Annotated in this window: 207 protein-coding genes, 1 pseudogene and 2 riboswitches (1 of these 210 only partly in view); of the genes and pseudogenes, 130 read left to right on the top strand and 78 right to left on the bottom strand. The window is 66.0% G+C overall.

All coding sequences use genetic code 11. From position 1 onward, the window contains the following. On the top strand, nt 1-1,321 hold the 3' portion of the coding sequence (locus tag CEY08_RS16120) for an ABC transporter ATP-binding protein (protein WP_076814653.1). The gene continues 377 nt to the left of window position 1, outside the view; 1,321 of the gene's 1,698 nt are visible here — the last part of the coding sequence; its start codon lies beyond the left edge, outside the window; it ends in the stop codon at nt 1,319-1,321. A gap of 32 nt (nt 1,322-1,353) precedes the next feature. Here CEY08_RS16120 and CEY08_RS16115 read toward each other — a convergent pair whose 3' ends face one another. The 3 genes from CEY08_RS16115 to CEY08_RS16105 all read right to left on the bottom strand — a co-directional run bounded on the left by CEY08_RS16115 (nt 1,354) and on the right by CEY08_RS16105 (nt 5,547). Beyond that, nucleotides 1,354-1,899 carry a MarR family winged helix-turn-helix transcriptional regulator gene (locus tag CEY08_RS16115; RefSeq protein WP_076814651.1) on the bottom strand — a complete coding sequence of 182 codons (546 nt, stop codon included), beginning with the start codon at nt 1,897-1,899 and terminating at the stop codon, nt 1,354-1,356. 28 nt (nt 1,900-1,927) lie between these two features. Then, nucleotides 1,928-3,601 (bottom strand): collagen-like triple helix repeat-containing protein, encoded by a 1,674-nt coding sequence (locus tag CEY08_RS16110; protein WP_076814649.1) that lies wholly within the window; start codon nt 3,599-3,601, stop codon nt 1,928-1,930. Nucleotides 3,602-3,948: 347 nt separating this feature from the next. Next, nucleotides 3,949-5,547: a ShlB/FhaC/HecB family hemolysin secretion/activation protein gene (locus tag CEY08_RS16105; protein ID WP_223306510.1), complete on the bottom strand. Its 1,599-nt coding sequence runs from the start codon at nt 5,545-5,547 to the stop codon at nt 3,949-3,951. 609 nt (nt 5,548-6,156) lie between these two features. Between CEY08_RS16105 and CEY08_RS16100 the strand changes: the two genes are divergently transcribed. The 17 genes from CEY08_RS16100 to CEY08_RS16020 all read left to right on the top strand — a co-directional run bounded on the left by CEY08_RS16100 (nt 6,157) and on the right by CEY08_RS16020 (nt 22,266). Then, nucleotides 6,157-6,984, top strand: a complete 828-nt coding sequence (locus CEY08_RS16100) for an MHYT domain-containing protein (protein WP_076817795.1) — start codon at nt 6,157-6,159, stop codon at nt 6,982-6,984. Nucleotides 6,985-7,106: 122 nt separating this feature from the next. Beyond that, a complete protein-coding gene (locus CEY08_RS16095; protein ID WP_076817793.1) occupies nt 7,107-7,322 on the top strand; it encodes a Flp family type IVb pilin in 216 nt (71 codons plus the stop codon). Between the two features lie 74 nt (nt 7,323-7,396). After that, entirely contained in the window at nt 7,397-7,987 is a 591-nt protein-coding gene (locus tag CEY08_RS16090; protein ID WP_232033820.1) for an A24 family peptidase, read from the top strand. Further along, nucleotides 7,933-8,394 (top strand): TadE/TadG family type IV pilus assembly protein, encoded by a 462-nt coding sequence (locus CEY08_RS16085; RefSeq protein ID WP_076814648.1) that lies wholly within the window; start codon nt 7,933-7,935, stop codon nt 8,392-8,394. Before CEY08_RS16090 ends, CEY08_RS16085 begins: the two co-directional genes overlap by 55 nt. Nucleotide 8,395: 1 nt before the next feature. Further along, entirely contained in the window at nt 8,396-8,887 is a 492-nt protein-coding gene (locus tag CEY08_RS16080; protein ID WP_063641158.1) for a TadE/TadG family type IV pilus assembly protein, read from the top strand. Continuing rightward, on the top strand, nt 8,884-9,843 hold the full coding sequence (gene cpaB, locus CEY08_RS16075; RefSeq protein ID WP_042794411.1) for a Flp pilus assembly protein CpaB: 960 nt from the start codon (nt 8,884-8,886) through the stop codon (nt 9,841-9,843). Before CEY08_RS16080 ends, cpaB begins: the two co-directional genes overlap by 4 nt. Before the next feature lie 65 nt (nt 9,844-9,908). Next, nucleotides 9,909-11,270 carry a type II and III secretion system protein family protein gene (locus tag CEY08_RS16070; RefSeq protein WP_088607729.1) on the top strand — a complete coding sequence of 454 codons (1,362 nt, stop codon included), beginning with the start codon at nt 9,909-9,911 and terminating at the stop codon, nt 11,268-11,270. Further along, nucleotides 11,267-12,595: a MinD/ParA family protein gene (locus CEY08_RS16065; RefSeq protein ID WP_063959774.1), complete on the top strand. Its 1,329-nt coding sequence runs from the start codon at nt 11,267-11,269 to the stop codon at nt 12,593-12,595. Before CEY08_RS16070 ends, CEY08_RS16065 begins: the two co-directional genes overlap by 4 nt. 35 nt (nt 12,596-12,630) lie before the next feature. Beyond that, entirely contained in the window at nt 12,631-13,992 is a 1,362-nt protein-coding gene (locus tag CEY08_RS16060) for a TadA family conjugal transfer-associated ATPase (RefSeq protein WP_063641161.1), read from the top strand. Next, nucleotides 13,992-14,915, top strand: coding sequence for a type II secretion system F family protein (locus CEY08_RS16055; protein WP_076814646.1), 924 nt, complete (start codon nt 13,992-13,994; stop codon nt 14,913-14,915). Before CEY08_RS16060 ends, CEY08_RS16055 begins: the two co-directional genes overlap by 1 nt. A gap of 13 nt (nt 14,916-14,928) precedes the next feature. Continuing rightward, entirely contained in the window at nt 14,929-15,924 is a 996-nt protein-coding gene (locus tag CEY08_RS16050) for a type II secretion system F family protein (RefSeq protein WP_063641163.1), read from the top strand. Next, nucleotides 15,924-16,802: a tetratricopeptide repeat protein gene (locus CEY08_RS16045; protein WP_076814645.1), complete on the top strand. Its 879-nt coding sequence runs from the start codon at nt 15,924-15,926 to the stop codon at nt 16,800-16,802. Before CEY08_RS16050 ends, CEY08_RS16045 begins: the two co-directional genes overlap by 1 nt. 23 nt (nt 16,803-16,825) lie before the next feature. Next, complete coding sequence (locus tag CEY08_RS16040; RefSeq protein WP_076814643.1) at nt 16,826-17,257, top strand: DUF3613 domain-containing protein; 432 nt, start codon at nt 16,826-16,828, stop codon at nt 17,255-17,257. Nucleotides 17,258-17,359: 102 nt separating this feature from the next. Beyond that, a complete protein-coding gene (locus tag CEY08_RS16035; RefSeq protein ID WP_084738575.1) occupies nt 17,360-19,402 on the top strand; it encodes a pilus assembly protein TadG-related protein in 2,043 nt (680 codons plus the stop codon). 49 nt (nt 19,403-19,451) lie between these two features. Continuing rightward, entirely contained in the window at nt 19,452-20,846 is a 1,395-nt protein-coding gene (locus tag CEY08_RS16030; RefSeq protein ID WP_076814639.1) for a sigma 54-interacting transcriptional regulator, read from the top strand. A gap of 117 nt (nt 20,847-20,963) precedes the next feature. Further along, nucleotides 20,964-21,668, top strand: a complete 705-nt coding sequence (locus CEY08_RS16025; protein ID WP_076814637.1) for a DUF2968 domain-containing protein — start codon at nt 20,964-20,966, stop codon at nt 21,666-21,668. 139 nt (nt 21,669-21,807) lie between these two features. After that, nucleotides 21,808-22,266: a DUF1178 family protein gene (locus CEY08_RS16020; RefSeq protein ID WP_076814635.1), complete on the top strand. Its 459-nt coding sequence runs from the start codon at nt 21,808-21,810 to the stop codon at nt 22,264-22,266. Nucleotides 22,267-22,318: 52 nt separating this feature from the next. Here the strand turns inward: CEY08_RS16020 and CEY08_RS30170 are convergent, their stop codons facing one another. From CEY08_RS30170 to CEY08_RS16000, 4 genes are all read right to left on the bottom strand, one after another. Continuing rightward, nucleotides 22,319-22,501 carry a VOC family protein gene (locus CEY08_RS30170; RefSeq protein WP_232033821.1) on the bottom strand — a complete coding sequence of 61 codons (183 nt, stop codon included), beginning with the start codon at nt 22,499-22,501 and terminating at the stop codon, nt 22,319-22,321. Nucleotides 22,502-22,769: 268 nt separating this feature from the next. Then, a complete protein-coding gene (efp, locus tag CEY08_RS16010) occupies nt 22,770-23,330 on the bottom strand; it encodes an elongation factor P (protein ID WP_006220534.1) in 561 nt (186 codons plus the stop codon). A gap of 141 nt (nt 23,331-23,471) precedes the next feature. Then, a complete protein-coding gene (gene earP / locus CEY08_RS16005; RefSeq protein ID WP_076814631.1) occupies nt 23,472-24,584 on the bottom strand; it encodes an elongation factor P maturation arginine rhamnosyltransferase EarP in 1,113 nt (370 codons plus the stop codon). Nucleotides 24,585-24,590: 6 nt separating this feature from the next. Beyond that, on the bottom strand, nt 24,591-25,793 hold the full coding sequence (locus CEY08_RS16000) for a DUF2863 family protein (protein WP_042794405.1): 1,203 nt from the start codon (nt 25,791-25,793) through the stop codon (nt 24,591-24,593). A 209-nt stretch (nt 25,794-26,002) separates the two neighbouring features. On the opposite strand from CEY08_RS16000, the gene CEY08_RS15995 reads away from it, so the two are divergent. After that, nucleotides 26,003-26,779 carry a DODA-type extradiol aromatic ring-opening family dioxygenase gene (locus CEY08_RS15995; protein WP_175147398.1) on the top strand — a complete coding sequence of 259 codons (777 nt, stop codon included), beginning with the start codon at nt 26,003-26,005 and terminating at the stop codon, nt 26,777-26,779. A 91-nt stretch (nt 26,780-26,870) separates the two neighbouring features. On the opposite strand, the gene acnA is transcribed toward CEY08_RS15995, so the two are convergent. Both acnA and CEY08_RS15985 read right to left on the bottom strand, forming a co-directional pair. After that, complete coding sequence (gene acnA / locus CEY08_RS15990) at nt 26,871-29,576, bottom strand: aconitate hydratase AcnA (RefSeq protein WP_063641169.1); 2,706 nt, start codon at nt 29,574-29,576, stop codon at nt 26,871-26,873. A 259-nt stretch (nt 29,577-29,835) separates the two neighbouring features. Then, complete coding sequence (locus CEY08_RS15985; RefSeq protein WP_082884642.1) at nt 29,836-30,765, bottom strand: LysR family transcriptional regulator; 930 nt, start codon at nt 30,763-30,765, stop codon at nt 29,836-29,838. Between the two features lie 148 nt (nt 30,766-30,913). Between CEY08_RS15985 and CEY08_RS15980 the strand changes: the two genes are divergently transcribed. Genes CEY08_RS15980 through CEY08_RS15970 form a run of 3 tightly spaced genes read left to right on the top strand, consistent with a single transcriptional unit; the run spans nt 30,914 to nt 34,342 of the window. Next, nucleotides 30,914-31,801, top strand: a complete 888-nt coding sequence (locus tag CEY08_RS15980) for an SDR family oxidoreductase (RefSeq protein WP_076817790.1) — start codon at nt 30,914-30,916, stop codon at nt 31,799-31,801. Continuing rightward, nucleotides 31,798-33,300 (top strand): AMP-binding protein, encoded by a 1,503-nt coding sequence (locus CEY08_RS15975; RefSeq protein WP_076814627.1) that lies wholly within the window; start codon nt 31,798-31,800, stop codon nt 33,298-33,300. Before CEY08_RS15980 ends, CEY08_RS15975 begins: the two co-directional genes overlap by 4 nt. Nucleotides 33,301-33,355: 55 nt before the next feature. Further along, nucleotides 33,356-34,342, top strand: a complete 987-nt coding sequence (locus tag CEY08_RS15970) for a Bug family tripartite tricarboxylate transporter substrate binding protein (protein WP_042794401.1) — start codon at nt 33,356-33,358, stop codon at nt 34,340-34,342. Between the two features lie 41 nt (nt 34,343-34,383). Here the strand turns inward: CEY08_RS15970 and CEY08_RS15965 are convergent, their stop codons facing one another. After that, a complete protein-coding gene (locus tag CEY08_RS15965) occupies nt 34,384-35,220 on the bottom strand; it encodes a FadR/GntR family transcriptional regulator (RefSeq protein ID WP_042794400.1) in 837 nt (278 codons plus the stop codon). A gap of 318 nt (nt 35,221-35,538) precedes the next feature. On the opposite strand from CEY08_RS15965, the gene CEY08_RS15960 reads away from it, so the two are divergent. The 8 genes from CEY08_RS15960 (at nt 35,539) to CEY08_RS15925 (ending at nt 45,482) form a co-directional block, all read left to right on the top strand. Beyond that, a complete protein-coding gene (locus tag CEY08_RS15960) occupies nt 35,539-36,738 on the top strand; it encodes an ABC transporter substrate-binding protein (protein ID WP_042794399.1) in 1,200 nt (399 codons plus the stop codon). An 86-nt stretch (nt 36,739-36,824) separates the two neighbouring features. Continuing rightward, nucleotides 36,825-37,682, top strand: a complete 858-nt coding sequence (locus CEY08_RS15955) for a branched-chain amino acid ABC transporter permease (RefSeq protein WP_042794398.1) — start codon at nt 36,825-36,827, stop codon at nt 37,680-37,682. Next, nucleotides 37,682-38,674 carry a branched-chain amino acid ABC transporter permease gene (locus CEY08_RS15950; protein WP_042794397.1) on the top strand — a complete coding sequence of 331 codons (993 nt, stop codon included), beginning with the start codon at nt 37,682-37,684 and terminating at the stop codon, nt 38,672-38,674. The genes CEY08_RS15955 and CEY08_RS15950 overlap by 1 nt, the downstream gene beginning before the upstream one ends. Beyond that, nucleotides 38,671-39,450, top strand: a complete 780-nt coding sequence (locus CEY08_RS15945; protein ID WP_042794396.1) for an ABC transporter ATP-binding protein — start codon at nt 38,671-38,673, stop codon at nt 39,448-39,450. The genes CEY08_RS15950 and CEY08_RS15945 overlap by 4 nt, the downstream gene beginning before the upstream one ends. After that, the gene (locus CEY08_RS15940) at nt 39,447-40,145 is read left to right on the top strand and encodes an ABC transporter ATP-binding protein (RefSeq protein WP_042794395.1); all 699 of its coding nucleotides are present in this window, start codon (nt 39,447-39,449) and stop codon (nt 40,143-40,145) included. Before CEY08_RS15945 ends, CEY08_RS15940 begins: the two co-directional genes overlap by 4 nt. A gap of 86 nt (nt 40,146-40,231) precedes the next feature. Next, complete coding sequence (locus CEY08_RS15935; RefSeq protein WP_063641173.1) at nt 40,232-41,515, top strand: Zn-dependent hydrolase; 1,284 nt, start codon at nt 40,232-40,234, stop codon at nt 41,513-41,515. Beyond that, entirely contained in the window at nt 41,512-43,023 is a 1,512-nt protein-coding gene (locus CEY08_RS15930; protein ID WP_063641174.1) for a M81 family metallopeptidase, read from the top strand. The genes CEY08_RS15935 and CEY08_RS15930 overlap by 4 nt, the downstream gene beginning before the upstream one ends. Nucleotides 43,024-43,277: 254 nt before the next feature. After that, complete coding sequence (locus CEY08_RS15925) at nt 43,278-45,482, top strand: TonB-dependent receptor (protein WP_042794393.1); 2,205 nt, start codon at nt 43,278-43,280, stop codon at nt 45,480-45,482. Between the two features lie 13 nt (nt 45,483-45,495). Here the strand turns inward: CEY08_RS15925 and CEY08_RS15920 are convergent, their stop codons facing one another. The 4 genes from CEY08_RS15920 to CEY08_RS15905 form a co-directional block, all read right to left on the bottom strand. Beyond that, the gene (locus CEY08_RS15920) at nt 45,496-46,095 is read right to left on the bottom strand and encodes a transglycosylase SLT domain-containing protein (RefSeq protein ID WP_042794392.1); all 600 of its coding nucleotides are present in this window, start codon (nt 46,093-46,095) and stop codon (nt 45,496-45,498) included. 185 nt (nt 46,096-46,280) lie between these two features. Then, nucleotides 46,281-48,872: a bifunctional aconitate hydratase 2/2-methylisocitrate dehydratase gene (gene acnB, locus CEY08_RS15915; protein ID WP_076814624.1), complete on the bottom strand. Its 2,592-nt coding sequence runs from the start codon at nt 48,870-48,872 to the stop codon at nt 46,281-46,283. A gap of 139 nt (nt 48,873-49,011) precedes the next feature. Next, nucleotides 49,012-49,908, bottom strand: a complete 897-nt coding sequence (locus CEY08_RS15910; RefSeq protein ID WP_076814621.1) for an FxLYD domain-containing protein — start codon at nt 49,906-49,908, stop codon at nt 49,012-49,014. Further along, nucleotides 49,898-50,779, bottom strand: a complete 882-nt coding sequence (locus CEY08_RS15905) for an FxLYD domain-containing protein (protein WP_063959760.1) — start codon at nt 50,777-50,779, stop codon at nt 49,898-49,900. Before CEY08_RS15905 ends, CEY08_RS15910 begins: the two co-directional genes overlap by 11 nt. 287 nt (nt 50,780-51,066) lie before the next feature. Between CEY08_RS15905 and CEY08_RS15900 the strand changes: the two genes are divergently transcribed. Continuing rightward, on the top strand, nt 51,067-51,831 hold the full coding sequence (locus CEY08_RS15900) for a TSUP family transporter (protein ID WP_063641177.1): 765 nt from the start codon (nt 51,067-51,069) through the stop codon (nt 51,829-51,831). 30 nt (nt 51,832-51,861) lie between these two features. On the opposite strand, the gene CEY08_RS15895 is transcribed toward CEY08_RS15900, so the two are convergent. The 5 genes from CEY08_RS15895 to CEY08_RS15875 all read right to left on the bottom strand — a co-directional run bounded on the left by CEY08_RS15895 (nt 51,862) and on the right by CEY08_RS15875 (nt 56,740). Further along, nucleotides 51,862-52,302 carry a CBS domain-containing protein gene (locus CEY08_RS15895; protein WP_076814619.1) on the bottom strand — a complete coding sequence of 147 codons (441 nt, stop codon included), beginning with the start codon at nt 52,300-52,302 and terminating at the stop codon, nt 51,862-51,864. An 81-nt stretch (nt 52,303-52,383) separates the two neighbouring features. Further along, the gene (locus tag CEY08_RS15890; RefSeq protein WP_042794387.1) at nt 52,384-53,289 is read right to left on the bottom strand and encodes a LysR family transcriptional regulator; all 906 of its coding nucleotides are present in this window, start codon (nt 53,287-53,289) and stop codon (nt 52,384-52,386) included. Nucleotides 53,290-53,367: 78 nt separating this feature from the next. Then, nucleotides 53,368-54,579, bottom strand: a complete 1,212-nt coding sequence (locus tag CEY08_RS15885; protein ID WP_088607727.1) for a CaiB/BaiF CoA transferase family protein — start codon at nt 54,577-54,579, stop codon at nt 53,368-53,370. After that, nucleotides 54,576-55,580: an acyl-CoA dehydrogenase family protein gene (locus CEY08_RS15880; RefSeq protein ID WP_063959758.1), complete on the bottom strand. Its 1,005-nt coding sequence runs from the start codon at nt 55,578-55,580 to the stop codon at nt 54,576-54,578. The genes CEY08_RS15885 and CEY08_RS15880 overlap by 4 nt, the downstream gene beginning before the upstream one ends. A gap of 11 nt (nt 55,581-55,591) precedes the next feature. Next, nucleotides 55,592-56,740 carry an acyl-CoA dehydrogenase family protein gene (locus tag CEY08_RS15875; RefSeq protein ID WP_076814617.1) on the bottom strand — a complete coding sequence of 383 codons (1,149 nt, stop codon included), beginning with the start codon at nt 56,738-56,740 and terminating at the stop codon, nt 55,592-55,594. 251 nt (nt 56,741-56,991) lie between these two features. On the opposite strand from CEY08_RS15875, the gene CEY08_RS15870 reads away from it, so the two are divergent. From CEY08_RS15870 to bktB, 3 genes are read left to right on the top strand one after another with little or no spacing between them, the layout of a single operon-like run. Then, nucleotides 56,992-57,960 (top strand): Bug family tripartite tricarboxylate transporter substrate binding protein, encoded by a 969-nt coding sequence (locus CEY08_RS15870; RefSeq protein WP_088607726.1) that lies wholly within the window; start codon nt 56,992-56,994, stop codon nt 57,958-57,960. Nucleotides 57,961-57,993: 33 nt separating this feature from the next. Continuing rightward, nucleotides 57,994-58,791, top strand: coding sequence for a crotonase/enoyl-CoA hydratase family protein (locus tag CEY08_RS15865; RefSeq protein WP_076814616.1), 798 nt, complete (start codon nt 57,994-57,996; stop codon nt 58,789-58,791). A gap of 43 nt (nt 58,792-58,834) precedes the next feature. Further along, nucleotides 58,835-60,016: a beta-ketothiolase BktB gene (bktB, locus tag CEY08_RS15860; RefSeq protein ID WP_042794385.1), complete on the top strand. Its 1,182-nt coding sequence runs from the start codon at nt 58,835-58,837 to the stop codon at nt 60,014-60,016. Between the two features lie 131 nt (nt 60,017-60,147). On the opposite strand, the gene CEY08_RS15855 is transcribed toward bktB, so the two are convergent. Then, nucleotides 60,148-60,918 carry an IclR family transcriptional regulator gene (locus tag CEY08_RS15855; RefSeq protein WP_063959755.1) on the bottom strand — a complete coding sequence of 257 codons (771 nt, stop codon included), beginning with the start codon at nt 60,916-60,918 and terminating at the stop codon, nt 60,148-60,150. A 112-nt stretch (nt 60,919-61,030) separates the two neighbouring features. On the opposite strand from CEY08_RS15855, the gene CEY08_RS15850 reads away from it, so the two are divergent. The 11 genes from CEY08_RS15850 (at nt 61,031) to CEY08_RS15800 (ending at nt 73,774) form a co-directional block, all read left to right on the top strand. Then, complete coding sequence (locus CEY08_RS15850) at nt 61,031-61,882, top strand: enoyl-CoA hydratase (protein WP_232033823.1); 852 nt, start codon at nt 61,031-61,033, stop codon at nt 61,880-61,882. Next, nucleotides 61,879-63,963 (top strand): acetate--CoA ligase family protein, encoded by a 2,085-nt coding sequence (locus tag CEY08_RS15845; RefSeq protein WP_063641184.1) that lies wholly within the window; start codon nt 61,879-61,881, stop codon nt 63,961-63,963. The genes CEY08_RS15850 and CEY08_RS15845 overlap by 4 nt, the downstream gene beginning before the upstream one ends. 38 nt (nt 63,964-64,001) lie before the next feature. Next, on the top strand, nt 64,002-64,970 hold the full coding sequence (locus CEY08_RS15840) for a Bug family tripartite tricarboxylate transporter substrate binding protein (protein ID WP_042794383.1): 969 nt from the start codon (nt 64,002-64,004) through the stop codon (nt 64,968-64,970). A gap of 4 nt (nt 64,971-64,974) precedes the next feature. Next, on the top strand, nt 64,975-66,162 hold the full coding sequence (locus tag CEY08_RS15835; protein WP_076814614.1) for an acyl-CoA dehydrogenase family protein: 1,188 nt from the start codon (nt 64,975-64,977) through the stop codon (nt 66,160-66,162). Between the two features lie 5 nt (nt 66,163-66,167). After that, a complete protein-coding gene (locus CEY08_RS15830) occupies nt 66,168-67,208 on the top strand; it encodes an acyl-CoA dehydrogenase family protein (protein ID WP_076814612.1) in 1,041 nt (346 codons plus the stop codon). A 55-nt stretch (nt 67,209-67,263) separates the two neighbouring features. Then, nucleotides 67,264-68,034 carry a class I SAM-dependent methyltransferase gene (locus CEY08_RS15825; RefSeq protein ID WP_076814610.1) on the top strand — a complete coding sequence of 257 codons (771 nt, stop codon included), beginning with the start codon at nt 67,264-67,266 and terminating at the stop codon, nt 68,032-68,034. Between the two features lie 165 nt (nt 68,035-68,199). Continuing rightward, nucleotides 68,200-68,952 (top strand): GntR family transcriptional regulator, encoded by a 753-nt coding sequence (locus CEY08_RS15820; RefSeq protein ID WP_063641188.1) that lies wholly within the window; start codon nt 68,200-68,202, stop codon nt 68,950-68,952. Then, on the top strand, nt 68,903-70,219 hold the full coding sequence (locus CEY08_RS15815) for a malonyl-CoA decarboxylase domain-containing protein (protein ID WP_063641189.1): 1,317 nt from the start codon (nt 68,903-68,905) through the stop codon (nt 70,217-70,219). The genes CEY08_RS15820 and CEY08_RS15815 overlap by 50 nt, the downstream gene beginning before the upstream one ends. A 48-nt stretch (nt 70,220-70,267) precedes the next feature. Further along, nucleotides 70,268-71,059, top strand: a complete 792-nt coding sequence (locus CEY08_RS15810) for an enoyl-CoA hydratase/isomerase family protein (RefSeq protein ID WP_063959752.1) — start codon at nt 70,268-70,270, stop codon at nt 71,057-71,059. A gap of 5 nt (nt 71,060-71,064) precedes the next feature. After that, nucleotides 71,065-72,606, top strand: a complete 1,542-nt coding sequence (locus tag CEY08_RS15805) for a malonate--CoA ligase (protein WP_076814609.1) — start codon at nt 71,065-71,067, stop codon at nt 72,604-72,606. 196 nt (nt 72,607-72,802) lie between these two features. After that, entirely contained in the window at nt 72,803-73,774 is a 972-nt protein-coding gene (locus tag CEY08_RS15800) for a Bug family tripartite tricarboxylate transporter substrate binding protein (protein WP_076814607.1), read from the top strand. 42 nt (nt 73,775-73,816) lie between these two features. Here CEY08_RS15800 and CEY08_RS15795 read toward each other — a convergent pair whose 3' ends face one another. Further along, complete coding sequence (locus tag CEY08_RS15795) at nt 73,817-74,773, bottom strand: aldo/keto reductase (protein ID WP_076814605.1); 957 nt, start codon at nt 74,771-74,773, stop codon at nt 73,817-73,819. A 187-nt stretch (nt 74,774-74,960) separates the two neighbouring features. On the opposite strand from CEY08_RS15795, the gene CEY08_RS15790 reads away from it, so the two are divergent. From CEY08_RS15790 to CEY08_RS15780, 3 genes are all read left to right on the top strand, one after another. Beyond that, entirely contained in the window at nt 74,961-75,932 is a 972-nt protein-coding gene (locus CEY08_RS15790; RefSeq protein ID WP_013395028.1) for an ABC transporter substrate-binding protein, read from the top strand. A 387-nt stretch (nt 75,933-76,319) separates the two neighbouring features. Next, nucleotides 76,320-77,207 (top strand): ABC transporter permease, encoded by an 888-nt coding sequence (locus CEY08_RS15785; protein ID WP_076814603.1) that lies wholly within the window; start codon nt 76,320-76,322, stop codon nt 77,205-77,207. Between the two features lie 175 nt (nt 77,208-77,382). Continuing rightward, entirely contained in the window at nt 77,383-78,177 is a 795-nt protein-coding gene (locus CEY08_RS15780) for an ABC transporter ATP-binding protein (RefSeq protein WP_042794374.1), read from the top strand. A 45-nt stretch (nt 78,178-78,222) separates the two neighbouring features. Here CEY08_RS15780 and CEY08_RS15775 read toward each other — a convergent pair whose 3' ends face one another. From CEY08_RS15775 to CEY08_RS15765, 3 genes are all read right to left on the bottom strand, one after another. Further along, complete coding sequence (locus tag CEY08_RS15775; protein WP_076814601.1) at nt 78,223-79,467, bottom strand: NAD(P)/FAD-dependent oxidoreductase; 1,245 nt, start codon at nt 79,465-79,467, stop codon at nt 78,223-78,225. A gap of 84 nt (nt 79,468-79,551) precedes the next feature. After that, nucleotides 79,552-81,189 carry an NAD(P)-binding protein gene (locus tag CEY08_RS15770; RefSeq protein WP_076814599.1) on the bottom strand — a complete coding sequence of 546 codons (1,638 nt, stop codon included), beginning with the start codon at nt 81,187-81,189 and terminating at the stop codon, nt 79,552-79,554. Continuing rightward, nucleotides 81,189-82,700, bottom strand: a complete 1,512-nt coding sequence (locus CEY08_RS15765) for a polyamine aminopropyltransferase (protein ID WP_076814597.1) — start codon at nt 82,698-82,700, stop codon at nt 81,189-81,191. Before CEY08_RS15765 ends, CEY08_RS15770 begins: the two co-directional genes overlap by 1 nt. 89 nt (nt 82,701-82,789) lie before the next feature. Between CEY08_RS15765 and CEY08_RS15760 the strand changes: the two genes are divergently transcribed. The 8 genes from CEY08_RS15760 to CEY08_RS15730 all read left to right on the top strand — a co-directional run bounded on the left by CEY08_RS15760 (nt 82,790) and on the right by CEY08_RS15730 (nt 88,513). After that, the gene (locus CEY08_RS15760) at nt 82,790-83,176 is read left to right on the top strand and encodes a DUF350 domain-containing protein (RefSeq protein ID WP_042794370.1); all 387 of its coding nucleotides are present in this window, start codon (nt 82,790-82,792) and stop codon (nt 83,174-83,176) included. Nucleotides 83,177-83,218: 42 nt separating this feature from the next. Then, nucleotides 83,219-84,253, top strand: coding sequence for an SPFH domain-containing protein (locus CEY08_RS15755; RefSeq protein ID WP_063641195.1), 1,035 nt, complete (start codon nt 83,219-83,221; stop codon nt 84,251-84,253). A gap of 6 nt (nt 84,254-84,259) precedes the next feature. Beyond that, nucleotides 84,260-85,729 (top strand): DUF4178 domain-containing protein, encoded by a 1,470-nt coding sequence (locus CEY08_RS15750; protein ID WP_076814595.1) that lies wholly within the window; start codon nt 84,260-84,262, stop codon nt 85,727-85,729. A gap of 4 nt (nt 85,730-85,733) precedes the next feature. Further along, nucleotides 85,734-85,898: a hypothetical protein gene (locus CEY08_RS29975; RefSeq protein WP_164794001.1), complete on the top strand. Its 165-nt coding sequence runs from the start codon at nt 85,734-85,736 to the stop codon at nt 85,896-85,898. Then, nucleotides 85,895-86,245 carry an adenosylmethionine decarboxylase gene (gene speD, locus CEY08_RS15745; RefSeq protein WP_076814593.1) on the top strand — a complete coding sequence of 117 codons (351 nt, stop codon included), beginning with the start codon at nt 85,895-85,897 and terminating at the stop codon, nt 86,243-86,245. The genes CEY08_RS29975 and speD overlap by 4 nt, the downstream gene beginning before the upstream one ends. A gap of 116 nt (nt 86,246-86,361) precedes the next feature. Beyond that, complete coding sequence (gene modA / locus CEY08_RS15740) at nt 86,362-87,120, top strand: molybdate ABC transporter substrate-binding protein (protein WP_042794366.1); 759 nt, start codon at nt 86,362-86,364, stop codon at nt 87,118-87,120. Nucleotides 87,121-87,143: 23 nt separating this feature from the next. Next, nucleotides 87,144-87,830, top strand: coding sequence for a molybdate ABC transporter permease subunit (modB, locus tag CEY08_RS15735; protein WP_076814591.1), 687 nt, complete (start codon nt 87,144-87,146; stop codon nt 87,828-87,830). After that, complete coding sequence (locus tag CEY08_RS15730) at nt 87,827-88,513, top strand: ATP-binding cassette domain-containing protein (RefSeq protein ID WP_076814589.1); 687 nt, start codon at nt 87,827-87,829, stop codon at nt 88,511-88,513. The genes modB and CEY08_RS15730 overlap by 4 nt, the downstream gene beginning before the upstream one ends. Nucleotides 88,514-88,529: 16 nt before the next feature. On the opposite strand, the gene CEY08_RS15725 is transcribed toward CEY08_RS15730, so the two are convergent. After that, nucleotides 88,530-89,324 (bottom strand): TOBE domain-containing protein, encoded by a 795-nt coding sequence (locus CEY08_RS15725; protein ID WP_076814587.1) that lies wholly within the window; start codon nt 89,322-89,324, stop codon nt 88,530-88,532. Between the two features lie 166 nt (nt 89,325-89,490). Between CEY08_RS15725 and CEY08_RS15720 the strand changes: the two genes are divergently transcribed. The 13 genes from CEY08_RS15720 (at nt 89,491) to CEY08_RS15660 (ending at nt 105,643) form a co-directional block, all read left to right on the top strand. Continuing rightward, nucleotides 89,491-90,084, top strand: coding sequence for a DUF4136 domain-containing protein (locus CEY08_RS15720; RefSeq protein ID WP_063641202.1), 594 nt, complete (start codon nt 89,491-89,493; stop codon nt 90,082-90,084). A gap of 33 nt (nt 90,085-90,117) precedes the next feature. Continuing rightward, nucleotides 90,118-91,311, top strand: coding sequence for a patatin-like phospholipase family protein (locus tag CEY08_RS15715; protein ID WP_063641203.1), 1,194 nt, complete (start codon nt 90,118-90,120; stop codon nt 91,309-91,311). A 196-nt stretch (nt 91,312-91,507) separates the two neighbouring features. Beyond that, nucleotides 91,508-91,873 (top strand): helix-turn-helix domain-containing protein, encoded by a 366-nt coding sequence (locus CEY08_RS15710; protein ID WP_042794362.1) that lies wholly within the window; start codon nt 91,508-91,510, stop codon nt 91,871-91,873. A 200-nt stretch (nt 91,874-92,073) separates the two neighbouring features. Next, a complete protein-coding gene (locus CEY08_RS15705) occupies nt 92,074-93,339 on the top strand; it encodes an efflux RND transporter periplasmic adaptor subunit (RefSeq protein ID WP_042794361.1) in 1,266 nt (421 codons plus the stop codon). Nucleotides 93,340-93,401: 62 nt separating this feature from the next. Next, the gene (locus CEY08_RS15700; RefSeq protein ID WP_076814585.1) at nt 93,402-96,635 is read left to right on the top strand and encodes a multidrug efflux RND transporter permease subunit; all 3,234 of its coding nucleotides are present in this window, start codon (nt 93,402-93,404) and stop codon (nt 96,633-96,635) included. Further along, nucleotides 96,632-98,119, top strand: coding sequence for an efflux transporter outer membrane subunit (locus tag CEY08_RS15695; protein ID WP_076814583.1), 1,488 nt, complete (start codon nt 96,632-96,634; stop codon nt 98,117-98,119). Before CEY08_RS15700 ends, CEY08_RS15695 begins: the two co-directional genes overlap by 4 nt. Continuing rightward, nucleotides 98,116-98,856 carry a pyridoxine 5'-phosphate synthase gene (gene pdxJ / locus CEY08_RS15690; protein WP_042794359.1) on the top strand — a complete coding sequence of 247 codons (741 nt, stop codon included), beginning with the start codon at nt 98,116-98,118 and terminating at the stop codon, nt 98,854-98,856. Before CEY08_RS15695 ends, pdxJ begins: the two co-directional genes overlap by 4 nt. A 48-nt stretch (nt 98,857-98,904) precedes the next feature. Further along, the gene (gene acpS / locus CEY08_RS15685; protein WP_042794358.1) at nt 98,905-99,336 is read left to right on the top strand and encodes a holo-ACP synthase; all 432 of its coding nucleotides are present in this window, start codon (nt 98,905-98,907) and stop codon (nt 99,334-99,336) included. 63 nt (nt 99,337-99,399) lie between these two features. Beyond that, a complete protein-coding gene (gene nagZ, locus CEY08_RS15680) occupies nt 99,400-100,458 on the top strand; it encodes a beta-N-acetylhexosaminidase (protein ID WP_063641206.1) in 1,059 nt (352 codons plus the stop codon). Continuing rightward, the gene (gene uvrC / locus CEY08_RS15675) at nt 100,421-102,247 is read left to right on the top strand and encodes an excinuclease ABC subunit UvrC (protein ID WP_042794356.1); all 1,827 of its coding nucleotides are present in this window, start codon (nt 100,421-100,423) and stop codon (nt 102,245-102,247) included. Before nagZ ends, uvrC begins: the two co-directional genes overlap by 38 nt. 177 nt (nt 102,248-102,424) lie before the next feature. Further along, nucleotides 102,425-102,997 carry a CDP-diacylglycerol--glycerol-3-phosphate 3-phosphatidyltransferase gene (pgsA, locus tag CEY08_RS15670; RefSeq protein WP_042794355.1) on the top strand — a complete coding sequence of 191 codons (573 nt, stop codon included), beginning with the start codon at nt 102,425-102,427 and terminating at the stop codon, nt 102,995-102,997. Between the two features lie 230 nt (nt 102,998-103,227). Then, nucleotides 103,228-104,532, top strand: a complete 1,305-nt coding sequence (locus CEY08_RS15665; RefSeq protein WP_076814582.1) for an MFS transporter — start codon at nt 103,228-103,230, stop codon at nt 104,530-104,532. 109 nt (nt 104,533-104,641) lie between these two features. Beyond that, nucleotides 104,642-105,643 (top strand): cytochrome-c peroxidase, encoded by a 1,002-nt coding sequence (locus CEY08_RS15660; RefSeq protein ID WP_076814581.1) that lies wholly within the window; start codon nt 104,642-104,644, stop codon nt 105,641-105,643. 9 nt (nt 105,644-105,652) lie between these two features. On the opposite strand, the gene queF is transcribed toward CEY08_RS15660, so the two are convergent. Then, on the bottom strand, nt 105,653-106,477 hold the full coding sequence (gene queF / locus CEY08_RS15655) for an NADPH-dependent 7-cyano-7-deazaguanine reductase QueF (RefSeq protein ID WP_063641209.1): 825 nt from the start codon (nt 106,475-106,477) through the stop codon (nt 105,653-105,655). Nucleotides 106,478-106,801: 324 nt separating this feature from the next. On the opposite strand from queF, the gene aceA reads away from it, so the two are divergent. Continuing rightward, on the top strand, nt 106,802-108,121 hold the full coding sequence (gene aceA, locus CEY08_RS15650) for an isocitrate lyase (protein WP_042794353.1): 1,320 nt from the start codon (nt 106,802-106,804) through the stop codon (nt 108,119-108,121). Between the two features lie 93 nt (nt 108,122-108,214). On the opposite strand, the gene CEY08_RS15645 is transcribed toward aceA, so the two are convergent. Continuing rightward, nucleotides 108,215-109,072, bottom strand: a complete 858-nt coding sequence (locus tag CEY08_RS15645; RefSeq protein ID WP_063641210.1) for a LysR family transcriptional regulator — start codon at nt 109,070-109,072, stop codon at nt 108,215-108,217. A 144-nt stretch (nt 109,073-109,216) separates the two neighbouring features. On the opposite strand from CEY08_RS15645, the gene CEY08_RS15640 reads away from it, so the two are divergent. The 3 genes from CEY08_RS15640 to CEY08_RS15630 are packed head-to-tail and all read left to right on the top strand — an operon-like array spanning nt 109,217 to nt 112,276. Next, nucleotides 109,217-110,185, top strand: a complete 969-nt coding sequence (locus CEY08_RS15640) for a tripartite tricarboxylate transporter substrate binding protein (RefSeq protein WP_063641211.1) — start codon at nt 109,217-109,219, stop codon at nt 110,183-110,185. Nucleotides 110,186-110,216: 31 nt separating this feature from the next. Next, a complete protein-coding gene (locus CEY08_RS15635; protein WP_063641212.1) occupies nt 110,217-111,080 on the top strand; it encodes an HpcH/HpaI aldolase/citrate lyase family protein in 864 nt (287 codons plus the stop codon). Further along, nucleotides 111,077-112,276, top strand: a complete 1,200-nt coding sequence (locus CEY08_RS15630; RefSeq protein WP_076814579.1) for a CaiB/BaiF CoA transferase family protein — start codon at nt 111,077-111,079, stop codon at nt 112,274-112,276. Before CEY08_RS15635 ends, CEY08_RS15630 begins: the two co-directional genes overlap by 4 nt. Nucleotides 112,277-112,307: 31 nt before the next feature. Here CEY08_RS15630 and CEY08_RS15625 read toward each other — a convergent pair whose 3' ends face one another. From CEY08_RS15625 to CEY08_RS15605, 5 genes are all read right to left on the bottom strand, one after another. Beyond that, nucleotides 112,308-116,951 (bottom strand): hypothetical protein, encoded by a 4,644-nt coding sequence (locus CEY08_RS15625; protein ID WP_076814577.1) that lies wholly within the window; start codon nt 116,949-116,951, stop codon nt 112,308-112,310. Between the two features lie 9 nt (nt 116,952-116,960). Further along, nucleotides 116,961-121,139 (bottom strand): hypothetical protein, encoded by a 4,179-nt coding sequence (locus tag CEY08_RS15620; protein ID WP_076814575.1) that lies wholly within the window; start codon nt 121,137-121,139, stop codon nt 116,961-116,963. Nucleotides 121,140-121,529: 390 nt separating this feature from the next. Then, entirely contained in the window at nt 121,530-122,966 is a 1,437-nt protein-coding gene (gene bioD, locus CEY08_RS15615; RefSeq protein WP_084738574.1) for a dethiobiotin synthase, read from the bottom strand. Next, nucleotides 122,963-123,628, bottom strand: a complete 666-nt coding sequence (locus tag CEY08_RS15610) for an alpha/beta fold hydrolase (RefSeq protein WP_076814573.1) — start codon at nt 123,626-123,628, stop codon at nt 122,963-122,965. Before CEY08_RS15610 ends, bioD begins: the two co-directional genes overlap by 4 nt. A 14-nt stretch (nt 123,629-123,642) precedes the next feature. Continuing rightward, nucleotides 123,643-124,833, bottom strand: a complete 1,191-nt coding sequence (locus CEY08_RS15605) for an aminotransferase class I/II-fold pyridoxal phosphate-dependent enzyme (RefSeq protein ID WP_076814571.1) — start codon at nt 124,831-124,833, stop codon at nt 123,643-123,645. A gap of 144 nt (nt 124,834-124,977) precedes the next feature. Here CEY08_RS15605 and CEY08_RS15600 point away from each other — a divergent pair, with 144 nt between their 5' ends. The 10 genes from CEY08_RS15600 to CEY08_RS15555 all read left to right on the top strand — a co-directional run bounded on the left by CEY08_RS15600 (nt 124,978) and on the right by CEY08_RS15555 (nt 133,058). After that, on the top strand, nt 124,978-126,246 hold the full coding sequence (locus tag CEY08_RS15600) for an adenosylmethionine--8-amino-7-oxononanoate transaminase (protein ID WP_042794348.1): 1,269 nt from the start codon (nt 124,978-124,980) through the stop codon (nt 126,244-126,246). Nucleotides 126,247-126,355: 109 nt separating this feature from the next. Then, on the top strand, nt 126,356-127,330 hold the full coding sequence (locus CEY08_RS15595) for a P-type ATPase actuator domain-containing protein (protein ID WP_063641299.1): 975 nt from the start codon (nt 126,356-126,358) through the stop codon (nt 127,328-127,330). Continuing rightward, nucleotides 127,327-127,488 (top strand): cbb3-type cytochrome oxidase assembly protein CcoS, encoded by a 162-nt coding sequence (gene ccoS, locus CEY08_RS15590; protein ID WP_042794347.1) that lies wholly within the window; start codon nt 127,327-127,329, stop codon nt 127,486-127,488. Before CEY08_RS15595 ends, ccoS begins: the two co-directional genes overlap by 4 nt. 149 nt (nt 127,489-127,637) lie before the next feature. Continuing rightward, the gene (gene ccoN, locus CEY08_RS15585; RefSeq protein WP_042794346.1) at nt 127,638-129,125 is read left to right on the top strand and encodes a cytochrome-c oxidase, cbb3-type subunit I; all 1,488 of its coding nucleotides are present in this window, start codon (nt 127,638-127,640) and stop codon (nt 129,123-129,125) included. A gap of 10 nt (nt 129,126-129,135) precedes the next feature. After that, nucleotides 129,136-129,855 carry a cytochrome-c oxidase, cbb3-type subunit II gene (gene ccoO, locus CEY08_RS15580; protein WP_042797201.1) on the top strand — a complete coding sequence of 240 codons (720 nt, stop codon included), beginning with the start codon at nt 129,136-129,138 and terminating at the stop codon, nt 129,853-129,855. Nucleotides 129,856-129,857: 2 nt separating this feature from the next. Beyond that, entirely contained in the window at nt 129,858-130,034 is a 177-nt protein-coding gene (locus tag CEY08_RS15575) for a cbb3-type cytochrome oxidase subunit 3 (protein ID WP_042794345.1), read from the top strand. Next, nucleotides 130,031-130,996, top strand: coding sequence for a cytochrome-c oxidase, cbb3-type subunit III (ccoP, locus tag CEY08_RS15570; protein ID WP_076814569.1), 966 nt, complete (start codon nt 130,031-130,033; stop codon nt 130,994-130,996). The genes CEY08_RS15575 and ccoP overlap by 4 nt, the downstream gene beginning before the upstream one ends. 87 nt (nt 130,997-131,083) lie before the next feature. Further along, a complete protein-coding gene (gene ccoG / locus CEY08_RS15565; RefSeq protein WP_076814567.1) occupies nt 131,084-132,574 on the top strand; it encodes a cytochrome c oxidase accessory protein CcoG in 1,491 nt (496 codons plus the stop codon). A 20-nt stretch (nt 132,575-132,594) separates the two neighbouring features. Next, on the top strand, nt 132,595-132,804 hold the full coding sequence (locus tag CEY08_RS15560) for a FixH family protein (protein WP_042794343.1): 210 nt from the start codon (nt 132,595-132,597) through the stop codon (nt 132,802-132,804). Between the two features lie 17 nt (nt 132,805-132,821). Beyond that, entirely contained in the window at nt 132,822-133,058 is a 237-nt protein-coding gene (locus CEY08_RS15555) for a hypothetical protein (RefSeq protein ID WP_042794342.1), read from the top strand. Between the two features lie 40 nt (nt 133,059-133,098). Here the strand turns inward: CEY08_RS15555 and CEY08_RS15550 are convergent, their stop codons facing one another. Further along, nucleotides 133,099-133,440 (bottom strand): zinc ribbon domain-containing protein YjdM, encoded by a 342-nt coding sequence (locus CEY08_RS15550; protein ID WP_042794341.1) that lies wholly within the window; start codon nt 133,438-133,440, stop codon nt 133,099-133,101. A gap of 109 nt (nt 133,441-133,549) precedes the next feature. Beyond that, a complete protein-coding gene (locus tag CEY08_RS15545; protein ID WP_042794340.1) occupies nt 133,550-134,482 on the bottom strand; it encodes a LysR family transcriptional regulator in 933 nt (310 codons plus the stop codon). A 128-nt stretch (nt 134,483-134,610) separates the two neighbouring features. On the opposite strand from CEY08_RS15545, the gene CEY08_RS15540 reads away from it, so the two are divergent. From CEY08_RS15540 to CEY08_RS15515, 6 genes are all read left to right on the top strand, one after another. Next, the gene (locus tag CEY08_RS15540; RefSeq protein ID WP_042794339.1) at nt 134,611-135,585 is read left to right on the top strand and encodes a Bug family tripartite tricarboxylate transporter substrate binding protein; all 975 of its coding nucleotides are present in this window, start codon (nt 134,611-134,613) and stop codon (nt 135,583-135,585) included. Between the two features lie 7 nt (nt 135,586-135,592). Further along, a complete protein-coding gene (locus tag CEY08_RS15535) occupies nt 135,593-136,627 on the top strand; it encodes a 4-hydroxythreonine-4-phosphate dehydrogenase PdxA (RefSeq protein WP_042794338.1) in 1,035 nt (344 codons plus the stop codon). A gap of 44 nt (nt 136,628-136,671) precedes the next feature. Then, nucleotides 136,672-137,844 (top strand): L-rhamnonate dehydratase, encoded by a 1,173-nt coding sequence (locus tag CEY08_RS15530; RefSeq protein WP_042794337.1) that lies wholly within the window; start codon nt 136,672-136,674, stop codon nt 137,842-137,844. A gap of 2 nt (nt 137,845-137,846) precedes the next feature. After that, nucleotides 137,847-138,776 carry a dihydrodipicolinate synthase family protein gene (locus CEY08_RS15525; protein WP_076814565.1) on the top strand — a complete coding sequence of 310 codons (930 nt, stop codon included), beginning with the start codon at nt 137,847-137,849 and terminating at the stop codon, nt 138,774-138,776. A 103-nt stretch (nt 138,777-138,879) separates the two neighbouring features. Next, a complete protein-coding gene (locus CEY08_RS15520) occupies nt 138,880-139,803 on the top strand; it encodes an ABC transporter ATP-binding protein (RefSeq protein ID WP_042794335.1) in 924 nt (307 codons plus the stop codon). Continuing rightward, nucleotides 139,800-140,561 (top strand): ABC transporter permease, encoded by a 762-nt coding sequence (locus tag CEY08_RS15515; RefSeq protein ID WP_076814563.1) that lies wholly within the window; start codon nt 139,800-139,802, stop codon nt 140,559-140,561. Before CEY08_RS15520 ends, CEY08_RS15515 begins: the two co-directional genes overlap by 4 nt. 32 nt (nt 140,562-140,593) lie before the next feature. Here the strand turns inward: CEY08_RS15515 and CEY08_RS15510 are convergent, their stop codons facing one another. Both CEY08_RS15510 and CEY08_RS15505 read right to left on the bottom strand, forming a co-directional pair. Beyond that, nucleotides 140,594-141,295, bottom strand: a complete 702-nt coding sequence (locus CEY08_RS15510; RefSeq protein WP_063641225.1) for a glutathione S-transferase family protein — start codon at nt 141,293-141,295, stop codon at nt 140,594-140,596. Nucleotides 141,296-141,389: 94 nt separating this feature from the next. Next, entirely contained in the window at nt 141,390-141,884 is a 495-nt protein-coding gene (locus tag CEY08_RS15505) for a DUF2938 domain-containing protein (RefSeq protein ID WP_076814561.1), read from the bottom strand. A gap of 91 nt (nt 141,885-141,975) precedes the next feature. Here CEY08_RS15505 and CEY08_RS15500 point away from each other — a divergent pair, with 91 nt between their 5' ends. Further along, nucleotides 141,976-142,434, top strand: coding sequence for a helix-turn-helix domain-containing protein (locus CEY08_RS15500; RefSeq protein ID WP_076814559.1), 459 nt, complete (start codon nt 141,976-141,978; stop codon nt 142,432-142,434). A 57-nt stretch (nt 142,435-142,491) separates the two neighbouring features. Here the strand turns inward: CEY08_RS15500 and CEY08_RS15495 are convergent, their stop codons facing one another. Next, entirely contained in the window at nt 142,492-142,899 is a 408-nt protein-coding gene (locus CEY08_RS15495; protein WP_063641227.1) for a DUF4168 domain-containing protein, read from the bottom strand. A 210-nt stretch (nt 142,900-143,109) separates the two neighbouring features. Next, nucleotides 143,110-143,922 (bottom strand): sulfite exporter TauE/SafE family protein, encoded by an 813-nt coding sequence (locus CEY08_RS15490; protein WP_076814556.1) that lies wholly within the window; start codon nt 143,920-143,922, stop codon nt 143,110-143,112. A 129-nt stretch (nt 143,923-144,051) separates the two neighbouring features. Between CEY08_RS15490 and CEY08_RS15485 the strand changes: the two genes are divergently transcribed. Both CEY08_RS15485 and CEY08_RS15480 read left to right on the top strand, forming a co-directional pair. Continuing rightward, nucleotides 144,052-144,819, top strand: a complete 768-nt coding sequence (locus tag CEY08_RS15485) for an AraC family transcriptional regulator (protein ID WP_042794329.1) — start codon at nt 144,052-144,054, stop codon at nt 144,817-144,819. A 63-nt stretch (nt 144,820-144,882) separates the two neighbouring features. Continuing rightward, the gene (locus CEY08_RS15480) at nt 144,883-146,070 is read left to right on the top strand and encodes an FAD-dependent oxidoreductase (protein ID WP_076814555.1); all 1,188 of its coding nucleotides are present in this window, start codon (nt 144,883-144,885) and stop codon (nt 146,068-146,070) included. An 18-nt stretch (nt 146,071-146,088) separates the two neighbouring features. On the opposite strand, the gene trhA is transcribed toward CEY08_RS15480, so the two are convergent. Then, on the bottom strand, nt 146,089-146,733 hold the full coding sequence (trhA, locus tag CEY08_RS15475) for a PAQR family membrane homeostasis protein TrhA (protein ID WP_042794327.1): 645 nt from the start codon (nt 146,731-146,733) through the stop codon (nt 146,089-146,091). A 205-nt stretch (nt 146,734-146,938) separates the two neighbouring features. Between trhA and CEY08_RS15470 the strand changes: the two genes are divergently transcribed. Together CEY08_RS15470 and CEY08_RS15465 are read left to right on the top strand one after the other, a co-directional pair. Continuing rightward, nucleotides 146,939-148,021 (top strand): extracellular catalytic domain type 1 short-chain-length polyhydroxyalkanoate depolymerase, encoded by a 1,083-nt coding sequence (locus tag CEY08_RS15470; RefSeq protein WP_076814553.1) that lies wholly within the window; start codon nt 146,939-146,941, stop codon nt 148,019-148,021. 127 nt (nt 148,022-148,148) lie between these two features. Next, nucleotides 148,149-148,670 carry a DUF1993 domain-containing protein gene (locus tag CEY08_RS15465; protein ID WP_042794325.1) on the top strand — a complete coding sequence of 174 codons (522 nt, stop codon included), beginning with the start codon at nt 148,149-148,151 and terminating at the stop codon, nt 148,668-148,670. Between the two features lie 31 nt (nt 148,671-148,701). On the opposite strand, the gene CEY08_RS15460 is transcribed toward CEY08_RS15465, so the two are convergent. After that, nucleotides 148,702-149,205, bottom strand: coding sequence for a VOC family protein (locus tag CEY08_RS15460; protein ID WP_042794323.1), 504 nt, complete (start codon nt 149,203-149,205; stop codon nt 148,702-148,704). Between the two features lie 53 nt (nt 149,206-149,258). Further along, the gene (locus tag CEY08_RS15455) at nt 149,259-149,615 is read right to left on the bottom strand and encodes a DUF1428 domain-containing protein (protein WP_042794322.1); all 357 of its coding nucleotides are present in this window, start codon (nt 149,613-149,615) and stop codon (nt 149,259-149,261) included. Nucleotides 149,616-149,786: 171 nt separating this feature from the next. Between CEY08_RS15455 and CEY08_RS15450 the strand changes: the two genes are divergently transcribed. Beyond that, nucleotides 149,787-150,767 (top strand): GlxA family transcriptional regulator, encoded by a 981-nt coding sequence (locus CEY08_RS15450; protein WP_042794320.1) that lies wholly within the window; start codon nt 149,787-149,789, stop codon nt 150,765-150,767. 6 nt (nt 150,768-150,773) lie between these two features. On the opposite strand, the gene CEY08_RS15445 is transcribed toward CEY08_RS15450, so the two are convergent. Together CEY08_RS15445 and CEY08_RS15440 are read right to left on the bottom strand one after the other, a co-directional pair. Continuing rightward, nucleotides 150,774-151,229: a GNAT family N-acetyltransferase gene (locus CEY08_RS15445; protein WP_232033824.1), complete on the bottom strand. Its 456-nt coding sequence runs from the start codon at nt 151,227-151,229 to the stop codon at nt 150,774-150,776. A gap of 17 nt (nt 151,230-151,246) precedes the next feature. Beyond that, complete coding sequence (locus CEY08_RS15440; RefSeq protein WP_076814549.1) at nt 151,247-151,801, bottom strand: hypothetical protein; 555 nt, start codon at nt 151,799-151,801, stop codon at nt 151,247-151,249. Nucleotides 151,802-152,226: 425 nt separating this feature from the next. On the opposite strand from CEY08_RS15440, the gene CEY08_RS15435 reads away from it, so the two are divergent. Together CEY08_RS15435 and CEY08_RS15430 are read left to right on the top strand one after the other, a co-directional pair. Next, nucleotides 152,227-154,674, top strand: coding sequence for a hypothetical protein (locus CEY08_RS15435; RefSeq protein WP_076814547.1), 2,448 nt, complete (start codon nt 152,227-152,229; stop codon nt 154,672-154,674). Between the two features lie 97 nt (nt 154,675-154,771). Then, complete coding sequence (locus CEY08_RS15430; RefSeq protein ID WP_042794314.1) at nt 154,772-155,251, top strand: thioesterase family protein; 480 nt, start codon at nt 154,772-154,774, stop codon at nt 155,249-155,251. 23 nt (nt 155,252-155,274) lie between these two features. On the opposite strand, the gene CEY08_RS15425 is transcribed toward CEY08_RS15430, so the two are convergent. Both CEY08_RS15425 and CEY08_RS15420 read right to left on the bottom strand, forming a co-directional pair. Then, nucleotides 155,275-156,150 (bottom strand): TauD/TfdA dioxygenase family protein, encoded by an 876-nt coding sequence (locus CEY08_RS15425; RefSeq protein ID WP_042794313.1) that lies wholly within the window; start codon nt 156,148-156,150, stop codon nt 155,275-155,277. 13 nt (nt 156,151-156,163) lie between these two features. Then, on the bottom strand, nt 156,164-157,132 hold the full coding sequence (locus CEY08_RS15420; protein ID WP_063641236.1) for a Bug family tripartite tricarboxylate transporter substrate binding protein: 969 nt from the start codon (nt 157,130-157,132) through the stop codon (nt 156,164-156,166). 94 nt (nt 157,133-157,226) lie between these two features. Here CEY08_RS15420 and CEY08_RS15415 point away from each other — a divergent pair, with 94 nt between their 5' ends. Continuing rightward, a complete protein-coding gene (locus CEY08_RS15415) occupies nt 157,227-157,874 on the top strand; it encodes an IclR family transcriptional regulator (RefSeq protein WP_063641237.1) in 648 nt (215 codons plus the stop codon). A gap of 15 nt (nt 157,875-157,889) precedes the next feature. Here CEY08_RS15415 and CEY08_RS15410 read toward each other — a convergent pair whose 3' ends face one another. After that, entirely contained in the window at nt 157,890-158,294 is a 405-nt protein-coding gene (locus CEY08_RS15410) for a RidA family protein (RefSeq protein ID WP_042794312.1), read from the bottom strand. 140 nt (nt 158,295-158,434) lie between these two features. Here CEY08_RS15410 and CEY08_RS15405 point away from each other — a divergent pair, with 140 nt between their 5' ends. After that, on the top strand, nt 158,435-159,343 hold the full coding sequence (locus tag CEY08_RS15405; protein WP_042794311.1) for a LysR family transcriptional regulator: 909 nt from the start codon (nt 158,435-158,437) through the stop codon (nt 159,341-159,343). A gap of 14 nt (nt 159,344-159,357) precedes the next feature. On the opposite strand, the pseudogene CEY08_RS15400 reads toward CEY08_RS15405, so the two are convergent. Next, nucleotides 159,358-159,657, bottom strand: a pseudogene (locus CEY08_RS15400) (DUF1801 domain-containing protein); the annotation flags it as partial. Between the two features lie 124 nt (nt 159,658-159,781). On the opposite strand from CEY08_RS15400, the gene CEY08_RS15395 reads away from it, so the two are divergent. After that, nucleotides 159,782-160,366, top strand: coding sequence for an SAM-dependent methyltransferase (locus CEY08_RS15395; protein WP_076814545.1), 585 nt, complete (start codon nt 159,782-159,784; stop codon nt 160,364-160,366). 34 nt (nt 160,367-160,400) lie between these two features. Here the strand turns inward: CEY08_RS15395 and CEY08_RS15390 are convergent, their stop codons facing one another. The 3 genes from CEY08_RS15390 to ppk2 (CEY08_RS15380) all read right to left on the bottom strand — a co-directional run bounded on the left by CEY08_RS15390 (nt 160,401) and on the right by ppk2 (CEY08_RS15380) (nt 162,128). Then, nucleotides 160,401-160,847 (bottom strand): SRPBCC family protein, encoded by a 447-nt coding sequence (locus tag CEY08_RS15390; protein WP_042794310.1) that lies wholly within the window; start codon nt 160,845-160,847, stop codon nt 160,401-160,403. A gap of 147 nt (nt 160,848-160,994) precedes the next feature. Next, nucleotides 160,995-161,249, bottom strand: a complete 255-nt coding sequence (locus CEY08_RS15385; protein WP_042794309.1) for an RNA-binding protein — start codon at nt 161,247-161,249, stop codon at nt 160,995-160,997. Nucleotides 161,250-161,306: 57 nt separating this feature from the next. Continuing rightward, nucleotides 161,307-162,128: a polyphosphate kinase 2 gene (gene ppk2 / locus CEY08_RS15380; RefSeq protein WP_076814543.1), complete on the bottom strand. Its 822-nt coding sequence runs from the start codon at nt 162,126-162,128 to the stop codon at nt 161,307-161,309. 361 nt (nt 162,129-162,489) lie between these two features. Between ppk2 (CEY08_RS15380) and CEY08_RS15375 the strand changes: the two genes are divergently transcribed. The 7 genes from CEY08_RS15375 (at nt 162,490) to nadB (ending at nt 170,503) form a co-directional block, all read left to right on the top strand. Further along, nucleotides 162,490-164,037, top strand: a complete 1,548-nt coding sequence (locus CEY08_RS15375) for an efflux transporter outer membrane subunit (RefSeq protein WP_076814541.1) — start codon at nt 162,490-162,492, stop codon at nt 164,035-164,037. Then, on the top strand, nt 164,030-165,136 hold the full coding sequence (locus CEY08_RS15370) for an HlyD family secretion protein (RefSeq protein ID WP_063641242.1): 1,107 nt from the start codon (nt 164,030-164,032) through the stop codon (nt 165,134-165,136). Before CEY08_RS15375 ends, CEY08_RS15370 begins: the two co-directional genes overlap by 8 nt. Further along, complete coding sequence (locus CEY08_RS15365; protein ID WP_076814539.1) at nt 165,126-166,190, top strand: DUF2955 domain-containing protein; 1,065 nt, start codon at nt 165,126-165,128, stop codon at nt 166,188-166,190. The genes CEY08_RS15370 and CEY08_RS15365 overlap by 11 nt, the downstream gene beginning before the upstream one ends. Before the next feature lie 14 nt (nt 166,191-166,204). After that, nucleotides 166,205-166,702 (top strand): transporter suffix domain-containing protein, encoded by a 498-nt coding sequence (locus CEY08_RS15360; RefSeq protein ID WP_042794308.1) that lies wholly within the window; start codon nt 166,205-166,207, stop codon nt 166,700-166,702. A 144-nt stretch (nt 166,703-166,846) separates the two neighbouring features. After that, nucleotides 166,847-167,635 (top strand): PhzF family phenazine biosynthesis protein, encoded by a 789-nt coding sequence (locus CEY08_RS15355; protein ID WP_076814537.1) that lies wholly within the window; start codon nt 166,847-166,849, stop codon nt 167,633-167,635. A 146-nt stretch (nt 167,636-167,781) separates the two neighbouring features. Then, on the top strand, nt 167,782-168,921 hold the full coding sequence (gene nadA / locus CEY08_RS15350) for a quinolinate synthase NadA (RefSeq protein WP_076814535.1): 1,140 nt from the start codon (nt 167,782-167,784) through the stop codon (nt 168,919-168,921). Between the two features lie 19 nt (nt 168,922-168,940). Beyond that, nucleotides 168,941-170,503, top strand: coding sequence for an L-aspartate oxidase (gene nadB, locus CEY08_RS15345; RefSeq protein WP_076814533.1), 1,563 nt, complete (start codon nt 168,941-168,943; stop codon nt 170,501-170,503). Between the two features lie 34 nt (nt 170,504-170,537). Here the strand turns inward: nadB and CEY08_RS15340 are convergent, their stop codons facing one another. Next, the gene (locus tag CEY08_RS15340) at nt 170,538-171,392 is read right to left on the bottom strand and encodes a helix-turn-helix domain-containing protein (RefSeq protein WP_076814531.1); all 855 of its coding nucleotides are present in this window, start codon (nt 171,390-171,392) and stop codon (nt 170,538-170,540) included. A 258-nt stretch (nt 171,393-171,650) separates the two neighbouring features. Here CEY08_RS15340 and CEY08_RS15335 point away from each other — a divergent pair, with 258 nt between their 5' ends. Both CEY08_RS15335 and CEY08_RS15330 read left to right on the top strand, forming a co-directional pair. Next, a complete protein-coding gene (locus tag CEY08_RS15335) occupies nt 171,651-172,433 on the top strand; it encodes an alpha/beta fold hydrolase (protein ID WP_076814529.1) in 783 nt (260 codons plus the stop codon). A gap of 66 nt (nt 172,434-172,499) precedes the next feature. Further along, on the top strand, nt 172,500-173,840 hold the full coding sequence (locus tag CEY08_RS15330; protein WP_076814527.1) for a metal-dependent hydrolase family protein: 1,341 nt from the start codon (nt 172,500-172,502) through the stop codon (nt 173,838-173,840). Nucleotides 173,841-173,900: 60 nt separating this feature from the next. Here the strand turns inward: CEY08_RS15330 and CEY08_RS15325 are convergent, their stop codons facing one another. Both CEY08_RS15325 and CEY08_RS15320 read right to left on the bottom strand, forming a co-directional pair. Then, nucleotides 173,901-174,263 carry a type II toxin-antitoxin system RelE/ParE family toxin gene (locus CEY08_RS15325; RefSeq protein WP_232033825.1) on the bottom strand — a complete coding sequence of 121 codons (363 nt, stop codon included), beginning with the start codon at nt 174,261-174,263 and terminating at the stop codon, nt 173,901-173,903. Between the two features lie 81 nt (nt 174,264-174,344). Beyond that, a complete protein-coding gene (locus CEY08_RS15320; RefSeq protein WP_084738572.1) occupies nt 174,345-175,574 on the bottom strand; it encodes a D-amino acid dehydrogenase in 1,230 nt (409 codons plus the stop codon). A gap of 44 nt (nt 175,575-175,618) precedes the next feature. Continuing rightward, nucleotides 175,619-175,708, bottom strand: a riboswitch (glycine riboswitch). Nucleotide 175,709: 1 nt separating this feature from the next. Then, a riboswitch (glycine riboswitch) is annotated at nt 175,710-175,801 on the bottom strand. Nucleotides 175,802-175,953: 152 nt separating this feature from the next. On the opposite strand from CEY08_RS15320, the gene ampC reads away from it, so the two are divergent. Next, nucleotides 175,954-177,090 (top strand): class C beta-lactamase, encoded by a 1,137-nt coding sequence (gene ampC / locus CEY08_RS15315; protein ID WP_408609584.1) that lies wholly within the window; start codon nt 175,954-175,956, stop codon nt 177,088-177,090. Between the two features lie 16 nt (nt 177,091-177,106). On the opposite strand, the gene CEY08_RS15310 is transcribed toward ampC, so the two are convergent. The 3 genes from CEY08_RS15310 to CEY08_RS15300 form a co-directional block, all read right to left on the bottom strand. Further along, entirely contained in the window at nt 177,107-178,102 is a 996-nt protein-coding gene (locus tag CEY08_RS15310) for a 3-hydroxybutyryl-CoA dehydrogenase (protein WP_088607739.1), read from the bottom strand. A gap of 16 nt (nt 178,103-178,118) precedes the next feature. Continuing rightward, entirely contained in the window at nt 178,119-179,216 is a 1,098-nt protein-coding gene (locus CEY08_RS15305) for an NAD/NADP octopine/nopaline dehydrogenase family protein (protein WP_076814519.1), read from the bottom strand. A gap of 118 nt (nt 179,217-179,334) precedes the next feature. Continuing rightward, complete coding sequence (locus tag CEY08_RS15300) at nt 179,335-180,345, bottom strand: AraC-like ligand-binding domain-containing protein (RefSeq protein WP_232033826.1); 1,011 nt, start codon at nt 180,343-180,345, stop codon at nt 179,335-179,337. A gap of 124 nt (nt 180,346-180,469) precedes the next feature. Between CEY08_RS15300 and CEY08_RS15295 the strand changes: the two genes are divergently transcribed. The 7 genes from CEY08_RS15295 to CEY08_RS15265 all read left to right on the top strand — a co-directional run bounded on the left by CEY08_RS15295 (nt 180,470) and on the right by CEY08_RS15265 (nt 187,396). Further along, a complete protein-coding gene (locus CEY08_RS15295) occupies nt 180,470-181,846 on the top strand; it encodes a spinster family MFS transporter (protein ID WP_063960508.1) in 1,377 nt (458 codons plus the stop codon). A gap of 201 nt (nt 181,847-182,047) precedes the next feature. Continuing rightward, on the top strand, nt 182,048-182,905 hold the full coding sequence (locus CEY08_RS15290; protein WP_076814515.1) for a DUF2242 domain-containing protein: 858 nt from the start codon (nt 182,048-182,050) through the stop codon (nt 182,903-182,905). 92 nt (nt 182,906-182,997) lie between these two features. Then, nucleotides 182,998-183,423, top strand: a complete 426-nt coding sequence (locus tag CEY08_RS15285; RefSeq protein ID WP_232033827.1) for a CopD family protein — start codon at nt 182,998-183,000, stop codon at nt 183,421-183,423. Nucleotides 183,424-183,578: 155 nt separating this feature from the next. Next, nucleotides 183,579-184,394 (top strand): MetQ/NlpA family ABC transporter substrate-binding protein, encoded by an 816-nt coding sequence (locus CEY08_RS15280; protein ID WP_063960510.1) that lies wholly within the window; start codon nt 183,579-183,581, stop codon nt 184,392-184,394. Nucleotides 184,395-184,409: 15 nt separating this feature from the next. Next, nucleotides 184,410-185,516 (top strand): methionine ABC transporter ATP-binding protein, encoded by a 1,107-nt coding sequence (locus tag CEY08_RS15275; protein WP_076814511.1) that lies wholly within the window; start codon nt 184,410-184,412, stop codon nt 185,514-185,516. Continuing rightward, entirely contained in the window at nt 185,497-186,153 is a 657-nt protein-coding gene (locus tag CEY08_RS15270) for a methionine ABC transporter permease (protein ID WP_042794293.1), read from the top strand. The genes CEY08_RS15275 and CEY08_RS15270 overlap by 20 nt, the downstream gene beginning before the upstream one ends. Before the next feature lie 52 nt (nt 186,154-186,205). After that, nucleotides 186,206-187,396 (top strand): trans-sulfuration enzyme family protein, encoded by a 1,191-nt coding sequence (locus CEY08_RS15265; protein ID WP_076814509.1) that lies wholly within the window; start codon nt 186,206-186,208, stop codon nt 187,394-187,396. Here CEY08_RS15265 and CEY08_RS15260 read toward each other — a convergent pair. Then, nucleotides 187,371-187,832, bottom strand: a complete 462-nt coding sequence (locus tag CEY08_RS15260; RefSeq protein ID WP_063960512.1) for a hypothetical protein — start codon at nt 187,830-187,832, stop codon at nt 187,371-187,373. The two genes, CEY08_RS15265 and CEY08_RS15260, sit on opposite strands and share 26 nt — an antisense overlap. Nucleotides 187,833-188,015: 183 nt before the next feature. Between CEY08_RS15260 and ppk2 (CEY08_RS15255) the strand changes: the two genes are divergently transcribed. After that, the gene (gene ppk2, locus CEY08_RS15255; RefSeq protein ID WP_076814508.1) at nt 188,016-189,227 is read left to right on the top strand and encodes a polyphosphate kinase 2; all 1,212 of its coding nucleotides are present in this window, start codon (nt 188,016-188,018) and stop codon (nt 189,225-189,227) included. Nucleotides 189,228-189,230: 3 nt separating this feature from the next. Here the strand turns inward: ppk2 (CEY08_RS15255) and CEY08_RS15250 are convergent, their stop codons facing one another. From CEY08_RS15250 to CEY08_RS15230, 5 genes are all read right to left on the bottom strand, one after another. Further along, on the bottom strand, nt 189,231-189,584 hold the full coding sequence (locus CEY08_RS15250) for a DOPA 4,5-dioxygenase family protein (RefSeq protein WP_076814506.1): 354 nt from the start codon (nt 189,582-189,584) through the stop codon (nt 189,231-189,233). Between the two features lie 19 nt (nt 189,585-189,603). Next, entirely contained in the window at nt 189,604-189,966 is a 363-nt protein-coding gene (locus CEY08_RS15245) for a translation initiation factor Sui1 (RefSeq protein ID WP_076814504.1), read from the bottom strand. Between the two features lie 43 nt (nt 189,967-190,009). After that, on the bottom strand, nt 190,010-190,390 hold the full coding sequence (locus CEY08_RS15240) for an RNA-binding S4 domain-containing protein (RefSeq protein ID WP_063641251.1): 381 nt from the start codon (nt 190,388-190,390) through the stop codon (nt 190,010-190,012). Between the two features lie 65 nt (nt 190,391-190,455). Beyond that, nucleotides 190,456-191,442, bottom strand: coding sequence for a tripartite tricarboxylate transporter substrate binding protein (locus tag CEY08_RS15235; protein ID WP_063960513.1), 987 nt, complete (start codon nt 191,440-191,442; stop codon nt 190,456-190,458). Next, complete coding sequence (locus tag CEY08_RS15230) at nt 191,439-192,275, bottom strand: amidohydrolase family protein (protein ID WP_232033828.1); 837 nt, start codon at nt 192,273-192,275, stop codon at nt 191,439-191,441. The genes CEY08_RS15235 and CEY08_RS15230 overlap by 4 nt, the downstream gene beginning before the upstream one ends. Before the next feature lie 120 nt (nt 192,276-192,395). Between CEY08_RS15230 and CEY08_RS15225 the strand changes: the two genes are divergently transcribed. Together CEY08_RS15225 and CEY08_RS15220 are read left to right on the top strand one after the other, a co-directional pair. After that, nucleotides 192,396-193,283, top strand: a complete 888-nt coding sequence (locus CEY08_RS15225; protein ID WP_076814502.1) for a LysR family transcriptional regulator — start codon at nt 192,396-192,398, stop codon at nt 193,281-193,283. Nucleotides 193,284-193,413: 130 nt separating this feature from the next. After that, complete coding sequence (locus CEY08_RS15220; RefSeq protein ID WP_076814500.1) at nt 193,414-195,282, top strand: ABC transporter ATP-binding protein/permease; 1,869 nt, start codon at nt 193,414-193,416, stop codon at nt 195,280-195,282. Between the two features lie 18 nt (nt 195,283-195,300). Here the strand turns inward: CEY08_RS15220 and CEY08_RS15215 are convergent, their stop codons facing one another. Continuing rightward, nucleotides 195,301-196,104 (bottom strand): aspartate dehydrogenase, encoded by an 804-nt coding sequence (locus CEY08_RS15215; protein ID WP_076814498.1) that lies wholly within the window; start codon nt 196,102-196,104, stop codon nt 195,301-195,303. Between the two features lie 171 nt (nt 196,105-196,275). Between CEY08_RS15215 and CEY08_RS15210 the strand changes: the two genes are divergently transcribed. Next, nucleotides 196,276-196,773, top strand: coding sequence for a GNAT family N-acetyltransferase (locus CEY08_RS15210; RefSeq protein WP_076814496.1), 498 nt, complete (start codon nt 196,276-196,278; stop codon nt 196,771-196,773). On the opposite strand, the gene CEY08_RS15205 is transcribed toward CEY08_RS15210, so the two are convergent. The 4 genes from CEY08_RS15205 to CEY08_RS15190 form a co-directional block, all read right to left on the bottom strand. Further along, nucleotides 196,746-197,708, bottom strand: coding sequence for a BMP family ABC transporter substrate-binding protein (locus CEY08_RS15205; RefSeq protein WP_063960515.1), 963 nt, complete (start codon nt 197,706-197,708; stop codon nt 196,746-196,748). The genes CEY08_RS15210 and CEY08_RS15205 overlap by 28 nt on opposite strands. Next, nucleotides 197,705-198,682 carry a Bug family tripartite tricarboxylate transporter substrate binding protein gene (locus tag CEY08_RS15200; protein WP_076814494.1) on the bottom strand — a complete coding sequence of 326 codons (978 nt, stop codon included), beginning with the start codon at nt 198,680-198,682 and terminating at the stop codon, nt 197,705-197,707. Before CEY08_RS15200 ends, CEY08_RS15205 begins: the two co-directional genes overlap by 4 nt. A gap of 146 nt (nt 198,683-198,828) precedes the next feature. After that, nucleotides 198,829-200,217 (bottom strand): amidohydrolase, encoded by a 1,389-nt coding sequence (locus CEY08_RS15195; protein WP_063641258.1) that lies wholly within the window; start codon nt 200,215-200,217, stop codon nt 198,829-198,831. Between the two features lie 144 nt (nt 200,218-200,361). Beyond that, on the bottom strand, nt 200,362-201,855 hold the full coding sequence (locus tag CEY08_RS15190; protein ID WP_076814492.1) for an MFS transporter: 1,494 nt from the start codon (nt 201,853-201,855) through the stop codon (nt 200,362-200,364). 144 nt (nt 201,856-201,999) lie between these two features. On the opposite strand from CEY08_RS15190, the gene CEY08_RS15185 reads away from it, so the two are divergent. Next, entirely contained in the window at nt 202,000-202,638 is a 639-nt protein-coding gene (locus CEY08_RS15185; protein ID WP_076817786.1) for a TetR/AcrR family transcriptional regulator, read from the top strand. 34 nt (nt 202,639-202,672) lie between these two features. Here CEY08_RS15185 and CEY08_RS15180 read toward each other — a convergent pair whose 3' ends face one another. The 4 genes from CEY08_RS15180 to CEY08_RS15165 form a co-directional block, all read right to left on the bottom strand. Continuing rightward, on the bottom strand, nt 202,673-203,623 hold the full coding sequence (locus CEY08_RS15180) for a Bug family tripartite tricarboxylate transporter substrate binding protein (protein WP_076814491.1): 951 nt from the start codon (nt 203,621-203,623) through the stop codon (nt 202,673-202,675). A gap of 17 nt (nt 203,624-203,640) precedes the next feature. Further along, complete coding sequence (locus CEY08_RS15175; protein ID WP_076814489.1) at nt 203,641-204,909, bottom strand: carboxylesterase/lipase family protein; 1,269 nt, start codon at nt 204,907-204,909, stop codon at nt 203,641-203,643. Nucleotides 204,910-205,062: 153 nt separating this feature from the next. Further along, nucleotides 205,063-206,013, bottom strand: coding sequence for an adenosine deaminase (locus CEY08_RS15170; RefSeq protein WP_063960518.1), 951 nt, complete (start codon nt 206,011-206,013; stop codon nt 205,063-205,065). Nucleotides 206,014-206,073: 60 nt separating this feature from the next. After that, entirely contained in the window at nt 206,074-207,009 is a 936-nt protein-coding gene (locus tag CEY08_RS15165) for a LysR family transcriptional regulator (RefSeq protein ID WP_063641264.1), read from the bottom strand. A 315-nt stretch (nt 207,010-207,324) separates the two neighbouring features. On the opposite strand from CEY08_RS15165, the gene CEY08_RS15160 reads away from it, so the two are divergent. The 6 genes from CEY08_RS15160 (at nt 207,325) to CEY08_RS15135 (ending at nt 212,310) form a co-directional block, all read left to right on the top strand. Next, complete coding sequence (locus tag CEY08_RS15160) at nt 207,325-207,699, top strand: hypothetical protein (protein ID WP_042797196.1); 375 nt, start codon at nt 207,325-207,327, stop codon at nt 207,697-207,699. Then, nucleotides 207,696-209,075 (top strand): MATE family efflux transporter, encoded by a 1,380-nt coding sequence (locus tag CEY08_RS15155; RefSeq protein WP_232033829.1) that lies wholly within the window; start codon nt 207,696-207,698, stop codon nt 209,073-209,075. Before CEY08_RS15160 ends, CEY08_RS15155 begins: the two co-directional genes overlap by 4 nt. Before the next feature lie 130 nt (nt 209,076-209,205). Further along, on the top strand, nt 209,206-210,828 hold the full coding sequence (locus CEY08_RS15150) for a lytic murein transglycosylase (RefSeq protein WP_042794273.1): 1,623 nt from the start codon (nt 209,206-209,208) through the stop codon (nt 210,826-210,828). Then, the gene (locus CEY08_RS15145) at nt 210,825-211,427 is read left to right on the top strand and encodes a class I SAM-dependent methyltransferase (RefSeq protein WP_042794272.1); all 603 of its coding nucleotides are present in this window, start codon (nt 210,825-210,827) and stop codon (nt 211,425-211,427) included. The genes CEY08_RS15150 and CEY08_RS15145 overlap by 4 nt, the downstream gene beginning before the upstream one ends. A 115-nt stretch (nt 211,428-211,542) precedes the next feature. Beyond that, nucleotides 211,543-212,115: a GNAT family N-acetyltransferase gene (locus CEY08_RS15140; protein WP_063960522.1), complete on the top strand. Its 573-nt coding sequence runs from the start codon at nt 211,543-211,545 to the stop codon at nt 212,113-212,115. A gap of 9 nt (nt 212,116-212,124) precedes the next feature. Beyond that, on the top strand, nt 212,125-212,310 hold the full coding sequence (locus CEY08_RS15135) for an oxidoreductase-like domain-containing protein (protein ID WP_063641267.1): 186 nt from the start codon (nt 212,125-212,127) through the stop codon (nt 212,308-212,310). Nucleotides 212,311-212,322: 12 nt separating this feature from the next. Here the strand turns inward: CEY08_RS15135 and CEY08_RS15130 are convergent, their stop codons facing one another. The 7 genes from CEY08_RS15130 to CEY08_RS15100 form a co-directional block, all read right to left on the bottom strand. Next, nucleotides 212,323-212,760: an acetyltransferase gene (locus tag CEY08_RS15130; protein ID WP_042794269.1), complete on the bottom strand. Its 438-nt coding sequence runs from the start codon at nt 212,758-212,760 to the stop codon at nt 212,323-212,325. A 63-nt stretch (nt 212,761-212,823) separates the two neighbouring features. Continuing rightward, nucleotides 212,824-214,563, bottom strand: a complete 1,740-nt coding sequence (locus tag CEY08_RS15125; RefSeq protein ID WP_063960523.1) for a M14 family metallopeptidase — start codon at nt 214,561-214,563, stop codon at nt 212,824-212,826. A gap of 329 nt (nt 214,564-214,892) precedes the next feature. After that, nucleotides 214,893-215,762: an ABC transporter permease gene (locus tag CEY08_RS15120; RefSeq protein WP_042794268.1), complete on the bottom strand. Its 870-nt coding sequence runs from the start codon at nt 215,760-215,762 to the stop codon at nt 214,893-214,895. Nucleotides 215,763-215,767: 5 nt separating this feature from the next. Beyond that, nucleotides 215,768-216,691: an ABC transporter permease gene (locus tag CEY08_RS15115; protein WP_063641270.1), complete on the bottom strand. Its 924-nt coding sequence runs from the start codon at nt 216,689-216,691 to the stop codon at nt 215,768-215,770. A 217-nt stretch (nt 216,692-216,908) separates the two neighbouring features. Further along, a complete protein-coding gene (locus CEY08_RS15110) occupies nt 216,909-218,441 on the bottom strand; it encodes an ABC transporter substrate-binding protein (RefSeq protein WP_063960525.1) in 1,533 nt (510 codons plus the stop codon). 54 nt (nt 218,442-218,495) lie between these two features. Next, the gene (locus tag CEY08_RS15105; protein ID WP_076814485.1) at nt 218,496-220,349 is read right to left on the bottom strand and encodes an ABC transporter ATP-binding protein; all 1,854 of its coding nucleotides are present in this window, start codon (nt 220,347-220,349) and stop codon (nt 218,496-218,498) included. A gap of 9 nt (nt 220,350-220,358) precedes the next feature. Then, nucleotides 220,359-220,871 (bottom strand): winged helix DNA-binding protein, encoded by a 513-nt coding sequence (locus CEY08_RS15100; RefSeq protein ID WP_013394892.1) that lies wholly within the window; start codon nt 220,869-220,871, stop codon nt 220,359-220,361. A gap of 309 nt (nt 220,872-221,180) precedes the next feature. Here CEY08_RS15100 and CEY08_RS15095 point away from each other — a divergent pair, with 309 nt between their 5' ends. Beyond that, on the top strand, nt 221,181-222,887 hold the full coding sequence (locus tag CEY08_RS15095; protein WP_088607725.1) for a ShlB/FhaC/HecB family hemolysin secretion/activation protein: 1,707 nt from the start codon (nt 221,181-221,183) through the stop codon (nt 222,885-222,887). 44 nt (nt 222,888-222,931) lie between these two features. Further along, on the top strand, nt 222,932-226,731 hold a 3,800-nt coding region (locus tag CEY08_RS15090), incomplete at its 3' end, for a two-partner secretion domain-containing protein (protein ID WP_170946328.1).

Below are 226,731 nucleotides of genomic sequence, written 5' to 3'. Positions count from 1 at the left end.
CGGCGCCGCCGCGCGCGCCCGGGCCGTGGACTGGCTGCGGCGAGTGGGCATTCCCGAGCCCGAACGGCGCATCGACGACTATCCCTTCCAGTTCTCGGGCGGACAGAAGCAGCGCGTCATGATTGCCATCGCGCTGGCGGCCGAGCCCTTGCTGCTCATCGCGGACGAGCCGACCACGGCGCTGGACGTCACCGTGCAAGCGCAGGTGCTGGACCTGCTGGCTGACATTCAGCGGGAAATGGGCATGGCTGTGCTGCTGATCACTCACGATCTAGCGGTGGTGAAGAACGTGGCCCACCACGTGGCCCTGATGCGCGGTGGCGAGATCGTGGAAAGCGCCGCTGCCGAAGCGTTCTTCCGCGCGCCCAAGCATCCCTATGCGCGGCAGCTGTTCGAGGCGATTCCCACGTTCGAAAAACGCGGTACTCCGCTCACGGAAAGCGGTCGCGAGGCCATGGCCCGCGACGCAGACCTGCAGGCCGCGGCCCCGCGGGCGCGCAATGCGGAGATGGTGCTGGACGTGCAGGACCTGAAGGTCCATTACCCCGTGCGCAAGGGACCGCTGCGCCGCATCGCGTCATGGGTCAAGGCGGTGGACGGCGTGACCTTCTCCCTGAGGGCGGGCGAAACCCTGGCGCTGCTGGGCGAATCCGGCTGCGGCAAGACCACCACCGGCAAGGCGCTGCTGCGGCTGATCGACGGCGCGCGCATTTCCGGCCGCGCGATGCTGCGGGGCCAGGACGTGCTGTCGGCGGACCGGCGCACGCTGCAACGCCTGAGGCAGGACATCCAGATCGTTTTCCAGGACCCCTATGCGTCGCTGGACCCGCGCATGCGCGTGGGAGATATCCTGGATGAAGGGCTTGCGTCCCTGCGCAGGGGCATGGACAAAGATGCGCGCCGTGCGCACGCCGCGGGGCTGATCGAGCGCGTGGGCCTGCCCGCCAATACGCTGGCGCGCTATCCCCACGAATTCTCGGGCGGCCAGCGCCAGCGGATTGCGATCGCCCGGGCTCTGGCGGTCGAGCCGAAAGTGCTGATCTGCGATGAGCCCACGTCGGCGCTGGACGTCTCCGTGCAGGCGCAGATCCTCGACCTGCTGCGCGAGTTGCAGCTCGAACTGGGCATCGCCTATCTGTTCATTACGCACAACTTCGGCGTAGTCGAGTACCTGGCCGACCGCATCGCCGTCATGGACGGCGGGCGCATCGTCGAGTTGGGGCCGGCCGACGCGGTGCTGCATGCGCCGCGGCAGGACATGACTCGCAGGCTGCTGGCCGCGGTGCCGCGCCTGCACTTCGGACCGTCCGAAGCGGCCTGATGCGGCAGCGGGGGCGGGCCCCCGCTGCCGGTCTACACGGCGTGATGCGCGCCGCCCGTTTCCAGCCAGGCCAGCGTGTCGCGCTTCACATTGCGGCCGCTGCGCGTCAGGAAGGCGTGCACCATTTCCAGTTCAGCGGTGTCATAACCGCGCGCGGTGGTCGCAATGGCCTCGGCGATCCACTGCCGTTCCTGCGCCAGCTGTTGGCACTGCTCCTCCACCGGCCGGATCACGATCATTCTGCGATCCAGTGGATGACGGCCTCGCTGGACATAGCCAGCCGCTTCCAGCCGGTTGATCAATGCCGTTGCGCCGCCCGAGCTGATGCCCATCAACTGGGCCAGATGCCCCGTGGGCAGAGCATCGAACTCCATCACCAGTTCCAGCGCCTTCAGGTCCGCCAGGGGGATGCCCAGCTTTTCCGCCAGGGCCGACTGGCATGCCGCGTTGTAGGCGGCGAACTGCCGGCCCAGCAGCAGGACGATGTCGTCCAGCATGCCGGATCGCCGCTCGCTTCCTGATGATTCAGCCATGCCGGTCACATGCTCGTGGTGAAAGTAGGTCTGTTGTTGCAGCATGATGTAGGTTCCTGGCGGTTGAGAGGGATCACTTCTTGCCGGCCAGCCCGCCAAGCAATCCGCCCAGCAGTCCGCCGTTCGCGGTTCCACCGGCAGAGCCGCCCGCGGCCGCGCCGCCTGTCAGGCTGCCGGTCACGCCGCCCAGCAGCCCGCCGAGCAGGCCGCCATTGGCCGCAGCGCCTGCCCCCGATCCCCCCGAGCTGGCAGGCGCACCGGCGGATCCGCCGGCAGCTCCGCCCGCCGAAGCGTTGGCGGCGACACTCACCCCGCCTACCAGTCCGCCCAGCAATCCGCCGCCCGCTGCGCCACCTGCCGTGCCTCCTACGGCGCCGGTCACGCCGCCCAAGAGCCCCGTAACCGGCGCCAACAAACCGCCCGCGCCGCTGTTGCCGCCGGTCGAGCCCCCCACTGCGCCGGTCACGCCTCCGAGCAGGCCCGTCACCGGGGCCAGCAGGCCGCCCGCGCCGTTGCCGCCGCCGGTCAGACCGCCGGTCACGCCGCCCAGGCCCAGGCCGCCCGTCAACGAGGCAACCGCGCCGGTGGCATTGGCCAGCGTCGAGCCCAGGGGATTGGTGTTGCCCGGCGTGGCATGCAGCAGGCCGCCCGCGCTGGCGACGGCGCCGCCCAGGCCCTGCAGCACGCCGTTCAAGCCCGGCGTGCCGCCCGGCAACGCGCCGCCCAGATTGGTGACCGTGCCGCCCAGGCTGCTCAACAGGCCGGCGACGGGTGCGCCCAGTTTGGTGGTATCGCCCACTTGTTGTGTCAGGCCCGTGACCTTGCCGGCCAGCGGACTCGCGGTGGGATCCAGCGCGCCACCCACGCCCGCGAGCACGGGTTGCAGGCCCAGCGGCAGTACGTTGTCCACTGTCTTGCCGACGTTGCCCAGCGCGGGTTCGAGCAGCGGCGTGGTGGGACCGCTCAGTGCGCCTCCGGTCACGCCGCCGACTACCTGGGTAATGGGCTGCAAGAGTCCGCCCTGGCCCGACAATGCGCCGGTCAAGGCGCCCACGGCACCGGTCGCATTGCCGAGCACGGTTGTCAGGGGATTAGGGTTGTTGGCGTCCGCGTGCAGCAGGCCGCCCGTGCTGGCGACCGTTTTGCCCAGGCCATCCACCAGGCCGCCCACGCCTGCGCCCAATCCTCCTGGCAAGCCCGAGCCCTTGACCGAGGTGCCCAGGTCACTGACCAGGCCGCCCACCTGCTTGACGACGCCGTCGGTGGGTTGTCCCAATCCCGTGGTGGCGCCGATCTGCTGCGTCAGGCCGACCACCGTATCGGCTACCGGCTTGATCGTGGGGTCCAGCGCCTTGCCCACGCCGCCCAGTGTCGAGTCGAGATTCAGGGGCAGGGTGTTGTCCACTGCCGCGCCGGTATTGCCCAGCGTTGTTTCGAGCAGGCCGACCACGCGCGGCGGGGTTCCCGGATCGGTGCCACCGCCAGGATCGGTGCCGCCACCGGGATTGGTACCGCCACCGGGATTGGTGCCGCCGCCAGGATTGGTGCCGCCACCAGGGTTGAGGCCGCCGCCAGGATCGAGGCCGCCGCCGCCAGGGTTCGTAGGAATGTCCGTGCCCGGCAGGCCGGCGGTTTTCTTTCCGCCGCCACCGCCGCCGCAAGCGGCCAAGGCGCTCACCAGGGCGGTGGCCATTACGGTGGCAGTCAGGATGCGCTGCAGGCTGCGCGCTTCGGAATGGGTTTGCATGGCGTACTCCTGTTGTTGGAAGACTCAGGCGTGGAAACAACCCGATACGCCCTTCCATGCACAAACCATGCCAAGAATTTTCAAGCCTTGTTCAAAACGATAATTCCACAGAATTTTGGTGATTTGAATTTCTTTATTATCAATGCCTTATCAACAAAAATAAGGGTTTTCCTCAGATGTGAAAAAACCGCACATTTGCGATCGCGCGCAGCCTGCGAATGTTACGAATGACCGTCATTCCCACGTTACGTTACGGTGGACGTTACGTAACGTCGGGGCACCCGTGCAAGAAAAACGCCCGTCGTAACGGGCGTTGATCTGTCTGCCGGGCGCATCATCCGGCGCGGCTAGAACGCGTCATAGAACAACGAATAATTGGCGTTGAAGCGCACGTTGCGGTCGTCGTTGACGGTGGCCGATCCCACGGGTTTGGCCACGTTGAAGTCGAACAGATAGTATTTGTCGTCGGTGAAGCGCAAACCCAGCGCCACGGAAGACAGGTGGCGCTGGTTCAGGGTTTGCAGATCCTTGTTGTTGTACCAAGTGCGGGCGTAGTCGACCAGGGCGTAGGGCTGGACACTGGACAGGTATTCCCAGCCCACGCCGAAGCGGCGGTTGATTTCCGCCGAGACGCCAACGCCTTTGTCGCCGCTTTGTTCGCCTTGGGGATAGCCCATGGCGTAGCGCCAGCTGCCGTACGAGACCTGTTCGGAAGACGGCAGGATATTGCTGGAGTATTGCGCCGCGCCCGAGAAAACCAGGCCGATCTGTGCGGGCAGCACGAATGTCTGCTTTGCGTTCAGGTTGTAGCGGGTGAAATCCAGGTCCAGCAGCGGAGTGGCGGAGTAGCCGTAGTTGGTCGAGATATCTTTTTTCGCGCCCGCCGCGTCGAAACCCTTGGCCACGCTCAGTGTGACGTCCGTCGCTTTGGTTTCCGACACCTGGATGTAGCGCATTTCGGCCGTGGCGGCGCGTACTTGCGCATCCTGCTGCAGCCACCGGTCGGTGTTGCGGGCTTCGTACCGGTCCTTGGAATTGGCGGCATAGACGCCCAGGGTCCCGGTCAGCGAGCGGGTGTTGTTCAAGAGGAACGGGTAGCTCACGCCAACGCCGATACGGTCGTTCTTCACTCGTCGCTCGAAGCCCAGCATCTCGATGGCATCGTCCTGCGGACGGGCATCGTAGTGATAACCGTCGATCTTCACCGCCAGACCATCCGCCCCTATGGGCACGCGGATTTCTCCGGACACATACTTCACGTCATCGGTATTGAAAGGTACCGAGGCGGTCAGCTTTACTTGCTCGCCCAGGGGCGTGAGGCTGTTGGTCGCCATGTTCACGATGGGCTGCATGCCGGTGCCCAAGTCCGCGATGCCGCCGGTCAGGCTGACGGGCTGGCGGCTGGCGGCCAGTACCAACTCGGTGGCGCCGTCCGCGCGGCGAGGCAGGTCCAGGCTGGGCGTGAACTTCACCCCCGGCACGGTTCGCATCAGATTCAGTTGGCGCTCTAGCGTGGCCTGTTTGAGCGGCCTTTCTTCCTGCATGGGTGCGGCCAGGGTTTCAAGCCTGTCCCGCGCATTGCCGATATCGCCTTCGATCCGCACGTTGCCGATATAGCCCTCGACCACGGTCACCACGACCAAGCCATTGGCGAACGTCTGGTTCTGCAGCAGTGCGAAGGACAAGGGAAAGCCCTTGTCACGGTAGAGCTGCGTGATCTTGTCGACTTCCTGGACCAGTTCGCCCAGGCTGATTTCCTTGCCTGCCAGCGGGCTGAGCAGTCCCGACACTTCCTCGAAAGGAATCGCCCGCACGCCGCTGACATCGAAATTGCGCGGCACGATGCGCTGCGCCAGCCGGGCTTGCAAGGCGAGTTGTTCCGGCGTGGCGGTCTGGACATAGGGCGGCGGTTGCGTAGCAGAGGGCGGACGCTCCAGCCTGGGCATGGCATCCACCGGATTGCCCCGTAGAGGGCCTTCCGCCTGAACTTGGGAACCGGCTGCCAGTGCGCAAAAGAGGGCGAGGTAAATCGAACCCGCCGGGGATATGCATCTCTTGCTTTTTTTGTCTCTCATTTCCGCTGGCGCTTCTGTGCGGATACCCGATATCGGTCGAGTATCCAATGGAAAGGGGTCGCAACACTGTTAAGAAAAGGTTGCATTTCCAGGTGCGTATATGGTGCCAGTATTTCCTGCTGAATGACAATTCATTTCAGATTTTGCCCTCATAAACCTGGTGGATTTACATTATTTCGAAATTTTTGATTGTTGCGTAATATGTTTTCGCGCAAAGATAAGCGCTAATTAGGTGGTTTTATTAATGTTTTCGAAAACTTAGGAGTGTTTGTTACACATCTTATGTCGCAATATCGCGAAATTCAGTGAAAACCCTGATGTGTATGATTTGGCAATATATAAACTAAAGATACGTATCAAAAATACGCAAAATGTGTGGACCCGCCCGGAGGCGAAGATGGCTGGGGATTACCGCAAGAAGCATTGCAACTGCCTGCCGGCCGCGCACTGGCGCTGCCGCTTGCCACACAGGGAGCGCTCATGAGTCCGGGCGACGTCGTTCCGCTCTCTTTCAACAGCAGCCTGGTGGCGCTGTCTTTCTTGATTGCTGCGTTGGGCTCGTATGTCGCCCTGCTGGCGGCGGCGGGTATCCGCGCGGAAACCCAGGATGGCGAAATCCGCGTCGGCTATATCGTCATTGGCGCGATGGCGATGGGCGGCGTCGGTATCTGGAGCATGCATTTCATCGGCATGCTGGCGCAGAACCTGCCTTTTGAAGTTGGTTACCAAGCTGGCCTGACGATACTCAGCTTCGTGGTTGCCGCCGGATTTTCCGGATGGGCTTTCTGGTATGTCGGCCGCGACCGTTTTACTTTCTTGCGCTGCCTGGTCGGAGGCTGCGCCGCGGGGTTTGGCGTGGCGTCCATGCATTATGTCGGCATGAGCGCTGCGCGCATGCCGGCGGTATTGCTCTGGAACCTGCCGCTGGTGATTTTGTCGGTGCTGATCGCCGTCATCGCGGCCACGGCGGCGCTGTGGCTCGCCTTCAACATCCAGAATGAACGCCAACGTATCGGCGCGGCCATCCTGATGGCCGTTGCGGTATGCGGTATGCATTACACGGGCGCCGCGGCCGGCGCGGTCGTCTGCACGACGACCAACGATGCCATGGGCGTGCATATCGGCGGCGCCATGCTGCCCTATATCGCGTTCGCACTGTCGGCCGTCATCTTGTTGCTTATGCGCTGGCACTTGCAGCGCGCCTCGAAACGCTTTCGCGCGCGCACGGCGCAGCGCATCGACTCGATCATTGAATCGGCGCCTGGCATGGCTACGGACAGATTGCCCAGAGCCACGCCAGGGCCCTAGTTGGACCCTGGACGCGGGCCGCGAGAATGATGGCGGCTTGCGAGCAGTTCCAGGCTTTAGGGGGCTGGCCCGGCGTTATGAAAACCGGCCCCGGTGATCAATCGAGACCCATGGAGCTCGACATGAAAGCAACGCTTGCGCAGTTCTGGAATGACGAAGATGGCATCACCGCACTGGAGTACGGGCTGATCGCGGGAATGGTGGCGGTAGCCCTCATTGTCGCGGTGGGCGCGTTTACCGGTTCGCTCAAAGGCATGTTCGAGGAGCTTGGCACCAAGCTTGACAACGCCAAGACCGGCACCTCCGGCGGGGGCACCACACCACCCGCCGGTGGCTGAACCGCAAGTCAGTTCGTGCCGTGGCGGTGGTGAGTGTCTAGCCGCCGCGGCGCGCACCCGCAATACGACATCACTTGATTGAAGGAGTCCGCGTCAGTTCTGGCGCGCCTGTCGTCGGCTTCGTTTTTTCGGAAGGTCCTGCCTTGTATCCAGGGGAAGTGCTGTGGTGGCTGTTGTTTGCATGCTGGATTCTGGCGCTGATTCACGCGGATCTGCGCTATCGCCGTGTTCCAAACCGGCTGGTCGTCGCGGGACTCGCGGGGCAGTTGCTGTGGCTGTTGGCGGCCTTGCTGGTGCCCGGATGGGCCTACCCGCCGCGCTGGTCGGGATGGCTGATGGCGCTGGCGGGTTTTCTGGCGGCCGTGCCGTTTCTGCCGCTGTGGGCAAGGCGTCAGATGGGCGCAGGCGATATCAAGGCCATCGCCGTGCTTGGGCTGTTGCTGGGGTTTGCGCCGCTGATGGTGACGCTGGCGCTGGCCAGCGTGCTGGCCGGACTGCATGGCCTTCTGTATCTGGCAGTGTCGCGGGTCTGGGCGCTCAGCCACCGGGCACGCCAGATTCCCTATGCTGCGTATCTGGGCCTGGCCGCCGTCAGCGCGGTTCTTATTCCGTGGAATTCGCCCTGGTATTCGTGGTGTTCTTCCTGGTGCTTTACGGGATCCTGACCTATTCGCTGGTGGTGGCCGCGCAGCATTCCGTCACGCTGGCTGCGCAGGATGGCGCGCGCAAGGTATTGCAATGGCAGGCGGGCTCAGCATCCTTGACCGCCCGGGCGGACGCCGGGCGCGATTCGGCGCTTTACCAGGCGGAATGGATCAGCACCATGTCCGCGGCTCCGGTCCAGGTGGCCGTCTGCGGTAACGGGGGCACGCTGAGCAGCGCCGCTGGCGGCGCCTGCAGCGGCCTGCCATTGGCGCAGGACCAGGTCGAGGTGAACGTGTCCTATGCCTATGGCGCCCATCCGCTCATTCCGTCGCTGCCATTCCTGCAGACGGCGCTGATGCCGGCGTCCAGCGTGCTGAGCGCGCGCGCGACAGTGCATCTGGGCAATGCGCTGGGGGGAGGGGGCTGATATGCGCGCCAGTCCGCAACTTCGAAGGGGGCGTCCGTTGCGTGCGCGGCAGCGCGGCATTGCGGCGCTCGAGTTCTCCCTGACGCTGACCATGCTGTTGCTCTTCATCTGCGGAGTGGTCGGGTTCGGCGCGCTGTTCTGGATGCAGCAGCAATTGGCCGCCGCCGCGGCCGACGGCGCGCGCGCGGCCGTCTATGCCCGCTTCAACGGCCAGGCCGACGTGCCGGCAGCCGCCTGTCTGGCGGCGATGGGCACTTTTTCGGCGGGGTCCGCGGTGTTGTGCAGCACGACACGGGCGCCTTGCGCCTGGACCGGAGCCGGAGGCCGGCAGGCCGATTGCGCCACCGTCGCCATGACCTACACCACCCAATCCTGGCCATTGCTGGAGACGGTGCGGGGGCTGATCACTGCGTTGCCGGGCACCAACCGGAACTGGATACCGAGCAAGTTGTATTCGCAGGCCATTGTGCAGATATCGCAGGGGACACCATGAGCAGTCTGAGCAAGATCGTCGCGGGGTTGTTGCTGGTGGCAGGCCTGGTGCTGGCCTTCGTGGCATGGCGGCTGGCGTCGGCGCCTGTAAGCGCGCCGGCCACCGTGGCGCCAGCGCCTGTCGCGGCGTCCCCGGCCGAGCCGGTCAAGCTTTATCCGGTAGTGGTGGCCCGAGAGCCGATACCGGCAGGATCGCGCATCGACAGCGCAAGAATGTTGACGGTGGCGCAATGGCAGGTCGCGCTGTCGGGAGGCTTTGCCGATATCGCGCCGCTGGAAGGCGCGGTGACGAAGGTCGACATTGCTGCGGGCGATCCCATCGTGCCCAGCCTGCTGACCCAAGGTCTGGCACGCCAACTGAAGCCAGGGGAACGCGCCGTCGCCATCGCCGTGGACGAAGTGGTGGGCGGCGGTAATCGCATCGTGCCCGGCGACATGGTGGATGTGTTTTTCATGATCGAGAAAAATGCCGAAGTGGCTGTCGGACAGGCTCGCCTGCTGCAGTCCCAGGTGCGCGTGCTGGCCTATGGCAAGGCGTCGGTGGAAGGGCCGGACGAGAAGTCCTCCCTGCAACAGGGCGGCCCCGGCCAACCGGCGCGTACCGCGGTGCTGGCCGTGCCGGTCGACCGCGTCAACGAACTCATGCTGGCCAGCCGCGCGGGCCGTCTGCAACTGGCCCTGCGGCCGGTCGGGGATGAGGGCATGCCGGACGCGCAGCTGTTTGCGCAGCGCGGCACGGTGTTGCCAGTCCGCGCCGACCTGACTCCCTCCCAGCGCGAGGCGCTGCTGTCCGGACCCAACCGCGCCTATGCCGGCGAGAGCCTGGTGCAGCTGGACGGCACTACGCCCGCGGCGCTGGCGCCAGCGGCCCGCGCGGCGGTCCGCCCGGCGGGTTCCGGCGGTGGCCGGACAGTGGAAATCATCCGAGGAGAAAAATCCGAGCGCGTGCGCTATTGAACGGGGCTGCGGGCGGACCAGGCGCTGGCCGCAGCCGGACTTTTTCCATTATCAGGTCCTGCACAATGAAGAAACATCAGCGCACCACCATGATCTGCCTCTTGTCGGCCGCGGCAGCGATGACGCACGGTGGCCTCAGCCTGGCACAAAGCACAGCGCCCACGGCCAGCGCAAGCGCGCCGGCGCGAGATATCTCGATGTCGGTCAAGGGGCAGCAGACCGTTACGCTGGGTAGCGGCGCGCCTACGCGCATCGCCATCGGCGATCCTGAGGTGGCGGACGTGAAGGTGCTGCCCGCCACCGGCAAGCGCGCGGGCGCCGTGCTGCTCTATGGCAAGAAGCCCGGCACCACGCAGTTGCAGGTCTGGACCGGCGGTAGCGCCGCGCCGCAGATATGGAACGTGCGCGTGGGTGGCGGCGTGCAGGGAGCATTGGCGAGCCGCGGCCTGGAGGGCGGCGCCAACGTGGACTTCGCGGACGGCCGCGCCGTCGTGTCCGGCCATGCCGATTCGCCGCTGGGGCAGATCGCCTCGGCCACCATGGCAGCGTCCACCGTGGGCGGCGAAAAGAACGTGGTGGACCTGTCCACCGCGGGCACCGGCGGCGTGGTGCAAGTGGAAGTCAAGGTCGTGGAAGTGTCGCGTTCGGTGATGAAGGCGGCTGGCATCAGCTTCACGGCCAGCAATGGGCCCTGGAGCGGAGGCAGCTCCACCATGCCCGCCAGCCTTGGCGGCCTGGTGGCGTCGGGCTTTTCGCTTTTCTACGATTCCAACAATTTTGCGGCGCGGCTGCGCCTGCTTCAAACCAACGGCATGGCGCGAGTCCTGGCCGAGCCGACGCTGGTGGCCTTGACGGGGCAGAGCGCCAGTTTCCTGGCTGGCGGCGAGCTGCCCATTCCCCAGGCCGGCGGCCTGGGGACGGTCAACGTGACCTTCAAGCCCTTCGGCATCGGCCTGACCGTCACGCCGACCGTGCTGTCGCGTGACCGCATTTCGCTGAAGGTGGCGCCCGAGGCCAGCGAGCTGGACTACACGAATGGCATCGCCATCAATACCAGCACGGACACCAGCACCATCATTCCGGCCCTGCGCACGCGGCGCGCGGACACCACCGTGGAATTGGGTGACGGCGAGAGCTTCGTCATCAGCGGCCTGGTATCGCGACAGACCAAGGCCATGGTCAACAAGGTGCCGATGTTGGGCGACCTGCCCATCATCGGAGCCTTCTTTCGCAGCGTGGATTATTCCCAGGAGGACACCGAGCTGGTCATCGTCGTGACCCCGCGCCTGGTGCGCCCCATTGCGCGCGGCGTGGCCCTGCCGCTGCCGGGAGCCAAGCAGGAGCAGACGGATACGGCATTCAACGCTTGGGGCTATTACCTGACTGGTCCGGTGGGTGGCCAGCAGATGCCGGGCTTTTCACGGTGAGCAATATGAAGACACATGCCAGCGAATGGGTGGGCCTGCAAAACGGCACCCGGTTCCTGTTCTGCTCTCAGGGCAATGGAGTTGCCGCGCAATTGGGACAGGCTTTGGGCGACCTGGGGATGCTGACCCAGGAATTCCCGCGTATAGAAGAACTGGCGCGGCGTTTGACCGAGATCGGGCCGCAAGTGGTGTTTCTGGACTTCACGCTCAGCGACGACGAACCCGGAAAGCTGTTCAAGTCGGCGGAACTGGCGCGTCTGCTGGCGCGCATCGCGCCGACCGTGCCGCGCGTGGCTGTCGGATACCTGAGCCAGCCGGAGGGGGCGATCGCTGCGTTGCGGGCTGGCGTCAGCGATTTTGTCGACCCTTCGGTGGCGCCGCAGGAAATCAAGGAAGTGGTGCTGCGCCTGCTCGACAGGCCGGCAGGCGGGCGCATGGATGGCACGCGGCGCAGCGTTGTGCTGCTGGGCGCGCGTCCCGGCGTGGGCACCAGCACGCTGGCCGTCCATCTGGCGGGCATGGTGCAGGATCGCCTCAAGCTTGCGCACAACCAGCGCGCCACGGCGGCGGGCGCCAAGCTGCCCAAGCCGTCCGGCGAACCGCTGCCCTTGTCCAGCCGCGTCGCGCTGATGGACATGGGCTGGCCGGTGGGTGATTGCCAGCTCTATCTCAACATCGGCGGCGATTTCGACTTCGCCGAGGCGGCGCGCAATCTGCGGCGCCTCGATTCCACGCTGCTGGGATCGGCCATGGCGCATACGGCCAATGGGCTGAGCGTGCTGTCGCTGCCGCGCGACCTGGGCCAGATGCGCGATGTCTCGCAGTCGGATTCCTTGCTGGTGTTTGAGCGCATGCGCCAGCATTTCTCGATCGTGGTGGCCGATACCGGCGGCTTCACCAATCCTGAATTCGTTTCCGGCCTGGCACGCGCCTCGCAATTGAACTGGATCGTGACCGACCAGAGCGTCGGCGCGCTGGTGTCCCTGGCGGGCCTGCTGCAGGAACTGGAGCAACTGCACGTGGACAGGCGCAGCCTGGGGCTGGTCGTCAATCGCTATGACGAGCGCTATGGCATGACGGCACAGCAGATCGCGGAACGCTTCCAGCTGGAATTGGTGGGCACGCTGCCGGACCGCGCGCTGGCCTTGATGGTGTGCACGAACCGCGGCCACCTGCTGCACGAGGAGGCTGAGCGCGACGTCTACGTGCGCGCGGTGCAGGGACTGGCGGAACGCCTGTGCGCCGAAGAGAGCACGCCCGGCGGGCGGGCAAGCTGGCTGGCTACCTGGCTGCCGGGCGTGCATCGCCGCATGGTGGTCGGTTGACGGACAGACAGAGACGGACGGCTACGGGATCCGACATGATCATGACAGCGACGATAGAGTTCGGCGGCGATGGCGACAAAGGCTTTTCGGCGTCGGACCGCTACCAGGAAGTGAAGACGGCCGCTTACGAGCACCTGCTCTCCCGCATCGAGGAATTGGGCGCGGAGTTCGGCCGCTGGGCCAGGTCGGCCATCCAGGAATTCGTGGACATCGAGGTCGCGAGTTTCGTGCGCCTGCGCCGGGTGCCGATCAACGAAGGCGAAATGCGCGCCATCGCTGAAGCCCTGACCAAGGAACTGGCCGGCCTGGGGCCACTGGAAGACCTGCTGGCCGATCCCGCCGTGGAAGACATCCTGATCAACGGCTACGACAACGTCTTCGTCTCGCGCCGAGGCGTACTGGCGCGCGAGACGCTCCGATTTACCGACAATCAGCATGTGCTGCGCATCGTGCGCCGCATCCTGGCGCCGATCGGCAGGCGGCTGGACGAATCCAGCCCCATGGTGGATGCGCGGCTGCCGGATGGTGGCCGCCTGAACGTGGTGATCGAGCCTCTGGCCGTGGATGGCCCCATGGTGTCGATCCGGAAGTTTCGCCAGGACCCGCTCAAGCCGGCCGACCTGTTGACCCTGGGCACGTTCGATGAAGAAATCTACCGGCTGCTGCACGAAGCCGTGAAGAACCGCTGCAATGTGCTGGTGTCCGGCGGCACCAGCTCGGGCAAGACGTCATTGCTGAACGCGTTGGCGTTCTTCATTCCCGAGACGGAGCGTGTGGTGACGGTGGAGGACACCGCGGAGTTGTCGCTCAACCATCCGCACGTGGTACGGCTCGAGTCACGCCAAGGCGGCTTCGATGGCAGTGGCGCGGTCACCATCCGGGAGCTGATCCGCAACAGCCTGCGGATGCGTCCGGACCGTGTGGTCGTGGGCGAAGTGCGCGGCGCCGAAGTCATGGACATGTTGCAGGCCATGAACACCGGGCATGAGGGATCGATGGCGACCATACACGCCAACTCCCCGCGCGAATGCCTGTACCGGATCGAAATGCTGGCTGGCTTTGCCGGCTTCCAGGGCAGCGAGGACAGTCTGCGCAGGCAAATCGCCAGCGCGCTGGATTTCATCGTGCAGATCGGGCGCCTGTCCAACGGCAAGCGCCGCGTGCTCTCCGTGACTGAAATCACTGGCATGGGCGACAACGTGATCTCCACGCAGGAACTCTATCGCCACGAATCCTATGCGACACCGGACGGCGAGGAAAAGGACCGCTGGAATTGGCTGGGCATCCACCCCCACACGTCCAAGCTGGCCAAGCTGCGCAACGAGGCGCGCGCCAACGACAACGCGACCGACGACCGCGACGGCGGGGGCGGCGGATTCTGGAGCAGGAGGCGCTGATGCTCGAAGTCCTGGTGCTCGCGAGTCTGGCGGTGGTGCTGGCCGTCGGGGCGGTGCTGCTGTGGCGGCATGCCGACCGCAGCGCCCGCCGTGCGGCCAGCTCGGCGTTTCTGGAAAGCCAGCTTCAGCGCGGTCGCGACGAGGCCGCCGGCGGCGCGCCTTTCGCCGAAGGCGCGCGAGAGTTCCGTAGCGGGTACGCCGGTTGGGACCGCCTGCTGCGGCTGGCGGGCCTGCGGCAAAGCGCCGGCCTGTATCTGCGCATCGCACTTCCCATCATCGCGGGGGCCGTGCTGGCCTGGATATTCCTTGGTGTGCTTTCCGCGGCCGTGACCTGCTTGCTGCTGGCTGTGTTCGCATACTTCCTGCTATGGCTGCGCGCCGAAAAGCGCCAGCGGCGGATGATCTCGCAGTTGCCGGCGTTCCTGGACAACATCGTGCGCCTGATCACGATTGGCAACAGCATGGGCGCTGCCTTCCAGACCGCCGCCAGCACCACGGACGAGCCCCTGCGCGAGGTGGTGGAAACCGCGGCGAGCCTCAGCCGTTCCAAGGAACTGGACGCGGCTTTGGCGCACGTATCTCGCCTGTATGGACTGAAGGAGCTGTACATGGTCGCGGCGGTGGTGTCGCTGGCGATGCGCTTTGGCGGCCGCAGCGACCAGGTGCTTGAACGCATGGCGGCCTTCATGCGCGATGTGGCGCAGGCGCGCAACGAGTTGACCGCGAGTTCGGCGGAGGTCCGGCTATCCGCGTGGATCCTGGCGTTGCTGCCCGTCGGAATCGCGGGCTTCATCATCGTCGCCAACAACAATCTGTTCATGGGCCTGTGGGAAGACCCGCAGGGCTTCAGGATGCTGGTCACCGCCGTCTGCCTGCAGATCGGCGGTTGCTACTGGCTGTACCGCATGGCCAAGGCAATTTGAAGGGAGGCGCCGCATGGACATCCTGCGATCCTGGAACGCTTCCACCTTGCTGGCGATGGCGCTGATGCTGGTGGCGGCCGGCCTCTTGGTGCTGGGCCTGAGCATGGCGCGACGCCTGCGCAGCCAGGGACGCAGCCGCCAGGTGGTGGATCAGGCGCTTGCCGCGCGCGCAGGGGGGGCGACATCCGCGGCCCCGCAGGCCGATGGCGGGCAAGGCCGGCTGGCGGCGGCCGCGCGCGCGGCCGACACCTTTGGCAAACGCCTGAGCGAAGGGCGGCTGGCCGATGCATTGCTGGCGGCCGAAGACCGCAAGCTGGTCGACATGGCAGGTTATGCCAACCCCGGCACCGCGCGCTCACGCTTCGTGCTGATCCGCTTCGGACTGGCGATCCTGTTGCCCGTGGCGGCGGTCATGCTGGATCTGCGCCAGCATCTCCCCGACATGCCGCTGGGCGCCTTCGTCGCCGCTTTTGTCGGCTTCGCGATCGGCTACATGTTGCCCAAATGGATCGTGCAGCGGCGCCTGGCGCGCAGGCGTCGGCAGGCGGCCGACGAGCTGCCCTTGTTGATCGACCTGTTGCGCCTGTTGCAAGGCGTGGGCCTGTCGATCGACCAGAGCCTGCAGGTGCTGGTCAAAGAGTTCGGCCAGGTGCTGCCGGTGCTGTCGTTCGAATTGCGCCTGGCCTCCGAACTCTATGTGCGCGGCCGAAGCCGCGAACAATCCCTGGCCAGGCTGGCGACGGGATTCGACAACGACGACCTGTCCGCCATCTGCCGCCTTATCGCGCAGGTCGATCAGCACGGGGGAGCTGTCCAAGAGCCCCTGAACCGGTTTGGCGAGCGCTTGCGGGACAAGCGGAGGCTGGAGCTGAAGGAGAAGGTGGGCAAGACCACGGTCAAGATGACGGGGGTCATGATCGTTACCCTGCTGCCCGCGCTGTTGATCGTGACGGGCGGGGCGGGATTTATCGCGGTGTTGCGCGGTTTGTCGCGCATGGGGGGAATGTGATGGATGGCGCGACGAAGGGCGGGGCATGCGCATGGCGATGCGCGCTGGTGGCTACGGTGGTGGCCGCGGGCGCGGGCTTGAGCGGCTGCAAAACCAATAGTGCGGAATCCGCCTGGCAACTGATCCAGCAACAGCAGCAGGAACAGGCCTTGATGCGGCAGAAGGAGGACGAGGCCGAGAGCAAGCGCCGGCCCAAGGAACCGGAAATGATGTTGTCGATGATCGTCGAAGCGCAGCGCCAGGAGCGCTATTTCGCGTCGCTTGCGTACATCGACGGCTATCAGCAGAAGTACGGCAACGACGCTCGGGTGGCGGTCCTGCGTGCCGAAGCGCTGCGCCAGACCGGGCAGGCGGCGCTCAGCGAACAGGCGTACCGTGCCCTGACCACCACCGACCAGGCAGCCGAGGGTTGGCATGGCCTGGGCCTGATCGCCGGTTCGCGCGGACAATTCGACCAGGCGGCCGACTATTTTTCTCGCGCGGCCAGGCTGGCGCCCATGGACGCTCGGATCCTGGGCGACCTGGGCTATGCGCGCTTGCGGGCCGGGGACCCGGCGGGAGCGCGGGTGCCCCTGGGGCAGGCTGCCGAACTGACGCCGGAAAGCGGCAAGGTGCTGGCGAACCTGGCGGTGCTGCTGCTGGTCGAGGGCGATCCGCTCAAGGCGCAGCGCCTGATGGAACGCGCGCAATTGAGCGAAGAGGCGCGCGGCCAGGTGCTGCGCCTGGCGGCCGAGATCCGCGGCCAATTGGCGCCGGCGCCCGCCGTGTCTCATTTGTCCCATGAGCCTGCCACCCGCGTTTCCAGTGGCGGCCAGGCCGTCATGCCGATGATGAGCCCCTTGATGGAAGGGCTGGGCAACGGCCCCATCGTGCGCTGACCCCCAATCCAAGGAAGACCGCCATGTCCAGTTTGATTCAACGCGCTTTATTCTCTCTTGCCTGCGCCCTGACCGCGCTGACGCCGTCCCTCGGCCAGGCGCAATCCAACGCCCCGCTGACGGGCAGCATGTCGGACGCCTCCAGCAACGCGCCTGCGCCCGCCGCGGTGCCCTCCGCCGCCTCCATGCCGGACCGCCCGGTGGTGCAGCAGGTGCAGACCCCCATGCCGCAAACGCCCGCCGCCGCATCCGCCGCCGCGCCACCGGCGCAGGAGGGCTTTGGCGACGTGACGCGGGGCCTGCTGGCGGCGCAGGCCGACGGCAGGCGCGCAGGCAACGCCTTGCCCGTGCTGGGGCCCGTCTCCACGGCGGCCTGGAATCGCTACCTTGAAAGCTTCAAGCATCCGATTCCGGAGTGGTTCGACCGGAATGTGGAAGTGCCCAACATCCAGTAAATCCCGGGAGCCGTTGGTTCCCGCCGCGTGCGGATACGGAGTCGAAAAAGCATGTCAGCCGGCTGTCTACCTTCTGCCAGTCTGCCGCGTCAACGCGGAAGCATGACCGTGGCCGTCGTTTTCGCGGTGCTGGTTGGAGTCGTCCTGCTGGGCGTCCTGCAACTCGGCTACGGGTTCTACATGAAGCGCGAGATGCAGAAGGCGGCGGACCTGGCGGCGCTGTCGGCGGTACAGGTCCTGAATCTCGGCTCCAGCGCAGACTGCACGCGGGCCGTCGCCGCGGGCAAGGCGTCTGCCCTGTCCAATGTGCCGAATATCCTGGACGCGTTCACGGCTGCCGACTTCACGGTGGAATGCAAGGTATGGGATCCGACACGTTCCGACGCGTCCGGCATGCATGTCTTCGACGCCGCGGGCGGGCAGGCCTATAACGCCGTGCGGGTCGCCGTCCGCAAGCAACTGGCCAACCTCATCCCCGGCGTGGGCGGTGTCACGGCGTCGGTCGCGGCGGTGGCGACCAACACGCAGCCTGTCGCGGCTTTCACGGTGGGCTCGCGCCTGTTGCGCCTGGAGCGGGGCGGTCTGCTGTCGCAATTGCTCGCCACGGTCGGGGCGTCGCCTTCGCAGCTGGACGTGCTGGACGCCGCCGGCCTGGCCAAGGTGAACATCACGCCGGCCGGCCTGCTCGAAGCGCTGGGCCTGCCCCTGTCGGCCGCTGCCGGCGTGGGCACGCCCGAGCAATTGACGGCGCTGGACAATCTGACCCTGGGCCAGTTGCTCAGGGCGACGCTGAGTGTCATCGACAAGCAAAAGACGGTGAACGCCGACGTCGGGATACTGAGTTCGGCCATCAACACGGTCTTGGACCTGATGCCGCTGAACCTGCCGGTGAAACTGTTCGGAGACGGAGGCGTATTGAATCTGAATGTGGTGGGCGGCGATCCCGGCGCTGCCTTGCAGGCGGAGGTCAACGCGCTCAACATCCTGGAAACCGGCCTCGCCATTGCCAATGGCAGCAATCTGATCAACTTGGGCCTGAGCGTGCCGCTGTTGGGCCTGGACGCGCGGGTGCGCATCGTCGAGCCGCCCGCCGTGGGCGTAGGCGGGGTGGGTGCGCAAGCGATCAGCGCAGGCATACGGGTGTATCTGCGCGTCAACACCAGCAACATCCCGCTAGTCGGCCCCTTGTTGGCCAACACCTTGAACACAAGGGTGGACCTGCCCATCATCATCGACGTGGCGCAATCCATGGGCACGTTGCGCAAGCTGTGCGAAGCACCGCTTGCCGAGAACCAGGCCGTGATCGACGTGACGTCGGCGGCAGCCAGCGTCTGCCTCGGACGCTTTCCGGGCATGGCGTCCGCCACCGACTCCAACGCCGCGAATTTCCAGTCGCTGACGAATCGCTGCGAACCCAGCGCATTCAACGCCATAGGACGTCATCAGGTCTTGAACGTGCTGGGCATACTGCCGTTGACCGCCAAGGTCACGCTGCCTGTCTTCAGTTCCTCGGCGCCCGTGTCCGTGACCCTGACCGCGCCGCCGTCGCCTGATTCCACCGCCACCGTCAGCGCCACCAACATCGACCTGTCCAAGCTTGCCTCCAACCTGACCGACGCGGTGATAGGCGGCATCCTGGGGGATCTTTACAACACCGGCACGCCGCTGACCGAGGCGCAGCGCAATGAATTGGCGACCCAGCTCGTGGGCGGAGACAAGAACAATGCCGGCAAGACCGTCTCGAAAGTCGTCAATGACATGCAGTGGTCCAAGACTGCGATGGACCAGCTCGGCGCCCGCCTGACGACCGGAGGCTTGACGGGGGTGCTCGGAGGCACGCTGCAGCTGGTGGGAGGCATCTTGAATTCGTTGCTGCTGGCTCCGCTCAGCGATGTGACCTGCGCCCTGGCGCTGACGCCGAATGCCATTCGTCAGTGCCGTGTCGATGCGGTCGGCGCATTGGCCCTGAACGGCGGCGGACAGGTGGGCGGAGTGCTGTCGGTGGTCATGACTTTGCTGGATCCCCTGCTGAATTCGCTGTCTGCGGTACTGCAGCAGTTGCTCAACGTGCTGGGCATGAGCGTGGGCCAGACCGATGTTTCGCTGATTTCCGTGGATTGCGGCAAGCCCCGCCTGGTGTACTGATGATGAGTTCCGTGACCCGTATCCTTCTTTTTCCGGCATGGTCCCAGCGATGAGCCAGAATTTCGCGCGCGAAGAGTTCGACGTGTACGTCTGGGAAGGCACCTCCGACATTGCCAGCCGCGCCGAGCGCTGCCTGGCGGGCATGGACGTGTCGCTGCTGCGGGCGGACGCCGGCACCGCGTTTCCGCCGCCCCGCGACCTGGCGCGGCCGGCGGTCGCCCTGGTGTCGGTATCGGTGATGGGAGACAAGCGGTTCAGCGGCTATGACTGGCTGGCGGCGCAAGGCATGCCGGTCATCTGGGTGGCCGCGGAAGCGCGTGGACGCGACCCGCGCTACTACCCGCCCGAGTACTCCTATACGCTGCCCTTGGCCTTCACTCCGGCCGACCTGCGCAAGCTGCTGTACCAACTGCTGGGCACGCTGAATCAGCTCAATCGTGCCACGCCCCGCCGCGAGCAGCCGCTGATCGCCGTGTCCACGACCATGCAAGACCTGCTGGCCGAAGCGGAAATGTATGCCGATTGCCGCAGCAACGTGCTGATCCACGGCGAAACCGGCGTGGGCAAGGAGCGCATCGCGCGCCTGCTGCATGATCGCGCCGCCTGGTCCGACGGCCCCTTCGTGGCGGTCAACTGCGGGGCTATCCCCGAAGGCCTCTTCGAGGCGCACTTCTTCGGCCATGCCAAGGGCGCCTTCACGGGCGCGATCGGGGCCCACAAGGGTTACTTCGAGCAGGCCAGCGGCGGCACGCTGTTCCTGGACGAAATCGGCGATCTTCCGCTCTATCAGCAGGTCAAGCTGTTGCGCGTGCTGGAACAGAACACGGTGACGCGGCTGGGTTCGACGGTGGAGGTGCCGGTGGACTTCCGTCTGGTCGCTGCCACCAACAAGGATTTGCGGGCGCTCGTGGGGCAGGACGAATTCCGCGCGGACCTCTACTACCGGCTGGCGGTCATCGAGCTGCGCATTCCCAACCTGGAGCAGCGCGGGCCGGAAGAGAAGGCGGCGATTTTTCGCTCTTTGCTTCATAGCCAGGGCGTGGAGGACGAGCTGCCCCCGTGGCTGCTGGAGCGCGTCTCACGCACGCGCTACGAGGGCAATGTGCGAGAACTCTCCAACGTGGCGGAACGCGTCGCGATTGCGCGGCGGCAATTCCAGGCTTGGGATCGGCCGCGCATCGAACGCATCTTCGACCAGCTGGCCGAGCCGCTGCGCGTGGCGGGGGCGGCCGCCGCCGCACGCGCCGAACCTGCCGTATTCACCGACGCCGAGCGCGCCGAGCGCGAGCGCGTGCTCGCGGCGCTGGACGCCAATGGCTGGCGCCGCCAGGATACCGCGCACACTTTGGGCATCAGCCGCAAGGTGCTGTGGGAAAAAATGCGCAAGCTGCAGTTGGGGGCGGGGCAGGGCGAACCGGCCGACGGCATCGCCGAGGCGCTTTGAACGCGCAATAGGGAATGGCCCGTAGGGGGCGACAGTCAGAGAGAGGGCGGTTGTAAGCGTATCTGTCTCGATCGCAAGAAATTGCTATAGTTCCGCAACGATTTTTTTGGGGAAGGCATGAACGTCCAATTTATCCGTGGCGCCGCCCGCATGGCGCTGTTGGGCACGGCCCTGTCCGGCCTGGCTGCTTGCGCCAGCGCGCAATCCGAAGCGCCCCGGCCCACGGTTAAACAGGTCGAGGACACGCAGGCGGCATCCACTCCGGTGACTCCTCCCGCGCCGCCTCCTGCCGCGCGCCCGGCGTCCACGCTGTCGGAGCTGCAGGGCCTGATTCAGAGCCGCCAGGTGTCGGAGCTGCGCACTGCCTATAACGGCACGTACGGCGCCAGCCTGCTGTTCAAGCCGGACGACCTGACCTATTACGTCGCGCTGTTCCAGCAAAAGGATTTCTGGCGCGTGGTGAAGACGCAGTCGGACAAGCAGGCCGAAGCGACTTACCGCGCTTTTGTCAGCCAATCCGCCGATCTGGCGGAAGTGGACATCAAGCGCATCAAGATGCAGGCTGAATACGCGCATGCCGAGAAGCTGCTGGCCAGCCGCAGCGCCGAACTCAGCACGCTGCAGGCGGACCGCACGCTGCGCATGCAACAGGAAGAGCAAGTTGCGGCGCGCCAGGAACAATCGCGCCAGGAAGCCACGGCATTGGCCGATCAGCAAAAGGACGTGCGCCAGCAATTGCGCGATCTGCAGCGCCAGATCGACGCCCTGCAGGCCCAGCAGGCCCAGGTGGGAAATCCGCCCGCGCAGAAGCGCGGCAAGTAAGCGCCTGGCCAGGCAGAAAAGCGGGCCTGCGGGCCCGCTTTGTCCTGGGCGGCCAAAAAAAGGGCCTGCGCGCCAGGGGGGTGATCGCCTGCCGGGCGCGCTTTCTTGTATTCTGGGAGTTGCACCCCATATTGATGCCATGGCACTTAAAGTTTTCGACCTCCAGTGCGAACACAGCCACATTTTCGAAGGCTGGTTCAGTTCGCACGAAGACTATGACGCGCAGCAGGCGCGTGGCCTCGTCACGTGCCCGGTTTGCGGCTCCGCCAGCATCACCAAGCGCTTGTCCGCGCCACGCCTGAACGTCGCCCATCTGCATGCGCCGGCGGCTCAGCCCGCGCTGCCCGCCAATGCTTCCGACGCCGACAAAATGGCCGCATTGCAGGCGGCAGTCATGCGTCAGGTGCGCGCGCTGTTGCGCAATACCGAGAATGTCGGTCCGCGCTTTGCGGAAGAGGCGCGCCGCATCCACGAAGGCGATGCCGACGACCGTCCCATCCGCGGCACCGCGACCCCCGAGGAACGTGAATCGCTGGCCGAAGAGGGTATCGATGTCATGGCGGTGCCCGACTTCCTCGACGACGAACGGCTGCAGTGACCCGGTGCGCCGCCTCTAGCCGATTCGGACAGGGGAACGGGCGCGCGGGACGTCAGGTGCTATGCCTGCGTTCACCGATCTTGGCCGAGAAGCGCAGCAGATAACCATCAGGGTCCTGGACCAGGAACTCGCGCACGCCGATTTCAACGTCATTGCCGCGATACCACTGCTCTGCCGGATTCCGGAACAGAGGCCATTTGGCGCTCGCACGCGCGGCCAACCCAGAACTTTGCACGGCGAATTTCCACAGCCGCAGTTCTCCAGCTCAGGCAGAGTGTTGCCGCGGTCGGCGCAAGCATTCCGCTTCGACAGAAAGTCGTCGATGAATGCATCAACCTTGTCGTACTCCGCGTGAGTGCCGATGAACTTCACGTAGACGATGCTCACGTTGAATTCCCATGTGGTCCGGCTAGATGCCTTCCAGCAAGGGCCGCAAGATGGGTCAGGTGGACAGCAAAAAAAAACCAGACCCGAAGGTCTGGTTTTTTTCCCTGCTTGCCGGATCAGTTGTTGACGCGGCTGCGGTATTCGTTCGTGCGGGTGTCGATTTCGATCTTGTCGCCGATGGCGCAGAACAGCGGCACGTTCAGTTCGTAGCCGGTGTTGATCTTGGCGGGCTTGGTCACCTTGCCCGACGTATCGCCACGCACGGCGGGTTCGGTGTAGGTGATTTCGCGCACGATGGTGGTGGGCAGTTCAACCGAAATGGCGCGGCCGTCGTAGAAGACCACTTCCACGGGCATCGCTTCTTCCAGGTAGTTCAGGGCGTCGCCCATGCTTTCGGCTTCGATTTCGTACTGGTTGTACTCTTCGTCCATGAAGACGTACATCGGGTCGCCGAAGTAGGAGTAGGTGCACTCCTTGCGATCGAGCTGGACGACTTCGAACTTTTCGTCGGCCTTGTAGACCGATTCGCTGGCCGAGGCGGTCAAGAGGTTCTTGAACTTCAGCTTCACAACAGCGGCGTTACGGCCGGACTTGTTGTATTCGGCCTTCTGGACCACGAGGGGATCCTTGCCGACCATGACCACGTTGCCGACTCGCAATTCCTGAGCGGTTTTCATCGATAAAACTCCGGGGGTGATGGGTGCACTCGCCGTGCTTGCATAAAGCCGCCGCACCTGGATCTAGCGGCTTCGTGCACACCCCGGGAGGCGTCATAGTTGAGGCCCGACAGATACAGGGCGCTCGGAAAACTCTCTATTCTAACGTTTCTTGGCCAAGTCTGCGCAAAAATCAGCCAAATTTTCGGCAAGGTCCGGCAGCCCGGCCTGGCTCGCATCCCATGCCATCGCGGCGGCGGTCCAGTTCTCCCAGGCGGCAGGCGCCAGCGCGGCCGACAGCGCGGATGCGGTTTGGCCTGTGCCGGATTGGTTCCAGGCCCGGATCAAGGCGTGGGCGGTTTCCGGGGCCGGATAGCGGGCCAGCCAGGCTTCCAGTTTTTCCAGGTGCACGTTCTCGTCCTGGGGATAGATTTGCCAGACGAGGGGGCGCGCGGCCCAGGCGGCTCGGACGAAGGAGTCCTCGCCTCGCACGAAATTGAGGTCGCAACACCAGAGCAGGCGGTCGAAATCAGGCTGTGCTACGAAGGGCAGACGGGCCACCATGGGCGCACCCCGCGCCGCGCAGGCAGCTTCCAGGCCGGAAGCCACTCCTTCGGGGGCCAGCAGCACGCTGGGGCGTGGGTCGGCCGCGAGCGCTTCGGCCAGTGCCGGCACCGGCGCCGCGGGATAGCAAAACAAGGACACGGTACGCGCGCCCGCGCGGCGGCGCGATAGCAGCTCGGGCGCCACGCCCAGCGAGCGCAGAAAGACTTCCTGGTCTTGCGGAGAGGCCTGCAGGGCGTCCCGCTCGGCGGACAGGCCGGGTTCGCGCAGCAGACCGCCGGTGGCGTTGGTGAAGCCGGGGAAGAAAAAGTGTTTCACCAGCCCGTCCGGGCGCTGCGAAGGCAGCCCGTGGCAGCTTTCCACCCAGGATTCGGCGCTCAGGTACTCCAGATTGATCCAGGCCGGATGCGCGCGCCGCATGCTGTCCAGGAACGGCGCGGGGGGATCGCAGGCGAAGGCCTCGATCACGACGTCGCGGGCGGCGAGCGCCGGGTCCGGAGAGTCGGACCAGTGCACGATGTCGATGCCGGCCAGTTGCTGGCGCGGCAAGCCCGGGACGATGCCCGGCTGGATGCGGGCGAAGCTGGTCAGGTCATCGACCCACAAGCGCACGTCCCAGCCGCGGCCATGCGCCAGCCGGCGCGCCAGCCGCCAGCAAACGCCGATGTCGCCGTAATTGTCGACGACCCGGCAGAAGATGTCGGCTTGCATGGCAGCCTAGTGGAACTTGGCGGGCGAGGCTTCGGCATCCTCGGGCAGTTCGGCATGCACCAGTTCGCCCAGCGGATTCGGGAAATAGGGCGCGCCGCAGTCTTCGCAGTACTCGGGCGGCAGCACGCCGGGAATGCGGCGCACTTCGGTGACCCCATATTCCTTGAGCAGCGCCGCAATTTCGTCGACGACGTCGGGCTGGCCTTCGTCGGCCGGCAGGTCTTCTTCGCGTCCGTAGAGGGGCCAGACGCAGCCGTAGTAGACATCGTTGCTGCTGCGCGCCGTGAAGCCGATGCGGTATTCGTCGATGCGGCTTTCACCGCAGCCGGCCACCACGGCCCGCAGCTGAGAGGCCTCGAGGCTGACCGCGCCTTCGAGCCAGCTGACCGCCGCGCGCAGCGACAGCGGGCGCACCCGGCGGTCGGCCTCGCGGTTACTGACATAGTAGGCGTCAGGCAGCAGGGCTTCGAAACCGCAGCCGGGCAGCAGATTGGCCAGCGTGGGCTGGGCCTGCGCCGCCCATTGCTCCTGGCTGGCATCGCGGCTGGCATCGGCTTCGCCCAGTTGTTCCTGCCAGCGGAAGATCGGCTCGCCTTCCGGCACCGCGACAGCGGCCACGATGTAGCGCGTGTCGGCCAGCATGTTGGCCGTCTCGACCTCGGTGTTCAGCGCGGGCTTGGCGGTCTCGGCGCCCAGCGCCTGGGTGCCCAGGCGCTGCAGCCATTGCCAGGTTTCGGAGAAGGTGCGCGGCATCTGGTCCACGCTGACCAGCATCGGCATCAGCGCGCTACGCGCCTTGCTGGACAGCACATGACCATGCAACTGCGCCATCAGCGCCTGTTGCGCAGGCGCGGCGATCGGGCCGGTGGGGATGGCGTAGCGAGTCCAGGCAACGATGGGCGCCACGACCAGCAAAACGTCGTACCGGACGCCATTTTTCTCGATCTTCATCGATTCGGACAGGGTCTCGGCCTGTTCGATCAGGATCTCGTAGGCGCCCACGTCGCTCTGGGCGAGGTGGTCCAGGGCGGCTTCCAGGGGGGCATCCTGCCCGCCTTTCAGCAGCTTTGGAATCGCTTCGCCAAGCTGATTCTCCCAGAACACGTCTTCGAGGCGGCTGCCCGAGCGGTTGAGCGCCTGGGCAAGCGCGACCAGGCGGGCGGCGTCACGGGTGAGGCGGGGAGTGGATTGGCTGCGGGATCGGGCCATAACTTCGGGGAGCGTCCAGTAAGTGTGCAACTGTGTAGTTTAACGCCCGGCGCGCTTCGTAGCGCGAAGCCTCGTACGCAGCCCGCCTCTACAGCGGTAGTGACGCATTGTTCTCAATGTGGCAACAGATAATGCCGATATGGGTGGTTTATTGCTGAGACGAAACCACGGAGAATACAGCCATGGACTCAACATCAGGAGGCATCGCCATGCGCTGGCCTACGCTTTTCGTTTCCCATGGATCTCCCATGCTCGCCGTCGAGCCCGGCCTGACCGGCCCCGCGCTTGCCGCCTGGAGCGCCGCGCAGGGCCGCAAGCCCCGGGGCATCCTGGTGGTGTCGCCGCACTGGATGGGCGAGGGCTTGGCATTGTCCACGCGTGATCGCCAGGTTGCGTGGCACGATTTTGGCGGTTTTCCGCCGGAACTCTACCAATTGCAGTACACGGCGCCCGGTTCGCCCTCCCTGGCGGCGCGGGTGCAGGCCTTGCTGGCGGAGTCGGGCATTGCCGCCGATCTCGACCCCCGCCGCCCGCTGGACCACGGCGCCTGGGTGCCGCTGCGCTATCTCTACCCGGAGGCGGATGTACCGGTGGTGCAACTGTCGCTGGACATGGGGCGCGACGCCGCCGGACAGTTGGAACTGGGCCGCGCGCTGGCCCGGCTGCGGGATGAGGACATCCTGGTCATCGGCTCGGGTTCGCTGACTCACAATCTGCGCCACGTGCGGATGCCGCAGGACGCGCCCGCGCTGCCTTACGTGCCGGCTTTCCAGCAGTGGTACGCGGAGAAGCTGGGCGTTCACGACCTGCCAGCGCTGCTGGACTGGCAGGCCCAGGCACCGGGCGCGGCGCAGGCCCACCCGCATGACGATCACCTCATGCCGCTGTACGTTGCGCTGGGGGCGGGCGGAGCCGGTTTTCGGCGCCTGAACGACGAGGTGTCGTACGGCGCGCTGGCGATGGACGCCTACGAGTTCGCGGACTGATCGCGGCGCGCGGGCGCCGCGTTCTCGCGCATGCAAAGGAAATGGCCCGGGAACCTTGCGGTTCCCGGGCCATTGTTTTGTTCCCGAGGGATCAGGCAGCCAGCAGCTGGCGCAGCACGAAGGGCAGAATGCCGCCGTGCTGGTAATAGTCGACTTCGATCGGGGTGTCGATGCGCAGCAGCACCGTGACATCCTGCTTCGAACCGTCCTTGCGGGTGATCGTCAGCGTCACGTCCTGCATCGGCTTGATGCCGTTTTCCAGGCCGGAAATGTCATAGGTTTCCTCGCCCGTGATACCCAGCGACTGCACGCTGTCAGCGCCCTTGAATTGCAGGGGCAGCACGCCCATGCCGACCAGGTTGCTGCGGTGGATGCGTTCGAAGCTGCGGGTGATCACGGCCTTCACGCCCAGCAGTTGGGTGCCCTTGGCCGCCCAGTCGCGCGACGAGCCGGTGCCGTACTCTTCGCCACCGAAAACAACGGTGGGCGTGCCGGCCGCGACGTACTTCATGGCCGCGTCATAGATGGACATCTGTTCGCCGGTGGGTTGGAACAGGGTGTCGCCGCCTTCGAAACGGCTGCCGTCCGGCAGCGCCGGGATCATGAGGTTCTTGATGCGCACGTTGGCGAAGGTGCCGCGCATCATGATCTCGTGGTTGCCGCGGCGCGAGCCGTAGCTGTTGAAGTCGGCCTTCATGACGCCGTTTTCTTTCAGCCACTTGCCTGCGGGCGAGGTTTCCTTGATGGAGCCGGCTGGCGAGATGTGGTCGGTGGTGACCGAGTCGCCGAACACGCCCAGCGCGCGCGCGCCCTTGACCGTCGGCATTGCGCCCGGCGTCATGCCGAAGCCCTCGAAGAAGGGCGGTTCGGCGATGTAGGTGGAATCAGGCCAGTTGTACGTGTCGCCCGTGACGCCCTTGATGTTCTCCCAGAGCTTGCCCGGGTTGCTCTTGACCTGGCCGTAGTTGGCCTCGAATGCCTTGGGATCCAGCGCGTACTTCAGCAGCGATTCGACTTCCTCGGTGGTCGGCCAGATGTCGCCCAGCCATACGTCGCCGTTCTTGCCGCGGCCGACGGGCTCGGTCATGAGGTCGCGCGTGACCGTGCCGGCCAGGGCGTAGGCCACGACCAACGGGGGCGAGGCCAGGAAGTTGGCCTTGATGTTCGGGTGGATGCGGGCCTCGAAGTTCCGGTTGCCGGAGAGCACGGCCGAGCAGATCAGGTCGTTGCCGATGATGGCTTCGTTCAGGTCCGGGGTCAGGTCGCCGGCGTTGCCGATGCAGGTCGTGCAGCCGTAGGCGGCCACGTCGAAACCCAGCTTTTCCAGATAAGGCAGCAGACCCGTCTTGGTCAGGTACTCGGTGACCACGCGGGATCCGGGAGCCAGCGAGGTCTTGATGTGCTTGGGCACCGTCATGCCGGCTTCCACGGCCTTCTTGGCCAGCAGGCCCGCCGCCAGCAGCACGCTGGGGTTGGACGTGTTGGTGCAGGACGTGATGGCTGCGATCAGGACGTCGCCGTTCTTGACCTTGGTGCCGGCGCTGGTGGTGTAGGTCTGGTCCAGCTTTTCGGCGGGCTGGTTGAAGCCGTTCTCGGCGATGGGCTTGGAGAACAGATCGATGAAGGTGTTCTTGACGTTGCCGATTTCGATGCGGTCTTGCGGACGCTTCGGGCCCGCCAGGGACGGTGCCACGGTGGACAGGTCCAGCGTCAGCAGCTTGGTGAAGTTGATGTCGGAGGCATTGGGCACGCCGAACATCTTCTGGGCTTTGAAGTAGGCCTCGAAGGCGGCGATTTCTTCTTCAGTGCGGCCGGTGCCGCGGAAGTAGTCGATGGTGCGATCGTCGACCGGGAAGAAACCCATGGTGGCGCCATATTCCGGCGCCATGTTGCCGATGGTGGCGCGTTCGGCCACGGACAGGCTGGCGGTGCCTTCGCCGCAGAATTCGACGAATTTTCCAACCACCTTCTCGCGGCGCAGCATTTCGGTGATGGTCAGCACCAGGTCAGTGGCGGTGACGCCGCCGCGCAGCTTGCCCTTGAGTTCCACGCCGACCACGTCGGGGGTCAGGAAATAGACGGGCTGGCCCAGCATGCCGGCCTCGGCCTCGATGCCGCCTACGCCCCAGCCCACCACGCCAATGCCGTTGATCATGGTGGTATGGCTGTCGGTGCCTACCAGAGAGTCGGGGTAATAGACGTTGTTCTTTTTGTCCTGGTGCACGCCGCGCGCCAGGTATTCCAGGTTGACCTGGTGAACGATGCCGAAGCCCGGAGGCACGACGCCGAAGGTGTCGAACGCCTGCATGCCCCACTTCATGAACTGGTAGCGTTCCTGGTTACGCTTGAACTCCAGCTTCATGTTCAGGTCCAGCGCATTCTTGGTGCCGAAGTAGTCGATCATGACCGAGTGGTCCACCACCAGGTCCACCGGCACCAGCGGCTCGATGCTCTTGGGGCTCTTGCCCATCTTATCCGCCACGGAACGCATGGCGGCGATGTCGGCCAGCAGCGGCACGCCGGTGAAGTCCTGCAGCACCACACGGGCCACTACGAAAGGAATTTCGTCTTCACGCTTGGCGTTGGCCTGCCAGTTGGCCAGCTGCCTGACGTGTTCTTCGGTCACCTTCTTGCCATCGCAGTTGCGCAGCACGGATTCCAGCACGATGCGGATCGAAACCGGGAGCCGCTGCACGTCGATGCCGAGGGACTTGCCCAGTGCCGGCAGCGAATAGTACTGACAGGATTTATTGCCGATCTTGAAATTCTTGAGGGTGTCGAGGGTGTTGTGCGGCATGATGGACTCCGTGGTTTTGCCCGGCTGAAGCCGGCATTTTCTGGCGTTTTTGCGCATTTGTCATTCTATGTGAGACTCGCGCGTGTGCGGCCGTATGTCTTATATCTTATATAAGACTTGGCCGGGCCGTCAAAGTTCCCGTCCGGTAATGTGGCGGGCGGCCGTCGGCCTTACCCGATACTCTGGCCGAGGCGCGCGCGACTCGCAAGCCTCTTTTATCAAGAAAGTCCTACGCCGATGTTGCGGCCGAGCGGGAAATCTACTCAAGAAGGCCGCGCAACAGCGCGGGCACTTCGGTGCGCAGGAAATCGACCACCGCGCGCTGGGCGGTCGATGGATAGGGGGTGGGCGTGGTCAGGATGAAGAGCTTTTCGCCCGGTCCCATGGCCTGATAGGCGGGCAGCACCGGCGTCAGCCGTCCGGCGGCGATGTCTTCATGCACCACATAGGCTGGCAGCAGCGCCACGCCCGCGCCGGCGCGGGCGGCCTGCGCCAGAAACGGGAAGTACTCCGATTGCAGCCGCGGCGCGAGCTTGGCCTCGTGCTGCTGGTCTTTGCGGCGCAGGCGCAGCGTGACTTGGGGCCTGGGGTCTGGCGGGCCCAGGAAATGCAGGCGGACGAGGTCGCGCGGATGGGCCGGCTGGCCGAACTGCGCCAGATAGGCCGGCGCCGCGCAAAGCACCCATTTCACATCGCCGAGCGCGCGCGCCACGTAGTCTTGGGGCGGGGTGCTCATTACCCGCAACGCCACATCGATTTCCGACGAGATCAGGTCGCTTACCCGATTGGAGAACAGCACGCGCAAGGTCAGCGAGGGATGCCGCAGGGCGAAGCTCACCAGCAGCGGGCGCAAGGTGTCCAGTTCTCCCAGGCCGGTAGGAATGCTCAGGCGGACGTGGCCCGTAGGCTCGGAGCCGAGCTTCTGCAGGGCGTGGCGGGCGGACTCGACCTCGCGCGCCATGCGCGCGCCGTGCTCATAAAGCACCGAACCCTGTTGCGTCAGTTCCAGACGCCGCGTGCTGCGCCGGATGAGCTGGGCACCGAAGGCGCGCTCGAGCTTTTGCAGGTTGCGGCTTACGTGCGAGCGGGTGACGCCGTGGCGCAGCGCAGCCTCGCTCAAGGTGCCGGCGTCGACGATGGTGACGAACAGCTGGATCAGGTTGAGGTCCAGCGCGGGCAGGGTGGGCATGGGCAGTCTTATTGTTGACTGTGAGGAAACATAGTTTACGCAAAGCGCGGGATTGTCGCGCAATGGCGCTCATTGATATTCTGATCGTCAATAAACAGGAGACCAGGCCATGCCGCAAACCCCGCTTACCGCAAGTCCCCCCGAAACCATGTTCCGCGCGGACCTGTTCCGCGGTCAGCGCATTCTCGTCACCGGCGGCGGCACCGGCCTGGGCCATGCCATGGCCGAACGGCTGGCGTCCCTGGGCGCGTCGTTGCATCTGTGGGGGCGCCGCGCGGCCGTGCTGGAGGAGGCCGCCGCCGGCTTGCGCGCACGCCATGGCGCCGAAGTTCACGTGCAGGCGGTGGATATCCGCGACGCCGAGGCCGTGGACGCCGCAGTCCAGGCCATCTGGACGGATCGCGGGGCTCTGACGGGCTTGATCAACAATGCCGCGGGCAACTTCATCAGCCCCACGGAGAAACTGTCGCCGCGCGGCTTCAATGCCATCGCCGATACCGTGTTTCGCGGCACCTTCTATACCACCCAGGCCGTGGGCAAGCGCTGGATCGCGGAGGGCCGCAGCGGCGCGGTGCTGTCCATTGTTGTGACCTGGGTCTGGACCGGTTCGCCCTTTGTGGTCCCGTCGGCAATGTCCAAGGCCGGCATAGACGCCATGACCAAATCGCTGGCCATCGAATGGGGCCGCCACGGCATACGCCTGAATGCCATCGCGCCAGGCGTGATTCCGACCGAAGGGGCCAGCGCGCGGCTGCGGCCCAAGGACACAGGCGCAGATGCCCAGGCCCAGCAGAACCCCATGCGGCGCCTGGGCACCGGGCACGACATCGGTGAACTGGCGGCCTTTCTGCTGAGTCCGGGCTACGACTGGATCAACGGTCAGACCATTGCGCTGGATGGCGGCGACTATCTGGCCAACGGCGCCTATTTCAAGCAGTACGCCGAATGGAGCGATGCGGACTGGGCCGCCGCGCGCCAGGCGATCGAAGCGCGCACGGCGCAGGACAAGGCGCTGCGCAGCACGGGGGGCGCATGACCGGCAGCAATATCCATGCGGGCGGCCAGAGTCTGTCGGGCGCGGCGCTGACCGCGCGCGGCGAGCAGGTCGCCGCCGGCTTGGCCGCGCGCGGCGTGCGGGAAGGCGACGTGATCGCCGTCTTGCTGCGCAACGGTTTGCCCTATCTTGAAATCATCCAGGCCTGCAAACGGCTGGGCTGCTACTACTGCCCGATCAACTGGCATTTCACCGCGGCGGAGGTGGCCTTCCTGATCGAGGACAGCGGCGCCCGATTGCTGATTGCCAATACCGACCTGTGGCTGCCGCTGCGCGACACGTTGCCTCCCGGGCTGCCTGTGCTGCTGGCCGGCCCCGGCGCGGCGCGGTCAGAAGCGGAGGACTACGACGCCTGGCGCGACCGCCAGCTTCCCTATGACGGGCCGCGCGTGGCGCCGCGCGGCCACATGGCTTATACCTCCGGCACGACGGGCAGGCCCAAGGGCGTGGTACGCGCGCCATTCCCGCTGGAGCATCTGGCAAGGCATCTGGAGCAGGTTGAGGCCGTGGTGGAGGCGGCCTATGGCCTGCGCCCGGGATGCCGCGCGTTGCTGCCCGCGCCGATCTACCACAGCGCGCCCAGCGTGTTTGCGCAGGTGGCCCTGCGGGTCTGCGAAACCTTTGTCCTGACCGACAGGTTCGATCCCGTCGAGGTCCTGCGCCTGATAGAAGCGCACCGCATCGACACGGTCTACCTGGTGCCGATCATGTATGTACGCATGTTGAAACTGGATGCCGCCACGCGCGCTGCGCATGACCTGTCGTCGCTGCGCTTTGTCGCATCGACCGGGGCGCCCTGCGCGCCCGAGATCAAGCGCGCCATGATCGAATGGCTGGGGCCCGTCGTGCATGAAACCTATGCATCGAGCGAGGCCGGCATGGTGACGGTCATCGATTCGCGGGAGGCGCTTGCCCGTCCGGGCAGCGCCGGCCGCCCCATCGGCGGCGCGCAGGTAAGGATCTATCGCGAAGACGGCACACTCTGCGAGACGGACGAGGTCGGACGGATCCACGTGCGCCAGCCGGCCTACGCGGATTTCACGTACCGCAATAACCCAGAGGCCCGTGCCGCGGTGGAGAAGGACGGACTGATCGGCCTGGGAGACCTGGGCTATCTGGATGCGGACGGCTATCTGTATGTGTGCGACCGGGAGTCGGACCTGGTGATCTCGGGCGGCGTGAACATTTATCCCGCCGAGGTCGAGCATCAACTCATGCAGTACCCGGGCGTTGCGGATTGCGCGGTGTTTGGCGTTCCGGATGATGAGTACGGAGAGCGCCTGATGGCACTGGTGCAGCCCGCGGCGGGCGCGTCGCCCGACCCCTTGGAAATGACGCAATGGCTGGCGGAGCGGATCGCGCGCTACAAGGTCCCGCGTGATCTGCGCCTGTGCCCGGAGTTGCCGCGCGACGATAACGGCAAGATTGCCAAGCGCAGGCTGCGCGCAGAATTCTGGGCGGGGCGCCAGCGCAAGGTATAGCAGACAGCGGCGCAATGCCGCGATTACAAGAGCTGGATAGCTCGGGAGACAAGCAATGACATACAGACTGACATACAGGCTGCGTCGCATCGCGGCCGCGGCGATCTTCGCGCTCGCCGGCCCTTGCGCCGCGCTGGCATCCTTTCCGGACAAGCCCGTCAAGCTGGTCGTGCCCTATACCCCCGGCGGGTCCGCCGACCAGTTGTCGCGGATGCTGGCCGAAGGCCTGTCGCGCGATCTTGGGCAACCCGTGGTGGTAGAGAACAAGCCAGGGGCCAACACCATGATTGCCGCCACGCAGGTGGCGCGATCCGCGCCCGATGGCTACACGCTCTTGCTTGCCAGCAACGCCAGCATGGTGCTCAATCCCATGCTCTATCAGCGCATCGCCTACGACGCGGCGCGCGATTTCCGCGTGCTCGGCATTGTTGCCGAACTGCCGCTGGTGGTGGTTGCCAACAACGAGGTGCCGGCCGCCACGCTGGCCGAGTTCGTTGGCTATGCCAAGGCGCGGCCCGGCAAGCTGAACTATGCCTCGGTGGGCATAGGCAATCCGTTGCAGTTGGCGACCGAACTGTTGAAATCGCGCACCGGCATGGACGTGGCGCACATCCCGTATAACGGCAGCGCGCCCGCGCTGACCTCGTTGATGGGCAACGACACGCAGCTGATGGTGGACGTGGTCAGCACCTCGCTGCCGCTGGTGCGGGAGCGCAAGATCAAGGCGCTGGCCGTCACGACCAGCGAGCGGCTGGCCGTGCTGCCCGATGTGCCGACCGTGGCGGAAAGCGGTTTCCCGGGATTCCGCGCGGCCACCTGGTTTGGCGTGGCCGTGCCCAGCGCCGTGCCGCAGGCCGAGGCGCAGCGTCTGCGGGAAGCGGTGGACAAGGTGTTGAAGGATCCGGCCTTTCGCGGCCGCTTCGAGCCGCTGGGCCTGGTGATCCAGGCGCCGCGCGGCCAGGCCGATATCGATGCCTATGTGCAGGAAGACCGCCAGCGCTGGGGCGAGGTGATCAAGGCCAACGCCATCAAGCTGGATTGAGGCGGACGGGCGCGCCATCCTGCCGCAAGGGCGCCGCGCCCTCAGGCCTTTTTGCGGCTGCCGCGGCGCGCGTTGCGCGTGACGTTGCGCCGCGACATCTCCGAGTCCAGGATCAGCCTGCCTTCCAGCTTGCCGTGCATGCGCTTGACCGAGCGCATGGCGTCCTGCATGTGCTCGCTCATCAGGGCGCGCACTTTCTCGACGTCGCGCTCGCGCGCCGCCGCCAGGATCTTGCGGTGAAAGCCCGTGTTGGCGCTGCCAAAGCGCTGCTGCTCGGCCAAGGGCATCTCGTTGTCGAACACAGTGAGCTGCCGGATCATTTCGTTGGTCATTTCGCAGCTGAAGCGCAGGAACGGATTGGGGCAGGCCGCCGCGAAGATATCGTGGAAATTCATTTCCTCCTGGCGCTGCGCCAGCGGGTCCTCGACATGCTCGGCGGACGGATCGCAGCAGGCGATGTTCTGTTCCAGCGCGGCGAAATGCGCGTCCGTCAGGAAGGGCACGGCACTGGCCGCGAGTTCGGGCTCCAGCAGCTTGCGCACCTGGTAGATGTCCTCGATCCGCACTTCCTTGAAGAACAGGTAGTTCTGCATCAGCTGGAAGGTGCGATCCAGCGGCACCTCCACCACCGTGCCGCCGCCGCCCGGGCCGGTGCTGACCTTCACCAGCCCTTGTACCTCCAGCGACTTGAGGGCTTCGCGCATCGTGCTCTTGCTGACCGAGAACATGCTTTGCAGTTCGCTCTCGCGCGGCAGCTTGTCGCCCGGCAACAGGTTCTTGGCGGTGATCAGCCGCTTGATTTCCTCGGCGACCAGGTCGCTGCGCTTGGGCGGACTCGACGCGCCCGCGGCTTGTAGGTCGTGACTGTTGAACGCCATTGCGTTCCTCCGTTACTGCGTGGTGTGCGGGGCGCCTGCCCCGTGGTTCTGCGCGGACCCCGGGTTATACCTGATGCGCCCGCTATTGACAGAGCCGGCTCGCCAAACTGATCATGATAATAATCCTATTTATCATGATAAATAGGATGGTAGTCGCAGTATAGGCATGAGGCGCCAGGACTTGCGAGCACGCACGCGCGGCGGCAATCCTGGCACGGGAGCTTGGAGCAGACAGAGTCGGAATGGGGACGCGCATGGTGCGCGCTCGACATCGTCAATATGCCGCGGCACCGCCAGCGGCAGCCAGGGAGAACCATCTTGAATCGCCGCAACCTGCTGAAATTAGCCGCGCTAGGCGCTGTGCCCGGATCACTATGGACCGCCAGGTCCGCGCTGGCGCAAGCCGATGCGATCCAGTTCGGGTGCCCTGTGCCCATGTCCGGCGCTTTTGCCGCCAACGGCAAATACGCCGACCTCGGCATGAAACTGGCGCTGGAGCAGTACGGCCGCGCGCTGGACCGGCCGCTGGCCTACACCGTGCTGGACACTGAAGGCAAGCCGGCCACGGCGGTGCGCAAGGTGCAGGAAGTCTCGCAACAGAAGGGCGTCAAGTTCTTTGCCGGCGGCATCCTGTCGTCGGAGGCGCTGGCCATGGGCAAGGAAGTGGAACGCGCCGGCGGGGTCTTCATCACCACGGCAGGCGCCGATGAAATCACTGGCAAGGACTGCAACCGGGCTACCTTCCGCTGGTCGGTGCCCACCTTTGGCGCCATCGAGCAGACCGTGCGTCCCTTGCTCGAAAAGCTGCCCAACGCCAAGCGCTGGTACACCATTACGCCGCAGTACGTGTTCGGGGATGGCTTGCTCAGCGCAGCCAAGGCCATCTTCAAGGAAAAAGGCATCGAGCACGTGGGCAACAGCTACCACTCGCTGACCGAAAAGGAATTCAGCGGCTATCTCACCAACGCCATGGCCGCCAAGCCGGACGTGCTGCTGATCCTGAACTTCGGTTCGCAGTCCTCGGATACGCTGCGCCAGGCGGTGAGCTTCGGCATGAAGCAGAACTGCACGATCCTGGTGGCCTGGGCCTCGGGCCTGGAACAGTTCGAGGGACTGGGCGCCGATCTGTGCGAAGGCGTGTACTTCGGCGCCCAGTACTGGCACGGCATCGATTCGCCGCTTAACAAGGAGCTGGTGCAGTTGTCCAAGGACAAGACGCGCGCCAACCCGAATTACAGCCTCGCGGGCTCCTATATCTGTACCCGCATCATGCTGGACGCCATCGTCAAGGCAGGCAGCGCCGATCCGGCCAAGGTGATAGCGGTCATGGAGGGCCTGAGCTATGAAGGCCTGACGGGCCGGGAGGAAATCCGCAAGGAAGACCACCAGGTCCTGAAGAACTATTACCTGCTCAAGGGCCGCGCCAAGAAGGACATGAAGGACAAGGACGACTATGCCGAGATCGTGCATAGCGGCCGCTCCTTCCTGCCGCCCGCGGAAACCGGCTGCAAGCTGTAGCGCGCCCTTGAGGCGCTCAGCCGCGGGCGTGCCACGTCCGCGGCCGGCGCGCCCGCGGCCTTTCGTTTCCTCCACCGGGCATTCCAATGAACGTCTATCTCCTCCAGATCATCAATGGGATCGGGGTAGGCATGCTGTACTTCCTCCTGGCAGTCGGCCTGTCCATCGTCTTCGGTCTGTTGCGCTTCGTTAACTTCGCCCACGGGGCGTTCTATCTGCTGGGCGCCTACTTCTGTTTTCAGGCCATCCAGTGGGGCCTGAACTTCTGGCTGGCCCTGGCCATCGTGCCGCTGCTGGTGGGCGCTGGCGCCTGGGTCGTCGAAAAGGTGCTGTTGCGCCACGTTTACGAACAGGCGCACGAGTTCCACATCCTGATCACCGTGGGCCTGGCGCTGGTGCTCCAGGAACTGGTCATCGTGATCTGGGGGCCGATAGGCGACAACGTCGCAGCGCCGTCCGCCTTGCAGGGCGTGGTCATGTGGGGCAGCTTCATCTACCCCAAGTACCGCTTGTTCGTGATCGGTTTCACTGCCGTCTTCTCGCTGCTGCTCTGGTACGTGCTGGAAGGGACCCGGCTCGGCAGCGCGGTGCGCGCCGGCAGCGAATCGACCGAAATGGTGTCGATGCTGGGCATCAACGTGTTCCGCATGTTCAGCCTGGTGTTTGCGCTGGGCGCGGCGACCGCCGCGCTGGCCGGGGTGCTGGCCGCGCCGATCCGTGGCGTGGAACCCTTCATGGGGATCGAGGCGCTGGGCATTGCGTTCGTCATCGTGGTGGTGGGCGGGATGGGCAGCTTCTTCGGCGCGCTCGTCGGCGGCCTGCTGATCGGCGTGGTGCAGAGTGTGATGAGCACCCTGTGGCCGGAAGGCGCGCGGCTGATGATCTATGTGGCGATGGCGGCGGTGCTGCTGCTGCGTCCCCACGGCCTGATGGGGAGAGGATGATGACGGGCTTGAAATCGCACGCGCAATTGCTGCTGGCCCTGGCCGTGGTCCTGTTGCTGCCGCTGTGCATGCAGTCGGGTTCGCTGGCCACCGAAGTGCTGATCTATTCCCTTGCCGTCCTGGGCTGCAACCTGCTGCTGGGATTCACCGGCCTGCTGTCCTTCGGCCAGGGTATTTTCTTTGGGCTGGGCAGCTACGCCGTCGGCATCCTGCTGACACGTACCGGCCTGCCCATGCCGCTGGCGCTGCTTGCGGCGATGGTGGTGGGCGCGCTGGGCGCCACGCTGGTGGGCTGGTTCGCGATACGCCAACGGGGCACGTATTTCGTGATGCTGACGCTGGCATTCGCGCAGATGTTCTACTTCCTGGCATACAGCCTGCCCGAGCTGACGGGCGGCGACAACGGCCTGCTGGATGTGCCGCGTCCTCCGCTTTCGGTGGCGGGCATGGAACTTATGTCGCTGGCCACCCCCTGGCAGTTCTACGCGTTCGTTGCGGTGTGTTTCATGGCGGTGTTCTGGCTGCTGCTGCGCGTGACCAACTCGGTCTTCGGTCGCACCTTGCTGGCAATACGCGATAACGAGGCGCGCGCCATGGCGGTGGGTTACAACGTGCGCCTCTTCAAGTTGTCGGCCTTCGCCATCTCCGGCGCCGTCACTGCGCTGGCCGGCGCCTTTCTGGCCATGATGACCGGCATTGCGCCGCTGTCCAGCATTGAATACCACAGCAGCGAGATGATCCTGGTCATGACGGTCATTGGCGGCACCGGCAACCTGTTTGCGTCGGTGCTGGGCGCGGCCTTCTACGTGCTGTTCGCCGATTGGCTCTCCACCTTGTGGCCGCGCTGGCTGATGCTGCTGGGCTTCCTGCTGATCGCGGTGAGCCTGTTCATGCAGAAAGGGCTGTGGGGGTTGGGAGTCCGCATCTGGCTGGCGTTGCGGCGCCGGCCCGCCGGTTCGGAGCCGGCCGCCACCAAGGAGGGCAGCGCATGAACCCCGCAACTTCCGCGCCGCTGCTGCAGGCTAGCGGCATCGTCAAGCGCTTCGGAAAATTCGTGGCTCTGCATGGCGTGGACCTGCAGGTGCGGCCGCGCACCGTGCATTCCGTCATCGGCCCGAACGGCGCCGGCAAGACCACGCTGTTCCACATCCTGACAGGCACCCTGCGCACCAGCGAGGGCAACATCGTATTCGACGGACAGGACGTGACCCAGGAGGCCGATTTCCAGCGCGTGCAGCGTGGCATTGCGCGCTCCTTCCAGGTCACCAGCCTGTTTGCCAACCTGTCGGTGCGGGAAAACCTGCGGCTGGCGGCGCAGGGCGCGCATCGCGCCGGCGCGTTCGACTGCTGGCATCCGCCCACTGGCGCGCGGGCGCAGCGCGAGGTTGTCGACGCCGCGCTGGAACGCTTAGGTTTATCGCGGTTGGCCGAGGTGACGGCGGGCGCGCTGTCGCACGGCCAGCAGCGGCGGCTGGAAGTGGGCATGGCGCTGGCCGCCAAGCCGCGCGCCATCTTCCTGGATGAACCTACGTCCGGCATGGGGGTTGACGACCTGGAGGAAATGAAGCGTTTGATCCGCAGCCTGCGCGACGACCACACGGTGGTGCTGATCGAGCACAACATGAACATTGTGATGGACATCTCCGACACGATCACGGTGATGCAGCAAGGCCGCGTGCTGGTCGAAGGCACGCCCCACGCGATCCGCAACGACGAACGCGTCCGCGCCGCGTACCTGGGCAACATGATCACGGGAGGCCGGGCATGATCCTGCACGTTGACGCCGTACACAGCTACTACGGCAAGAGCCACATCCTGCAAGGCGTGTCGCTGCAGCTGCCGCAAGGCCAGGTGGTGACACTGCTGGGGCGCAATGGCGCCGGCAAATCGACCACGCTCAAGACCATCGCCGGCGTGATCGCACCCAAGGGCGGGGCGGTGCGGTATGGCGGCCGTGACGTCGCCGGGCTGCCGGCCCACAAGATCGCGTCCATGGGAATCTGCCTGGTGCCCGAGCACCGGGGCATCTTCAAGCTGCTGACGGTCGAGGAAAACCTGAAGTTGGGCATGCGCCGCGATTCGCCCTGGCAGCTCGAGGACATCTACCGCATTTTTCCCCGCCTGAAAGAGCGCCGCAAGAACGGCGGCGGCCAGCTCTCCGGCGGCGAACAGCAGATGCTGGCGATCGGGCGCGCGCTTATGAACCATCCGCGCGTGCTGATGCTGGATGAACCGGTCGAAGGACTGGCGCCGGTGATCGTCGAGGAGATCGTGTCGCAGATAAAGTCGATCAAACAGGCGGGCGTCACGATCTTGCTGGTGGAGCAGAACCTGGAAGTGTGCACCCAACTGGCCGACCGTCATTTCATCATCGAACAGGGGGCCATCGTCTATGAAGGCAGCAACGCCGACTTCGTGGCCGACGAAAACGTGAAGGACCGTTATCTGGGCGTGGGCGTCTAGGGGCTGGGCAAGACGCCTCTCAGGCTGCACCGGCCCGAAAGCTTGCCGGCGCCCGTACTTGAAGCATGCATCGCAAGGGAACATCCATGGAAATGAACACTTTGGAGGCCGTTAGCGGCATCCGCATCGACGGCAGCCGTCTCTGGAATTCGTTGATGGAGCTGGCGCGTATCGGTGCCACCGACAAGGGCGGTGTGTGCCGCTTGGCGCTGAGCGACCTGGACCGGCAGGGCCGCGACCTGGTCTGCGCCTGGGCCCGCGAGCTCGGCTGCAGCGTGCGCGTGGACGCCATAGGCAACATCTTCATGCGCCGTCCGGGGCTACGGGATGACCTGCCCGCTGTGATGACCGGTAGCCATATCGATACCCAGCCTACCGGCGGCAAGTTCGACGGCAATTATGGTGTGCTTGCCGGCATTGAAGTCCTGCGCACCTTGCATGAGCGCGGCATCGCCACCGAAGCGCCGCTGGAGGTGGTGGTATGGACCAACGAGGAGGGCTCGCGCTTCGTTCCCGTGATGATGGGCTCAGGCGTGTACGCCGGCGCCTTCACGCTGGAGACGGCGCTGGCTGCCCGGGACCGCGACGGCGTCAGCGTAGGCGAGGCGCTGAATACCATCGGCTATGCCGGTCCGGAGCCCGCCCGTCCCGCTGGCGTCAGCGCCTACTTCGAGGCGCACATCGAGCAAGGCCCCATCCTGGAGGATCGGGGCATTACCATCGGCGCGGTGCAGGGCGCCCTGGGGCAGCGCTGGTACGACGTCACGATCACCGGCCAGGAGGCGCATGCCGGACCTACACCCATGGAACTGCGTCGCGACGCCTTGCTGACTGCGTCCAGGCTGGTGCTGGAGGTCAACCGGATCGCGTTGGAGCATGCGCCGCACGGCCGCGGCACGGTCGGCTGCATTGACAGCTTTCCGAACTCGCGCAATGTAATTCCGGGCCGCGTGGCGCTCACCGTGGACCTGCGCGCGGCCGACGACGCCACGCTGGACAGCATGGCCGCAGCCTTCGCGCGCGCCTGCGGCGAACTGGCCCAGCCGGGCCGCATCCAGATCGAAAGTCAGGAGGTGGTGTATTTTCCGCCGCAGCCTTTCGAACCCCGCCTGGTGCAGGCGATCCGCGACGGCGCGCGCACGCTGGGCCTGGAGTCTCTGGACGTAATCAGCGGCGCAGGTCATGACGCGGTCTACATGGCGCGGGTGGCGCCTACCTCCATGATCTTCGTGCCATGCAAGGATGGCATCAGCCACAATGAAATCGAGGACGCGCAACCCGAGCACCTGGAGGCCGGCTGCAACGTGCTGCTGCACGCCATGCTGCGCTGCTGCGGTCGCATCCAGTTTCCGCAAGGGAGCGCGCAATGAAAGTGCTGATTGCGAGGCTGAATCACGAGACCAACACCTTCTCGCCGGTGCCCACGCCGCTCTCCGCTTTCGGCAACGGCGGCCCGGCCTACGATGCCGCGGCCTATGAAGAGAACAAGGGCAAGCGCACCGCGATGTCGGCATTCATAGACCTGACGGAGGCGCGTGGCGCCGAGCTCGTTACGCCGGTCTCGGCGACTGCCTACCCGAGCGGCCGCGTCGACGGGCAAGCCTACGCCGAGTTATGCGACCGTATCGTGGCTGCGGCGCCAGGCTGCGATGTCATCCTGCTGGACCTGCATGGCGCCATGGCGGTGGAGACGACCGACGACGGCGAGGGCGATCTGCTGGAGCGGCTGCGGATCGCAGCACCCGGCGCGCCGATCGCGGTGGCGCTGGACCTGCACGGCAACGTCACGCAAAAGATGATGGACAACGCCGACGTCATCATCAGCTTCAAGACCTATCCGCACATCGATATGTACGAAACGGGCGAGCATGCCGGCAGGTTGCTGTATGCCGGCATCGACGGCATGTGCAAGCCTGTCATGGCGTGGCGCCGGCTGCCGTTGGTGTCGCATTCCCTGCGCAGCAACACGGCCGAAGGGGCCATGCGCGCCGCGGTCGAAGCGGCGCGTCGCGCCGAGGCCGAGGGCGCGTTGGGCGTGTCGGTGCTGGCGGGGTTCGGCCTGGCCGACATTCCCCATCCCTGCGTCAGCGTGGTGGCGGTCGCCGACGGAGACCGCGCCGAGGCGGAACGCGTGGCAGGCGAGATCGCCGCGCTGATCTGGGCGCAGCGCGACGGCTTCTTCTACGACAGCGAACCGCTGGCCGCGTCGCTGGCGCGCGCCAAGGCCTTGGCCGAGGGCGCCAGCAAGCCCGTTCTGCTGCTGGACCACGGCGACAACTGCATGAGCGGCGGCACCTGCGACACGCTGGACGTGCTGATGGCGGCGTTGGACGCCGGCCTGGAAGGCATCCAGGCCGGCCTGTATTGCGATCCCGAGGCGGTCGCCGAATTGACCCGCGCCGGCATCGGCGCCACGGTGGAACTGCCGGTCGGCAACAAACGGGCAATCGACGAGATCGGCCGTGCCGCGCAACCCGTTACCTTGCGCGGCACCGTGCGCGCGTTGAGTAATGGCGAATACGTGATCACGGGTCCGACCTACACCGGACAGCTGGCCTGCATGGGCCGCAGCGCGGTGCTGGATATCGGCGCCGCCCAACTCGTGCTGACCGAGCAGACCCACGAGCCCTGGGATCTGGGCGTATTCCAAAGCCTGGGGCTGGATCCGGCCGGGGCGCGCTTCGTGTTGGTGAAATCGCGTATGTACTGTCGCCCCGTATTCGTCCCGATCTCCCAGGCTCTGGTCGAGTGCGACAGCCCCGGGGTGACCAGTTCCGATTGGTCGCTGTTCGAGTTCCGCCGGCGTGCGCGCCCGCTGTATCCCTTGGAACCCATGGCAGCTGCCGATTACGATCCGCGCGCAGTGGCCGGCAACTGATCGCGCGGCGGGCAAGGGGGGGGCCGCAAGCGGCCGCTGTGTGGTGCCCAGGCAACAGACATTTTCAAACAAAAAGTAACATAAATGAGAATGATTCCGTTTGCCTTAAAATCGGTCGCTCAGCTTTCCTAGCCCCCCTTGGTGCAGCCGGCCCGGCAGGGCTCCGCCTTCCGGCATTCCAGACGCATCCGTAGTCCTCTAGTGCGCGCGTGACCCCATCGGGATTTTGCATACCTGCCTCTGATCTTCCCGACATGAAAATCCGAACCCTTGCCTGCATGGCCGCGGCCCTGCCGTGCTATTTCCCCGTTGCCCATGCCCAGACGCCGTCCGATCAGGGCGGGTCTGTCGTTTCGATGGACGCCATCAAAGTCGAGGCCAGCGCTGACGCCTCGGCCGGCGGCCTGGCCGAACCCTTTGCCGGCGGGCAGGTCGCCCGCGGCGGACGCGTTGGCCTGCTGGGCACGCAGGACCTGATGGACACGCCGTTCAGCATCACCAGCTACACCAATGAACTGATCCAGGACCGGCAAGCCCGCAGCGTGGGGGACGTGCTGCAGAACGACCCGGGCGTGCGCGTGGCGCGCGGTTTCGGCAACTTCCAGGAGTCGTATTTCATGCGCGGCTTCATCCTGGGGTCGGACGACGTGGCCTACAACGGCCTCTACAGCCTGCTGCCGCGCCAGTACATTGCCACCGAACTGTTCGAGCGCGTGGAAGTGCTGCGCGGCGCGTCGACCTTCCTGACGGGCGCCGCGCCCGGCGGGGGCGGCATCGGCGGGGTGATCAACCTGGTGCCCAAGCGCGCGCCGAATGAACCGTTGACCCGGGTGACCACCGGCGTCTCCAGCGGCGGGCAATTCCAGTTGTCCACCGACATCGCCCGCCGTTTCGGCCCCGGCGACAGCACTGGCATCCGGCTCAACGCGGCGCAGCGCAGCGGCGATACGGCCATCGACGATGAACATTCCCGCACCAGCCTGGTTTCGTTGGGCCTGGACTGGCGCTCGGCCGACACCCGCTTGTCCGCGGACATCGGCTGGCAGGAAAACAAGCTCAAGCGCGCGCGTCCCAACGTGACGCTGGGCGCCGGCGTGACCTCGGTGCCGGACGCGCCGGACGCCAGCTCCAACTACGCGCAGCCCTGGTCCTATTCGAACGAGCGCGACGTCTTCGGCACCCTGCGCGCTGAGCACGACTTCAGCGACAAGCTGACCGCCTATGCCGCCTTCGGCATGCGCCGCAGCGATGAAGCGAATTCGCTGGGCAACGTCACGCTGACCAATGGCAGCACGGGCGACGGCACTTTCTACCGCTTCGACAATACCCGCGAGGACAGCGTCAACACGGGCGAACTGGGCCTGCGCGGCAAGGTGCGCACCGGTCCCGTGGGCCACGAGTTCGTCGTGTCGGCGTCCTTCTTCGACCTGAAGAAGAAAAATGCCTATGTGATGGATTGGCAGAACACCTATCCCACCAACATCTACGATCCCATTTCCTATGACAAGCCACCGTTCAGCGCCACCGCCCTGCGCGGCAACGATCTGGACGATCCGGCGTTGCAAGGCCGTACCCGCCTGAGCAGCTACGCCATTGGCGATACGCTGTCGTTCCTCGATGACAAGGTGCTGCTGACTGCCGGCATCCGCCATCAGCGGCTGTCGCAGCGTGATTACGCCTACAACACGGGCAAGGAAAACGGCGCCTACGACGCCAGCCACAATTCGCCTGCGGCAGGGCTCGTCATCAAGGTTGCGCCCAGCGTGTCCTTGTACGCGAACTACATCGAAGCCCTGGTTGCCGGCCCGACCGCGCCCGCCGTCGCCGGCGGCAAACCGGTACCCAATGCCGGCCAGAGCCTGCCGCCCTTTGTCTCCAAGCAGAAGGAAATCGGCGCCAAGTATGAGGGGGATGGACTCGGGGCCGGACTGGCCCTGTTCTCCACGGACAAGCCGCGAGCCATGTACAACGCCGCCAACGAGCTCACGACCTCCGGCAAGGACCGCCACCAGGGCGTGGAGCTGACGATGTACGGCGAACCCATCAATAGCGTGCGCCTGCTGGGCGGCCTGACCTGGCTGGACGCCAAGCAGCGTTCCACCGGCAATCCGTCCATCGACGGCAACCGCGTGATCGGCGTGCCGCGCTTCCAGGCCAACATGGGCGTGGAATGGGATATCCCCGGCGTGCCCGGCCTGGCCGTGGACGGCCGCGTGGTCTATACCGGATCTTCCTATGCGGATGACGCCAACACGCTCAAGGTGCCCGGTTGGACCCGTTTCGACGCGGGTCTGCGCTACATGATGGACGTGGACGGCCATGTCGTGACCTTGCGAGCCCGCGTGGACAACATCGCCAACCGCAACTATTGGTCCTCGGTGGGCGGGTATCCCGGCAACGGCTATCTGGTGCTGGGGGGGCCGCGTACCTTCCTGCTCAGCGCGAGCATGGACTTCTGAGTTCAGGCGGCGCTCACCAGAACCAGCCGCCGCGCGTAAGGTCGCTCTCGCAGCTCTTGTACTGCGAGGCGAACTTCTGGGCCCGTGCCTGCACCTTCTGAGACACAGTCTTGAGCCAGGCCTTGCGGTCGTAGCTGCGGTTGCGGTAGCCGGTCCAGCCTTCGTGGTAGTTCAGGTACTGCCCGTAGGCATCGGACTTGGACACGCCGTTGATGCGCTGGGTCTTGTTCATGTACCAGCCCATGAAATCCAGCGCGTCGGCGAAGTCGTCGCGGCTGGAGCCCCAGCCGCCCGCGTCCTTTTTGTAGTCGTCCCAGGTTTCATCCTTGGCCTGGGCGTAGCCATAGGCGGAGCTGACGCGGCCCCAGGGGATGAAGCCCAGGAAGTAGTATCTAGGGGGCACCGCGTCCTGTTTGAAAGAGGACTCCTGGTACATCATGGCCATCGGCACCGGAACCGGCGCGCCCCATTTTTTCTGCACCTTCAGAGCGGCATCGTGCCAGTCGGGCTTTTCGCGAAAGATGGCGCAGATGTTCTCGGGGTTCGATGGCGGCGCGGTGGCGCAGCCGGCGAGCGCCAGCAATAGCAGCGGCGGCAGCAAAAGCCGGGTCATTGGCGGTCTTCCTCCGGAGATCGGGCGAGCGGTGAGGGCAGATGTCACAAGGTAGCGCGATTGTATGAAAACGTATCGCGCAAAAAGTTCCGTCCCTGAAATTTTTACGGCATGAAAGAAAAACGGCCCCGGATCGCTCCGGGGCCGTCTCGCGGGCTATGCAGCGTAGCTGCGTTGCCTGATGCTTAGACTTCGATGACGTCGGCCACGTCCTTGTAGTCCGCGATCTTGTCGAAGTTCAGGTACTGGTAGATCTGGTCGCCGCTCTTGTTGATGACGCCCATGTCGGCCATGTACTCGTCCTTGGTCGGGATGCGACCCAGCTTCGAGCAGATGGCGGCCAGTTCGGCCGAACCCAGGTAAACGTTGGTGTTCTTGCCCAGGCGGTTCGGGAAGTTGCGGGTGCTGGTCGACATGACGGTCGCGCCTTCGCGCACTTGTGCCTGGTTGCCCATGCACAGCGAGCAGCCCGGCATTTCCGTGCGGGCGCCGGCGGTGCCGAACACGCCGTAGTGGCCTTCCTCGGTCAATTGCGTGGCGTCCATCTTGGTCGGCGGAGCGACCCACAGCTTGACCGGGATGTCGCGCTTGCCTTCCAGCAGCTTGGAAGCCGCGCGGAAGTGGCCGATGTTGGTCATGCAGCTGCCGATGAACACTTCATCGATCTTGGCGCCAGCGACTTCGGAGAGCGTCTTCACGTCGTCCGGGTCGTTCGGGCAGGCGACGATGGGCTCGTGCACGTCGGCCAGATCGATCTCGATCACGGCGGCGTACTCGGCGTCGGCATCCGGCTCCAGCAGCTTGGGATCGGCCAGCCAGGCTTCCATGGCCTTGATGCGGCGGCCCAGCGTGCGCTCGTCTTCGTAGCCGTTGGCGATCATCCACTTCAGCATCACGATGTTGCTGTTGATGTATTCGATGATCGGTTCCTTGTTCAGGCGCACCGAGCAGCCGGCGGCCGAACGTTCGGCGGAAGCGTCCGACAGTTCAAAGGCTTGTTCGACCTTCAGGTCCGGCAGGCCTTCGATTTCCAGGATGCGGCCGGAGAAGATGTTCTTCTTGCCTTGCTTGGCAACCGTCAGCAGGCCTTGCTTGATGGCGTACAGCGGGATCGCGTTGACCAGATCGCGCAGGGTCACGCCGGGTTGCAGCTTGCCCTTGAAGCGGACCAACACCGATTCCGGCATATCCAGCGGCATCACGCCGGTGGCGGCGGCAAAGGCGACCAGGCCGGAGCCGGCCGGGAACGAGATGCCGATGGGGAAGCGGGTGTGCGAGTCGCCGCCGGTGCCGACGGTGTCGGGCAGCAGCATGCGGTTCAGCCACGAGTGGATCACGCCGTCGCCCGGGCGCAGCGAAACGCCGCCGCGGGTGCTGATGAATTCCGGCAGGGTGTGGTGCGTCTTGACGTCCACGGGCTTGGGGTAGGCGGCGGTGTGGCAGAACGACTGCATCACCAGGTCAGCCGAGAAGCCCAGGCAGGCCAGGTCCTTCAGCTCGTCGCGGGTCATGGGGCCAGTGGTGTCCTGGCTGCCGACCGAGGTCATCTTCGGTTCGCAGTAGGTGCCCGGACGGATGCCCTTGCCTTCGGGCAGGCCGCAGGCGCGGCCGACCATCTTCTGGGCCAGCGTGTAACCCTTGCCGGTATCGGCCGGATCCTTGGGCAGGCGGAACAGCGTCGAAGGCGCCAGGCCCAGGGCTTCGCGTGCCTTGGCGGTCAGGCCGCGGCCGATGATCAGCGGAATGCGGCCGCCGGCGCGCACTTCGTCGAACAGGACGTCGGACTTGACTTCGAATTCAGCGATGACTTCGCCGTTCTTGATCGCCTTGCCTTCGTACGGACGCAATTCGACCACGTCGCCCATTTCCATCTTGGAAACGTCGAGTTCGATCGGCAGGGCGCCGGCGTCTTCCATGGTGTTGTAGAAGATCGGGGCAATCTTGTTGCCCAGGCACACGCCGCCGAATCGCTTGTTCGGCACGAACGGGATGTCTTCGCCGGTGAACCACAGCACCGAGTTGGTGGCGGACTTGCGCGACGAACCCGTGCCGACCACGTCACCCACGTAGGCGACCAGGTGGCCTTTTTCCTTCAGGGATTCGATGAACTTGACCGGACCGCGCTTGCCGTCTTCTTCCGGTTGGAACGCGGCGCCGTCGCGCTTGTTCTTCAGCATCGCCAGGGCGTGCATCGGGATGTCGGGACGGGTGGTGGCGTCGGGAGCCGGCGACAGGTCGTCGGTGTTGGTTTCGCCGGGGACCTTGAAGACCGTGATGGTCAGGCTTTGCGGCAGTTCCGGACGGCTGGTGAACCATTCGGCGTCGGCCCAGCTCTGCATCACGGACTTGGCGTTGGCGTTGCCGCGGTCGGCCTTTTCCTTCACGTCATGGAAGGCGTCGAACATCAACAGGGTTTTCTTCAGCGCATCGGCGGCGATGGTGCCGATTTCAGCGTCGTCCAGCAGGTCGACCAGCGGGCCAATGTTGTAGCCGCCCAGCATCGTGCCGAGCAGTTCAGTCGCCTTGGCGCGGCTGATCAGCGCACAAGCTTCCTTGTCCAGCGCCACGGCGGCCAGGTAGGACGCCTTGACTTTGGCGGCGTCGTCCACGCCAGCCGGCACGCGGTGGGTCAGCAGCTCGACCAGGTTCTGCTCTTCGCCTGCGGGCGGGTTCTTGAGCAGTTCAATCAGTTCAGCGGTTTGTTTGGCCGTAAGGGGCAGCGGGGGGATCCCCAGAGCCGCGCGTTCGGCAACGTGTTGGCGGTAATTATCCAGCATGTGAGGCCTGCTCAAAGTCGGGTTGGAAGAAGGGTTGTTGGCCGAATTGTAGAGGGAACAGGGGGACGCAAGCAAATGTCTTATATCTTATATAAGACTTGATGCCATAGCTGTTGCTTAAGGGCGACGGCGGGACCGCCTAGCGTGGTCCCGCGTCGTATACCACGCCCACCCGGGCGAAATTGCCGCCATGTTGCTTGACGTTCACCTGGAACGGCGCGCTTTCCTCCGGCTTGAGCTTGGGCAGCCGCAGCTCCTGGAAGGTCGCGCCGGTGAGCTTGTCCTGGGCGTCATACAGGCTGATCCACACCTTGACGTTTTCGACCTCGGACTGGCTGTCGTTGCGTACGCGCCCATGCACGGTCACATACTTGTAGCGGTAGCGGTAGGTGAAGTTCAGGGTGCCGGTGCCGACCTGGGCTTCCGTGTTCTCGACCGTGACCGCCAGCTTGGGGCGCGGGCCGGGCAGGGCGGAGCGCTTGGCCGGCAGCCAGTCGGTCTTGACCTCGGTGTAACGGTCCACCCGGCCGGTCAGCTCCACCGGCACCCGTTCGCCGGGGTACAGGCGCGCGGGCAGGCTCCAGGTCTGGCGCAGATCCAGCCGGCGGGATCCGTCGAAGACGGAAATATCCGCCTTTGGCGACAAGGCGATGTACTGGTCGCTGGTATTGACCAGTTCCGCGTACATGACCGGACGTTCGATTTCGTCGAGCAGCCGGCGCGGGGCGGACAGCGCGAGCTTGCCGGGGTCGAACAGGGCGAAGGCGGGATCCAGCAGTTCCTCGGTGGTCAGGCGCACGTGGTCGATGACCCGCAGTTCGGCCGGGTCGACCCGCACGATGCGGCTGGGAGGCAGCTCTTCCTTGGGGGCGGCCTGCGCCGGCGCCTGAGGCGCGGGGGCCGCCGAACGCGCGCTCCACGGCAGGACGTTGGTGTACTTCCATAGGGCCAAGCCGCCAGCAGCGAGAATGAGCAGCGCCAGTCCGGCCGCAGCCGGGCGGGACAAGGGCTTGGAATCGGAGCGGCTAGTTTTCACTTTGCACCATGTAATCGTAGGACGCGACTCGGCCTTCGGCCAGCATTTCGCAGCGCACGTCGAAGGAGGTCAGCGCGTTCGGCGCCAGCGGGCTGGCGGCGCCATAGCCGTTGCCGATGCCGATCAGCTTGCCGTCCTCGCCGTACAACATCACCGTGACCTGGCTGCTGTTGGCCGCGTTGGCGCCGTTGTTCTTCAAGAGGCCGACCAGCCGGTAGGCGCCGTCGTTGCGCACCAATTGCACCTTGCTGGCCGCCACGTCGTTGTTCTTGCCCCGCGCCAGCGTCGGTTGGGAGACCTGCAGCGTATAGCGGCTGTAGGCCTGGCTCGGCGTGGAGATCGTAATGGGGGTGTATTCGCCCGGCTGGAGCGAGCGAGCCGGCGCCGATCCGGAATTGGACGGCAAGGAGAGTTCGCCCTGGAAGAACGAAGCCGTCACGCGCGGCACGTCGATTTTCTTGCCGGTCTCGTTGCGCATGATCATGACCAGCTGCGTGCGGTCGCGCACGCGGATCTCCTGGATGTCCGTCAGCTTCACCAGCGAGGCATCGATGGGAGGGGGAGCCGGCGGTAGCCGGGTGGCGGCGGGTTTGGATCCCAGCAGGGAGGCGACCAGCGGGATTGCTATCACGGCTGCCACGGCCAGTGCGACCGCCGCGATGGCGCGCGGTCCGAGCTGCGGGGCGGGCGCCGGCTGCTGCATTCCCCGAAGGATCTTCTCCAGCCGCTGGGCGACGTTGTCTTCGACCAGCGTGACTGCGTGGCAATGACTGCAGCGGTATTCGTTGGTGTCCAGTTTGGTGAATTGAGCGCTGCCGCAGGTGGAGCAGGTCAGCGTCACCGTGTTGATCGTGGTCTGTTTGGGCGTCATTCTCGCGGCTGCGCGCCGGATCCTGGCGGCGCGCGGAAGGCCGCGGCGGGAGCAAGGCGCAAGGGATTTACAGGGCGGCAAGGATAGCGGGGCGCGGGCGCCGGCATGGTGCATGAGCGCATCTATTTGTGACGAAATGTGTGACGGGGCGTCGCGATGCTATGATCGCCGGCGAAAAAACCGATCCATAAGCAGATCCCGTACGCTGTTCCCGTCGATCCGCTCCCGCGCCGCGCAACGCGGCGCCCAGGGCAGAGCCGAGGCAGGTCAGGCTCTTTCCCTTTAGCATGAGCATTTCCCAATATTTGCTGTTTCTCGCTTGCGTGGCGCTGGCTACCTATGCGCAGACCATGACGGGCTTCGCCTTCGGGCTGGTGCTGCTGGGCTTGTCGGGCGTGTTCCAGCTGGCGTCGGTTTCCGAGGTTGCCAATGTGGTCAGCGTGCTGTCGCTGGTGAACGCGGCCGTGACATTGGCCCGGGCCAAGCCGCAGGTGAACTGGTCCCTGATGCGGCCCGCCATGGCCAGCAGCCTGGTCGGGGTCGGCGCGGGCGTTGCTGCACTGGCCTGGATCAGCGGATCCATGAGTGTGCTGTTGCAGCTGCTGCTCGGTTGCACCATCCTGGGCTGCGCAGTCCTGCTGGTGGCGCGCGCGCAACCGTTGGCGCGCGTGTCTTCGCGCGGTTCCTTCGTGTTTTTCGGAGCGGTGTCGGGCGTGTTGGGCGGACTGTTCTCCAGCGCCGGGCCGCCCATGGTCTATCACCTGTACCGCCAGCCCCTGCCGCTGGCCGCCATTCGCAACAGCCTGTTGATCCTGTTCTCGCTCAATGCGGTCGTGCGCCTGGCGCTGGTGACGGGGCAGGGGGCCTTCATGGCCTCGTCGTTCTGGTTGAGCCTGCTGGCGCTGCCGGTCGTGATCGGCGTCACCTGGGTGGCGCGCCGCTACAGCACTGCCGGCTCAATGAAGACGGTCAAGCGCATGGTGTTCGTGCTGCTGCTGGCCGCCGGCCTCGGTTTGATCGTGCCGGCATTCAAGGTGCTCGCGGGCTCCTAGCCGCGAGCCTTCCGTGCAGAGGATGCGGCGTCAGCCGCGTTCGCCGGTGATGTAGCGCTCGAGTTCGTGGATGATGAACTTCTGTTCGCTCATGACGTCCTTGACCAGGTCGCCGATGGAAAGCAGGCCGATCAGCTTGCCGTCCTCGATGACAGGCAGATGACGGAAGTGGCGTTCCGTCATCATTGCCATACAGTGTTCGCGGGTGTCCGAGCGGCCGACGTAATAGACGGAGTCGGTCATGATGTCGCGGACCTTCGTCGTGCGCGAAGAGCGGTCCTGCAGGACGATCTTACGGGCGTAGTCGCGCTCGGTCAGCATGCCCAGCACTTCGTCGCCTTGCACCACCACCACGGCGCCTATGCTGCGTTCCGCCATGATCCTGACGGCTTCGAATACCGACGCGTCAGGTGAAACCGTCACGACGGATTGATTGGCTTTTTCCCTGAGAATCTCAGCAACTGTCTTCACGATGCGCTCCCGTATCGCTGGTGAGGATAAAACCCATGCACCATCCTAAGCCTGGCGGCCGTGTTGCCGCAAGCGCCGCGCTTATTTCGCGCCCTTGTCCCGGAAGGCCTGGCTGGCCATTTCGCGCAGGTTGCGCGTGGCGCTGCGCTCAGTCGCGGGATTCCAGGCCAGCGAAATGCCGATCGATGCATCGGCGGGAAAATCGGTCAATGTCTTGTAGACGACGCTGGTGCCGGGATGGCGCCGGCCGCCAGCCGGCACCAGGGCCACGCCCAAGCCGCTTTCGACCAGGCTGAGGAGCGTCTGCACCTGCACTGCTTCCTGCGTGATGCGCGGCGTGAAGCCGCGAAGCTGGCAGGCATTGATGGCGGCCATGCGCAAGCCGGCGGCCTCGGTGGCGGTATACATGATGAAGGCTTCATCCGCCAGGTCCGCCAGGCGGATGCGGCCGCGTCGCGCCAGCGGATGCGACTTGGGCACCGCCAGCGCGAAGTTCTCGGTCGTCAAGGGCGCCAGGCGCACGTTCGATCCCATCGCCACCGGCACGCGGACGATCCCGACTTCCAGCGTGTCTTCTTCGAGCTCCTGCATGATGCGTATGGACGTGGCTTCGCGCAGCACCACGGTGACGCCGGGATAGCGTTGCCGGAATGCCGGCAGGATGCGCGGCAGCACGCCGTGCGTGGCGGAGCCCACGAAGCCGATGCGCACGGTGCCGCCTTCGCCCGCAGCGCCCGCCCGCGCCGCCTGCCGGAACTGCTCGGCGTGGAACAGGGCGCGGCGCGCTTCGTCCAGCGCCGCCAGGCCCGCCTCCGTGAGCTTGACGCCCTGGCGGCCGCGCTGGAAGAGCGGCACGCCCACCATCTCTTCGAGCTTGCGTATCGAGACCGACAGGGGCGGCTGCGACATATGCAGCTTCTCTGCCGCGCGATGGAAATTCAGCGTCTCGGCCAGGACCAGGAACTGCTGAAGATGACGGAAATCCATGAGTGCGCTCCGGATGGCGGTTGGCATGGATGATATGGCTTCCGTATCGATTTCGGCATTGGTGCTATCCCTTCGCTATCAGGCAATGGCGCCCTGGCTGCGCAATGCCGCGCGCGCTTCTTCGTCCAGCGCGAGGGCGCGGGCCAGCACGGCATCCGTGTGTTCTCCCAAGCGCGGGGGGGCAGCGGGTTCGCGTGGCGGCGTGCCGCGCAGGTGCAGGGGCGAGCGCAGCAGGCGCACCGTGCCGTGTTTTGCGTCGGGCGTGTCGGCGATCATCCCGCGCGCCGCGAGCTCCGGCGCGTCCAGTGCCTGGTCCACGCTGCGCACCGCGCCGGCCGGGATGCCGGCGGCGCGCACGCGCGCAAGCCAGTGCGCCGTGTCTTCGGCGGCAAAAAGGGATTCGAGCTGCGGGATGAGGGTAGCGCGGTTCAGCACGCGCGCCCGGCTGGTGGCGTAATCGGGATGCGTGCTCCATTCCGGGCGGTTCAGCAAGGCGCACAGCCGGGAGAACTGCGCATCGTTGCCCACCGCCAACGCGAAGGAGCCGTCGCGCGTTGCGAAGATCTGGTAGGGAACTACCGTGGGATGAGCGTTGCCCAGGCGTTGGGGCTTGTGCCCGGCGGCCAGGTAGCCCGCGCCCACGTTGGCCAGCACGCTGATTGCGCCGTCCAGCAGCGCCAGGTCGATATGTTGCCCGCGGCCGCTGCGCGCGCGGGCCAGCAACGCGGCAAGAATCGCCTGCACGCCATTCATGCCGGTGATCAGGTCCGTAATGGCCACGCCCAGTTTCATCGGCGCGCCGTCGGACTCGCCGGTAATGGACATCAAGCCGCTTTCCGCCTGGATCACGAAGTCGTAGCCCGGTTCGGCTGCGCGTGGGCCGCTGCGTCCATAACCCGTGATGGAGCAATAGATCAGGCCGGGATTGATCGCCGCGAGATCCTCGTAGCCCAGGCCAAAGGCTTCCAGGGCGCCCAACCGGTAATTTTCGACCAGCACATCGGCCTGCCGCGCCAGGTCGCGCACGATGCGTTGACCCTCGGGATGCTTGAGGTTGATGGCGACCGACTCCTTGCTGCGGTTGGCGCAAAGGAAATAGGTGGATTCGCCGTCGATATCGGGTGGAGACCAGCTGCGGGTGTCATCGCCTTGGCCTGGGGCTTCGATCTTCCAGACCTCGGCGCCCAGGTCGGCCAGCGTCTGCGTGCACCAGGGGCCGGCCAGCACGCGGCTGAGATCGAGCACGCGGATGCCGGCCAGCGGGAGATCGTCGCGCGGGTTCGCGTTCATGCGGATTCCTTGTCGCAAAGGGCCACGCGCAGGTACGTCAACGCGTCGCTGCCGTGGGCGAGGGCAGCGGCGCCTATGCGCTCGTGCCAATACGATTCCGAGCCGCCGGCCAGCCGCCATTCCCGCAACCGGCGTGTGTAGAGCTGCAAATCGCATTCCTCCGTGACGCCGATGGCGCCATGCACGGCGTGCGCGATGTCGGCAACTTGCGGCACTGCCTGGCTGGCGCGGGCCTTGCCTAGCGCCGCCAGCAAAGGGCCGGGCAGCGCGTCGCTACCCTGGAACGCCAGCTGCGCCGCCATGCGCGCGGCGCAGGCCTGTTCGGCCATCACGCTGATCTGCTGCTGCACCGCCTGGAATCGGCCGATGGGCTTGCCGAACTGCGAACGCTGATTGGCGTAGTCCAGCGTCATGGCAAGCACGCGTTCCATGGCGCCGGCAATGAGGCCCGCGTAGGCGGCGGCCGCCAGCGGGGCCAACGACGGGCCGTGCTCGATGCGTTCAGCGTCGGACAATGCCCAGGATGCTTCGGCCGCGAGGCTGCCGTGCACGCCGCTGGGCCGGATGCACGCGGCTCGCGTGGGCAGCAGCCATGCCTGGCCGCCGGCCTCGGCCAGCACGTGATCCGCGGTACGGATCCAAGGCAGGTTCAGGCCGCCGATGCGCGCGCCCTGGATGGCCAGGCCATGGGCGGCGATGGCGATGGATCCCGCCGTCTGCGGCCGTCGCGCGAGGCAAAGCCAGGCGCGCGCCAGCATGGTGTCGGCGATGGGGTAGGGGCAGGCGTGGCGGCCAGCCGCCAGTACGACGGGTAGCGCTTCGGGCAGGCTCAGGCCGGCCCCGCCGTGCTCGGCCGGCACCAGCGCATCGCCAAAGCCAGCCTCTTCGCAGGCTTGCCAGGCTTCGACGGGCGCGTGCCCTTGTTCCGCGAGGCGGATCAGGTCGGGGGTGCAGGTCTGCGCGTAGAGGCGTTCGGCGGCGTCGCCAAGCAGGTTGTCCATGTCTGTCGTCCTTATCGCAAGCCAAGGCCGCGGGCGATGATCCCGCGCAGGATCTCGCGGGTGCCTCCGCGCAGGGAAAATGTGGGTGCGACCTGTTCCAGGTATGCCAACGTGCGCAACAGGGGCAGCGGGGCCGGCTGGTCCGGCCTGCGCCCCAGCGCGTCGCCGATCAAGCGCGGTATGGCCTGCTCGAGTTCGGTGCCCAGGTCCTTCACGAGGGCGGCCTCGGTCGCGGGGCTGCGGCCGGCGGCCAGCTTGCCCGCGACCGACAGGGACATGGCGCGTAATACCGCCATCTGTGTAAGCAGGCTCCCCAGCGTTTCGCGGTTGCTGGCGTTGTCGTCCAGCCCTCGGCAATGTGCCAGCCAGCATTCCAGGAGAGCCATGCTGGAGTACAGGCGTTCCGGCCCGCTGCGCTCGAACGCCAGTTCGGCATTGACCTGTGCCCAGCCGGCGCCTTCCTCGCCGATCAGCGCATCCTCGGCCAGCTCCACGTTGTCGAAGAACACCTCGGAGAAATGCGCGTCGCCCGCCAGGTCTTCGATGGGGCGCACCGTGACGCCGGGCAGCGACAGGTCGATGATGAGCTGCGAGAGCCCTTGGTGCCGGTCCTGCGCGCTGCCGGAAGTGCGGACCAGCGCGATCATGTAATGCGAGCGATGCGCGTTGGTTGTCCAGATCTTGCTGCCATTCACGAGCCAGCCGCTGGCGCTGCGTTGCGCACGCGTCCGGATGCTGGCCAGGTCCGATCCCGACCCGGGTTCGCTCATGCCGATGCAGAAAAAAGCCTGCGCGCGGCAGATGCGCGGCAGGTAGCAAGCCTGCTGCGCGGGAGTGCCGTACTTCAGGATCAGCGGCGCGCTTTGCCTGTCGGCGATCCAGTGCGCGGAAACAGGAGCGCCCGCGCCCAGCAATTCTTCCGACAAGACGAAACGCGCGAAGTGGCCGCGCGCCGAGCCGCCATGTTCGCGCGGCAGGGTCAGCCCCAGCCAGCCGCGTTCGGCCAGTTGGCGGCTGAAGCCTGCGTCAAAGCCCATCCACGAGCGGGCTCGCTCGTCGGGTTCCAGACCGTCCAGAGTCTCTGCCAGGAAGCTGCGGACCTCGACGCGCAAGGCTTCGTCTTCTGGCGGGATGGCGGTAAGTTCCAGCGTATCGATCATGAGGCGCTCCGGTGCGGATGCGGCGCCATGCGCAGGCGCCGAAGCTCACTATCCCGGACCACCCTGAAAGCCGTCCAATATTATTTTTTTGATTTTTGATACGGTTTCTGTATCGAATGGCAGGGCCGCGTCGATACCCTCCGGGTATCAAAACCTCAAAAATTAATATTAGACGCCACCAGCCCGCATGCCTACGCTGCCTGTAGCGCCGAACCTGACCCGACCGGCGACGACAACAACAGGAGACAGACATGAACAAGCTGATGCGCATGTTGGCACTGGCCTGCGCCGCCTGGCTGGCGCTACCCGCGGGCGCCGCCCGGGCAGCCTACCCCGACAAGCCTATCCGGCTGATCGTATCGTTCCCGCCTGGTAGCGGCACCGACAGCAATGCGCGGTACGTAGCCAAAAAAATGGAGGAGCGGCTGGGCGTGGCGGTGACCGTGGAGAACCGGCCGGGCGGCAACAGCTTCATCGCCGCGCAAGCCGTGGCCGCTGCGGATCCCGATGGCTACACGCTGCTGCTGGCCAGCAATTCACCGGTGGCGACCAACGCCGCCATGTTCAAGCATCTGCCCTACGACCCGGTCAAGGACTTCGCGCCCGTGGCGCGCCTGGGCTATGGCGCCATGGCGCTGGCGGTGAAGGCCGACGCCCCATACAAGACCGTCGCGGACCTGGTGAACGCGGCGCGCCAGCGTCCGGGTGAATTGAACTTCGGCAGCGGCAGCGCTTCCTACCAGATCGCCACCGAATTGTTCTTGTCCATGGGCGGCATCAAGGCCAACCATGTGCCTTACCGGGGCGCGGCTCCCGCGCTGACCGATCTGGCCGGAGGACAGGTCGACTTCGTGTTCGCGGACTACGGGGCCGTGATTCCCTTCGTGCAAAGCGGCCGCATGCGCCTGCTGGCGGTCACCGGCGATACGCGCTTGAAGAGCGCGCCCGATACGCCGACACTGCAGGAGTCCGGCTTTCCCGGCTACTACATGGTGAATTGGACGGCGGCGTTTGCCCCCGCGCGCACGCCTGCGGCCATCATCGATACGCTGTCCGATACGCTGGTGTCCATCTATCGCACGCCGGATGCCGCCGAGTTCCTGGCGCGTACCAATTGGGAAGTGTTCCCGGTGGGGCCGAAGGAGCTGGGCGCCTTCCAACGTGAAGAAATCCGCAAGTGGGACGAGGCGGCCCAGCGCGCCGGCATCCCGAAGCAATAGCACGGTCGTCCATCAGAAAAAGGAGAGGGATCCATGACGGATCTGGTGCAATACCAACAGAACGCAGACGGGGTGGTCATCCTGACCTTGAATGACCCGAAAACCCGTAACGCCCTGACCGGCAGCACGATGGTCGACGAGCTGCTGTCCGCGTTCGCCCGCATCGAGCGCGATCCGGACGCGCGGGTGCTGGTGATCACGGCGGCCGGGCCGGTGTTTTCCTCGGGCGGCAACGTAAACGACATGCAGCGGCAGATCGGTCCCGAGGTCGGCAGCGCCGCGCTGCGCCAGGAGTACCGCCACGGTATCCAGCGCCTGCCCCTGGCCCTGCACGCGCTGGAGGTCCCGACCATCGCGGCGGTCAACGGCCCCGCGATTGGCGCGGGCTGCGACCTGGCCTGCATGTGCGACGTGCGCATCGCCGCGGAGGAAGCCACTTTCGCCGAGAGCTTCGTCAAGCTGGGCATCGTGCCCGGCGACGGCGGCGCCTGGTTTCTGCCGCGATTGATAGGCATGGCGCGCGCGGCCGAAATGTCCTTCACGGGCGATGCGATCGACGCCCGCACGGCGGCGGAATGGGGCCTGGTATCGCGGGTGGTGCCGGCGGCCGAGCTGCTGCCGACGGCGCAGGCGCTGGCGGCCCGCATGGCGAAGAACTCGCCCGACGCGGTGCGCCTGACCAAGCGCCTCTTGCGCGAGAGCCAGCACCTGCGGCTGGACTCGCTGCTGGAGCTGTCGGCGGCCTACCAGGCGCTTGCGCACAAGACGCCGGCGCACGCCCGGGCGGTGGAGGATTTCGTTGCGCGCCGCGCGGCGCGCAAGCCCGGATGATGGGGCGGCGGTATGATGGAAAGCATTACAAGGAGGAAACACCATGAATGAAGTCATCGTCGCTTCTGCCGTCCGCACCGCCATCGGCGATTTCGGGGGCGCGCTGAAAGACGTGCCGCCGTGCGACCTGGGCGCTACCGTCATCAAGGCCGCACTGGAGCGCGCAGCCGTCAAGGGCGATGAGGTCGGCCACGTCGCCGTGGGCCACGTCATCAATACCGAACCCCGCGACATGTACCTGTCGCGCGTGGCCGCCATGAATGCCGGCATCGCCAAGGAAACGCCCGCTTTCAACGTCAACCGTCTTTGCGGTTCCGGCCTGCAGGCCATCGTTTCGGCCGCGCAGACCATCATGCTGGGCGATGCTGAAATCGCGGTCGGCGCGGGCGCCGAAAGCATGAGCCGCGCGCCGTACATTGCACCGGCTCAACGCTGGGGCGCGCGCATGGGCGACAGCGTCATGCTGGACATGATGACCGGCGCCTTGTCGGATCCGTTCGGCCGCATGCACATGGGTGTTACCGCGGAGAACGTGGCGGCCAAGTTCGGTATCAGCCGCCAGGATCAGGACGCCGTGGCGGCGGAATCGCATCGCCGCGCCGCAGCCGCCATCGACGCGGGCTACTTCCGCGATCAGATCGTGCCGGTGGTCCTGAAGTCGCGCAAGGGTGAAGTGGTGTTCGACACCGATGAGCACGTGCGCCGCGACGTCACCGCCGATAGCCTGGCCGGTTTGAAGCCGGTGTTCCAGAAAGAGAACGGCACCGTCACGGCGGGCAACGCGTCGGGCCTGAACGATGGCGCCGGCGCCGTGGTGCTGATGAACGCCTCGGTGGCGGCCAAGCGCGGCGTCAAGCCGCTGGCGCGGCTGGTGGCATATGCCCATGCTGGCGTGGATCCGCAGATCATGGGTATCGGCCCCGTGCCGGCCACCCAGGCCGCGCTCAAGCGCGCCGGGCTGACGGTCGACCAGCTGGACGTCATCGAAGCCAACGAAGCGTTCGCGGCGCAGGCTTGCGCGGTGTCGCGTGAACTGAAGCTGGATCCGGCCAAGGTGAACCCCAACGGCAGCGGCATCGGCCTGGGCCACCCCATCGGCGCCACCGGCGCAATCATCACGGTCAAGGCGCTACACGAACTGCAGCGCGTCGGCGGACGCTATGCGCTGGTGACCATGTGCATCGGCGGCGGCCAGGGCATCGCCGCGATCTTCGAGCGCATCTGAAGCCTTGGGCGCCCCGCCGCAGGACCGCACCAAGGCGGGGCAGCCCCCTCGGGGGGCAGCAAGCAAGCGCAGCTTGCGCGGCGTGGGGGCCCGGCCCACCGCCGGACCGCTCCAAGGCGGGGCAGCCCCCATCATTTTCCCAGGTAGTCCCGCGCCCATGCCTCGCATTCGGCTCGCAACAGCGCGCCCATCTGCGCTCGCCGGGGCGCGTCCAGCCGGCTGCTGATCGCGCCGAAGCTGAACGCCACCCAGGTCAGTTCCGACACCCGGAACGCCGCGCCCACGCCCGAGACGCCGGGCGTGATGGTGTCCACGATTTCCGAATAACCCGCGGCGCGCGCTTGCCTGACTGATTTCATCAGCGCGGCGCTGGACGCGCCGATTTGCGCGTAGCTGGCGGAATGCCGCGCATAGAGCGCGGCGATTTCCTCGTCCGGCAGGGTGGCCATCAGCGCCAATCCGCCCGCGCCCACGCCCAGGAGCCTGCGTTCTCCCTGGTCGATGGTGAACACTTTGACAGGGAATGAGCCGGCCTCGCGCAGCAGGCACAAGGCGTAGTCGCCTTGGCGTATCACGAGGAATACGGTGTCGCCCGACAGGCGCGCAAGCTTCTGCGCGAACGGGCGCAGCGCATCCAGCAGCGGCGTGCGCCGCAGCGCCGCGAATCCCAATTGCATGGAATCCACGCCGAGGCGGTAGCGCCGGGTCTTGGCGTCGCGTTCGGCGAACTGTTCTTCCAGCAGGCAGCTGAGCAGCCGGTGTGCGGTTGAACGTTCCAGCCCGGCTTCGGCCATGACGCCTTGCAGGTCTATCCCTTCTTCCTGGTGCTGCGCCAGCACGCGTAACAGGCCTAGTGCGCGCCGCATGCTTTGGGTACCGCCGGTAGGACTGCTGTTGTTCATAATGTGGGAAATAGTCGTCGAATATTTTGTATTTTAGGATTATGGGTGCGTTAATTCAATCCAGTCGACCGTGCCGCTTTTCGCGGCGCGGCAGAACAAAGACGAGGAGACCATGGAATACGCCACCCTGGCCGTCGAGCGGCACGACTCGGTATGCCGCATCAGCCTGGCGCGTGAATCCGCGCGCAACGCCCAAAGCCAGCAGATGCTGGACGAACTGGACGACGCCCTGACGCGCGCCGAACAGGATGATTCAGTACGGGTCGTTGTGCTGGCGGGGCGCGGCGCGCACTTTTCCGCTGGCCACGATCTGAAGGAAGCGCAGGCCAAGCGCGCCGATTTCACCGTGGAGGAACGCTGGGAGTACGAGTCGCGTCGCTATTACGGCTACTGCCTGCGCATCTGGGACTTTTCCAAGCCGACGGTGGCCCAGGTGCAGGGCGCCTGCGTGGCAGGCGGATTCATGATTGCCAACATGTGCGATCTGGTGGTGTGCTCCGACACCGCGTACTTTTCCGATCCGGTGGGCCACACCCTGGCCGCGGCGGCCACCGAAGTGTTGATCCATCCCTGGGTCATGGGGCTGCGCAAGGCGAAGGAAATGCTCTACACCGGTGAAAAGGTGGACGCGCAGGAAGCGCTGCGCATCGGCATGGTGAACCGCGTGGTGCCCGAAGCCGAGCTGGACGCCGCCACCCTGGCGCTGGCGCAACGCATTGCGCAGGCGCCGCCTTTTGGCCTGCGTCTCATCAAGCGCTCGTTGAACCGCACGGCTGATGCGCAGGGTTTCCGCACCGCCTTGTCGGCGCATTTCGATACGCACCAGCTGTCGCATCTGAGCGAAGAGTTCCAGGCGGTGCGCGAACGCGGGCTGGCCCAGGCCATCCAGCGCAACAAGCAACTGCCTGAGGGCGCGTCGTCCGCGCCAGGGCAGGCCGGTGGCAAGAGGGGCGACGCGGCATGACTGCATTTCTGGACCCCTTGCTCAACCCGCGTTCCATCGCGATGATCGGCGCCAGCGCCAATGCTGGTCGCATCGGCGGCATGCCGCTGGACTTGCTGACGCGCTACGGCTACCCGGGCGGCATCTATCCGGTGAATCCGAAATACCAGGAAGTGTTCGGCCGCCGTTGCTGGCCTGACATCGAATCGGTGCCCGAGCCGGTGGACCTGGCAGTGCTCGCCATCGCTGCCGCGGACGTCACGCCCATGCTGCGCCGCTGCCATGCGCGCGGTGTGCGGGCCGCCATCGTCTATGCCGCAGGTTTTGCCGAAGCGGGAGGCGAGGGCGCTCGCCTGCAGCAAGAGCTGGAGGCATTTGCCGCCGAAAGCGGCATGGCCGTGGCCGGCCCCAACTGCATGGGGTTCGCCAACCTGAACACGCAGGCCTACACGGCGTTTGCCTCGGTCTTCAAGACCGCGCCGGCGCAGACGGGGCCGGGCAAGGTCAGCCTGCTGACACAAAGCGGCAATGTCTGCGCGGCGGTGTATGCGATTGCGCGCCGGCTGGACCTGCCGTTCTCGCATTTCATCAATACGGGCAACGAAGCCTGCCTGGACTTCTCCCAGTACCTGGAATACCTGGCGGCCGATCCACAGACCGAAATCGTGCTGGGCTACATCGAGCAGCTGCGCGATGGCGAACGCTTCAAGCGGGCCTGCCGCGAACTGGAACGCCAGGGCAAGCTGCTGATCGCGCTGAAAGCCGGTACCACCGACAAGGGGGCGCAGGCGGTGCAATCGCACACCTCGGCGCTGGCCGGAGACCGGCGCGTATACGGCGCGGCCTTTCGCCAATTGAACGTGATCGAGGCTACCGATTTCGCGCAGATGGCGCACCTGGCCAGCCTGGCGACGCTGCGTCATCGCACGGCGGGCAAGCGCGTCGCCGTGCTGACCATGTCTGGCGCGCTGGGCGCGATCCTCGCTGACAAGTTCATCGGCGCGGGCTTGGATCTGCCCGATCTGCCGCCCGATCTGCAGGCGGTGTTGCGCGGCGGCATCCCCGACTACGGCATGGTCGGCAACCCGGTGGACGTGACCGGCAATGTGGTGAACGATCCGGCTTTTGTGCACACAGTGCTCGAAGCGCTGGCAACGACCGATGCGATCGACGCAGTGGTTGTCTATGCGCCGGGGTACATGCTGGACCGCATGGCCGACGCGCTGACGGACGTGTCGCGCCGACACCGGCGGCTATTCATCGCCATCGATACCGGCCTGGCGCAGAGCCGCGCTGCCCTGCGCGAAGCCGAGGTCGCCGTGTTCGAAGACCTGGGCCTCGCGGTGGCGGCATTGGCGCCTTATCTCTTGTGGTGCGAGGCGCGTGGCGCCAAGCGTATTGCAGCGGCGCCTGAACTGGCCAAGGCCGTGGTACCGGCGTTGCCATGCAACGAGGCCGACGCCCGCGAGTATGTCGCTGCCTTTGGCTTGCCGCAGGCGCGGGTCAGCGCCGCAGCCAGCGCGGACGAGGCCGTGGCGCAGGCGCGGGCGGCCGGGTACCCGGTGGCCTTGAAAGTCCTGAGCGCGGACATTGCGCACAAGACCGAAGCGGGCGGGGTCGCGCTGAACCTGGCCGATGATGAGGCCGTGCGCCGCGCCAGCGGCGAAGTGGCTCGGGCTGCCGCCGCGGCGCAGCCGCAGGCGCGCATAGACGGCGTGATGGTGCAGAAGATGGAACGCGGCGTGGTCGAGATCATTGTCGGCGCCACGCGTGATCCGGTCTTCGGCCCCGTATTGACCGTGGGTCTGGGCGGCGTGCTGACCGAGCTGTATCAGGACACCAGCCACCGCCTGCTGCCGGTGGACGAGGACATTGCGCTGCAGATGCTGCGCGAACTGAAGGCGTTCGCGCTGCTGGACGGCTACCGCGGAAAACCGCGGGCCGACGTGGCCGCGGCATGCCGAAGCATCGTGGCCGTGGGCAATGCGCTGCTCGCCGCGCCCGCGCATGTGGCGGAAATCGAAGTCAATCCCTTGCTGATCAAAGAGGAAGGACAGGGCGTTGCGGTGTTGGACGCGCTGATCCTGCCCGCAACCCCGTAGCGCCAAAGCGCGCAATGCAATCCCAGGAGGAGACAAGCATGATGAAGAGACTATTGGCCGGCGTTGCGCTGGCTTGCATCGGCGTCACGGGCACGTCCATGGCCCAGGACAACTACCCGAGCCGCCCGATACGCATCGTGGTGCCGTTCTCGCCAGGCGGCGCGACCGACATCATGAGCCGCCTGCTGGCGGAAAAGCTGAGCGGCAAGCTGGGCCAGCCCGTGATCGTAGAGAACAAGCCGGGCGGGGGCACCATGATTGCGTCCGACTACGTGTCGCGCGCCGAGCCCGACGGCTATACCTTGCTGATGGCGGCCTCGTCGCTGGGCATCGCGCCCAGCATCTATGCCAAGGTGAACTACGACCCCATCAAGGACTTTGCTCCCATCAGCCAGGTGGCCTCGGTAGTGCATGTGCTGGAGGTGCATCCGTCGGTGCCAGCCAAGAACGTGGGCGAGCTGATCGCCTACCTGAAGGCCAATCCGGGCAAGGTCAGCTACGGCTCCGTTGGCACGGGCAGCTCGACCCACTTGGAGGCAGAACTCTTTAACAGCATGGCGGGCGTGCAGATGACGCACATCCCCTACAAGGGTAGCGCCCCGGCGCTCAACGACCTGGTAGCGGGCCGCCTGCAGGTCATGTTCGACGCCTGGGCGTCATCCGGTCCCTTCGTCAAGGACGGCAAGCTGCGCGTGCTGGCGGTGACCACCGCCCAGCCCTCGGCTTCGGTGCCGGACCTGCCGACCGTGGCGGCTTCGGGCCTGCCAGGCTATTCGGCCATGCCCTGGCTGGGCCTGGTGGCCCCGGCGCGCACGCCACAACCCGTGGTGGACAAGATCTACAGCAACCTGGCGCAGATCCTGCAGCAGCCCGACGTCAAGGCGCAGTTCACGGGCCTGGGACTGGACATCATCGGCAGCGATCCCAAGACTTTCGCCGCCTTCATCCGCCAGGACGTGAGCACCTGGGCCAAGGTCGCGCGCGATTCGAACATCCGCCTGGAGTAGCAGCATGACGCAGTTGGAAAGCGACGCGCGGGAAGACCAGGCATTCCGCCTGGACCTGCGCGGCTGGCTGGAATCGGCCTACGCCCGTTTCGCGCAGGACTGGCCGGGCGGGGCCGATCCGCGCAACCTGGATTTCCGCCGCGCATGGGAAGACACCCTGTGTGCCAATGGCTGGTCCGGGCTGGGCTGGCCCAAGGAACATGGTGGCCGCGCTTTGCCTCTGTCGCGGCAGGCGGTGTTTCACGAAGAGCACGCGCGCTGTGGCGCGCCACTGGGCGTGAACCTGATCGGCCATGGCATCCTGGCGCCGACCTTGCTGCATTTCGGCACCGAGGCGCAGAAGCGCCGCTTCCTGCCGGGCATCCTGTCCAACCGCGAGGTATGGTGCCAGGGCTATTCGGAGCCGGGCGCGGGCTCCGACCTGGCGTCAGTGCGCACGCGGGCACAGCCAGCGCCGGGCGGCTATCGCTTGCACGGCCACAAGATCTGGACCTCGTTCGCCGACCGCGCCCAGTGGTGCTTCGTGCTGGCGCGCACCGATGCGCAGGCGCCCAAACATAAGGGTCTGAGCTTTCTGCTGGTCGACATGCGCAGTCCCGGCGTGCGGGTCGAACCCATCCGGCAGATCACGGGAGAGGCCGAATTCTGCGAGGTGTTTTTCGAGGACGTCTTCGTGCCGCAGGACGGGTTGCTGGGCGAGCCGAACCAGGGATGGAAGATCGCCATGGCCGCGGCCAGCTTCGAGCGCGGCACCTATTTCATCCCGCGGCTGGTTCGGTTCGCGCAGGAACTGAATCAGGTGCGCGAGCTGGCGCTGCGCGCCGACGCCTACGGCCACGTGCCTGCGTCTTCGGCCACGGTACGCCATCAATGGGCGCGGCTGGCGGCCGATAGCCACGTACTGGCCCTGAAGTCCCAGCGCGCGCTGGCCGGCGCGATGCGCGGCGATCCGCCAGGGCCCGAGGGCTCGTCCACCAAGATCCATTGGAGCGAAGCGCATCAACGCCTGCTGGAGCTGTCGCTGCAACTGCTGGGCGAGGACGCCTGCCTGGCGGATGGGGCGCCCGACGCCCGAACCGCCGAGTTGACGCACGCCTATCTGTGGTCGCGAGCCGAAACCATCCTGGCCGGCACGTCGGAAATTCAGCGCAACATCATCGCCGAGCAAATGCTCGGCCTGCCCAAGGCTTGAACCTCATGGATCTGCATCCGACCGAAGACCAGCGCATGCTGGAGGACGCGGCGCGGCGTTTTCTGGCCGATCGCCATCCGCTGGGCGTGGCTCGCGCCGCCGCCGGCAAACCCTTTGAAGCGCGCCTCGCGCAATGGCGGGAAATCGCCGGCCAGGGCTGGCCCGCCTTGCTCGCGCCGCCAGACCAGGACGGCCTGGGCCTGGGCATGCGCGAGGCCTGGATCGTGGCCGAAGCCGCCGGGCGGCACCTGCTGAGCCTGCCGCTGGCGGCCAACATGGTGCTGTTGCCAACCTTGTGCGCCGCAGGGGCGGCGGGACAGGCCGCGCAATGGGCCGGCGCCGTCATGGCGGGCGACGACTATTTTGCCGATGCCGCCATTCGTCCTGATGGATCGGCCTTCATTGAAGGCGCGGGCGCAGGCGTGCGGGCGCTGGCGGCGCATCGCGTGGGCGACGCCGTTGTGCGGCTGGAGCTGCATGCGCCCACGCCGGGCGCGGCGGGGCTGGATCCCACCATGCCGGTAGCGCGTGTTGTCCAGCCGGAGGTGTTGGATAGCGTCGACCTGGAGGTCGCGCCAGGAACCTGGGAACGGCTGCGCACGCGGCTGCGGCTGTTGCGCTCGGCGGAGTTGCTGGGCGCGTCGTCCTCCGCGCTGGACATGGCCGCCGTCCACGCGCGAGAGCGCCGGCAGTTCGATCGGGCCATCGGCGCCAACCAGGCGATCAAGCATCGCCTGGCCGAAGACTGGATGGCGCTGGACGACGCCCGGCTGGCGGGCGTAGCGGCGGTTGCCGCCCATGACGCCGGCGCTGCGTCGGCGGGCCGCGACAGCCTGTTTGCGCCCCTGCTGGCGGTCGAGGCCGGCAGGCGCGCCGCGCAGAACGCCATCCAGGTCCACGGGGCCCTGGGTGTCACCTGGGAGTGCGATGCGCATCTATACCTCAAGCGCGTGCTACGCCTGGCGGCTGCATTGCAGGCGGAGGTGTCGCGCGCGGAACTGCTTGAACGCATCTGGGAGGGCGGGGACGGGAGGAAGGCCGCCTGATCCAACATGGGGGGAAGCCTGACGCGGAGACGGCGTCCGACCTACAATCCCCGCCATGCATAAATCGAACTTTCCTTCCGAGCTGGATCAGCCCACCCTGTCCGAGGTGGACGGCGTCCGCTATCTGCACTTCAACACCGTATGGGTCCAGGGTGCGATGCGCATCAAGAACCCTTCGGAACTGGTGCTTGAATACACCGCCCAGATGATGGCCTGGCTGCTGTTCCTGGAACCGCCCAAGGACGAGCCGATCGGCATGCTGGGGCTGGGCGCGGGTTCGCTGGCGCGTTTTTGCGTAAAGCACACGCGCAGCCCCTTGCTGGCGGTGGAATGGAATCCGCGGGTAACGGCCGCCTGCCACATGTTCTTCCGCCTGCCGGGGTCCAACCGGCTCGACGTCGAGCACGCCGACGCCGGCGTCTGGGTGGCCGATCCGCTCAATGCCGGACACTGCCCGGTGCTGATGGTCGACCTGTACGACGCCTCGGCCGAGGGGCCGGTGCGCGACAGCGTAAAGTTCTACCGCGACTGCCGCCGCGTGCTGGGCGAGGTTGGCGTGCTGGCGGTGAACCTGTTCGGGCGTCATGAAAGCTTTGGCAAGAATATCGACAATCTGTCCAAGGCCTTCGACGACCGGATCGTGCTGCTGCCCGAGGTCGAGGCAGGCAATCAGATCGTGCTGGCGTTTTCCGGCCCGAGCCTGGCCATCACCCCAGCTGAACTGCTGGCCCGGGCCGAGGTGGTGGAGGCCCGGTACGGCCTGCCGGCGCGCCGCTGGGCCCGCTCGCTGACCCGCCACGCCGTGGACGGGGTGCTGCACTTCTGACGCGGACAGTCGGGCAGAAAGCCCGCGACGCGGGCGCAGCGTCAGGGCTTGTCCGCTTTTCATAGGGTAGCTACCGAGGCGGGAGGGGTTTTCTTTCCCCTCATCCGGTTCTATCATGGCCTTATTCATAATTATGAATTACGGCGCTGTTCAGGCCGCTGACCCATGACCCTACCCATCGTCCGGCAAGCCCTGTACCTGGAAGTCGCGGATCGCCTGCGTGGCATGATCCACGCGCGCTCCCTGCGCAATGGCGAATGGATCGACGAACTGCGCCTGGCGGGCGAGCTGGGCATATCCCGTACCCCCTTGCGCGAGGCGCTCAAGGTATTGGCCACCGAAGGCCTGGTACGCCTGGAGCCGCGCCGCGGCTGTTTCGTCAACGAACTCTCCGCGCAGGACCTGGAAGACATCTTCCCGTTGATGGCGATGCTGGAAGGGCGCTGCGCCTTCGAAGCCGCGCGCAAGGCCAGTGACGCGCAGTTGGCCGAGCTGGAACCGTTGCATGCCGCGCTGGCGGGTCACGCCAAGGCCGGCCGCATCGATGCCTATTACAAGACCAATTACTTGATCCACGAAGCGGTGCAGGCGCTGGCCGGCAACCAGTGGCTGTCGGACATGGTCGGCAACCTGCGCAAGGTGCTGAGCCTGTCGCGCCACCGCAGCCTGTCGCTGCCGGGTCGCATCCAGGAGTCCTGCGCCGAACACCTGGCCATTTTCGAAGCGCTGAAGGCGCGCGATAGCGATGCCGCGCAAGCGCTCGCGCATACCCATTTGATGCGGCAGCTGGAAGCGCTGCGCGCATTGAGCCAAGCGGACGCGGCCGATCCGGCGCCGTCCGACCCCATCGTCATCGAGGAGCCCGCCCATGTCCGCACCCGCCAATCTCGCACCCGCGCGCGGCGCACGCACGCCTGAGCCCGAGGCCGATGCCGTCGACGCGGTGGCCGCGGCCGAAAGCGCCAGCCTCATGTCCCGCCTGGGCAAGCTGTGGGAACGCGGCCGATTGCCCAGCGAATCCGAAGTCCGGCGCCTGTTCGAGGCGCGCCTGACCGACGTGGCCGCCAACAAACTGGCGCGCCGCTGGTGCGAGCAATACAGCGCCGCGGACGGCAAGGATCGCCGGCTGATGCTGACGGCGCTCGCGCAGGCGCGCGGCGGCTACGCGGGCGACGGCGGCGAGGGCGCGCGCCTGTTCAAGCGCTTCAACGCGCAACCGCAGGGCCTGCGGTTCCTGGTCGAATTGCGCGCTGACATGCTGCGTTGGCGCAAGCAGGTCGCGGGCATCCAGGCGCTGGACAAGGACCTCGAAGGCCTGCTGTCCGCCTGGTTTGACGTGGGCCTGCTGGAACTGCGGCCCCTGACCTGGGATTCGCCCGCGTCGCTGCTGGAAAAGCTGATTCTGTACGAAGCCGTCCACGAAATCACGTCCTGGGACGACCTGCGCCGCCGCGTTTCGCCGGACCGCCGCTGCTATGCCTATTTCCATCCGCAGATGCCGGGCGTGCCGCTGATCTTCGTGGAGGTGGCCTTCGCCAGCCAGATGGCCGATAACGTGCAGGTGCTGTTGGACAGCACGCTGCCGCCGCAGGATCTGGACAAGGCGCGCTGGGCCATCTTCTATTCCATTTCCAACACGCAGCCCGGCCTGAAGGGCATCAGCTTCGGCAACTTCCTGCTCAAGCGCGTGGTCGAGCAGCTGCTGCAAGAACTGCCCAAGCTGAAGTCCTTTGCCACGCTGTCGCCCATTCCGGGGTTTGCCGATTGGCTGGGCAAGCTGGACGCCGAGGCGGTGGAAGCCATCGTGCGCGAGGACAAGGTGCGCGCCAAGTCGCGCAAGCGCGAGGGCGTGCCCGACGGCCATCGTTGGGCAGCACGCCTGTCCAAGGCCGCTCAGGGCAAGGTTTCGGATGTGGTCAAGCGCGCGGGCCTGCGCCTGACGGCCAACTATCTGCAGTCCATGAAGAACGGCATGCCGGTGGATCCCGTGGCGCGCTTTCACCTGGGTAACGGCGCGCGCATCGAGCGTCTCAACTGGGCGGCCGATACCTCGTCCAAGGGGCTCAAACAGTCCTGCGGCATGATGGTGAACTACCTCTACGACCTCGACGAGCTGGACGACAACCTCGCTCGGCTGGGTGAGGGCAAACCCCAGGTCAGCCGTGGCGTGGGGCGCGTCGCATAAGTGCTTCATCGGCACCGCAACAACTAAATAAAAAAGAGGACAGGAGACATGACGGACAACGTGGCCGGCCGCGTGCTGCTGGAGCGTGAGGGCGATCTGGCATGGGTGACGCTATCGCACCCCGGCCGCCTGAATGCGATCACGGTGGGCATGTGGCGTGAACTGCGGGACGTGTTCGACGCCATTGCGCGGGACGGCGCCTTGCGTTGCGTGATCGTGCGGGGCGAGGGCGGCAATTTCGCCGCCGGCGCTGACATCCGCGAATTTCCCGCGCAACGCGCCGACGCTGCGGGGGTGCAGCATTACCACCGGGAAGTGCTGGCGCCCGCCTTGCGGGCAGTGGCCATGTGCCCGCATCCTGTCGTGGCGCAGATCGAGGGCGTCTGCGTGGGCGGCGGCCTGGAGATCGCCAGCCAGTGCGATCTGCGGATCGCCGGTGAGTCCGCGCGCTTTGGCGTGCCGATCAATCGCCTGGGCTTTCCCATGGCACCCGACGAGATGAGCGGACTGCTGGCCCTGGTCGGGCGCGCCGCCACGCTTGCCATATTGCTCGAAGGCCGTGTGTTCGGCGCGGCGGAAGCCCGCGAACTGGGCCTGCTGACCCGCGTCGTCCCCGACGATCAGGTAGCCATTGCCGCCCGGCGCAGCGCCGAGCGCATCGCGGCGGGCGCGCCGCTGGCGGCCCGCATCAACAAGCGCTTGTCGCGCAGGCTCGCCGCGGGGGGCGCCCTGACCGAAGACGAATACCAGGATTATTTCTCGTACGCCGACAGCCGGGACCACAAGGAGGGCGTGCGCGCTTTCCTGGCCGGCGTGGACCCTTCCTTTTCCGGAGACTAGACAAGGTGAGCAACGCAAATCTATATGCTGTCCTGCAAGGCGGCTTTCCCAAAGACCGCAGCAAAGTCGCGCTGGAAACGCCCGACCTGCAATACACCTGGGACGACATCGATCGCGCCACCGCGTGCCTGGCCAATCTGCTGACCTCACTGGACCTGCCGGCGGGGTCGCGCGTGGCGGTGCAGGTCGAGAAATCCCCGGAAGCCTTGTTGCTGTACCTGGCCACGCTGCGCGCCGGCCTGGTGTACCTGCCGTTGAATACCGCCTACCGCGAAGCGGAAATAGAGTACTTCCTGGGCAACGCCGAACCGGCCGTGGTGGTCTGCGCCAGCAAGAACCTGGACTGGGTGAAGCGCGCCGCCGACGCGGCCGGGACCGCGCACGTATACACGCTGGACGAGGACCGCAGCGGCACGCTGCTTGATGCCGCTGGCGGCCAGCCGCAGACCTTCAAGACCGTGGCGCGCCAGCCCGACGACCTTGCGGCCATCCTGTACACCTCCGGCACCACCGGGCGCAGCAAGGGGGCAATGCTCTCGCATGGCAATCTTGCCGCCAATGCCCGCGTGCTGCACGAATACTGGGGTTGGCGTTCGGATGACGTGCTGTTGCACATGCTGCCGATCTTCCACGTGCATGGTTTGTTCGTGGCCTCGCACGGCGCTTTGCTGGCTGGGGCCAGGATGATCTGGCTGCCGAAGCTGGATGTCGACCAGGCATTGCGCTATCTGCCGCGCAGCACGGTGATGATGGGCGTGCCGACCTACTACGTGCGCCTGTTGGCGGACCCGCGTTTCGACCGCAGCGTATGCGCCAATATGCGTCTGTTCATTTCTGGCTCCGCGCCGTTGCTGGCCGAGACCTTCTCGGATTTTCAGAGCCGCAGCGGCCATGCCATTCTTGAACGCTACGGCATGAGCGAGACGGTCATGCTGACGTCCAACCCCTATGACGCCAAGCTGGGCGAGCGCCTTGCAGGCACGGTGGGGCGGGCCTTGCCAGGCGTGCAGGTGCGGGTGGTGGACGATGCCGGCATCGCGCTCGCGCCGGGCGAGATCGGCAACGTTCAGGTGCGCGGACCGAACGTGTTCTCGGGCTATTGGCGCATGCCGGAAAAGACCCGCGAAGAGTTCACGGCGGACGGCTGGTTCAAGACGGGCGACGTGGGCCGCTGGGGCGGAGAATCCGCCGGGCGCGACGTGCCGGCCGACTACCTGTCCATCGTGGGCCGCAGCAAGGACTTGATCATTTCCGGCGGGTTCAACGTGTACCCCAAGGAAATCGAGACGCTGATCGACGATATGCCCGGCGTGGCCGAATCGGCGGTCATCGGCGTGCCGCATGCCGACTTCGGCGAGGCCGTGGTGGCCGTGGTGGTGCCCAAGGACGGCGCGTCGCTGGACGCGGCGGCCATGCAGGCTGAACTGAAATCGCGCATCGCCAATTTCAAGGTGCCCAAGCGCGTGCACATCATCGCTGAGTTACCCCGCAACACGATGGGCAAGGTGCAGAAGAACGTGCTGCGCGATACCTACGAGGCGCTTTGAGCCCGCGCTGGCGGCCGCCGCTTCCCTTGCCGGGGCGGCGTTCCCGCGACGCGCCGGCCAGCGTGCAACCCTATTTTTCAGGAGCCCATTCCCAGACAGTTCCACCCAAGTCCGAGCAGCTTCATTCAATAAGAAATTCAAGAGACGAGACGCAATAGAACCGCGCCGTCCCCATGCTGCAGCAAGAGGAGACAATATGAAATATCGCACCACTGCCGCGGCCGCGTTCGCCGTGGCCGCCCTGGGCTTCGGCGGCGCCGCCTCGGCGCAATGGCCTGAACGTCCAATCACGCTGATCGTCCCGTTCCCCGCGGGCGGCGGCACCGACACATTCGCCCGTCCATTGGCCCAGCAACTGACCACGCAACTGGGCCAGACCGTGGTCATCGACAACAAGGGCGGGGCGGGCGGAACCGTGGGCGCAGGCGTCGCGGCCAAGGCCAGGCCCGATGGCTACACCTTTTTCATGGGCGGTGCTCACCACGCGCTCGCCCCTTCGCTGTACAAAAACCTGAACTACGACATCCAGAAAGACTTCGTGCCGGTCGCGCTGGTGGCGCAGCCGCCGCAGGTCATCGTCATCAATTCGGCCAAGCTTCCGGTCAAGACCGTGCAGGAACTGATCGACTACGCCAAGAAACGCCCCGGGGAGATCAACTTCGGCACGGCGGGCAAGGGCAGCACGCACCATCTGGCCGGCGAGCTTTTCGCCATGCAGACCGGGATCAAGTTGGTGGATGTGCCCTACCAGGGCGCGGGGCCCATGCTATCGGCCCTGATCGGCGGGCAGGTGGACCTGGCGTTCGACGGCCTGGGCTCTTCGGCCGGCCACATCCGCGCGGGCTCGATCAAGCCGCTGGCCGTGGCCGCCCCGGAACGTTCGCCGTCGCTGCCGGACGTTCCCACCGCCGCGGAGGCGGGCGTGCCGAACTACGTGGTGTCGACCTGGTACGCGATCTGGGCGCCCGCCGGCACGCCGAAAGAGGCCGTGGACAAGATGAGCGCCGAGATCACCAAGGCCTTGAACGCGCCGAAAATCAAGGAAACCTGGACCGGCAACGGTTCGGCCGTACCGACATTGACGGGCGCCGAGTTCGGCAAATTCGTCGACAGCGAAGTCGACCGCTGGGCCAAAGTGGTGAAGGACTCGGGCGTCAAGCTGGATTGATCGCCGAGAGCCGGGCGCGCGCCGGGTGGCGCGCGCCGCCCGTCAGCGCCATTCGCTGGCCAGGCTGAGCTTGGCCAGTTGATCGTGGGTCAGCGTCAGGCTGGCCGCCTTGACCAGTTCGTCCAGCTGTTCCAGCGACGTCGCGCTGACGATGGGCGACGTGATGCCGGGTTGCGCGATCTGCCAGGCCAGCGCGGCCTGCGCGGGCGTGCAGCCCGCATCCTCGGCGACTTCGTCCAGCGCTTTCAGGATGCGGTAGCCGCGATCATTGAGATAGGTCTCAACGATTTTCCGGCCGCGCGGGCTCTTGCCGACGTCGGCCGGACTGCGGTATTTGCCGCTGAGGAAGCCACTGGCCAGCGCGTAATAATTGATCGTGCCCATCTGCTGCGTTTTCACCAGGCTTTGCAGGCCGGCTCCGAAAGGTTCGCGGCGGTACAGGTTGTATTCGGGCTGGATGCTCTCGTAGCGTGGCAGGCTGTGCCGTTCGCTGGCGATCAAGGCCTCGGACAGCCGTACCGCTGTGTAGTTGGACGCCCCGATGGCGCGCACCTTGCCTGACTCGATGTGCTTGGCGTATTCGGCCAGGGTGTCGGTCAGGGGCGTGTCCGGATCGTCCTGGTGCGATTGGTACAGGTCGATATGGTCCGTCTGCAGCCGGGCCAGCGAGGCTTCCAGCGAGCGCCGGATGTAGGCGGGCGCCAGGCCCTTGGCTTCCGGTCCCATTTCCATGCCGACTTTGGTGGCGATCAGCACCTGGTCGCGCTTGCCGGAACGCTTGAGCCATTTGCCGATCAGGGTTTCGGATTCGCCGCCCTGGTTGCCCGGGACCCAGCGGGAATACACGTCGGCGGTGTCGATGAAGTTCAGTCCGGCATCCACCAGCGCGTCCAGCAGCGAATAGGTGCCGGCTTCGTCGACGGTCCAGCCGAAGACGTTGCCGCCGAAGGTGAGGGGAGGAATCTGCAGGCCGGAACGGCCCAATGCGCGTTTGATCATGGTGAGGCCTCTGGATGTTGCGGTCGTGGTGCATGCTGTTGCGGCATGCACCATTTCAGGGATTCCCCCCAAACGTTTTGGGGTGGCGGCAAGTTAGACTATACGGCTTTACGGCTGGCCCGGCCGGCGGGGAGCCGCCGGCGGCGCCGTAATAATGAGCAAATACAAGGGTTCAAGGAGCTTACCTATGCTGATCGGAAAAAAACATTTTCTGACGGTTGGCGCCATGGCGCTGGCGATGGCTATCGCCGCGCCAGTGGCCGCGCAGCAGAAGTCGGTGGCGGTCACCGCCATCGTCGAGCATCCGGCGCTGGACGCCGTGCGTGACGGGGTGCAGGACGCCCTCAAGCAGGCCGGCTACGAGCCGGGCAAGAACCTGAAGTGGCAATACCAGAGCGCCCAAGGCAACAATGGCACGGCCGCCCAGATCGCCCGCAAGTTCGTCGGCGACAAGCCGGACGCCATCGTTGCGATCGCTACGCCGTCGGCCCAGGCCGTCGTCGCGGCCACCAAGGACGTGCCGGTGGTGTATTCCGCCGTGACCGATCCGGTCGCCGCTCAATTGGTCGCCAGCATGGACGCCTCGGGCACCAACGTGACCGGTGTGTCGGATCTGCTGGCCCTGGACAAGCAGGTCGAACTGATCAAGAAAATCGTCCCCAACGCCAAGCGCGTGGGCATCGTCTACAACCCGGGCGAAGCCAACTCGGTCGTGGTGGTGAAGAAACTGCAGGAAATCCTGCCCAAGTCGGGCATGAGCCTGGTCGAAGCGGCCGCGCCGCGCTCGGTGGACGTGGCTTCCGCCGCGCGCAGCCTGATCGGCAAGGTCGACGTCATCTACACCAACACGGACAACAACGTCGTGTCGGCCTACGAGTCGCTGGTCAAGGTCGGCAACGACGCCAAGATCCCGCTGATCGCATCCGACACCGACAGCGTCAAGCGCGGCGGCATCGCCGCCCTGGGCATCAACTACCGCGACCTGGGCGTGCAGACGGGCAAGGTGGTGGTGCGCATCCTCAAGGGCGAGAAGCCCGGCGCCATCCCCTCGGAAACGATTTCCAAGCTTGAGCTCTACGTGAATCCGGGCGCCGCCGCCAAGCAGGGCGTCACGCTGTCCGACGCGATCATCAAGTCGGCCGCGGTGGTCGTGAAGTAAACGTCAGCCGTTCCCGCCCCGCCATGCCTACCCGGCGTGAGCGGGGCTAGTTTTATCTTTTCGGTGTCTTGCCTTACCCCATGGTCTTCAGGGCGGCAGCATTCACGAGATGCTCGCGGCCCGGCGCATTGTGCTGGTCTTGAATGGCCAGGCGGCCCGCCTTCCGGCGCTGAGCCCGCCCGGCGTTTTTGCTCCCTGAATGGTCCTGCAGACTCCTGCTGGCGGCCTCGCCGCCCGGCACGGGAACGCTTTGGCAGGAAACGAGAGAAAATCGCGAACCGGGAAACGTTTCTTGCGAAAGCTGGGGTAAAACTGACCCCGAAACGCAAGATATCCGACGTTTCAACTCTTTAATATGCTCGTTTCTTACCTGATTGGATTTGACCCATGTCATTGTTCTCGTTGTTAGGCGCGTTGGAGATCGGCCTGATCTTCAGCCTGGTGGCTCTGGGCGTGTACATCTCATTCCGCCTGCTGCGCTTCCCGGACCTGACCGTTGACGGCAGCTTTCCGTTGGGCGGTGCGGTCTGTGCCACGCTGATCGCTTCGGGCTCCGATCCCTTCCTGGCCACGGTCATTGCCACGCTCGCCGGCGCGCTCGCCGGACTGGTCACCGGCTGGCTGAACGTCAAGCTGAAGATCATGGACCTGCTGGCCAGTATCCTGATGATGATCGCGCTGTATTCGGTCAACCTGCGCATCATGGGCAAGCCCAACGTCCCGCTTATCACCGAGCCCACCGTATTCACCATCCTGCAGCCGGAATGGCTGTCGGACTATGTCGCCCGTCCGCTGATCCTGGTCGTGATCGTGCTGCTGGCCAAGCTGGCGCTGGACTGGTTCTTTGCCACGCAGACGGGTCTGGCCGTGCGTGCCACCGGGTCCAATGGCCGCATGGCTCGCGCGCAGGGCGTCAATACCGGCCGCATGATCCTGGGCGGCATGGCCCTGTCCAATGCGCTGGTCGGCCTGGCGGGCGCGCTGTTCGCCCAGACCCAGGGCGGCTCGGACATTTCCATGGGCATCGGCACCATTGTGATCGGTCTGGCGGCCGTGATCGTCGGCGAAAGCATCCTGCCGTCGCGCAAGCTGGTGCTGGCCACCCTGGCAGTCATCATTGGCGCCATCGTCTACCGCTTCTTCATCGCGCTGGCGTTGAACAGCGATTTCATCGGCCTGAAGGCGCAAGACCTGAATCTCGTCACCGCGGTGCTGGTTACGTTCGCCCTGGTCATTCCCATGCTCAAGCGCCGTCTCTTCGGCAAGAAAAAATGAGGCCGACCCCCGAAGCGCCTGCCGCGCTTTCCCCTCAGGCGGGCCCCCCTCAGGCGGGCCCCCCTCAAGGTGGCGCCGTGCGCGGACCGGCAAAGCCGGCTTCGCGGCGGCCCCGATCGGACTGCATGGAGTTCATGCAGCCTGTGTGCTGCGATTGTGCAATGGAGTGCTGAATATGTTGTCCGCAAAAGATCTCAAGATTACGTTCAACGCGGGTACGCCCATCGAGACCCGCGCCCTGCGCGGCTTGTCCCTGGAGATCCCTTCGGGCCAGTTCGTGACCGTCATCGGCTCCAACGGCGCGGGCAAGTCCACGTTCCTGAACGCGGTGTCCGGCGACCTGCCTGTCGATTCCGGCCGCATCGACATCAATGGCGTGGACGTCACGCGCCAGCCGGTGTGGGCGCGCGCGGGCCGTGTGGCGCGCGTGTTCCAGGACCCCATGGCCGGCACCTGCGAAGACCTCACCATCGAAGAGAACATGGCGCTGGCGCAGATGCGCGGCGCGCGCCGCGGTTACAGCCGCGCGGTAAAGGCGTCGATGCGCGATGGCTTCCGCGAACGCCTGGCCACGCTGGGACTCGGGCTGGAGAATCGTCTCACCGACCGTATCGGCCTGTTGTCGGGCGGCCAGCGCCAGGCGGTCAGCCTGCTGATGGCGGCCTTGCAGCCTTCGCGCATCCTGCTGCTGGACGAGCACACCGCGGCGCTGGACCCGCGCACGGCGGACTTCGTGCTGCAACTGACCGCGCGCATCGTCGCTGAAAGCCAGCTGACCACGATGATGGTGACGCACAGCATGCGGCAGGCGTTGGATGTGGGCGATCGCACCGTGATGCTGCACCAGGGGCAGGTGGTGCTGGACGTGTCCGGCGATGAACGCCGCGGCATGGACGTGCCGGACCTGCTCGCCATGTTTGAACGCGTGCGCGGCGAGAAACTTTCGGACGACGCTTTGCTGCTGGGCTGAACGGCGGCAACGGGCGGCGGACGCCGGGTTCGGCCGCCCGACGCGTCAAAGGTAGCGGCCGGGGCGGAACGCCTCGTGCCGCGCAGCCGCGCCGTCGCACATGAGTTCACCCAGCACCCTTGCCGTGCCGGGCGCGGTGCTGAACCCGATATGCTGATGGCCCAACGCCAGCCACAGGCCAGGGTGGCGCGGCGCCTCGCCTATCATCGGGCGGCTGTCGGGCAGCGTGGGACGCCGTCCCAGCCACGCCTCGGGATCCAGCCGCCGATCCAAGGGGAAAGCCTCGCGGGCGCGCGCTTCGGCCAACTCCAGCTGCAACGGACGGGCGGGCGCCTCGCAAGCGTCCAGCTCTACGCCAGTGGTCAGGCGCAGTCCTCGCGCCATGGGAGACAGCACGTAGCCGCCGCCGGTGTCATAGACCGGGCGCGCCAGGCTGGCGCCTTCCACGCCGCTGTAATGCATGTGATATCCGCGTTCGAAGGCCATGGGCAGGTCGATGCCCGTTGTTTTCAGCAAGGCTTTCGACCACGGGCCCAGCGCCACCACCAGCCTGTCCGCTTCCAACGATTCGGATGCTTGCGTGCCCTGCACGATCCAGCGTTGGCCGTCACGGCGGATGGCGCTTGCGGTCATGCGCTTGAACGCGCCGCCCGAGCGGCGGAACAGGGCAGCGTAGGCGGCGACGACTTCGTGGGGATCGTCGACGGAGTACGAGCCCTGGATCCACAGGGCGCGGTGAAAGATCGGCGCGAGGGCGGGTTCGAGTTCCGCCAGCTCCGCGGGGGCAAGCACCTGGGTCGGCACCTGGTACCGGGCAAAGGTCTTGCGGGACAGTTCGCCGCTGTTCCAGCCTTGTTCGGAGCGGTAGAGGAATATCCAGCCTGTATCGCGCAGCCGGTGCGCGGCGCCGGCTGCATCCAACAGCCGCAGATGCTCGGGCGCGGACAGCCGGATCAGTCCGTCCAACGCCTCCACGGTTTGCCTGAACACCGAGGGCCGGGCGCTGAGCAGGAAGCGCGCTGCCCAGCCGAGGTTGCGCGCCAGGTAGTTCAGCTTGTAGCGGAACTGCACGGTGTCGTTCTTCAGCAGCCGGGGCAACTGGGCCCACAGGCCCGGATGGTTGAACGGCATCAGCGAACTGCGGGCTATCACGCCCGCGTTGCCGAGCGAAGTTTCCAGGCCTGGATCCTGCCGGTCGACCAGCGTGACCGACATGCCTCTGCGTTGCAATTCCAGCGCGCAGCAAACGCCCACGATGCCCGCGCCAAGGACAATGACTTGATTTCCCATGTGTTTTTATCTGAGTCCGGTCTGGATGAGCCGTGATGCCGGCTGGCTCGCCGGATTGTATTGCAGGGCTGCCGGGCGCGGATCTCAGGCCGGGGGCTTCTGGCCCAGTATCCGGCCGGCCGCGACCACGCCCCACCACGAGGCTTCCTCGAACACGGAGTAACCGGAGAGGTCGGCGTGCGCGAACAGCACCGGGCCGTCCACGTCGCGCAGGGCCGTCAAGCCGGGATTGGACAGATAGCCGCATAGTGGCGACGCCATGGCGTGGCCGCGCACCGTGATTTCCAGCTGGCGCGCGTGGCGCCAGAATTCCTCGCCATAGGCGGCGACCAGGTCGGATGCGGCTTCGGTCCGCAACTCCTGCGGACTGGCGCGAGCGAGCCACTCGCGCGCAGCCTGGGGCGCCTGTCCGCTGAGCGCATGGTAGGCCGTGAAGACGCTGCGCGGGGAGCGCGCCACGCGCAGCAACTGATGGGTGGAGACGACATAGCCCAGCGCCTTTCCCTGGTAGACCACGTTGTCCCAGGACAGCGGTTCTCCCGGCGCTTCGGCGGGGTAGCCGTCCATCACGAAGTTCGACACCATCCAGGGCGCGTGCGGCGGCGCGTGCACCGCCGGATCGTAGCCATAGCCGCGGATGTCGGGCAGGATGCGCTGGGCGACGAACAGGGGCATCGCGCACACGGCGCGGCGCGCCTGCACCGTATAGGCGGCGGGTTCGGCGGATAGGGCCAGGCAGGTGACCAGCGGTCCGGCCGGCGTCTCCTGCAAACGCACTACGGTGCCGGGGGCCAGCCAGTTGGCATGTCCGAGCTTGCTCGTGATGGCCTCGCGCATGCGCTGCAGCAGCGTGGACAGGCCGCTTGGCCAGGTCAGCACGGCGCCTTCGCCTGCGTTGGCGGCGTGGCCGTCGCGGCTGGCGAAGTAGTGCAGGCCGGCCCAGGCCGAGACCACGTCGTACTGCGCGCCATAGTCGTCGCGGCAGCAGTAGTTCAAGTACCAGTGCAGGGCGGGCGAGGTGTAGCCCTCGCGTTCCAGCCATTGCTTGAACGTGATGGCATCCAGTGCGCGCCAGGCCGGGTCCCGCGACGAAAGCGTGAGCGGAATGCAGAAGACCTTGCGGCCGTCACTGCCGGTCTGCGTGTGCAGGCGCCCGACCAACGCAAGAAACTTGCGGTGCTGGGCCAGGTCTTCTTCGGGCAGTCCGCTCATGGGCAGCAGGTTTTCCTCCCATTGCCCGCCGCGCAGCAGGCGTTCCTGGGGGGAGTGCGCCAGCGCGGACTCGTCGTAGTAAGGACGGGCCTCGTTTGCGCCGCGCTCGATGATGCCGAAGTCGGCCAGCATTTCACGCACATGCGTAGACGCCAGCGAAGGCAACGGCAGATAGTGCGCGCCCAGGGGATAGTCCAGGCCGTCGCGTTGACCCGCGGCGGCATTGCCTGCGAGTTCCGGGCCCTGGACCACCAGAAAGTCCGTATGGCCTTCGCGCGCCAGTTTCCAGGCGCAGGACAGGCCGGCCACGCCCGAGCCCAGTATCACGATCTCATGCTTGTAGCTGGCCGAGGGCTGCGGCCAGGACGCGCCGTCGCGCAGGGCGTGGCCTGCCCGCATGCCGGGGTAATGGACTTCCGGCGTGGTCTCGACGATGCGTGACCGGTAGTATCCGGCGGTGCCGGCGACCGCGGCCGTGGCCGCGCCCAAGAGGAAGCTGCGGCGCCGCATCAACGGATGACCTTGCGCCAGTCCTCGTCGAAATAGCGCACGAGCGATTGCTCGTTCAAGCGGTTCGGAGGCATTGCCAGCGCGGGCATGTCGGCCGGGAAATGGAACAGTTCGCGCGTGGTGACTGGATCCAGGTATCGCGTGGGCACGGTGATCCTGGCAGGCAGTTCATAGTCGCGGCGCTTGCCGGCCAGGATGAAGCCCCAGTCGCCGAACGAAGGCACGTACGTGTGGTACGGCCAGGTATTCAGGCCGGCTTCTTTGAGCGTAGCGTCCACGCTCCAGAATGAGCGCGGCGCAAAATAAGGCGAGGTGGATTGCACCACCATGTAGCCGTTTTCGGCCAGGTGGCGCGCCATCAGGTGATAGACCGGCACCGAGTAAAGGCGGCCCAGGCCGAAGTTGGATGGATCGGGAAAATCCACCACGATGTAGTCATAGACCTCGGCATGGGTCTCCAGCCAGCGTCCGGCGTCGTCGTTGACGACCTTGACCCGGGGATCCTTCAGGGATCCCTGGTTCAGCGCGACCAAGGGGGCGGAGCGCGAGAACAGCCCCGTCATGGCGGGGTCCAGATCCACCAGCGTGACATGCTCGATATTCTTGTATTTGAGGATTTCGCGCACGGCCAGGCCGTCGCCGCCGCCCAACACCAGCACGTTGCGCGCCCAGGGCAGGGCTTGCAGGCCCGGATGCACCAGGGCTTCGTGATAACGGTGTTCGTCGCGTGACGAGAACTGCAGGTTCCCGTTGATGTACAGGCGCAGATCATCGTGCCAGCGCGTGACCACCAGGCGTTGGTACTGTGTGGTTTCCGCATGCACGACGTCATCACCGTACAGGCCTTTTTCGGCCCACGCCGTCATGCTTCCCGAGTAGATGAAGCCCATCCCCAGCAGCCCGATCACCACGCTGGCGCGCACGGCTTTTTCGCCGGGCCGGCTGACCTCGGCGCGGAACAGCCAGGTCGTCCATAGCGCGACGCTGGCGTTGAGGATGCCGAACAGGAAGCTGGTGCGCAGCAGCCCGAGCTTGGGCGCAAGCAGCAGGGGAAACACGAGCGACACGGCCAGCGCGCCCAGGTAGTCGAAGGTCAGCACGCGGCTGACGATTTCACGGAACTCGGTCTTGCGCTGATTGAATACCCGCATCACCAGCGGGATCTCCATGCCGACCATCAGGCCGATGATGAAGACCCCGACATACAGGGCGGCGCGAAACGGAGCCGACAACCACGCGAACACAAGGAACAACACCGCCGCGGAGACGCCGCCCAGCAAGGCGACCAGGAGCTCGACGTCGATGAACCGATTCAAAACGTCTTCGTCTCTTACATATTTTGACAACCACGAGCCTATGCCCATGGCGAACAGATAGCAGCCGATGACGGAAGAGAACTGCAGTATCGAATCCCCCAGCAAATAGCTGGCCAGCGCGCTGCTGATGAGCTCATAGCCCAAACCGCAGGAGGCGACGATCAATACCGAAAGGATGAGAACGCGGTCGCGCATGAGGTGTCCGACACGAAAAATGCGTTCGCAGTATATCGAACGCGCCGTATATACTGCGCGCAATTGGGAGGCTGGCAATGGGAGAATCAATGCATCCGGCGGTGACCTATCTGATCTATATCGCCTCGGCGCTCGTCATGCTGGGGATCTTCACCTTGGTCTATACCGCGGTCACGCGCTACAAGGAATTCGAGCTGATCCGGGAAGGCAACATCGCCGCCGTGCTGTCCTATGGCGGCGCCCTGGTGGGCTTCAGCTTTACCCTGTGTTCCAGCATTGCCATACACGCCAGCTACGCCATGTTCCTGCTGTGGGGCCTGGCCGCCATGGTGGTCCAGATCGTTGTGTACGTGGGCGTGTCCCAGGCCGTGCGCGGCATGAACGAGGCCATCGAAGAAAACAACATCGCCATGGGCGGACTGATCGGCTCGATTTCGATCGCCGCCGGCATTGTCAACGCGGCCTGCCTGACCTGACCCCGGCGGCGCGCCGAACCCGATCTGACAGGAGGACTTCTCATGAGTCTCGGTTCATTCATCCGCAAGCAGTTCATCGACATCCTGCAATGGAACGAGGACCGCGATGGCGTGCTCGCCTGGCGCCATCCCATGCAGGATTTTGAAATCCAGTACGGTGCCAGCCTGACCGTGCGTGAATCGCAGATGGCGGTGTTCGTCAACGAAGGCAAGGTGGCCGATGTGTTCGGCCCCGGCATGTACAAGCTGACCACGCAGACGCTGCCGATCCTGACCTATCTGAAGAACTGGGACAAGCTCTTCGAGTCCCCCTTCAAGTCGGACGTCATCTTCTTCAGCACGCGCCTGCAGCTGGGCCGGCGCTGGGGCACGGCTCAGCCGGTAACGCTGCGGGACAGCGAATTCGGCATGGTGCGCCTGCGCGCCTTCGGCGTGTATTCCTATCAAATCTCCGATCCCGCCAAGTTTTACCGCGAGGTCAGCGGCACGCGGGACGAATACACCGTCGACGACCTGGAGGCGCAACTGCGCAACATGGTGGTCGCCGCGATGACGACGGCGTTGGGCGGCTCCAAGGTGCCGTTCCTGGACATGGCCGGCAATCAGGGGCTGATGTCGCAGAGCATCGCCGAGCAACTGGCGCCGGTATTCGACCGCTATGGCGTCAAGCTGGACAACTTCACGGTCGAGAATGTTTCCCTGCCCGAAGAGCTGCAGAAGGCGCTGGACACGCGTATCTCGATGGGCATGGCGGGCGACCTGGGCAAGTTCACCCAGTACCAGACCGCCACCGCGATACCGATGGCGGCGCAGAACGAGGGGGGCATCGCCGGCATCGGCGCGGGCCTGGCGGCCGGCGCGGCGCTGGGCCAGACCATGGCCGCGGGTTTGGCCGGCGCGCAAGGGCAGGCACAGCCCCAGGGCACGCAACAGCCCGCGCAAGCGGCCCCCGCCGCCGCGGGCGGCGATCCGGTGCAGCGGCTGCAGCAGCTCAAGGACCTGCTGGACAAGGGCCTGATCACGGCCGCGGACTACGATTCGGCCAAGGCCGAAGTGCTGAAGAAACTCACCAGCTAAGGCTCCATGCAGCAGGTTCTGTGTCCGCAGTGCGGCGCCCCAGTCAAGTTCACGTCCGCGGCATCCGTCATGGCGGTCTGCGGCGCCTGCCGCAGCACCTTGCTGAAGGACGCCGAGTCGGTCAAGCGCATCGGCGAGGCCGCCGAAGTCCTGGAAGACTATTCGCCCCTCTGCCTGGGCGCGGCCGGTACCCATGACGGCAAGCGGTTCGACGTGATCGGCCGCATCCAGCTGCGTTACGAAGACGGCTTCTGGAACGAGTGGTACCTGTGGTTCGAGGACGGGTCCGACGGCTGGCTGTCCGATGCGTCGGGCCAGTACGCCGTGACCCGGCGGCGCAAGGTCAAGTCCACGCAGGGCATGCCGGCGTTCGACGACATTGCGCCCGGGGATGACCTGAAGCTGGACGGGCAGCGCTTCACGGCGGCCGACGTGCGGGCCTGCCAGGCGGGCGGCACCGAGGGCGAGCTGCCGTTCGTGCCGGGCGACGGCTGGCTGGCCAAGGTGGCGGATTACCGCAGCCTGGATGCCTTCCTGACACTGGACTTCTCCGACGGGCCCGAGCCCGAGCTGTACATCGGCAAGGCGTTCGACCTGGCCGCCATGCAGGCCGCCTCGCTGCGGACCAACGAGCAGGTCGAAGAGACCGCCGGCCGTTTCCGCGGCCAGATCAAGGCGCTGGACTGCCCGAACTGCGGCGGGCCCATCAGCTTCGTGGCCGCCATGGCCACGCAGGTGGTCTGCCCTTCGTGCTCCGCCACGGTCGACTGCTCGGGGCCCACGGCCGAAGTCATCGAGAAGGCCCGCAAAGTCAAGGCCATCAAGACCACGCTGTCGCTGGGCGCGGTGGCCAAGATCGACGGGGCATCCTACACGCTCATCGGTCTGATGAAATGTGCCGATCCGGATCCCGAGGAGCCGTCGGACTGGATCGAATACCTGTTGTTCAACCCTGCGAAGGGCTTCATCTGGCTGGTCGAAACGGACGAGGGTTGGGAGCGTGTGCAGGTATGCGATACCTGGCCCAGCCATAACAATGCCAGCAGCGTGCGCTGGCGTTCCAAGCTCTACCAGAAACTGTACGACTACACCTCGCGCGTGGAGCTGGCGCTGGGCGCCTTCAACTGGCGCGTCAAGGTGGGCGACAGCACCAAGATCACGGATTACAAGGCCGGCAATCTCAAGCTGACCCGCGAACTGAGCGAGTCCGAATTGGGCTGGTCGGCTGCCGGACCCGTGGCGCCGGCGCAGCTGGCCGAATGGTTCGGTGATCCCGAACTCGCCAAACAGAAGGCCATGCCGCGCAGCGCCCAGAGCGGCGGGTATCGCAAGTTCGCCTGGACGGCCATGATCGTGCTGGCCTTCCTGAACATCGACACCATATTCAGCGGAGGCTTCGTCCCGATCCTGATCGGCCTGGCGTTCCTCTGGATTCCGGCGGCGCTGGCGGACAAACTATCCAGCAAGGACGAATAACAAGATGGGCAAGCTCCTGTACACCGTCTACGCCATCGTGGTGGTGATCTTCGCGACCGGGTTCAGTACGCCGGGCGCTCGCATGTCCAGCGGCGGCGGCTCCAGCAGCAGTTGGGGCAGCAGCTCGTCCGGCGGTTCCGGCTGGTCTTCGGGCGGATCGCACAAGTGACTTTGCATGCCACTCCCGGCCGTCATGTGCTGGCCGATTTCCGTGGCGTGCCGCCGGATCTCCTGACCGATGCCCAAGCGCTGGAGCGCGACCTGATCGCCGCGGCGGAGGCGGCGGGAGCCCGCGTGCTGAGCGCGCACTTCCATCATTTCGGCGACGGCGCGGGCGTGACGGGCGTAGTCCTGCTCAGCGAATCCCACATCAGCGTCCACACCTGGCCCGAGCACCGGTTCGCGGCGCTCGATATCTTCATGTGCGGGTCGGCCCGGCCCGAACTGGCGCTGGAACACCTGCGTGCGCGCCTGACGCCCGAAACGGTACGCGAGACCACGGTAGCGCGCGGCTGAGGCCGGCGTCCGCCCCTTCTTGATTTTGCTCAACGCCCCTCGGGAGCAAAATTGACGAGCGTTATATACCTAGATATATTTCGTCACCGACTTAGCGATTTCCCTGGGAGAAAATCATGTTCCGCAAACGTCCGATCGTGGCGCTGTCCCTGGCGCTGGCCGCCACGTGGGGCGCCAATGCCTGCGCCGGCGACCTGGTCGTGTCGGCCGCCGCCAGCCTGACCAATGCATTCAAGGAAGTCGCTCAGGGCTACGAAAAAGAGCACGCCGGCACTAAAGTCATCCTGAATTTCGGCGCATCCGACGTGCTGTTGCAGCAGATCGTCAAGGGCGCGCCGGCCGACGTGTTCGCCTCGGCAGACCAGAAGGCCATGGACAAGGCGATCGAGGAAAAGGCCGTCAAGCCGGCCTCCCGCGTGGACTTCGCCGCCAATCAGGTAGTGTTGATCGTCCCGGCCGACAGCAAGGCCAACATCACCACGCTGAAGGACCTGACCCGCGACGACGTCAAGCGTGTCGCCTATGGCAACCCGGCATCGGTGCCGGTGGGCCGCTATACGCAGGGCGCGCTGGAAGCCGCCGGCCTGTGGAGCGCAGTGCAGGCCAAGAGCGTGCTGGCCCAGAACGTGCGCCAGAGCCTGGACTACGTGGCTCGCGGCGAGGTCGACGCGGGCTTCGTGTTCGCGACCGATGCAGCCGTCATGGCGGACAAGGTCAAGATCGCGGTGCGCGTGCCTTCGCAGACCCCGGTTACCTATCCCATCGCCGTCACGACTCGCGAGGCCGCCGCCAAGGAAGCGGAAAGTTTCGTTGCCTATGTGCTGTCCCCCGCGGGGCAGGCGATACTGTCGCGCTACGGCTTCCAGAAGCCCTGATACCTGTTGAATCGTAGGCATTGATGAGTGATCCGGTTTGGGTTCCGCTGCTGCTTTCCCTGAAAGTGGCAGGCTGGGCAACGCTGTTGGCAACCGTGGCCGGCACGGCCGCGGCCTATGGCCTGTCGCGCTGGCGCTGGCCGGGGCGGGACCTGCTGGACGCGCTGCTCACCTTGCCGCTGGTGCTGCCGCCCACAGTGCTTGGCTACTACCTGCTGGTGCTGCTGGGACGCCGCGGCATTATTGGCGAGACCCTGGCGGGCTGGGGCATCGAACTGGTCTTCACCTGGCAAGGGGCGGTGATCGCGGCTTCCGTGGTGGCTTTTCCCCTGGTGTTCAAATCGGCGCGCGCCGCTTTCGAGAACGTCGATAGCCAACTGGAGAGCGCGGCGCGCGTGCTGGGCGTATGCGAAGCAGGGGTGTTCTTTCGCGTTACCTTGCCGCTGGCCGCCCGCGGCATCGCGGCGGGCGTGTTGCTGGCATTCGCGCGCGCGCTGGGCGAATTCGGCGCCACGCTGATGATTGCCGGCAATCTGCCGGGGCGCACGCAGACCCTGTCCGTCGCCATCTACGAGGCAGTGCAGGCGGGCGACGATGCCACGGCCAATATGCTGGTGATGGTGACTTCGGTGACCTGCGTGGTGGTCTTGCTGCTGGCCGGCAAACTGGTGCCTGTGAGTAGCGGCCGCCGCAACGGGAGCGCCCTATGAGCGTCAGCCTTCAGGTGCGCAAACAGATGGTGTCGGGCGACCGCCGTTTTACGCTGGACGTTGCGTTCGATTCGTCGGCCAAGCGCATTGCGTTGTTCGGTCCTTCCGGGGCGGGCAAGAGCCTGACGCTGCGGGCCGTGGCGGGCCTGTTGCGTCCGGATGCGGGCCGCATCGAAATCAATGGCCGCGTGCTGTTCGATTCGGATGCCAGCGTCAACCTGCCCGCGCAGTCGCGCCGCGTCGCCTATCTGTTCCAGGACTATGCCCTGTTTCCCCACCTGACCGTCGCGCAGAACATCGCCTTCGGGCTGCGGCGGGGCTGGCGCAATCCGCCGAGGCGCGAAGTCGGGCCGGAGGCGCAGCGCTGGGTCGATGCGTTCGAGCTGGGTTCTATCGTGGGCAGCTACCCCAGTGAAATCTCGGGTGGACAGAAGCAGCGGGTGGCGTTGGCGCGAGCGCTGATGCTGCGCCCGGACATCCTGCTGCTCGATGAACCCTTTTCCGCGCTGGATTCGCAGTTGCGGGGGAAGATGCGCTTGGAACTGGCCGCCTTGCAGCGTCAGCTGGACGTGCCGATGCTATTGATCACGCACGACCCGGCTGACGTCGATGCGCTGGCCGACGCAGTGTTCGAGGTGCGCGAGGGCAGGGTGCGCCGCCACGACGACGACGTGGGCGTTTGAGGGCTAAGTCGAGGCATCAGTCCAGCACGCCCAGAATGACGCTCGATGCCTTGAAGATCGCCACGGCGTCGGCGCCTGCGTCCAGCCCCAGATCCTGCGCGCTTTCGTTGGTGACGATGGCTGCCAGCGTCACGCCGCCTTCCAGGCCGATCAGGATTTCGCTGTTGACGGCGCCCGGGCGCAATGCGGTGATCTTGCCCGGCAGCTGGTTGCGGGCCGACAGGCGCAGGCCGGGGCCGGGCGCGCCCACGATGACGGACGAGGCCTTGACCAACGCAATCGCCTCTTTGCCCACGGCCAATCCCAATTCCTGGGTGCTTTCGCGGGTGATGGTGGCCGTGATGGTCTGGCCGCCCGCGATGCGCAGGACGATCTCGTCATTGACGGCGCCGGCGCGAATCTGGATGACGGTGCCCAATAGTTTGTTGCGCGCGCTGGTCTTGAGCATGAAACGCCTCATGAGGTCGATATCGCCGCTGGCGTTCACGCCAGCGCGGGTCAGGTTTTCCATGAACTTGCGGTGTTCGGCCTCCAGGGCGCGGAAGGTGGCGATGAGGCCGCGCGCACGGTCCGTCAGGCGCGTGCCGCCGCCGCCCTTGCCGCCGGCGGCCCGGATCACCAGCGGTTCTCCTGCCAGGTTGTTCATGGCGTCGATGGCATCCCAGGCGCCCTTGTAGCTCATGCCCACCGCGCGCGCGGCAGCCGTGATCGACCCCGTGGCGTCGATCTGCGCCAGCAGGTCTATACGGTTCTTTCCGCCCCAGGTCTGGGCGCCGGAGCGAAACCAAATCGAGCCATCGAGTTCCAGCATCTGTGTCGTGCCCGTGCTCGGGTCAAGGTATGGGACAACCTGAAAGTGTAATGGACGGAGGGTTGCGCTGGCGGTCGGCAATCCGTGCGATGAGAATGAGATTCTGTTGAAATTTTGCGGGCTTCGCGGCACTATGTGTACGCCTCGGGCTCACGGAGAAAACGACATGAAAGCGTTCAAATTGCTGGCTGCGGGTTCCATGACGGCTCTGCTGGCGGCCTGCGCCTCCGGCCCCACGGTCAAGAGCGACTACGACCACCAAGCAAATTTCGCGCAGTACCGGACGTTCGGCTATATGTCGCCGCTGGGCACGGACAGGGCTGGCTACAGCACGCTGTTGACCGAGCGCCTCAAGGACGCCACGCGCGGCCAGATGGAAATGCGCGGCTATACCTATAGCGCGGCCAATCCCGACCTGCTGGTCAACTTCAGCGCCAAGCTGCAGCAGAAGGTGCAGGTCACGCCTGCCGCGCCGCCCATGGGCCCGTATTACGGCTATCGCGCGGGCTTTTATGGCGGTTGGCCCGGTTACGGCTGGGGCGATGACGTCTACCAATATACTGAGGGCACTTTGAACATCGACCTCGTCGACGCGCGCCGCAGGCAACTGGTGTGGGAAGGCGTGGCGGTGGGCGAGGTCCAGCCCGACGCGTCCGCCTCGGCCGAAAACACGGACAAGGTGGTCGCGCAGATTTTCTCGAAGTATCCGTTCCGCGCGGGCGTGGCCGCGCCGCAATTGCCGGATAAAAGCAAACCGTAGGGCAGCCTGCCAGCCCTGCCTGGAGGATGCTGCATGAGCACTCGTCGCAAGGCCCCAACCCAAGATACCGGCGACACGCCGCCCTATGAAGTCGTTGCCCTGGTGCTGCAGGGCGGGGGAGCGCTGGGAGCCTACCAGGCCGGGGTGTACGAGGGGCTGCACGAGGCGGGCATCCGTCCCAACTGGATTTCCGGCATCTCGATCGGGTCGATCAATGCGGCGATCATCGCCGGCTCCCGCGAAGACGAGCGCGTGGAGCGCCTGCGCGGGTTCTGGGAACGCATCTGCCGACCAGCCGGCTTCGCCTCGGTGCCCTGGGGCGAAACGCTGAGCCCCATGTTCGAAGGCTTGCCGTTCGGCTTCGGCTCACCCGTCATGAATGGACGGCTGTCGGCGTTCCAGGCCTTGTTCTCGGGGCAACCGGGTTTTTTCAAACCGCGTTTTCCTCCGCCTTACCTCGTGCATGGCAAGGGCGCCGCATCCACCAGCTTCTATGACACCACGCCGCTGGCCGCGACCTTGCGGGAGTTCGTGGATTTCGACCTGCTCAACAGCGGAACAGTGCGCGCCAGTTTCGGCGTGGTGAACGTGCGGACCGGCAACTTCGCCTATTTCGATAGCCTGAAGGACACCCTGGCCCCCGAGCACATCATGGCCTCAGGAGCCTTGCCGCCCGGCTTTCCTTCCGTCGAGATCGACGGCGAGCACTACTGGGACGGCGGCGTGGTATCCAACACGCCGCTGGCCCAGGTGCTCACCACCGACAACATGCGGGATACGCTGGCGTTCCAGGTCGACCTGTGGCCGGCGCGCGGCGGCTTGCCCACCACGCTGGAGGAAGTGGCCGAGCGCCAGAAGGACATCCAGTATTCCAGCCGGACCCGACTGGTCACCGATCAGTTGAGGCGCGTGCTCAAGCTGCGGCATGGCTTGCAGCGCCTGCTGGAGAAGCTGCCGGAAGCCGAGCGCAATGCGGCCGAATTCGCGGAAATCCGCAAGCTGTCCCATACGCCGGCTACCAACATCATCAACCTCATCTACGAATCCAAGCACCGGGAGCGTTACTCCAAGGACTACGAATTCGGCACCGAGGCCATGCGTGAGCACTGGGAGTCCGGCCTGGCCGACATCCGCGCCACGTTGGCCAAGCCGGGCATCCTCGCTCGTCCTACGCAGGACAGCTGCTTCGTCACCCACGATATCCACCGCAACGGCAAACGCACCTGAATCGCCGGACGCGGGTCGCTCATGACCCGTACAGATCGGTACGGGTCAGGCAAGGGATCGGATCGGTCTGATAGGTGCGTGCGGATGCCGCCGCAGGCGAGCTCCCGCCGGTAGTCTCCCAGGACAACCTGCAACCTTGTTCCGGGAGCGGCCCCGCCGTGCTGCGCGGCGCGGACCGTCCCGGCGGAGACCCATCGTGAAAGCCCCCGCTCGCCTTGTTCCGTCCGCGTCCGTCCGCGCGGCCAATTCCTCTTTTCCCACGGACGGTTGGTGGACGCTGCTCTACCAGGGCTGGACCCTGCTGACGCCGCATGGCGCCCGCATCGGGCTGAGCGCCCTGGAGCGCGCCTGCCTGTTGAGCCTTGCTGCCAATCCCGGCAGGGAATTGCGGCGTGAAGAGTTCATCGCCGTGCGCCGGCGCACCACGATGCGCACGCTGAACGTGGCCATTTGCCGCCTGCGGGGCAAGGTCCTGCGGGCCGGCGCAAGGCTGCCGCTACACACGGTGCATGGCATGGGCTATGTGTTCCTGGGTAACCTCATGGAGCTTTCCGATACCTGATTTGTTGTACGAAAGCCCCCCGTACGCGGCCTTTGAAGCACTAAAAATCAGTGATTTCCCCAATAACTGAGTTACATTACTGGGCTAATTACGTGCCTTGATGACGCATGCTTCTTGTTTTTGATCGTGGCCAGAAGCCGCGGTTAAATACTGCGGTTACTTGACGCGATTACGGTTTACTACGCTACGCGGGGGTTTCAATGCGGTTTTCGCCTAAACGTATTTCTGGGCTGGCTTTTTCCGGTGGAGTCCTCGCGCTGATATTGGCGGGTTGCGGTGAAAAGCCGCAGATGAACCCTGGCATGCCGCAGGTCAGCGTCATTACGATCCAGCCGCAGCGCGCGCCGATCGTATCCGAACTGCCTGGCCGCGTGGACGCCGTGCGGGATGCGCAGATCCGCTCGCGGGTTACCGGCATCGTGCAGAAGATTGCCTTCGAGCAGGGCGGAGACGTCAAGGAAAACCAGCTGCTCTTCAAGATCGATCCGGCGCCGTACAAGGCCGCGTACGATCAGGCGGCAGCGCAGCTCAAGCAGGCGCAGGCCAATCTGTTCAGCGCCAAGCTGCTGGCCGACCGCTACGCGCCGCTGGTCAAGGCCAATGCCGTCAGCAAGCAGGAATATGACAATGCGGTGGCGTCGTACCGCCAGGCGGACGCCGCTGTCGCCGCCGCCAAGGCGGCCCAGGACAATGCCGCGATCAACCTCGGCTATACCGACGTGACCTCGCCCATCACGGGCCGCATCGGCAAGCCGCTGGTCACCGAGGGGGCGCTGGTCGAGGCCACCTCGGCCACGCAGATGGCCACGGTGCAGCAGCTGGATCCGATCTACGTCGACTTCACCCAATCCACCGCGGAACTTGCGTCCCTGCGCCGCGCTTTCGCCAGCGGCCAATTGCAGCAGGTCGGCAAGGACACCGCCCGCGCCACCATCGTGCTGGAAGACGGCTCCGAATACGGTCAGCCGGGCAAGCTGCTGTTCACCGGCATCACGGTGGACCCGAGCACCGGCCAGGTGAACCTGCGCGCCGAGGTCCCCAACCCCGACGGCATCCTGCTGCCCGGCATGTACGTGCGCGTGCGCCTGGAGCAAGGCGTGGACGACAAGGCGCTGATGGTGCCGCAGCAGGCGTTGCAGCGCACCGCGGACGGCCTGCAAAGCCTGATGCTGGTCAAGGACAACAAGATCGAGCAGATTCCGGTCACCACGGGTGGCGCCCTCCAGAGCAATTGGATCGTCACCAGCGGCTTGAAGGCCGGCGACGTGGTCGTGGTGGAAGGATTCCAGAAGGTCCGCCCCGGCGCTCCGGTTCAAGCCAGCGAATGGAAGAAGAACGGCGCAGCCGCGCCGGGCGGCCAGGCTCCTGCGCAACCCGGCGCCAAGCCGGCGGAATCCGCCCCGCAGCCTGGCGCCAAGCCGGCCGAGCCCGCGCAGCAGGACAAGGCCGCAGGCCAGAAATCTTAAGCGGCACGCGGCGCAAGCGCCGCGTTCCTCTTTGGTGAGCATCGCTTTCAGAGTCAGCCCACATGCCGCAATTTTTTATTGATAGACCGATTTTCGCTTGGGTAGTCGCCCTGTTCATCCTGCTGGCCGGGGTGTTGGCGATCCCGAACATGCCAATCTCGCAGTACCCGGACGTGGCGCCGCCAGCGATCACGATCACGGCGACCTACCCGGGGGCGTCGGCCAACGAAGTGGCCGAGCAGGTCACCAGTATCATCGAAGACCAGCTCAACGGCGCCAAGGGCCTGATCTACTACGAGTCGGTCAGCGATTCCTACGGCACCTCGACCATCACCGCGACCTTCGCGCCCGGGACCAACCCGGACCTTGCGCAGGTGGACGTCCAGAACCGCGTGTCCAACGTGGTTGCGCAGTTGCCCACCGCCGTGCAGCAGCAGGGCCTGCAATACGAGCAGACCAGTACCGGCTTCCTGATGGTGGCGGCGGTCTCGTCGACCGACGGCTCGCTGGACCAGACCGCGCTGGCGGACTACATCACGCGCAACATCAAGAACCCGGTATCGCGCGTGCCTGGCGTGGGCCAGTTCCAGTTGTTCGCGGCGCCGCGCGCCATGCGCGTCTGGGTCGATCCCGCCAAGCTGGTGGGTTTCAACCTGAGCATGTCACAGGTCAACCAGGCCATCGCGCAGCAGAACGTCGTGATCTCCGGCGGCAGCATCGGTGCGCCGCCCAACCCCGAGTCGCAGCGCATCACCGCCACGGTCACGGCCAACGGCCAATTGAGCACGGTCGAGGGCTTTGGCAGCATCGTGCTGCGCGCCAATACCGACGGCTCCAAGGTACTGCTGCGCGACGTCGCGCGCATCGAGGTCGGTGCTGACAACTACCAGTTCGGCGCTCGCCTGAACGGCAAGCCGACGGCGGCGTTCGCCATCGTGCTGTCGCCTAACGCCAACGCGCTGGCCACCGCGCAGGGCGTGCGCCAGCAGATGCAGGAATTGTCCAAGTACTTCCCGGGCAACATCACCTATTCCATCCCCTACGACACGGCGCCTTACGTGAAGGTGTCCATCGAACAGGTGGTGCACACCCTGGCGGAAGCCATGGTGCTGGTGTTCCTGGTGATGTATCTGTTCCTGCAGAACGTACGCTATACCCTGATCCCGGCCCTGGTGGTGCCGGTGGCCATGCTGGGGGCGTTCGCCGTGATGCTGGCGCTCGGGTTCTCCATCAACGTGCTGACCATGTTCGCCATGGTGCTTGCCATCGGGATTCTGGTGGACGACGCCATTGTGGTGGTGGAGAACGTCGAGCGGATCATGTCCACGGAGGGCCTGCCACCCAAGGAGGCCACCAAGAAGGCCATGCCGCAGATCAGCGGCGCCATCATCGGTATTACGCTGGTGCTGGTGACGGTGTTCCTGCCCCTGGCCTTCATGAGCGGTTCGGTGGGCGTGATCTATCGCCAGTTCTCGATCGCGATGGCCGTGTCCATCTTCTTCTCCGCGCTGCTGGCGCTGACCTTCACGCCGGCCTTGTGCGCCACCATCCTCAAGCCGGTGCCCAAGGGTCACCACGAGGACAAGAAGGGCTTCTTCGGCTGGTTCAACCGCAAGTTCGACGCCACCACCCACAACTACCAGAACTGGGTGTCGCGCATCCTGCACAAGGGCGGCCGCATGATGCTGGCATTCCTGGTGCTGGTCCTGCTGCTGGGCTGGCTGTACCTGCGCCTGCCCTCGTCCTTCCTGCCCGAGGAAGACCAGGGCTACGTGGTCAGCAACATCGAACTGCCCACGGGCGCGACGGCCAACCGGACGGTCGAGGTCATCGAGCAGGTCGAGAAGTACTTCTCGGAGGTGCCGGCGGTCGAGAACGTCATCGCCGTGCAGGGCTACAGCTTCAACGGCAACGGCCTGAACGCCGCTATCGCCTTCGTCACGCTGAAGGACTTCAGCGAGCGCAAGGAGCGCAAGGATTCCGCGGGCGCGATCGCCTTCCGGGCCTTCGAGAAGCAGCTGATGGGCATCCATGACGCGCAGGTGTTCACCCTGGTGCCGCCCGCCATTTCGTCCCTGGGCAACGCCACCGGCTTCGACTTCCGCCTGCAGGACCGCGGCGCGGCGGGTTCCGCCGCCCTGGCTGCGGCGACGGGCGAGCTGATGGGCCTGGTCATGAAGAGTCCGGTGCTGTCGCAAGTGCGTATCACCGGCCTCGGACCGGGCGCGCAATTGAGCCTGACCATCGACCGTGACAAGGCGGCTGCGCTGGGCGTGGATTTCAACGAGGCCGCCTCGCTGATTTCCACCGCGGTCGGTTCCGCTTACCTGAGCAAGTTCCCCAACCTGGGCCGGATGCAGAACATCTGGGTGCAGGCCGACGCGCCGTACCGCATGCAGCTCAATGACGTGCTGCAACTGAACGCGCGCAACAGCCAGGGCGGCATGGTGCCGCTGTCCACCTTCGTCAAGGCCGAATGGAAGCAGGGCCCGGTGCAGGTGGTGCGCTACAACAGCTATGAATCCATGCGCATCAGCGGCGACGCCGCGCCGGGATACACCACGGGCGAGGCGATGGCCGAGATGGAACGCCTGGTGGGCCAGCTGCCGCAGGGCTTCGGCTACGAGTGGAACGGCCTTTCCTACCAGGAACGCCAGGCGGGCAACCAGGCGCCGATCCTGATGGGCCTGTCGCTGCTGGTGGTGTTCCTGGTGCTGGCCGCCCTGTATGAAAGCTGGGCCATCCCGATTTCGGTGATGCTGGTGGTGCCGCTGGGCATGCTGGGCGCCGTGGCGCTGATTAGCGCGCTGGGCATGTCCAACGATGTGTACTTCCAGGTGGGCATGGTGACCGTGATCGGCCTGGCGGCCAAGAACGCCATTCTTATCGTGGAATTCGCGAAGGACCAGTACGCCCGCGGCATGGGGCTGTACGAGTCCGCGGTGGAGGCCGCGAGGCTGCGGTTCCGTCCCATCCTGATGACTTCGCTGGCGTTCATCCTGGGCGTGGTGCCCCTGGCCATGGCGACGGGGGCCGGCGCCGCCAGCCAGCGCGCCGTGGGCCTGGGCGTGCTGGGCGGCATGTTGGCCGCCACGCCGTTCGCGGTGATTTTCGTGCCGACCTTCTTCGTGGTGGTGCTGGGCCTGTTCAAGACCCGGCCGCGCCTGCTGGGCGCCGAGCTGCGCGCCTTCGAAGAAGAGCAGGCGGCCAAGAAGGCCGCGGCCGGACAGGCTGCGCCGGACGCTGCCGCGCAACATCCCGCACAACCCAACGGTGGCCAGGAGGGCAAGGAATGAAAGCCCTGAAGTTCAAACAGACCGCCTTGTCCGCTTTCGTGGCGGTGGCGTTGGCCGGCTGCTCGCTGGCGCCTGATTACAAGCGTCCCGACGCGCCGGTGGCGGGCGCGTGGCCCGATCAGCCCAAGGTGCAATACGGCGGCTACGCCAAGCCCACTTCGCTGGGCACCCAGCCGTCTACCTCCGTCATGCCGCAGGAAGGCACGCCCGCGGCCGAGCTGGGCTGGCGCGAGTTCTTCCGCGATCCACGCCTGCAAAGCCTGATCGAACTGGCGCTGGTGAACAACCGCGACCTGCGCGTGGCGGTGCAGCGCGTGGAAGAGGCCCGCGCCCAATACGGCATCCAGCGTGGCGCGCAATGGCCCAGCATCGGCGCCGGCATCCAGGGCCAGCGCCAGCACCTGCCTGCCAATATGCGGCAGCCCGGCGCAGGCTCCATCAGCAGCTCCTACCAGGCGGGCATCGGCCTGACCACCTTCGAGATCGATCTGTTCGGCCGCCTGCGCAGCCTTTCCGAGGCGGCGTACCAGCAGTACCTGTCCACCGAGCAGGCGCAAAAGAGCGTGCACATCACGCTGGTGGGCGCGGTCGCGCAGTCATATTTCAACCTGCGCGCCGCCGAGGTCCAACTCGACCTGACGCAGCGCACTCTGGCGTCGCGCCAGGAATCCTATAACCTGGTCAAGCGTCGCTTCGATGGCGGCGTGGCCTCCGAACTGGACCTGAACCAGGCGAAGACGTTGCTGGACTCGGCCTCGTCCGATCTGGCGCAATTGGCCCGCGCCCAGGCGCAGGCCATGAACGCCCTGGTGCTGCTGGTCGGCACGCCGTTGCCGCCGGATCTGCCGGCGCCTGCCGTGTTCGGCCGCGACCAGTTGCTGGCTACGGTGCCTGCGGGCCTCCCGTCCGACCTGCTGGAGCGCCGTCCGGACATCATGGCCGCGGAAAACCAGCTGAAGTCCGCCAACGCCAATATTGGCGCGGCGCGCGCTGCGTTTTTCCCGACCATTTCGCTGACCGGCCTCTTGGGCGTGGCCAGCCCGTCATTGGGCGACCTGTTCAAGGGGGGGCAGGGCTACTGGAGCTTTTCGCCTTCGATCACCACGCCATTGTTTGCGGGCGGCAGCATCCGCGAAGGCTTGAACCTGGCCAAGGCGCGCGACAATATCGCCGTGGCGCAGTACGAGCAGTCCATCCAGCAGGCGTTCCGCGAAGTGTCGGACGCGCTGGCGGGCGAAGCGACCTACGGGGCCCAGCTGGACGCCCAGCGTGCCCTGCAGGACGCTTCGGGACGCACGCTGGAACTGTCCAATTTGCGCTATACCAATGGTATCGACAGCTACCTGCAGGTGCAGACCGCGCAGGTGGACTTTTTCAATGCCCAGCTCGCCCTGGTCCAGACTGGCCTGGCCGCGCTGATCAACCGCGTGGAACTGTACAAGGCCCTGGGCGGCGGCTGGGAAGAAACAACGAAAGTGCAATGATAGAACTTGGTGTAAACATCGATCACGTTGCCACGCTGCGGCAACAACGCCACACGACCTATCCGGATCCGGTTGCCGCCGCGCTGCGCGCGGAGGACGCCGGCGCCGACCTCATCACGCTGCATCTGCGCGAAGACCGGCGCCACATCCAGGATAAGGACGTCTACGCCATGCGTCCGCAGTTGCGCACGCGCATGAACCTGGAGTGCGCGGTGACGGCCGAAATGCTGGAGATCGCCTGCGCGGTCAAGCCGAACGACGTCTGCCTGGTACCGGAAAAGCGCACCGAGCTCACGACCGAGGGCGGACTGGAAGTCGCGGGCGCCATGGGGCCGGTGTCGGATGCCGTCGGCCTGCTGGCCGAAGCCGGTATCCGGGTGTCGCTCTTCATCGATCCGGATCCGGTACAGATCGCGGCGGCGGCCAAGGCCGGTGCGCCGGTGATTGAATTGCACACGGGCGCCTATGCCGAGGCCGAAGGGGAGGCCGCCGAGGCCGAACTCCAGCGGCTGCGTCTCGCCGTGGCCGAAGGGTTGCGCCATGGCCTGCGCGTGAATGCGGGCCACGGGCTGCATTACGGCAACGTCAAGCCCGTCGCCGCGCTGGACGGCATTTCCGAACTCAACATCGGCCACGCCATCGTGGCTCAGGCGGTGTTCGACGGCTGGGAAAAGGCGGTGCGCGACATGAAGGCGCTGATGGTGCAGGCCCGCCTGCAGGCGCTGCGCGGCCTTTGAGCGCCGACCCGATGACCGCTTCTTGCCGCTGGCCGCGCGCTCATCTCCATGTCTGACGCCTCACGCCCCGCCGCGCCCGCGGGCGCCATTGCCGGCATCGGCATGGACCTGCTGCGTATCGACCGCATCGAGCGCGCGCTGGCGCGCCATGGCGACCGTTTCGCGGAAAAGATCCTCGGCGCCGAGGAACTCCAGAAGTTCCACGCGCGCCGCGCCCGCGATCCGGTGCGTGGCCTGCGCTTCCTGGCCACGAGGTTCGCGGCCAAGGAGGCGTTTTCCAAGGCCATTGGCCTGGGCATGCGCATGCCCATGACCTGGCGTCGCGTGCAGACGCTGAACGCGCCTGGCGGGCGTCCGGTGCTGGTGATCGCCCCAGAATTGCTGCAATGGTATGAGCAGCGCTTCGGCGCGGCGCATGTTTCCATTACCGACGAATCCGACATGGCCGCCGCCTACGTGGTGGTCGAACGCAAGCCTTGAGCGCGGACCTCCAGTGGTGGTGCGCTGCCGGCTTGCCAGTCATAGACACAAGGACAGCCTGACATGGCCAAGAAAAAATCCAGGGCGGTCCTGCCGCCCGGCCCCGTGATGGTCGATGTGGCGGGATATACCCTGACCAAGGCGGAAAAGAAGCGTTTGCGCCACCCGCTGGTGGGCGGCGTGATTCTGTTTGCGCGCAATTTCGAAAGCCGCAAGCAACTGACCGAATTGACGCGCCAGATCCACAAGGCCCGCAAGGAGCCATTGCTGATCCTGGTGGACCATGAAGGCGGCCGCGTGCAGCGCTTCCGCGAGGATGGCTTCACGCCGCTGCCCGCCATGCGTGACCTGGGCGCGCTGTGGGACCGCGATCCGCTGCAGGCCATGCGTCTTGCGACCGAAGCGGGCTACGTGCTGGCCGCCGAGTTGCGCGCTTGCGGCGTGGACATGAGCTTTACGCCCGTGCTGGACCTGGACTACGGTGTCAGCAAGGTGATCGGCACGCGTGCCTTCCACCAGGATCCACGCGTGGTCACCATGCTGTCGCGCGCCCTGATCCAGGGCCTGCAGCTGGCGGGCATGTCTGCCTGCGGCAAACACTTCCCCGGCCATGGCTACGTCGAGGCTGACTCGCATCACGAGATTCCGGTGGATCCGCGCCCGCTGGAGCGTATCCTGAAGGACGACGCCGCGCCTTATGCCTGGCTGGGCGACGCGGTGCTGCCATCGGTGATGCCCGCGCACGTGATCTACCCCAAGGTCGACAAGCATCCGGCCGGCTTCTCCAGGCGCTGGGTCCAGGACATCCTGCGGACCCGTCTTGGCTACGACGGCGTGGTGTTCTCGGACGACCTGACCATGGAAGGCGCATCGGTGGCCGGCGACATCCTGGACCGGGCCAATGCCGCGCTGGGCGCCGGCTGCGATATGGTGCTGGTATGCAACCGCCCGGACCTGGCCGACGAGTTGCTGGAGCGCCTGGAATTCAAGCACGCGCCCGAGTCCGTGGCCCGCATCCGCCGCCTGATGCCGCGTTTTGCCGCGCCGGACTGGGACACCTTGCAGGCCGAAAGCCGTTATCAGAATGCCCGACGACTTCAATCTCAAATCGTTCCTGGCTGACCTGCCGCATCTGCCGGGCGTATACCGGCATCTGGATGCGGCCGGCGAGGTCATGTATGTCGGCAAGGCGCGCGACCTGAAGAAGCGCGTCTCGTCGTATTTCCAGAAGAACCTGGCCAGCCCCCGCATCGCCCAGATGGTGGCGAAGGTGGCGCGGCTGGAAGTGACGGTGACGCGTTCCGAAGCAGAAGCGCTGATCCTCGAAAACAACCTCATCAAGACCCTCAAGCCGCGCTACAACATCCTGTTTCGCGACGACAAGTCTTATCCTTACCTGCTGATCACCGGCCATGAGTGGCCGCGCATTGCGTATTACCGCGGCGCGACGAACAAGCGCGGGCAGTATTTCGGGCCGTTTCCCAACGCCTGGGCCGTGCGCGAGACCATCCAGATCCTGCAGAAGGTCTTCCGCCTGCGTACCTGCGAGGACTCCGTTTTCGCCAACCGTTCACGGCCCTGTCTGCTGCATCAGATCGGGCGATGTTCGGCACCCTGTGTCGGCGCGATCGACGCCGCCGGCTACGAGCGTGACGTCGAGCGCGCCGTGCGCTTCCTGAATGGCGAGGCCAAGGAAGTGATGGGTGAGATCGAAAGCCGGATGCAGCAGGCCGCCAGCGAACTGCGCTTCGAGGAGGCCGCGGCGTTGCGCGATCAGATGGGTTCGCTGGCGCGCGTGCTGCACCAGCAGACCATGGAGAACGTCAGCGGCGAAGACACCGACATCATCGCGGTGGCGATCGCGGGCGGCAAGGTGTGCGTCAACCTCGCGATGGTGCGCGGTGGCCGCCATCTGGGCGATAAGCCCTTCTTTCCCGCGCATGCCGAAGGCGAGGCGGCGCCCCAGGTGCTGGAGGCCTTTGTCGCGCAGCATTACACGGACAACGCCATGCCGCCGGTGCTGGTCTGTTCGCATGCCTTGCCGGATCCCGACCTGATCGGGCTGCTGGTGGAGCAGGCCGGCGGACGCCCGTCGCGCGTATTGACCCGCCCTCAGGGCGCACGCCGGGCCTGGCTGGAACAGGCGACCAAGAACGCCGAGATGGCCCTGGCCCGCGCCTTGACGGAGTCTGGCGCCCGCGCCGCGCGCACGCTGGCGCTGGCCGAGGCGCTGGATCTGGACACGGACGAGGCCGCGCTGGACGCGCTGCGCATCGAGTGTTTCGATATCAGCCACACGGCGGGCGAGGCCACGCAGGCATCCTGCGTGGTCTTCGAACACCACGACATGCAGCCGTCGCTGTACCGGCGCTACAACATCGCTGGCATTACGCCGGGCGACGACTACGCCGCGATGCGCCAGGTGTTGAGCCGCCGTTTCGCCAAGGTCGCGGACGGCGAGGCGCCCATGCCTGGCCTGGTGCTGATCGACGGCGGCAAGGGCCAAGTCGAAGTTGCCCGCCAGGTGTTCGTGGAACTGGGCCTGGATATCCAGACGCTGGTGGGCGTAGCCAAGGGGGAAGGGCGCAAGGTCGGCCTGGAAACGCTGGTGTTCGCGGACGCCCGGCCGCCGGTGGCCCTGGGCGGGGAGTCCGCCGCGCTGATGCTGATCGCCCAGGTGCGCGACGAGGCACACCGCTTCGCGATCACCGGCATGCGGGCGCGCCGCGCCAAGGCGCGCAATGTTTCGCGGCTGGAGGAAATCGAAGGCATCGGCGCCCGCCGCCGCCAGCGCCTGCTGGCCCGCTTCGGCGGCTTCTCCGGCGTGGCCTCGGCCAGCATCGAAGACCTGGCGTCGGTCGACGGCATCTCCCAAGACCTGGCGATCCGCATCTATGAAGCCCTGCGGTAGCCGCCATGCATAAATGCCGGCGGTTACTCACCCTCTGCTCGGTTACAGACGCAGCAACCGGCGTAGCGCCAGCCGGGCCGCGCGGATCCGGCTCCGCCGGTCCGCAGCGGCGCCCCCCTGGGGGGGAAGCGCCTCCGGCGCTTCGGGGGGGCGTCTTACTGTTAGCATACGTACACTATGCCAATTAACGTACCCATTATCCTGACATGGCTGCGCATCGCCATGATTCCGCTGGTGGTCGGGCTGTTCTATCTGCCCGAAAGCTGGATGTCGGTCCCTGTTCGCGACACCTTCGCCGCGTGGGCTTTCATCATTGCGGCGCTGACCGACTGGTTCGACGGCTGGCTGGCCCGTCGCTGGAACCAGACATCGGCGTTTGGCGCCTTCCTGGATCCGGTTGCCGACAAACTGATGGTCTGCGCCGCCCTGATCGTCCTGTTGGACCTCAGCCGCGTCGACGCCTTCATTTCACTGATCATCATCGGCCGTGAAATCACAATTTCCGCGCTGCGCGAATGGATGGCCAAGATCGGCGCCAGCGCCAGCGTGGCGGTGCACAGATTGGGCAAGTTCAAGACGGCCGCGCAGATGGTGGCGATTCCCTGCCTGCTGTACAACCAGCCGATCTACGGCGTCAGCTCCCGCCTGCTGGGCGATGTGCTGATCATCGTGGCGGCGGTGCTGACGGTATGGTCGATGCTGTACTACCTGCAACGCGCCTGGCCCGCAATCCGCGAAAAGGCCCTGTAGTCATCCTTGTAGTCCGTCCCTGCAGTCTGTCCTCGTAGTACATATATATTGGTTTGCACAACGGCGGTCCGGCTCGCGCAAGGCGGCCGCCGTTACCTACAAAGAGCGACCAGCCGGCGTGGCCGGCATGGCGCCTCAGAGTCCAACGCCCGGCACACCCGGACGTTGCCGGAGACAACCCGCGCCGCCCGAGGCGTCGCGCTACCTGCCGCTGACCGCGGCCGCCTGCAATGAACACCGCTGCGAATACCCTGGCCCTGGATGCCGCCGCCCGCCGGCGCGACTGGAAGATCATCCTGCTGATTGGGGTGGCCCACGCTTCCTCGCACTTTTTCCAACTGGTCCTGCCTTCGCTCTATGTTTCCCTGGGCAACGAGTTCGGCCTGGACTTCGCCCGGCTGGGGCTGCTCGTGTCCACCTTCTACGTGGTGTCGGGCATCGGCCAGGCGTCGTCGGGTTTCGTGGTGGATCGGATCGGTGCGCGGCCGGTGCTGTGGTTCGGGCTGGCCTGCTTTGTGTTGTCCGGGGTCCTGATCGGATCCGCCAATGGCTATGCCATGCTGATCGCGGCCGCGGTGGTGGGCGGTATTGGCAACTCCGTCTTCCATCCCGCCGACTATTCCATCATCAACCACCGTATTTCCGCGCCGCGCCTGGGGCACGCTTTCTCCACGCACGGCCTCACGGGCAACCTGGGCTGGGCGCTGACGCCCGTGTTCATGACCAGCATCACCCTGCTGGCGGATTGGCGGGTGGCCGCCTATAGCGCGGCCGCCCTGGTCGCGCTGGTCTTGCTGCTGACCGTGCTGGGTCGGGATCTGATCGGCGGTCCGTCGCCGCTGGACGGCCATGCGGATGCCGATACCGGCAAGCCCGCCGCCAAGCCCGTGGCGAAGCCGCAGGAAAGCGTGCTGACCACGCTGGCCACGCTTTTGTCCAAGCCGGCGCTGTGGGGCGCGTTCCTGTTCTTTGCCTGCACCTCCATCGCGCTGTCTTCGGTGCAGAACTACACCATTCCCTTGCTGGGGCAGCTCTACGATCTGTCCAAGGTCGCGGCCAGCTCGGCGCTGTCCGGCTACATGGTGGCCTCGGCCGTGGGCATGGCTGCAGGCGGCTTTCTGGTGTCGGCCAATCCGCGCACCGAGCGCACCGTGATGGTGGCGCTGATCCTGGCGGGCTTGACCCTGGTGGTGCTGGCGCTGGGCCTGGTGCCCTCGGTCCTGGCGGCGCCAGTCGTTGCCCTGGCGGGCTTTTGCTCCGGGGTGGCGGCGCCGTCGCGCGACATGCTGATCCGCCGCGTCACGCCCAAGGGATCGACCGGCTCCGTCTACGGGCTGGTGTACTCCGGCATGGATGTGGGCTCGGCCTTGGGCCCGCTCGCGTTCGGCCTGCTGCTCGATGCCGGCTTGCGGCAGGGGCCCTGGGTGGGCGCAGGCGTGGCCTTCGCCGCCGCGGCCTTCCTGGCGCAGTGGATCGCGGTGCAGGCGCGGCGCGCGGAACCCGCGGCTACGGCCTCGGCGGCCGCGCGTTCCTGAACCGGCCGGGGCTTAGGTCCCGGCGGGTTTGACCCCGCGCAAGGTGAAAGGGGCGGCGCTCTGATGTAATAACCATGTAATCGAAGTGGTTATTACTCAGGAGAAGCCAATGAGAAGGGCAAGCGCGTTGCTGGCGGCAGGGATCGCCTTGGGCAGTTGGACGCATTCGACCATGGCGGCCTCGCAGGAACCGATACAGCCGATCGAGCCTGCGGTGATCAAGGAACCGGCCAGGGTGGAGCTGGGCAAGAAGCTGTTCTTCGACCCACGCCTGTCGCGCTCAGGCGCAATTTCCTGTAATTCCTGCCATAACCTGGGCATGGGCGGCTCGGACAATCTCAAAGCCTCCATCGGCCACAAGTGGCAGCAGGGCTCGATCAACTCGCCGACGGTGCTCAATTCCAGCCTGAACATCGCCCAGTTCTGGGACGGCCGCGCCAAGGACCTGCGTGAGCAGGCTGGCGGGCCCATCGCCAACCCCATGGAAATGGCCTCCACCCATGAACTGGCCGTGCAGGTGTTGAACTCCATCCCCGGCTACCGGGCGGAATTCAAGCAGGTCTTTGGCAAGGACGAGATCGGCATCGATGAGGTCACCGGCGCCTTGGCCGCGTTCGAGGAATCGCTCGTGACGCCGAATTCGCGCTTCGACCAATGGCTGCGCGGCGACCAGAAAGCGCTTACCGTGCGAGAGCTGGCGGGCTACGAACTATTCAAGAACAGCGGCTGCGTGGCCTGCCACAACGGGGTGGCGGTAGGCGGCAATTCGTTCCAGAAAATGGGTCTGGTCACGCCGTACGTCACCGAGAACAAGGCCGAGGGGCGGGCGGCGGTGACGGGCAAGGATGCCGACCGCTTCAACTTCAAGGTGCCTACGCTGCGCAACGTTGCGCTGACCTATCCGTACTTCCATGACGGCGAGGCGGCCACCCTGACGCAGGCCGTGGATGTGATGGGCCGGCTGCAGCTGGGCCGGACCTTCTCGGCGGACGAGAATGCGCAGATCGTGGCGTTCCTGAAGACCCTGACGGGCGACCAACCCGCGATTCAGTATCCGGTGCTGCCGCCGTCGGCGGACGACACCCCCCGGCCCGCGCCCTTTGTGAAGTAGCCGGATGCGCTACTGGCGGACGGTACGCACGTCCGCCGGCGGCCCGGCTTCGAAGTTGCTGCGCCAGGGATTGATGTCCAATCCGCCGCGCCGCGTATAGCGCGCATAGACCGTCAACTGCTCTGGCCGGCAGGCCTGCATGATGTCGCTGAAGATGCGTTCCACGCAATGCTCGTGGAATTCCGCGTGCTGGCGGAACGACACGACATAGCGCAGCAGCGACTCACGGTCTATCGGCGCGCCGCGATAGCGGATCTGCACGCTGGCCCAATCGGGCTGGCCCGTGACGGGGCAGTTCGATTTCAACAGGCGCGAAGCCAGGGTTTCCTCGACCACGTCGCCCGGCCGTGTGCGCAGCACTTCCGGGGCGGGCTCGTAGGTGTCGATCTCGATGTCCAGCTTGTCTATATAGATGCCGTCCATCTCGCCCATCTGCAACTCGGAGAATCGCTGCGGCAGGAAGAAATCCAGGCCCACGGGTGCGCCGGCGGCGGCGCTCAGGTCCCGCTCCAGGCGGCCGCGCAAAGCGGCCGAATTGACCAGGCGGGTCTGGTTGAACGAGTTCAGGTAAAGCTTGAAGGATTTGGACTCGATGATGTTCGGGCTGTCTGCGGGCACCGAGAAGGTCGCCATGGCCACGCGCGGCTTGCCCTTGGCGTCCAGCCAGGACAATTCATAGGCGTTCCATAGGTCCACGCCGGTGAAGGGCAGCTTGCCCGCTTCCAGGTTCAGGGCCGCGCGGTTGTGCGAGCGCGCGATGGGGAAGAGCAGCGAGGGATCGTACTGCGAGGCGTAGGCCACGTTCTGGCCCAGCGGGCCGTGAGACAGCGTCATAGCGGAGTCATCGGAAACTTGAAGAATGAGCGCATTGTAGGCGGTCCCCAAATTGCCTGATTTTCCGCATGGTGAAATGTAACCTTCGTCATGTGAAAGCGGTTGCTGCGCGGCAGCGGGAGCCCATTTCACAGATGATAATTGCGTTTCGCAATACGAAATTGATTTTATAACTACATGATTTATAAGAATAATATTTTTCGTCTTGTATAAGACATAAGCCCGCATTGCTCCGCAGCAGAGGCATAGACTTTGTCCAACGATTCACGCAACGCAGGACGCGAATCTTTTGAAGTCTTCCCATCACTGACCAGGAGCATCACCATGAGCAATCGCGAAACCGAAATCCGCAATCTGCAGAAGGACTGGGCCGAGAACGCCCGCTGGCAAGGCATCAAGCGCGACTACAGCGCGGAAGATGTCATCCGCCTGCGCGGCTCCATCGGCGTGGAACACACGCTGGCGCGCCGCGGCGCAACCCGCTTGTGGGAACTGCTGCATAGCGAGCCTTTCGTGAATTCGCTGGGCGCCCTGACCGGCAACCAGGCCATGCAGCAGGTCAAGGCGGGCTTGAAGGCGATCTACCTGTCGGGCTGGCAAGTCGCCGGCGACGCCAACCTGGCCGGCGAAATGTATCCCGACCAGTCGCTGTACCCCGCCAACTCGGTGCCGCAAGTGGTCCGCCGCATCAACAATTCTCTGACCCGCTGCGACCAGATCCAGTGGATGGAAGGCAAGAACCCGGGTGACGAAGGCTATATCGACTTCTTCGCACCCATCGTGGCGGACGCCGAGGCCGGCTTTGGCGGCGTGCTCAACGCATTCGAGCTGATGAAGGCCATGATCGAGGCGGGCGCTTCGGGCGTGCACTTCGAAGACCAGTTGGCTTCGGTCAAGAAGTGCGGCCATATGGGCGGCAAGGTGCTGGTCCCGACCCGCGAGGCCGTGGCCAAGCTGGTGTCGGCGCGTCTGGCGGCCGACACGATGGGCACGCCCACCGTGCTGCTGGCTCGCACCGACGCCGACGCGGCCGATCTGGTGACGAGCGACGTCGACGAGAACGACCGTCCCTTCATCACCGGCGAACGCACGGTGGAAGGCTTCTTCCGCACCAAGGCCGGCATCGACCAGGCAATCTCGCGCGGCCTGGCCTACGCGCCCTACGCCGACCTGATCTGGTGCGAAACGTCCACGCCCAATCTGGAATACGCCCGCAAGTTCGCCGAAGCCATCCATCGCCAGTTCCCTGGCAAGCTGCTGGCGTACAACTGCTCGCCTTCGTTCAACTGGAAGAAGAACCTGGATGACGGCACGATCGCCAAGTTCCAGCGCGAACTCGGCGCCATGGGCTACAAGTTCCAGTTCATCACGCTGGCCGGCTTCCATGCGCTGAACTACGGCATGTTCGAGCTGGCCCACGGTTACGCTCGCCGCCAGATGAGCGCCTTCGTGGAGTTGCAGCAGAAGGAATTCGCCGCCGCTGAAATGGGCTTCACCGCCGTGAAGCACCAGCGCGAAGTCGGCACCGGCTACTTCGACGCCGTCACGCAGACGATCGAAGGCGGCCAGTCCTCGACCACCGCGCTGACGGGCTCCACGGAAGAAGCGCAGTTCGAACACGGCAAGGAGCAGAAGGCCGCGTAAGCATCGCAGGAGAGTTATGCAGTTGTAGTTGCTGTTGTAGGGTGGATTTGGGTGCCTCCGGGCACCCTTTTTTTTGCGCTGGCGCGCAGTCGGTCAGCGCTGCGCGCCATCCAGCAAGGCCTGCACGAGCCGGTTGTCCTGGTCCGACTGACGGCATACGAATGCGATTTGGCGGTATGGCGCATCCTTGCCCAGTTGCAACACGCGGACCGGATGCACGTCCAGGAGATTGGGACCGGGTTCGGGCAGGACGCAGACGCCCAGGCCCTCGGAGACCAGGGCGGTAAGGGCCGCCAGCGACTGCAAGTCGATGCGGCATCGCGCATAGGGGGCGTGGCGCGCCACATAGCGCGCGGCAAGGCGGCCGCCGACGGTAGTCTTGTCGAAGCGGATCCATTCGTATTGCTGGAACAGTTCCGCGACCGTCTTCTCGCGGGAATGGGGCGGGGCGATGAGGACGAGTTTTTCGCGGAACAGGGGCGTCCAGGACAAACGGCTGGAACCGCCGGTTTCGGGCCGCGCAATGATCGCGGCGTCGATTTCGCCCGTCTTCAGCTTTTCGGTCAATTCGGTGGCGCGGCCGCGCACCAGCCGAACGTCCAGCCGCGGATAGCGTTCGCGCAGCACGCGCAGCAGCGGCGGCAGCAAAGTGACTTGCAGGGGTTCTATCGTGCCCAGCCGGACGCGTCCCTCGACCTCCGGCGTGCTGCGCCGGCGCAATTCGTCCAATCTCGATAGCGCTTCCTGAAGCACCGCGTCCACTTCGGCGGCGAAGGCGTTGGGTTTGACCTGCAGTGCGGAACGGTCGAACAACGGTTGTCCGAAGTACGCCTCCATCTGCTTCATCTGCAGGCTGACCGCGCTGGGAGACAGGTTCATGTCGGCGGCGCCCGCCGCGAAGCTGCCGCCGCGCAGGACGGCGTTAAGGGTACGGAAAGATTCGATCTTCATCAGAAATCCTCACGTAGTGATTTAAGAATCCTCGCTTTATATCACCAGGCGGCAGGCCTAGTATCCCTGCGACAAGACAAGAACGGCTGGCGTCTTCAAGGCATGCACCGCATGCGCGCCGGACCGCAGACAGGGAGACATGCCATGAACAGAATTCTCGCGGGCTTCGCGGCCACGTGCCTGGCCGCCGGCTTGGCCGCCGGCGCGGCCGCGGCGCCGCCCGCCTTGCCGCCAACCATAACCATGGTGGTGCCGTTTCCGCCCGGCGGCAGCAACGACGTATTTGCGCGCGTACTGGCGGAAAAACTGGGAGCCCGGATCGCGTCCACCGTCATTGTCGAGAACCGCCCGGGCGCCGGGGGCGCCATCGGGGCGGAATATGTGGCGCGGGCTCCCAAGGACGGCTCGGTGCTGATGCTGTCGTCATCCACGCTCACGACCAACGCGGCCGTGCAGACCAACCTGAAGTACGACGTGGTGCGCAGCTTCGCGCCGGTCGCCATGTTGGCGCGCAGTCCGATGGCCCTGGTGGTCGGACAGGAGTCCGCGTACCGGTCGATGTCTGACCTGCTGGCCGCTGGCCGCAAGGAGCCGGGCAAGCTGACCTATGGCAGCGCGGGACTGGGGTCCGTGAACCAGATGGCCAGCGAGATCCTGGCCGGTGGCGAGAAGACGACCTTCACGCACGTTCCCTACAAGGGCATGTCGCACGCGCTGAACGATCTCGCCGGCGGCCGCGTGGATTTCGTGATTGGCAGTTTTGCCTCGACGGCCTCCCTGCTCAAGGGCGGCAAGCTGCGTGTACTGGCAGTGACATCGCCGGAGCGCTCGCAGTTCTACCCCGACCTTCCCACCATCGGCGAAGGGCAGCCAGGGTACTCGGTCGAACTCTGGTGGGGGGTGCTTGCCCCCGCGGGCACGCCCGCGCCATTGGTCGAGCGCCTCAACGCGGAGATACGGGGCATCGTCAACGATCCAAAGATGCGAGCCATGTTCGCCGAGGAAAGCGCGGTTCCGGCCGAGCTGACCGCGTCGCAATTCGCGGCGCTCGTGCAGGCGGATGCCACCAAGTGGAAACAGGTGGCGGCCGATCGCAACATATCCATCCAATGAGCGGAAATCGCCGCTATTCGAGAGCCTACGCATGAGAAGCAAACTATTCGTTCCGGGATCGCGTCCCGAGTTGTTCGCCAAGGCGCTGGCCGGCCCGGCCGATGCCCTGTCGTTCGATCTGGAAGACGCCGTGGCGCCCGCGCGCAAGGAAGAAGCCCGCGGGCATCTGGCGGGTTTGCTGTCCTCCGCCGAGGCCGGCGCGGCTGGCAAGACCTTGATCGTGCGCGTCAATGCACTGGACTCGAATCATTTCCACGCGGACCTGCGCGCCGTGGTGCGCAAGGGCTTGAGCCTGGTGAACCTGCCCAAGGTGGAATGCGTGGCGGATGTGCAGGCGGCAGCGGGCGCGCTCGATCAGGCGCGGCTGGCCAACGGCGTGGAGCATCCCGTGGGGTTGCTGCTTAATATCGAATCGCCGAGGGCATTGCGCCGGGCGGCCGCGCTGGCGGCCGCGCATCCCTGCGTGGCAGGGCTGCAGCTAGGGCTGGGAGACCTGTTCGAGCCTGCGGGCATCGACCGGCGCGAGCCGGGCGCGGTGCGCCAGGCGATGCTGGCAGTGCGATTGGCGGCCGCGGAAGCGGGGGTATTCGCATATGACTCTGCCTTTGCCGATATCGCCGATACAGCGGGATTTCAGGCCGAGGCCGAATTGGCGCGCCGGCTGGGGTTCATGGGCAAAAGCTGCATCCATCCCAGCCAGGTAGCCTTGGCCAATGCCGCCTTCCGGCCGACCGAAGAAGAAATCGCTCACGCACAGCGCGTGGTGCAAGCCGCCGGCGAGGCCGACGCCAGGGGCGTTGCCGCTTTCGTCGTGGACGGCCGGATGATCGACGGCCCGTTTCTGCGCCGCGCCGAGGCGGTGCTGCGCATGGCCGCGGCCGGGGAGGCACGATGAGAGCCGCCGCGTCGACGCAAGGTGGCGCTGGCCCGCTGGAAGGCGTGCGGGTCCTGGACCTGAGCGCCTACATCGCGGGCCCCTACGGCTGTGCATTGCTGGCGGACCAGGGGGCGGACGTGATCAAAGTGGAGCCGCCCGCGGGCGATAACCTGCGCAAATATCCTTCGACGCTGGAGGCTGAAAGCCGCGCCTTCCTGGGCGTGAACCGGGGCAAGCGCGGGATTGTGCTGGACCTGAAGCAGGACGACGCCCGGGCCGTATTGCGCGAACTCGTCGAGCGCGCCGATGTGTTGGTGCATAACTTCAGGCCCGGAGTGCCGCCGCGCCTGGGAATTGCCTACGAGCAGCTGGTGGAGATCAATCCGCGGCTGATCTATTGTGCGGTCAGCGGCTACGGAGAGACCGGGCCGCTGAAAGACAAGGCGGGCTACGACCAGGTGCTCCAGACCATGACCGGGATGTGCGCGCTGCAAGGCAGTTCGGATGGGCCGCCGGAAGTGCTATACGGTTCGGTCGTCGACTACTATGCATCCGCCTTGGTGGCGGCGGGTGTGGCATCCGCTTTGTATGAACGCGAGCGCAGCGGGCGGGGCCAATACGTGGGCGTGTCCTTGCTGCGCAGCGCGCTGGCCCTGCAATCGGCACGCCTGGTATGGGCCGAGGGCGAGCCTCGGAATATTGGCCGCGACATGCGCTCCGGCGGTATCACGGGCATCCATCCCACCGGGGAGGGCTACCTGTACATTTCCGCGAATACGCCGCACTTCTGGCAGGCATTGTGCTCCAAGACGGGGTTGCATGCGCTGGCGGCCAGCGAGCGTTATGACTCCGTGCGCAAGCGCGCCGAGCATCGTGATGAAATCGTGCCCTTGCTGCGCGAGGCGTTGCGCGGCAGGACCGCGCTGCAATGGGAAGCTCTGTTCGGCGAGGACGTGCCCTGCGCCGCGGCGCGCGGCGTGGAAGACATGTTCGATTTCCCGCAGGTCCAGGCGGAAGGGATGATCTCGACTTTCACGCATCCGGTGGTGGGCAGCTACCAGGGTTTTGCACACGCGATCAAGTATGGCCGCAGCGGGGCGTCGGCGCCGCGGGCGGCGCCGGCCTTCGGCGAGCATAGTGAGGACGTGCTCGCCGAGGCGGGCATCGATGCCGGACAGGCCGCGCGCCTGCGAGCAAGCGGCGCGCTGGGCTAGGGCGCCCCTCCGCACGCGGCGCAAGGGGCCTTTAGAGCGCAAAGAACGCCGTGTACACCAGCCGCTCCTCCACCACGCGGCGCTGCTGCGTGGCGCCGGCGCGCCGTTCGGGCACGGTGTTGTCGGTGTAGTAGCGCTCGTACTCGCGCACCGCGACGCGCGCCGGCTTGCCGCCGCTGTCGGGAAGCGCGACGCTGGCGGTCCAGATGACGGGATCCAGCAGCTCGCCCAGGATGGGACCTTCTAGCACCGGGGGAAAACGCACTACCGGGCCGACGACCACGCCGCCCAGGCGCGACAGGTCGGCAAGCGTCGTGGGCGTGGCGGTCTCAAGAATCGGCAGCTCGCGCATGCGGTCTATGAGAATGGGGCCCGGGCCGGCGGGCTGGGGCGCCGGTCCGGAAGGATCCAGCAGGCCCGATGCCAGCACCGCGGCGTCGCTCCAGGCCAGGTCGCTGTCCAATGCCGGGTCTCGCGTCTGCAGCACCAGTTCCACGCGATTGCGGCCGCTCTCGGCGGTCTGGCCGATGCCGGGAATGAAGGAAATATTCAGGTATTCGGAATCCAGGGGGAACTTCATCGGCCCATGCGCGGGGACGACGCCGCGCAGGCTGAATGTCAGCCTGCCGCGTTTTTGCTCGAACACCGCGCGGCGGCGCGGCAGCACTTGGGAAAACTCGGCCAGCACGACTCGCGACAGCTTGGCCGACGCGATGGCGTTGGGCTGGTAGCGCGCAAGCGCCAGGCGCACGAAAGGCATGTAGGTGCGACCCGGGTCGAGTTCGATATCGCAGTACCAGCGCGCGCGTTCCTCGCTCCAGCGGACGCGGTGTCCGACCACGTGGACCGGTTGGGCCGGGATTTCCTGCAGATAGACTTGTTCGTCCGCGACGCGCGCGGAGAAGTCCGACACGCGTGTCTTGTGTTTGGGCTGGGGCGTCTCCCATAGCGGGTCCATGCCCCACTGCGTGACCAGCGGCGTCAGACGGTCGGGGATGTCGGTGAAATTCTGGCCGTCGCCATAGATCACCACGCCCAGCAGTTCGCCGTCGCCGGAGGAGAACCAGGGCCGTTCCAGCCAGACCCGCAAACCGTTGCCCAGCCGTGTCACGTCCAGTTTCCCGGTGCCTGCCGTTTCCTGCCAGCGGAAGGTCGGCATGACATAAGTGAGAACGGGGGCGTCCGGCGGCGCGCTGGCGCGCACGACGGTGTTTTGCGCCGTGCCGTCGCGTCTGAGCACCGGCGCGCCAGGATCGTCGTCCGCACCCGCTTCGACCTGGGGCCCGTCGGCGACCGGCCCCAGCCGCGTGACCTTATCCACCTGTTCGTAGAGCGATGGCGGCAGGTATTCGCGGAACCGGGTGGTAGCGCGAAGACGGTAGCGGATGAGGCGAAAACGGGTGTCGCCGAACTCGTGGCGATCTCCCCGCGCGCGCAGCTTCCCGTCCGCGTTCAACTGTTCCTTTACCGCGTTGCTCAGGCTGAAAAGGTTGGCGTAGTTTTCCGACAGGGGAATCTCGGCGAGCACGCCGTGGCCGGCATGCCGTTCGGGGCGGGGCTTGAGCAAGTCGTCCACCCATTCGTTCCAATCCGCCTCTATTTCAATCTTGCCGGTAGTGGGACCGTGCAGGCGCACGCGGGCGTACAGGTCCGCATGAGCGTCGCCCGGCTGGCGTTGGGGTTCTTCGGCCAGCATCAGCACGGGGTCGCATATCGGCTGCTGCGTCGCGTGAACCAGCACCAGCGGCCGGTAGGGGGTGACCATCCAGCAGCCGCCCAGCACCGACGCCAGACGCAGCGTGGCACGTTCGCCTTCATTGCTGGCCCAGGAGGGGATGCCGAAGGTGTTGGCCAGCCCGGGGTTCACGAAGCTGGAGTAGCGCAGGCGGGCGATGCGGCCCTTGGGCAGAAAGAAGGTCAGGATCCGCTTGGCCTCGTCCCAGGCCGGCGTGCCGTCGTCGGGGTAACTCTCCGAGCAGGGTGGGTCGGTCAAGGTGGCGCGGCGTTCTTCCAGCACAATGCGCAAGCCCAGGCTGTCCGGCCATTTCGCCGCGTGCGCCACCAGCAGCACCAGTTCCTGTGCGGGAGTCTGCGCGATGACGGCGCTGGGGCCCAGCACCTTGGGGCCGCTGACACCGGGCAAGGCGTGACCGGGCTGGGCGCGCAGGGCGATACCGCCTGCGGCGGGATCCGGCAGATAGGGCGTGAGTACCTGGGCCTCCCGGTGGATCACATACTGCCCGGCGGCCAGTCGTTCGCCCGTGGGATGCTCGGGGTTGGGCAATTGTGGAGGCACGCGCTCGGTAGTGGCCACCTCTTTCAGCGCCTGCGGCGTCACCAGTTCTATCTCTGAGCCCGGTCCCTCGTCGTACAGCGTGGCCGCATCGCGGGCCGCTATCTCATAGGCCTGCTTGATGCCGGCGGGGCTGCCCATCATTGCGTCGAACAGGCCATGCGTTTCGCATTGCAGCTGCGACGCCTTGGGCGGCACTACGTGGCGTTCATTGACCGCGGGATACTCGAAGTCCTTGGAGGCTGGCTGCTGACGGGCATGCTTGAAGTCCGGGCTGTCGCGATACGCCGCGGGGTCCAGGCCGGTGTTGCTGCGGATCACCATGCGTTCCAGCGATTCGCCTTCGCTCAAGCGGGCCCGCTGCACCAGCGCCGGCGGATCCACCGGTTCGAAACGCCAGTAGACGACCGGCTGCGTGGCGTTGCCGTCCCGTTCCAGCGAAGGATCATCATGCGCGAGACTGTTGCCGGCCAGGTCCACCAGGCGCGCGCGGAAGCGGTAAGGCATGCCGAAGCGCAGGCGCGGCAGGCTGCCCTTGGCCGCGGCGAAGCTCACCGCCAGGCCATTGCCTTTTTCCGTGGCCACGTCCTGCACATCCTCCGGCACTTCACCCTGCACGCCGCTGGCCGGGTCGACGCGGTCGCGCAAGGTGCGTCCCGGGCGCGGCGCCACCAGGCTCCAGCCGGTCCAGCGGAACAGGGATTCGTGCAGGTAGTGGTCGTCGGGTTGCGCGCCGCCGCTGGTGGACGCGCCTTTGACATAGCCCTCGTCATCGGGCAGCTGCAAGGGAGCTCCCCCATCCGTGCATCGGTAGGTGCCGGAGCGCTGGCATAGCGAACGCCATCGTTGCGGGTCGCCGGGCACCTGCGGCTGCGCGTCCACGCGATAGCCGCGCAACAGGTCTTCGGCGTAGAGCACGATGCTGCCGGGCGCGCCCGACAGGGCGGCATTCTTCAGGGCAGCGGCTGCCGCGTTCTGCGCGACTTCCCAAGCGCGGCCGCGCCGCGCCACGCCCAGGCCGCCGGAACGCAGCGCTGCCACGCCCTGTTTGTCGCCCGTGGTGTACGTCACCGCACCGTCGGCGCCCAGCGCCAGGCTCTTGGCGATCAGGTTCTGGGCAGTCAGTACGAAGTCCACGGTTTTCAGGGCCGCGCCGTCGGGATCGACCTGGTAGACGTCGAAGGGGGTTCGCGGCTCCAGCAGGTTCCAGCTGTCGTCGGCGCGGCGCAGCTTGAGCATGCCGCGTTCGTGATCGGAAGGGTTGCGTGGGCGCGTGGTGAAGCGTTCCTGGTCGCCGGCCCACGCGGTAGCGGGACAAGCGTCGTCGCCGGCGTCGTGCCCGTCTTCCCAGCGCAGGGTCAGGAAGAAGCGGCCCTGCGCGGCAGGCGCCGCCGCCAGTTGCTGGTCCAGCGGCGAGTCCGCGGGCAAGAGGCAGTCGATGACCAGCCCCAATTGGCGCAGCAGCGCGGGATAGTCGCCATAGGACGCGACGATGGCGTGGAAATCCATCTCCGGGATGGCGGGCGGGGCGGGCACGTTCTCGCCGCTTGGCCGGCGCATGCCCTGCTGCTGCGCGGTGGGCGGGTCGCGGCGGTAGAAACGGTTGGCCTGAAACAGGGTGTACTCGGCCTGCGAGTTCCATTGCCTCATCAGATTCTGGTCGGCGTTGGCTAGCCCGCCGTCATTCCAGCGAGTGGGCAAAGCGCGCAGCGGAAAGCTGACGACGGGCTGCGGATTGCCCTCGGCGTTGACCCCCGGCGCCGCTGCGCGGCCTTCGTAGATGCTGTGGGGACCATAGACCTGGCTGCGCAGCACGCGCTCGGGGCCGTCCCCGCCGTCGTCGAAGAATCGGTCGAAGCCGGGTAGCGGCATCTCGACACGCCGGTCGCCTAGCGAAATGAAAGTCGTGCGCGTGCCGCAGTCGCCCAGCATGTCCTTCAGGCCGGGATGCGCGTCGCGCCACGGCAGCAGGGTGGGCGGCGTCCCCGTGGCTTGCACGGCCAGCCTGCCGTAGTGTTTGCGGGTCAGCCCCAGCACGCCGGCCACCGAATATGAAAATAGATTGACCTTGCTCATGTCGCGGAACACGAAACCCGACACGGGCGTGGTCTTGGGCAGCAGCCGTTCCCATAGCGCGGCGTCGGCCTGAGCCTGAGGCTCCAGCTCGATTTCCGCTACACCGGTATTCAGCACGAAGCGCACCCGTTCCAGCGTGCGCGGCCAGTTGACCCAGTCAGCGAAGGCGTGCAGCTGCTGTTCGTTCACGGCCTGCGGCGTGAGGCGCGGCGAGGCCACGATGGATACGCGCAGCCGGCCGGCGTCGGCGCCCGCAGGCACGCGGCCGTTGGGAATCACGGTCCAGACTATCGTTTGCTTGGCCATGGACGCTCCTCAGGCAAAGGCTTCGGCGTATTCGCGCCAGGCGTACGCGGTGTCGTCATCGATCTGCGCCAGTTCCTGCGCCAGCGGCAGGTCGGGGCGCGGTCCCATGAGGTCGCGGAAGCCCGGATCGCCATTGGACCCGGCGAACTTGCGCTCGCAGGACAGGGACACGCTCATCGAGAACATGAAGACTTCGATTTCGACGGTGATGGTGGCGCGTCCTGCGCACTTGCCGCTTTCGAACTCGTAGCGCAGTTCCAGGTAGATTTCGATGGAAATGCTGACGATGCCCAGCACGCTGACGCAGCCGCCCATGCGGAAGTAGCCGGCCAGAGAGCAGGCATTCTTTTCCATGCGGAAATAGATGCCCGCCATGACGTGCACGCCGCCGGAGGCCACCCCCAGGTTCACCGACACGCTGGCCCCGAACTCGAAGGCGGCCTCCATGAGCTGGATGCCGCTGGGATCCAGCGTGATGCCGAAAAACCCGCCGCCGCCGAACATGCATACCGACAGGTTGAAGGGCTGCTCGCGCGTGCAGAAATTAAAGCGCACTGCGAGGGGCTGGCCGATGAAAGGTATGGTAAAGCCCGCGCCGAGGCTCAGGTTGGACAGGTTGAAAACGCCGATGGCCACGGCCGGCAGGGCCAGGTCGAAGCCCGCGTCCACGCCTTTGGCCGAGATGTCCAGGTAGGGCGGGTCCGAGAACCCATCCAGCGGAATCAGATCGCGCAATGTCTCCACGAAGGACAAGGGACCGACGAACTTGATGTCGGTCAGCAGCACGTCCACGTCCATCTTCGCGGCCGTGTCGATGCGGAACTCGATCTTTTCGAAGTTCAGTTCCAGAAAGCTGGCGGGCGCGATCAGGACCAGGTCGAAGTCCTTCAGGGAGCAGACGACCGATATCTTCGGCGCGCTTTGCCCGTTCTTGCGGATGCGGGCCTCCACGGCGACCCGGAAGCCGCGTGCATCGTTGACGCGGAACAGGGGCGGGTCGCCGGGCTTGATCGACCAGCTTTTGATCATCGGGTTCCAATCGAAGCGGACGGTGAGCTCGTCACCGGTCAGCAAGTCGAGCAGCTCGGCGCTTGCCAGCACGGCGTCCACCGCCAGCTTGACCGCTTGCAGGGCGGTCTGCGCGATCTGGCGCGGCGCGCCTTCGAGCAAACGCGCCGTCCCGATGGTGTCGGATAGCGGCTGCACCGCGTCCTTGATGGCCTGAAGGCGGGGCGTGAGTGTCGCGGCGTCGGCGAATAGTTCGTCCAATTGGTCGGGGTGGCCCACCACGGCATCCAGCGCGTCGTACAAGGCCTTGCCTTGCACCAGCAGCACTGGCACCACGCCCACGCCATCCAGCAGCGTCAAGGCGGTGTTGGCCGCCTGGCGCAACGATTGCCGCAGGCCATCGGGCAAGCCCACGCCATTGACCTGCGTGTCGGCCGCAGTGCGCAGCGCCTGGGCCGCATTGCGCGCGGCGGTGAGCACAGCGGGCAGTCCGGGCAGGGCGGGCGCGGCGTCGAAGGACAGCCCGGCCAGCAGCGCGACTTGCGTGCGCACAGCGTCCAGCGCGGCCATCAGCCCGTTGAGGCGCGCGCGCGCGTCCTGGACCAGGTCTTGCGCGTAAGCCTGGGCCTGGCTGAGCAAATCTTCCAGCGTGGCTTTCAGCACCTGCAAGGCAGCCTCGGCGATGCGCCCTGGCTGTTGCGCCAGGTCCGCCACCAAGCCATACAGCCGGCCCATTTCGTTGACCAGGCTCTCGAGCTGGGAACAGGCTTCCGAGATGAAGCGCGGCACCTGCTCCGGCGTGCCCGCCGCATTGGACACGGCTTCGATGACGTCGCCCAGCGGGATGCAGCCAAACAGCAGCGGCAGGGGCAGGTCCGAGGACAGAGCCTTGGGAAAGATGTCCGGCCCGTTCATCTTGCCGGCCACGAAGTCCGTCACCTTGCCGCTGACCGGCCCGGCCATGCGCGACAGGGCCGAGGGACGCAGATTCGGCTGGACGAATCCGCCGGCGCGGTCGCCCTGCGCCGAGAAGTTCAGCACGGCATCGCCGCGGTAGACCGGGTTGGCGTCTATGTCGCCGAAGACCTGGCCGACGTTGGCGGAATCGAATCCGAAGCGCAGGTAGTGGTCGTTCCAGCTGAGCACACTATTGCCGTCGCTGCCCGTCAGTTCGGCCAGCGCGGCGATGCGGATTTCCGCGCGCTTGATGCCTGGATAGAACAAGGGGCCGTTCAGGGAGTCGCTGTACGCGCGTAGCTGGGTATTGCCCGGATCGACGAGGCCGTCGAACTCGATAGTCTCGACTTGCGCGGCGGTGTCGCCGGGCTTGAGCGGAGACGCCAGCGTGACCCGCTGTTGCTTGAACTGCGCGGTGCGGCGGTCGCTTACCTCGGGTTTGCGCCAGGCATCCCGCGCCTGCTTCGCGAATGCTTCGGCATTGCCGTAATCCGGCGTCAGCCATTGGCCGCTGAGCTTGCGCGGACAGGCGCGGCCGCCGTCCATGAAGATCATGGGCAGGTCGAACTGGACGTTGCGACCGTCGATGTCGGTGGCCGAACAGGCGAAGCGGAAGGGAATTTTCTCTATGCACGGCCAGAACAGCAATTGTCCCAGGCCCTCGATATTGCTGTCCGGGGAGGTCGGCGTATCCAGGCTGGGCGTGACGGTGGTGAGGATGCGCACACTGGAAAACGGCATCTGGCGATGCAGGAAGATCAGATTGCCCGCGTCGTCGCGTGCCTGCAGGTCGGGGTCCGCGTACACGCGTTCTCGCTGGCGCACGATGATGAACAGGCGCTGGCGCAGATAGGCAGTATTGCCGGGCGTGCCGCGGTGGAACTTGCGTTCGCTGACCTTCACCAGCGCGGCGCGGTGGCCGAAAGGAAACAGCAGGCCTTTGTAGACGACGCGGACGTAGTGGTCGCGGCCCATGGCGCCTCGATGCGTCCATTCCTCCAGCGATAGGCCGGGCGCGTCCCAGTTGCCGCGCGAGTCCAGCCAGGCGCCCAGCGCCGAGAGCATCAACAGTCTGGCCTCCACCGGCTGCGGCGTGTAGTTGGCGACGGAAAAGTTCGACGACAGGTGCGCGATCTGGTAGCGGTCGAAGTCGTCCATCGGCATGCGGAAGGGCGAGGTATTCGGTTGGGGCAGATAGGTTTGCGTCGGCACCGGAAACGCCGATTGCATCGGCTTGGTCGTGCCTTCGCCTCCCAGCGCCCACACCGCGCGCACGTTGGGCCGGGCATCATCCGGCCGTGGCGCCGTCGCGCTGTCCTGTGGCGGCGCGGCCAGCAATTGGGTGTGCCAGAGCTCGGTATGTTGGGTGGCGGTGGAAGTCGCAGGGGCCTTGGCGTGGCGCCAGCGCTCATCCGCATGCGGACTGAGGATCAGGCGCCACGGCAGTTCGATCGCGGTCTGCTGCGCGGCGGGCAGCGCAGGCTTGGGTCCGCGCCGGAGAATCTCGATCAGGGCGCTGGTGCGCTGCAATTCGCGGGCGGGCGTCATGCCGCCCAGGCGCAGTGCGCGCAGCCCGGCGGCGCCACCGGCCTGGCGCAGCAACAGGGTGCCGGGCGCGTTCTGCTGCGTGGCGATGCGCACATTGCGCAGTGCGAAGCTCGACAGCGCCGCGCGTTGCACTGGGGAGAGTTTGTCGATGCGTTTGTCGAACAGGTCGCGCAGGTCCAGGCGCGGTGCGCTGGGGCCGGGCGGGCGCGCGTTGGCGGCGACCGTCAGGGGCAGGGTCTCCATCGCCGCCAGCACGCCTTCCAGCGTGTACGGCACGTCAAAGCCGTCGGGAATGGCAAAGGCCAGCCGGGATTCTCCGGCAATGCGCGCGCGCACGGGCGGGCCTGTTGGGGTTTCCACGCCGCCGACGGGCTCGGGTTTGTCCGGCGTAGGGCGGGGCGGGGGCTGATTGGCGGTGGCGGGGGGCGGCCTTTCGAAGAACGTCTCTTCGGTGATCGACTGCGGCGGGAAGTGGACGATCAGCGTGGCGGCCCCGTCGCCGGCTTTCTTCAGTCGCGGCGGCTGGCCCGGCGTTACCGCCAGGTTGCGCAGTTCCAGCCGCAAGGCCAGCATATCGGCGGGCCGCAACACGGCTTGGCCGGGGCGGGTGCCGTCGAAGAAATTGCGGTTGGGATTTGGGGCCAGGACAGGAATGTTCAGCCTTCTGGTGACCATGCCAGTTCTCCTGCAAATAAGGAAACCCAGGAACTCAATCCTGCACGTCCAGCTACCTGCGAATCGAACTGCCAATGTCGCGAAAATTATCGTTGTGTTGCGTTAGTAGTCAACAACGTGCCGGCGCCTGGAGTAAGCGGCCGCCATGGCCTTGGTTTCGCCATCTGGATGTGGCTGAAAGGTGTAGAAAACGAGCGCCTTCACTCGGGGAGTTCATGCGTTGCATGAGACTTTGGTTGCCATCCGTAGGCGGGAAAACGGGTGCGCCGGTATCCATCCGCATGGGGGACGGGTGTGCGCCATCGGAATTTATTTTGTACGAATGCGTAACGGCTCCGGCCCCGGAAACAGCGGGGCCGGAAGCTGGGCGGGTGGCAGCAGCGCTACCCGCTAGCTGGTTACGGCAGGCGCGTCGCCCAGCGCCTGCAGGCATTCCGCCAGCGACGGAATGCCGCTGGCCAGCGCGTCGACGGTCTGCGCGTCGACCTTGGACAGGGGCGGGATCTCGGCCAGCACGCGCACCTCGCCGAAGCGCTCGATGGCTTCCTTGTTGCCCGCCGATAGCGGTCCGCTCATGATGACGCCCAGCACGGGAATGCCGCGCCGCTTGAGCGCCTCCAGGCTGAGCAAGGTGTGGTTGATGGTGCCCAGTCCGCTGCGCGCGGCCAGCACCACGGGCATGTCCAGCCGCGCGATCAGGTCGATCATCATGTGGGTATCGTCGATCGGCACGTAGAGGCCGCCGGCGCCCTCGACGATCAATGGCGCTGGCGTGGCGGGCGGGACGATGCTGGTCGCATCGACTATGGTGTCTTCAAGCGTGGCGGCCGCCCAGGGCGATAGCGGCGCCTGCAACACGTACGCGGGCAGGTGCAGGCGTTCGGGCGGCAGCCCGGCCAGTTGCGCCACGGTTTCCGTGTCGCCCGGTTCTTCCGCCACGCCCGTCTGGACGGGTTTCCAGTAGTCGGCGTTCCAGGCGCGCGCCAGGATCGCGGATACCAGGGTCTTGCCGATGCCGGTGTCGGTGCCGGTCACGAAAACCCCGGTGGGGTGCTTGTTCGGTTTTTTCCACATACCGTAGGCCAGGTGGTAGGTCGCCCCGGCTCCTTGTTCGTCAAACGCCGCCAGCACGCGCCGCAGCTGCGCAGCGCCAAGAGGCGGGCGGCCGGGAGCGGGCGTGGTGGCGCCGATGCCTTTCAGGCTGCGCAGGAAACGCAGCCCGTCAGGATGATTTTGTATCAGCCGTTCGCTGCGCACGCCACCCGCCAGTTTGCCCCCGTCCGGATGGATGGCGGCGGCAGGCGGATAGCGCGGCGTGACGGGAGTCAGGCCGGCCGCGGCATGCGCGGCGCGCCATTCGTGAAACGTATCCTCCGCCAGCGTTGCCACGGCCAGGCAGCCGCCCGGCGCGAGCAGCGCGGCCAGCCGGCCCAGGCCTTTGTTCAGGTCGGAAAACCATTGCACCGCCAGGCTGGAGCAGATCAGGTCGTAGCCGCCCGGCAACCCGTCCGGATGTTCGCCGTCCAGCAACTGGTAGCGGGCCTGGCCGGGCAAGGGCGGGCCGCTATGCGCCACCGCCAGCATGCCGGGGGCGATGTCGGTCACTGTCCAGTCCGCCGGGCCGATGCGCCGCGCCAGCGCTTGCGTCAGCAGGCCGGTGCCGCAGCCTATCTCCAGGATGCGCGGGCGCCGGGGCAGCGGCAGCAGGGCGATATCGCTGGCCAGCCGTTCGGCCGCCAGGCGCTGGACGGACGCGTGGTCTTCATAGGCCTGGGCGGCGGCGCTGAAGCGAGCTCCGATCCTGGCGTTGCGCGGGGCCAGCGTCATGCGGCGTCCGCCAGGCGGGCAATGAAGGCGCGGATCCGTGCCGCGCACCAGGGCGCGTCCGACACGGGCAGCAGGTGGCCGCCGCCTTCGCGGCCATGGATCTCCGCGTTGGCCAAGCCGGCAAAGCCTGCCTGTGTCATGGGCGCCGGAACGATGGGATCCTCCATGCCAGCAAGAACCAGCAGCGGCACGGGCAATGCCGCCAGGGCGTCGCGCCGGTCTTCCTCGCGCAGGGCCTGCAGATCGCGCGCAAGCGGCGCGAGCCGCGGCGCGTCGAAATCGGACGCGTCGCCGCAGCGCTGGCGGAAGTCGCGCAGCACCGGGACGGGGTCGGTCGACAGCCGTTTGGACATACGGTCCAGCAAGCGGAGCGCCACGCCCTCGTAGCCGGGACCAGCGGCAAAGCGCGGGAAGCCGTTGATGGACACCAGGCCCCGGCAGCCTGGCGGCAGTTGGCGCAGCAGGCGCAGCACACCCAGCGAGTGGCCGATGGCGATTACCGGGCCGCCAATGTCCGGCTCCTGGCCAGACCCGAAGTAGCCGGCGTCAAAAAAAGCTTGCGGCCAATCCCGGAGGCCGGCGCGCAGCGGCGCCCAGACCGAGGCGTCGAAGGCCCAGCCATGTACGAAGAGCAGGGTGGGGCGGGTAACGGCGGCTTGCATCGGGGCAGCAGCCATCACGCCAGCGCGGCGGCGAAGCCATCGATCAGCCGCGCCACGTCCACGTCGCGGTGCGCGGCGCTGAGCGTGACGCGCAAGCGGCTGGTGCCGGCGGGGACGGTAGGCGGCCGGATGGCCACGGCCAGGAGACCGCGCTGTTCCAGCGCGGCAGCCAGCGCCAGGGCGCGGTCTTCGTCACCCACGATGGCCGGCACGATCTGCGTGGAGGACGCGCCGGTGTCCAGTCCCATGCCACGCAGCGCGGCGCGCAGATTGTCGCCCGCGGCAGCGAGGCGGGCGCGTTCGGCATCCAGCGTAGGCACCAGGTCCAGCGCCGCGTCCATGGCGCCCAGCACCGCGGGCGGCAGCGCCGTCGTGTAGATGAAACCGGAGCAGGCGTTGACCAGGTAGTCGCACAGGGCGCGAGAACCGGCAACATACGCGCCGAATCCGCCCAGCGCCTTGCTGAATGTGCCCATGGCCAGGTCGATGCGGCCCGGCGCCAGTCCAGCCAGTCCCATGCCGCGCGGACCCAGGACGCCGGTGGCGTGGGCTTCGTCCAGGTAGACGAACGCGCGGTACCGGTCCGCCAGGCCTGCAAGCCGCTCAACGTCGCAGCGGTCGCCGTCCATGCTGAACACGCTCTCGGTGACGATGAACCGCGCCACCGGTTTGCCGCCGGTTTCGGCGGGCGCCCGGGCCGCGAGCAGGCTTTCCAGATGATCCAGGTCGTTGTGCCGGAAACGGATCTGTTTGACCCCTGCGGCCTGGCAGCCGTGGTGCAGGCTGGCGTGGTTGAGCTTGTCGGCGTACACCTCGACCTCGCCCTGGCCGGCAGCCGCGCGCAGGAGCGCGGGCAGCACGGCGGCGTTGGCCTGCCAGCCCGAGGCCAGCAGCAACGCCGCCTCCGTGCCCTTGAGCCGCGCAAGCTTGGCCTCCACTTGCTCGTGCAGGTCCAGGTTGCCGGTTACGAGGCGCGAGGCCTGGGCGCCTGCGCCGTGGCGGGCCGCCCATTCGCGCGACCGCTCGACCAGCAGCGGGTGCCGGGACAGGCCCAGGTAGTCATTGCTGGAGAAGTTCAGGACGGGTTCGCCCTCGAGGACGAGGCGTCCCGGGGCGGCTGCGGTGGCCGTGCGCAGGCGGCGGCGCACGCGGCGCGTTTCGGCACGCGCCAGTTCGGACGAGAAAAGCGGATCCAGCTTGGACATCTAATTTTCCGGCAGCGGCCTGACCGGGATATATCCCCGCCAGGCCGTAGAATGCGGGCCATTGTAGTGGAGGCGCCGCCGCTTCCGTTCCGGCCGCATCCGTAGGGCGGGCCTGGGCGCGGCGCAGGTATCGAGAGGTGAATCATGCACACGCCCGACTGGATGGCCCGGGGCCAACCCCATATCTGGCTCCCTTATGCGCAGATGAAGACGGCGACGCCGCCGCTGCCGGTGGTGCGCAGCCACGGCAGCCGGCTGGAACTGGCCGACGGCCGCAGCCTGATCGATGGCGTGGCGTCCTGGTGGACCGCATGCCACGGGTACAACCATCCGCACATCGCGCAAGCGGTGCGCGCGCAGTTGGACGCCATGCCGCATGTCATGTTCGGCGGACTGACCCACGAGCCGGCGCTGAACCTGGCGCGCCGGCTGGCCGGCATGCTCGGGCCGGGACTGGACCGGGTCTTCTACACGGATTCCGGCTCGGTGGCCGTGGAAGTCGCCATGAAGATGGCGCTGCAATTCTGGCTGAACCAGGGAGAGCGGGGCCGCAGCCGTTTCCTGGCATTCCGTGGCGGCTATCACGGCGACACCTTCGGCACCATGGCGGTATGCGATCCGGACGAAGGCATGCACAGCCTGTACCGGGGCATGCTGGCCGAGCACGACATCGTTGACCTGCCGCGCACCGAGGGCGAACTGGCAGCGCTGGAGGCCCACCTGGAAATCCATGGCGCGCGGCTGGCCGGCATCCTGGTCGAGCCCCTGGTGCAGGGCGCGGGCGGCATGCTGCTGCATGATCCGGAGGTGCTGCGGCGCCTGCGCCGCCTGGCCGACCGGCACGGCCTGTTGCTGATCTTTGACGAGATCTTCACCGGTTTCGGCCGAACCGGCACGCTGTTCGCATTCGAGCAGGCCGGCATCCGGCCCGACATCGTCACCTTGTCCAAGGCGCTGACGGGCGGCACCTTGCCGCTGGCCGCCACGGTGGCCAGCAGCCGGGTGTTCGAGGCCTTCTGGTCCGATGATCCGTCTCATGCCTTGATGCATGGCCCTACCTTCATGGGCAACGCGCTGGCCTGCGCCGCGGCCAACGCCTCGCTGGACCTGTTCGAGAGCGAGCCACGGCTGGCGCAGGCGCAGGCGATTTCCACGGCGCTGGCTGCCGGCCTGGAGCCTTGCCGCGAGTTGCCCTGGGTGCGCGACGTGCGCGTGCTGGGCGCGATCGGCGTGGTCGAACTGGATGGCATCACCGACCGCGAAGCGCTGAAGCGGCGTCTGGTCGACGCAGGAGTCTGGGTCCGGCCGTTCGGCAATGTGGTCTACCTGACCCCGGCCCTGACCATCGCCGAAGACGAACTGGCCAGCTTGATGCGGGCAGTGGTGGACGTGCTGCGCCAACGGCGCCCCTGACCCGGCCGGCCGCGAGAGGGGCGGTCCTGCACGTTGCCCGGGCAAACCCGCCCGGTCCGCCTTGATCCAGATCAAGGCGTGCTTGCGGCGCGCTGATTACCATCGGCGCATGCGAGCAAAATCGATTTTCGCCGTCCCGGCCAGCCTGTCCGCCGCTGACCGCCAGCAGCGCCGCCATGCCTTGGTGCGCCTGTCGCTGGCGTGGCTGGCGATGATGCAGGTGATGATGTTCGCCTGGCCCGGCTACCTGCGCCACGAAAGCATGCCCGCCGACGCGCTGGAAACGCTGGACTGGGCCATCGTGCTGATGAACTGGGCCAGCTTTGCGCTGACCGTGCCGGTGGTGGTCTATTCGGCCTGGCCAATCTGGCGCCACGCGGGCGACAACCTGCGCCATGGGCGCGCCGGCATGGACGTGCCGGTGGCCCTGGGCATCGTCGCCGCCTTCATCCCCAGCGTTCACGCCACCTATACCGGGCGGGGCGAGGTGTACTTCGATTCGGTCACGATGTTCGTGGCCTTTCTGTTGACGGCGCGCTACCTGGAACTGTGCGCCCGCCAGTCGTTTGGCGGCGCGGCAGCGGGGCTGCGCCACGAACGCGTTGAAGCGCAGCGCCTGGACCTGGGCGCGCGCGCCGACCGGCTGGCGTCGCGCTTTGTCATGATCCAGGTCGCGCTGGCGTTGGCCGCCGCGGCTGCCTGGGCCTACATCGACCCGGCGCACAGCATCCCCGTGATGGTGGCGCTCCTGGTGATGAGCTGCCCCTGCGCCATGTCGATGGCGGTGCCGACCGCCATGGCGTCGGCGCATTCGGCGCTGGCCGCCCATCCGTACATGCCCGATGCGGCGCTGGACGAGTTGCTGGGCGAGGCGCGCCGCAAGGCGCGGCAGAACCTGTACGGCTCGCTGATCTGGCATCTGCTGATGACGCCGCTGGCACTGGTCGGCTGGGTCACGCCGTGGCTGGCCGCAATCACCATGCTGGTCTCTTCGCTGGCTGTCGCCTACAACTCGTGGCGCCTGTGCCGCCGCGACTGGTCGGGCGACCTGGCGGCGGGCGCCGCGCTGGAAGCAGCGCAATGACCATCCTCTATCTGCTCCTGCCTCTATCCCTGCTGTTCGTGCTGGCCATCGGCGTGTCGCTGTGGTGGGCCGTTTTCAACGGCCAGTACGACGACACCGACGATGCCGGCCGCGCCATCCTGCTCGACGACGACAGCGGACCGGCCAGCCGCGGCTGAGCGCGGTGCTTGACCCGGCGCCATGACCCGTTGCGCCGGCGCTGCGTTCCCCACCATGTAACGAGATGCTTGATCCAGATCAACGCTGCCTTGAGTGACTAGTCCCATCATTGCAGCCTGGAGCTATCTGTTACTTTAGGGGAAGGGCGATGAACGATTGCGCCGCAATCGCAAGCAAGGCCGACACCTTCAACTACAAGATCGTGAGGCAGTTCGCGCTCATGACGGTAGTGTGGGGTATTGTCGGCATGGCTGTGGGCGTTTTTCTCGCTGCACAGCTTATCTGGCCGCAGCTGAATTTTGACACCGCATGGTTGAGCTACGGCCGCCTGCGTCCGTTGCACACCAATGCCGTGATTTTCGCGTTCGGCGGCAGCGCGCTGTTCGCAACGTCTTACTACGTGGTCCAGCGCACCTGTCAGGCGCGCCTGTTCTGCGGCCCGTTGGCCGCGTTCACGTTCTGGGGCTGGCAGATCGTCATTGTCGCCGCCGCCATCACCTTGCCCATGGGTTTCACCAGCAGCAAGGAATACGCCGAATTGGAATGGCCCATCGACATCCTGATCACCCTGGTCTGGGTTGCCTACGCCATCGTGTTCTTCGGCACCATCATCAAGCGCCGGACCAAGCACATCTACGTGGCCAACTGGTTCTTCGGCTCGTACATCCTGACCATCGCCATCCTGCACATCTTCAATAACATCGAGATGCCGGTGTCGATGTGGAAGTCCTATTCCGCCTACTCGGGCGTGCAGGACGCCATGGTGCAATGGTGGTATGGCCACAACGCGGTGGGCTTCTTCCTGACCACCAGCTTCCTGGGCATGATGTATTACTTCGTGCCCAAGCAGGCCGGCCGCCCCATCTATTCGTACCGCCTGTCCATCGTCCACTTCTGGGCGCTGGCGTTCACCTACATGTGGGCGGGCCCGCACCACCTGCTGTACACCTCGCTGCCCGACTGGACGCAGTCGCTGGGCATGACGTTTTCGCTGATCCTGCTCGCGCCGTCCTGGGGTGGCATGATCAACGGCATCATGACCCTGCAGGGCGCCTGGTACAAGCTGCGCACCGATCCTATCCTCAAGTTCATGGTCACGGCGCTGTCGTTCTACGGCATGTCGACCTTCGAAGGTTCGATGATGTCGATCCGCACGGTCAACGCGCTGTCGCACTACACGGACTGGACCATCGGCCACGTGCACTCGGGCGCGCTGGGCTGGGTCGCCATGATCTCCTTCGGATCGCTCTACTACCTGATCCCGCGCCTGTATGGCCGCGAGAAGATGTTCAGCGTCAAGGCCATCGAACTGCATTTCTGGATCGCGACCATCGGCGTGGTGCTGTACATCGCCGCCATGTGGATCGCCGGCGTGCAGCAAGGCCTGATGTGGCGCGACACCGCCAGCGACGGCACGCTGGTCTACAGCTTCGTCGAAGAACTGAAGACGCGTGTGCCGTATTACCTGATCCGCTTGCTCGGCGGCACGCTGTTCCTGTCGGGTGTGTTCGTCATGGCGTGGAACGTGTGGATGACGGTGCGCGGCGCGCGCCCGGTCAACCCCGCCATTCCGCAAGACGATCCCCATGCCGCACGCCAGCCGGTCCCCGCGACCGCCGTGCCGGCCACTGTTTGACGAGGACATCATGGCCAACAACAAATCTGGTTTCTTTTCCCACCAGACGCTCGAGAAGAACATTGGCTGGATGATCATCGCCAGCATCCTGGTGGTGTCCTTCGCGGGCCTGGTCCAGATCGTGCCACTGTTCTTCCAGCACAGCACGACGCAACCCGTCGCCGGGGTGGAACCCTACAGCCCGCTGCGCCTGATGGGCCGCGACGTCTATATCCGCGAAGGCTGCGTCGGCTGCCACTCGCAGCAGGTGCGGGTGCTGGCGGCCGAAGTGCAGCGCTACGGCTCCTATTCGGTGGCAGCGGAATCGGTCTTCGATCATCCCTTCCTGTGGGGCTCCAAGCGCACCGGTCCCGACCTGGCGCGCGTGGGTGAACGCTACTCCGACGACTGGCACCGCATTCACCTGCGCGATCCGCGCAAGGTCGTGCCGGAGTCCAACATGCCCGCGTATCCCTGGCTGGAGAAAACGGTCATCACCGGCGAGAACGTGAGCGAGCGCATGAGCGCGCTGCGCAAGCTGGGCGTGCCTTACACGGACGAGGAAATCGCCGCGGCGCCCAAGGCGATCGAAGGCAAGACCGAGGAAGACGCGCTGGTCGCCTACCTGCAAGGGCTGGGCGTGGGCGTGCGCAAGGCCAAGCAGGCCGAGCAGGCCAAACAGGCGGAAGCGGCCAAGAAGGCCGCCCAGTCCGCCGCGCAGCCGGCCGCGCAAGCGGCCACGGGAGGCTGATCATGCTGGGCTACCTGAGCGCGGCCGTCACGGCGGTCTCGATGGCAACATTTTTCGGCATTGTCTGGTGGGCCTGCTCGCGCGGCCGCCAGAGCGCCAACCGCGAATCGGCCATGCTGCCGTTCGCACTGCCCGATGAATTCGGGCAGGGACAACAAGATGGAGCGAATCGGTCATGAGCGATTTCGTCAATGGCTTCTGGGGGTATTTCATCTCGATCGTCGCCGTCGGCGGCGTGGTCTGGTGCGTCTGGCTGCTGTACACCCAGCGCCGCTGGCTCAGCACCAAGCCGGCCAACGGCAAGGTCGAGGACACGGGCCACGTCTGGGACGGCGACCTGACCGAGTTGAACAACCCGGTGCCCGGCTGGTGGACCTGGATGTACCTGCTGGCTTGCGCGTTCGCCCTGGGCTACCTGTTCTTCATGCCGGGCCTGGGCGAGTACAAGGGCCAGCTGGGTTACAGCAGCACGCAGGAAGTTGCGCAGCAGCAGGCCAAGATGGCCGAGGCCGTGCGTCCGATCTACGCGCGCTTCGAAACCATGGACGTGCCGCAGATCGCCCAGGATCCGGGTGCCCGTGAAATCGGCCAGCGCCTGTTCCTGAACACCTGCGCGCAATGCCATGGCTCGGACGCCAAGGGCGGCCCCAGCTTTCCCAACCTGACCGACGGCGACTGGCTGCATGGCGGCTCGCCCGAAGCCATCACGCAGACCATCACGCAAGGCCGCGTTGGGGTGATGCCGCCATGGAAGGCTGCAATCGACGCCAAGACCGCTGGCGACATCGCGCAGTACGTGCGTTCGCTGTCGGGCCTGACGGCCGATCCGGTTCGCGTGTTTCGCGGCAAGCGGGAATTCGCGAACTATTGCGTGGCCTGTCACGGTGTCGACGGCAAGGGCAACCAGGCGCTGGGCGCGCCGAACCTGACTGACGACGTCTGGCTCTACGGCAGCTCTGACGCCACCATCGTCAAGACGATCCTCGACGGTCGCGACAACCGCATGCCGGCGCACCAGGACATCCTGACGCCCGAACAGATCAAGATCCTGACGGCATGGGTCTGGGGCCTGTCGAACAAGCCTGACGCTACCGCCAGCGTGGCGACGGCAAACGCCCCGCCGGCAACGGCAACGAAGTAAAGGCATTACAGCGGGCAGCACAGCGCAGGGATAAGGGCCGCGCTGGCGCTGCCCTCATGTCACCAGACTTACAGCAGGGAGCAGCAAATGGAAGATGGGTCAGCCGCAAGGGTCGGCACTTCGCCTGACGGTGACCCGCCGCCCTGGCGGCCGCATGTTCGGCCGCCACGTCCCGGGACGGAGACCCTGGAGCAGACGTTGGCGGGCGTGCGCAGCAAAATCTATCCGCGATCCGTCAGCGGCATCTTCGCCCGTTGGCGCATCGCGTTTGTCTTTCTCACCCAGCTGATCTTCTACGGCCTGCCTTGGCTGCAATGGAATGGCCGCCAGGCCGTGCTGTTCGATCTGGGCGCTCGCAAGTTCTATCTCTTCGGCCTGGTGCTGTGGCCGCAGGACGTGGTTTACCTGGCGGTGCTGCTGGTGATCTCGGCGTTGGCGCTGTTCCTCTTCACCGCGGTGGCCGGGCGCCTGTTCTGCGGTTATGCCTGTCCGCAGACCGTCTACACGGAAATCTTCATGTGGATAGAGCGCAAGGTCGAGGGCGACCGGGTGGCGCGCATTCGCCTGGATGAATCGCCCTGGTCCTGGCGCAAGGCGCGCCTGAAGTTCACCAAGCATTTCCTGTGGATCGCGCTGGCCTGGTGGACGGGCTCTACTTTCATCGGCTATTTCGCGCCTATCCGCGAATTGGGGCATGAGCTTTTCGCCCTGCAGCTGGGCCCCTGGCAGTGGTTCTGGATGCTGTTCTATGGCTTTGCCACCTGGGGCAACGCCGGCTTCATGCGCGAATCCGTATGCAAGTACATGTGCCCCTACGCGCGCTTCCAGAGCGTGATGGTGGATCCCGACACCTTTGTCGTCACCTACGACAAGCGCCGCGGCGATCCGCGCGGCGGCCGCTCGCGCAAGGTGGACCACAAGGCGGCCGGCCTGGGCGACTGCGTCGATTGCAGCCTGTGCGTGCAGGTCTGTCCGACGGGCATCGATATCCGCGACGGCCTGCAATACATGTGCATAGGCTGCGGCGCCTGTATCGACGCCTGCGAACAGGTCATGGACAAGATGCAGTACGAGCCGGGGCTGATTCGCTACACCTCTGAGCGCGCCATGCTGGACGGTTTGTCCGCCAAGAGCGCGCGCTCCCACCTGCTGCGTCCGCGCGTGCTGATCTACGGCACGTTGATCCTGGCGCTGGCCGTCGCTTTCGTGGTGTCCCTGGCCATGCGCAACCCCTTGCGGGTGGATGTGATCCGTGATCGGGGCGCGCTGGGACGCGAAGTGGCCGGCGGCATGATCGAAAACGTGTACCGCCTGCAACTGATCAACACGTCGGATACGCCCCTGACGCTGCGCCTGTCGGCTGAAGGCGTGCCGGGCCTGGCCGTGCTGGCTGGCCAGCAGGGTTCCGACACCGTCGAGGTCGAAGCCGCGGCCAACAAATTGGTGCCCATGGTCATCCGCGCGCCAGCTGGCACGCAGCCGGGCGCCCATGCCATTACGCTGCGCGCGCGCGGCCAGGATGGCGAGAACCGACCGGTCGAGACCGACGAGGCCGCCAGTTTCTACGTACCTGATTGAGCATTGAAGAGGACATACCCATGACCGCCGTCCAACCCGCCAAAGCCACCAAGCCCTGGTACCGCGAACCCTGGCCCTGGATCCTCATGGCCGGCCCGTTTGCGGCCATGATAGGGTGCTTCGTCACCATCTACTTCGCTTTCACCAACTTCAGCAACCAGCCAATCCAGGAAGGCGTGGTCAAGCGCGGCCTGGTCATCGAGCAGGTTGCGCCCAGCGCCAATCCGTAACCCGGGGAGAACAACAGATGGGCTTGCGATCATTGATGTGGATCCTGTGGCCGTCCTTCATGGCGGCCGCGGCGGGGAGCGCGCTGATCTTCGCCCTGATCGATCCCCTGGACGTGGCGATCTTCGGGCATGTCCCGACGGGACGCACGGGCTTCTATACCGTCTCTTTCTTCGTGTTGTGGGTGATGGCGGGGCTGTCCAGCACGCTGACGGCGTACCTGATGCCCAAGCCCGAGGAACCCGAGGATCTGTAGCCGGGCGCGGCGCTGCCGCGGCCCGGGGCGGACGGCGGCGCTAGACCTTCTTCACGAACTCAGACTTCAGGCTCATCGCTCCGAAGCCGTCGATCTTGCAGTCGATGTCGTGGTCGCCGTCGACCAGTCGGATGCCCTTGACCTTGGTTCCCATTTTGATCACGCCGCCGGAACCTTTGAGTTTCAGGTCCTTGATGACGGTGACGGTATCGCCGTCCTGCAGCACGTTGCCTGCCGAATCGCGGTAGACCTTGCCCGCGTCCTCGGTGGCTTCGGCGGCCTGTGCCGTCCATTCATGCGCGCATTCCGGGCAGACAAACGCGGCGCCGTCTTCATAGGTGTATTCGGACTGGCATTTTGGACAGGCGGGCAATGCGCTCACGGATGGACCTCAAAATAAAAAACGCGCGATGCGCAATACGCGATTGTACTGTGCAGCAGCTGGTTTTCGCCCTTGGCATGGGGGGTATTCCGCCTTGCGTTGCGTGGTCTCAAACTGCGACGTCGCCATGCAGCAATCCCACGAAATGGCGCGCCGCCGCGCTCAGCGGCCGGTCGCGGGGCACGATGCTGCCAAAGGCCGTCAGGCGCTGCCGAATCTGGTAGGGCAGGATCGCCAGCAGGCCATGCGCCGCGTACCGGCTCGCCACCGATTCGGGAATCACGCCCAGCATCGTTGATTTCATCGCCAGGTTGGTGGTGGTCAGGATGGATGCCGATTCGATCAGCCCTTTGGGCGTGCTGGCATTGTTCGCATGGAACTCCTGCTCGATAACGTCCCGCATCGGGCTGCCGTGCGGTTGCAGGACCCACGGATAGGCCAGCATGGCGTCGAAGTTCACGCGTTTGCGTCCGGCCAGCGGATGGTCCACCGCCGCGATCACCGACAACGCCTCGTCGCCGATCGGACGAAAGACGTACTGGCTGTCCGACAGGGTCAGCATGCGGCCTATCACCACGTCCAGCTTGCCTTCGTTCATGCGGCCGATCAGCAGGTCGCTGGTGCCGGTGGAAATCTCCACCGCCAGCAGCGGATAGGTTTGCTTCAGGCGCAGCAGGGCGTCGGTCAGATGGCCGGGCGAAGCCGCCATGATGCTGCCAATGAACAGCTTGCCCGCGCTGCCCAGGCGCAACTCATCCAGCTCGCGCGCCAGCGACGAGACCGTGCCGCGCATGCCGCGGAAGTACCCCATCACGCATTCGCCCGCCGCGGTCAGCGCCAGTCCTCGGCCCACCCGTCCGAATAGCGGCTGGCCGATGGCCAGTTCCAGTTCGTGCAGCATCTTGCTGGCCGCGGACTGGGTCATATTGAGCTGGTTGGCGGCGGCGCGCAGCGTGCCGCGCTCTTCGATCGCCAGCAGCAGGACGATCTGCCGCATCCGCAGTCGGGCCAGCAGCGCAGGGACGTGTATGGCGCGTTCCATGATTGATCGCCTCAGGTGAACGGTTGGTGCAAAAGTTTCATTTTACGGAAACTAAGCTTCTTTCTAAGATGCATCCACAAGAGATTGCCCATCCATAGGGCAAGAAGACACCAACCAAGGAGACAACCATGAAGACTCGGCTATTGGCCGCGATCGCGGCCGGCGCCCTGTGCCTGTCCGCCCTGGCGCCCGTCCAGGCGCAAGGCGCCGACTGGCCCAACAAGCCCCTGCGCCTGCTGGTAGGGTCCGCGCCGGGCGGCGGCACCGATGCCATGGCGCGTGCCGTGGCCGACAAGCTGGGCCCGCTGCTCAAGCAGACCGTGGTGGTCGAGAACAAGCCGGGCGCATCCAATACGCTGGCGGCGGACCTGGCGGCCAAGTCGTCGGACGGCCACACCATGGTGATGGGGGTATCCACTGCCCACGCCATCGCGCCGCACCTGTTGAAGCTGGGTTATGACAACGACCGCGATCTGGTCCCGGTCGTGTTCGTGGGGGCGGTGCCCAACATCCTGGTGGTGAATAACGACGTGCCAGCCAAGTCGGTGCAGGAGCTGATCGCCTTGCTCAAGAGCAAGCCGGGCACCTACAACTTCGCCAGCAGCGGCTCGGGCAGTACCCAGCACATTGCTGCGGAACTGTTCAAGGACGCCACTGGCGTGCAGATGATCCACATTCCCTACCGCGGCAGTGGCCCGGCGCTGGTGGACCTGATGGGCGGACAGGTGCAGATCGCGTTCGAAACCGCGTCTTCGGTGATTCCTCATATCAAAAGTGGCAAGGTACGCGCGCTGGCCGTGCTGAGCGCCAAGCGCAATGCGCAGTTGCCTGATGTGCCCACCATGGCCGAAGCCGGCGTGCCCGGCGTGGAAATGAGTGCCTGGTATGGCATCTACATGCCCGGCGCCGCGCCTGCCGCCAATCAGAAACGCATCCATGACGCCGTCAACGGCATTCTGGCGCTGCCCGACACGCAGGCCCGCCTGCAGGCGATCGGCGCCGACATCAACCCGATGAGCCAGGAGCAATTCGCGCAGTTCCACAAGTCCGAGAACCAGCGCTACGCCGGCATCATCAAGAAGAACAACATTTCCGTGGAATGACCCAGACATGAGCACGCAGCAGAAACCCGTCATCGCCCTGACGCTGGGCGACCCCGCCGGCATCGGCGCCGAACTGATCGCCCGCCTCCTGGCCAGGCCACAAGCCACGCAACTCGCGAACATCGTTTTGGTTGGCGACGAGTGGCTGTGGCGCGAGGGCCAGCGGGTGGCAGGCGTGCAGGTTGCCACGCAAGCCGTGGACAGCTTCGAGGCGGTGCGCGACCGGCCGGACACCGGCGCGCCCGCCTGGCTGGGGATGGAAACCATCGAACCCGGCCAGGTGCGCGTGGGCCAGGCCGAGGCCGCGGGCGGGGCGTCGGTGCTGCGGGTGCTCAACGCCTGCATGGACGCGGCGCGTGACGGTCACGTCGACGCCATCTGCTTCGCGCCCCTGAACAAGTACGCGATGAAGCTGGGCGGCCTGGGGCACGACGACGAGCTGCATCACTTCGCGCAGTACCTGGGCGTGACCGGCTATTTCTGCGAGTTCAACACGCTGGGGGACTTGTGGACCTCGCGCGTGTCCTCGCACATTCCGCTCAAGGATGCGGCGGCGGCGCTCAGTGTCGACGGCATCAAGGACGCCACGCGCCTGATCTATCGTTCGCTGCAGGCCAACGGCGTGGCCGAGCCGCGCGTGGCAGTGGCCGCTTTCAACCCGCATGGCGGCGACGGAGGCACTTGCGGCCGGGAAGAAGTGGACATCATCGCGCCGGCCGTGCGGCAGTTGAACGAAGAGGGCCTGCCGGTGCAAGGGCCATTCCCCGCGGACACGATCTTCCTCAAGGCGCAGGCCGGCGAATTCCAGGCCATCGTCACCATGTATCACGACCAGGGCCAGATCGCGATCAAGCTTCTGGGCTTCTCGCGCGGCGTGACGGTACAGGGCGGCCTGCCCATCCCGATCACTACGCCCGCGCACGGCACCGCCTACGACATCGCCGGCCAGGGCCGGGCCAACCTGGATGCGACCTGGCAGGCCTTCCTCATAGCCTGCCGGATGGGCCTCTCGCACCGTGCATCGCGTTCGTCTGCCGGCTGACGCGACGTTTCATTCCCTACCTCGATTCCAAGCAGGAAACCCACATGAAGATCAAATCCGTCCGCGCCCGCGTCTACGAATGGACCGGCAAGACCGTGCCGCCGCAGGGCAACTTCTGCTCCAATGCCATGGACCTGCTGTATTCCAGGCAGGAAACCATGAGCACCTTCCGCTTCCACGGCTGGACCGTGGTCGAGGTGGAAACGGACGACGGTATCGTGGGCCTGGGCAACGTGGCGCTGGCGCCGCGCGTGGCCAAGGCCATCATCGACCAGTACCTGGCTCCGCTCGTGATCGGGCAGGATCCTTGGGACTACGAATACCTGTGGCAGCGCATGTACCGCGCTACCCATGCCTGGGGCCGCAAAGGCGTGACCATGGCCGCGATTTCGGCCGTGGACCTGGCCATCTGGGACATCCTGGGCAAGTCCGTGAACAAGCCTGTTTTCAAGCTCCTGGGCGGGCGCACCAAGGAAAAAATCCCGGTCTACTACTCCAAGCTTTATCGCACCGACCTGAAAGCCATGCAGGAAGAGGCGCAGACCTATCTGGACCAGGGCTTTACGGCTTTCAAGATGCGTTTTGGCTATGGTCCGGCGCACTTGCAAAAGGGCGTGTCGGAAAACCTGAAGTCGGTGGAGGCGGTGCGCGAAGTGATCGGCTACGACACCGATCTGATGCTCGAGTGCTACATGGGTTGGAACCTGGAATACGCCAAACGCATCCTGCCCAAGCTGGAGAAATTCGAACCCCGGTGGCTGGAGGAGCCCGTCATCGCCGACGATATCGACGGCTATGCGGAGCTGAACCAGCTGACCTCGATCCCGATTTCCGGCGGCGAGCACGAGTTTTCGCTGTACGGCTTCAAGCAGCTGCTGGACCGCAAGGCAGTGTCGGTGGTGCAGTACGACACCAACCGCGTGGGCGGCATCACGGCGGCGCACAAAATCAACGCATTGTGCGAGGCCTACAGTGTGCCGGTCGTTCCGCACGCAGGCCAGATGCACAATTACCACCTGACGATGAGCACGTTGGCCTCGCCCATGAGCGAATACTTCCCGATGTTCGACGTGGAAGTCGGCAATGAGCTGTTCTATTACATCTTCGACGGCGAGCCGGTGGCCAAGGAGGGGTTCATCGACCTCGAGGACGACAAGCCCGGGCTGGGCCTGACGCTCAAGACGGAATACCTCAAGAACTTCAACATCATCGAATAGACATGGCAACCTACGAAAATCCGCGCTACCGCGGCATCTTCCCTGTCGTTCCCACCACCTTCACCGAATCGGGCGAACTGGACCTCCCCAGCCAGAAGCGGGCGGTGGACTTCATGATCGACTCCGGCGTGGACGGCCTTTGCATCCTGGCCAACTTCTCCGAGCAGTTCGTGCTGTCGGACGACGAGCGCGAAATCCTGACGCGTACCATCCTGGAACACGTGGCCGGCCGCGTGCCCGTCATTGTGACCACCACGCATTTCAGTACCCAGGTCTGCGCAGCGCGCAGCCGCCGGGCGCAGGAGCAGGGCGCCGCGATGCTGATGATCATGCCGCCTTACCATGGCGCGACGATTCGGGTATCGGAAGAACAGGTGGCGGGCTTCTTCCAACGCGTGTCCGACGCGGTGGACATCCCCATCATGATCCAGGACGCCCCGGTGGCGGGCACGCCATTGTCGGCCGCGGCTTTGGCGCGGATGGCGCGCGAGATCGAACACGTGGCGTACTTCAAGATCGAGACCGCGGGCGCGGCGTCCAAGCTGCGTGACCTGATCGCCTTGGGCGGCGCCGCGGTGGAAGGGCCTTGGGACGGCGAGGAAGCCATCACCCTGCTGCCAGACCTGGATGCCGGCGCCACGGGTTCGATGACGGGCGGCGGCTTCGCCGACGGCCTGCGTCCCATCATCGAGGCCCACCGCGCAGGCAAGCGCGACGAGGCCTACCGCCTGTACGAGCGCTGGCTGCCCCTGATCAACTACGAAAACCGGCAGGGTGGCATTCTCAGCGCCAAGGCCTTGATGAAAGCCGGTGGCGTGATCGCTTGCGAGGCGCCCCGGCACCCGCTGCCCACCATGCGGGAGGAGGTCCGCCAGGGGTTGCTTGAGACCGCCCGCCGGCTCGATCCTCTGGTTCTGCGCTGGGGACGCTGAGCAGAACTTGCTCAGCGGTCAAACACACTGTTCCGTCACGCCGAACAAGCCTGTCAGGCGTGACGGTTAAAATCCCTGGCTATCCATCTAGTCGGGGGCGCGTGTGCAGCCGGTCATTTCAGTCCAGGATCTATCCAAACGGTACGCATCGGGGTTCCAGGCGCTCAAGAGCGTGAACCTGGACATCCAGCGGGGCGAGATCTTCGCGCTGCTCGGTCCGAACGGCGCGGGCAAGACGACGCTGATCAGTATTATCTGCGGCATCGTCAATCCCACCGCCGGCCGCGTGCTGGCCGACGGCCACGACATCGTTTCGGATTTTCGCGCGGCGCGCTCCAAGATCGGCCTGGTGCCGCAAGAGATCTCCACCGACGCGTTTGAAAGCGTCTGGAACACCGTCAACTTCAGCCGCGGCCTGTTCGGCAAGCCGACCGACCACGCCTATATCGAGAAGGTGCTGCGCGACCTGTCGCTCTGGGACAAGAAGGACAGCCGCATCATGGCGCTGTCGGGCGGCATGAAGCGCCGCGTCATGATCGCCAAGGCCTTGTCGCACGAACCCGCCATCTTGTTCCTGGACGAACCCACCGCGGGGGTGGACGTGGAGCTGCGGCGCGGCATGTGGGAAATGGTGCGGCGCCTGCGTGAAAGCGGCGTCACCATCATCCTCACCACGCACTACATCGAGGAAGCCCAGGAAATGGCCGACCGCGTCGGCGTCATCCGCAAGGGCGAGATCATCCTGGTCGAGGAAAAGCACGCGCTGATGGCCAAGCTGGGCAAGCGCCAGCTGACGCTGACGCTGAAGGCACCGCTGCCGGGCATCCCCACGGCGCTGGATGCCTTTCAGCTGGAACTGTCCGACAACGGCCACAAGCTGGTCTATACGTACGATAACCAGGGCGGCGGCGAAATCTCCCGGCTGCTGCATGAGCTTTCCAGGCTGGAGATCGAGTTCACGGACCTGAATTCATCGGAAAGCTCGCTCGAGGATATCTTTGTCAGCCTGGTGCACGGTCAATCATGAACTTCTACGCCATCCGCGCTATCTACCTGTTTGAAATGGCCCGCGCATGGCGCACGCTCATGCAGAGCGTGCTGTCGCCGGTGATCTCCACCTCGCTGTACTTCGTGGTGTTCGGTTCGGCCATCGGCTCGCACATGGTCGAAATCGACGGCGTGAGCTACGGGGCATTCATCGTGCCGGGCATGATCATGCTGTCGCTGTTGACGCAGAGCATCGCCAACGCGTCCTTCGGCATCTACATGCCGCGGTTCTCGGGCACCATCTATGAAATCCACTCGGCGCCCATCTCCTATGTGGAGATCGTCATGGGCTATGTCGGAGCCGCCGCCAGCAAGTCCATCATCCTGGGACTCATCATGCTGGCCACGGCGCGCCTGTTCGTGTCGTTCGAAGTGGCGCATCCATTCTGGATGCTGGGCTTTCTGGTGCTGACCGCCGTGACCTTCAGCCTGTTCGGCTTCATTATCGGCATCTGGGCCGACGGCTTCGAGAAACTGCAGATCATCCCGCTGATGATCATTACCCCGCTGACCTTCCTGGGCGGCACCTTCTATTCCATCAAGATGCTGCCGCCGTTCTGGCAGACCGCCACCTTGTTCAATCCGGTGGTGTATCTGGTCAGCGGGTTCCGCTGGGCCTTTTATGGCGTGGCGGACGTCAACGTCGGCGTCAGCGTGGGCATGACGCTGGTGTTCTTGCTGGCCTGCCTGATCGGCGTGCGCTGGATCTTCAAGACTGGCTACCGGCTGAAGACCTGAGCGCCGCCGGTGTCGGCAGGCGCGGCCGCGCTTCAGGGTTGCGCGGCCGTCGGCGCGCTGCGGGCCATGCCATCATGCGCGTCCAGCAGCCGTTCGCGCCAGGCATGGACGGGATCGTCCTCGGCCAGCAGTTCCAACGTGCTGGTGCAGCGCGCCCACATGAACATGCCGAACACTGCATAGTCGGCATAGGCCGGCTGCTCGCCCGCCAGATAGGGCTGTTTGCCCAGCATCTGCCGCAACGGCAGCAATGCGGCGCGCAGTGCTGCGACCTGTTCGTCGTAGCCTGCGGGCAGATCCTCCAGCTTGCCAAAGCGCTTTTCCCGCGTGGCGCGGAAATAGTCCCGGTCTTTTTCATGGATCAGGCCATGGATGCTGGGCAGCAGCAGCCGCGCCAGGGTCGGCACCAGGGTGGTGTCGGCCCATGAATTCGCGAACAGGCTCAGCGCGCGGCCGGTGGCGCCACCGAACAGCGAGGGCCGCTCGGGGAAGTGGTCTTCGAGGTAGCACGCGATCTGCCAGGAATCGCTGACGACATGGGTGCCGTGCACCAGCACAGGCACGAGCTTCTGGCCGGAAAAATCTATCGCTTCTTTTTCCGTGAAGCGCCAGGGCACGGTCGTGGCCGTCAGGCCTTTGTGCGCCAGCGCCATATGGGTCTTCCAGCAGTGCGGGCTGAAACGCAGCGATGCGTCGGCGCCCGCCAGGTCATAGAGAGTGAGATCCGTGGTCAAGATACTGCGCTCCTTCTGCGTGTCGGTAAGGAAATCCGGAAACAGGATAACCGCTTGCGCAGGCCTGGCGGCTGACGGTTGCCTTACTTGTCGATCATGCCCACACTTGCTGGAGCAAGACCGCAGACAGATAGAGGCCGCATCCGAACACCGCGTGTGTCGCCAGGCTGCGCGCGCGGGCCTTCCGGGGCGAGGGTGCGCGCGCCGCCGCCAGGCCCAGGCCCATGGCGGGCTGCATCACGAAAAACGGGATGACAACGGTCGCCACGCCCACGGCCAGGGCAGGCAGCCACGTCGGGTTGCGCAACCATGCCTCGCCTTGGACGCAGGCCAGCAGCGCGGCGAAGACGATGCCCACCGCGTAGTGGATCGCCCAGCCCAGCGGCACCTCGCCTGCGATCGGCTCGGCCCGGCCGATATTGGCATGCGCGAACTTGCCCCGGCGCAGGTGCCCAGCCCATCTCCCGACCAGCCCGTAGCTCAGCGTGGGTATGCCCAAGCCTTTCTGGACCAGGCCCCACAGGTCCATCACGGCGGTCGCCCCGACCCCGATCAGGATGATTCTTGCCGTTGCTTCCATCGATACCATTTCCTGTCCTTCGATTGATGAGTCCATCGTTCGCAGGCATGATAGAAGTTCAAGTCAACTTTAAGTCAATGGGTCAAGAAGGAGGCGCGGCATGGATATTTCGGATGTCGCGCGGCGCACGGGCTTGCCGGCCTCGACGCTGCGTTTCTATGAAAGCAAAGGCTTGATCAAGGCGGTCAGCGCCGCCGGCGAGCGCCGACGATTTGCGCCCGGGGTGCTAGATCAGTTGGCCCTGATCGCGCTGGGGCAGGCCGGCGGCCTGTCGCTGGACGAGATCCAGGCCATGCTTTCGCCGGAGGGAGCATGGCGGGTCGACCGAAACCTGTTGTTGGCCAAGGCCGACAGCATAGACGCGACCGTCAAGCGCTTGCGGGCGATGAGCCACGGCTTGCGCCACGCCGCGGAATGCCCCGCGGCAAACCACGCGCAATGCCCGACTTTCCAGCGGCTGCTGAAGGCGGCCGCGGGCAGGGTGAAACAGAGCAGGGCGGCCGGGTCGAAACAAAAAAACGCCATCCGTCCTGAACAGGAGGGATGGCGCCAAGGTTAGCGGCTGGCCCGCGGACACCGGCGCATCCACGGGGCAGACACTGGCTCTCGGAGAGCTTTACTTCCCGGCGGGCGCACCCTTGCTCATGCTCATCAGGCGCTGCTTGAGCTGGGGGTCCTGCTGCACGGCCTGGCCGATGCCGTTGAATTCCTCGACGCTCAAGCCGTCGGCCTGCACCAGCTTCACCATCTTGGCGTCGGCTTCTTCCACGACCTTTTGCTTGGCCTCGTCGGTCTTGGCGGCGTCGACCTTGGGACGGTATTCGTCGACAACGCCGGAAATCTTCTGCGATGCCGAGGCAAAGCGCTGCAATTGCTGATCGGTCGGCTGGATCGCGGGCGGGGGCGCCATACGTTGCTGAGCCTGCGGCTGGCCCTGACTGGCCTGTTGCGCAAGGGCGGGGGCACCGGACAGCGCCGTCGCCAGCAGGGCGGCGGACAGGAATGCGTAAGTGGAACGCTGCATGAAACCTCCTTGTTCCGGTTGAATGTCGGACCATGATGCCGAGCCGGGAGGCGCGGGGGCAAGTTTCGCGATGTGTTTTCCTGTGTCGGCAGGCCACGGGATGCGGGCGCGCGCCGGGAGGGCGCGCCCGGGGACGCGGCGGAAACGTTTTGCGCGATTTCGTAGTCGCTGCTGGCCGCGATGTTTCTTTAATTTTTTGCGGGACGGGTTCTAGACGGCCAGCATGCTCAGCATTACCAGCGCAAGCAGCAGCACGTAGACGCGAGCGTGCAGGCGATCCGGAATTCGCGGGATCAGCGGCGCGGCCAGCCGGATGCCCGCCAGCGATCCCAGCGCAAGCGCCGCGAACGCCAGCAGGTCCACATAGCCCACGATCCACGGCGCCAGCGGGGCGGGCAGGCTGGCCGCCGTTGCCATGTAGGCCAGCGTGCCCACCAGCGCCACGGGCAGGGTCAGCGGATTGGCCATTGCCGCGGCCTTGGCCATGGGCAGGCCGCGGCGCCGCAGCAGGGGGACGGTCATGACGCTGCCGCCTACGCCGAGAAAGGTCGCGACCGCACCAATGATCACGCCTCCCCCCACGAGGACGCCGCGGTCCAGCGGGCGGGGGCGTTCGTCCTGCTGCGCCATGAAACCTTGGCGCAGCAGGCAATCCAGGATGGTCACGGCCAGATAGGCAATGAATGCGTAGCGCATCAGGTCGCCGCTTGCGCGAGTGGCGGCGAGCGCGCCCAGCGCCGCGCCTGCGGCGATAAAACCGGCCAGGGGCCAGACATAGGCGCGCAGGATGTTGCCGGCGCGCTGGTGCTTGCGCGTTGCCGCCACCGAATTCACGATCATGACGCAGGTGGATGTGGCCACCGCGATATGCATGGCCGCCGAGCCGATGGCATCCTGCGCGCCATGCGCGGTCGTCAGCACCGCATACAGCACGGGCACTACCACGAAGCCGCCGCCGAAGCCGAACAGCACCGTGGTCACGCCGCTCAAACAGCCGAACAGGGCCAGAACCAGATAAAGCATGCCTGCATCCTCATAAGGAAAGAGGGAAAGCAGCCACGATACGGCCGCCGGGCGTGGCCCGCTTTCGAGGATGGGACAATAATGTTTGAATTTCGGCCAATCGGCACGTTGCCACGGTAGCAGCCCGCGATGCGCAATACTCATATCGACCACTACGATCACCTGGACCGCGCCGTCGTCGCCATCGGCAATGACTATCCTCCCGGCCGGCTGCTGCCCGCCCATGCGCACCGTCGCGCGCAGTTGCTGTATGGGGCGACCGGCGTCATGCACGTGGTCACGCGAGACGGCAACTGGGTGGTGCCGCCGCAGCGGGCGGTGTGGATTCCGGCAGGCGTGGCGCACCAGGTCCGCATGCTGGGCGTCAGCACGCGTAGCGCCTACATCGAGCCGGGCGCGGCGCGCGCGGACCGGCAGGCCTGCGAGGTGATCGAGGTGTCGCCGCTCTTGCGGCAGCTGTTGCTCGACGCCGTGGACATGCCCGCCGCCTACGATCCGGCGGGGCGTGACGGCGCGCTGGCCGCCCTGTTGCTGCACGAGGTCGAGCGCGCGCCAGTACTGCCCCTGCACATCCCGCTGCCCCGCGACAAGCGCCTGGCGCCCTTGTGCAAGGCCTTCATTGCGGCGCCGGATGCACGCGCCGCGCCGCAAGCCTGGGCAGAGCGGCTGCACATGAGTCCGCGCACGTTCAGCCGCCATTTCCGCCAGCAGACCGGCATGGCGTTCTCGGAATGGCGCCAGCGAGCCTGCGTGGTGCTGGCCCTGTCACGCCTGGCCTCTGGTGACTCGGTGACTTCCATCGCGCTGGATTTCGGCTACCTGAGCCCGGCGGCGTTCTCCACGATGTTCCGGCGGGTGCTGGGGCGCCCGCCCACGGAGTATCTGCGCGAGGCCTAAGGGCGCTTGGTACTATGCCGGCTCCCGCGGCAGCCCCTCCGGGCAGCCGGTTTACGCCATTCCATGACGACTACGCAACCGCCGCTATCCATAGGCATCGCCGGCGCCGGCAGCGCAGGCCTGGCCGCCGCGCTGGCGCTGGCGCAAGCCGGCCATCAGGTGCGCGTCTTCGAAAAGCACCAGGAATTCACCACGCTCGGCGCTGGCCTGCTGTTGCAGCCGCCCGGCGTGCGCGCGCTCAAGTCGCTGGGGGTCGACGTCGCGGCGTTGAATGTGGGCGCGCCGATCGACCGCCTGCTGGGCCTGTCGCACCGCGGCTGGCGGGTCGTGGACATCGACTACGTCGGCGACGGCGCGCGGGCGGTGACGCGGGCGGCGCTGGGCGGGGTGCTGTTCGAGGCCGCCCGGCGGGCGGGGGCGGAATTCTCATTCGGCTGTCCTGTGACCACGCTGGAGACTCGCGAGGGCAGGGCGCTCGTGACGCATGGCGCGGGCGCGGCCCGGGCCGAATCCAGTTTCGATGTGTTCGTGGTGGCCGATGGCGCCGCTTCCGCGCTGCGCGAGCAGGTGGGGCTGGCGGCGAGTTCACGCGTCTATGCATGGGGCGCGTTGTGGGGCCAGTTCTGGGCGCCAGGCTGGAGCGGCGCGACGCAGCTGTTGCAGCGTTTTCGCGGCACCCGCGAAATGATGGGCTTACTGCCTACCGAGATCGGTCCTCAGGGTGTGCGCCTGTCACTGTTCTGGAGCATCCGGCATGACGCTTTGCCGGCCTGGCGTGCGGCGCCCATAGGCGCCTGGAAGGACCGCATGCTGTCCCTGTGGCCCGAGGCCGCGCCCGTCGTGGACCAGATCTCGCGGCATGACGACCTGGCGGTGGCCACCTACCGCCACACCTGGCCGCGCGGATTGGCGTCGGGCCCATATTGCGCCGTGGGCGACGCAGGCCACGCGATGAGCCCCCAGCTGGGTTTGGGTACCACGCTGGCGGTGCTGGACGCGCTGGCGTTGGCGCGCGCCCTGGGGCAGCACGGCGCCGACAGGGGGCCGGCCCGCTACGCCCGCAGCCGGCTCATGCCTTCGCGCCTGTACCAGACCCTGAGCCGCGGCTTGACGCCTTGCTTCCAGGCGTCGGGGCCGGGGTTGTGGCGCGATCTGATGTTTGGCGGGGCGTTGCTCGTGCCAGGTATGAAAGCGCTGATGAAGCGCGGCCTGCTGGCCATGCCGCAGCCGAAAGGATCCGGCCGCGGCTGACTCCGGGCATGGCGGTCTTCAGGCTGCGTACCAGAGCACCGCGAAGAAGTGGCATACCGTGCCGGCAAGCACGAACAAATGCCAGATGAAATGGCTGTAGCGCCAGCGGTTGTCGAGGATGAAAAACGCGACGCCGCCGGTATAGGCGAGCCCCCCTGCCACCAGCCACCACAAACCGCCCGTGGGCACGCGTTCGATCAGGGGATTGACTGCGATGATGACCAGCCAGCCCATCGCGAGATACAGCCCTGTGGAAATGGCCGGGCGGTTAAGCCGCTTGCTGGCCTTCAGCCCCACGCCCAGCAACGCCATGCCCCACACCAGGCCGAACAGGGTCCAGCCCCAGGGCCCGCGCAAGGCTCCCAGGGCAAAGGGCGTGTAGGTACCCGCGATCAGCAGATAGATGGCGGAATGGTCCAGGACGTTGAAGAGCTGCTTTGCGCGGCTCTTGGGCAGCGCATGGTAGATGGTTGACGCGAGATACAGCAGGCACATGGTCGCGGCGAAGACCGCGGCGCCCGCAATGAAGGCGGCGTCGCCCTGGCGCACGGCGGCCAGGATCAGGATGGGGGCGGAGGCCAGGGCGCCCGCGGCGCCGAGGCCGTGGCTGATGGCGTTGGCGATTTCCTCGCCCAGGGTCTGGGGTCTGTCGTTGGGAAACATGAATGCGTCTTGGTTGGATCAGGTCTACACCTTAGGCGCTTTGGTGCGGCGGCTCAAGCGGGCAGGCCGGCCTGCCGAGTGCGTCGCGCTGCCCGTTTGATCTACGGCAACCAGGCTGCAGGGTCAGGAGAAATAAAGCGCTGTCTATAAGTTACGGTGTGATACATTCAGCGCGCAAGCAAACGCAGGTGAACAGGCCCTATCCATGGCGCGCAGTTTTACCAATTTGTTTTTCAAGGCCGCGAAAAAGATCGGCAAATTGCAGCGCGCCGCAATGCGCATGGCGGTTCCCAAGCCCGCCAAAAAGCGTGGCGCGCCCAAGCGCAGGACGGCCAAGTCCGCCGCAGCGCCCGCCACCCGGAGCGCCGCCGCGCCCGCGCTTGGAGCAGGCCGCTGGGAAGCGTCGAGGCAGTTTTCCGACGGTCACGGGCGCCGGCTCACTTTTGCGCGCTATACGCCCGCGGGCGCGCAACGCTCCGGCATGCCGTTGGTGGTGATGCTGCATGGCTGCCGGCAGACCTCCTTGTCCTTCGCCCGCGGTTCGCGCATGAACCAATGGGCAGACGCGGGTGGCTTCATGGTGCTGTATCCGCAGCAATCAATGGCCCGCCAGGTGCAGCGCTGCTGGCGTTGGTTCCAGCCAGATGACGCGCATGGTGGCGCGGAAGCCGATCTGATCGCCGCGCTGATCCGCGCGGAGTGCGCCAAGCACGCATTGGACCCCGAACGCGTGTATATCGCGGGCCTGTCCGCCGGAGCCGGCATGGCCGCGCTGGTGGCCTTGCGGCATCCGCGCCTGATCGCCGCCGTGGCCATGCATTCCGGTCCGGTGGCGGGAGATGCCCACAGCGCCACCGGCGGTATCGGCACGATGCGGCGCGGCGCGCTCAAGCCGCTGCTGCCGCTGCTGGAAAAAGTCGCGGACCCGGCGGTGTTCCGGCTGGGCATGCCTGCCATGATCCTGCAAGGGCAACTCGATCCGACGGTGGCGCCGCGCAATGCCAGGCAATTGTTCGAACAATTCCGCGCCTTGAACGATCTGCCGCCCGACAGCGTGCCGGTCGAACGCGTGCTGGGATTGGGCACCGACAAATCCTACCGCCGCGTGGATATGCTGCGCGGCAGCCGGACGGTGTTGCGCTTGTGCGAGATCACGCTCGTGGAGCACGCCTGGAGCGGTGGCGACGCCTCGGTGCGTTACCACGCGCGCAGCGGCCCCGACGCCTCGGCGCTGATCTGGCGCTTCTTCAAGGGGCAGCGGCGCCTGGCTCGCGAGCCGGCGGAATAGGCCCGGGCGCGCGCTGCCGGGACATGCAGGCCCGCAACCCGGTCACGGCAGGGCAGTAAGATCAGCGTATCCTGGCGCGCCGGCGCGTCCTGCGCCGGCCGCCTTGTTCCTGTCCGGAGTTCCTGCCATGCCACTTTCCATGTACCAGGCCAGCGTGCCTGCCTTCGTCCGCGGCCTGAACGTGCTGGCCGCGCTGCTGCAAAAGGCCGCCGACCACGCCGCGGCCGCCGGAATGGATCCGGCCGAACTGATCAACGCCAGGCTGGCGCCGGACATGTATCCGCTCAGCGGCCAGGTCCAGCGCGCCAGCGACGCTTCCAAGTTCGCCGTGCAGCGCCTGTCGCGCGTGGAGGCTCCCAAATTCCCTGACGAGGAATCCACCTTCGAGCAATTGCAGCAACGCATCGCCGCCACCATCGCTTATCTGCAAGAGGTGGCGGCGGACAAGTTGGACGGGGCCGAGGGCCGCAAGGTCTCGCTTGCCTTCGGCGACTTCAAGCAGGAATTCCGCGGCGACGACTATCTGCTGACGTTTGCGCTGCCGAACTTCTACTTCCACGTCACGACGGCATACGCCATCCTGCGCCATGCGGGCGTGAAGATCGGCAAGCTGGATTTCCTGGGGCCCTACCCGCAGCCCGCCGCATAGCGTTCTTTTCCCGCTTCCGCGGGCAGGGACGTTAGCCCTGTTTCCTGGACGGGTCGCCGCAGCCTTCCATCGGGCCCATCTTCGCCATGTTCTGCTGGACTTCCTCCGGCGTCAGGTCGAACTTGTGGGTGGCGATGGACCAGCGGTGCCCGCAAGGATCCACGACCTGGCCGTAGCGGTCGCCCCAGAACATGTCCGCCACGGGCATCGTCACCTGGGCGCCTGCCGCCACTGCCTGCTTCATGGCGGCATCCACGTCGTTCACGTAAAGATGCAAGGTGACGGGCGTGCCCTTGAGCGCCTTGGGACCGAGGCTGCCCCATTCGGGGAAGTCGTCCATCAGCATCATGACCGAGTCGCCGATGCGGATGGCGGCATGCATGATCTTGCCGTTGGGGCCCGGCAGCCGGGCCAGCTCCTCGGCATTGAAGGCCTTTTTATAGAAATCGATGGCTTGCGCCGCGCCTTCGCACACAATGTGCGGGGTAAGCGTGTGCATGCCTTCGGGGATGGGTTTGCTTGCAGGGTTTGCCATGCGTGTCTCCAGAATATCCAGCTTGCAGAGGGCGGGAAGGATTCCCGCTCGCCTCAGTTACCTACCAGCGTGGTGAAGCCGCCCCAGCACATGCGCTTGAAGTCAAACACCCCTTCGCAGCAGTTCTCGGCCAGGCGCGGATCCGACATGACCTTGGCGTTGATCTGGTCCCGGTCCGCCTTGCTGGCGTAGGTGATCCAGGCGAACACCACGGTCTCCCCCTCGCGCGCCCCGGCGGCCGCGCTGAATGAACCGAAACCTTCTTTGTCGATGTCGTCGGCAACGCATTCGCGGTAGTCCAGCGCGCCGTACTCCAGCCAGACCGCCTGCGCTTGTTGCGCCATCTTCCGGTACGTTTCGAGGTTGGCCTTGGGCACGGCCAGAAGGTAACCGTCTATGTACTTTTCCATCAGTGACTCCTTTGATCCACGTTGTTCTGTTTCCCGCCCGGGACTCCCGCAAGCCGCCCCTGGCGCGGTCCGGATCGCATTCCGGCAAGTGTCACTGTATCGGGATCGGCGGCGATCTCAGATAGGCGATTGCGACAATCTTGAGGGTGGATTGCGACAGCTGGCAGGCGTATGCTCTGCAGGATGAAAAACGTCGCGTTCCTCTTGCCCCTGGGGGCGAATATCGCCTCGCTGGAAACCGCCCGGCATGGCTTTCTGGTCGCCAACGAGTACCTGGCCGCGCACGGGCGCGAACCCCGGTTCACCGTGCGTACGCTCGCCGTAACGCGCGAAGTCCGGCTGGACGACGGCCGCATCACGGTGCAGGCCGACATGGTGCTCGCCGATGCCCACGACATCGATATCTGCATCGCGCCGCCATTGCTGGGTTCGGTGTCCGACGCGGTGCTGTCCAACCGCGAACTGATCGAATGGTTGTCCCGGCATCACCGCGAGGGCGGCGAAGTCGCCAGTTTGTGCATGGGCGCAGCGCTGTTGGCGGCGGGCGGCGTCCTGGACGGCCAGCAGGCGGTGGTCCATTGGGTGGCGCAAAACCTATACGCCAGCCTGTTTCCCAGCGTGCAATGGGTCAGCGATCGCATCGTCATGGCGGACAACGGCATCTACACCAGCGGAGGCGCCTTCTCCGCCGCCCACCTCGTGCTGCACCTGATCGAGAAGTACACCGACCGCGACACCGCCATCTGGTGCGCCAAGTATTTTCAGCTCGACTGGAGCCGCCAGAGCCAGTTGCCGTTCTCGGTATTCGTAGGGCAGAAGGCCCACGCCGACGAGGTCGTGCGCGCGGTCCAGGACTACATCGAAGGCCGCTACACGGAAAGGATCACCGTCGAGGAACTGGCGGACCGCCATGCCATGGGGCGCCGCACCCTGGAGCGGCGGTTCCGCCAGGCCACCGGCAACAGCATCGTGGAGTACGTCCAGCGCGTGCGCGTCGAGGCCGCCAAGAAGCGCCTGGAAACCTCGCGCAAGAGCGTGGCGGAAGTCATGTACGAAGTCGGCTACAACGATACCAAGGCCTTTCGCGACATATTCAGCAAGTACTGCGGCATGTCGCCAGTGGGCTACCGCGAGCGCTACCACTTTCAGTAGCGGCCATCAGCCCTGGTGCCGGTACACGCGCGTATCGCGCATGACGAAGCCCGCTGACTCGTACAGATGATGCGCCGACAGCCGGCCCGGGTTAGAGGTCAAATCCAGTGTCTTGGCTTTCAGTTCGCGGCTTTTGGCGATGGCGGCCCGCGTGAGCGCCATGCCGACCTTCAAGCCGCGGGCCTGTTCGTCCACTACCACATCCTCGATCCACGCCCGCATGCCCGAGGGTATGCGAAAGTGCACCAGCGTGAGCGTGCCCACGATGCGCTTGTCGCCGCCCATGGTCGCGATGAACAAATGGTTGCAGGGCGAGCGGATGATTTCGTCCAGCGCCTCGCGCGAGAGCGGCGCGGCGGTCCTGGACAACTGCGGCAGCAGGCGGGCGAACGCCGCAACCAGCGCGTCGCTGGCCTGCGTGGCCAGCACGACTTCGACGTCGTTTCCTGGAGGGGACATCATGGTCTCCCGGGTGGGGGTTACCTGAGTGTTGTAGCCGACACCCTGTCCGGATACCAAGCGGTGAATTTCATTGCTCCTGCAAGCGCCGCCACCGTCACCGCGATGGCGATGGCCTGTGGCAGCTGCGGCTTGTACAACAGCAGCGCGTCGGCCGCCGTCATGCTTGCAAAGGCCAGCGCCCACGCCGCCGTTACTGCATAGTTCATGCGGGCGTAGCGCCGGTTCCGCCAGACGTACTCGGGTTCCTTTTCCCGTGCGTATTCCAGCGCGAACGGCCGGCGCAACGCCAGGGTCAGCAACACCAGGGCCAGCATGCCGGCGTCGACCCGCAGGCGTGCCTGGGCGATGGTCCAGGAGTCGCCGTCCGCCATGGGCGCGTACAGGGTCAGTCCCATGAAGAGCAGCAGCGTGCCCGTCTCCAGGAGTTTGACGCGCCGCTCGGGGCTGAGCCAGTCGCGCAGCACCAGCCCGGCGGATACGAAGGTGCCGGCAGCAAGTCCTTCCAGCACCCCGACGGTTCTTTCTATGATGACAAACATGATGAATGGCGTGAACGCCAACAGGATATTCATCTTGGTTCCCCGGCCTTGAGCGCGCACCCTGCGCGTTTATCAGCGTCGCCTTGAGAATCAAGACGCGAACTTGTCTATTTACGCCTGTCCGCCAGCGTGCGGCATAACGCGCCGTTCGCCTATCGCCGTGGCGGCGGTGCGCGGATGGACCATTTTTCGGGCGGCGCGGCGCCGTATCGGTCAATCGGTTTGTGTCTGCCGTCCTGGCGGACTAGTGCCGCCGTGAGTAGACTGGCCAATGCATCGTTCATACGATGTACTGCCTCCGAATTCCCTCTGCATCGCCAGGTCGTTTCAACAGCTGTCACAAGCAGGAAGCCGGCGCTTTCGTTCTTTCCAGGGCATCGCGCCGGCCAGGTGTGCGCGTGTATGCGAGACGGGCCCACTTCGCGCGTCCCGTCGAAACTTCGTCCGGGAGAGTTCACATGAGCATCGAGTTACAGATCCAGGCGTCCGTTCTGGGCGTCCTTGCCGTTCGCGCCGTGCAGGCCAGGCTGCGCGCAACTTGTTTCGCACCTGTAGGAGCGGCGTACATCGACCATGCAGACGTGGCAGCGGAGGCGGCGGAAGTGCTTGCCGCCGGCTCCGCCGTGCATCTGCGAATTCCCATTGATGTCTACGTGGCGCCGCGGGCCGCGGTAATGGCCGCGCCCAATGCCGCGCCGGCCGGGGCGTCGACCCCGGCGGGGAGGGTGGGAGTAACTCTGGAGCTGGCCGCGGCCGGCTCCGCCGTTTCCCTGCGCTGCGTCGATGCCGATCTGGGCGCCATGGGCGCAGCCCTGGGGGATGCAGCGGCCCCGGCGAGGGAGGCCATCATCAAGGCGGTCGACTCGCCCGCGGCGGCGGACCTGAGCGCCGCGCTTACCCAGCTGGGCATGCCGTCCCCCAGTTCGGCACGAGTCGAATTGGCCGGCCCTGTCGTCGCCATCCGCTTCGAGCCCGCGGGCAGCGCCCGCAGCCGCCTGTTCGGCGGCCACGAATGGGGATTGTTCCTGGACGGTTCCGCGGTCGAGCGTCTGGCCAGTTCAAGGGTGCCCACCGGATTGCAGGACCGCGTTCCATCCCTGGCCATCGCCGCGCATTGGCGGCCTGCCGGCGCGGTGCCCCACGTGGACATCGATTACCGTGGCAAGGCGCAGGTGCCCGATCCCTTCGCTGGCGACGTCGACGGCACATTGGGTTGCGATTTTTCGCTGACGCCCACCATTACCAAATTCCTGCGTACTACGGTGCGATGGTCCCTGCACATCAATCTGGGCGACCTGGTGCCGGGCTTCATCGATAACATGGTTGAGGACCGAATCGCCGATGCCATGGATCCCGCCAGGTTCGGCGGCACGCCCGTAGGCAAGCAGGCGTTCTACATAGACAGTCCCTTGCCTGAACTGGCCTTCGGTGGAGCCCGCTGCGTCTATGCCACCGTCATGGCGGCGCCCGAAGGCATGACCCTGGGCGGACCGGTGCGCTTGCCGCTGGATCCGGGCAAGGACACGCTGCAGCCCTCGGTGCACCCCTTCGGCCTCCCATACCGGCTGGACATCTGTTCGATCCTGGCCAGGACCGGCAGCGGGGCGCCCCGCAAGACGGTCACGCTGGATGAGGTGAGCACAGGCGGCAGCGTATGGATGGAGGGCTGCGGCGCGTTTTGCGACGTGGAAGTGGTTGCGCCGGGGAGCTGGATCGCAACGTACATGTCGCGTCCCCCAAGCGGCACGGTGGACGAGACGCAACAGATAGATGTGACTGTGCCCTCTGCCATCGCGCAGGGTATCAACGAGCCTGTGCGTTTCATCGTGCGCACCGCTCGCGGGGTCCGGCTGATCGATCTGGGAACGCCGCCGGATGTGGAGCTGGACGCCAACGGCCACGTCACCAATGCGCACGTGTCCTACATCGACAACTGCCTGTACATCCCGGAGGGAGAACACGACGCCTACGGTATCAATTGGGGGCGGGGGCACGGTTTGAACCACAATATGCAGCCGCCGCCCCTGGAAACGCCGGACTGGCAGACCTATCTGGGCAAGGCGAGCGGCTTGGACGTGCAGATCGTGAGCCTGCACGGTTTGGAACCGGGTGAACTGATCCAGTATCGTTCGCGCGATCATGCCGTGGAGGTTGCCGCCGATAGTAGCGGGCGTGCCGTGGTACCGGTATTGCGTCCGCTTTCCGCGCAACAGGAACCAGCCAGCCTCATTCGCGTGAACCGGCGTGGCATCGCCGGACACTTCGAGGTCCAGGCCGCCGTGCTCGCCGGGCAGGCCAGCGTGCCGGCTGCCGGTCCGCACCGGCTCGACACCGCAGCGGGCGGCGGTGCGGTGCTGACCACCCGGTTGCGCGACCAGGTTTCCGTGCATGAAATCGGCCGGCTCAATACCGTTACGCTGCTACGGCGCGAAACGCTCGACATTCCCGGCGCGGCGAGCGCACCGCCAACCCATGCCGCGAGCGCCAATCTTGCCGGCATGGCCGCGCTCAACCCACAACCGTTGCCGCCGGGCGTAGTGGGGTCCCTGGGCCGGCAGCGCCTGTCTCCGGGAGCCGCGGCATCGCTGAATCCGCAGCCGCTGCCTCCGGGGGGTGAAGTGTCGCTGAATCCGCAGCCGCTGCCTCCGGGCGATCCAGGCCGTGCTTTGCATGCCGCGCTGCCGGGTCTGGTGTCGTTATGGAGGGTCCCGGGATTCGCGGATGCGCCCGTCGCCCTGGCCAGGATGGCCGATGGTTCCACACTGGTGGTGGAACTGCGGTCGCAAGGCGGCGTACGCGTGGCGGGAACGTTTCGCGGGCCGATAGGCGAAATGTCGGGGGCGGGAGACTGGGCATCCGCGCCGGCGGCCGGCGGCGTGGCCCTGTACCGGGTGCGACGCGGTTGAGGGCGTCCGTGGCCCGCGCCGGCATCGCCGCGAATTGATCCGCCAGCCGGCGTCGGCTAAGGTCATGGGCTGAACGGAACCCACTCCGAGGAAACCCATGACATTAGCGCTGCCGTCCACGACTCTCAGCGTGGATCCCGCCTGGATCGACGAGTACGGCCACATGAACGCGGCCCACTACGTAGGCATCTTCGACCGCGTCGGCTTTCAGCTGCTGCGCGAGGTCGGGGTGGGGCTGGACTACACCGAGGCCACGCGCTGCGGCATCTATACGATGAACGTACACGTGGCCTATCTGCGCGAAGTGCTGGCGGGCGATCCGCTGGCGCTGCGCATCCGCCTGCTGGAAGCCGACGACAAGCGGCTGCTTTGCCTGATGGAACTCATGCAGACCCGCGATGGCTACGTGGCGGCCACGATGGAACAGCTTTCCTTGCACGTGGACCTGGATACGCGGCGCGCCAAGCCTTTCCCGCCGGAATTGGCGCAACGGCTGGCGCGCACCGTGGCGGAGCACGCCGCGCAGCCGTTGCCGCAAGGCTATCGGCGGCTGCTGCCGCTGAAGCCGCCGCGCTGAACCATTGCGGGCGGCTTGGAGGCCTAGCGCGCGACCGCAATCGGCCTGTCGCCCGAGATCGTAGTGCGGTGCATTTCGCGGTCGAAGCCGTCGTAGTCGTTCATTGCCAGATGCTGGGTGCAGCGGTTGTCCCACAGCGCTAGCGAGCCCGGCGCCCAGCGGAAGCGGCAGGTGAATTCCGGCCGCGCCGCATGACGGTAAAGGAACTGCAGCAGAGGCTCGCTTTCTTCCTGCGTCATGCCGTCAAAGCGCAGCGTGTAGGTGCTGTTCACGTACAGCGCCTTGCGGCCTGTGGCCGGATGCACGCGCACCGCAGGGTGGACCACTTCGCTCGCGGCGCGGTCGTCGGTGCGCACGTCCATCTTGTGAGCGGGGTCTCCATTGTTGACCACGGCGCCGCCAGCGCCATAGGAACGGACTGCGCTGTGCACCGCGCCCAAGCCGTCCAGGATCTGCTTGAGGCGGTCGGACAGCGCGTCATAGGCCCGATACATATTGGCCCACATGGTGTCGCCGCCATAAGGCGGAATGACGCGGCCATACAGCGCCGAGCCCAGCGGCGGCTCTTCGGCATAGCTCATGTCCGAATGCCACAGGCCGCCGAACAGGCGCCGGGTGGTTTCCGACTTGCCTTTCATGACGGGCAGGATGGTCGGGTGCCCGTCCAGCGCCCGCACGAACGGCACTTCCAGCAGCTCGCCGAAGCGCGAGCTGAAATCGATGTGCTGCTGCGGGGTCAATTGCTGGTCTCGGAAGAAAACCACCAGGTGTTCGTGCAGCGCGGTGCGTACCTCGTCGAACTGATCGTCCGACAGCGGCCGTGACAGGTCGATGCCGTGGATTTCGGCGCCCAGCGCGCCGGCGATCGGGCGGATTTCCAGATGGCGATACGTGGTCATGCTTGTCTCCTTGCTATTGAAGCTTGATCTGCGCCTTGCTGACCAGCGCGCCCCATTTGTCGGTTTCTGCCGCGATGTAGCGGCCGAAGTCCGCCGGCCCTTCGGCCGAAATGATGCCGCCCATGGCGTTTATCTGTTCGCGCACGTCGGGCATCGCCAACACGGCCAGCAATTCCTGGTTCAGGCGTTCGATGATGGGTTTGGGCGTGGCCGCCGGCGCCAGCACGCCGAACCATCCGGCGATCTCGTAGCCGGGCAGGCCGGCCTCGGCCATGGTCGGCACCTCGGGCAGCTGCGGCGAACGTGCCGTGCTGGTGATCGCCAACGCCCGCAGCTTGCCGGCCTTTACCAGTTGCAGCGCCGAGGGCATGTTGTCGAACATCATGGGCACGTGGCCGGCCACCGTGTCGTTCAGACCGGGCGCGCTGCCGCGATACGGCACATGTGTCAGGCGCACGCCCGCGGACGAGGCGAACAGTTCGCCCGCCAGGTGCAGTGAGGTACCCGCGCCAGGCGTGGCGTAATCCAGCGGTTCCTTGTTTTTCTTCGCGTAGGCGATCAGCTCTTGTACCGAACGGACGGGCAGCGATGGATTCACGACCAGCAGGTTCGGCACGCTCATCAGCATCGTCACCGGCGCCAGGTCGCGCTGCGGCTTGTAGGGCAGGTCCGGATACAGAGCGGGATTGATGGAGATGGGGCCGATATTGCCCATCACGATGGTGTAGCCGTCGGCGGGCTGCTTGACGGCGAAATCGGTGCCCACGTTGCCGCCGGCTCCGGCCTTGTTCTCGACGATGACGGGCTGGCCCAGCCGTTCTCCCAGCTTGTGGCTGACCAGGCGGGCCAGCATGTCCGTGGATCCGCCCGGCGGGTAGGGCACGATCCATTTGACCGGCTGCGCCGGCCACGTTGCTTGCGCTGCGGCGGATCCCGTACAGAACACGAGACCCGCCGCCAAGGCGAGTGCGATGCGTTTCATTGATATGTCTCCTTCCCTGGCTCGCCGGTCTTGCCGGAAGCATCGTTTATGTGTATTGTTCACCTAGTGATCAATACGTTTAGTAGGTGAACGATTGAAGAATAATAGATCGATACAGCGGTGTCTATCCATCATGCGGGCCTTCCGCGGCAACGGACGGCCCACGTTGGCCGAACTGGCGCGCGCGGTCGACCTGCCGCACGCGACCGTGCTGCGGTTCCTGCAGACGCTGGAAGAAGAGGGTTATGCCGCGCGCGAAGACAGTCGCTGGCGCCTGACGCCGTTGGTGTTCGAGCTGGGATTTGCCGCCATGGAGAGCCTGGGCGTGACGGACACCGTGCAAGAGATCCTGCAGAAACTGGCCGACGCCTATTCAGGCACATCCAATCTGGGCGAGGCCAACCCCGAAGGCGTAATCATCATCGGCCGCGCCATGGCGCCAGCGGAACGCCGCCGCCTTGTGGTGATGAACCTGCGCGTGGGTAGCGTGCTGCCGCCGGCCAGCGCGCTGGCCGGCGGCTTGGCCTTGGCTCCAGGGCAGTGGACCCGGTTCGATTATCCGGACAGCAACCAGGTGTCGGTCGCGGTGCCCGTGCCGCGGGCGGGTTCGCGCCTGCTGTCGGTGGGAATATCGGTTGCCGCCCCAGAGGTGGAAGGAAACCGGTTGGAGGCCGATATGGTCCCCGCTTTGCAGCAGGCGGCAGAGACCATTGCCGGCGTGATCCGGGTCGGCGTAGTGTGAGCGAACAGCCAGGGGTCAGTCCTGGGCGGCTTGCGGCAGCTTCGCGATCACCTTGATTTCGAAATCGAAGCCGCTGAGCCAGGTCACGCCCACTGCTGTCAGCGTCGGGTAGGGCGCCGCGCCCCAGTATTCCGGCACCACCTGCCAGATGGTCTCCATCCTGGAGGCCGGATCGACCATGAACACCGTCGCGTCGACTACGTCATCGAAGCTGCAGCCGGCCGCTGCCAGGATGGCTTGCAAATTGCGGAATGCAAGTCGCACCTGCTCCTGCAGGTCCGGCTCCGGCGTGCCGTCCTCGCGGCTGCCTACCTGTCCCGACACGAACAGGAATCCGTTGGAACGGATCGCGGGGGAGTAGCGGTGGCGTTCATAGAGGGCATGGCGCCCGGCGGGAAAAACAACGTCGCGTTTGCTCATTGTGAGTCTCCATCGATGGGCCGAATCCGGCCCGGCATTGACGATGTAGGCACTTTAGGTGGCGTGGCGTCCGCGATAAACGCGCAAGTCCAACCATCACTGTTTGTAGAATCCAAATAATCCGGAAAGCGGGAGCAGAGATGGACCGTTTCGATGCGATGCAAGCGTTCGCCCGCGTGGTGGAAACCGGCAGCTTCACCAAGGCGGCCGAAACCCTGCACATGAGCAAGACCAGCGTGACGCAATTGGTGCAGCAACTGGAGGCGCGCCTGCGCGTCAGGCTGCTGAACCGCACCACCCGGAAGGTCAACGTGACGGCCGACGGCGCCGTCTACTATGAACGCGTGCTGCGATTACTGGCCGATATGGACGATGCCGAGACCAGCCTGTCCGGCGCCTCCGCGCTCCCGAGGGGGCGCCTGCGGGTGGACGTGCCCAGTCCGCTGGCGCGCATGATCCTGGTGCCCGCGTTGCCGGCCTTTCATGCGCAATACCCGGACATCCAGTTGGACATGGGCGTGAGCGACCGGATCGTCGATCTGATCGGCGAGAACGTGGATTGCGTGGTGCGCGGCGGCGAACTGACCGACCAGTCCCTGATGGCGCGGCGTGTGGGGGACCTGCGGCTCGGCGTCTACGCGGCGCCTGATTACCTGAAGCGCGCCGGCGCGCCCGCGCATCCGCGCGATCTCGAGAACACGCATCATCGTATCGTGGGCTTTTTGTGGGCGCGCAGCGGCAAGGCTTTGCCGTACGCCATGCGCCGCGATGGAGAAAGCGTCAAGGTGCAGGGGCGCTACGTGCTGGCGGTCGACGACGGCAACGCCTATCTGGCGGCAGGCCTCGCAGGAATGGGCGTGCTCTGGCTGCCCGACTACATGTCTCGTGGCCACGTCGAGCGGGGCGAACTGATCCCGTTGTTCGAGGATTGGCGCCTGGACTCCATGCCGATGTACGTTGCGTATCCGCCCAACCGGCACGTGAGCGCCAAACTGCGGGTTTTCATCGACTGGGTCGCCGAATTGCTGGGCCAGTACGCGCCGCAATAGGCCCGTGCCTGAGCTCACATGCGCTCGCCCGGCAGCTCGCTGGCCTGCTTCACCCAGGCCATGAACTGCGCTTCGTCCAATGCGTCGTCCTCGCGGATGTCGAGGTTGCGTGTGTCCTGGCTCTTGGACGGTCCAGGGGGCAGGGGCCGCAGCTTGGCGCCGCGGAAGAACGCCACCTTGACGTACTTGGCGTAGCAATGGATGCCCAGGAACCATCCCTGGCCTTCCACTCCGTATAGCGGCGAATTCCACTTCACTGCCTTGTGCACGCCGGCAACGGCGAGCTCGATCAGCGCGTCCAGGCGGCGGCCGAGTTCGGCAGCACGATCCGCTTGACCTCAAGTCGACTTCAAGTGCAAGACTTGCTGCTTTCTGGCGCGGGCCGGACAGGAATCCTTTCTTGCGGCCGGCCTTGACGAAACCTCTGGGAGTCCAGGAATGTGGGATGAACGCTACGCCGTTGATGAATATGTGTATGGGACGGAACCGAACGCTTTCCTCGCCGAGAACGCGGGGTTGCTGGCCGGACCGGTGCTCAGCCTGGCGGAAGGAGAGGGGCGCAACGCCGTTTTCCTGGCCTGCCTGGGCCTGGATGTGCTGGGCGTGGACGGCTCTGCCGTCGGACTCGCCAAGGCGCACAGGCTGGCGGCCGCGAAGGGCGTGTCGATCCGTACCGAAGCCGCCGATTTGGCCGCGTATGAACCGCCGCCGGAATCGTATGGCGCCGTCGTGTCGATTTTCGCCCACACGCCTAGCCCGGTGCGCAAGAGGCTGCACCGCCTGGTGGAACGGTCCCTCAAACCGGGCGGCATTTTCCTGTTGGAGGCATACCGCAAGGCGCAACTGGGCCGGGGCACGGGCGGCCCCCCTGATGCCGACATGCTCATGGCCCGCGCGGACCTGGAGCAGGACTTTGCGAATTGTCAGGTGTTGCTGTCGCGCGAAATCGAACGGGACGTGGTGGAGGGGATATTCCACACGGGCCCGGCGTGCGTGGTGCAGTTCATTGCAAGAAAGAAGTGACGCCGGGCAAGCCCGGTGTGCCGCATTCCGGCATTCATTCCGGAATTTCCGGCTCCACCAGACGCATCAATTGCGCCAGCGATTCCTGCCAGCCCAGGTAGCACATTTCAGGTGGAATCGCCGCCGGAATGCCCTCTTGCACGATGCTTACCTCCGTGCCGCACGCGACTTGCCGCAAGGTGACGGTGGTCTGCATGCGGCCGGGCAGGTTCGCGTCGTCGAACTGGTCCGAATACCGGATTTTCCGGCCGGGCTCCAGTTCCAGGTACTCCCCGCCAAAGCTGTGGCTGTGGCCGGTGCCGAAATTGCGGAACGACATCTTGTGCATGCCGCCCACCTTGGCGTCGAGCTCATGGACCAGGCAGGTGTAGCCGTAAGGGGGGAGCCAGCGCGCGATCGCGTCGGGCTCCAGGAAAGCCCGGTATATGCGTTCGGCCGGTGCGCGCATCACGCGGTGAAGGGTAACGGTTCCGGTAGTCATGGTGAGTTCGCCTTTCAAAAAAGTTGTGCGTACTGACACGACGTACCAGAGGACTGGAAATCGACAGCGGAAATCCTGGGGGAAACCCTTAGAAAAGCACAATCCGTTGCGATGCGGCCACGGCGCCGCAAGGCCTGATGCGGTCTTTTACTCAATGGGCTCTCGCATGACCAGCGCCGCGATCGTGTGGTTTTTCCAGAACACCTGATGGATCCGGGGCACCAGCACGCGCAGTTCTTCCGGGCTGGCGCCGTCGAAGGTCACCAGGACGGCCGGCCGGTCGCCCGTGCTGGGCACGCGCTGGATGCGGTCGAAGGGCGGAAAGCCATACTTCACCAGGAAACTCCTGATGTCTTCGTCGGAAGTGCTGTCGTCCACATGGTTGATCAGTAGGGCAGCCATGGTCGCTTCTCCTGTGGGAACCGCCGGGCGGGCGAGAATGGGCTCCGCCCGCGCCGCTCAATACTTTGCTGGAACCAGGCGCAGCGGATGCCCCGGATCGCGGTAGCCCCCGGCCTTTTGCCGCTTGGGCAGCTTTACTTTGGCTCGCCGCATGCGCTTGTAGGGAATATGGGCGAGCAGGTGGCTGATGATGTTCAGGCGCACCCGCTTTTTGTCGTCGGACTGCGCCACGAACCATGGCGAAACGCTGGTGTCGGTCGCCGCGAACATGTCGTCGCGGGCGCGCGAGTAGTCGTACCAGCGGCTGTAGGAATCGAGGTCCATCTTGGTCAGCTTCCAGACCTTGCGCTCGTCGGTAATGCGGGCCTGGAGCCTGCGCGTCTGCTCTTCTTCGCTGACTTCAAGCCAATACTTGAGCAGGATGATGCCTGAGCCCACGATCGCCCGTTCGACCAGCGGCACGCCCTTCAGGAATATCTTGACGTCGTCCTTCGTGCAGAACCCCATCACACGCTCGACGCCGGCCCGGTTGTACCAGCTGCGATCGAAGATCACGACCTCGCCCGCCGCGGGTAGATAGGGCAGGTAGCGTTGCATGTACATCTGCGTTTTCTCGCGGTCCGAGGGGGCGGGCAGGGCGATCACCCGGAAGACCCGCGGGCTGACCCGTTCAGTGATCGCCTTGATCGTTCCGCCCTTGCCGGCGCCGTCGCGCCCTTCGAAAATGATGCAGACCTTGGCTCCCGTCTGGCTGACCCATTCCTGGAGCCTGACCAGCTCCACGTGCAGCCGGGCCAGTTCCTCGGCGTACTTTTTGCCGGAGAGCTTGGCCGGCGCCGGCTGCTTGTCCTCTGCTGCTGCCTTCTTCTGAGCTGTCATGATGGCACTCCAGAATCGCTGCGGGGAAACGGTCGGAACACTCGCTTTTTGAATGTAGCGCCAACTTGCCGCGCTTGTACACAAGCCGCTTGGGGGCAGTCTTTTTTGCCGAGACAGGAGCCTCTGGCGGGAAGCGAAAAAGGCCAATAGAATCAACTCGCACGCAAAGTACTGATCGTTCAACCGATGGCATCTCGCTGAGGCGAAAAGGTACCCTTCGATTTTGACCGTCCGGCGCTTGCGCAACCGGCAGTAAAGCCGGACAGTTGCGGCGCGGACCGAGGCGGCCACGCAGCGCCCTGCCTGGATCGGGCTGCGTCGTGGACCATGGCGGTTAGGCTCTTGACGGACCCGTTACCCGATGTCGCCGCTGACTTGTTGGAATCGGCTGCTGCTGATCGGCACGCTGTGCCTGGGTGGTTGCATGCGTGTAGGGCCGGACTTCGAGCCCCAGCGCACAAGCTGGACGGCCGACTGGAGCACGCCCGCGCTGCGGCAGGCCAGTCGCCAGCAATTGCAGCCGGACGCCCGGCAGTGGTGGCAGGTTTTCGAGGATCCCATCCTGGAATACCTGATCTCCCAGGCCGACGCGCACAATGCCGGCCTGCAGATCGCCGGCCTGCGGATCATGGAAGCTCGCGCCCAGCTCGGCATCGCCCAGAGCGGCCGCTATCCGCAGTCCCAGGTGGTCGGCGCCAATGCCCTGTATCAGCACCGGTCCTCGCGCTCGGCCGAAGGCAATCCGCGGCCCAGCAGTTTCTGGCAATACAGCGCCGGGTTCGACATCGGCTGGGAGCTGGACTTCTGGGGGCGTTTCAGCCGCGCCATCGAGTCGGCCGATGCCCTGTACTTCGAGGCCCAGGCCAATCGCGACGACGTGCTGGTGCTGCTGCACGCCCAAGTGGCGGAGAGCTATTACGCGCTGCGGACGGCCGAGGCGCGGCTGCGTATCGCGCGCGAGAACGCCGGCATCCAGAAGCGCAGCTACGAGATCACCCAAAAGCTGTTTCGCAGCGGCGAAACCGACGAACTCGATCTGCAGCAGGCCCGGACGCAGTACTTGAGCACCCTGGGTACCATTCCCGAATTCGAAAGCCAGATCATGCGGACCCGCAACGCCCTGGCCATCCTGATCGGCCGGCCGCCCGGTCCCATGCCCGAGCTGGATGACAAGACGGCGGTCGTTCCGCTGATCGATCGCGCGGTGCTCCAGGACGTGCCCGCCAACCTGTTGTTGCGCCGTCCCGACATCCGGGCCGCGGAACTGCGTATTGCCGCGCAGTCGGCGCAAGTGGGCGTGGCCGAGGCGGACCTCTATCCTTCGCTGACCCTGCTGGGCAGCATTGCCTGGTCGGCCACGTCATTGGCGGGGACGGCGGGTGGCACGGCGCTGCTGGCGGGGCCCGTCCTCAGCTGGAACGTGTTCGACCATGGACGTCTGCAAAATAATGTGCGCGTCCAGGACGCGCGGTTGCAGCAACTGATCGTGGCCTACCAGGACGACGTGCGGCAGGCTGCGCGCGAGGCCGATGATGCGGCCAGCGGCCTGATCAAGGCGCTGGAGCGCGACGGCATCCTGCAACAGTCCGCGCAGGCTGCCGGACGCTCGCTCAACCTGGCCAACGCTCTCTACCGCGAAGGCTATACCGATTTCCAGCGCGTGCTGGACGCGCAGCAGGCGCTCGCGGTCCAGCAGGATGCCTATGTCGTGAACCGCGGGGGCGCGGTCAGCGACCTCATCGCGCTGTACAAGGCGCTCGGAGGAGGGTGGTACAGCCCGGAGCCGGTGCTCGACCCGGCGGCCCGTGAACAGATGCAGCAGCGCACCAATTGGGGCGACCTGCTGTCCGAGCCGGTGCCTGCCGGCGCCGCAGCCTTACCCGCGCAAAAGGTGCGACCCAATGAGTGACACCCCGCCTCCGACTGCCGCGCCCGCGCCGGATCCCGCGAAAAAGGGCGTCCGCTGGGCAGTCTTGCTCATCGTGCTGAGCCTGGCCTGGTATCTGCTGGCCGACCGCTATACCCCGTACACGCAGCAGGCGCGTGTGCAGGCGTTCGTGGTGCCGGTGGCATCCGAAGTGTCAGGACGGGTGACCCGGGTGTATGTGCGCAACAACCAGGACGTCCAGGCCGGCGCGGTTCTGTTCGATGTGGATCCGGAGCATTACCGCATTGCCGTGGACCGCGCCCGCGCCGAACTGGAATCCACGCGCAGGCAGATCGGCGCCAGCACCGCCGGCATCGACTCGGCGCAGGCCTCCTTGCGCGCCGCGCAAGCGAATGAGTTGAAGGCGCGCCAGGACAGCACCCGGCTTGAAAGGCTGTACCGCGAAGACCAGGGAACCGTCTCGCTGCGGCGCCTGGAAATCGCGCGGGCGAACCTGGCGCAGGCCATCAGCCAGGTCGCGGCGGCGCGCGCAGAGGTGCAGCGCGCGCGCGAACAGGAGGGCGGCAGCGAGGAAGACAATGCCAAGCTGCGCAGCGCGGCGGCGGCCCTGGAGAAGGCCGAACTGGACCTGGCCAACACGCAGGTGCGGGCGCGTTCGGCGGGCCTGATTACCGACCTGCGCACCGATACCGGGCAATTCGCCGCCGCCGGCAACCCCGTCATGACGCTGATCGCCATCCATGACGTCTGGATTAGCGCGGAGATGACCGAGAACAACCTGGGCCACGTGGAGCCAGGCACTCCGGTGTCCATTATCCTGGACGCGCTGCCGGGGCAGATTTTCCAGGGCCGTGTGCGCAGCGTGGGATATGGCGTCAATGTCGGACCGGGCACGCCGCCCGGCAGCCTGCCCACGGTGCAGAACAGCCGCGACTGGCTGCGGCCCGCCCAGCGCTTTCCCGTCATCGTGGAGTTCGATCCCGGCGACCTGCCCGTCTTGAGCGGCGTGCGCGTGGGCGGGCAGGCGGAGGTCATGGCGTTTCCCAGTTCAGGCAATCCGCTCAACCTGCTGGGCCGTGTGTACATGCGCTTGATGAGCTGGCTTTCCTATGCGTACTGATCCTGATCCCCGTGGCCAACGCGCCCTGCGCGTGGGCGTGGGAACGGCCTTCTGCGTCGCCATCAGTTTTGGTCTGGACCTGCCCATCCCCATGATCGCGCCGGTGCTGGGCGTGCTGCTGCTGGCTTCGATGAACCGGCCGCTGTCGTTCAAGAGCGGGCTGGGCCTGATGCTGATGGCGCTGCTAGCCACCGCCATCGGCCTGCTGCTGAGCCCGCTGTTGCGCTACTACCCCTTGAGCGGCGTGCTGCTCATAGGCTTGTGCCTGTATTTCGCCTTTCGCCATGGGCTGCGCGGCGGCAACAACCTGTTGTCGACTTTTCTCATCATCGGCCTGACCATGATTTCCGCCGCCGGCACGGTGGATTTCGCGCTGGCCGCCCTGGTGATCGAGGCGCTTGGCAAAGGCCTGTTGGTCGCGGTGCTGGTGCTGGGCGGTTGCCATCTGTTGTTCCCCGAACCATCCGCCGGCCCCGCGCCGCCCGCAGCGCCCGTCCTCCCCGAACTTCAGGCCAGCCGCATGGCCCTGCGTGCCTCGCTCGTCGTGATGCCCGCCTTCCTGCTGGCGCTGACAGACCCGTTGGGATACATGCCCATCATCCTGAAATCGGTCAGCCTGGGACGGCAAACCTGCGTCACCGCGGCGCACGGCGCGGCTCGCGAACTGCTGGGTTCCACCTTGCTGGGCGGCGCGCTTGCCATCCTCTTCTGGTGCGCGCTGAGCCTGTTCGTGAGCCTGTGGATGTTCTTTCTGTGGATGTTGCTGTTCGGCCTGGCGGCCGCGCGCAAGCTGTATCGCCTGAGCCCGACCCGGCACCCGCCCAGCTTCTGGCTGAACACCCTGGTCACGCTCATCATCCTGCTGGGCCAATCGGTGCAGGACAGCGCCGCTGGCAAGGATGTCTATACCGCGTTTGCGGTGCGCATGGGCTTGTTCATCGGTGTCACGCTTTACGCCTGCCTGATGCTGCGCCTGCTTGAATCGCGGACCCGCGGGCAGCCGGGACCAGACCCCGGACACGAAGCTTCAACTGCAGTTCCCTCAGACGCTTGAATCAGGAGGAAGCCATGTCATTGCCAGACGAAACGGCCCAACCCGCGCCCGCGGCGGGATGGCGCTTCAAATGCGGGATCGGACTGTTCATCATTGCCTTCGCGCTGTGGTTCCTCATTCCCGTGGCGGGCTACCTGGACGTGCCGGGCCCGCGCATCGCGGCCCTGACCGGCACCATATTCATCGCCAACAAGGTATTGCTCCTGAGCTGCATCGCCGTCATGGGCAAGGAGGGCTTTCAGCGGCTGAAGTCCATTGTGTTCGGCCACGCGAAGAAACTCGCGCCCGTGCAGAAAGTGGGCCCGGTCCGCCATGCCATCGGCCTGGTCATGTTCTTACTGCCCATCCTGACCTCGGTGCTCGAACCCTACATCGACGAAATGTGGCCGGGCCTGCGGCCCAACCTGTGGCAGGCCCAGCTTGTTGGCGACATCATGCTGATCGCCAGCTTCTTTGTCCTGGGCGGGGACTTCTGGAGCAAGTTGAGGGCGTTGTTTGTGCGGACGGCGTAGGGCCTGTGCAAGGCTCGATTTAGGGTGAACAGGCCCTACCGCAGGGGCCCGGGCGCCTGCTCCATCGTCCGGCCTGGCGGCGTTTCATAGGAAAATGCCGCCAGGCGCTCCAAAGCGCACCCCCACGACCGACCAGGACTCGCCATGCCCCAACTCGATATCTATCAGGTAGACGCTTTCACTGCCGCGCCTTTCGGCGGCAATCCCGCTGCGGTGGTGCCCTTGCAGGCCTGGCTGCCGGACGAAACGCTGCAGCGCATCGCCGAAGAAAACAATCTGTCCGAAACCGCCTACTTCGTGCGCAAGGGGGATATCTATGAACTGCGCTGGTTCACACCCGCGGTGGAGGTGGACCTGTGCGGCCACGCCACGCTGGCGTCGGCCTGGGTGCTGTTCGAGCAGCTAGGCGTGCATGAGGACTTGCTGCGGTTTTCGACGCGCAGCGGTGAGCTGCAGGTGCGCCGCTTGGGCGACCGGCTGGCCATGGATTTTCCGGCCAAGCGGCCCGAAGCCCGGCCGGTTACTGCCGGTCTGTTGCAGGCGCTGGGCCTGCCGGACGCCCAGGCGCTCTACCAGACGGATGATTACCTCGTGATCATCGAGAACTCCGCGCTGATCGATGCCTTGAAACCGGACTTCGCCGCGCTGGCGGCTTTCGACGTGCGCGGCGTGGCGGTGACGGCGCCTTCGACGGAATTCGATTTCGTGTCGCGCTGGTTCGGGCCGCGGGTGGGGGTGAACGAGGATCCGGTAACCGGATCGGCGCACACGTCGCTGGCACCGTACTGGGCAGAGCGCCTGGGCAAGCGCCGGCTGAGCGCGCAGCAGGGCGGAGCGCGCAAGGGCCAGTTGCAGTGCGAGGTGCTGGACAACGGTCGGGTGATCATCAGCGGCCAGGCGGCGTTGTATCTGCGCGGTTCGATCTTCGTATGAAGCCGCAAGACTGCGGTCGGCGAGCGGCTGGGTGAGGGCAAAAAGGGATTGACACGATTTATGCTCAACACTAGCATAAATCGTGCTCTTTTTTTTGACCCTTAAATGCTCAAAATGAGTATAACTTAATGCCAGGAGCCGCGCCCATGGACACCCGTAACCGCCGCTACATCGAATTCGATCTGCCTTCCGCGCCAAGCTGCGCAAGCGCCGTCGGCCAGGCCTGGGCCCGCGTGCCCGAACCGTTGCCGGCCGCCGACCGCGTCGCTTGCGTGGCCCGCATACGAGAACTGCTGGCGCGAGAGCGCGCGGTGCTGGTCGCCCATTACTACGTGGATGCCGAATTGCAGGAACTGGCGGAGCGGACGGGCGGTTGCGTCGGCGACTCCCTGGAGATGGCGCGCTTCGGGCGCGACCACGAGGCTCGCACCTTAGTGGTGGCCGGTGTGCGCTTCATGGGTGAAACGGCCAAGATCCTGAGCCCGGACAAGCGCATCCTGATGCCCGACCTGGATGCGACGTGTTCCCTGGACCTGGGGTGTCCGGCCGCCGATTTCAGCGCCTGGTGCGATGCCCATCCCGACCGCACGGTCGTGGTCTATGCCAACACCAGCGCCGAAGTGAAGGCGCGCGCGGATTGGGTCGTCACCTCGTCCATTGCGCTGGACGTGATCGCCGACCTGCATGCGCGGGGCGAGAAAATCCTGTGGGCGCCGGACCGGCATCTGGGGGACTACGTCCAGCGCCAGACCGGCGCCGACATGCTGCTATGGCAGGGTTCGTGCCTGGTGCATGACGAGTTCAAGGGCACCGAACTGGAGCTGCTGCGAGCCGAGCACCCGCAGGCCAAGGTGCTGGCGCATCCGGAGTCGCCCGCGGCCGTGTTGGCGCAAGCGGACGTGGTGGGTTCGACCACGCAACTGATCGATGCCGCGCGCAAGTTCGACACTGCGCTGCTGATCGTGGCCACCGATCAAGGCATCCTGCACAAGATGCGTGAACTGGCGCCAGGCAAGACTTTCCTCGCCGCGCCGACGGCGGGCGACAGCGCCAGCTGCAAGAGCTGCGCGCAGTGCCCCTGGATGGCGATGAACGCCCTGGCCAATCTGGCCGAGACGCTGGAGCACGGGCGCAACGAGATACTGCTGGATCCGGCGCTGGGCCTGCGCGCCAAGGCGCCGATCGACCGCATGCTGGACTTCGCGGAGCGGCGCAAGCGCCGCGTACAGGCCAGCGGCGACCTGGCGCGTGACATGGCGCTGTATGCCAGCGTCGGGCCCGCCTAGGACTATCGGAGGTTCGCTCATGGAATTCGACGTCATCATCATCGGCAGCGGATTGGCTGGCATGGCCGCGGCGCTGGACCTGGCCCCGCGCAAGCGCGTCGCGCTCGTCTCCAAGGGCGAGTTGCGCGACAGCGCCAGCAACCGCGCCCAGGGCGGCATCGCCGCGCCGCTGGGCGCGGACGACAGCATCGAGGCGCATGTCAACGACACCCTGGTCGCGGGCGCCGGCCTGTGCGACTTGCCGGCCACGCGACACATCATCTCCCGGGCCTGCGGCGCGATTGCCTGGCTGCAGGAGCAGGGCGTCGCGTTCACGCCGGAGCAAGGCGGATTGCATTTGACGCGCGAAGGCGGGCACGGCCTGCGTCGCATCGCGCATGCGGCGGACGCGACCGGCAGCGCCATCGTCGCGGCGCTGGAGGAGCGGGTGCGGCGGCGACCCGGCATCACGCTGCTGCAAGCGCATTGCGCCGTGGACCTGATCCTGGACGGCACCGCAGGTACTGCCGCGGCGCGTTGCCGCGGCGTGCGCTTGCTGGACCTGCGCAGCGGGCGGATCTTCGACGCAGCGGCCGGCCATGTCGTGCTGGCCACGGGCGGCGCGGGGCAGGCATACCAGACGACTACCGCGCCGCCAGCCGCGACCGGCGACGGTATTGCCATGGCCTGGCGCGCGGGCTGCCGGATCGCCAACATGGAGTTCACGCAATTCCATCCTACCGGCCTGCATCATGCGCAGGCGGGCGGATTCCTCATCTCCGAGGCCGTGCGCGGCGAAGGCGGCGTGCTGCGCCTGCCCAACCGCGCGCGTTTCATGCCGGCGCACGATGCGCGCGCCGAGCTGGCGCCGCGCGACATCGTAGCCCGTGCGATCCAGGGCGAAATGGAACGGCATGGGCTGGAGTGCGTGTACCTCGACATCAGCCATCAATCGCCGCAGTTCCTGCGGCAGCACTTTCCCACTATCCAGGCGCGCTGCCGGGCGCTTGGCATCGACATGACGACGACCCCCATCCCGGTTGCGCCCGCCGCGCATTACACCTGCGGCGGCATCGCCGCCGACCCGGCCGGACGCACCAATCTGCCCGGCCTGTACGCGGTGGGCGAGGCCGCCTGCACCGGACTGCACGGCGCCAACCGCCTGGCCAGCAATTCGCTGCTGGAGTGCGTGGTGACGGGACGGGCTGCGGCGCAAGACATACTCGTGCAGAAGCCGGCCGAGGCTCCCCAACGAACGCCGGCGGCCGACGCAATCGCCGTGCCGGCGTCGCCCGATCTGGCCTGGCTGCGGCGCGACCTGCGTCAGCTGATGAGCCGAGACGTGGGCGTGCTGCGCAGCGATGCATCGCTGGCGCGCGCGGCGGCCTTCATTGGTCCGCTGCGAGCACAGACGGAGGCGCGGCTGTTGCGCGAGGGCCTGAGCCTGGAACTGCTGGAGCTGCGCAACTTGGCTCTGGCGGCTGATCTCATCGTGCGGGCGGCGAGTGCGCGGGGAGAAAGTCGGGGGGCGCATTTCAACCGCGATCGTCCGGGCCCGGACGCCGTGGATTTGCGGCTGCGCGCGCCTGCCGCAACCGCGTAGACGCGCGCAGGACGGCTTCCGGCCGCCCCGCGGCTCAGGAAACCCCGGTCAGCAGATGCTGCGCGGCGCCTGTCGCCGCGCGCCTGAAACGCGATGGCGAAACGCCCATGTGTTCGCGGAAGAAGCGGGAGAAATTGCCGGGCGTGGAGAAGCCCAGATCCAGCGCCACCGAAGTCAGGGGCTGTTCCTGGTGCACCAGCAGGCGCACGGCCTCTTCCACGCGCACGGCGCTCCAGAAGACCTGCGGCGTGGTGTTGAGCTGATCACGGAACAGCGCGAAGAAGTGGCCGCGCGACAGGCCCACGCGGCTGGCGACTTCTTCCGCCGTGATCGGCTCGTGGGCGTGTTCGCGCATGTAGGCGATCGCCGCGCGCAGCCGGCGGTCGAGTGCCGGCGCCGCGGGCATCCGGTTGCGCGGCCGATCCGGCTCGATCGACGATTCGATGGCCGCTTGCAGCAGGGCCTCGACCTCGGCGTCCAGATCCGCGCCGGGGTGGTCCTGCGGCGCCACGATCTTGTCCAGCAAGCGCCAACAGCTTTGGCGCACCGCCGCGTCGATGGGCACGCCCGGCGCCGCGAAGTGGAATGGCCGACCGGTGGCTGCCCGCCGTTCGTCCAGCCAGGGCTTGGCGATGTAGAGCACCAGGAAGATGGCCGGTCCCGACCGTTCGAGCAGTCTGGCGTCGTGCGATTCGTACGTATTGGTGCCGAGCGCCAGGTGCTCGCTGTAGGGGACCGGAGTCTGGCCGACATGTCCCTGCACGCGCGCGCCGCCCAGCCACAGGGCCAGCTGCACTTCCGCATGCGCGTGCGCGATCAGGTCGTCGCGCAGTTCCAGCACGACGGCGCGGCCGAACGCGCCTTCGTGCAAGGCGTAAGTCTCCTGCATCTCTGTCTCCCGTTTTTCTTATCGCCTCGTTGCGCAAGCCTGGGCCTGCGTGCGGGCGGGTGCGGCGCTCAGGGAATTTTATGGGCGTTTGCGCGTTTGTCCGCGCTAGGTGTATTCACTAGGCACAAAATCTGACTCTGCGATAAGTCCGCGCACGCGGCGATAAGCGCGCTGCCGCCTGCGCCGATACAGTCCTGAAAAATTGCCGGCGCAATGCCGATGCAAGCAACGACTGTTCAGATAAAAGGAGACGGCAGCATGAGCACCCAACACGTCAACGGCATGGCCGTGGAGATCGACGGCGAAGGGCCGGCACTGTTGTGCATACACGGCCTGGGTGGTTCCTCGAATACCTGGACGCCCGTCATGGGCGCCTTCGACGGGTTCCGCGTGATCCGTCCGGACCTGCCGGGCAGCGCGCGCTCGGCGCTGGGCGAAAAACGCCTGTCTATCGCTACCTACGTGGACACGATGGCCGGCCTGCTGGACGCATTGGATATCGATGTGGCGCATGTCGCCGCGCATTCGCTCGGAACGGTGGTGGCCCAGCATCTTGCCGTGGCCCATCCTGGCAGGGTCAAGTCGCTGGCGCTGTTCGGACCGTTGGCCGCGCCGCCGGATGCGGGCCGGCCCGGCATTCGCGCGCGGGCGGAGCTGGCGCGTGGTGGCAGCGCGGCGATCCAGGAAATCGCAGACGCCATCGTCAAGGGCGCAACCAGCGCGCAAACCAGGCAGAGCCAGCCCGCCGTGCTGGCACTGGTGCGTGAGAGCGTGATGCGTCAGCCTCCGGAAGGCTATGCGCAAAGCTGCGAGGCGCTGGCTGACGCGCAGCCGGCAGCCGTCGAGACGATCAGCGTCCCGGCTTTGCTCGTGACCGGCGACCAGGACGGCGTGGCACCGCCCGCGAATGTGCAGGCGCTTGCTGCACGCCTGGCCGGCAGCCGCCAGATCGTGCTGAAGGACTGCGGCCACTGGACCACCTACGAAAAACCCCAGGCCTGCGCAGAGGCCTTGCGGGAGTTTTACGCAGCGTTGCGTTAAGCAACGTTTTTCCTGGCGTTTCAACATAAGAAATCGGCCCGCGCGACGGGCCGGAGGAGACTTGTCATGTCCAGCATTGCCATAATCAATGTCGCCATCTTCGACGGCAGCGGTGCGGAAGCCTATCCTGGTGAGGTTCTCATCGAAGGGGCGCGCATCTCCCAGGTCGCGCGCGCGCCCCAACAGGTGAGCAGGGATGGCGCGCGTGTCATCGACGGGAAGGGACGCTTCCTGATGCCCGGCATGACCGAAGCGCACACGCATTTTTCCTGGAACGACCAGCCTTCGCTGGCCGCCATTCAGTTCATGCCGCCGGAAGAGCACATCCTCTGGTGCGTGCGCGTGGCCAAACGTTACCTGGATATGGGCTGGACTTCGGCCATAGGCGCGGCCGCGGCCAAGCCTCGGCTGGACGTGGTGCTGCGCAACGCCATCAATGCCGGAGAATGCCCCGGGCCGCGCTACCTGGCGGGCAGCCAGGAAATCACCACGATTGGCGCGCTTGGCGACAATTCGCTGCCGCACATGCCATTCGACGAGCTGAGCTTCGGCAGTGTGTGCTGCGGCCCGGAAGAGATCAGGCGCTCGGCGCGCACCTTCATTAAATACGGCGTCGACCACCTGAAGATCAACTTGTCAGGCGAGTACATCGCCGGGCTGCCGGCCGAGATGTCGCCCTTCGCCGAGGACGAGATCGCCATGCTGGCTGGCGAAGCGAAGCGCTACGGCAAGCGCGTCGCCGCGCATGCCCGCTCCAGCGAGTCGGTCAAGCAATGCGTGCGCCACGGCATCGAGATGATCTATCACGCCAGCTTTGCCGACGAAGAGGCGCTCGACATGCTGGAAGCCAACAAGGACCGTCACTTCGTCGCGCCCGGCATAGGCTGGCTGATCCGCACCGCGTTCAACGCTTCGGAATATGGCATTACGCCCGCCATCGCCGAACAAATGGGCTACAAGCGCGAACTGGAAATCGCCTCGGAGTCACTGCGCAAGATGCACCAGCGCGGCATTCGCATCCTGCCCGGCGGCGACTACGGCTTTGCCTGGATGCCCCACGGCACCAATGCCCGCGACCTCCAGTACTTCGTCGATTACATCGGCATGACCCCGGCCGAGGCGCTGATGTCCGCCACCCGGTTGGGCGGCGAGATCATGCAACGGCCGGACGAGCTGGGCATGCTGCGCCCAGGCTACCTGGCGGACGTGGTCATGGTCGACGGCGATCCGTTGAAGGACCTGTCGCTGTTGGTCGATCCGGACAGGATAGTCCTGGTGATGAAGGAGGGGCAGGTGTGCAAGAGCAATGGTGTGTATGGCCAGAACAGTACGGTGGAGCCGAATTCCTCCATGTTTGTCTCCGCGGGTGATAAGAATAGGAAGGAGACCGCGCTGGCCGAAAACTAAGCTGTGCCAGAGCACCCGTTTTTCGCAATGCTCTTACGCGGCGAGTTGGCGATCTGATTCTTATGGCCTGAGTATCCGCACAGGTCGCCTGCTCAACTTAGTCTGGAAGTCCTGGCGCGCGTCGCAACTGATGTGGATGTATATCTTGTCGTCAATCACTTCGTAGATGACGCGATTCTTTACCGCGAAAATTTCCAGAAAGTGGGTGGCTGGAAGTTCCTGCAGCGCGTGTCCTGCAAACAGAAGCTGCTCGAGATTCAGGATCGCCTTTTTGATCTTGGAATAGGCGCTCAGCCACGTGGTTTGCGTGAAGCGCTTGCGGATGTGGCGTCGAATTTCATGAAGGTCGTCTACGGCTGATTGAAGAAAGACAACCTTGTGCGCGAGCAACTGGAGCAGAGCCATCGCCTGTTCCTGCTTCATAGGACATATCTCCGAGCAGAAACATCGGGAGGACTAATTATGGTCTGAATTTAGCCCTGCCCAGGCGCCGCGCCCATCCGCTCAAGCCTCGCCCACCCCTTCCTGCACGCTCGCCGCCAGCATCTGCGCTGTCGCCGCTGACAAGGTCCACCCCAGATGCCCGTGTCCCGTGTTGTAGAACACGCCTGGCCGCTTTCCAGGGCCGACGCGGGGCATCATGCTGGGGGTCATGGGGCGAAGTCCGCACCAGGGCACCACGCGCGAGGTGCGGACGCCGGGGAAGTGCTTGCGGGTCCAGTCCACCAGCGGCTGTACGCGTTCGGCGCGAATGTCCATGTTGAACCCGTTGAACTCGGCCGTGCCAGCCACGCGGAAGCGGTCGCCCAGCCGACTGGTGACGATCTTGGCGGCCTCGTCCAGCAGGCTGACACGGGGCGCGGCAGCCTGGCTCGCCGCGTCGTCCAGGTGCACGCTGATGGAGTAGCCCTTGACGGGGTAGATGTTGACCGTGTCGCCCAGCTGTTTCGCGAATTGCCGGCTGACGGCGCCGGCGCAGACGACGATGGCGTCGGCTTCGTGTTGTTCGCGGCGGGAGCCGCCCTCGCGCGCGACGTCGAGCACGTACGGCGCGCCGTCCACGCTGATGTTGCGGATGTCGGCATCCTGAGCGAAGCGCACGCCCCGGCGTTCGCAAGCGCGCGCCAGGCCGCTGGTGAACTTGTGGATGTCGCCCGTGGCGTCGGACGGCGTGTAGAAGCCGCCGTAGCAGGTGGTCGTCAATGTGGGTTCGATGTTGCGCGCTTCTTCGGGCGATACCGCGTAGCGCTCCAGCCCGCCTTCCTGCAACAAGGCATTGGCGCGGCGCGCGGTCTCGAAGCTGGCGGCGTCGTGATAGATGTGCAGGATGCCGCGGCGCTCCAGGTCGAAATCGATGCCTTCTTCTTCGGCCATGGCATATAGGTGTTGGCGCGCGGCGATGGCCAGCCGGGTGGTCTCGATGGTGTTGCGGCGGTAGTGGGGGATCTGCCCGATGAATTGCGCCAGCCAGGAATACTTGTGCCAGCTGAATCTGGGATTGAGCAGCAGCGGCGCGTTATGCCGGCCGAGCCAGCGCAGGCCCTTCATGACGGTGGCGGTGCTGTTCCAGACTTCGGCGTTGCTGGCCGACAACTGGCCGCCGTTGGCGTAGGAGGTCTCCATGGCGGGATAGCGCTGGCGGTCGTAGACGGTGACGTGGTATCCCAGTTTGCTCAGGGCATAGGCGGACGTGACGCCGGTGATACCGGCGCCAATGATGGCGATGCGGGGCAATCTGGCTCCAGATTGAGTGGCCGCGGCCACCCGGCCGCAGCACCCCATCTGTCTCTGTACCTGAGAGCTTCACCCGCGGCGCGGGCGGCGGCGGGTTCCCCTTCGGTGGGCGCATCGCGCCTCTCTCCAGATTGTCTAGACCGCGCAGTCCTGTTTGCCTGAGAGTTTCCGGGGCGGTTGCTCCGTCGGCGCCTGTCGCTGGGGCAGGTCTCTTCTGCGAGGTTTTGGATCGACGAGCCGAGAATAGCCAAAATCCCCAGGAATGAGACCAAGGGTTAGTACCAATGGGACACCGCGCCGCGTTACGATGCACGCGCGCCGCCGTTGCGGCGCCACGGATTCGACACGACAGGGAATGACGAGAATGCGCTTGAACAGCATGCTGCGCACGGGATGGTTTGCGCTGATGATCGGCGGCAGCGCACTGGCGCAGGCCGGCCAGGCCGACGCGGACCGCAAGATCGACGAGGCGGTCCAGGCCGTCATGCGCGAACACGACATCCCCGCGATGTCGATCGCCGTGACCCAGGACGGCACGCAGCGCTTCTACAACTACGGCGTGGCGTCCAGGGAAACGGGCAAGCCCGCCGGCAGCGACACGCTCTACGAGGTCGGGTCCATCAGCAAGACCTACACGGCGACCCTGGCGGCCTATGCACAGGCGCGCGGCCGCCTGGCCCTGGGCGACAGCCCGGCCAAGTTCCTGCCCGAACTCGCCGGCAGCGACTTCGCCAAACTGAGCCTGATCAACCTGGGCACGCATACGACCGGCGGCTTCCCCTTGCAGGTGCCCGACGCCATCAAGAACCAGGCGCAGCTGATGGCTTATCTCAAGAACTGGAAGCCCGAGCATCCCGCCGGCACGTACCGTACCTACGCCAACCCCAGCATCGGCATGCTGGGCGTGGTCGCCGCCAAGAGCCTGAACCAGCCGTTCAAGGCGGCGATGGAGCGGGACCTGTTTCCCAAGCTGGGCCTGACCAGCACCTACATCGACGTGCCCGCCGCGCGAATGGCAGACTATGCGCAGGGCTACAACAAGCAAAATGCGCCCGTGCGCGTGAATCCGGGCGTGCTGGCGGACGAGGCCTACGGCGTGAAGACCAGCGCGCGCGACCTGATCCGCTTTGTCGACGCGAACATGGGCTTGAACGTCACCAATGCCGAACTACGCGATGCGATCGGGCAGACGCACGTCGGCTATTACCAACTGGGCGACATGGTCCAGGACCTGGCCTGGGAACAACTGCGCTATCCGGCGACGCTGGACGCCTTGCTGACGGCCAATGCCGGCAACTACAACAGCCAGAGCCAGCCGGTGGCCGCGTTGAACCCGCCGCTGCCGCCGCAGCAAGCCGTGTGGATCAACAAGACGGGCTCGACCAACGGTTTCGGCGGCTATGTGGCGTTCGTGCCGTCCAAGCGCCTGGGCATCGTGATACTGGCCAACCGCAACTATCCGAACGAGGCCAGGGTCCGGCTGGCGTACCGGATCCTGGGCGAATTGGACAAGTAGGCGCGCAGGCCCTGGGCTAGCGTGCAGGCGGCTGCCGCGCCGCGTCGTAGCGGGGCAGCAGCTCCATCACTTCCAGCCGCTTGCATAGCTGCGCCAGCCGCTCCATCTTGTAGGCGTTCACGTCCATGCCGGCATAGTCGTAGAAGCCCTGGCCGTCGCGCAGTCCGTTGCGCCCTTGTTCCATGTTGCGGGCGATGACGGCGGGCGAGGCGAAGCGCGGATCGATGGCGTCGGCGAGATAGCGCGAGGCGTAGTAGAGGATGTCGCCGCCGCCCCAGTCTATGAATTCCAGCAGTCCCAGGACCGAGAAGCGCAGGCCGAAGCCCAGGCGCACGGCCGTGTCGATGTCTTCGGCGCTGGCTACGCCTTCCTCGACCATGCGGGCCGCTTCGTTCATGGCCAGCGCCTGGATGCGCGGCACGATGTAGCCGGCGGCGGGGGCGCATTGCACCGGCTTCTTGCCCGCCTGGCGCAGCAATTCCATCAAGCCCTGCGTCGCGGCATCGCTGGTCTGGGGGCCGCGGCTCACCTCCACCAGCGGTATCAGGTAGGCGGGGTTGAGCCAGTGCGCGTTCAGGAAGCGTTGTGGGTCTTGCACCAGCTCTGCCAGCTCGGTAACCAGAAAGGTGGACGTGGTGGATGCGATGATGGTGTCGGGCGCGCAGGCCGATCCCAGCCACAGAAAGGCGTCGCGCTTGGCGTCCAGGCGTTCTGGCACGGCTTCGAACACCGCGCGCGCCTGCCGCAGGTCTGCTTGCGCATCCTCGCGCGAGCATAGATGCACGCGCGCCAGCGCAATCTCCGCTTGGGCGGCATCGAGCAAGCCCAGCCTGGACAGGATGGCGAGCTCGCGGCGCAGATCGTCCCGCACGCGAGCAAAGTACTCGGCCTGCTCGGCGGCCGTGCGCGGCTTGATATCTATCAGTGTGACGTCCAGGCCGGCATGGATGTATGACAGCGTGATGCCCACGCCCATGCGGCCGGCGCCGATCACGCACAGTGTTTGGTTCATGGCTTGCATCCTTGTATCAGCAGCCTTCAGCCAGCAGTTTGCGCATATCGTCGCGCGACAGGCGGTCCAGGCCCAGGCGTTCCAGCGTGCGGCCTTCGGCATAGAGGTCACGGCCGGTAACGGCGCTGGCCAGGCTCAGGAGTCCTTGCGCCACGGGGGTGGGTACGCCCGCCCAACGGCCGGCGGATACCAGGAATGACAGGCCCAACCGCGTGTCCTCGAGCATGTAGCGGTGGGTGTGCAGATCGATGTCTTCGCGCCAATCCCCGCTGTCGGTGAGCCTGCCATGGGCGCCGCGGCCGTACATCCATTCGTCGCCTTCGGCGGCGTAGTGGTCGGACAATGGATAGTGAGGGGCGGCATAGCCCAGGGCCACGCGAATGGCAATGCGCTCCGCGTCCAGCGCGTCGGTCACGCGCCGTATGGAGGCTTGGGTGCCTTCGTTGTGGATGTCCCACTTGTCGAAGTGTTCGAGCGGACCCGCGTTCATCATGATGAGCGGAGGGTGGATGATGGGACCGGCATTCATCAGTGCGCCGGAAAGCCCGTCTTCTATGGGTTCGATGCTGGCGTAGGCGCGCTGGACGACCGCCAGCGCGTGCTCCGACAACCGGCGCGGGAACACACCCGTGGGCAGGCGAGTGGCGTAGCCGCTGATCACGACCCTGTCGCCGTGCTTGCGTGCCAGGTAGGGCAGGGTGCCGGTTTCAGCGAAGGCGGTATCGGCGGCATTGCCTGCATCCTGCATGGCGCGGGCGAAGACGTAGCAGCCGAAAGTGCCCGGCGGCAGGAACACGACCTGGCCGTCGCGCAACAGCGGGGCCAATGCCTGGGCCAGCGCCTCGTGCGTGGTGGACGGCAGGGGAATGACGAGTAGCTCGGCATCGGCCGCCGCCGCGGCCAGGTCGCGGACCAGCTCCAATTGCCGCGGTCCTACTCCCAGCGGGATCTGGCGCGTGCCGCGGTGGTCGGTGACGGTCAGCGCGCCGGCGTCCCGCAGCCCCTGGAACGCCGCCCAGTCGCGGCGCCACCAGCGCACTTGATGGCCTTTTTCACACAGGTCGGCCGCTGCCGCGTAGCAGCCGTGGCCGCCGCCTATGACGCTGATTCTCATGGTCAAGCTCCGTCTTTTGGAGCTTTGATCCTAGCGTCGGCGGGCAGGCGAGGCTGCGCTGAACGCGCAAGCGACGTTCCGATCCGGCAAGCGAATAAAGACGTGGCCGGGCTGCTGCTTACTGCCTGCCCTGGCGCAGGGTATCCGACGGCAGGCAGCCGTAGCGCTTGCGGTAATGGGTGGCGAAATGCCCGAAGCTGGAGATGCCATGCCGCAACAGGATGTCGGTGACGCTGTCGCCCTCGCAGGCCTGCTCCAGCGCCGTGTGCACCAGGGCCAGCCGCTGGCTGCGCACGTAATCGCTGGGACTTTGCTTCAGGAACTGCGCGAAGCCGTTTTGCAGCGTGCGCACGGAAACGCCACAGTGCGCGGCCAGGTCCGACAGGGAGATGGTTTCGGCAAGATGGCTTTCGATGTAGTCGCGCGCGCGGCGCACGTGCATGGGCAGCGGCTGGCGGCGGCCTGCCTGCAAGGCTTCGGAATAATTGTGCGGCAACTGGGTCAGCAGCAGTGTCAGCAGATAGTCCGAGAATCCGGAGGCCAGCGTCTGGGTGACGCCTTCGATGGCGGGATGCCGGTACAGCCGGCATAGATAGTCAAGCGTTTCACGCACCGCGAGCGGCCCCGGGGCGTTCGCATCCATCTGCAGGTCGAAGACCAGGGCCTGTTTGAGGGGGCGTTCGAGCAGCCGTTGCAGCTGGCGTTCCAGCGCCTCGCGCTCGATGCGCAGGATCAGGTTGCGGCAATCGCGGCCGATGCGGATCACGCTGCGTTCGGACGGCGATGAAATGGTCAGGCTGCCGGCGTTCATGGTGGCGCTGCGCTTGCCCAGCGTGATCAGCCCGGAGCCTTGCAGCGTAATGCGGATGAGGTAGTAGCTGGCGATGTCGCCGGCATCGATCTCGACTTCGGCGCCGTAGTGCAGGTCGAACAGCGCCGCATTGCCGAAGAACACGCCATACAGGCGGGACTGCAGGGGTTTTCCCGGAGGGACGCACATGCGGTGCGACCACAGGTGCTGGCTGACCTGATCCTTGATCTCGGCGATGTTGCCCGAATCCAGCAAGCAATGGCGGTCCAGCGGATTGGTGTCGTTGAACATGCTTTCCTGCGCAGCGGGAACAGTCATTGCGCCCGGCGTATAGAGGCCGGCCGCGCAAAGACCTACAAAAGATGGGCCTGCAAGCAAGTGAGGCGCCACCCGGCCCGTTGGGCGCCGGGCAGATCTCACCACCATACAAGGGAAACAAACCATGACTGACGGCAGCCCGCGGCACGGATCGAAACCTAGCTACGCCTACGAGTGGTACGTCGTGGTGATATGCATGCTAGCGTACATATTTTCCTTCGTCGACAGGCAGATCCTTGCGCTGATGATCGAACCGATCAAGCACGATCTGCAATTGTCGGACACGCAGTTCAGCCTGCTGCACGGCCTGGCGTTCTCCTTGTTCTACGCCTTCATGGGCATCCCCATCGCCCTGTTGGCGGACCGCTATTCGCGGCCGAGGATCATCGCGATCGGCGTGGCGTTCTGGAGCCTGGCCACGGCGGCCTGTGGCCTGTCGCGCAATTTCGCGCAGATGTTCCTGGCGCGCATCGGCGTGGGCGTGGGGGAGGCCGCCCTGTCGCCCGCTACATACTCGATGCTTAGCGACATGTTTCCGCGGGAAAAACTGGGGCGGGCTGTCGGGGTCTATTCGATCGGTTCGTTCATTGGCGGCGGCATGGCCTTTCTGATTGGCGGCTATGTCATCGATCTGCTCAAGAGCGTGGACACCGTCACCTTGCCTGGGGCAGGGACGATGCGGCCTTGGCAGGTGACCTTCTTCATCGTGGGGCTGCCCGGGTTGCTGATTGCCTTGCTTATCCTCTTGACGGTGCGCGATCCGCAGCGGCTGGGGTTGCGGCGCAATGCCGCGGGGCAGGTCGAGAAGCCCGCCATGAAGGATACCTGGCGCTTCCTGGGCCGGCACCGCGGCACCTTCTTTTGCCACTACCTTGGCTTCTCTTTCTATGCGATGGTGCTGTTCGCGCTACTGGGTTGGACGCCGGCGTTCTATATGCGCAGATTCGGCATGTCGCCCGTGGAGGCAGGCTACATGTTGGGGGCGGTGGTGCTGGTTGCCAATACCGCCGGGGTATTCTGCGGCGGCTGGCTGATGGATTGGCTGGCCAGGCGCGGCTACAGCGATGCGCCCCTGCGCGCCGGCGTGATCGGCGCGGCGGGCATGGCGTTGCCGGCGGTGATATTCACGCAGGTGGATTCCTTGTGGCTGTCGGTCGGGCTGCTGTTGCCCGCCATGTTTTTCGCATCGTTTCCCATGCCGACCTCAACGGCCGCGATGCAGATACTTCCTCCCAATCAGTTGCGCGCCCAGGTGTCTGCGCTGTTCCTGCTGATCTCCAACCTGATCGGACTGGGCCTGGGCACGACTGCGGTGGCCATGCTGACCGACCGGTTGTTCATGAGTCCGGCAGCGGTGGGGCAGTCGCTGTCCGTGCTGGTCGGCGCGGCCACGGTGCTGTGCATTGCCTTGCTCGCCGCCGGTTGCAAGCATTACCGGCGCAGCCTGAACCTGGAAGCGCACGAGATTCGGCCATTGGAAACCGCGCGCGTCTCACCCTGAAGGCGGTCGAGGGGCCGCGATACGGCCCTTTTTTTAATCCTGTTACCTCTGCGTTGAACTCCACATTCCTCGTAAAGGAAATGGTGCCGGGGATGCGCTATAACAACCGCTTTAAGCTTCACGATTCCGCGCCGGACGCGGTGCGCGGGCCGCCATCGCGGCGGACCATGCCGCACGCCGTCCCAAGCCGGACCCCAATTCATGTCCCGAGTTCTCCGCTGTCCATCCCCGGTCCTGTTCGTAGTCCTGATGGGCGTCCTGGCGGGATGCTCATCCCCGAAGCCCGAGTTCGAAAAAGAAGATTTCACCCAGAGCGACACCTACTCGCGCACGGTCCCTGCGAGCAACGTGGCGGCCTGCGATGCCGGGCGCCGCGCCTTGCTGAGCCAGGGCTACAACATCGACAAGTTCGAAGGTTCACGCGTCACCGGACACAAGAATTTCCAGGATGAGGACGGACAGCATACGCAGATCGCCTTCAACATCGAATGCGCCTCCGACGGCAGTTCGAACGAGCGGGCCACTGTGTTCGCCAATGCAGTGCAGGACCGCTACTCGATCAAGCGCACCGCCAGCTCGGCCAGCGTGGGCGTAAGCGTGCTGGGCCAGGTGTCCATGCCATTTGGCTCCAGCGACGACTCGCTCGTGAAGACGGGCAGCCAGACGGTTGCGCGGCCCAAATTCTACGAAGGGTTCTTCCAGCTGCTCCAGCGTTTCCTGCCCGATGCGCAGGCCGCCGCCGCGCCGCAGACGCCGGTGGGCAGCCGCGCCAAGGGGCAGCCGAAGGTCGTGCCGCCCGAACCGGCGGAATCGCCAGACAAACCGGCCGACACCCTGAATCCGGCCGCAGCTTCGGGCGCCGGCGAATCCGCCAAGCCCCCAGCGGCAGCCAACGCAAGTCCAGCCCCGGGCCAGTCGGCGCCGGCTGGCGCCAGTTCGCCCGCAGCCGCCGGGACCGCCGCGCCCACCTCCGCCGCGCCTCCCGTTGCCCCCGCTCCTGGCGCGCCCGCGTCGACTCCCGCGACGCCTGCGCCGGCCAGTCCCGAGACGGCTAAATAAGGCCGCGGCGCCGCGCCGGGTTGCCGTAGCGCAAGCCGATGCGTGCCGCCCATGCGCGGCCCGGTCCGCGTCCGGCGATAATGCCGGTCATCATGACCTATCAACTCCTGAAAATGCTCCACGTCGCGGCCGTGGTCGCCTGGCTGGGCGGATCGCTGTTCGTGTCGCTGTTCCTGCTGTCCTCGCAACCCCAGGACAGCGATGAAGCCCCGAAAGAACGCAAGATGCTGGGGGCCTTGCGCCGCTGGACGCTGTGCGTGACCACTCCCGCGATGGTGTTGACCTGGCTGGTCGGGCTGCACCTGGCCATGACTTTCGGCTGGTTCGCCATGACCTGGATCTGGGTCAAGGTAGCCTTCGCGCTGGCGTTGTCGGCGCTGCTCGGTATCCAGAGCGCGGCCTTGCGCCGCATGGCCAATGGCAGCGCCAAGCGTCCGCCGCTGGTGGACCTGTATGCGCCGTTCACGGTCATCGCTTCCGCCGTCATCGTCACGCTGGTGGTCGTCAAACCCTTTTGAACCGCGCGGCAGGGCACTACCCGGGAGCATATGCCTTGCCGCCATAACCAAACGCCCCTGTAATAAGGACTCAACGAACTATTCGTTCGCGCGGTTCATCCCCCTCCCTAGAATCGTCTCTCTCATAACCGCATAGCCTGAGAGGCGATTCCAATATGACTTCCCGTTTCTTCAAGCGCCTGCTGGGCGCGGTGCTGGCTTCGGCGGCAATGTTCCATGGCCCGGCGTTCTCCGCCGATCCCAAGCCCCTCAAGGTGGGCGTGCGCGGCGGCGTCGACGAGCAGATCTGGGAAGTGGTGGCCCAGGTCGCCAAGAAGAACGGCCTGGCCGTCGAACCCGTGGTGATTACCGGCACCGCCAGCCCCAACGAGGCGCTCAACAACGGTGACCTCAATGCCAACGCCTTCCAGCACATCCCTTTCCTGAACGATCAGATCAAGCAGCGCGGCTACAAGCTCGTGCCGGTTGCCAACACGCTGATCTCGCCAATCGCGTTCTATTCCAGGAAGTACAAATCGCTGAAGGATCTGCCCGACGGCGCCCGGATCGGCATTCCCAATGACCCCAGCAACCAGACGCGCGCGTTGGTCATCCTGCGCGACCAGGGCCTGATCACGCTCAAGGACGGATTCGATCCGGCCACTGGCACGGCCACCTTGGCGGACGTGACCTCCAATCCCAAAAAGCTCAACTTCGTGGAAAGCGCGTCCGTGGTGCTGGCGCGTTCGCTGCCGGACGTGGACACCGCGGCCATCGTCAACAGCTTTGCCTATCAGGCCGGGTTGATCGCCACGCGCGACGGCATCGCGGTGGAGAAGAAGGAAAACAACCCCTACGTGAACATTATCGCGGTGCGCGAACAGGATAAAAACGCGCCCTGGGTGCCCGAACTGGTCAAGGCCTATCACTCCGAGGAGGTGCGCCAGTTCATCCTGAGCAAGTACGAAGGTTCGGTCATTCCGGTGTTCTGAAGTTGGAACCGGGCAATGATGCAACACGAATTTTCCCTGGCGGAAATAGCCGACGCCGCGTCGCGAGTCCAGACCGACGACGCGCACATCGTCTTTGACGGCCTGCAAAAGCGCTACGAGGGCGCGCAAGGACCGGTGGCCGCGCTGTCCGACGTGTCCTTCTCCATCGCCCGCGGCGAGGTGTTCGGCATCATCGGGCGCAGCGGGGCGGGCAAGTCCACGCTGCTGCGTTCCATCAACATGCTGGAGCGGCCCAGCGCCGGCCGGGTGCTGGTTGACGGAGTCGATGTCGGAGGCCTGGACGAGAACGCATTGGTGGGACTGCGCCGCCGCATCGGCATGATCTTCCAGCACTTCAACCTGCTGTCGGCCAAGACGGTGGCCGAGAACGTGGCCTTGCCGCTGCGCGTGGCCGGCGTGAAGCCTGCGGCCGCGCGGGCGCGGGCGGACGAACTCCTGGAGCTCGTCGGGCTGCGCGACAAGGCGGACGTCTATCCGGCGAAGCTGTCCGGCGGCCAGAAGCAGCGTGTCGGCATCGCCCGGGCACTGGTGCACGAACCGGAAATCCTGCTGTGCGACGAAGCGACCTCGGCGCTGGATCCCGAGACCACGCAATCGATCCTGGCCTTGCTGCTGGACATCAATCGCAAGCTGGGCCTGACGGTGGTGCTGATCACGCACGATATGGCCGTAATCCGCGAGGTCTGCCACAAAGTGCTGGTGCTGGACAGCGGGCGCAAGGTCGAGGAAGGCGAAGTCTGGCGCGTGTTCGGCAATCCCCAGGCGGATGCCACGCGGGCCCTGCTGCGGCCTTTGCAGCACGATTTGCCGACGGATCTTGCGGCCAGACTCGTGCCGGATCTCCAGGGGCGCGAGGGCGTGGCCGTATTGCGGCTGCGCTTCACGGGGCAGGGGCGGCCGGATGGCGTGTCCTTGCAGGCGCTGGCGGCGCTCGGCCCCGGCGCGACGTTGCTGCATGGCGGCCTGGACCGCCTGCGCGGCCACGCGCAGGGCAGCCTGCTGGTGTCGGTGCCCGCAGGCGCTTTACAGGAAGAGGCCGCGCGGGCAGCGCTGGTGGCCGATCAAATCAAGGTGCTGGGTTATGTCGTTGCCGATGCTTGATAAATACCTGCAGGCCTTCCTGCAAACGCTCGCCATGGTGAGCGTGTCCGCCGCCATCGCCATCGTGCTCGGCCTGGCGCTGGCGCTGGTGCTGACCGTTACCGCGCCCGGCAACCTGTATCCCAGGCCGCGCTTCAACAAGGTCTTGTCGGTGACGGTGAATACCTTCCGCGCCATCCCGTTCATTATCCTGCTGGTGGCGATGCTGCCGTTTACGCGGTTCCTCGTGGGCACCACGCTGGGCACCTGGGCCGCCATCGTGCCCTTGTCCGCCAATCTGGTGCCGTTCTTCGCGCGCATCGCGCAGGTCAGCTTGAACGACGTGGACCACGGCCTGGTGGAAGCCGCCAGGGCCATGGGGTGCCGCCGCCGGCATATCGTGCGGCACGTGCTGTTGCCGGAAGCCCTGCCGGGCATCATCGGCGGCATGACCGTCAGTGTCATCGCCATGATCAATGCTTCGGCCATGGCCGGAGCAGTCGGTGCCGGCGGCCTGGGCGACCTGGCGATCCGCTATGGCTATGAGCGCTACGAGACGCGCGTGATGTTCGAGGTGATCGTGATCCTGATCGCGCTGGTGTCCGTTGTGCAATTCACCGGCGAATGGCTGTCGCGCCGCGCCGACCACAAACGCTGATTCCAATGCCGGGAGCACATGCCCGGCTTCACCCGTTTACAGGAACGTTGAAATGTCCGAGTCCTCGCAACACGGTTTCGCTACCCGCGCTATCCATCTGGGGTATGACCCGCTGGACGAGCAGGGCGCGCTGGCGCCTCCGCTCTATCTCACTTCCACCTACACGCAGGACAGCATCGAGGCCTTCGATCAGATCCGCCTGGGCGAGAAGCAGGGCTATGTCTATGGCCGCACCCGCAATCCGACGCAGGCGCTGTTGGAAGAGCGGCTGGCGTCCCTGGAAGGCGCCGAGGCCGGCGTCGTCACCGCGTCTGGCATGGCGGCGATCTCGGCCACCTTGTTCTCGCTGCTGCAAAGCGGCGACGAGATCGTGGTGGACCAGATTGTGTATGGCACCGCGTTCACCTTGTTCACCCAGGGGCTGGCCCGCTTTGGCGTTCGCGCGGTGTTCGCGGATTTCACGCGCCCCGAAACCGTGGCCGCGGCCATCGGACCCAACACGCGCGCGGTCTATTTCGAGACGCCGGCCAATCCGAACCTGCGCCTGGTGGATATCGCGGCGGTGTCCGCGATCGCCCGCGGCCAAGGGCTGCTGACTATCGTGGACAACACCTTTGCCACGCCGGTGCTGCAACGTCCACTGGAGCACGGCGCCGATATCGTGCTGCATTCGGCTACCAAGTACCTGGGCGGGCACGGCGATCTGCTGGCGGGCGCGGTCTTGGGCCGCAAGGAGCACATCGACGCGATCCGGCTGCAGGGCCTGCGCTACTTCACAGGCGCGACCCTGTCGCCCTTTACCGCCTTCCTGGTATTGCGCGGCATCAAGACGCTGGAGCTGCGCGTGCAGCGTCACTGCGAATCCGCCTTGAAGGTGGCCAGGCTGCTGCGCGAGCATGCCGCGGTGGCCGACGTGTTCTATCCCGGATTGGCGGACACGGCGGGCGCGGACATTGCGCGGCGCCAACAATCGGCGGGCGGCGGCCTGGTCGCGTTCGAGCTCAAGGGCGGGCTGGCCGCCGGACGAACGCTGCTCAACAGCCTGAAGCTGGCGCGCATCGCGGTCAGCCTGGGCGACCCCGAAACCCTGATCCAGCACCCCGCATCTATGACGCATGCCAGCTATACGGCCGAGGACCGTGAACGCTACGGCCTGTCCGAAGGCTTGTTGCGTCTTTCGGTGGGACTTGAGACGCCCGAGGACATCCTGGCGGATCTCAGGCAGGGCCTGGACCGGGTGTAGAGTCCGAACGCCGCCAAGCCACCCATTCTCCTTCGTCCGAAAAATTGCGCGGCCCGCGCGCGGCGGCGGCCAGCCCCGCGCGCAGTATGCCGTGGTCCAGTCCGGGCAGGTGGCGCAGCAAGGCGGCAGGCAGGCGTTCCACGTCCAGGATCGCGGCGTCGAATTCCATGGCCATCAGCCCGCCGCCGTCGCTCGGCACGCGCACGAACCACAGGCCCTCCATGTAATCGCCCGACCAGGGGTCGGGATAGATGGCCTGCGTGTAGCGGAATCCGAATTCATGGATGTCGTGCCACGGCCAGAATTCCCGCTGGCCCAGCGCGCGCGCCAGTTCACTGCTGCGCGTGAGGCCGGCGTCGTCGAAACTCACGGTTTCGCGCAAGGGATCTTCGGGCGGTGTCGGGCCGGCAAGCAGCCGCTTGATGATGGACCACATGGCGTATGGATGGATGAAGGAAGGCCAGTGTAGCGGCCTGCATCGCTGCAAAAATGTTACAACGTTTGATCGAGGTCAAATCCGCGGACCGGGGCTCAGGGTAGCGTTTGCGCTTTTCCGAAATGGGCCGCAGGCGCAAGCCTGGCCGCGGACAGGACGATCAGCGCAGCGAGGACAGCATCGATGACAGACAAGACAAGCCAAGCCACCGAACAAGCCGTAGCCGAAGCGCCGCGTAAGCGCGCCGCCAAGCGTACCGCCAGCGCCTCCGCCACACCGGTCGTCAAGACCGTGGTCACGGCGGTGACCACCGGCCGCCAGCCGCGCGCGGCCAAGACGCCGGCGCCCGCTACCGATCCCGTGTCCGCAGCGGCCTCCGCCGAGCCGGCTCTCGACGTCCGCAAGCGTGTCGTCGCCCGCCAGGATGCCGCGCGCCAGGAGACCGTCGCCGTGCTGGCCGATATTGCCCGTCGCTACAACGTCAGCGCGCCGGTGCAGGCGCGCGAGGCATTGCGCTCGGTGATCGAAGACTTGTCCCCGGACGATGCGCAGGCCGTGCACCGCGCGCTGCTGGAGGCCAATTCGATGGCGCCACGCACGCGCCGCAATCCCGACGACGAACTGGCGGCCGATTGGCGCGAAGGCATCTATCCCTATCGCCACCGCATGCTGCGCCGCAATTACGAGAAGCAGAAGTACAACCTGCAAGTCGAATTGCTGAAGCTGCAGGCGTGGGTCAAGGCCACTGGCCAGCGGGTGGTGATCCTGTTCGAAGGCCGTGATGCCGCCGGCAAGGGCGGCACCATCAAACGCATGATGGAACACCTGAATCCGCGCGGCGCGCGCGTGGTCGCTCTGGAAAAGCCCTCCGACACGGAGAGAGGCCAGTGGTATTTCCAGCGCTATGTGCAGCATCTGCCTACCGCGGGCGAGATCGTCATGTTCGACCGTTCCTGGTACAACCGCGCCGGCGTGGAACGGGTCATGGGCTTTTGCACCCAGAACGAATACCTGGATTTCCTGCGCCAGGTGCCGGATTTTGAACGCCACCTGGTCAGCAGCGGCATCCACCTGATCAAGTTCTGGTTCTCGGTCAGTCAGGAAGAGCAGCGCCGCCGCTTTCTGCAGCGCAAGGTGCATCCGCTCAAGCAGTGGAAGCTTAGCCCCGTGGACCTGGCCTCGCTGGACAAGTGGGACGACTACACCCGCGCCAAGGAAGCGATGTTCGCGCATACCGACACGGCCGACGCACCGTGGGTGGTGGTCAAGTCCGACTGCAAGAAGCGCGCGCGCCTGAACGCGATGCGCTACGTGCTCAGCCGCCTGCCGTATGAAGGCAAGAGCAGCGATCCCATGATGGCGCTGGACTCGTTGATCGTCGGCCGCGCGCTGTAGCCGTCAGGCGCCCAGCGCCTGCAGGTTCAGCGTGTAGCTGCGGCCGATCCAGACCGCGCAATCGCGGTGGTCTCGCAGGGAGTCGCCGGTATTGGGATGCAGGAAGACATCCAGCGTCCCGTGATGCAGCGTCAGCCAGGTGGCAATTTCCGCGAAGTGTTCGGGCGTAAACGCAATCTGGTAGCTCCATTGGGGATGCGGGCCGACGGGGCGCTCATGGAAGCGCCCCAATTCCATCTTGCCGTCAAAGCGCGCGGCGATCCGTTCGCGCAGGGCACGCGCCGCGTCGCGGCTGGCGGCGTCGAAATACACATGGGCGTGCCAGCTGGCGACGTTGGCGGTTTGCAGATCAGTCATTGCTTGTTCTCCGTCGGTATCAGCCGCCCGCGCGCTTGGCGCGGATGCCTTGCTTTTGCAGGGTGTCCAAGACGCGGTCGCAATGGTCACCCTGGATTTCGATTACGCCATCCTTCACTGTCCCGCCAGAGCCGCATGCGTTGCGTAACTGCTTGCCCAGCGCGTTCAGCGCCGCGCCATCCAGGGCCAGGCCCTTGACCACGGTAACGCTCTTGCCGCCGCGTCCCTTGGTTTCACGCGATACGCGGGCCACGCCATCGCCCGCGGGCGCCGCCCGGGCCGCCTGCTTGCACAGGCATTGCGCCTGCGGCTTGCGGCATTCCGGACACATGCGGCCGCCGTCGGTGGAATAGACCAGACCGCCAGTAGAACTGCTTTTCATGATGGGCTTGCGAAATGGAAATGGATCGTGAGGGCGTGCGGACTTACTTGCCGCGCATCTGGTCGATCAAGCGCCGGTCGCGCTTGGTCGGGCGTCCCGCTTCGATGCCCAGCGCGGGCTCGGGCGCCAGGCGGCGCATTTCGGCGGCGCGTTCGCGCGCCGCCACGCTTTCGGGCGTTTCTTCATAGAGCTGGCGCGCGACGGGCGCGGGACCGCGCACGCCGCTGATGCCCATGACCCGCACATGCAGCGCAGGATCTTCCTTGCGCACCGTAACCAGGTCGCCTGGAGCGACCTCGCGCGCGGGTTTCGCCGGTTGATCGTTGACCAATACCCGGCCCTTGCCGATTTCCTGCACGGCCAGGCTGCGCGTCTTGTAGAAGCGCGCGGCCCATAGCCATTTGTCTAGCCGGATCTTGTCCATCTGATCGTCCCTGCCGGATTGCTGTATCAGGGACCATCATAGCCGGGAGCGATGCCCGGCACCGCTCAATCCAGCGCCAGGTCGGCTTCCTGCACGACGCGTTGCCACTTGGCGATCTCGGCGCGGCGGAAGGTGTCCAGCTCGGCCGGGGTAGAACCAATGGGCTCGGCGCCGATGCCCGCCAGTTGTGCGGCGATGGCGGGTTCTTTCAACACCTTGGCCAGCGCGTTGGATACCTGGTCCACGATTTCGGGCGGCGTGCCGGCGGGCGCGAACACGGCGTTCCATTCATAGGTTTCGTAGCCAGGCACGCCAGACTCGGCGATAGTGGGCAGGTCAGGCGCCGTCCGGGAACGTTCGAGCCCACCGACGGCCACGGCGCGCAGCTTGCCGTTCTTCACGTGCTGCCACGCCGAACCCATGCTGGCGAACATCACGGGCACCTGGCCGGACATCACGTCGATCATGGCCGGACCGCCGCCTTTATAGGCCACGTGCTGCAACTGGGTCTTGGCCAGCAGATTGAACAGTTCGCCGGCCAGATGCTGTGCCGAACCCGGTCCGGCCGAAGCGAAGTACACGTGCTCCTTGGCGCCGGGCTGACCGAGCTTGATCAGGTCGGCTACGGTCTGGACTTCGTACGATGGCGTAACGACCAGCACGTTGGGCACGCGCAGCAGCAGGGATACGGGCGCGAATGCGGTCAGCGTGTCGAATTGCATCTTCGAATGCAGCGCGGGATTCTGTGCGTGGTTGGACGCGTCCAGCATCAGGGTGTAGCCGTCGGGCTTGGCCTTGGCCACAACGGCGCCGCCGATCATGCCGCCCGCGCCTCCGCGGTTCTCGATGACCACGGGCTGGCCCAGCTCGGCAGCCAGCCTGGGACCGATCAAGCGCGCCACCACGTCGACGGTGCCGCCGGGCGGGTAGGTCACGACCAGGGTGACGGCGCGTTCGGGATAGGCGGCGGATGCGGCGCTTGCGGTCGCGGCCAGCAGGCCGGCGGCAAGCACGTTCCTGCCGCGCACCAGGTGTTTGAACAGAGGAATCATGGTTTGTCTCCTTGGAATTGGAATAGGCGCAATGGGGTGTCGGCAAGCACGATGCGGCGTTGTTCGGGGCGGTCGAGCCAGGCGTCCAACCATTGCGTTGCGGCCGGATAAGACGCCAGGTGCCGATGCTCGGTGTGGGGCCAGTCGCTGCCCCACATGAGCCGCTCCGGGGTATAGGCCTGCAGCAGTTGCTGTGCGGCCAGGCGGCCCGATGCGGCGCAGGCCGCAGCCGGCCAGTTGCGGTAAGGAGCCGACAGCTTCACCCAGATGCGGCCGTTGTCCGCTTGTTGCAGCAGGTAGTGAAAGCCGGGATCCGAGGTGCCCAGCGCGGGATCCGGGCGGCCGAAGTGATCCACTACGATGCGGCAACCGGCGGTCAGCAGGCGGGGCAGGATGTCGGGCAGTCGCGCGGCTTGCAGATGCAATTCGACGTGCCAGCCCAGCGCGTTGATGCGGGCCAGCAGGGTACGCCAGGCCGGCGTGTCCACTTGGGGCAAATCCAGGCCGATCAGATTCAGCCGGATGCCGGCCACGCCGGCTTCGGCGAGTTCCTGAAGCCCGGCCTCGGAGATTTCCGGAGCCACGACCGCGACGCCCCGCAGGCGGCCACGCGCGGCGCGCAGCGCCTGGACCATATGGCTGTTGTCCGTGCCCAGGAAGCTCGGTTGCACTAATACGCCATGCGTCAGGCCGTGGGCGTCCAGCAGCGCGAGATATTCGGCGGGCGTCGCATCGTAGTCGGGCGTGTGCCGGCGCACGTCGGCGAGTGCCAAGCCTTGCCGGAACACATGCGCATGGGTGTCGACGGCGCAGCCGATGACGGGGGAGGGCAAAGCGGTCTCCTTGTTGTGCGCTCGGGACAGGCGTCGCGGCGCTTTATACAAGGCGGGATTCTAGAAAGTTGAAATATACTTTTCTATTATTTAATCCAGTTTTATATATATCGAATCGATATGGAAACCAGGCATCTGCGCTACTTCCTGGCCGTGATCGATCATGGCAGCGTCAGTCGCGCGTCGGAATGGCTCGGTATCGCGCAGCCGGCGTTGAGCCAGGGACTGGGCCGCATGGAACGAGACCTGGGCGTGAGCCTGTTCGAGCGTTCGCGCCGCGGCGCCACCCCCACGCCCGCCGCGCTTGCCATCCTGGAAGATGTGCGCGCCAGCGTGGCGCGGATCGACGCGGCGGCGCAGCGGGCGCGCGAGATCGGCCGCGGCAGCGCGGGACAATTGACGGTCGGACTGGTGTCCTCGGCATTGTTCGACACCCTGCCTCGCGCATTGCGCGAGATGCGTCGGCTGGCGCCCGGGGTGCGGGTGATCCTGCGCGAAATGAGCAATGCCGAACAGGCTGAGGCCCTGCAGGCAGGCGAGATCGACATCGGCCTGATGCACACGCCGGTCGCGGTGGGCGGCCGTATGCGCGAACGCCAACTGTTGCGCGACCGGCTGGTGGCCGCGGTGCCGGATGAATTCGATGTGCCGGGCGACGGCCAGGTCAGCATGGCGCAGATCGCGCAGGCGGGGTTGGTGATGTATCCGCAGTCTCAGCTGCCTTCGCTGTATGCAGGCATTCTGGACGCCATGCGCAAGGCAGGCCACGACGCCCATGTTGCGCAAGAGGCCAATCGCACGCTGACGGTGCTGTCCTGCGTGGCGGGCGGCTGTGGGGTGGCCCTGCTGCCCAGCTGGATCCGCTCGATGGATTTCCGCGGCGTGAGGTTCTGCGACGTGCGCGACGGCCAAGCCCTTCCCAGCTTCGATTTGAGCGCGATTTGGCCCGCACGGTCCGTCCCCACGCTCGCAGACATGTTCGCCAATCTGGACCTGGGCGCGGGCTGAACCTGCGGCAACTTTCAACCAGCCTTCATCTACCCAGGCGAAACGCTTAAGCCAGGCTTAAAACGGGCCCTCTGCCGGAACTCGAAGTACGCGCCACGTCTAACAAGGAACGCGTATCTGGAGGGAGGTCATGGACCTGAACTGGCAGCAGCAACTGGCGGAAAGCGGGCTTTGGCTGGCGCGCGCGTTCGGCATTTCGGCCGTCGCGCTGGCGCTGGTGGTGTTCTTGCTCGCGCGCGGCACGGACTGGGGACGCAAGTTCTGGCGGCTGGCCTGGCCCTATCTTGATCCCCGGCGCAGTTGGCGGCCTCTGCTGACTTTGGCCCTGCTGCTGTTCCTGGCGATGTTCGCCGTGCGCATGACGGTGTTGTTTTCGTTCTGGTACAACGGGTTCTACAGCGCATTGCAGGCGCTGGACCAGAGCGCATTCTGGCGTTTCCTGGGCATATTCTCGGTGCTCGCCTGTGTGCACGTGGTGCGCACGCTCGCCGACAGCTACGTCGGACAGGCGTTCGATATCCGTTGGCGCGTGTGGCTCAATGATCGTCTCACGCGCGATTGGTTGGGCGCGGGCGCCTACTACCGAGGCCACTTCGTCGACGCGCCCGTCGACAACCCTGACCAGCGTATCGAACAAGATATCGCCATGTTCGTGACGGGGTCGCGCACGCTGGCGATCGGGGCGCTGAGCGCGGTCGTGTCGCTGGTGGCGTTTACTTCGATATTGTGGGGCCTGTCTGGCGCCTTGACCGTGGCCGGCGTTGAGATCCCGCGAGCCATGGTGTTCATGGTGTATCTCTACGTGATCGTGGCGACCCTGTTCGCCTTCAAGATCGGGCGTCCGCTGATCAAGCTGAATTTCCTGTCCGAACGGCTGACGGCCAACTTCCGTTACGCCCTGGTCCGCCTGCGCGAGAACGCCGAGAACGTGGCGTTCTATCAGGGCGAGCACGTGGAACGCGCCACCCTGTGGACGCGCTTCTCCGCCTATATCGCCAATCTGTGGGCCCGGGTGTACCGGGGGCTGAAGTTCGACGGCTTCAACCTGTCGGTGAGCCAGGTCGCCGTGGTGTTCCCGTTCATCCTGCAGGCGCCGCGTTTTTTCAGCGGCGCTATCAAGCTGGGCGATGTCATCCAGACTTCGCAGGCCTTCGGGCAGGTGCAGGATTCGCTGTCGTTTTTCCGTACGTCTTACGACACCTTCGCGCAGTATCGCGCCACGCTGGACCGGCTGAATGGTTTCCTTGACGCCAACGAGGCCGCGCGGGCCTTGCCGTCCGTGCAGACCGAGTCCCTGCCCGACGGCCTGGATATTGAGGACGTGCGGGTGGCGCGGCCGGACGGCACGGTGCTGCTGCGCGATCTGAACCTGAGCCTGAAGCCGGGCCAGGCCTTGCTGATCAAGGGGCCCTCGGGCAGTGGCAAGACCACCTTGCTGCGCGCATTGGCTGGTCTGTGGCCCTATGCGCAGGGTTCGGTGCGGCGTCCGCAGGGCGCGTCGGCATTGTTTCTGTCGCAGCGTCCTTACCTTCCGCTGGGCGACCTGCGCGGCGCGGTCGCGTATCCCGGGTTGGCGCAGCCCGAGGATGACGCTCGGCTGGCCGAGGCGCTGCGGCAGGTCAATCTGGGGCATCTGGCCAGCCGGCTGGATGAGGTGGCGGATTGGTCGCGCATACTTTCCATGGGCGAGCAGCAGCGCGTGGCGTTCGCGCGCGTGCTCTACAACCGCCCCGCCATTGTGTTCCTGGACGAGGCCACTTCAGCCACCGACGAGGGCCTGGAACACGCGCTGTACAGCCTGCTACGCACTGAAATCCCGTCATGCATGCTGGTCAGCGTGGGGCATCGCAGCACGTTGGACGCCTTCCATACGGACAGGCTGGATCTGGATGGCGCGGGTGGCTGGCGGATGAGCCCGATGGCGGCGGCCAGCCGCGCCGCGGAGCGTCCGCGCCCGGTGAAAGCTCAGCCGGGCGGCTTGCAACGCGCGGCCGCCTGAGCGGCCCGCAGGCGGGCGTCAGGTGCCCACGCGCAGAGGACCGGTCAGCTTGCGCAGCGCGGCGATCACGCTTTGCGCGGTGATGCGGCCGGTCTTGGGATTGGCCGAGGGAATGTTCTGGATTTCCATCGAGAACGAGGCCGAGTCGGACACGACTTCGACGCGGTGCAGATTGCGTTCCAGGGAGGGGTCGGCCCAGATTTCCAGGGTGGTCTTGTCGGGACCTATGCCGGCCAGCGACACGCTGACCGCCACGTTCAGGTTCGCAGGAAAGCCCACGGCCGCTTCGCGGGGCGATCCGCGGAAAATCAGGCGTGGCTCGGTGATGTCCGCGATGTCGATGTTGTTCTCCGTCAGGTAAGGCGCGCCCAGCAGGCCGCGCACCGGCTTGCGCGTGATCATGGTGACGGAATGGATGACGCCTTCGGCCGCAGCGGTAATGGCGTCCAGGCCCAGGATGGCGCCCGAAGGCACCAGGATCTGGCCCTGGTGGCGGCGGGCGAGTTCGATCAGGTCGTCATGGCGCAGCAGCGCGCCGGAACTCAACACCACCATTTTCTTGCCCGCGCGCAGTACGGGCTCGGCAATGTCGCGGAACACGGCCGCAGGCGCGCATTCCACCACTACGTCGCAATGCTCGTGCAGGCCGTCGATGGTGGTATAGCGTGGCGCGGCCTGGGTCCAGGAAAAGGCCGGCGGGGCATTGGGGTCGCGCACCGCCACGGCGGTCAGCGTCAGGCCGGGCAGGCCGGCGTCCAGGGATTGCGCCACGGCCTGGCCGATGGCGCCGAAGCCGGCGATGCCGACGCGGTAGCTGTTCATAGGGGTCCAGAGTTGAGGCCGCGGCGCGCCGCGGGTGGTTCGAAAAGAAAAGGGCGCCCATTTGTGGCGCGCAAGTCTGCCGGCCACTTTAGCCAGCGTGCCGGCAGGCGTCAATGCGCAATGGCGGCCAGGGCCGACTACACTTTGCGCTTGAGCCGATGGAGCCCATGCATGCGCATACTTCCCGAATCACCAGGCGACCGCGAGGCGATCTTCACGTTGACGCAGGCCGCATTCAAAGATCACCCACATAGCCAGCACACGGAGGGCCACATCATCGACGCGCTGCGCGAGGCGGGCGCGCTGACGTTGTCGCTGGTGGCGCAGCTGGACGGACGTATCGCGGGCCACGTTGCATTTTCTCCGGTTGCGATCGGCGACGGCTCGCCGGACTGGTACGGACTGGGGCCGGTGACGGTGATGCCCGAGCTGCAAGGCCGGGGCATCGGCGCGGCCCTGATCCACGACGGTATCGCGCGCCTAAAGGCCCTGGGCGCGGCGGGTTGCGTGGTCATGGGGGACCCGGCGTACTACCAACGGTTTGGCTTCGCGCAGACACCGGCGCTGACCTATCCCGGCGTGCCGCCCGAATATTTCATGGCGCAGGTGTTCACGCGCCCGGCGCAAGGCCGGGTCACGTATCACCAGGGGTTCGACGCGGCGGCGTGACCGTGGCGAGTCGGGGATGGCGCCGGCAGCATGAATTCCGCCCCGGCGTAATCGGTCGCGATGTCCGTGGCCCCCGATGCAAGCCGTTCGGCCCATTCGTCCAGCACGCGGCGTTCTTCCGCGCAGACCTTGGCGTTCAGCACCAGCCGCAGCGACGCGGCTTCCTCCAGTCCATAGCGGGTCACGCGGCCCACCGCCAGCGCGCCCGCGGCGTGGTCTGCGGCCGCGCGTTGCACGCACAGCCCTGAGTCGGCCAGCGCCGAAGCCAGATAGACCTGCGGATCGCGCGCCACCCAGTCCAGCACATTGCCGATCTGCCACACCCCGGTTTCGCGACAAACGCGCGTCACACCTTCGCGCCCGCCATCCATCATGGCGAACAGCACACGGGCGTCGCGCGCGGCCAGCGCGCGCGTCCAGGCGGCGCCAAGCGCCGGATCGTGCTGATTGCCGCAGAACGCGGTAAGCGGATCCTGGCCGGTGACGCGGCGCACGCCGTCGGCATAGGCGGCGCGTCCCTTCAAGCCGGGCCGGACGCGTTCGCCGGACAGATGCGCGGCTCGCCCGTTACCGGCACGCAGGCCTGCCAGTACGCCGGCAAGAAAGGCCGAGTGTTCCTGCAGGATCTCGTAGGACGCCACGTTGGCGGCGGTGTGGTGGCCTTGAGTGATGGCGAATTGCGTGCGCGGATAGCGTGGCGCCACGGCAGCGACGGGTTCGTCGCCCTGGCCTCCATGCACGATGACCAGGTCCGGCCCCGTTGCGCACAATTGTGCAAGACGTTCTGCGCGCGCGGTGGCGTCGTTCGCGGCTATCCATTCCTGCCGCAGCGCTTGGCCCGCTTGCGCGGCGCGTTCGGCGCCGCGCAGCGCCGCTTCGTTGAAACCGCCGCGGCCCGGATGGCCAAACAGCACAAGCAGGCGGCGGGCGCTCACAGGCTGGCTCCCGTGGCACGTACGACCGGTCCCCAATCCTCCGCCTGGCGCCTGACGAAGTCGGTGAACTCCGCGGGAGACTTGCGGGCCAGGACGAAGCCTTGTCCTTCGAGTTTGGCGCGTATGGCGGGCACGTCCAGCACCAGCGCAATCGCGTCGTTCAAGCGCTGCGATACGGCTTCGGGCAGACCCGCGGGTCCGGAGATGCCGATGAAGTTTTCGGCGATCAGGCCGGGATAGCCCAGTTGTCCCACGGCCGGGATGTCGGGTGCCTGCGGCACCGGCAGGCGGGTGGTGACAGCCAACAGGCGCAATTGGCCGGACCGCAGGAAGGGCAGGTTCTGCGGCAGGGCGTCGACCGCAAAGCGGATCTGGCCGCCCAGGAGGTCATTGCGCATGGCGCCCGAACCCTTGTACGGGATGTGTTGCAGGCGCGCGCCGGTCTGGCGGGAGTACAGCTCGCCCACGATCTGGCCCACCGAGGCCAGGCCGCCGCTGCCGTATTGCACGGGCTGCGCCTGCGCGCGGATCCAGGCGGTCAGCTCCGCGAAGCTGGAAACCGGCACCGAGGGATGGACGACGAACACGGTGGGCACCGCGCCCACATAGGCGATGTGGTCGAAACTCGCGAGCGCGTCGTATCCGCCCTGCGGCATCAACGCGGGCGAGATGGACAGGGGCGCCGAATTGGACATCAGCAGGGTGTAGCCGTCGTTGGGCGCTTGCGCCACCAGGCTTGCGCCGATGGTCGACCCCGCGCCGGGTTTGTTTTCGATGACGATGGGCTGGCCCAGCTCTTCGGCCAGCACCGGCGCGATGACGCGCGCGGCGATGTCGCTTGCGCCGCCAGGCGGGAAGGTGACGATGAGCCGGATCGGACGCTCGGGCCAGGCGGCTGCGCGCGCGCTGCGCGGCCGCGCCAAGGGCAGCGCCAGCGCGCCGGCAAGCATGAAGGTTCTTCGGGAAATCGGCATTGCGTGGTTTTCTACGTGGTTGCCGCAAGGGCGGCAAAGGGGCGTACTGTAGAAAGCCGTGCCGGGCCTGACAAAGATTTTGTAGCCGTTTGCTTATGCCCGCCGCGTCGCGCGGCGGGCATGTTTCACGCGTGCAAGGCGCGCTTTCAGCTGCCTTTCTGCGCTTGCGCCATGTAGTCCACGGTCAGGTTCGACAACGCGCGCACGCCGTTGATCAGCCCCGATTCATCGACGTAGAAGCGCGGCGAATGGTTGGGCGCGGCCTTTTCCACGTCCGTTCCCTTGGGCGTCACGCCCAGGTAGAAGAACATGCCAGGAACCTTTTCCTGATAGAAGGAGAAGTCCTCCGACGCCGTGGATTTGGGCTGCAGGCCGTAGTTGCCTTCGCCCGCGACGCGACGCAAGGTCGGGCCCATCTGCTCGGTAAGCGCTGGATTGTTGACGGTGGCGTTGTACAGCTCCACCACGCGCACGTCCGCCTTGGCGCCCGCGCTTTGCGCGATCATGTCGGCAGTGCGCGCGATGCGCTGGTGGATGTCCTTCTTCATGCCTTCGTCATACGTGCGTATGGTGCCCGTCATGGCGACGTTGTCCGGCACGATGTTCATGCGGTTGCCGCCGTGGATCGCGCCCACGGTAATGACGGCCGGCTCCAGCATGCTGTTGATCTGTCTGCTGGGAATGGTCTGCAGGCCCAGGATGATCTGCGAGCTGACCACGATGGGGTCGATGCCCGACCAGGGGCGCGCGCCATGCGTCTGCTTGCCGGTGACGTCGATCCAGAACTGGTCGGCGGCGGCCATGGCGGGTCCGCTGCGCCAGGAAAGCTTGCCCGCGGGGTAGGCGCTGGACACGTGCAGGCCGAAGATGGCGTCCACCTTGGGATTCTCCAGCACGCCTTCCTGCACCATCATTTTTGCGCCCCAGATTTTCTTGCCGTCGGGCTCGAAATCGGCCGGGCTTTCCTCGGCGGGCTGGAAGATGAATTTCACGCTGCCGGGGAGCTGGTCCTTCATGCCTGCCAGTACTTCGGCGGTAGCCATCAGGATGGCGGTGTGGGTGTCGTGGCCGCAGGCATGCATGACGTCCACTTCCTTGCCCAGGTAGGTACCCTTGGCCTTGGATGCGAAGGGGAGGTCGACTTGTTCCTTGACGGGCAGCGCGTCCATGTCGGCGCGCAGCGCGACCACGGGGCCGGGCTTGCCACCCTTGAGCACGGCAACTACGCCGGTGCCCGCCACGCCGGTCTTCACCTCCATGCCCAGCGCGCGCAAGTGGTCTGCGACCAGCTTGGCCGTGCGGTTTTCCTGGTTGCCCAGTTCGGGGTGTTCATGGATGTCGCGGCGCCAGGCGATCAGCTTGTCTTCGATGGCCTTGGCGCGCTGGTCGATCTGGTCGGCCAGCGCGGGATTGGGCGCCGGCACGAGCGGTCCTTGGGTGCCCGGCGCGCTTTGGGCGGCGGCCGGACCCGCCATCAGCAAGTGCGCGGCGAGCGCCAGCGGCGCCAGGCGGAACAGCGGTTTGCGGTAAGGCATGTTTTGCTCTCCTCGTGGTTGTTAACCTGTTATTGGACGAGGATCTTACCGAAGCGCATGGCGGCGCGCGTGTTTGTTACGAACGCTTAAAAACAGGCCATTTTGATTCCGGCGGATGGAATTCCGCGAGCCGGAATCAGAGGCTCATGCCGGGCGCAGGAAGCGTTTGGCGTGACGGGCGAGAAACATCAGCAACAGCGCGGCGAGCAGCGATGCAGTGCCTGCTGCAAGCATCGCGGCATGGAAGCCGCCGGCCAGCGCGGCGGCGGTCAGCTCGCCCGCATTGACGGGATGGGCTGGCAGTTCGTGCAAGGTGATGGCGGTGCGCGCCGCAGCCTGCGCATCGGGCTCGCCCAGCCGCGACAGCGATGCCGCCAGCGCGTCAATGGCGCGTCCGCTCATCAGCGCGCCCAGCAGCGCGATGCCTATCGTCATGCCTGTCTGGCGCAGCGCATTCATGGTGGCCGACGCCATGCCGGAGCGCTCGCGCGGCACGGTGGCCATCACCGCCATGCTGGTCGAGGGAACCGCCAGGCCGGTACCTAGCCCCAACAACACCAATAGGGAGCCGGACACCGCATAAGACGTGTCAAGGTCGAAGCGGGTCATGCCCAGCATGGCCGCGCCGATGAATGCAAAGCCGGCGATCATCAAGCGGGGCAGGCCGAAGCGCAGATTGAGCCGCCCAAACACCAGCGATACGAGCCCTGCGGCCGCAAACTGCGGCGCCAGCTGCCAGCCGGTGGCGAGCGGCGACAGCCCCCGCACGTGCTGCAGATAGATCGAAAAAAAGAACAGGCTGCTGTAGGCGGAAAAGCCCAGCACGAAGGACGCGAAATTCGTGATGGCGAAGCCGGCGTCGCGGAACAGGCCCAGGGGCAGGATGGGCCGCGCCGCGCGGTGTTCGACCCCCAGGAAGGCAAGCAGCCCGACCACCGCGATGGCGAGCGCGGCGATGGCCTCGGGCGCTGCCCAGCCATGTTCGCCCGCCGCGATCAAACCATAAGTCAGCGCGCCCAGCCACAGCACGCTGAGCGCCTGGCCTGCGGGATCGAAAGCCGCGTGTTCAGGATGGGCGCTTTCCGTGATGCTCCAGGCACCCAGCGCGATGGCCAGCGCGCCCACCGGCAGGTTGATCAGGAAGATGCTCTGCCAGCTGAAGTGGGCGACCAGCACGCCGCCCAGCATGGGGCCGACAATGAGCGAAATGGCATTGCAGGAAGCCCATATGCCGATGGCCTGGGCGCGTTCCTTGGGGTCGGGAAAAGCCTGGGTCAGCAGCGACAGCGCGCCGGGCACCAGCAGGGCTCCGGCCACGCCCTGCACGGCGCGGCCGATCAGTAGCGCCGTCAAGTTGTCGGCCAGGCCGCATAGGGCGGAACCCGCGGTAAATAGCAGCACGCCGGCCAGCCATGAACGCTTGCGACCGTAACGGTCGCCCAGCGGTCCGGCCGAAAGCATGAAGGCCGACAGGAACAGGGCGTAAGCGTCCACGACCCACTGCAGCCCGGCCATGTCGATGCGCAGGGCGGCCTGCATGGTGGGCAAAGCCACGTTGACGATGCTGATGTCCAGAATGGTGATGAAGCTGCCCAGGTTGACGGCAAGAACCAGGGCGCGGCGGCGTGCGGGATGCATGGCGGGGCGCGGAGTCGAGGGAAGAGGTATTCTATTCATCGACCGACCGTCGGTCAATGGAAAGAAGAACGATTCTCAAATTTTGTCCGAGGCCCCGCGCCTCCTCTACACTGGCGCCTTGCCGTTGAACCGACCTTGCACGATATGCCTGCCGTTCCTGTCGATCCGTCTTCCCTGCCTGGCCAGGACGCCGCTTCCAAGCCCCGTACCAAGCCAGCCGCCGTGCGGCTGGATGAACTGATGGCGGCGGCAGAAGCGCTCTTCATCCAGAAGGGGGTCGAAGCCACCACCATCAACGAGATCGTCGAGCGCGCGGGCGTGGCCAAGGGCACGTTCTATCACTACTTCACATCGAAGAACGACATGCTGGCGGCGCTGCGCGCCAAGTTCTCGCAAGGGTTCCTGGACCACATCGACCGCGAGGTCGACGCCTGTGAAGCAAACGACGGGGTCGCGCGGCTGCGCGCCTGGACCCGCGCCGGCGTGCAAGCCTATTTCGATGGCTATGAACTGCATGACGTGGTGTTCCACGATGCCCAGCATCCCGACCGCGGCGTGACCGAGAAAAGCGCCGTGCTGCAACAGCTGGAAGCCATCCTGGAGGCCGGCGCGCGCGCCGGCTGCTGGAGCTTGGACGATACGGCGCTGACCGCCATCGTGCTGTACCACGGCATGCACGGCGCGGTGGACGCCTGCATCGCGCAGGGCAGGCGGGACGCGGAAGCGTTGTCCGGCCCCCTGTCGGCGATGTTCCTGCGCACGTTGGGCGCGAGCGCCGGCTGAGCGTCCCGGCCCAGCCGGCCCGTTGCGATACGCGCTATTGCAGCTTGATGCCCAGTTCCTTGATAAGCGGTCCCATGTCCGCGCGGTCGGCTTCAATGGTCGCCGCGAGCGCTTCGGGCGTGCTGCCGATGGGGATCATGCCCAGGGTTTCCATCTGCGACCGCATCGCCGGATCCTTCAGGATGTCGGCGACCGACTTCTGGATCAGCGCCACGCGATCATCGGGGATACCGGCCGGAGCCATCAAGCCGATCCATGGCTGCGGCGCATAACCTTTCAAGCCGGATTCTTCCAGGGTGGGCGTATCGGGCAAGCCGCCGAAGCGTTCGGGGCTGGTGATGGCCAGCGCGCGCAGGCGGCCGCTGTCGATCAGGCCTTTGGAACTCGACGGCGCGTCCAGTCCCACATCGAGCTGGCCGCCGATCAGGTCGTTCTGCGTTTTGCCCGACGAGGACGAAGGCACGTACAAGGCCTTGATACCGGCGCGGCGTGCCGTCTGTTCCCAGACAAGGTGAAAGGCAGTGCCGATGGAGAACGACCCGACGCTCAGATTGCGGGCGCGGCTTTCGCGCACGAAGTCTTCCCAGGTCTTCAGCGGGCTGTCCTTCGGCACGATGAAAATGAACGGCGTGCGCGCCACCAGCGAGATCGGCTTCAAGTCCTTCTGCGTATCGAAAGGCAGACTGTCCACTGCGAAGGGCACGATGGTGACGGACGAGGCCACCACCATGCCCAGCGTGTAGCCGTCCGGCGCCGATTTGACCAGCGCGCCGGTGCTGATGATGCCGGAGGCGCCCGGCTTGTTTTCGACCACTACGGGCTGGCCCCAGGCGGCGCCGAGCTTGCTGGCCAGGACGCGCAACATGACGTCCACGGGTCCGCCCGGAGGATTGGACACGATGATCTTTACGGGTTTGTCGGGATAGGCGGCGTTGGCCGCCAGCGGCGCCAGCAGGGCAAGCGCGAACGCGATTTGCTTGAACATGGAGCGTCCCCCTTGGTTTATGCCAGGATTTGCATATGCGGAGCCTCGGGCCAACCAGGCGCGTCGCCCCGGATGAAGGCGATCCACGCCTGCTGCGTGGCCAGCGCGAGCTGTTGCACCTGGTGCGGCGGCAGGCCGCCAAGCATGGGCGCGCCAGAGAAGGCGGGCAGCGTGTCGAAGACGAACGGCAGCTCGATGCAATGGCAGGCGCCGAAGCGCGGCGTGGGGGCCACGTCGAAGCGCGCCAGCCAGGCGTGGCGCCCCTGGGCGACGGCGTCATCGGCCCACTGGCGCGACGGGGCGCCGAACACGGCTTCGCCCAATTGCTGGTCGGACGGGTCCGTGCCATTGCCGGGAAAGGCGGCCATTTCATCCCGGGTGTAGCAGACCAGCACGTCGGCGCGGGAAGCGGCCCGCTTGAGCGCGGGCGCGATATCTCGAGGCAGGATCTGGCCGTCCAGCACCGGCGCGAATTGGCTGCGGCTGCTGCCTTCGGCGCGTAGCACCTCGGCGACGGCGGGCGCCTGCTGTGCCTGCAATAGAGCGGCCACCGGAAGTTCGCGGGCAGCGTCCAGCGTATCGGCGCCAGCGGCGCGCAGAAAGGCCTGTCCCAGCGCGTCGGCCTGTTCCGCGCTGCGAAAGCCCCGGCCCAGCGCCGCGCTTTGCAGGATGGCGCGGGCAAAGCGCGGCTTGCGCGCAAGCATGGCGCAGATCGAGGACGCGCCAGCGGATTGCCCCATGACCGTGATCCGCTCCGGATCACCGCCCAGGTCCTGGACGTTGTCCAGCACCCAATCTATGGCCGCCTCCTGGTCCAGCAGGCCCGCGTTGGCTGTCTGGCCGGGCACGTACAGCCAGCCTAGCGCGGCCAGGCGGTAGTTGACCGCGACCACCACCATATCGCCGCGCTGCGCCAGGTTGGCGCCGTCATACCAGTCCAGCGCGCCACCGCCGCTTTGCCAGGCGCCGCCGTGCAGCCACACGACCACGGGCCGTCGCTTGTTGTCGGCGGCCGGCGTCCATACGGTCAGGTGCAGGCAGTCCTCGGATTGCGCGGCGTGGAAGTCACCCATGGCGCCGCGCAGGCGTGAAGGCAGCTGCGGCGCGACCGGCCCGGGCCGGGTGGCGTCCAGATTGCCATGCCAGGCGCCGGGCTGCGGTGGCGCGAAGCGCAGCTTGCCGACCGGCGCCTGCGCATAGGGAATGGCGCTATAGCGGCAAACGCCGCTGTCGCGCACGCCGGTCAGCATGCCTGCCGGCAGCGCTGCCTGGACGAACTCACTCATATCCTGCCCCTTGTTGTCTAGTCTGTGATCCTCCGCGGCAGGCGCCGCGGAGGTCGGACTATGGTAGGGAGGAATGGGCCGAGCCAGGCATGCAGGTTTTGAACATTGCCATGCGCAATACGCATGGCTGGCTGACGGGCGGGCGCGCGGCCGCTACCTGGCGATGCGCGCGTCCAGACTATTGTCCGCCAGGGCCTGCGCCTGGGCTCGCGACATGCCCAGGTGGTCGTACAACGCGTGGAAGTTCTCGTTGACGTAGCCACCAAAGTACGCGGGATCGTCGGAATTGACGGTGACCTTCACGCCGGCGTCCAGCAGGGAAAGAATGTTGTGGTCCCGCATATGCTCGAACACGCGCAGACGGGTGTTGGAAAGCGGACAGACCGTAAGAGGGATCTGCTCGTCGATGAGGCGTGCGATCAGCTCGGGATCTTCGGCGGCGCGCACCCCGTGGTCGATACGCAGCACCTTCAAAAGATCCAGCGCTTCCCAGATGTATTCCGGCGGGCCTTCTTCGCCGGCGTGCGCGACAGCGGGCAGGCCTTCGGCACGCGCGCGATCGAACACGCGCTGAAAAAGACGCGGGGGAAACCCCTTTTCGCTGCTGTCCAGCCCCACGGCGATAAATGCGTCGCGATGCGGCAGCGCGGCCTCCAGCGTGCGCATGGCCTGCTCTTCGGGCAGGTGGCGCAGAAAGCTCAGGATCAGCCCGCTGCTTACGCCCAACTGCTTGCGGCCGTCCTCAAGCGCCTGGCTGATGCCGGACAGCACCGCCTCGAAGGGCACGCCGCGGTCGGTGTGGGTCTGCGGATCGAAGAACGGTTCGGTGTGCACGACGTTCTGTTCGCGGCATTTCAGCAGATACGCCCAGGTCAGGTCGTAGAAGTCCTGTTCGGTGCGCAACACGTCCGCGCCCCGGTAGTAGAGGTCCAGGAATTCCTGGAGGTTGCCGTAGTTGTAGGCGGCGCGCAGGGATTCGATGTCCGGCCATGGCAGCGCCACGCCATTGCGCTGTGCCAGCCGGAACAGCAGCTCGGGTTCGAGCGAGCCTTCCAGGTGCAGGTGCAATTCCGCCTTGGGCAATGCGTTGAGCCAGTCGTACATGGGGTGCTCCGATCAAAAAATGTTGCCTGCCCAGGATACCGCGCAACGCGCGGCTCCGGCTCAGGCTGTCAGCGCGATGGCGTCGGCCTGGATGGCGAGCTGAAGTTGGGCGGCGAAGGCGCGCGCCTGCCGCGTGCTGGGGCGGTCGCGGCGCCAGATGGCAGCCAGCGGAGATTTGCGCAGGACCGGCCTGTCGGGCAGGACCACCAGTTCGCCACGGGCCTGCCGGATGGCCGCCACGCTGCCGGGCAGCATCCACAGGTACTGGCCGTCCAACAGCATTTCGCGGCCGAATTCCAGTGACAGGGCGCCGATCATATCCGGAATCGCCAGGCCGGCCTGGCGCAGCGACATTTCCAGTTCTCCGCGAATGCGGCTGCCGGGCAGGGCGGTAATCCAGGGGTAGGCCACATAGTCGGCCAGCTTGGCGCCCGGTTGGCTGGCCAGTGGATGATGCGTGGCGCAGGCCAGCACCACGGGATCTTCCAGCAAGGTGGTGGAGCGGTAGATCTGCGGATTGACGGTGGACGAGAAGCGGCTGATCAGCACGTCCAGCGCGCCTGCATCCAGGTCTTCGATCAGCCGTTCGTGTGTGCCGATTTCAATGGTCAGCGTGATGCGCGGGTAAGCCTGGCGATAGGCGCGCGCGGCTTCGGCCACCGGCCATCCCGCAAACATCGAAAAACAGCCCACCGTCAGGCTGCCTTCGTCGCCGCGCGATACCGCGGCAAGATCGATTTCAGCCTTGCGGAAGTCGGTAAGCAGCAGGCGGGCGTGGCGGCACATGGTTTCGCCCAGCGGTGTGCAGGTCGTGCCCTTGGCCGTGCGTTCGAACAGCCGCGCGCCCACCAGTTCCTCGATCTCGGCAATGGCGCGAGACAATCCGGATTGCGTGCTGTGCAACTGCGCAGCCGCCTTGGACAGATTGCCCAATTCGGCGACGGTCAGCACGATTTCCAGGTGCCGGATGCGGAGCTTGCCTCGGAACGGTGTCATGGCGCGGGTCGGAAAAGGAGGTGCTGATTATTCTCCCCCGCCGCGCGCTTGGCAACGGCACCGGGCATGCGCCCCGGCGGGTTTCGGATATAGTTCGCGCCAGACTGATCATCGGAAGCGCGGCGCGGAACCGGTCCTGCGGCCGACAAGATAACAGGGGCAGCCATGAATGCAGCGGGAGTCCGACACCATCGGGCTCTTGCCCCGGTATTCGAATGACGCGAACGTTTTCCAGTACTGGTTTGCACCCGCAGGCCGCTGACGGCGGCCCTGGTTTCATCGCGCGGCCTGGGCCGCATTTCATCCGGTAGCTTCATGACTCGTAAAGCCTTGTTTGTTTCGACCTTCGTCTTGCTCCTGTGCGTGGCGCTCACCGCGCTGTTCTGGCGTTACCAGTTCGCCCACATGCCGTCCTCCCTGCGCAGCCTGGTCGAGGGGCAGGTGGGCGAGGGTATGCATATCTATGGCGAGTCGCCGCGCAAGGACCGTGAAGTCGAGCGAGCCTTGCTGGCGGAGGCGCAGCGTGGCGACGCCGCGGCCCAGTACATGCAGGGCATGGTGCTGGAGCAGTTGGACATGGCCGCGGCGCTGCGCTGGTACGAAGCGGCCGCGGCCCAGGGATACGAAGCCGCGATCCAGCGCTTGCGGCAACTGCGTGAGCAAGCCCTGGCAAATCAGGCGCGGCCTTGAGCGGTCGAACCCCCTCTCCCGCGGATCCTCGCGCCCGCTTCGTGTCCGGGCCCATGGGCCCGCACGTGCTGGAAATGGTCTTGACGGGCTGGGCCAGCATGTTGGCGGTGTTCGCAGTCGAATTCCTGTCGCTGCTATACCTGGGCACGCTCAAGGATGAGGCCGTGCTGGGCGCGGTAGGCTTCGGGTCGATGACGCAGTTCACCATCACCTCCGTCTGCATTGGCGTGACCGTGGGCGGCGCGGCCCTGGTGTCCCGCTCACTCGGGGCGGGGGATGTGCCGCGCGCCCGCGCGCTGGCTGGCGCGTCGCTGGTGCTGATGGCTGCCGCCGCGCTGGCGTCCGGCGTGTTGTTCATGGCCGCGATCGGCCCGTTCACCGCAGCCATCGGCCTGGCAGAGGACGTGCGCGCGCATCTGTTGTCCTATGTGCTCATCACGACGCCATTCACCGTGGTGATGGGCATGGGCATGATGCTGTCCAACCTGCTGCGCGCCGCAGGTCACGGCCGACAATCCATGTGGGTGCTGCTGGCGGGCACGGCTACGGTAGCCGTATTGGACCCCTTGGTCATCTTTGTGCTGGACGGTGGCATGGAGGGGGTGGCGTGGGCGGGCGGTATCGGCCGCGTGGCGACGGTGGCACTTGGCGCCTGGCTGGTCTTTCGCAAGCATCGCCTCGCGGCCTGGCCGGCGGGTGCGGCGTTGCGCGCGCATTTGGGCGCGATCGGCCGTATCGCTTTGCCCGCCGCATTGACGACGCTGGCGACCCCCGCCGCGGTGATTTTCACGGTATCCACATATGCCGGCTTCGGCTCCAGCGTGATGGCGGGCGCCACGGTCGTGGATCGGGTGCTGCAATTGGCCTATGCCTTGTTTTTCGTGCTGCCAGGCGCGATCGGGCCCATCCTCGGGCAGAACCTGGGCGCGGGGCAGTGGGATCGCGTGCAGGACGCGGCGCGCCTGACCACGCGCTGGTCCCTGATGTATGGCTTTTCCGTCGCCGCCGTGCTGGCTGTCCTGGCCCCCTGGATGCCTGACGTGTTCCAGGTGACCGGGCCGGGACGCGACCTGATCATTTTTTTCTGCCGCTACGGAAGTTTCGCCTGGGCGCTCAACAGCCTGTATTTTGTCGCCATAGCGGTATTCAACAACTTGGGATACGCCACGTATTCCACCGTCATAGGCTGGCTGCGCGCCACCGTGGGCACGCTGCCTTTTGTCTGGTTGGGGGCGCACTATGGCGGCCCCGAAGGCGTGCTGGCGGGGCAGACGACGGGCTTCGCCCTGTTCAGCCTGATCGCCATGCTGTTGTGCCGGCGCGTGCTGCGGGCGCCGCCCGCAAGCCACGCGGCGGTGGCGAGGCAGGCCGCCTAGTGCCGTTGCGGCGCGGCTTTCAGCCGCCCGGCTCTTGGCGGGTCAGGCTGGCGGAGCTGCCGGGGGCGCGTTCGATTTTGACCGCTGGTCGCGGTACGATCCGGGCTGACTTCGATTTTTCAGGATTGCCATGCGTCAGCGTTCCGTACGCCTTCGAATCGACACTTTCTCCCGCTTGCTGCTGGGCGCAGCCTTTAGTGCCGCCGCAGCCGGGGCCGCTCATGCGCAAGGGCCCGCGTCGGCCACCGGATCGCGCGCCCAGCCCTCGGTGCCAGTGCAGACGTTGCCGGCCCTGACGCCCAAGCGCAGCTTCGACGATACGCCGGCGGCGCCGGTCGAGGGCCGGGCCGGCCAGGCGTTGCCTCCCAGTTCCGCGGCGCCGGCGCCGGCAACCTTGCCTGCACCGGCCTCGGCGCCTGCTCCCGCAACCTTGCCGGCTCCGGCCGCGGCGCCGGCGGCGACTGCCGCTCCTGCCGCAACGGCGGCTCCCGCCGCGGCAGCCGCTCCGGCCGCCACCGCCACAGTAGCTCCCACGGTCATCATTCCGACCGAACTGGACACCAAGGCCTGCATCGCCAAGCTGCGCAAGGGCGCCACGGCCAACGGCCTGACCGTGGCCGACTGGGACAAGTACACCGCCAACGCCAAACTGCTGCCCACCACCGTTGCGTCCGCCAAGGGCCAGCCCGAGGGGCGCGAAGCCTGGTGGGACTACATCGCCAAGACCGTGGACGAAGAGCGTGTGCGCGACGGCCTCGCCGTGCTGGCCAAGTACGGTCCGCAGCTGTCGACCATCAGCCAGCAGTACCAGGTGGACCCGGCCACGCTGGTAGCCATCTTCGGCATCGAAACCAACTACGGCCGCCAGGTCGGCAAGACCAATGTGCTGGACGCGTGGCTGACGCGGGCCTGCACCGAGAACAAGCCGCTGTGGGAAAAGAACGCCTACGCCTCGGTGCGCCTGCTGCGCGACGGGACGGTGCCCGCGGACAACTTCGTCGGCTCCTGGAGCGGCGCCTTCGGCATGACGCAGTTCATCCCGACCTCGTTCTATGAATTGGCCGCCGATGGCGACGGCAACGGCAAGATCGATCTGTACAACTCCTTGCCCGACGCGCTGGCTTCCACTGCAAACCACCTGCGCAAACGCCGCGCCAAGTGGACGCATAGCCTGCCCGCAGTGATCGAAGTGCGCGTGCCGGCGGAACTGGCCGCCGCGATCCCGGCTTCGCCTGACGCGGAGTACGTGGGCTCGCAGGACCGCCGCACGATCGCGCAATGGGCCCAGGCCGGCGTGAAGCAGGGCAACGGTTCGGCCCTGAAGCTGCCGTCGGGCAATGACGAACAAGCCTATCTGTTTGCGCCCACGGGCTCGGCCGGCCCCGTGTTCCTGGCGACCGTCAATTTCGACGCCATCCTGCATTACAACCAATCCCGCCGCTATGGCCTGGCGGTCTCGATGCTGCTCAACCGTCTGCAGGGTGGCCCGGACCTCGTCGCTGCCTGGCCCACGGATGATCCGGGCCTGTCGCGCGCGCAGATCAAGGAACTGCAGGAAATGCTCTACGGCCTGGGTCATGACGTGGGCGTGGCCGACGGCATTCCGGGCAGCAAGACCCGCGATGCCGTGCGCGAAGAACAGGTCAAGCGCAATCTGCCCGAGGACGGCCGCGTGGGTAAACGCATCTACGACGCCATCAAGGCCACTTGGCCGCCCGCCGCGTATCGCGCGCGCCCGGAGGGCCAGGGGTGACGCCGGTATCGGGCACGCAGGGCTACGGCGAAAACGCCGCGGCCCTGGCCGACCAGTACGAGAGCATCGCGTTCGCGGATGTGCATCGTGATGTGGCGCACCTGATTCCCGCGGCACCCTCGCGCATTGCCGACATAGGCGCGGGATCCGGGCGCGACGCCGCCGCGCTGGCGCGGATGGGACACGCGGTCGTAGCAGTTGAACCGACGCCGGAATTGCGCCAGGAGGGCCAGCGCCGCCACGCGTTGCCCAACCTGGAGTGGGTCGATGATGCCTTGCCGGATCTGGCGCTCCTGCGCCGGCAGGGCCGGGCGTTCGACGTGATCATGCTGACGGCCGTATGGATGCATCTGGATGCCGACGAGCGTCGCCAGGGCATGCAGGCCCTGGCAGCGCTGTTGGCGCCGCAAGGCCAGATCCTGATGTCGCTGCGGCATGGCCCGGTGCCGCCCGGGCGCCGCATGTTCGACGTGCCGGCGCAGGAAACGATCGCGCTGGCGGCGGACCACGGGCTGTCTTCGCATCATCTCAGCGAGCGCGAGGACATGCTGGACCGTGCCGACGTAAGCTGGAGCTTCCTGGGTCTGCGCCGCGGCTGAAGCCGGCGCCTGGCGGGGCTCGGCCGAGGGGCTTCGTCCATTGGACGATGGCCCGGCACGCGGGCCGCCAGTATCATGTCCGGCCCTGACATCTGCTTCTTCTGCTATCCCAGCCATGCCCGCCGTGCGACTCCCCGATGCTTTTCAGACCGCCCGACTGCAGGCGCGGCGCATGGACGAGACCCATTTTTCGTTCATCGCCGCCATGCATGCGGACGAACGGCTCATGGCCACCATGGGCGGCACACGGAACACATCGGCCAGCCGCCGTTATCTATTGCAGAACATCGAACACTGGGCCGAACAAGGCTTCGGCATGTATGTGCTGACCGAGCGCGCTAGCGGCCTGCTGGCGGGACGCGCCGGCCTGAAACGCACCCAGGCCAGGGGGCGTGACGAAATCGAGGTGGCTTACGCCTTCCTGCCCGGGAGCTGGGGCATGGGATATGCCACCGAAATTTCCCGGGCGTTGCTGGCGATGGGTTTTACACGCCTGTCCGTGGACGCGCTCGCTGCCGTGGCCCTGGAACAGAACGCCGCGTCGTGTCGGGTGCTGGAAAAGTGCGGCATGCGCCAGATCGGCAGGACGGGTGAAGGCGGCGCCGAGAAACGGCGCTACGAAATCACCCGCGCCGAATGGCCAGGAACGCATGCGGATACGGCGGCTGGCTCGGCGCATCGGCGCTAAGATTCGGGTATGAGCACCAAGCAGATCCCCGACGACGACCCGCCGCCCGTTCCCCCCGAAGCGCCCGCGCCCGAAGAATGTTGCAACAGCGGCTGTATTCCTTGCGTCTATGACACCTACAACGAGGCCATGGACGACTACCGCGAAGCGCTGAAAGCCTGGCGAGCCAGGCATCCGGAGCCGTCCAAAGGCTAAGGCGGGAGGGCGTCAACCCGCCAGTTTCATGTGAATGATGGGAAAGGGCCGGCCCGCATCGTCGTGCGCCGAGCGGCCCACGTCCTCGAATCCGTAGTGCTTGTAGAAGCCGTGGGCCTGGGGATTCTGTTCATTGACGTCCACCAGCAGGGTGCCGTGCAGCGAACGCGCGAAGTTCAACAGGCGCCGGCCCGCGCCCTTGCCGCGTTTGTTTGCGTCCACGAACAGCATTTCGACCTTGTTGCCGTTCAGGCCCATGAAGCCGGCGACTTCGCCGGCGTCGTCCTCACAGACCCAGACCCGCACGGAAGGCAGGTAGGTGTTGAGCACCTGCGGGTACATGGCCTGGATTTCCTTTTCCGTCAGGAATGTGTGCGTGGCGCGTACCGAACGGAGCCAGATGTCCACCAGGGCCAGATCGTCGCCGTGGTTGCGTTCTCGGATATTCATTTTTCTAATGGTTTTACAGGTCGGATGCCGGCGCGGTCCTTGGCTGCGCCGGGCTTCTTGCCGCTAGAGGCCTGCGCGGTAGAGCTCGGTCGCCGCCAGGACGGTTTCCATCTGCACAGTATGCGCGAAAACGAAGCGGTCGCCGTAGACGGTTTCATCCGGAAACTCCGAAATAAGCGCCAGGGGCAGATCTTCGCGTTCGCTTTCGCTGACCTGCACCGGGATGCCGTTCAGTACGTCGAATCCGGTTTCGAGCGCATGGGCGTGGAATAGTTCAAGCTGCCGGGCATTGAATTCGACCAGGCCGGGGACGGCGCGGGCCAACCTCGCGGTTACGCCTTCGATCAGCCGGCGGGCGCGTTCGCCCCAGCCCGGATGATGGCGCAGCACCAGGAAGAAGCCTTTGGGTATGGTCCACAGTTCGAAATGGCGCGGCAGGTAGCCGGAAAGCGGCCGGGTCCATTCGTGGGCGGGGTAGCCATGCAGGTTGATGTGCAGCTGCGCGCCGCTGATGGCATGCGCCTGGTGGCGGCCATCGCGTTCAAAGAACGGGGCGCGTTCGCGGTAGGCGATGTCGTCGCCCAGCGCGCTGTAGCGCGAGGCGTGCAGCATGTGGCGCGGATGGTGTTCGCGCAGACGGTTGAAAAGCGCATAGCCGTCCGGGTTCTCGGCGGCGATCAGGGCGAAGTGCGCATCGCCGCGGGCCGCCAGCGTCTGCGCCGCGCGCAGGGCGCCGACGATGCCTGAGGTTTCGTTGGCGTGTTGGGCGCCCGAGATGAATACCGCCGGGCCGGGACCGCGCAGGTAGGTGCCCAGTACCGGGCGGCCCTGGCGCGATACCGCCTGGAAGGCGTCGCCGCCGAACGCCGCCATGCAGCCGGCGATCTGTCCGGCCGACAGCGGTTCGCGGACCTGGGCCAGCGGCGTGCCGAGAGCGGAGGGAGCGAGCGGCGCCAGCGCCGCGAAGGGCTCCAGCGAGATTTGCACGCGCGCCGCGCCATCGTGGCGGCGGATGTCGGGAATGATCTGGCCGGGCTGCAGGCCGCGGTCGCCTGACGGACGGCCGGAGTGCTGCTGGAAATGTTCCAGCAACGAGAAATAGATGTCTTCGTGCAGCGCTTCGAAGGTGCTGACGATTTCCTCGTCCACGGGCAGGGCGAAATCGATGCCCGGCAGGTCCACGCGGATTTCCAGGCGTTCGAAGTAGGGTTCGTGCGCGCCCCAGGCATGGTTGCGCACCGTATCGACGATGGCGCGGAACGCCAGCTGGTACTCCGTGGCCTGGGCGGCATCGGTCTGCAACGTGCCCTCGGCGTCGCGCACGCGCAGCCAGCCGGTGGGAGAGAGTTCGGGTGTGCCGTCCTGCGCGTATCCGATCTGGTTGGGGGCGTAGACGCGGGTGTCGATCTTGCGTCCGTCGGCGTAGCTCAGGCTGACGTCGTAGTGCAGGTCGCTTGCGCCGGGCAGCAAGGTGACGTCTACGCCGTCCAGCAGCGCGATCAGCGGGTAGGCTTCGAGCGTGAAACGCTTGGCCTGCGCGTGCTCATGCAGCGGGTAGCGGACGGCGACGGACCTCAGCCCTTCGCGGTCCACTTCTTCCAGGAAGAAATGCAGCAGCGGCTTGTAGGCGCTGCGAAAACGCGCGGTCACGCCGGCCTGTGCAAGGCGTTCCTGCGCCGCGCGCCGCGCGTCGACACCTTCGAACAGCCAGCCCTCCACGACGGCGCCGCGCCAGGCCGGCGCCATGTAGGCGTGCGTCCAGGCGTCCAGCGTGCGGTCGAATGTTTTTTCCAGCAAAGACATCTTCAACAGTCCTCAAAATTCCGGTGGGGCAACCGGGCCGGCGCGCAGCGCACGCCATGCACAAGAATAGCCGCCTCGCCGCCGAGCCGCCTCAAGGCGGGGCCGCCCCCTTGGGGGGCAGCAAGCGAGTGCAACGAGCGCCGCGTGGGGGCTCACACCGCCGCCGAGCCGCCTCAAGGCGGGGGCCGCCCCTTGGGGGGCAGCAAGCGAGTGCAACGAGCGCCGCGCGGGGGCTCACACCGCCGCCGAGCCGCCTCAAGGCGGGGCCGCCCCCTTGGGGGGCAGCAAGCGAGTGCAACGAGCGCCGCGTGGGGGCTCACACCGCGGGTTCACAATTTGCCGGTCGGGTCCAGGCGGTCGCGCAGCCAGTCGCCCAGCAGGTTCAGGCCCAGCACCGTCAGCATGATGGCCAGGCCCGGAAAGACGCTGACCCACCAGGCCGTCTGCATATAGGTGCGGCCATCGGCAAGCATACCTCCCCAGCTGGGGATCATGGGATCCACGCCCAGGCCCAGGAAGGTCAGGCTGCTTTCCAGAAGGATGTTGTTGGCGACGTTCAGGGTCATCAGGATCACCAGCGGTCCCAGCAGGTTGGGCACAATGTGGTGGCGGATCATGGCGAGGTCGCGCACGCCGAAGGCGCGGGCGGCCAGCACGAACTCGCGTTCGCGCAGCGCCAGCACCTGGGCGCGCACCAGGCGCGCATACTGCACCCACTGCGACACGATCATGAAGAAAATGACGTTGAACAGTCCGCCGCCCAGGATGGCGATGAACGTAATGGCCACCAGGATGAACGGCAGCGCCAGCTGCACGTCGGCAAAGCGCATGACGATCATGTCCCAGAAGCCGCGGTAGTAGCCGGCAATCAGGCCCATGATGATGCCCAGTAGCGCGCCGCCGACGACGGAGGCGAAGCCCACGGTCAGCGAAATCTTGCCGCCGACGATCACCCGGGCCAGCACGTCGCGGCCCAGCGGGTCGGTGCCAAAAGGATGCGCAGCCGACGTAAAGGGCGCAGTCAGGCGGGCGGCCAGATCCATGGCTTCGCCGCCGTCCGGAAACAGCCAGCCTGAGGTCAGCACCAGCAAGATCATGGTTCCGGTCAGCAGCGCGCCCAGCACGAATTCCAGCGAGCGGTAGCGGCTGCGGGGTTTGGCCGCTGCGGGAGCGGCGGCGGTGGGGGTAGTAGTCTGCATAAGGCTCAGCGCGTGCGGATGCGGGGGTCGACGATGCCGTAGGCGATGTCGACGATCAGGTTGACCAGGACGATGACGGCGGCCAGCACGGTAACCGTGCCTTGCAGGACCGGGTAGTCGCGGCCGGAGATGGCATCGAATGCCAGCGTGCCCAGGCCGGGCCAGTTGAAGACCATTTCAATAACGACGATGCCGCCGATCAGGCCGCCGAATTGCAGACCCAGGTAAGTGATGAGCGGAATCGCGCAGTTGCGCAGCGCATGTTTGTACAGCACCACCCGCTCCTTCAGGCCCTTGCTGCGCGCCACCATGATGTACTGCGCGGACAGCGTCTCCAGCATGGTGGTGCGCACCAGGCGGATATTGGTGGCGCTGAGGATGATGGCCATCGTCAGCGACGGCAGCACGAGGCTGGCCGGCCCGCTCCAGCCAGACGGCGGCAACAGCGGGAAGGTAATGGACAGCAGCAGCACCAGCATCAAGGCCAGCCAGAAATTGGGGAAAGACAGCCCCACCAGCGACAGGATGCGGATGGCCTGGTCGGTGGCCTTGCCCCGCTTGATGGCAGCCTGGATGCCCAGCGGCAGCGAGATCAGGATGGACGCCAACAGCGAGGTAAACGCCAGCATCAGCGTGGCGGGCAGGGCGTCGCCGATCAGCTTGGCGACGGATGTGCCGCCCATGAAGCTGCGGCCGAAATCGCCATGCAGCAGCCCCTGCATATAAGAGAGGTACTGCTCGTAGAAGGGACGGTTCAGCCCCAGCGCCTGGCGGATATTGGCCAGGTCCTGCTCGGTGACGCTGCCCGATCCCTGGCTGAGCATCAGCGCAGGGTCGCCGGTCAGGCGCACGGCATAGGAGACGAGCAGCGTCACGGCGACGATCACGAAGACGGCCTGCAACACGCGTTTGATGAGAAATCCGGTCATAAGTCGCCGCCCCGGCTTGCGCCGGGACGGTCGGTGGGGTTAATGCGTCAAGGCAGCGCCAATACCACACGAAAGCTGCCCTTTCGGTCGTTCATGGCGCCATCGCACCACCAGCAACCGGTCTGGCCCCAGCGGGATGCCACGGAGCCGGCTTTGCCGGTCCGTAGGCATGCCCCCCTGGGGGGGAAGCGCGTAGCGCTTCGGGGGGGAGACCTACTTACTCTACAGAGGCGTTCAAGAACCGGAACCGGATGTCGCCCGGGACTTCCAGGTCCTTCACGCGCTTGTTCACGCCCACGATGGTGTTCAGGCTGTAGAGCGGCATTTCCAGCGCCTGCTCGGCTACGTAGCCGGCGATCTCCTGCAACATGGCTTCGCGCTTCTTCACGTCATAGACCGTGCGTTGCGCTTCCAGCATGCCATTGAGCTTGGCGTCGTTGTCGTACGGGTTCCACTTCTGGCCAGTGTGGTACATCAGGTACGCCGTGTTGTCGTAGTCGTAGGTCCAGCCGCCCCACTGGTTCTGCCACATCTCGCCGGTCTTGCCGCCCGGGATGATGTCGTTGAGCAGCACGCCCGTTTCATATGGCTTGATCGTGGCGCGCACGCCCACGCCTTGCAAGTAGCCGGACACGGCCTGGGCAACTTCGCGGAAGTTCGAATCGCTGCCGCGCACGTCGATCTGCACGGTGGCGCCCGGCTTGACGCCAGCCGCGGCCAGCAGCTTCTTGGCTTCAGCCGGGTTGAAGGGCAGGGGCTTTTGTTCGGGGTTGTAGCCGAACGATTGGGGGCCCTGGAAGCTGGCGATAGTCTTGGCCTGGCCCAGCAGCAGCTGCTTGACGATGGCGTCGCGGTCCACGGCCATGATCAGCGCGCGCCGCACGTCGCGGTTCTGCGTAATGCCGCTCTTGGTGTTGTAACGCAGCGCATAGGCGACGGGACCGCCGGTGGAAATCACGTCGGCATTGCCGGACTTCTTCACGGTTTCGATCAGGCCCAGCGGGATCAGCGTGGCGATGTCGATGCGGCCGGCCTGCAGTTCGGCGACCTGGGTGCCGGGTTCACCGATAAAGCGGTAGACCACCTTATCCAGCTTGGGCTTGCCGCCCCAGTAGTCGTCGTTGCGCGCCAGCGTCACATTGACCTTGGGCTGGTAGCTTTCGAACTTGAACGGGCCGGTGCCGACCGGGTTGGTGTTGAAGTTGTCTTCGCCCTTTTCCTTGATGTACTTGGGCGGCACGATCATGGCGCCATAGCCGGCAAGCTTCGTCAGCAGCACCGGGTCCGGTTGCTTCAGGATGAAGTCGACCGTGTATTCGTCCACGACCTTGACCTCGCCGATCGAATCGTAGTTTGCCTTTTGCGGACCCTTGGTGCCTTCGGCGCCCAGCAGGCGTTCAAAGGTGAATTTCACGGCCTCGGCGTTGAAAGGTTCACCGTTATGGAACTTAACGCCTTCGCGCAGCTTGAAGCGCAGACGCTTGTTGTCGTCCAGGTATTCCCAGCTGGTGGCCAGGCCCGGCTGCAGCTTCAGGTCGGCGCCGCGCATGGTCAGGCCATCGTACAGGTTGCTGCCTACCGAACCCCAGAACGTCACGAAGGTGTCGATCGGATCCCAGCTGCCCGGATCCTGGTTGATGGCGACATTGAGCGTGCCGGCGGCGTGGGCGGTCGAGAAGACTGCGGGCAGCGCGCCGCCCAGCGCCAGAGCCAGGGCGGTGGCGGTGTAGGTTTTGCGTAGGGAGAGCATGTTCAACTCCAGGAACGGAAAATCGGTCGGGCCGACGTGAAAAATGGGTGCGGCTCAAGCCGCGCGGGCTACCTGATGGCCCGGCGCGAATTCAACCAGGGGAATGATGGCGGGTTCGTCGCCCACGCGCCGCACGGGGCTGGGGATCTCGCCCTCGATCAGCGAGGTGTCGATATGGCGGCCGGGCTCGGCCACGGGCACGGCGGCCAGCAGCTTGCGCGTGTAGGGGTGCTGCGGGGATTCGAAAATCTGGCGGCGAGTGCCCAGTTCGACGATCTGGCCGAGGTACAGGACCGCGACACGGTGGCTGACTTTTTCCACCACCGCCATATCGTGCGTGATGAACAGATAGGACAGGCCGCGGTCCTTTTGCAGGTCCATCAGCAGGTTCAGGATCTGCGCCTGGATCGACACGTCCAGCGCCGACACGGATTCGTCCGCGATGATCAGCTTGGGGTTGCTGGCCAGCGCGCGCGCGATGCATACGCGCTGGCGCTGGCCGCCCGAGAATTCATGCGGATAGCGCTGGGCGTGTTCCGGCTTCAGGCCGACCTGCTCCAGCAATTCGCCGATGCGGCGCGCGATGGCGTCTTCGCTGGTCAAGAGGCCGTGCGTGCGGATGGGCTCGGCAATGCTGAAGGCCACCGTCTTGCGCGGGTCCAGCGACGCGTAGGGATCCTGGAAGATGTATTGGATCTCCTGGCGCAGGCGCTGGCGGCCGGCGCTGTCCATCGTGAAGATGTCCTCGCCGTTGTAGCGCACGGCGCCCGAGGTCGGCGCCACCAGCTGCTGCAAGGTCTTGCCGATGGTGGACTTGCCGCTGCCGGACTCGCCCACCAGCGCCAGCGTTTCGCCGGGATAGACGTCGAAGCTCACTTCCTCGACAGCGTGCACGCGGTGCGTGACGCGGCCGAAGAAGTTGTGGCCCACGTCAAAGCGAGTGGTCAGCTTTTCCACGCGCAGCACGGGCTCGTCGTAGCGCGCCGTGTCCTGCTCGCGGGTTTCGCCCACTTCGCGCAGCGTGTCGCCTTCAAGCACGGTCTGCGGTGTGCGCAGCGGCAAGTCGCGGCCCGTCAGGCTGCCCAGGCGCGGCACTGCGGCCAGCAGCGCGCGGGTATAGGGATGCTTGGGCGCGTTGAAGATATCCTGCACTGGGCCTTGCTCGACCTTCTTGCCGCGCAGCATAACCACCACGTCGTCGGCCATTTCGGCGACCACGCCCATGTCATGCGTAATGAAGATCACCGCGGTGCCCAAATCGCGCTGCAACTCGCGGATGGTGTTCAGGATCTGCGCCTGGATGGTGACGTCCAGCGCCGTGGTCGGCTCGTCGGCGATCAGCAGGCGCGGTTGGCACGACAGCGCCATCGCGATCATCACGCGTTGGCGCATGCCACCCGACAACTGGTGCGGGTAGCGGTCCAGCATCTGCTCGGCGTCGGGCAGGCGCACCTTTTCCAGCAACTTGCGGGCCGATTGGCGCGCGGCCGAGCGCGACAGCTGCTGGTGCAGCATGATGGCCTCGACGATCTGGTCGCCGATGGTGAACACCGGGTTCAGCGAGGTCATCGGCTCCTGGAAGATCATCGCGATGTCGTTGCCACGAATGGCGCGCATGTCTTCATCGGAAGCCGCGGTCAGGTCGATCTCGCGGTCGGCGCTGTCGCGGAACAGGATCTGCCCGGTGGCGATGCGGCCATTGGTGTAGTCGGTGAGGCGCATGATGGCCATGGACGTGACCGACTTGCCCGAACCCGATTCACCGACGATGGCCAGCGTCCGGCCGGGCCGGACCTCGAAATCCAGGCTGTCGACGGCGCGGAAGACGCCATTCTCGGTATTGAAGTCGACCGACACGCCGCGCACGGACAGCAGCGGGGCGGAAGTGAATGCGGTAGTGCTAGACAACGTGGATTCTCACAGCGAGGTGGCGGCGCGGGCTGCCTGGTCGTACAGGCCCGAAAGGGCGCGCAGGGTGTTGGCCAGTTGATGGCTGGCCTCGTCCGCGGCGGGGGAGTCGATGAAGGGTTTGACGAGGCACTGCTCGCGCACTTCGGCGTAGCGCTGGATCGCCGCCGCGCCGGCGTCGGTCGCCGTGTAGATCACTTCCTTGCCGGTCTTGGCGCTTTGCACCACGCCCAGGCGCTCCAACTTCTTCAGCGAATAGTTCACCAAGTGGGTGTCTTCGACGTTGAGCGTGAAGCAGATGTCCGCCAGTTTCTTGCCCCGGCCGCGATGGAACACGTGGTTCAGCACCAGGATGTCCAGCGAGGTCAGCTCGGGCAATCCCGCACAGGCCATGCAGCGCACCATCCAGCGATTGAACGCATGCGACGCAATGATCAGCCCGAATTCCACTTCGGAAAGCTCGGGCGCCGACGAGGCCAGGTGGGATGAGGAAACGATGGCGTCCCGGACGGAAACAGGCATGGGCAAGGCAGGAAAGGGACGGATCGACGACAAAACGTTGGCGAATTATTGACGATTTGTCGATATGTCCGTATTCGGGATAACCCGTGGGCAACCGCAACTGCGGTCGGGCGCAACCCTTTTCTCGGACCAATCCCATTTATTCGCCGTAGGGGCTCGCATACAACAGGAGGCCCTTCTGTTTCGTCGAAGGGATCCGCAATTCGCTTCGTATCAACCCCCATCCGCAGCACGCGTGACCGTTCCTGGACCCGGAGCGGCACGGCGATAACAAGGAGCGCCGCGCTCGTCCGCAGGCGCAGTACCGGCATGAAACACGATTGGCGCCTGCGCATTGCCGCAGGCATGTTGGCGGCGGGCATTTTCCCGGCCGTATCCGGCGCTCGGCCGCTACCCGAGGCGGCCGAGCGTGCGGCCGAGATCGAACGCCGCCAGGAGCACGAACTGGAGGCCCAGCGCGCCCGGGCGTCCGAGCGTCCCGACGTGCTGCCGTCCGCCGCGCCCATTACCAGCGGTCTGGCTCTACCGGCCGAAACGCCTTGCTTCACCTTGCGCGAAGTAGCCTGGGATGGGCCACGGCCGGCCGAGCCTCTTGCGGCGGTGGCTTCCACGGTGGCAGGTCAGTGCGTGGGCGCCCTCGGATTGCGGGCCCTGCAGGAGCACTTGCTCGGCTTGTTGATCGACCGCGGCCTCGTCACCGCGCGGATCGTCGTGCCGGAACAATCCCTGGCCGAGGGCCGCTTGACGTTGCGCTACCTGCCAGGACGTTTATCCGCTGTCAGGAGCGAAGGCGGCATCGGCTGGTGGCGCATGGCCCTGCCCACCGGACCGGGCGGCGACCTGAACCAGCGCGACCTGGACCAGGCGCTGGAGAACATCCGGCGGCTGGGCAGTCAGGCCGATGCGTCCATCGACGTTGCGCCGGGCCCGCAGCCGGGCGATTCCGACATAGTCATCCATCCCGGCGCCGGCAAACGCTGGCATGGATACCTCGGCGGAGACAACGCCGGCCTGGACGCCATCGGCAAATATCAGGTCAATGCCGGGCTGACCCTGGATTCGCCCTTGTTCCTGTACGACCAGCTTTCGTTGTCCTGGAACAGCAATGCGCGCTGGCGGGATGGGCAATCGAACACGCGCGCCGCGTCCTTGAACTACAGCATTCCTTTCGGCTATTGGGCGTTCTTCGTCGGAGCCAGCAAATCCACCTATCGGCAGACCGTCGCAGGCTTCGACGAACCCATCCTCTATGGCGGCGCCACCCGGCAGGTGCAGGCGGGAGTGTCACTGGTGCCTTATCGCGGGGCGGCTTACAAGGGCACTTCTACGCTGACTCTGCTGCGCAAGCGCACCACCAGCACCCTCGATGACGTAGACATTGAAGTGCAGCGGCGCGACGTCACCGGCTATGCGTTCAGCCTGGCGCACCGCCACTATCTGGGCCGGGCCATGCTGGACGCGGGGGGCGGCGTGCGCGGCACGCTGGCGGGCCTGTCGGAAAAACCCGGCTATGTCTATGGCGATCCAGACTGGAACGGACGCAGCGTCGTTCTTATAGCCAGCGCCGGCCTGCATTGGCCGTTCCGCCTGGCGGACCAGCCTTGGACCTATCAAGCGAACTGGCAGATCCAGCATGCCAGGACATCCATCGTGCCTTCCGATTTTTTCACCATCGGTAATCGCTACGCGGTGCGAGGCTTTGACGGACAGATGACGCTGGCTTCCGAAGACGGCTGGACCTTGCGCAATGACTTGTCGCTTGGCCTGGAGACGCTGCTGCGCGCGCCGGGCCAGCAGCTGTACGCGGGCCTGGATGTGGGACGTGTGGGCGGCCCGTCGGCGGCGTCGCTATCTGGCCGCACGTTGGTCGGCGCGGTTGCTGGCCTGCGCGGACGAGTCGGCCTGCCGTATGTCAACGCCAGTTATGACCTGTCTGCCGGCTGGCCGCTGCAAAAGCCCGAATCTCTGAAGACCGCCAGCACGGTGTTCGCGGCGGCCTTGATGTTCGAACTCTGATGCCGTCGCCACGTGCCGCGCGCTTTTATTCCCATCTCCTGCGCATGATTTCCAAGCTTCGCTCCCTGATCATCTGGTCCGTCGTCTTCACGCAAGTCTGCTCGCCTGTGCTCGCGCAGACCCTGCCGATTTCGGTGGATAGGAACGTGTCTGGCGCAAAGCCTTCGGTGGGCGTCAGCAACGGCGTGCCCGTCATCAATATTGCGCCGCCTTCCGCGGGCGGTGTTTCCAATAACCGCTACACGCAATTCAACGTCGGCCCGTCAGGCGCGGTGCTCAACAACAGCGGCGGGCCCAGCCAGACGCAGCTGGCCGGCCAGGTGGGCGGCAACCCCATGCTGGGCAACCAGCACGCCCGCACCATTCTCAACCAGGTCACCGCGCCCAATCCTTCGCAGTTGCTGGGCACGCTGGAAGTGGCCGGCAACCGCGCCAACGTGATCGTCGCCAACCCCGCGGGCATCACGTGCAACGGCTGCGGCTTCCTGAACGCGGACCGTGCCACGCTGACCACGGGCAAGCCCCGGGTGGGCGCCGAGGGCGGCATCGGCTTCGATATCGCGGCGGGCAAGATCCACGTCGACGGCGCGGGCTTGAACGGCGCCAATCTCAGCCAGGTAGACCTCTTGGCGCGCACGCTGCAAATCAATGCCGATGTCTGGGCAGACCGGCTCAACATAAGCGCGGGCGCGGCGCGGGTCGACTACGCATCGGGGGCCGTCTCAGTCCAGGCTGGCCAAGGCGCGGCGCCCGAGCTCGCCCTGGATACCGCGGCGCTAGGCGGCATGTACGCCAACAGCGTGCGCCTGATCGGCACCGAGGCCGGGGTGGGCGTGAACATCGGCGGCAATCTGGTGGCGCTGACGGGCGACCTGCAAGTCACTGCCGCGGGCGACGTGCGCATCGCGCCGCGCGGCGCCGCGCAGGCGGCCGGCAATCTGCGCCTGGACAGCGGCCGCGACCTGACCTTGCAAGGCACGGCGCAGGCGGGCGGCGCCGTCGCGCTCGCTGCCGCGCGCGACTTGCGCGTGGACGGCAGTGCACTAGCCCATGCTGGTCCCCTGGACCTTAAAAGCGGGGGTGACCTGCGGCTGGACGCGGGTGGCCAATTGCAAGGCCAGGGCGTGCGCACTGACGCCGGGCGCGATCTGGTTCTGGATGGCGTCCTCGCCTCCACGGCCGACGCGGACCTGCGCGCGCGGCGCAATCTCCACGCCAACGGTAAGGCGGTCGCCAACGGCGCCTTGCGCGCGGACGCGGCAGGGAACCTGACCATAGGCGAAGCGGGGCTCGCGCAAGGCAGCTCGCGGCTGCAGCTGGGCGCGGGCCAGGACTTGCGCATCGCAGGCACCGCAGGCACCGCAGGCACCGCCGCGGGTGCCGGGGTTGGTGCCCGCACTGTGGGCGGAGCTCTCCAGGCTGCCCGCACGGCGGGCGGCATCTTGCAGGCCCAGGCGGGCCGCGACCTCTTCATCACCGGCACGGCGACCGCCGGCTCGCCCATCGTCCTGGGCGCGCAGCGCGACATTCACCTCGACGGCATCGCCATGGCGCTGGAAGGCGACCTAACGGCCGAAGCTGGCGCGAACCTGCGAGTCGGCGCGGGGGGCAGGTTGCAGGCCTCGGACAGCTTGAGTGCCCGCGCAGGCGCAGACGTGGATTCCGATGGCGTCGTTGCCGCGGGCGGTGGCCTGGCGCTTGCCGCAAGGGGAGACATCCTGCTGGGCGGCGTCGTGGCGGCGCTGGGCGAACGCGCGGCGGGCAATGCGACCCTCAACGCCAAAGGCGACCTCGTCGTGAAGCAGGGCGGGCAGGTCCAGGCCGCTGGCACGCTGACCGCCCGTGCCAAGCGCGATTTAAGCGTGGTTGGCGCCCTGAGCTCGGTTGACGAGTTGCGCATGGACGCTGCACGTCGCGCGCGGGTGGACGGCTTTGCCGCCACCCACGCCAATCTGACGCTGACGGGCCACGACGTGACGGTCGGGCCGAGTGGGGTGGCGCAGGCCGGCGGCAACCTCACCGCCAGCGCGCAAGGCGCGTTGCGGGCGGCCGGACGCCTGCTGGCGGGCGGCTCGCAATCGCTGGCTGCGGGCGATAGCCTCACGGTTGACGGCACGGTGGCCGCCTTGCAGGGCGATCTGTCATTGCATGCCCGGCGCGGCGACCTGGCGCTGGGCGGCGCGGCCTCGCACCTGCAGGCGGCAGGCACGTTGACGGCGCAAGCGGCAGGCGCGTTGACCGCGCTCGGCTGGGCTGCCGCCGAACAAGGCATGACCTTGCGCGCCGGCACGGACGCCACGCTGGGCGGCATCATCGCCACGCAGGCGGGCAACCTTGTCGTCAGCGCCGCAGACAAGCTCGCCGTCACGGCGGACAGCCGCCTGCAGGCCGGCGCGGCACTGGATCTGAGCGCGGGCGGCGCGCTGCTTAACGCGGGGATTGCTTCGGCGGACACGCACGCCAAGCTGCGGGCCGGGTCCGCGCTGGACAACGCCGGCTCGGTGCTGGCAGGCGGGGACCTGATCGCCACCGCCTCGGGCTCACTTTCCAACGCGGGCCGTTTCGTGGCCGGGGTGGGCGCCGATGGCGCGCTCAACCAGCCGGGCAGCATCACGCTGACTGCGGACGCCATTGTTCATGGGGGCACCAGCCTTGCCGGCACGGATCTGAGCCTGTCCGCGGGTGGATTGAATCTGGCGGACGGCAAGCTGTCCGCGATAGGGAAGGTCGCCCTGTCGACGCCGGGCGACGTGGACAGCCGTGATGCGGTCGTTCAGGGCGGCGCTTTGGATATCGCCGCTGCCAATCTCTACAACCAGCGCGGCAAACTGACCACAACGGCCGGCGCCGCGATCAAGGTCGATGACGAGCTGGACACCTCCGGAGGGGTGATCGCCGCCGCCGGCAATGCGCGCATCGAGGCGGCGCGTCTCGTCAACCGCGAGGGCACGCTCGCCGCCCATGACCTTGCCATCACCGCCACCGGCGCGCTGGACAACCGCGGCGGCCTGATCCAGGCCGACAACACGCTGGCCCTGAGCGCGGCCAGCCTCGACAACCGCGGCACAGGCGCCGCCGGTCTTGGCAACCGCAGCATCCCGGACGCCGCCAGGCCGCCGACAGGCGTGCTCGGCAAGGTGGTCTCCCTCATGGCGGACCGCATCGACAACCGGTCGGGGGATATCCAGGGCGTTGAAGCCCTGAGCCTGACCTCCTCCCACTTGGACAACACCGGCGGCCAGATCGCCTCCCTGGGCGATTCGCGCATCGTCGCCGACACGCTCAGGAACTCCCGCGGCCAGCTGCACGCGAACCGGACCCTGACTGTCATCGTGCAAGCGCTGCAAGGACTCGGATCGCTGCAATCCGGGGGCGACCTGGGGTTGCAACACGCGGGGTCCCTGGACCAGGACGGGGATATCTCCAGTGGCCGCGACCTGAGCCTCGTGATCGGCGGGGCCCTGGATAACCGCGCCCGCGTCAGTGCTGGCCGCGACTTAAGCATTACCGCGGATTCGCTGAACAACCAGGCCTCGGGAGCTTTGCTGGCCAGGGGCGTGAACACCATCGCGGTGGCGCAGGGCCTGACCAACGCCGGCCTCATCGACGGCGGCTCGACCCGCATCACCGCAGGCCACGTCGACAATACCGGCCGCATCTACGGCGATGCCGTGTCGATCCAGGCGGGCGCGCTGGTCAACGGCGCGGATGGGGTTGGCAGCGGTGGGGCGGTCATCGCCTCGCGTGCCGACCTGGACCTGGGGGTGGCGTCGTTGGTCAACCGCGACCATGCGCTGATCCACGCGGATGCCGACCTGCGGATCGGCGGCGCGCTGGATGGCAG

The organism is Achromobacter insolitus, assembly GCF_002209555.1.
Lineage (GTDB): Bacteria > Pseudomonadota > Gammaproteobacteria > Burkholderiales > Burkholderiaceae_B > Achromobacter > Achromobacter insolitus.
The sequence above is the reverse complement of the archived record's forward strand: the minus strand, read 5'-3'. Positions and strand labels throughout refer to the sequence as shown.

Coding starts and splice junctions, on each gene's coding strand:
- modB (WP_076814591.1), top strand. CDS start 87,144: ATGAGTGATCCGGTTTGGGTTCCGCTGCTGCTTTCCCTGAAAGTGGCA.
- CEY08_RS15270 (WP_042794293.1), top strand. CDS start 185,497: ATGTCGTTGCCGATGCTTGATAAATACCTGCAGGCCTTCCTGCAAACG.
- CEY08_RS15625 (WP_076814577.1), bottom strand. CDS start 116,951: ATGGCCAAGCAAACGATAGTCTGGACCGTGATTCCCAACGGCCGCGTG.
- CEY08_RS15160 (WP_042797196.1), top strand. CDS start 207,325: ATGACTCGTAAAGCCTTGTTTGTTTCGACCTTCGTCTTGCTCCTGTGC.
- CEY08_RS15480 (WP_076814555.1), top strand. CDS start 144,883: ATGACGACTACGCAACCGCCGCTATCCATAGGCATCGCCGGCGCCGGC.
- earP (WP_076814631.1), bottom strand. CDS start 24,584: ATGCAAGCCGACATCTTCTGCCGGGTCGTCGACAATTACGGCGACATC.
- CEY08_RS15970 (WP_042794401.1), top strand. CDS start 33,356: ATGACATACAGACTGACATACAGGCTGCGTCGCATCGCGGCCGCGGCG.
- CEY08_RS16030 (WP_076814639.1), top strand. CDS start 19,452: ATGAGCCAGAATTTCGCGCGCGAAGAGTTCGACGTGTACGTCTGGGAA.
- CEY08_RS15125 (WP_063960523.1), bottom strand. CDS start 214,563: ATGTCTTTGCTGGAAAAAACATTCGACCGCACGCTGGACGCCTGGACG.
- CEY08_RS15950 (WP_042794397.1), top strand. CDS start 37,682: ATGACGGGCTTGAAATCGCACGCGCAATTGCTGCTGGCCCTGGCCGTG.
- CEY08_RS15375 (WP_076814541.1), top strand. CDS start 162,490: ATGTCGCCGCTGACTTGTTGGAATCGGCTGCTGCTGATCGGCACGCTG.
- CEY08_RS15365 (WP_076814539.1), top strand. CDS start 165,126: ATGCGTACTGATCCTGATCCCCGTGGCCAACGCGCCCTGCGCGTGGGC.
- CEY08_RS15215 (WP_076814498.1), bottom strand. CDS start 196,104: ATGAACAGCTACCGCGTCGGCATCGCCGGCTTCGGCGCCATCGGCCAG.
- nadA (WP_076814535.1), top strand. CDS start 167,782: ATGGACACCCGTAACCGCCGCTACATCGAATTCGATCTGCCTTCCGCG.
- CEY08_RS15435 (WP_076814547.1), top strand. CDS start 152,227: ATGAGCATCGAGTTACAGATCCAGGCGTCCGTTCTGGGCGTCCTTGCC.
- CEY08_RS15695 (WP_076814583.1), top strand. CDS start 96,632: ATGAAAGCCCTGAAGTTCAAACAGACCGCCTTGTCCGCTTTCGTGGCG.
- CEY08_RS15840 (WP_042794383.1), top strand. CDS start 64,002: ATGATGAAGAGACTATTGGCCGGCGTTGCGCTGGCTTGCATCGGCGTC.
- CEY08_RS15140 (WP_063960522.1), top strand. CDS start 211,543: ATGCCCGCCGTGCGACTCCCCGATGCTTTTCAGACCGCCCGACTGCAG.
- CEY08_RS15425 (WP_042794313.1), bottom strand. CDS start 156,150: ATGACCACGTATCGCCATCTGGAAATCCGCCCGATCGCCGGCGCGCTG.
- CEY08_RS15640 (WP_063641211.1), top strand. CDS start 109,217: ATGAACAGAATTCTCGCGGGCTTCGCGGCCACGTGCCTGGCCGCCGGC.
- acpS (WP_042794358.1), top strand. CDS start 98,905: ATGTCTGACGCCTCACGCCCCGCCGCGCCCGCGGGCGCCATTGCCGGC.
- CEY08_RS15865 (WP_076814616.1), top strand. CDS start 57,994: ATGACGGATCTGGTGCAATACCAACAGAACGCAGACGGGGTGGTCATC.
- CEY08_RS15455 (WP_042794322.1), bottom strand. CDS start 149,615: ATGGAAAAGTACATAGACGGTTACCTTCTGGCCGTGCCCAAGGCCAAC.
- CEY08_RS15430 (WP_042794314.1), top strand. CDS start 154,772: ATGACATTAGCGCTGCCGTCCACGACTCTCAGCGTGGATCCCGCCTGG.
- CEY08_RS15730 (WP_076814589.1), top strand. CDS start 87,827: ATGAGCGTCAGCCTTCAGGTGCGCAAACAGATGGTGTCGGGCGACCGC.
- CEY08_RS15170 (WP_063960518.1), bottom strand. CDS start 206,013: ATGTACGACTGGCTCAACGCATTGCCCAAGGCGGAATTGCACCTGCAC.
- CEY08_RS16115 (WP_076814651.1), bottom strand. CDS start 1,899: ATGCTGCAACAACAGACCTACTTTCACCACGAGCATGTGACCGGCATG.
- CEY08_RS15485 (WP_042794329.1), top strand. CDS start 144,052: ATGCGCAATACTCATATCGACCACTACGATCACCTGGACCGCGCCGTC.
- CEY08_RS15820 (WP_063641188.1), top strand. CDS start 68,200: ATGACCCTACCCATCGTCCGGCAAGCCCTGTACCTGGAAGTCGCGGAT.
- CEY08_RS15395 (WP_076814545.1), top strand. CDS start 159,782: ATGTGGGATGAACGCTACGCCGTTGATGAATATGTGTATGGGACGGAA.
- CEY08_RS16040 (WP_076814643.1), top strand. CDS start 16,826: ATGTCCAGTTTGATTCAACGCGCTTTATTCTCTCTTGCCTGCGCCCTG.
- CEY08_RS15830 (WP_076814612.1), top strand. CDS start 66,168: ATGGATCTGCATCCGACCGAAGACCAGCGCATGCTGGAGGACGCGGCG.
- CEY08_RS15390 (WP_042794310.1), bottom strand. CDS start 160,847: ATGACTACCGGAACCGTTACCCTTCACCGCGTGATGCGCGCACCGGCC.
- ccoS (WP_042794347.1), top strand. CDS start 127,327: ATGACCATCCTCTATCTGCTCCTGCCTCTATCCCTGCTGTTCGTGCTG.
- CEY08_RS15600 (WP_042794348.1), top strand. CDS start 124,978: ATGCACACGCCCGACTGGATGGCCCGGGGCCAACCCCATATCTGGCTC.
- CEY08_RS15245 (WP_076814504.1), bottom strand. CDS start 189,966: ATGAAAAGCAGTTCTACTGGCGGTCTGGTCTATTCCACCGACGGCGGC.
- CEY08_RS15445 (WP_232033824.1), bottom strand. CDS start 151,229: ATGATGTCCCCTCCAGGAAACGACGTCGAAGTCGTGCTGGCCACGCAG.
- CEY08_RS15770 (WP_076814599.1), bottom strand. CDS start 81,189: ATGCGGCGCCGCAGCTTCCTCTTGGGCGCGGCCACGGCCGCGGTCGCC.
- nagZ (WP_063641206.1), top strand. CDS start 99,400: ATGGCCAAGAAAAAATCCAGGGCGGTCCTGCCGCCCGGCCCCGTGATG.
- CEY08_RS16060 (WP_063641161.1), top strand. CDS start 12,631: ATGATCATGACAGCGACGATAGAGTTCGGCGGCGATGGCGACAAAGGC.
- bioD (WP_084738574.1), bottom strand. CDS start 122,966: ATGACGCTGGCCCCGCGCAACGCCAGGATCGGAGCTCGCTTCAGCGCC.
- CEY08_RS15175 (WP_076814489.1), bottom strand. CDS start 204,909: ATGAGTGAGTTCGTCCAGGCAGCGCTGCCGGCAGGCATGCTGACCGGC.
- CEY08_RS15575 (WP_042794345.1), top strand. CDS start 129,858: ATGCTGGGCTACCTGAGCGCGGCCGTCACGGCGGTCTCGATGGCAACA.
- CEY08_RS15920 (WP_042794392.1), bottom strand. CDS start 46,095: ATGACCCGGCTTTTGCTGCCGCCGCTGCTATTGCTGGCGCTCGCCGGC.
- pdxJ (WP_042794359.1), top strand. CDS start 98,116: ATGATAGAACTTGGTGTAAACATCGATCACGTTGCCACGCTGCGGCAA.
- CEY08_RS15665 (WP_076814582.1), top strand. CDS start 103,228: ATGAACACCGCTGCGAATACCCTGGCCCTGGATGCCGCCGCCCGCCGG.
- CEY08_RS15265 (WP_076814509.1), top strand. CDS start 186,206: ATGTCCGAGTCCTCGCAACACGGTTTCGCTACCCGCGCTATCCATCTG.
- CEY08_RS15460 (WP_042794323.1), bottom strand. CDS start 149,205: ATGGCAAACCCTGCAAGCAAACCCATCCCCGAAGGCATGCACACGCTT.
- CEY08_RS15150 (WP_042794273.1), top strand. CDS start 209,206: ATGCGTCAGCGTTCCGTACGCCTTCGAATCGACACTTTCTCCCGCTTG.
- CEY08_RS15295 (WP_063960508.1), top strand. CDS start 180,470: ATGACTGACGGCAGCCCGCGGCACGGATCGAAACCTAGCTACGCCTAC.
- pgsA (WP_042794355.1), top strand. CDS start 102,425: ATGCCAATTAACGTACCCATTATCCTGACATGGCTGCGCATCGCCATG.
- CEY08_RS15195 (WP_063641258.1), bottom strand. CDS start 200,217: ATGCCTTACCGCAAACCGCTGTTCCGCCTGGCGCCGCTGGCGCTCGCC.
- CEY08_RS16070 (WP_088607729.1), top strand. CDS start 9,909: ATGAAGAAACATCAGCGCACCACCATGATCTGCCTCTTGTCGGCCGCG.
- CEY08_RS15890 (WP_042794387.1), bottom strand. CDS start 53,289: ATGGATTTCCGTCATCTTCAGCAGTTCCTGGTCCTGGCCGAGACGCTG.
- CEY08_RS15450 (WP_042794320.1), top strand. CDS start 149,787: ATGCTCTGCAGGATGAAAAACGTCGCGTTCCTCTTGCCCCTGGGGGCG.
- CEY08_RS15310 (WP_088607739.1), bottom strand. CDS start 178,102: ATGAACCAAACACTGTGCGTGATCGGCGCCGGCCGCATGGGCGTGGGC.
- bktB (WP_042794385.1), top strand. CDS start 58,835: ATGAATGAAGTCATCGTCGCTTCTGCCGTCCGCACCGCCATCGGCGAT.
- CEY08_RS15225 (WP_076814502.1), top strand. CDS start 192,396: ATGGAAACCAGGCATCTGCGCTACTTCCTGGCCGTGATCGATCATGGC.
- CEY08_RS15235 (WP_063960513.1), bottom strand. CDS start 191,442: ATGATTCCTCTGTTCAAACACCTGGTGCGCGGCAGGAACGTGCTTGCC.
- CEY08_RS16035 (WP_084738575.1), top strand. CDS start 17,360: ATGACCGTGGCCGTCGTTTTCGCGGTGCTGGTTGGAGTCGTCCTGCTG.
- CEY08_RS15335 (WP_076814529.1), top strand. CDS start 171,651: ATGAGCACCCAACACGTCAACGGCATGGCCGTGGAGATCGACGGCGAA.
- CEY08_RS15495 (WP_063641227.1), bottom strand. CDS start 142,899: ATGCAGCGTTCCACTTACGCATTCCTGTCCGCCGCCCTGCTGGCGACG.
- CEY08_RS16110 (WP_076814649.1), bottom strand. CDS start 3,601: ATGCAAACCCATTCCGAAGCGCGCAGCCTGCAGCGCATCCTGACTGCC.
- CEY08_RS15605 (WP_076814571.1), bottom strand. CDS start 124,833: ATGTCCAAGCTGGATCCGCTTTTCTCGTCCGAACTGGCGCGTGCCGAA.
- acnB (WP_076814624.1), bottom strand. CDS start 48,872: ATGCTGGATAATTACCGCCAACACGTTGCCGAACGCGCGGCTCTGGGG.
- CEY08_RS15900 (WP_063641177.1), top strand. CDS start 51,067: ATGAGCATTTCCCAATATTTGCTGTTTCTCGCTTGCGTGGCGCTGGCT.
- CEY08_RS15275 (WP_076814511.1), top strand. CDS start 184,410: ATGATGCAACACGAATTTTCCCTGGCGGAAATAGCCGACGCCGCGTCG.
- CEY08_RS15835 (WP_076814614.1), top strand. CDS start 64,975: ATGACGCAGTTGGAAAGCGACGCGCGGGAAGACCAGGCATTCCGCCTG.
- CEY08_RS15635 (WP_063641212.1), top strand. CDS start 110,217: ATGAGAAGCAAACTATTCGTTCCGGGATCGCGTCCCGAGTTGTTCGCC.
- CEY08_RS15775 (WP_076814601.1), bottom strand. CDS start 79,467: ATGGGAAATCAAGTCATTGTCCTTGGCGCGGGCATCGTGGGCGTTTGC.
- CEY08_RS15240 (WP_063641251.1), bottom strand. CDS start 190,390: ATGGACAAGATCCGGCTAGACAAATGGCTATGGGCCGCGCGCTTCTAC.
- CEY08_RS16100 (WP_076817795.1), top strand. CDS start 6,157: ATGAGTCCGGGCGACGTCGTTCCGCTCTCTTTCAACAGCAGCCTGGTG.
- CEY08_RS15880 (WP_063959758.1), bottom strand. CDS start 55,580: ATGGACAACCTGCTTGGCGACGCCGCCGAACGCCTCTACGCGCAGACC.
- CEY08_RS15630 (WP_076814579.1), top strand. CDS start 111,077: ATGAGAGCCGCCGCGTCGACGCAAGGTGGCGCTGGCCCGCTGGAAGGC.
- CEY08_RS16095 (WP_076817793.1), top strand. CDS start 7,107: ATGAAAGCAACGCTTGCGCAGTTCTGGAATGACGAAGATGGCATCACC.
- CEY08_RS15095 (WP_088607725.1), top strand. CDS start 221,181: ATGAAACACGATTGGCGCCTGCGCATTGCCGCAGGCATGTTGGCGGCG.
- CEY08_RS15595 (WP_063641299.1), top strand. CDS start 126,356: ATGCGAGCAAAATCGATTTTCGCCGTCCCGGCCAGCCTGTCCGCCGCT.
- CEY08_RS15825 (WP_076814610.1), top strand. CDS start 67,264: ATGCATAAATCGAACTTTCCTTCCGAGCTGGATCAGCCCACCCTGTCC.
- aceA (WP_042794353.1), top strand. CDS start 106,802: ATGAGCAATCGCGAAACCGAAATCCGCAATCTGCAGAAGGACTGGGCC.
- CEY08_RS15965 (WP_042794400.1), bottom strand. CDS start 35,220: ATGGCGTTCAACAGTCACGACCTACAAGCCGCGGGCGCGTCGAGTCCG.
- CEY08_RS15525 (WP_076814565.1), top strand. CDS start 137,847: ATGGCAACCTACGAAAATCCGCGCTACCGCGGCATCTTCCCTGTCGTT.
- CEY08_RS15955 (WP_042794398.1), top strand. CDS start 36,825: ATGAACGTCTATCTCCTCCAGATCATCAATGGGATCGGGGTAGGCATG.
- CEY08_RS15465 (WP_042794325.1), top strand. CDS start 148,149: ATGCCACTTTCCATGTACCAGGCCAGCGTGCCTGCCTTCGTCCGCGGC.
- CEY08_RS16045 (WP_076814645.1), top strand. CDS start 15,924: ATGGATGGCGCGACGAAGGGCGGGGCATGCGCATGGCGATGCGCGCTG.
- CEY08_RS15765 (WP_076814597.1), bottom strand. CDS start 82,700: ATGCGCGACCGCGTTCTCATCCTTTCGGTATTGATCGTCGCCTCCTGC.
- CEY08_RS15300 (WP_232033826.1), bottom strand. CDS start 180,345: ATGACTGTTCCCGCTGCGCAGGAAAGCATGTTCAACGACACCAATCCG.
- CEY08_RS15410 (WP_042794312.1), bottom strand. CDS start 158,294: ATGAGCAAACGCGACGTTGTTTTTCCCGCCGGGCGCCATGCCCTCTAT.
- CEY08_RS15855 (WP_063959755.1), bottom strand. CDS start 60,918: ATGAACAACAGCAGTCCTACCGGCGGTACCCAAAGCATGCGGCGCGCA.
- CEY08_RS15720 (WP_063641202.1), top strand. CDS start 89,491: ATGAAAGCGTTCAAATTGCTGGCTGCGGGTTCCATGACGGCTCTGCTG.
- CEY08_RS15490 (WP_076814556.1), bottom strand. CDS start 143,922: ATGCTTTATCTGGTTCTGGCCCTGTTCGGCTGTTTGAGCGGCGTGACC.
- CEY08_RS16105 (WP_223306510.1), bottom strand. CDS start 5,547: ATGCCCAGGCTGGAGCGTCCGCCCTCTGCTACGCAACCGCCGCCCTAT.
- acnA (WP_063641169.1), bottom strand. CDS start 29,576: ATGCCGCACAACACCCTCGACACCCTCAAGAATTTCAAGATCGGCAAT.
- CEY08_RS16000 (WP_042794405.1), bottom strand. CDS start 25,793: ATGGCCCGATCCCGCAGCCAATCCACTCCCCGCCTCACCCGTGACGCC.
- CEY08_RS15985 (WP_082884642.1), bottom strand. CDS start 30,765: ATGCCCACCCTGCCCGCGCTGGACCTCAACCTGATCCAGCTGTTCGTC.
- CEY08_RS15470 (WP_076814553.1), top strand. CDS start 146,939: ATGGCGCGCAGTTTTACCAATTTGTTTTTCAAGGCCGCGAAAAAGATC.
- queF (WP_063641209.1), bottom strand. CDS start 106,477: ATGACGCTGTCTCACGGCCCGCTGGGCCAGAACGTGGCCTACGCCTCG.
- CEY08_RS15660 (WP_076814581.1), top strand. CDS start 104,642: ATGAGAAGGGCAAGCGCGTTGCTGGCGGCAGGGATCGCCTTGGGCAGT.
- CEY08_RS15530 (WP_042794337.1), top strand. CDS start 136,672: ATGAAGATCAAATCCGTCCGCGCCCGCGTCTACGAATGGACCGGCAAG.
- CEY08_RS15995 (WP_175147398.1), top strand. CDS start 26,003: ATGCGCTGGCCTACGCTTTTCGTTTCCCATGGATCTCCCATGCTCGCC.
- CEY08_RS15620 (WP_076814575.1), bottom strand. CDS start 121,139: ATGGTCACCAGAAGGCTGAACATTCCTGTCCTGGCCCCAAATCCCAAC.
- CEY08_RS29975 (WP_164794001.1), top strand. CDS start 85,734: ATGGGCAAGCTCCTGTACACCGTCTACGCCATCGTGGTGGTGATCTTC.
- ccoN (WP_042794346.1), top strand. CDS start 127,638: ATGAACGATTGCGCCGCAATCGCAAGCAAGGCCGACACCTTCAACTAC.
- CEY08_RS15220 (WP_076814500.1), top strand. CDS start 193,414: ATGGACCTGAACTGGCAGCAGCAACTGGCGGAAAGCGGGCTTTGGCTG.
- CEY08_RS15135 (WP_063641267.1), top strand. CDS start 212,125: ATGAGCACCAAGCAGATCCCCGACGACGACCCGCCGCCCGTTCCCCCC.
- CEY08_RS15110 (WP_063960525.1), bottom strand. CDS start 218,441: ATGCTCTCCCTACGCAAAACCTACACCGCCACCGCCCTGGCTCTGGCG.
- CEY08_RS15790 (WP_013395028.1), top strand. CDS start 74,961: ATGCTGATCGGAAAAAAACATTTTCTGACGGTTGGCGCCATGGCGCTG.
- CEY08_RS15130 (WP_042794269.1), bottom strand. CDS start 212,760: ATGAATATCCGAGAACGCAACCACGGCGACGATCTGGCCCTGGTGGAC.
- CEY08_RS15420 (WP_063641236.1), bottom strand. CDS start 157,132: ATGAAACGCATCGCACTCGCCTTGGCGGCGGGTCTCGTGTTCTGTACG.
- CEY08_RS15290 (WP_076814515.1), top strand. CDS start 182,048: ATGTCCCGAGTTCTCCGCTGTCCATCCCCGGTCCTGTTCGTAGTCCTG.
- CEY08_RS15285 (WP_232033827.1), top strand. CDS start 182,998: ATGACCTATCAACTCCTGAAAATGCTCCACGTCGCGGCCGTGGTCGCC.
- CEY08_RS15505 (WP_076814561.1), bottom strand. CDS start 141,884: ATGGTATCGATGGAAGCAACGGCAAGAATCATCCTGATCGGGGTCGGG.
- CEY08_RS15370 (WP_063641242.1), top strand. CDS start 164,030: ATGAGTGACACCCCGCCTCCGACTGCCGCGCCCGCGCCGGATCCCGCG.
- CEY08_RS15360 (WP_042794308.1), top strand. CDS start 166,205: ATGTCATTGCCAGACGAAACGGCCCAACCCGCGCCCGCGGCGGGATGG.
- CEY08_RS15930 (WP_063641174.1), top strand. CDS start 41,512: ATGAAAGTGCTGATTGCGAGGCTGAATCACGAGACCAACACCTTCTCG.
- CEY08_RS15870 (WP_088607726.1), top strand. CDS start 56,992: ATGAACAAGCTGATGCGCATGTTGGCACTGGCCTGCGCCGCCTGGCTG.
- CEY08_RS15330 (WP_076814527.1), top strand. CDS start 172,500: ATGTCCAGCATTGCCATAATCAATGTCGCCATCTTCGACGGCAGCGGT.
- CEY08_RS15935 (WP_063641173.1), top strand. CDS start 40,232: ATGGAAATGAACACTTTGGAGGCCGTTAGCGGCATCCGCATCGACGGC.
- CEY08_RS15355 (WP_076814537.1), top strand. CDS start 166,847: ATGCCCCAACTCGATATCTATCAGGTAGACGCTTTCACTGCCGCGCCT.
- CEY08_RS15980 (WP_076817790.1), top strand. CDS start 30,914: ATGTTCCGCGCGGACCTGTTCCGCGGTCAGCGCATTCTCGTCACCGGC.
- modA (WP_042794366.1), top strand. CDS start 86,362: ATGTTCCGCAAACGTCCGATCGTGGCGCTGTCCCTGGCGCTGGCCGCC.
- CEY08_RS15280 (WP_063960510.1), top strand. CDS start 183,579: ATGACTTCCCGTTTCTTCAAGCGCCTGCTGGGCGCGGTGCTGGCTTCG.
- CEY08_RS15810 (WP_063959752.1), top strand. CDS start 70,268: ATGACGGACAACGTGGCCGGCCGCGTGCTGCTGGAGCGTGAGGGCGAT.
- CEY08_RS15210 (WP_076814496.1), top strand. CDS start 196,276: ATGCGCATACTTCCCGAATCACCAGGCGACCGCGAGGCGATCTTCACG.
- CEY08_RS15875 (WP_076814617.1), bottom strand. CDS start 56,740: ATGATCGATACGCTGGAACTTACCGCCATCCCGCCAGAAGACGAAGCC.
- CEY08_RS15535 (WP_042794338.1), top strand. CDS start 135,593: ATGAGCACGCAGCAGAAACCCGTCATCGCCCTGACGCTGGGCGACCCC.
- CEY08_RS15610 (WP_076814573.1), bottom strand. CDS start 123,628: ATGCAAGCCGCCGTTACCCGCCCCACCCTGCTCTTCGTACATGGCTGG.
- CEY08_RS15545 (WP_042794340.1), bottom strand. CDS start 134,482: ATGGAACGCGCCATACACGTCCCTGCGCTGCTGGCCCGACTGCGGATG.
- CEY08_RS15725 (WP_076814587.1), bottom strand. CDS start 89,324: ATGCTGGAACTCGATGGCTCGATTTGGTTTCGCTCCGGCGCCCAGACC.
- CEY08_RS15905 (WP_063959760.1), bottom strand. CDS start 50,779: ATGACGCCCAAACAGACCACGATCAACACGGTGACGCTGACCTGCTCC.
- uvrC (WP_042794356.1), top strand. CDS start 100,421: ATGCCCGACGACTTCAATCTCAAATCGTTCCTGGCTGACCTGCCGCAT.
- CEY08_RS15120 (WP_042794268.1), bottom strand. CDS start 215,762: ATGCAGACTACTACCCCCACCGCCGCCGCTCCCGCAGCGGCCAAACCC.
- CEY08_RS15645 (WP_063641210.1), bottom strand. CDS start 109,072: ATGAAGATCGAATCTTTCCGTACCCTTAACGCCGTCCTGCGCGGCGGC.
- CEY08_RS15945 (WP_042794396.1), top strand. CDS start 38,671: ATGAACCCCGCAACTTCCGCGCCGCTGCTGCAGGCTAGCGGCATCGTC.
- CEY08_RS15940 (WP_042794395.1), top strand. CDS start 39,447: ATGATCCTGCACGTTGACGCCGTACACAGCTACTACGGCAAGAGCCAC.
- CEY08_RS15750 (WP_076814595.1), top strand. CDS start 84,260: ATGCAGCAGGTTCTGTGTCCGCAGTGCGGCGCCCCAGTCAAGTTCACG.
- cpaB (WP_042794411.1), top strand. CDS start 8,884: ATGAGCAGTCTGAGCAAGATCGTCGCGGGGTTGTTGCTGGTGGCAGGC.
- CEY08_RS15715 (WP_063641203.1), top strand. CDS start 90,118: ATGAGCACTCGTCGCAAGGCCCCAACCCAAGATACCGGCGACACGCCG.
- CEY08_RS15800 (WP_076814607.1), top strand. CDS start 72,803: ATGAAATATCGCACCACTGCCGCGGCCGCGTTCGCCGTGGCCGCCCTG.
- CEY08_RS16055 (WP_076814646.1), top strand. CDS start 13,992: ATGCTCGAAGTCCTGGTGCTCGCGAGTCTGGCGGTGGTGCTGGCCGTC.
- CEY08_RS15705 (WP_042794361.1), top strand. CDS start 92,074: ATGCGGTTTTCGCCTAAACGTATTTCTGGGCTGGCTTTTTCCGGTGGA.
- CEY08_RS15325 (WP_232033825.1), bottom strand. CDS start 174,263: ATGAAGCAGGAACAGGCGATGGCTCTGCTCCAGTTGCTCGCGCACAAG.
- ppk2 (WP_076814543.1), bottom strand. CDS start 162,128: ATGACAGCTCAGAAGAAGGCAGCAGCAGAGGACAAGCAGCCGGCGCCG.
- CEY08_RS15560 (WP_042794343.1), top strand. CDS start 132,595: ATGACCGCCGTCCAACCCGCCAAAGCCACCAAGCCCTGGTACCGCGAA.
- ppk2 (WP_076814508.1), top strand. CDS start 188,016: ATGACAGACAAGACAAGCCAAGCCACCGAACAAGCCGTAGCCGAAGCG.
- nadB (WP_076814533.1), top strand. CDS start 168,941: ATGGAATTCGACGTCATCATCATCGGCAGCGGATTGGCTGGCATGGCC.
- ccoO (WP_042797201.1), top strand. CDS start 129,136: ATGGCCAACAACAAATCTGGTTTCTTTTCCCACCAGACGCTCGAGAAG.
- CEY08_RS15755 (WP_063641195.1), top strand. CDS start 83,219: ATGAGTCTCGGTTCATTCATCCGCAAGCAGTTCATCGACATCCTGCAA.
- CEY08_RS15515 (WP_076814563.1), top strand. CDS start 139,800: ATGAACTTCTACGCCATCCGCGCTATCTACCTGTTTGAAATGGCCCGC.
- CEY08_RS15975 (WP_076814627.1), top strand. CDS start 31,798: ATGACCGGCAGCAATATCCATGCGGGCGGCCAGAGTCTGTCGGGCGCG.
- CEY08_RS16020 (WP_076814635.1), top strand. CDS start 21,808: ATGGCACTTAAAGTTTTCGACCTCCAGTGCGAACACAGCCACATTTTC.
- CEY08_RS15785 (WP_076814603.1), top strand. CDS start 76,320: ATGTCATTGTTCTCGTTGTTAGGCGCGTTGGAGATCGGCCTGATCTTC.
- CEY08_RS15250 (WP_076814506.1), bottom strand. CDS start 189,584: ATGACTGATCTGCAAACCGCCAACGTCGCCAGCTGGCACGCCCATGTG.
- CEY08_RS15925 (WP_042794393.1), top strand. CDS start 43,278: ATGAAAATCCGAACCCTTGCCTGCATGGCCGCGGCCCTGCCGTGCTAT.
- ccoP (WP_076814569.1), top strand. CDS start 130,031: ATGAGCGATTTCGTCAATGGCTTCTGGGGGTATTTCATCTCGATCGTC.
- CEY08_RS15165 (WP_063641264.1), bottom strand. CDS start 207,009: ATGACACCGTTCCGAGGCAAGCTCCGCATCCGGCACCTGGAAATCGTG.
- CEY08_RS16080 (WP_063641158.1), top strand. CDS start 8,396: ATGCGCGCCAGTCCGCAACTTCGAAGGGGGCGTCCGTTGCGTGCGCGG.
- CEY08_RS15190 (WP_076814492.1), bottom strand. CDS start 201,855: ATGCATCCCGCACGCCGCCGCGCCCTGGTTCTTGCCGTCAACCTGGGC.
- CEY08_RS15555 (WP_042794342.1), top strand. CDS start 132,822: ATGGGCTTGCGATCATTGATGTGGATCCTGTGGCCGTCCTTCATGGCG.
- CEY08_RS15540 (WP_042794339.1), top strand. CDS start 134,611: ATGAAGACTCGGCTATTGGCCGCGATCGCGGCCGGCGCCCTGTGCCTG.
- CEY08_RS16025 (WP_076814637.1), top strand. CDS start 20,964: ATGAACGTCCAATTTATCCGTGGCGCCGCCCGCATGGCGCTGTTGGGC.
- CEY08_RS15405 (WP_042794311.1), top strand. CDS start 158,435: ATGGACCGTTTCGATGCGATGCAAGCGTTCGCCCGCGTGGTGGAAACC.
- CEY08_RS15200 (WP_076814494.1), bottom strand. CDS start 198,682: ATGCCGATTTCCCGAAGAACCTTCATGCTTGCCGGCGCGCTGGCGCTG.
- CEY08_RS15340 (WP_076814531.1), bottom strand. CDS start 171,392: ATGCAGGAGACTTACGCCTTGCACGAAGGCGCGTTCGGCCGCGCCGTC.
- CEY08_RS15385 (WP_042794309.1), bottom strand. CDS start 161,249: ATGGCTGCCCTACTGATCAACCATGTGGACGACAGCACTTCCGACGAA.
- CEY08_RS15100 (WP_013394892.1), bottom strand. CDS start 220,871: ATGCCTGTTTCCGTCCGGGACGCCATCGTTTCCTCATCCCACCTGGCC.
- CEY08_RS15795 (WP_076814605.1), bottom strand. CDS start 74,773: ATGATCAAACGCGCATTGGGCCGTTCCGGCCTGCAGATTCCTCCCCTC.
- CEY08_RS15850 (WP_232033823.1), top strand. CDS start 61,031: ATGGAATACGCCACCCTGGCCGTCGAGCGGCACGACTCGGTATGCCGC.
- CEY08_RS15780 (WP_042794374.1), top strand. CDS start 77,383: ATGTTGTCCGCAAAAGATCTCAAGATTACGTTCAACGCGGGTACGCCC.
- CEY08_RS15115 (WP_063641270.1), bottom strand. CDS start 216,691: ATGACCGGATTTCTCATCAAACGCGTGTTGCAGGCCGTCTTCGTGATC.
- CEY08_RS15700 (WP_076814585.1), top strand. CDS start 93,402: ATGCCGCAATTTTTTATTGATAGACCGATTTTCGCTTGGGTAGTCGCC.
- efp (WP_006220534.1), bottom strand. CDS start 23,330: ATGAAAACCGCTCAGGAATTGCGAGTCGGCAACGTGGTCATGGTCGGC.
- CEY08_RS16050 (WP_063641163.1), top strand. CDS start 14,929: ATGGACATCCTGCGATCCTGGAACGCTTCCACCTTGCTGGCGATGGCG.
- CEY08_RS15180 (WP_076814491.1), bottom strand. CDS start 203,623: ATGTTCAAGCAAATCGCGTTCGCGCTTGCCCTGCTGGCGCCGCTGGCG.
- CEY08_RS15500 (WP_076814559.1), top strand. CDS start 141,976: ATGGATATTTCGGATGTCGCGCGGCGCACGGGCTTGCCGGCCTCGACG.
- CEY08_RS15885 (WP_088607727.1), bottom strand. CDS start 54,579: ATGAACGCGAACCCGCGCGACGATCTCCCGCTGGCCGGCATCCGCGTG.
- CEY08_RS15260 (WP_063960512.1), bottom strand. CDS start 187,832: ATGTGGTCCATCATCAAGCGGCTGCTTGCCGGCCCGACACCGCCCGAA.
- CEY08_RS15845 (WP_063641184.1), top strand. CDS start 61,879: ATGACTGCATTTCTGGACCCCTTGCTCAACCCGCGTTCCATCGCGATG.
- CEY08_RS15815 (WP_063641189.1), top strand. CDS start 68,903: ATGTCCGCACCCGCCAATCTCGCACCCGCGCGCGGCGCACGCACGCCT.
- ccoG (WP_076814567.1), top strand. CDS start 131,084: ATGGAAGATGGGTCAGCCGCAAGGGTCGGCACTTCGCCTGACGGTGAC.
- CEY08_RS15185 (WP_076817786.1), top strand. CDS start 202,000: ATGCCTGCCGTTCCTGTCGATCCGTCTTCCCTGCCTGGCCAGGACGCC.
- CEY08_RS15760 (WP_042794370.1), top strand. CDS start 82,790: ATGCATCCGGCGGTGACCTATCTGATCTATATCGCCTCGGCGCTCGTC.
- ampC (WP_408609584.1), top strand. CDS start 175,954: ATGCTGCGCACGGGATGGTTTGCGCTGATGATCGGCGGCAGCGCACTG.
- trhA (WP_042794327.1), bottom strand. CDS start 146,733: ATGTTTCCCAACGACAGACCCCAGACCCTGGGCGAGGAAATCGCCAAC.
- CEY08_RS15440 (WP_076814549.1), bottom strand. CDS start 151,801: ATGAATATCCTGTTGGCGTTCACGCCATTCATCATGTTTGTCATCATA.
- CEY08_RS15305 (WP_076814519.1), bottom strand. CDS start 179,216: ATGAGAATCAGCGTCATAGGCGGCGGCCACGGCTGCTACGCGGCAGCG.